Annotated in this window: 199 protein-coding genes, 4 tRNA genes and 2 rRNA genes (2 of these 205 cut by a window edge); 109 read left to right on the top strand and 96 right to left on the bottom strand. The window is 39.2% G+C overall.

Translation table 11 applies throughout. The annotated features are described in order from the left end of the window. The 5 genes from ACOKFG_RS00010 to ACOKFG_RS00030 form a co-directional block, all read right to left on the bottom strand. Positions 1–566: ribosomal RNA gene (locus ACOKFG_RS00010) — 23S ribosomal RNA — on the bottom strand; it reaches 2,260 nt to the left of the window's first position. Positions 567–752: 186 nt separating this feature from the next. Then, a tRNA-Ala gene (locus ACOKFG_RS00015) sits at positions 753–826 on the bottom strand. A 123-nt stretch (positions 827–949) separates the two neighbouring features. Continuing rightward, positions 950–1,023: transfer RNA gene (locus ACOKFG_RS00020), tRNA-Ile, on the bottom strand. Positions 1,024–1,127: 104 nt separating this feature from the next. After that, positions 1,128–2,651: ribosomal RNA gene (locus ACOKFG_RS00025) — 16S ribosomal RNA — on the bottom strand. Together the 16S and 23S rRNA genes with 2 tRNA genes alongside form the textbook arrangement of a ribosomal RNA operon. A gap of 318 nt (positions 2,652–2,969) precedes the next feature. Then, positions 2,970–4,991 (bottom strand): putative porin, encoded by a 2,022-nt coding sequence (locus ACOKFG_RS00030; RefSeq protein WP_422861634.1) that lies wholly within the window; start codon positions 4,989–4,991, stop codon positions 2,970–2,972. A 134-nt stretch (positions 4,992–5,125) separates the two neighbouring features. On the opposite strand from ACOKFG_RS00030, the gene ACOKFG_RS00035 reads away from it, so the two are divergent. The 4 genes from ACOKFG_RS00035 (at position 5,126) to ACOKFG_RS00050 (ending at position 10,339) form a co-directional block, all read left to right on the top strand. Continuing rightward, positions 5,126–5,722, top strand: a complete 597-nt coding sequence (locus tag ACOKFG_RS00035; RefSeq protein WP_422861635.1) for a ribonuclease HII — start codon at positions 5,126–5,128, stop codon at positions 5,720–5,722. A 28-nt stretch (positions 5,723–5,750) separates the two neighbouring features. After that, positions 5,751–8,210 (top strand): ribonuclease HII, encoded by a 2,460-nt coding sequence (locus tag ACOKFG_RS00040; protein WP_299487810.1) that lies wholly within the window; start codon positions 5,751–5,753, stop codon positions 8,208–8,210. Between the two features lie 114 nt (positions 8,211–8,324). Beyond that, positions 8,325–9,656: an OmpA family protein gene (locus ACOKFG_RS00045; RefSeq protein ID WP_299487809.1), complete on the top strand. Its 1,332-nt coding sequence runs from the start codon at positions 8,325–8,327 to the stop codon at positions 9,654–9,656. A gap of 2 nt (positions 9,657–9,658) precedes the next feature. Further along, positions 9,659–10,339 (top strand): hypothetical protein, encoded by a 681-nt coding sequence (locus ACOKFG_RS00050; RefSeq protein ID WP_299487808.1) that lies wholly within the window; start codon positions 9,659–9,661, stop codon positions 10,337–10,339. Between the two features lie 242 nt (positions 10,340–10,581). On the opposite strand, the gene ACOKFG_RS00055 is transcribed toward ACOKFG_RS00050, so the two are convergent. From ACOKFG_RS00055 to ACOKFG_RS00070, 4 genes are all read right to left on the bottom strand, one after another. Further along, positions 10,582–11,163, bottom strand: a complete 582-nt coding sequence (locus tag ACOKFG_RS00055; RefSeq protein WP_422861636.1) for a DUF3885 domain-containing protein — start codon at positions 11,161–11,163, stop codon at positions 10,582–10,584. Between the two features lie 138 nt (positions 11,164–11,301). Continuing rightward, the gene (lipB, locus tag ACOKFG_RS00060) at positions 11,302–12,018 is read right to left on the bottom strand and encodes a lipoyl(octanoyl) transferase LipB (RefSeq protein WP_422861637.1); all 717 of its coding nucleotides are present in this window, start codon (positions 12,016–12,018) and stop codon (positions 11,302–11,304) included. Positions 12,019–12,050: 32 nt separating this feature from the next. Next, the gene (locus ACOKFG_RS00065) at positions 12,051–12,785 is read right to left on the bottom strand and encodes a hypothetical protein (RefSeq protein ID WP_299487805.1); all 735 of its coding nucleotides are present in this window, start codon (positions 12,783–12,785) and stop codon (positions 12,051–12,053) included. 10 nt (positions 12,786–12,795) lie between these two features. Further along, the gene (locus ACOKFG_RS00070) at positions 12,796–12,951 is read right to left on the bottom strand and encodes a YqaE/Pmp3 family membrane protein (RefSeq protein ID WP_298791700.1); all 156 of its coding nucleotides are present in this window, start codon (positions 12,949–12,951) and stop codon (positions 12,796–12,798) included. 92 nt (positions 12,952–13,043) lie between these two features. On the opposite strand from ACOKFG_RS00070, the gene ACOKFG_RS00075 reads away from it, so the two are divergent. The 4 genes from ACOKFG_RS00075 (at position 13,044) to ACOKFG_RS00090 (ending at position 17,744) form a co-directional block, all read left to right on the top strand. After that, positions 13,044–14,093 carry a LuxR C-terminal-related transcriptional regulator gene (locus tag ACOKFG_RS00075; protein ID WP_299487803.1) on the top strand — a complete coding sequence of 350 codons (1,050 nt, stop codon included), beginning with the start codon at positions 13,044–13,046 and terminating at the stop codon, positions 14,091–14,093. Between the two features lie 193 nt (positions 14,094–14,286). Next, positions 14,287–14,841 carry a thioredoxin family protein gene (locus ACOKFG_RS00080; RefSeq protein WP_299487801.1) on the top strand — a complete coding sequence of 185 codons (555 nt, stop codon included), beginning with the start codon at positions 14,287–14,289 and terminating at the stop codon, positions 14,839–14,841. Positions 14,842–14,890: 49 nt separating this feature from the next. Continuing rightward, positions 14,891–16,582, top strand: a complete 1,692-nt coding sequence (gene lysS, locus ACOKFG_RS00085) for a lysine--tRNA ligase (protein ID WP_422861638.1) — start codon at positions 14,891–14,893, stop codon at positions 16,580–16,582. A gap of 73 nt (positions 16,583–16,655) precedes the next feature. Next, positions 16,656–17,744 carry an amidohydrolase family protein gene (locus ACOKFG_RS00090; protein ID WP_299487797.1) on the top strand — a complete coding sequence of 363 codons (1,089 nt, stop codon included), beginning with the start codon at positions 16,656–16,658 and terminating at the stop codon, positions 17,742–17,744. A gap of 242 nt (positions 17,745–17,986) precedes the next feature. Here the strand turns inward: ACOKFG_RS00090 and ACOKFG_RS00095 are convergent, their stop codons facing one another. Beyond that, entirely contained in the window at positions 17,987–18,532 is a 546-nt protein-coding gene (locus ACOKFG_RS00095) for an RNA polymerase sigma-70 factor (RefSeq protein WP_299487795.1), read from the bottom strand. A gap of 79 nt (positions 18,533–18,611) precedes the next feature. On the opposite strand from ACOKFG_RS00095, the gene ACOKFG_RS00100 reads away from it, so the two are divergent. From ACOKFG_RS00100 to ACOKFG_RS00125, 6 genes are all read left to right on the top strand, one after another. Continuing rightward, entirely contained in the window at positions 18,612–19,781 is a 1,170-nt protein-coding gene (locus ACOKFG_RS00100; RefSeq protein WP_299487793.1) for a FecR domain-containing protein, read from the top strand. 77 nt (positions 19,782–19,858) lie between these two features. Then, on the top strand, positions 19,859–23,104 hold the full coding sequence (locus tag ACOKFG_RS00105) for a TonB-dependent receptor domain-containing protein (RefSeq protein ID WP_422861639.1): 3,246 nt from the start codon (positions 19,859–19,861) through the stop codon (positions 23,102–23,104). Positions 23,105–23,283: 179 nt separating this feature from the next. Continuing rightward, a complete protein-coding gene (locus ACOKFG_RS00110) occupies positions 23,284–24,030 on the top strand; it encodes an SDR family oxidoreductase (RefSeq protein ID WP_298791714.1) in 747 nt (248 codons plus the stop codon). Between the two features lie 6 nt (positions 24,031–24,036). Further along, on the top strand, positions 24,037–25,083 hold the full coding sequence (locus tag ACOKFG_RS00115) for an NAD(P)/FAD-dependent oxidoreductase (protein WP_298791716.1): 1,047 nt from the start codon (positions 24,037–24,039) through the stop codon (positions 25,081–25,083). Positions 25,084–25,129: 46 nt separating this feature from the next. Continuing rightward, positions 25,130–25,993 (top strand): AraC family transcriptional regulator, encoded by an 864-nt coding sequence (locus ACOKFG_RS00120; protein ID WP_298791718.1) that lies wholly within the window; start codon positions 25,130–25,132, stop codon positions 25,991–25,993. Positions 25,994–26,016: 23 nt separating this feature from the next. Next, positions 26,017–27,444: a DASS family sodium-coupled anion symporter gene (locus ACOKFG_RS00125; RefSeq protein ID WP_298791720.1), complete on the top strand. Its 1,428-nt coding sequence runs from the start codon at positions 26,017–26,019 to the stop codon at positions 27,442–27,444. A gap of 67 nt (positions 27,445–27,511) precedes the next feature. Here ACOKFG_RS00125 and ACOKFG_RS00130 read toward each other — a convergent pair whose 3' ends face one another. Together ACOKFG_RS00130 and ACOKFG_RS00135 are read right to left on the bottom strand one after the other, a co-directional pair. Continuing rightward, entirely contained in the window at positions 27,512–27,814 is a 303-nt protein-coding gene (locus ACOKFG_RS00130) for a hypothetical protein (RefSeq protein WP_298791722.1), read from the bottom strand. A 356-nt stretch (positions 27,815–28,170) separates the two neighbouring features. Continuing rightward, positions 28,171–28,905, bottom strand: a complete 735-nt coding sequence (locus ACOKFG_RS00135; protein ID WP_298791724.1) for a hypothetical protein — start codon at positions 28,903–28,905, stop codon at positions 28,171–28,173. 267 nt (positions 28,906–29,172) lie between these two features. Here ACOKFG_RS00135 and ACOKFG_RS00140 point away from each other — a divergent pair, with 267 nt between their 5' ends. The 6 genes from ACOKFG_RS00140 (at position 29,173) to ACOKFG_RS00165 (ending at position 35,012) form a co-directional block, all read left to right on the top strand. Further along, positions 29,173–31,671: a zinc-dependent metalloprotease gene (locus tag ACOKFG_RS00140; RefSeq protein ID WP_422861640.1), complete on the top strand. Its 2,499-nt coding sequence runs from the start codon at positions 29,173–29,175 to the stop codon at positions 31,669–31,671. A 174-nt stretch (positions 31,672–31,845) separates the two neighbouring features. Then, complete coding sequence (locus ACOKFG_RS00145; protein ID WP_299487774.1) at positions 31,846–32,037, top strand: hypothetical protein; 192 nt, start codon at positions 31,846–31,848, stop codon at positions 32,035–32,037. Positions 32,038–32,140: 103 nt separating this feature from the next. Then, positions 32,141–32,581 (top strand): hypothetical protein, encoded by a 441-nt coding sequence (locus ACOKFG_RS00150; protein WP_298791731.1) that lies wholly within the window; start codon positions 32,141–32,143, stop codon positions 32,579–32,581. 153 nt (positions 32,582–32,734) lie between these two features. Next, entirely contained in the window at positions 32,735–33,550 is an 816-nt protein-coding gene (locus ACOKFG_RS00155; RefSeq protein WP_299487772.1) for an SH3 domain-containing protein, read from the top strand. 131 nt (positions 33,551–33,681) lie between these two features. Next, a complete protein-coding gene (locus ACOKFG_RS00160) occupies positions 33,682–34,290 on the top strand; it encodes a transcriptional regulator (RefSeq protein ID WP_422861641.1) in 609 nt (202 codons plus the stop codon). Further along, complete coding sequence (locus ACOKFG_RS00165; RefSeq protein WP_422861642.1) at positions 34,287–35,012, top strand: DUF3307 domain-containing protein; 726 nt, start codon at positions 34,287–34,289, stop codon at positions 35,010–35,012. The genes ACOKFG_RS00160 and ACOKFG_RS00165 overlap by 4 nt, the downstream gene beginning before the upstream one ends. Positions 35,013–35,059: 47 nt before the next feature. On the opposite strand, the gene ACOKFG_RS00170 is transcribed toward ACOKFG_RS00165, so the two are convergent. Genes ACOKFG_RS00170 through ACOKFG_RS00180 form a run of 3 tightly spaced genes read right to left on the bottom strand, consistent with a single transcriptional unit; the run spans position 35,060 to position 36,835 of the window. Next, a complete protein-coding gene (locus ACOKFG_RS00170) occupies positions 35,060–35,896 on the bottom strand; it encodes an SDR family oxidoreductase (protein WP_422861643.1) in 837 nt (278 codons plus the stop codon). A gap of 27 nt (positions 35,897–35,923) precedes the next feature. After that, on the bottom strand, positions 35,924–36,403 hold the full coding sequence (locus tag ACOKFG_RS00175) for a DUF1772 domain-containing protein (protein WP_299170209.1): 480 nt from the start codon (positions 36,401–36,403) through the stop codon (positions 35,924–35,926). Between the two features lie 27 nt (positions 36,404–36,430). After that, a complete protein-coding gene (locus ACOKFG_RS00180; protein ID WP_299170211.1) occupies positions 36,431–36,835 on the bottom strand; it encodes a DUF5367 family protein in 405 nt (134 codons plus the stop codon). A 101-nt stretch (positions 36,836–36,936) separates the two neighbouring features. Here ACOKFG_RS00180 and ACOKFG_RS00185 point away from each other — a divergent pair, with 101 nt between their 5' ends. Further along, a complete protein-coding gene (locus tag ACOKFG_RS00185; RefSeq protein ID WP_422861644.1) occupies positions 36,937–37,989 on the top strand; it encodes an adenylate/guanylate cyclase domain-containing protein in 1,053 nt (350 codons plus the stop codon). A gap of 9 nt (positions 37,990–37,998) precedes the next feature. Here the strand turns inward: ACOKFG_RS00185 and ACOKFG_RS00190 are convergent, their stop codons facing one another. After that, entirely contained in the window at positions 37,999–38,856 is an 858-nt protein-coding gene (locus tag ACOKFG_RS00190; RefSeq protein WP_299170215.1) for a helix-turn-helix domain-containing protein, read from the bottom strand. 128 nt (positions 38,857–38,984) lie between these two features. Next, on the bottom strand, positions 38,985–39,893 hold the full coding sequence (locus ACOKFG_RS00195; RefSeq protein WP_298791746.1) for a DUF6607 family protein: 909 nt from the start codon (positions 39,891–39,893) through the stop codon (positions 38,985–38,987). A gap of 98 nt (positions 39,894–39,991) precedes the next feature. On the opposite strand from ACOKFG_RS00195, the gene ACOKFG_RS00200 reads away from it, so the two are divergent. From ACOKFG_RS00200 to ACOKFG_RS00210, 3 genes are read left to right on the top strand one after another with little or no spacing between them, the layout of a single operon-like run. Continuing rightward, entirely contained in the window at positions 39,992–42,097 is a 2,106-nt protein-coding gene (locus ACOKFG_RS00200; RefSeq protein WP_422861645.1) for a TonB-dependent receptor plug domain-containing protein, read from the top strand. 13 nt (positions 42,098–42,110) lie between these two features. Then, positions 42,111–42,740, top strand: a complete 630-nt coding sequence (locus ACOKFG_RS00205) for an HmuY family protein (protein ID WP_298791750.1) — start codon at positions 42,111–42,113, stop codon at positions 42,738–42,740. A 1-nt stretch (position 42,741) separates the two neighbouring features. Further along, complete coding sequence (locus ACOKFG_RS00210) at positions 42,742–43,185, top strand: DoxX family membrane protein (protein WP_298791752.1); 444 nt, start codon at positions 42,742–42,744, stop codon at positions 43,183–43,185. Positions 43,186–43,259: 74 nt separating this feature from the next. Here ACOKFG_RS00210 and ACOKFG_RS00215 read toward each other — a convergent pair whose 3' ends face one another. The 3 genes from ACOKFG_RS00215 to ACOKFG_RS00225 all read right to left on the bottom strand — a co-directional run bounded on the left by ACOKFG_RS00215 (position 43,260) and on the right by ACOKFG_RS00225 (position 45,369). Beyond that, complete coding sequence (locus ACOKFG_RS00215) at positions 43,260–43,682, bottom strand: nuclear transport factor 2 family protein (protein ID WP_298791754.1); 423 nt, start codon at positions 43,680–43,682, stop codon at positions 43,260–43,262. Between the two features lie 99 nt (positions 43,683–43,781). After that, the gene (locus ACOKFG_RS00220) at positions 43,782–44,747 is read right to left on the bottom strand and encodes an alpha/beta fold hydrolase (RefSeq protein ID WP_299487756.1); all 966 of its coding nucleotides are present in this window, start codon (positions 44,745–44,747) and stop codon (positions 43,782–43,784) included. A gap of 67 nt (positions 44,748–44,814) precedes the next feature. Next, positions 44,815–45,369, bottom strand: coding sequence for a TetR/AcrR family transcriptional regulator (locus tag ACOKFG_RS00225; protein WP_299487754.1), 555 nt, complete (start codon positions 45,367–45,369; stop codon positions 44,815–44,817). 216 nt (positions 45,370–45,585) lie between these two features. Between ACOKFG_RS00225 and ACOKFG_RS00230 the strand changes: the two genes are divergently transcribed. Both ACOKFG_RS00230 and ACOKFG_RS00235 read left to right on the top strand, forming a co-directional pair. After that, the gene (locus ACOKFG_RS00230; protein ID WP_299487752.1) at positions 45,586–46,317 is read left to right on the top strand and encodes a hypothetical protein; all 732 of its coding nucleotides are present in this window, start codon (positions 45,586–45,588) and stop codon (positions 46,315–46,317) included. A gap of 82 nt (positions 46,318–46,399) precedes the next feature. Continuing rightward, complete coding sequence (locus ACOKFG_RS00235) at positions 46,400–47,560, top strand: MFS transporter (RefSeq protein WP_422861646.1); 1,161 nt, start codon at positions 46,400–46,402, stop codon at positions 47,558–47,560. Positions 47,561–47,578: 18 nt separating this feature from the next. Here the strand turns inward: ACOKFG_RS00235 and hemL are convergent, their stop codons facing one another. From hemL to ACOKFG_RS00255, 4 genes are read right to left on the bottom strand one after another with little or no spacing between them, the layout of a single operon-like run. Beyond that, on the bottom strand, positions 47,579–48,856 hold the full coding sequence (gene hemL, locus ACOKFG_RS00240) for a glutamate-1-semialdehyde 2,1-aminomutase (RefSeq protein ID WP_422861647.1): 1,278 nt from the start codon (positions 48,854–48,856) through the stop codon (positions 47,579–47,581). Further along, entirely contained in the window at positions 48,853–49,704 is an 852-nt protein-coding gene (locus tag ACOKFG_RS00245) for a glucosaminidase domain-containing protein (protein ID WP_422861648.1), read from the bottom strand. The genes hemL and ACOKFG_RS00245 overlap by 4 nt, the downstream gene beginning before the upstream one ends. Then, a complete protein-coding gene (locus ACOKFG_RS00250; RefSeq protein WP_422861649.1) occupies positions 49,701–50,606 on the bottom strand; it encodes a 1-aminocyclopropane-1-carboxylate deaminase/D-cysteine desulfhydrase in 906 nt (301 codons plus the stop codon). Before ACOKFG_RS00250 ends, ACOKFG_RS00245 begins: the two co-directional genes overlap by 4 nt. Before the next feature lie 9 nt (positions 50,607–50,615). Beyond that, positions 50,616–50,945, bottom strand: a complete 330-nt coding sequence (locus tag ACOKFG_RS00255) for a hypothetical protein (protein ID WP_298791770.1) — start codon at positions 50,943–50,945, stop codon at positions 50,616–50,618. 159 nt (positions 50,946–51,104) lie between these two features. Here ACOKFG_RS00255 and ACOKFG_RS00260 point away from each other — a divergent pair, with 159 nt between their 5' ends. Together ACOKFG_RS00260 and ACOKFG_RS00265 are read left to right on the top strand one after the other, a co-directional pair. Further along, entirely contained in the window at positions 51,105–51,266 is a 162-nt protein-coding gene (locus ACOKFG_RS00260; RefSeq protein ID WP_298793529.1) for a DUF5522 domain-containing protein, read from the top strand. Between the two features lie 64 nt (positions 51,267–51,330). Further along, entirely contained in the window at positions 51,331–51,915 is a 585-nt protein-coding gene (locus ACOKFG_RS00265) for a DUF4136 domain-containing protein (protein ID WP_298791772.1), read from the top strand. A gap of 99 nt (positions 51,916–52,014) precedes the next feature. On the opposite strand, the gene ACOKFG_RS00270 is transcribed toward ACOKFG_RS00265, so the two are convergent. Continuing rightward, positions 52,015–52,482: an Lrp/AsnC family transcriptional regulator gene (locus ACOKFG_RS00270; RefSeq protein ID WP_299487746.1), complete on the bottom strand. Its 468-nt coding sequence runs from the start codon at positions 52,480–52,482 to the stop codon at positions 52,015–52,017. Positions 52,483–52,666: 184 nt separating this feature from the next. Between ACOKFG_RS00270 and ACOKFG_RS00275 the strand changes: the two genes are divergently transcribed. Beyond that, a complete protein-coding gene (locus tag ACOKFG_RS00275) occupies positions 52,667–54,430 on the top strand; it encodes an aromatic amino acid hydroxylase (protein WP_422861650.1) in 1,764 nt (587 codons plus the stop codon). On the opposite strand, the gene ACOKFG_RS00280 is transcribed toward ACOKFG_RS00275, so the two are convergent. From ACOKFG_RS00280 to alaS, 7 genes are all read right to left on the bottom strand, one after another. Further along, positions 54,420–56,102 carry a M1 family aminopeptidase gene (locus ACOKFG_RS00280; RefSeq protein ID WP_422861651.1) on the bottom strand — a complete coding sequence of 561 codons (1,683 nt, stop codon included), beginning with the start codon at positions 56,100–56,102 and terminating at the stop codon, positions 54,420–54,422. The genes ACOKFG_RS00275 and ACOKFG_RS00280 overlap by 11 nt on opposite strands. Before the next feature lie 53 nt (positions 56,103–56,155). Then, positions 56,156–56,761 (bottom strand): DUF4230 domain-containing protein, encoded by a 606-nt coding sequence (locus ACOKFG_RS00285; RefSeq protein WP_298791781.1) that lies wholly within the window; start codon positions 56,759–56,761, stop codon positions 56,156–56,158. Positions 56,762–56,818: 57 nt separating this feature from the next. Continuing rightward, on the bottom strand, positions 56,819–58,660 hold the full coding sequence (locus ACOKFG_RS00290) for a histidine kinase (RefSeq protein ID WP_298791782.1): 1,842 nt from the start codon (positions 58,658–58,660) through the stop codon (positions 56,819–56,821). Beyond that, positions 58,660–59,862, bottom strand: coding sequence for a histidine kinase (locus tag ACOKFG_RS00295; protein WP_298791783.1), 1,203 nt, complete (start codon positions 59,860–59,862; stop codon positions 58,660–58,662). The genes ACOKFG_RS00290 and ACOKFG_RS00295 overlap by 1 nt, the downstream gene beginning before the upstream one ends. A 141-nt stretch (positions 59,863–60,003) precedes the next feature. Next, the gene (locus ACOKFG_RS00300) at positions 60,004–60,960 is read right to left on the bottom strand and encodes a GSCFA domain-containing protein (RefSeq protein WP_422861652.1); all 957 of its coding nucleotides are present in this window, start codon (positions 60,958–60,960) and stop codon (positions 60,004–60,006) included. An 8-nt stretch (positions 60,961–60,968) separates the two neighbouring features. Next, positions 60,969–61,625: a hypothetical protein gene (locus tag ACOKFG_RS00305; RefSeq protein ID WP_299487733.1), complete on the bottom strand. Its 657-nt coding sequence runs from the start codon at positions 61,623–61,625 to the stop codon at positions 60,969–60,971. Positions 61,626–61,628: 3 nt separating this feature from the next. Further along, on the bottom strand, positions 61,629–64,253 hold the full coding sequence (gene alaS, locus ACOKFG_RS00310; protein ID WP_422861653.1) for an alanine--tRNA ligase: 2,625 nt from the start codon (positions 64,251–64,253) through the stop codon (positions 61,629–61,631). Between the two features lie 105 nt (positions 64,254–64,358). Here alaS and ACOKFG_RS00315 point away from each other — a divergent pair, with 105 nt between their 5' ends. Genes ACOKFG_RS00315 through ACOKFG_RS00340 form a run of 6 tightly spaced genes read left to right on the top strand, consistent with a single transcriptional unit; the run spans position 64,359 to position 68,021 of the window. Continuing rightward, on the top strand, positions 64,359–65,336 hold the full coding sequence (locus tag ACOKFG_RS00315) for a M23 family metallopeptidase (protein ID WP_299487729.1): 978 nt from the start codon (positions 64,359–64,361) through the stop codon (positions 65,334–65,336). Next, a complete protein-coding gene (locus tag ACOKFG_RS00320) occupies positions 65,336–65,665 on the top strand; it encodes a MerR family transcriptional regulator (RefSeq protein WP_298791795.1) in 330 nt (109 codons plus the stop codon). The genes ACOKFG_RS00315 and ACOKFG_RS00320 overlap by 1 nt, the downstream gene beginning before the upstream one ends. Before the next feature lie 24 nt (positions 65,666–65,689). Continuing rightward, entirely contained in the window at positions 65,690–66,289 is a 600-nt protein-coding gene (locus tag ACOKFG_RS00325) for a LemA family protein (RefSeq protein ID WP_299487727.1), read from the top strand. A 2-nt stretch (positions 66,290–66,291) separates the two neighbouring features. Continuing rightward, positions 66,292–66,729: a TPM domain-containing protein gene (locus ACOKFG_RS00330; protein WP_422861654.1), complete on the top strand. Its 438-nt coding sequence runs from the start codon at positions 66,292–66,294 to the stop codon at positions 66,727–66,729. Further along, a complete protein-coding gene (locus ACOKFG_RS00335) occupies positions 66,710–67,492 on the top strand; it encodes a TPM domain-containing protein (protein ID WP_299487723.1) in 783 nt (260 codons plus the stop codon). Before ACOKFG_RS00330 ends, ACOKFG_RS00335 begins: the two co-directional genes overlap by 20 nt. Positions 67,493–67,538: 46 nt before the next feature. After that, the gene (locus ACOKFG_RS00340; protein ID WP_299487721.1) at positions 67,539–68,021 is read left to right on the top strand and encodes a hypothetical protein; all 483 of its coding nucleotides are present in this window, start codon (positions 67,539–67,541) and stop codon (positions 68,019–68,021) included. 3 nt (positions 68,022–68,024) lie between these two features. Here ACOKFG_RS00340 and ACOKFG_RS00345 read toward each other — a convergent pair whose 3' ends face one another. Continuing rightward, positions 68,025–68,441 carry a nuclear transport factor 2 family protein gene (locus ACOKFG_RS00345; RefSeq protein ID WP_298791799.1) on the bottom strand — a complete coding sequence of 139 codons (417 nt, stop codon included), beginning with the start codon at positions 68,439–68,441 and terminating at the stop codon, positions 68,025–68,027. Between the two features lie 217 nt (positions 68,442–68,658). On the opposite strand from ACOKFG_RS00345, the gene ACOKFG_RS00350 reads away from it, so the two are divergent. Next, the gene (locus ACOKFG_RS00350; RefSeq protein ID WP_422861655.1) at positions 68,659–74,214 is read left to right on the top strand and encodes an alpha-2-macroglobulin family protein; all 5,556 of its coding nucleotides are present in this window, start codon (positions 68,659–68,661) and stop codon (positions 74,212–74,214) included. An 8-nt stretch (positions 74,215–74,222) separates the two neighbouring features. Further along, positions 74,223–76,592 carry a penicillin-binding protein 1C gene (gene pbpC, locus ACOKFG_RS00355; protein WP_422861656.1) on the top strand — a complete coding sequence of 790 codons (2,370 nt, stop codon included), beginning with the start codon at positions 74,223–74,225 and terminating at the stop codon, positions 76,590–76,592. A gap of 3 nt (positions 76,593–76,595) precedes the next feature. Here pbpC and der read toward each other — a convergent pair whose 3' ends face one another. Next, the gene (gene der, locus ACOKFG_RS00360) at positions 76,596–77,897 is read right to left on the bottom strand and encodes a ribosome biogenesis GTPase Der (RefSeq protein WP_422861657.1); all 1,302 of its coding nucleotides are present in this window, start codon (positions 77,895–77,897) and stop codon (positions 76,596–76,598) included. Between the two features lie 76 nt (positions 77,898–77,973). Between der and ACOKFG_RS00365 the strand changes: the two genes are divergently transcribed. Beyond that, positions 77,974–78,477, top strand: a complete 504-nt coding sequence (locus tag ACOKFG_RS00365; protein WP_298791803.1) for a GTP-binding protein — start codon at positions 77,974–77,976, stop codon at positions 78,475–78,477. A gap of 20 nt (positions 78,478–78,497) precedes the next feature. Here the strand turns inward: ACOKFG_RS00365 and era are convergent, their stop codons facing one another. Further along, complete coding sequence (gene era / locus ACOKFG_RS00370; protein ID WP_298791804.1) at positions 78,498–79,382, bottom strand: GTPase Era; 885 nt, start codon at positions 79,380–79,382, stop codon at positions 78,498–78,500. After that, entirely contained in the window at positions 79,369–80,751 is a 1,383-nt protein-coding gene (locus tag ACOKFG_RS00375) for an amino acid carrier protein (RefSeq protein WP_298791805.1), read from the bottom strand. The genes era and ACOKFG_RS00375 overlap by 14 nt, the downstream gene beginning before the upstream one ends. Before the next feature lie 124 nt (positions 80,752–80,875). On the opposite strand from ACOKFG_RS00375, the gene ACOKFG_RS00380 reads away from it, so the two are divergent. Further along, positions 80,876–80,948: transfer RNA gene (locus ACOKFG_RS00380), tRNA-Met, on the top strand. A gap of 317 nt (positions 80,949–81,265) precedes the next feature. Here ACOKFG_RS00380 and ACOKFG_RS00385 read toward each other — a convergent pair. The 3 genes from ACOKFG_RS00385 to ACOKFG_RS00395 form a co-directional block, all read right to left on the bottom strand. Then, positions 81,266–81,619 (bottom strand): hypothetical protein, encoded by a 354-nt coding sequence (locus ACOKFG_RS00385; protein ID WP_299487713.1) that lies wholly within the window; start codon positions 81,617–81,619, stop codon positions 81,266–81,268. Between the two features lie 48 nt (positions 81,620–81,667). Continuing rightward, positions 81,668–82,297 carry a hypothetical protein gene (locus ACOKFG_RS00390; RefSeq protein WP_298791809.1) on the bottom strand — a complete coding sequence of 210 codons (630 nt, stop codon included), beginning with the start codon at positions 82,295–82,297 and terminating at the stop codon, positions 81,668–81,670. 71 nt (positions 82,298–82,368) lie between these two features. Next, positions 82,369–83,253, bottom strand: coding sequence for a winged helix-turn-helix domain-containing protein (locus tag ACOKFG_RS00395; protein WP_299487709.1), 885 nt, complete (start codon positions 83,251–83,253; stop codon positions 82,369–82,371). A gap of 125 nt (positions 83,254–83,378) precedes the next feature. On the opposite strand from ACOKFG_RS00395, the gene ACOKFG_RS00400 reads away from it, so the two are divergent. After that, positions 83,379–84,515, top strand: coding sequence for an alpha/beta hydrolase-fold protein (locus ACOKFG_RS00400; protein ID WP_299487706.1), 1,137 nt, complete (start codon positions 83,379–83,381; stop codon positions 84,513–84,515). A gap of 154 nt (positions 84,516–84,669) precedes the next feature. Here the strand turns inward: ACOKFG_RS00400 and ACOKFG_RS00405 are convergent, their stop codons facing one another. The 4 genes from ACOKFG_RS00405 to ACOKFG_RS00420 form a co-directional block, all read right to left on the bottom strand. Next, complete coding sequence (locus tag ACOKFG_RS00405) at positions 84,670–84,894, bottom strand: hypothetical protein (RefSeq protein WP_299487703.1); 225 nt, start codon at positions 84,892–84,894, stop codon at positions 84,670–84,672. Positions 84,895–85,152: 258 nt separating this feature from the next. Further along, positions 85,153–85,431 carry a hypothetical protein gene (locus tag ACOKFG_RS00410; RefSeq protein ID WP_299487700.1) on the bottom strand — a complete coding sequence of 93 codons (279 nt, stop codon included), beginning with the start codon at positions 85,429–85,431 and terminating at the stop codon, positions 85,153–85,155. Between the two features lie 51 nt (positions 85,432–85,482). After that, complete coding sequence (locus ACOKFG_RS00415; protein WP_299487698.1) at positions 85,483–85,833, bottom strand: ribose-5-phosphate isomerase; 351 nt, start codon at positions 85,831–85,833, stop codon at positions 85,483–85,485. Between the two features lie 537 nt (positions 85,834–86,370). Next, on the bottom strand, positions 86,371–86,718 hold the full coding sequence (locus ACOKFG_RS00420; RefSeq protein WP_299487696.1) for a hypothetical protein: 348 nt from the start codon (positions 86,716–86,718) through the stop codon (positions 86,371–86,373). 586 nt (positions 86,719–87,304) lie between these two features. Here ACOKFG_RS00420 and ACOKFG_RS00425 point away from each other — a divergent pair. The 10 genes from ACOKFG_RS00425 (at position 87,305) to ACOKFG_RS00470 (ending at position 105,134) form a co-directional block, all read left to right on the top strand. After that, on the top strand, positions 87,305–87,715 hold the full coding sequence (locus ACOKFG_RS00425) for a hypothetical protein (RefSeq protein ID WP_298791825.1): 411 nt from the start codon (positions 87,305–87,307) through the stop codon (positions 87,713–87,715). A gap of 125 nt (positions 87,716–87,840) precedes the next feature. After that, the gene (locus ACOKFG_RS00430; protein WP_299170283.1) at positions 87,841–88,356 is read left to right on the top strand and encodes a DUF6503 family protein; all 516 of its coding nucleotides are present in this window, start codon (positions 87,841–87,843) and stop codon (positions 88,354–88,356) included. Positions 88,357–89,005: 649 nt separating this feature from the next. Continuing rightward, the gene (locus tag ACOKFG_RS00435) at positions 89,006–91,756 is read left to right on the top strand and encodes a Two component regulator three Y domain-containing protein (RefSeq protein ID WP_422861658.1); all 2,751 of its coding nucleotides are present in this window, start codon (positions 89,006–89,008) and stop codon (positions 91,754–91,756) included. A gap of 235 nt (positions 91,757–91,991) precedes the next feature. After that, on the top strand, positions 91,992–95,015 hold the full coding sequence (locus ACOKFG_RS00440) for a SusC/RagA family TonB-linked outer membrane protein (RefSeq protein ID WP_422861659.1): 3,024 nt from the start codon (positions 91,992–91,994) through the stop codon (positions 95,013–95,015). A 10-nt stretch (positions 95,016–95,025) separates the two neighbouring features. Then, positions 95,026–96,564, top strand: a complete 1,539-nt coding sequence (locus ACOKFG_RS00445) for a RagB/SusD family nutrient uptake outer membrane protein (RefSeq protein ID WP_298791831.1) — start codon at positions 95,026–95,028, stop codon at positions 96,562–96,564. A 28-nt stretch (positions 96,565–96,592) separates the two neighbouring features. Beyond that, positions 96,593–98,383, top strand: coding sequence for a LamG-like jellyroll fold domain-containing protein (locus ACOKFG_RS00450; RefSeq protein ID WP_298791832.1), 1,791 nt, complete (start codon positions 96,593–96,595; stop codon positions 98,381–98,383). Between the two features lie 37 nt (positions 98,384–98,420). Next, a complete protein-coding gene (locus ACOKFG_RS00455) occupies positions 98,421–99,794 on the top strand; it encodes a glucoamylase family protein (RefSeq protein ID WP_299487686.1) in 1,374 nt (457 codons plus the stop codon). After that, entirely contained in the window at positions 99,769–101,166 is a 1,398-nt protein-coding gene (locus ACOKFG_RS00460; protein ID WP_422861660.1) for a glucoamylase family protein, read from the top strand. The genes ACOKFG_RS00455 and ACOKFG_RS00460 overlap by 26 nt, the downstream gene beginning before the upstream one ends. Before the next feature lie 40 nt (positions 101,167–101,206). Next, positions 101,207–103,483: a beta-glucosidase BglX gene (bglX, locus tag ACOKFG_RS00465; RefSeq protein ID WP_422861661.1), complete on the top strand. Its 2,277-nt coding sequence runs from the start codon at positions 101,207–101,209 to the stop codon at positions 103,481–103,483. Between the two features lie 25 nt (positions 103,484–103,508). Beyond that, positions 103,509–105,134, top strand: a complete 1,626-nt coding sequence (locus ACOKFG_RS00470; protein ID WP_422861662.1) for a sulfatase family protein — start codon at positions 103,509–103,511, stop codon at positions 105,132–105,134. A 27-nt stretch (positions 105,135–105,161) separates the two neighbouring features. On the opposite strand, the gene ACOKFG_RS00475 is transcribed toward ACOKFG_RS00470, so the two are convergent. The 6 genes from ACOKFG_RS00475 to ACOKFG_RS00500 form a co-directional block, all read right to left on the bottom strand. Continuing rightward, positions 105,162–105,344 carry a CPXCG motif-containing cysteine-rich protein gene (locus ACOKFG_RS00475; RefSeq protein WP_298791842.1) on the bottom strand — a complete coding sequence of 61 codons (183 nt, stop codon included), beginning with the start codon at positions 105,342–105,344 and terminating at the stop codon, positions 105,162–105,164. Positions 105,345–105,348: 4 nt separating this feature from the next. Then, positions 105,349–106,674, bottom strand: a complete 1,326-nt coding sequence (locus tag ACOKFG_RS00480; RefSeq protein WP_422861663.1) for a TolC family protein — start codon at positions 106,672–106,674, stop codon at positions 105,349–105,351. Then, positions 106,671–109,961 carry an efflux RND transporter permease subunit gene (locus ACOKFG_RS00485; RefSeq protein ID WP_422861664.1) on the bottom strand — a complete coding sequence of 1,097 codons (3,291 nt, stop codon included), beginning with the start codon at positions 109,959–109,961 and terminating at the stop codon, positions 106,671–106,673. The genes ACOKFG_RS00480 and ACOKFG_RS00485 overlap by 4 nt, the downstream gene beginning before the upstream one ends. Next, positions 109,958–111,094 carry an efflux RND transporter periplasmic adaptor subunit gene (locus ACOKFG_RS00490; RefSeq protein ID WP_422861665.1) on the bottom strand — a complete coding sequence of 379 codons (1,137 nt, stop codon included), beginning with the start codon at positions 111,092–111,094 and terminating at the stop codon, positions 109,958–109,960. Before ACOKFG_RS00490 ends, ACOKFG_RS00485 begins: the two co-directional genes overlap by 4 nt. A 154-nt stretch (positions 111,095–111,248) precedes the next feature. After that, positions 111,249–112,130, bottom strand: coding sequence for a leucine-rich repeat domain-containing protein (locus ACOKFG_RS00495; protein ID WP_422861666.1), 882 nt, complete (start codon positions 112,128–112,130; stop codon positions 111,249–111,251). A 139-nt stretch (positions 112,131–112,269) separates the two neighbouring features. After that, the gene (locus tag ACOKFG_RS00500) at positions 112,270–114,183 is read right to left on the bottom strand and encodes an ABC-F family ATP-binding cassette domain-containing protein (RefSeq protein WP_422861667.1); all 1,914 of its coding nucleotides are present in this window, start codon (positions 114,181–114,183) and stop codon (positions 112,270–112,272) included. Between the two features lie 98 nt (positions 114,184–114,281). Between ACOKFG_RS00500 and ACOKFG_RS00505 the strand changes: the two genes are divergently transcribed. Then, positions 114,282–114,671, top strand: coding sequence for a DUF983 domain-containing protein (locus ACOKFG_RS00505; protein WP_298791853.1), 390 nt, complete (start codon positions 114,282–114,284; stop codon positions 114,669–114,671). Here the strand turns inward: ACOKFG_RS00505 and ACOKFG_RS00510 are convergent. From ACOKFG_RS00510 to ACOKFG_RS00555, 10 genes are all read right to left on the bottom strand, one after another. Continuing rightward, complete coding sequence (locus ACOKFG_RS00510) at positions 114,659–115,714, bottom strand: NAD(P)/FAD-dependent oxidoreductase (protein WP_422861668.1); 1,056 nt, start codon at positions 115,712–115,714, stop codon at positions 114,659–114,661. The two genes, ACOKFG_RS00505 and ACOKFG_RS00510, sit on opposite strands and share 13 nt — an antisense overlap. A gap of 170 nt (positions 115,715–115,884) precedes the next feature. After that, positions 115,885–117,375: an amidohydrolase family protein gene (locus ACOKFG_RS00515; RefSeq protein ID WP_422861669.1), complete on the bottom strand. Its 1,491-nt coding sequence runs from the start codon at positions 117,373–117,375 to the stop codon at positions 115,885–115,887. Positions 117,376–117,739: 364 nt separating this feature from the next. Continuing rightward, the gene (gene gldN / locus ACOKFG_RS00520; protein ID WP_299170314.1) at positions 117,740–118,642 is read right to left on the bottom strand and encodes a gliding motility protein GldN; all 903 of its coding nucleotides are present in this window, start codon (positions 118,640–118,642) and stop codon (positions 117,740–117,742) included. A gap of 24 nt (positions 118,643–118,666) precedes the next feature. Beyond that, a complete protein-coding gene (gene gldM / locus ACOKFG_RS00525; protein WP_298791861.1) occupies positions 118,667–120,226 on the bottom strand; it encodes a gliding motility protein GldM in 1,560 nt (519 codons plus the stop codon). 48 nt (positions 120,227–120,274) lie between these two features. Continuing rightward, the gene (gene gldL / locus ACOKFG_RS00530; RefSeq protein WP_298791863.1) at positions 120,275–120,925 is read right to left on the bottom strand and encodes a gliding motility protein GldL; all 651 of its coding nucleotides are present in this window, start codon (positions 120,923–120,925) and stop codon (positions 120,275–120,277) included. Between the two features lie 94 nt (positions 120,926–121,019). After that, positions 121,020–122,399 carry a gliding motility lipoprotein GldK gene (gene gldK / locus ACOKFG_RS00535; RefSeq protein ID WP_298791865.1) on the bottom strand — a complete coding sequence of 460 codons (1,380 nt, stop codon included), beginning with the start codon at positions 122,397–122,399 and terminating at the stop codon, positions 121,020–121,022. Positions 122,400–122,520: 121 nt separating this feature from the next. Continuing rightward, positions 122,521–123,678 carry a formimidoylglutamase gene (locus ACOKFG_RS00540; protein ID WP_298791867.1) on the bottom strand — a complete coding sequence of 386 codons (1,158 nt, stop codon included), beginning with the start codon at positions 123,676–123,678 and terminating at the stop codon, positions 122,521–122,523. 1 nt (position 123,679) lies between these two features. Then, complete coding sequence (topA, locus tag ACOKFG_RS00545; RefSeq protein WP_422861670.1) at positions 123,680–126,169, bottom strand: type I DNA topoisomerase; 2,490 nt, start codon at positions 126,167–126,169, stop codon at positions 123,680–123,682. Positions 126,170–126,315: 146 nt separating this feature from the next. Further along, positions 126,316–126,564, bottom strand: coding sequence for a BPTI/Kunitz-type proteinase inhibitor domain-containing protein (locus tag ACOKFG_RS00550; protein ID WP_298791871.1), 249 nt, complete (start codon positions 126,562–126,564; stop codon positions 126,316–126,318). A gap of 1 nt (position 126,565) precedes the next feature. After that, positions 126,566–127,819, bottom strand: a complete 1,254-nt coding sequence (locus ACOKFG_RS00555) for an LVIVD repeat-containing protein (RefSeq protein ID WP_422861671.1) — start codon at positions 127,817–127,819, stop codon at positions 126,566–126,568. Positions 127,820–127,960: 141 nt separating this feature from the next. Between ACOKFG_RS00555 and miaB the strand changes: the two genes are divergently transcribed. The 10 genes from miaB (at position 127,961) to ACOKFG_RS00605 (ending at position 139,680) form a co-directional block, all read left to right on the top strand. After that, positions 127,961–129,424 carry a tRNA (N6-isopentenyl adenosine(37)-C2)-methylthiotransferase MiaB gene (miaB, locus tag ACOKFG_RS00560; RefSeq protein WP_299487664.1) on the top strand — a complete coding sequence of 488 codons (1,464 nt, stop codon included), beginning with the start codon at positions 127,961–127,963 and terminating at the stop codon, positions 129,422–129,424. A gap of 1 nt (position 129,425) precedes the next feature. Further along, the gene (locus tag ACOKFG_RS00565; protein ID WP_298791875.1) at positions 129,426–130,697 is read left to right on the top strand and encodes a sigma-54-dependent transcriptional regulator; all 1,272 of its coding nucleotides are present in this window, start codon (positions 129,426–129,428) and stop codon (positions 130,695–130,697) included. A gap of 5 nt (positions 130,698–130,702) precedes the next feature. Further along, positions 130,703–131,221, top strand: coding sequence for an LptE family protein (locus tag ACOKFG_RS00570; RefSeq protein WP_298791877.1), 519 nt, complete (start codon positions 130,703–130,705; stop codon positions 131,219–131,221). Positions 131,222–131,223: 2 nt separating this feature from the next. After that, a complete protein-coding gene (locus tag ACOKFG_RS00575; RefSeq protein WP_299487661.1) occupies positions 131,224–132,114 on the top strand; it encodes a hypothetical protein in 891 nt (296 codons plus the stop codon). 9 nt (positions 132,115–132,123) lie between these two features. Then, complete coding sequence (secG, locus tag ACOKFG_RS00580) at positions 132,124–132,471, top strand: preprotein translocase subunit SecG (protein ID WP_299487659.1); 348 nt, start codon at positions 132,124–132,126, stop codon at positions 132,469–132,471. A gap of 147 nt (positions 132,472–132,618) precedes the next feature. After that, positions 132,619–132,897, top strand: a complete 279-nt coding sequence (locus tag ACOKFG_RS00585; RefSeq protein WP_298791884.1) for a co-chaperone GroES — start codon at positions 132,619–132,621, stop codon at positions 132,895–132,897. 21 nt (positions 132,898–132,918) lie between these two features. Continuing rightward, positions 132,919–134,550, top strand: a complete 1,632-nt coding sequence (gene groL / locus ACOKFG_RS00590; RefSeq protein ID WP_298791886.1) for a chaperonin GroEL — start codon at positions 132,919–132,921, stop codon at positions 134,548–134,550. Positions 134,551–134,728: 178 nt separating this feature from the next. After that, positions 134,729–135,925, top strand: a complete 1,197-nt coding sequence (locus tag ACOKFG_RS00595; protein ID WP_298791888.1) for a glycoside hydrolase family 18 protein — start codon at positions 134,729–134,731, stop codon at positions 135,923–135,925. A 25-nt stretch (positions 135,926–135,950) separates the two neighbouring features. Continuing rightward, on the top strand, positions 135,951–138,182 hold the full coding sequence (locus tag ACOKFG_RS00600) for a DUF4838 domain-containing protein (protein ID WP_299170327.1): 2,232 nt from the start codon (positions 135,951–135,953) through the stop codon (positions 138,180–138,182). A 10-nt stretch (positions 138,183–138,192) separates the two neighbouring features. Further along, a complete protein-coding gene (locus ACOKFG_RS00605) occupies positions 138,193–139,680 on the top strand; it encodes an alpha-L-fucosidase (protein ID WP_422861672.1) in 1,488 nt (495 codons plus the stop codon). 20 nt (positions 139,681–139,700) lie between these two features. Here ACOKFG_RS00605 and ACOKFG_RS00610 read toward each other — a convergent pair whose 3' ends face one another. The 4 genes from ACOKFG_RS00610 to ACOKFG_RS00625 all read right to left on the bottom strand — a co-directional run bounded on the left by ACOKFG_RS00610 (position 139,701) and on the right by ACOKFG_RS00625 (position 143,528). After that, the gene (locus ACOKFG_RS00610; RefSeq protein WP_422861673.1) at positions 139,701–140,417 is read right to left on the bottom strand and encodes a heavy-metal-associated domain-containing protein; all 717 of its coding nucleotides are present in this window, start codon (positions 140,415–140,417) and stop codon (positions 139,701–139,703) included. Beyond that, on the bottom strand, positions 140,418–140,786 hold the full coding sequence (locus tag ACOKFG_RS00615) for a heavy-metal-associated domain-containing protein (protein ID WP_298791895.1): 369 nt from the start codon (positions 140,784–140,786) through the stop codon (positions 140,418–140,420). Positions 140,787–140,805: 19 nt separating this feature from the next. Further along, positions 140,806–143,040 (bottom strand): TonB-dependent receptor, encoded by a 2,235-nt coding sequence (locus tag ACOKFG_RS00620; protein WP_422861674.1) that lies wholly within the window; start codon positions 143,038–143,040, stop codon positions 140,806–140,808. A 77-nt stretch (positions 143,041–143,117) separates the two neighbouring features. Beyond that, on the bottom strand, positions 143,118–143,528 hold the full coding sequence (locus tag ACOKFG_RS00625) for an HYC_CC_PP family protein (protein WP_299170336.1): 411 nt from the start codon (positions 143,526–143,528) through the stop codon (positions 143,118–143,120). A gap of 142 nt (positions 143,529–143,670) precedes the next feature. On the opposite strand from ACOKFG_RS00625, the gene ACOKFG_RS00630 reads away from it, so the two are divergent. The 7 genes from ACOKFG_RS00630 to rodA all read left to right on the top strand — a co-directional run bounded on the left by ACOKFG_RS00630 (position 143,671) and on the right by rodA (position 151,411). Continuing rightward, complete coding sequence (locus ACOKFG_RS00630; protein WP_298791901.1) at positions 143,671–144,123, top strand: GAF domain-containing protein; 453 nt, start codon at positions 143,671–143,673, stop codon at positions 144,121–144,123. A 92-nt stretch (positions 144,124–144,215) separates the two neighbouring features. Further along, entirely contained in the window at positions 144,216–145,748 is a 1,533-nt protein-coding gene (gene purH, locus ACOKFG_RS00635) for a bifunctional phosphoribosylaminoimidazolecarboxamide formyltransferase/IMP cyclohydrolase (RefSeq protein ID WP_298791903.1), read from the top strand. A gap of 55 nt (positions 145,749–145,803) precedes the next feature. Beyond that, positions 145,804–146,832, top strand: coding sequence for a rod shape-determining protein (locus tag ACOKFG_RS00640; protein ID WP_055396723.1), 1,029 nt, complete (start codon positions 145,804–145,806; stop codon positions 146,830–146,832). A gap of 65 nt (positions 146,833–146,897) precedes the next feature. After that, positions 146,898–147,713 carry a rod shape-determining protein MreC gene (mreC, locus tag ACOKFG_RS00645; RefSeq protein WP_299170343.1) on the top strand — a complete coding sequence of 272 codons (816 nt, stop codon included), beginning with the start codon at positions 146,898–146,900 and terminating at the stop codon, positions 147,711–147,713. After that, positions 147,706–148,212: a rod shape-determining protein MreD gene (locus ACOKFG_RS00650; RefSeq protein WP_299170346.1), complete on the top strand. Its 507-nt coding sequence runs from the start codon at positions 147,706–147,708 to the stop codon at positions 148,210–148,212. The genes mreC and ACOKFG_RS00650 overlap by 8 nt, the downstream gene beginning before the upstream one ends. A 57-nt stretch (positions 148,213–148,269) precedes the next feature. Beyond that, positions 148,270–150,138, top strand: coding sequence for a penicillin-binding transpeptidase domain-containing protein (locus tag ACOKFG_RS00655; RefSeq protein WP_298791916.1), 1,869 nt, complete (start codon positions 148,270–148,272; stop codon positions 150,136–150,138). Then, positions 150,128–151,411 carry a rod shape-determining protein RodA gene (rodA, locus tag ACOKFG_RS00660; RefSeq protein ID WP_298791919.1) on the top strand — a complete coding sequence of 428 codons (1,284 nt, stop codon included), beginning with the start codon at positions 150,128–150,130 and terminating at the stop codon, positions 151,409–151,411. Before ACOKFG_RS00655 ends, rodA begins: the two co-directional genes overlap by 11 nt. Here rodA and ACOKFG_RS00665 read toward each other — a convergent pair. Next, positions 151,408–152,208, bottom strand: a complete 801-nt coding sequence (locus ACOKFG_RS00665) for a DNA/RNA non-specific endonuclease (protein ID WP_422861675.1) — start codon at positions 152,206–152,208, stop codon at positions 151,408–151,410. The two genes, rodA and ACOKFG_RS00665, sit on opposite strands and share 4 nt — an antisense overlap. 85 nt (positions 152,209–152,293) lie before the next feature. Continuing rightward, positions 152,294–154,468, bottom strand: coding sequence for a carboxy terminal-processing peptidase (locus ACOKFG_RS00670; RefSeq protein WP_298791923.1), 2,175 nt, complete (start codon positions 154,466–154,468; stop codon positions 152,294–152,296). A gap of 200 nt (positions 154,469–154,668) precedes the next feature. On the opposite strand from ACOKFG_RS00670, the gene surE reads away from it, so the two are divergent. The 5 genes from surE to ACOKFG_RS00695 are packed head-to-tail and all read left to right on the top strand — an operon-like array spanning position 154,669 to position 159,485. Continuing rightward, entirely contained in the window at positions 154,669–155,445 is a 777-nt protein-coding gene (gene surE / locus ACOKFG_RS00675; protein ID WP_298791925.1) for a 5'/3'-nucleotidase SurE, read from the top strand. Continuing rightward, the gene (locus tag ACOKFG_RS00680; RefSeq protein WP_422861676.1) at positions 155,438–155,725 is read left to right on the top strand and encodes a hypothetical protein; all 288 of its coding nucleotides are present in this window, start codon (positions 155,438–155,440) and stop codon (positions 155,723–155,725) included. Before surE ends, ACOKFG_RS00680 begins: the two co-directional genes overlap by 8 nt. 42 nt (positions 155,726–155,767) lie before the next feature. Next, positions 155,768–156,880, top strand: a complete 1,113-nt coding sequence (gene lpxB, locus ACOKFG_RS00685) for a lipid-A-disaccharide synthase (protein ID WP_422861677.1) — start codon at positions 155,768–155,770, stop codon at positions 156,878–156,880. Positions 156,881–156,913: 33 nt separating this feature from the next. Next, complete coding sequence (locus tag ACOKFG_RS00690) at positions 156,914–157,468, top strand: C40 family peptidase (RefSeq protein WP_422861678.1); 555 nt, start codon at positions 156,914–156,916, stop codon at positions 157,466–157,468. A 52-nt stretch (positions 157,469–157,520) separates the two neighbouring features. Beyond that, the gene (locus ACOKFG_RS00695; RefSeq protein ID WP_299487627.1) at positions 157,521–159,485 is read left to right on the top strand and encodes a ComEC/Rec2 family competence protein; all 1,965 of its coding nucleotides are present in this window, start codon (positions 157,521–157,523) and stop codon (positions 159,483–159,485) included. Between the two features lie 6 nt (positions 159,486–159,491). On the opposite strand, the gene ACOKFG_RS00700 is transcribed toward ACOKFG_RS00695, so the two are convergent. Both ACOKFG_RS00700 and ACOKFG_RS00705 read right to left on the bottom strand, forming a co-directional pair. Further along, the gene (locus tag ACOKFG_RS00700) at positions 159,492–161,024 is read right to left on the bottom strand and encodes an oligopeptide:H+ symporter (RefSeq protein ID WP_299170359.1); all 1,533 of its coding nucleotides are present in this window, start codon (positions 161,022–161,024) and stop codon (positions 159,492–159,494) included. A gap of 16 nt (positions 161,025–161,040) precedes the next feature. Next, on the bottom strand, positions 161,041–163,200 hold the full coding sequence (locus ACOKFG_RS00705; RefSeq protein ID WP_422861679.1) for a S9 family peptidase: 2,160 nt from the start codon (positions 163,198–163,200) through the stop codon (positions 161,041–161,043). A 199-nt stretch (positions 163,201–163,399) separates the two neighbouring features. Between ACOKFG_RS00705 and ACOKFG_RS00710 the strand changes: the two genes are divergently transcribed. Genes ACOKFG_RS00710 through ACOKFG_RS00720 form a run of 3 tightly spaced genes read left to right on the top strand, consistent with a single transcriptional unit; the run spans position 163,400 to position 166,553 of the window. Continuing rightward, positions 163,400–164,716 carry a hydroxymethylglutaryl-CoA reductase, degradative gene (locus ACOKFG_RS00710; RefSeq protein ID WP_422861680.1) on the top strand — a complete coding sequence of 439 codons (1,317 nt, stop codon included), beginning with the start codon at positions 163,400–163,402 and terminating at the stop codon, positions 164,714–164,716. Then, positions 164,716–165,630, top strand: a complete 915-nt coding sequence (locus ACOKFG_RS00715; protein ID WP_422861681.1) for a GYDIA family GHMP kinase — start codon at positions 164,716–164,718, stop codon at positions 165,628–165,630. The genes ACOKFG_RS00710 and ACOKFG_RS00715 overlap by 1 nt, the downstream gene beginning before the upstream one ends. Positions 165,631–165,677: 47 nt before the next feature. Then, positions 165,678–166,553 carry a DPP IV N-terminal domain-containing protein gene (locus ACOKFG_RS00720; protein ID WP_422861682.1) on the top strand — a complete coding sequence of 292 codons (876 nt, stop codon included), beginning with the start codon at positions 165,678–165,680 and terminating at the stop codon, positions 166,551–166,553. Positions 166,554–166,630: 77 nt separating this feature from the next. On the opposite strand, the gene ACOKFG_RS00725 is transcribed toward ACOKFG_RS00720, so the two are convergent. The 7 genes from ACOKFG_RS00725 to ACOKFG_RS00755 form a co-directional block, all read right to left on the bottom strand. Then, positions 166,631–168,754, bottom strand: coding sequence for a peptidylprolyl isomerase (locus ACOKFG_RS00725; protein ID WP_422861683.1), 2,124 nt, complete (start codon positions 168,752–168,754; stop codon positions 166,631–166,633). An 84-nt stretch (positions 168,755–168,838) separates the two neighbouring features. Next, positions 168,839–170,128: a hemolysin family protein gene (locus ACOKFG_RS00730; RefSeq protein ID WP_299487612.1), complete on the bottom strand. Its 1,290-nt coding sequence runs from the start codon at positions 170,126–170,128 to the stop codon at positions 168,839–168,841. Between the two features lie 8 nt (positions 170,129–170,136). Further along, positions 170,137–170,337 (bottom strand): hypothetical protein, encoded by a 201-nt coding sequence (locus ACOKFG_RS00735; RefSeq protein ID WP_298791948.1) that lies wholly within the window; start codon positions 170,335–170,337, stop codon positions 170,137–170,139. Position 170,338: 1 nt separating this feature from the next. Further along, positions 170,339–170,941 carry an LPS export ABC transporter periplasmic protein LptC gene (gene lptC / locus ACOKFG_RS00740; RefSeq protein ID WP_298791950.1) on the bottom strand — a complete coding sequence of 201 codons (603 nt, stop codon included), beginning with the start codon at positions 170,939–170,941 and terminating at the stop codon, positions 170,339–170,341. A 1-nt stretch (position 170,942) separates the two neighbouring features. Beyond that, positions 170,943–172,313: a hypothetical protein gene (locus ACOKFG_RS00745; RefSeq protein ID WP_299487609.1), complete on the bottom strand. Its 1,371-nt coding sequence runs from the start codon at positions 172,311–172,313 to the stop codon at positions 170,943–170,945. Positions 172,314–172,420: 107 nt separating this feature from the next. After that, complete coding sequence (locus tag ACOKFG_RS00750; RefSeq protein ID WP_299487606.1) at positions 172,421–173,686, bottom strand: hypothetical protein; 1,266 nt, start codon at positions 173,684–173,686, stop codon at positions 172,421–172,423. After that, complete coding sequence (locus ACOKFG_RS00755; RefSeq protein ID WP_299487604.1) at positions 173,687–174,415, bottom strand: type III pantothenate kinase; 729 nt, start codon at positions 174,413–174,415, stop codon at positions 173,687–173,689. 100 nt (positions 174,416–174,515) lie between these two features. On the opposite strand from ACOKFG_RS00755, the gene ACOKFG_RS00760 reads away from it, so the two are divergent. After that, a tRNA-Phe gene (locus tag ACOKFG_RS00760) sits at positions 174,516–174,588 on the top strand. A gap of 70 nt (positions 174,589–174,658) precedes the next feature. Here ACOKFG_RS00760 and ACOKFG_RS00765 read toward each other — a convergent pair. The 8 genes from ACOKFG_RS00765 to ACOKFG_RS00800 form a co-directional block, all read right to left on the bottom strand. Beyond that, the gene (locus ACOKFG_RS00765) at positions 174,659–175,237 is read right to left on the bottom strand and encodes a RidA family protein (RefSeq protein ID WP_299487601.1); all 579 of its coding nucleotides are present in this window, start codon (positions 175,235–175,237) and stop codon (positions 174,659–174,661) included. Between the two features lie 30 nt (positions 175,238–175,267). Further along, positions 175,268–176,500 (bottom strand): aminotransferase class V-fold PLP-dependent enzyme, encoded by a 1,233-nt coding sequence (locus ACOKFG_RS00770; protein WP_299487599.1) that lies wholly within the window; start codon positions 176,498–176,500, stop codon positions 175,268–175,270. Between the two features lie 11 nt (positions 176,501–176,511). Beyond that, positions 176,512–176,979: a RidA family protein gene (locus tag ACOKFG_RS00775; RefSeq protein ID WP_298791959.1), complete on the bottom strand. Its 468-nt coding sequence runs from the start codon at positions 176,977–176,979 to the stop codon at positions 176,512–176,514. Between the two features lie 48 nt (positions 176,980–177,027). Then, a complete protein-coding gene (locus tag ACOKFG_RS00780; protein ID WP_299487597.1) occupies positions 177,028–178,008 on the bottom strand; it encodes an RraA family protein in 981 nt (326 codons plus the stop codon). Beyond that, the gene (locus ACOKFG_RS00785; RefSeq protein ID WP_299487595.1) at positions 177,989–179,089 is read right to left on the bottom strand and encodes a bile acid:sodium symporter family protein; all 1,101 of its coding nucleotides are present in this window, start codon (positions 179,087–179,089) and stop codon (positions 177,989–177,991) included. Before ACOKFG_RS00785 ends, ACOKFG_RS00780 begins: the two co-directional genes overlap by 20 nt. 23 nt (positions 179,090–179,112) lie before the next feature. After that, positions 179,113–180,360 (bottom strand): amidohydrolase/deacetylase family metallohydrolase, encoded by a 1,248-nt coding sequence (locus ACOKFG_RS00790; RefSeq protein ID WP_422861684.1) that lies wholly within the window; start codon positions 180,358–180,360, stop codon positions 179,113–179,115. Between the two features lie 98 nt (positions 180,361–180,458). Further along, the gene (locus tag ACOKFG_RS00795) at positions 180,459–182,204 is read right to left on the bottom strand and encodes a PQQ-dependent sugar dehydrogenase (protein ID WP_422861685.1); all 1,746 of its coding nucleotides are present in this window, start codon (positions 182,202–182,204) and stop codon (positions 180,459–180,461) included. Positions 182,205–182,419: 215 nt separating this feature from the next. Further along, positions 182,420–183,076: a carbohydrate-binding family 9-like protein gene (locus ACOKFG_RS00800; protein WP_298791969.1), complete on the bottom strand. Its 657-nt coding sequence runs from the start codon at positions 183,074–183,076 to the stop codon at positions 182,420–182,422. Between the two features lie 256 nt (positions 183,077–183,332). Here ACOKFG_RS00800 and ACOKFG_RS00805 point away from each other — a divergent pair, with 256 nt between their 5' ends. Further along, a complete protein-coding gene (locus tag ACOKFG_RS00805; RefSeq protein ID WP_298791970.1) occupies positions 183,333–183,560 on the top strand; it encodes a hypothetical protein in 228 nt (75 codons plus the stop codon). Positions 183,561–183,989: 429 nt separating this feature from the next. On the opposite strand, the gene gap is transcribed toward ACOKFG_RS00805, so the two are convergent. Both gap and ACOKFG_RS00815 read right to left on the bottom strand, forming a co-directional pair. Then, the gene (gene gap / locus ACOKFG_RS00810; RefSeq protein ID WP_422861687.1) at positions 183,990–184,982 is read right to left on the bottom strand and encodes a type I glyceraldehyde-3-phosphate dehydrogenase; all 993 of its coding nucleotides are present in this window, start codon (positions 184,980–184,982) and stop codon (positions 183,990–183,992) included. A gap of 124 nt (positions 184,983–185,106) precedes the next feature. Next, on the bottom strand, positions 185,107–186,657 hold the full coding sequence (locus tag ACOKFG_RS00815) for a glycoside hydrolase family 32 protein (protein WP_422861688.1): 1,551 nt from the start codon (positions 186,655–186,657) through the stop codon (positions 185,107–185,109). Positions 186,658–186,848: 191 nt separating this feature from the next. On the opposite strand from ACOKFG_RS00815, the gene ACOKFG_RS00820 reads away from it, so the two are divergent. The 5 genes from ACOKFG_RS00820 to ACOKFG_RS00840 all read left to right on the top strand — a co-directional run bounded on the left by ACOKFG_RS00820 (position 186,849) and on the right by ACOKFG_RS00840 (position 190,903). After that, positions 186,849–187,463, top strand: coding sequence for a TIGR04282 family arsenosugar biosynthesis glycosyltransferase (locus ACOKFG_RS00820; RefSeq protein ID WP_422862171.1), 615 nt, complete (start codon positions 186,849–186,851; stop codon positions 187,461–187,463). Further along, positions 187,460–188,275, top strand: coding sequence for a purine-nucleoside phosphorylase (locus ACOKFG_RS00825; protein ID WP_298791976.1), 816 nt, complete (start codon positions 187,460–187,462; stop codon positions 188,273–188,275). Before ACOKFG_RS00820 ends, ACOKFG_RS00825 begins: the two co-directional genes overlap by 4 nt. Beyond that, entirely contained in the window at positions 188,272–189,237 is a 966-nt protein-coding gene (gene arsM / locus ACOKFG_RS00830; RefSeq protein ID WP_298791978.1) for an arsenosugar biosynthesis arsenite methyltransferase ArsM, read from the top strand. Before ACOKFG_RS00825 ends, arsM begins: the two co-directional genes overlap by 4 nt. A gap of 81 nt (positions 189,238–189,318) precedes the next feature. Next, entirely contained in the window at positions 189,319–190,206 is an 888-nt protein-coding gene (locus tag ACOKFG_RS00835; protein WP_298791980.1) for a DUF547 domain-containing protein, read from the top strand. After that, on the top strand, positions 190,193–190,903 hold the full coding sequence (locus ACOKFG_RS00840) for a TIGR04283 family arsenosugar biosynthesis glycosyltransferase (protein WP_298791982.1): 711 nt from the start codon (positions 190,193–190,195) through the stop codon (positions 190,901–190,903). Before ACOKFG_RS00835 ends, ACOKFG_RS00840 begins: the two co-directional genes overlap by 14 nt. Before the next feature lie 2 nt (positions 190,904–190,905). Here ACOKFG_RS00840 and ACOKFG_RS00845 read toward each other — a convergent pair whose 3' ends face one another. The 6 genes from ACOKFG_RS00845 to ACOKFG_RS00870 all read right to left on the bottom strand — a co-directional run bounded on the left by ACOKFG_RS00845 (position 190,906) and on the right by ACOKFG_RS00870 (position 196,677). Next, positions 190,906–191,838: a hypothetical protein gene (locus ACOKFG_RS00845; RefSeq protein WP_299487582.1), complete on the bottom strand. Its 933-nt coding sequence runs from the start codon at positions 191,836–191,838 to the stop codon at positions 190,906–190,908. Between the two features lie 82 nt (positions 191,839–191,920). Further along, a complete protein-coding gene (locus tag ACOKFG_RS00850) occupies positions 191,921–193,162 on the bottom strand; it encodes a POTRA domain-containing protein (RefSeq protein WP_298793531.1) in 1,242 nt (413 codons plus the stop codon). A gap of 95 nt (positions 193,163–193,257) precedes the next feature. Continuing rightward, on the bottom strand, positions 193,258–194,001 hold the full coding sequence (locus ACOKFG_RS00855; RefSeq protein WP_422861689.1) for a hypothetical protein: 744 nt from the start codon (positions 193,999–194,001) through the stop codon (positions 193,258–193,260). 17 nt (positions 194,002–194,018) lie between these two features. Continuing rightward, the gene (locus ACOKFG_RS00860; RefSeq protein ID WP_298791988.1) at positions 194,019–195,020 is read right to left on the bottom strand and encodes a glycoside hydrolase family 113; all 1,002 of its coding nucleotides are present in this window, start codon (positions 195,018–195,020) and stop codon (positions 194,019–194,021) included. Between the two features lie 46 nt (positions 195,021–195,066). After that, positions 195,067–195,933: a hypothetical protein gene (locus ACOKFG_RS00865; protein WP_422861690.1), complete on the bottom strand. Its 867-nt coding sequence runs from the start codon at positions 195,931–195,933 to the stop codon at positions 195,067–195,069. Positions 195,934–195,954: 21 nt separating this feature from the next. Next, positions 195,955–196,677 (bottom strand): DUF547 domain-containing protein, encoded by a 723-nt coding sequence (locus ACOKFG_RS00870; protein ID WP_422861691.1) that lies wholly within the window; start codon positions 196,675–196,677, stop codon positions 195,955–195,957. A gap of 238 nt (positions 196,678–196,915) precedes the next feature. On the opposite strand from ACOKFG_RS00870, the gene ACOKFG_RS00875 reads away from it, so the two are divergent. From ACOKFG_RS00875 to ACOKFG_RS00905, 7 genes are all read left to right on the top strand, one after another. Further along, positions 196,916–198,265 (top strand): NAD(P)/FAD-dependent oxidoreductase, encoded by a 1,350-nt coding sequence (locus ACOKFG_RS00875; RefSeq protein ID WP_422861692.1) that lies wholly within the window; start codon positions 196,916–196,918, stop codon positions 198,263–198,265. 11 nt (positions 198,266–198,276) lie between these two features. Continuing rightward, entirely contained in the window at positions 198,277–199,881 is a 1,605-nt protein-coding gene (locus ACOKFG_RS00880; RefSeq protein ID WP_422861693.1) for a 4Fe-4S binding protein, read from the top strand. Between the two features lies 1 nt (position 199,882). Continuing rightward, complete coding sequence (locus ACOKFG_RS00885; RefSeq protein WP_298792001.1) at positions 199,883–200,359, top strand: hypothetical protein; 477 nt, start codon at positions 199,883–199,885, stop codon at positions 200,357–200,359. Then, the gene (locus ACOKFG_RS00890) at positions 200,360–201,049 is read left to right on the top strand and encodes a glycosyltransferase family 2 protein (RefSeq protein WP_299487571.1); all 690 of its coding nucleotides are present in this window, start codon (positions 200,360–200,362) and stop codon (positions 201,047–201,049) included. A 1-nt stretch (position 201,050) separates the two neighbouring features. Then, positions 201,051–202,535, top strand: coding sequence for a cellulose synthase family protein (locus ACOKFG_RS00895; protein ID WP_299170428.1), 1,485 nt, complete (start codon positions 201,051–201,053; stop codon positions 202,533–202,535). A 169-nt stretch (positions 202,536–202,704) separates the two neighbouring features. Continuing rightward, a complete protein-coding gene (locus ACOKFG_RS00900; RefSeq protein ID WP_422861694.1) occupies positions 202,705–203,961 on the top strand; it encodes an MFS transporter in 1,257 nt (418 codons plus the stop codon). Positions 203,962–203,968: 7 nt separating this feature from the next. Beyond that, positions 203,969–204,691: a helix-turn-helix transcriptional regulator gene (locus ACOKFG_RS00905; RefSeq protein ID WP_299487565.1), complete on the top strand. Its 723-nt coding sequence runs from the start codon at positions 203,969–203,971 to the stop codon at positions 204,689–204,691. A 33-nt stretch (positions 204,692–204,724) separates the two neighbouring features. Here ACOKFG_RS00905 and ACOKFG_RS00910 read toward each other — a convergent pair whose 3' ends face one another. Beyond that, positions 204,725–205,825 (bottom strand): glycosyl hydrolase, encoded by a 1,101-nt coding sequence (locus ACOKFG_RS00910; RefSeq protein WP_298792012.1) that lies wholly within the window; start codon positions 205,823–205,825, stop codon positions 204,725–204,727. 261 nt (positions 205,826–206,086) lie between these two features. On the opposite strand from ACOKFG_RS00910, the gene ACOKFG_RS00915 reads away from it, so the two are divergent. The 19 genes from ACOKFG_RS00915 to ACOKFG_RS01005 all read left to right on the top strand — a co-directional run bounded on the left by ACOKFG_RS00915 (position 206,087) and on the right by ACOKFG_RS01005 (position 226,160). After that, positions 206,087–206,545: a GyrI-like domain-containing protein gene (locus ACOKFG_RS00915; protein ID WP_299487560.1), complete on the top strand. Its 459-nt coding sequence runs from the start codon at positions 206,087–206,089 to the stop codon at positions 206,543–206,545. A gap of 117 nt (positions 206,546–206,662) precedes the next feature. Next, positions 206,663–208,027, top strand: coding sequence for a mannosyltransferase (locus ACOKFG_RS00920; protein ID WP_299487558.1), 1,365 nt, complete (start codon positions 206,663–206,665; stop codon positions 208,025–208,027). 217 nt (positions 208,028–208,244) lie between these two features. After that, entirely contained in the window at positions 208,245–208,859 is a 615-nt protein-coding gene (locus ACOKFG_RS00925; RefSeq protein ID WP_298792018.1) for a GNAT family N-acetyltransferase, read from the top strand. Next, positions 208,856–210,046 (top strand): argininosuccinate synthase domain-containing protein, encoded by a 1,191-nt coding sequence (locus ACOKFG_RS00930; RefSeq protein WP_299487556.1) that lies wholly within the window; start codon positions 208,856–208,858, stop codon positions 210,044–210,046. The genes ACOKFG_RS00925 and ACOKFG_RS00930 overlap by 4 nt, the downstream gene beginning before the upstream one ends. After that, the gene (gene argC, locus ACOKFG_RS00935) at positions 210,039–211,013 is read left to right on the top strand and encodes an N-acetyl-gamma-glutamyl-phosphate reductase (protein ID WP_299487554.1); all 975 of its coding nucleotides are present in this window, start codon (positions 210,039–210,041) and stop codon (positions 211,011–211,013) included. Before ACOKFG_RS00930 ends, argC begins: the two co-directional genes overlap by 8 nt. A gap of 10 nt (positions 211,014–211,023) precedes the next feature. Next, positions 211,024–211,818, top strand: coding sequence for a pyrroline-5-carboxylate reductase (proC, locus tag ACOKFG_RS00940; protein ID WP_299487551.1), 795 nt, complete (start codon positions 211,024–211,026; stop codon positions 211,816–211,818). 34 nt (positions 211,819–211,852) lie between these two features. Next, a complete protein-coding gene (locus tag ACOKFG_RS00945; RefSeq protein ID WP_299487548.1) occupies positions 211,853–212,980 on the top strand; it encodes an aminotransferase class III-fold pyridoxal phosphate-dependent enzyme in 1,128 nt (375 codons plus the stop codon). Then, positions 212,977–214,173: a glutamate-5-semialdehyde dehydrogenase gene (locus ACOKFG_RS00950; protein WP_299487546.1), complete on the top strand. Its 1,197-nt coding sequence runs from the start codon at positions 212,977–212,979 to the stop codon at positions 214,171–214,173. The genes ACOKFG_RS00945 and ACOKFG_RS00950 overlap by 4 nt, the downstream gene beginning before the upstream one ends. A gap of 1 nt (position 214,174) precedes the next feature. Continuing rightward, positions 214,175–214,939 (top strand): glutamate 5-kinase, encoded by a 765-nt coding sequence (gene proB, locus ACOKFG_RS00955; RefSeq protein WP_299487544.1) that lies wholly within the window; start codon positions 214,175–214,177, stop codon positions 214,937–214,939. Beyond that, the gene (locus ACOKFG_RS00960; RefSeq protein ID WP_299487542.1) at positions 214,936–215,877 is read left to right on the top strand and encodes an acetylornithine carbamoyltransferase; all 942 of its coding nucleotides are present in this window, start codon (positions 214,936–214,938) and stop codon (positions 215,875–215,877) included. The genes proB and ACOKFG_RS00960 overlap by 4 nt, the downstream gene beginning before the upstream one ends. Positions 215,878–215,882: 5 nt before the next feature. Beyond that, positions 215,883–216,632 (top strand): SDR family oxidoreductase, encoded by a 750-nt coding sequence (locus ACOKFG_RS00965; RefSeq protein ID WP_299487539.1) that lies wholly within the window; start codon positions 215,883–215,885, stop codon positions 216,630–216,632. Position 216,633: 1 nt separating this feature from the next. Beyond that, complete coding sequence (argB, locus tag ACOKFG_RS00970; RefSeq protein WP_299487537.1) at positions 216,634–217,413, top strand: acetylglutamate kinase; 780 nt, start codon at positions 216,634–216,636, stop codon at positions 217,411–217,413. A 2-nt stretch (positions 217,414–217,415) separates the two neighbouring features. Next, positions 217,416–218,486, top strand: coding sequence for a M20 family metallo-hydrolase (locus ACOKFG_RS00975; protein ID WP_422861695.1), 1,071 nt, complete (start codon positions 217,416–217,418; stop codon positions 218,484–218,486). Positions 218,487–218,496: 10 nt separating this feature from the next. Continuing rightward, positions 218,497–218,907, top strand: a complete 411-nt coding sequence (locus tag ACOKFG_RS00980) for an ACT domain-containing protein (RefSeq protein ID WP_422861696.1) — start codon at positions 218,497–218,499, stop codon at positions 218,905–218,907. Then, complete coding sequence (gene argH / locus ACOKFG_RS00985; protein ID WP_422861697.1) at positions 218,904–220,187, top strand: argininosuccinate lyase; 1,284 nt, start codon at positions 218,904–218,906, stop codon at positions 220,185–220,187. Before ACOKFG_RS00980 ends, argH begins: the two co-directional genes overlap by 4 nt. Positions 220,188–220,285: 98 nt before the next feature. Then, positions 220,286–222,010, top strand: a complete 1,725-nt coding sequence (locus ACOKFG_RS00990; RefSeq protein ID WP_298792040.1) for a hypothetical protein — start codon at positions 220,286–220,288, stop codon at positions 222,008–222,010. Beyond that, on the top strand, positions 222,007–223,488 hold the full coding sequence (locus ACOKFG_RS00995) for a mannitol dehydrogenase family protein (RefSeq protein WP_422861698.1): 1,482 nt from the start codon (positions 222,007–222,009) through the stop codon (positions 223,486–223,488). Before ACOKFG_RS00990 ends, ACOKFG_RS00995 begins: the two co-directional genes overlap by 4 nt. An 824-nt stretch (positions 223,489–224,312) precedes the next feature. Then, entirely contained in the window at positions 224,313–224,972 is a 660-nt protein-coding gene (locus ACOKFG_RS01000; protein ID WP_298792044.1) for a hypothetical protein, read from the top strand. A 435-nt stretch (positions 224,973–225,407) separates the two neighbouring features. Next, positions 225,408–226,160: a LytR/AlgR family response regulator transcription factor gene (locus ACOKFG_RS01005; protein ID WP_298792046.1), complete on the top strand. Its 753-nt coding sequence runs from the start codon at positions 225,408–225,410 to the stop codon at positions 226,158–226,160. Positions 226,161–226,190: 30 nt separating this feature from the next. Here ACOKFG_RS01005 and ACOKFG_RS01010 read toward each other — a convergent pair whose 3' ends face one another. From ACOKFG_RS01010 to ACOKFG_RS01030, 5 genes are all read right to left on the bottom strand, one after another. Then, on the bottom strand, positions 226,191–226,778 hold the full coding sequence (locus ACOKFG_RS01010; RefSeq protein WP_422861699.1) for a precorrin-2 dehydrogenase/sirohydrochlorin ferrochelatase family protein: 588 nt from the start codon (positions 226,776–226,778) through the stop codon (positions 226,191–226,193). After that, positions 226,765–227,346, bottom strand: a complete 582-nt coding sequence (locus ACOKFG_RS01015; protein ID WP_422861700.1) for a DUF4202 domain-containing protein — start codon at positions 227,344–227,346, stop codon at positions 226,765–226,767. The genes ACOKFG_RS01010 and ACOKFG_RS01015 overlap by 14 nt, the downstream gene beginning before the upstream one ends. A gap of 84 nt (positions 227,347–227,430) precedes the next feature. After that, positions 227,431–227,718, bottom strand: coding sequence for a DUF6958 family protein (locus tag ACOKFG_RS01020; RefSeq protein WP_299487523.1), 288 nt, complete (start codon positions 227,716–227,718; stop codon positions 227,431–227,433). A 40-nt stretch (positions 227,719–227,758) separates the two neighbouring features. After that, positions 227,759–228,592, bottom strand: coding sequence for a GIN domain-containing protein (locus tag ACOKFG_RS01025; protein WP_422861701.1), 834 nt, complete (start codon positions 228,590–228,592; stop codon positions 227,759–227,761). Positions 228,593–228,607: 15 nt separating this feature from the next. Continuing rightward, positions 228,608–230,686: the 3' portion of a TonB-dependent receptor gene (locus ACOKFG_RS01030; protein ID WP_422861702.1), read on the bottom strand. Its footprint extends 264 nt past the window's final position; 2,079 of the gene's 2,343 nt are visible here — the last part of the coding sequence; the start codon falls outside the window, past its right edge; the stop codon is at positions 228,608–228,610.

A 230,686-nucleotide genomic window follows, 5' to 3' on the forward strand; every position in this document is an offset into this window, starting at 1 on the left:
ATGCTCCGACCGCTTGTAGGCGTATGGTTTCAGGGTCTATTTCACTCCCTTATTCAGGGTTCTTTTCACCTTTCCCTCACGGTACTGGTTCACTATCGGTCTCTCAGGAGTATTTAGCCTTGGCGGATGGTCCCGCCGGATTCATACAGGGTTTCACGTGCCCCGCACTACTCAGGATACCACTATCTTTAACGCTCCTTGCCTGTACCGGGCTGTCACCGTCTACGGCCCCTCTTTCCAAAGGGTTCCAGTTCGTCGCGCAAAGAATATTGTGGTCCTACAACCCCAACAATGCCGGAACATCGTTGGTTTGGGCCGATCCGATTTCGCTCGCCACTACTATCGGAATCACTCTTGTTTTCTCTTCCTCCGCCTACTTAGATGTTTCAGTTCAGCGGGTTCGCCTCCTTTCGGATACCATGCCTTCAACATGGTGGGTTGCCCCATTCGGACATCCGCGGATCAATTCGTGTGTGCCGATCCCCGCGGCTTTTCGCAGCTTATCACGTCCTTCTTCGCCTCTGAGAGCCTAGGCATTCCCCATACGCCCTTCTTTTGCTTGTCGCACCTGTACTTCAAGTACAAATGCCCTCGTAATCCTTTATTATATTCTATTCTACTTCGTGTTTCTTATTTGACTTCACACCGACGATATAAAATCGCCGTGCTCCGTCCCAATATGTCAATGAACTTATGCCGAGCCGGCACCGACAAAAACAAAATGTCATGTCGGGCCAACTTTATTGGCCTAGTGGAGAATACCGGAGTCGAACCGGTGACCTCCTGCGTGCAAGGCAGGCGCTCTAGCCAGCTGAGCTAATTCCCCATTCACGGTAGCCAGCTCACAGTTAACAGTTTGCAGTTAATCGTAACCTGTCAACCAATGGTTGCCCAACTTCCAGAATTTCCTATTTTAATGAACGTAACAGCCTTCATGACCGTTTCTGCGTAGTCTCAGGCAGACTCGAACTGCCGACCTCTACATTATCAGTGTAGCGCTCTAACCAGCTGAGCTATGAGACTGTTTGGCCTAAATTGCCAGTATGTTTACATATTATAAGACAGCATAAAAGAAAAGGACCACCTCGATGCCGGACAGGACATTGTCCAGGACATCTCTTCTCTAGAAAGGAGGTGTTCCAGCCGCACCTTCCGGTACGGCTACCTTGTTACGACTTAGCCCTAGTTACCGATTTTGCCCTAGGCCGCTCCTTACGGTGACGGACTTCAGGCACTCCCGGCTTCCATGGCTTGACGGGCGGTGTGTACAAGGCCCGGGAACGTATTCACCGGATCATGGCTGATATCCGATTACTAGCGATTCCAGCTTCACGGGGTCGAGTTGCAGACCCCGATCCGAACTGTGACCGGTTTTATAGATCCGCGCCCACTTGCGTGGTGGCTTCCCTCTGTACCGGCCATTGTAGCACGTGTGTGGCCCAGGACGTAAGGGCCGTGATGATTTGACGTCGTCCCCACCTTCCTCACGGTTTGCACCGGCAGTCCCGTTAGAGTCCCCGACTTGACTCGCTGGCAACTAACGGTAGGGGTTGCGCTCGTTATAGGACTTAACCTGACACCTCACGGCACGAGCTGACGACAACCATGCAGCACCTTGCAATCCGTCCGAAGAAAACTCTATCTCTAAAGCTGTCGGACTGCATTTAAGCCCTGGTAAGGTTCCTCGCGTATCATCGAATTAAACCACATGCTCCACCGCTTGTGCGGGCCCCCGTCAATTCCTTTGAGTTTCATTCTTGCGAACGTACTCCCCAGGTGGGATACTTATCACTTTCGCTTGGCCGCCGAGACCGAAGTCCCGACAGCTAGTATCCATCGTTTACGGCGTGGACTACCGGGGTATCTAATCCCGTTCGCTACCCACGCTTTCGTCCATCAGTGTCAGTACGTTGTTGGTCACCTGCCTTCGCGATCGGTGTTCTATGTGATATCTATGCATTTCACCGCTACACCACATGTTCCGGCAACCCCACAACGACTCAAGACCACCAGTATCAAAGGCAATTCTACAGTTGAGCTGCAGACTTTCACCCCTGACTTAATGGCCCACCTACGGACCCTTTAAACCCAATGATTCCGGATAACGCTCGGACCCTCCGTATTACCGCGGCTGCTGGCACGGAGTTAGCCGGTCCTTATTCTTACGGTACCGTCAGCCATCTACACGTAGATGGGTTTCTTCCCGTATAAAAGCAGTTTACAACCCATAGGGCAGTCATCCTGCACGCGGCATGGCTGGATCAGGCTCCCGCCCATTGTCCAATATTCCTCACTGCTGCCTCCCGTAGGAGTCTGGTCCGTGTCTCAGTACCAGTGTGGGGGATCCCCCTCTCAGGGCCCCTAACCATCGTAGTTATGGTGAGCCGTTACCTCACCATCTGACTAATGGTACGCATGGCCATCCCTGTCCGATAAATCTTTAAACAAAATATCATGCGATATCGTGTTACCATGGGGCATTAATCCAAATTTCTCTGGGCTATTCCCCTGACAGGGGCAGGTTCCATACGCGTTCCGCACCCGTGCGCCGGTCGTCAGCGGATTGCAAGCAATCCCTGTTACCCCTCGACTTGCATGTGTTAGGCCTGCCGCTAGCGTTCATCCTGAGCCAGGATCAAACTCTTCATTGTCTATCGTTAAATATCTATCGATATCCCACTATACGACAAATCCAGTCCTTGACATCAAAATGGTTCTTTGTTCTCTTTTACGCTGTCTATACAATATGTCAAATGAACTTCTTCAATAACCCCGAGAGAAAAAAAATGGCCCCTATCCCATGACCCAAACCCTCTCGGAAAATACCCAGCCTTATCAGCTAAGCGGGTGCAAATATAGGCAGGTTATTTTTTCTCCGCAAATAGTTTTGAACTATTTTTTTTCAAAAAATCATCTTCCTTCGTAAAGCACTGTTTTTCAACAACAAATTATTTAAGCTTTGTAAAATTTTAAGAAAAGAAATTCCAGACCAATCCAAAACGAATTACAAAATCGCGATACGGATAGTTTGGTGCTGAATAGTAATTGGGTTCTGAAAAGATGGAATTCAGATGTTCTGCCTTCAAATAAATCCTTGTTTGCCTCACTTTGGCATTTATAAAAACATCCAATAATGGATATGCGCCAAATTCTTCCCTATTTTGAATATAGAATTCGCCCAGTAACGGATTGTACGCATTCATATTATATGAGGTGAAGTATTTAAAGGTGACCCCAGTCTGCAAGAACATGGCCTTTTTGAAAACATCTTTTGAAAAATATAGCGAGTTCCTAGTAATGAGTTGCGGCAGATTCAATACCTGATTATCTTGTGCGACCTCCTGATAGAGTACCGTATTGGTCAGCGTCCATCTCCTCCATTCAAGTTGATTGGAATATTTAACCCTCAAGTGATTAATTGTCTCTGATTGTTGAAAAGGTTTTACAAACGCTGTTTCTTGTACATTGTCAATTTGTTCTTCTGTGGCAATGGATTCAAAATAGGTGTAGTTATCCAATGCACTGTATTCAGCTTGAAGATGGCCCCATTTTCTTGAGTTAAATCCAAAACGGATGCTTTGGGTTTCCTGCTTATCGAACGAATCTGTATTTTGCCAGTTATAGTTTTGGTAATCGCTCTGATATAACAGATAATTAAAGTTAGGCATCCGTGATGAGCTGTGGACACCTCCCGTTATTGTATAATTATCATTGATTCTATATTCTGCTAATACATTAAAATTGCTCCCCCCTAATTCTCCAGAAACATTATAATTAACATCCCCCTTCAACAGAAGTCTACCAAAGTTCTTTGAATAGCTTCCACCTACAGCAATCTCCTCTCCTTTAATTTGATTTTGAATCGTGCCGGAATCTGTTATCAGTATACTATTAAAAAAGTAGTTATAGTTATACAGACTGGCCCACCCTTTCACTTCGCCCAACGTCTTGTTCGAAAATCTTATCGACCCCCGATTGAACATAGTTTTAAGCCGTGCCCGATCTTCAATAGGAGCAACAAAAGGGTCATCCCCAAAGGCGCTGTTCTGTGATGTTTGTGTAAAATCATAAAATTTTGTTTCATAATTGAACTCATGTCCAATTGCCAAAGCAGTTGGATGGGTTGTAGTGGAGTCTTTCGCCCTGAAAAGCTTTAATTCTTGATCCAAATAGTATCTTTTTCCTAAAATTCTATTATTGGCGTCGGTGTATCGCACATCAACTCTCGCTCTATCAGTGAAATCGTCCGTTGTGGTATCTTCAAACTGATCACGATTTAACAATCCACCGTTTTCTTCAGCTTCAATATCCTGGGCTGCAATATGTCCCCTTAGGCTATAATTACCCTTTTTATTACTGTAGTTAAATGAGGTTCTAAAGTTTCCGGATTGCGATTGATTAAATCGGTATTTACCTAATGACCTAAAACCTTTGAAGGCTACAGACACATTAAATCTCCTGTTAAAATTAAATGCTAAAAGTGCATCCAACAATTGTCCTTGCTCCAAAGTGGTCTTGAACATCAGTTCTGTCATTGGGGTAGGAACATTGTAATAATTGATATCCTCTATCTCAAAATAATTATAATGCTTAGCTACTGCCCCTATTTGAGGGTATTGTGTATTTTTTGAAAAGGTTCTACCCAAAACATTATAAGGTTGACCAATATTTGAAAAAGGCATCAACTCAAAGTCATCCTCTCTTATATAATTGTATTTGTATTCCTTTTTAATGGTCAGAGTGGTATCCACAGATGTAGTGTCTCTGTAGTAGGAGATGATTTTGTAGTCAGTTATAAAGACGCTATCCTTTTCCTTTTCAACTTTCTCGGGAATTCGAAAACTCGGTTTTTTCGTCTGTATAGAATCCCTTATTTCTTCGGTTTCGACTTTACTTATCGAATCCACTTCCTTTACAGGGGGTAACGAGTCTTGTTGGGCAGATAAAGTTGAACTCACCAAAAGGAGAAGGGCAAATACTAAAAATCTCATTCCGTATTATTGGTCAGGCAAAGGTATATGTTTTGTTTCTAAAGAAATGTGAAAGTTTATACCGCAAAAATCAATAATATTGGACAACTTTAACATTAGCCCGTTTTTGATGGTTTTTTCTCCATTGTAGATCAATGCTTGAACACTTTTTTAAACATACCAACGAAGCTGGAACCGACGAAGCCGGAAGGGGTTGCTTGGCAGGACCGGTGACAGCAGGAGCAGTTATATTACCTGAGGGGTTTAGCAATTCCATATTAAATGATTCCAAGCAATTATCAGAACTAAAAAGGGAACAATTACGCCCAATTTTGGAAGAGGAAGCGGTAAGCTTTGCCGTATGCCATGTTTTTGAGGAGGAAATTGATAAAATCAATATCCTGAATGCATCTATTTTAGCAATGCATAGAGCTCTAGAGAAGTTAAAAGAACCTCCTAGTTTTATTTTGGTCGATGGCAATCGTTTTAAACCCTTCCAGTCCATTTCACATGAATGCATCATTAAGGGAGACGGTAAGTATATGAGTATTGCAGCAGCTTCGGTGCTGGCCAAAACACATCGAGATGCTTATATGGCCAAAATTCATGAAGAGTTCCCAATGTATAATTGGATTAAGAATAAAGGTTATCCCACCAAAGAGCATCGTGAGGCCATTAGAAAGCACGGATTGACCAAATACCACAGAAAAAGTTTTAGGCAATTACCCGAACAGTTGACTCTGGATATCTAAAACCTTAAATTTGTTCGAAACTTCAACAATGAAATCCAAGGTATTCCTTGTCTTACTTTCCTTTTTTCTGATCAACTGCAAAACCGAAGTAAAAACCGCCGATTCATTATTGGGTTATTTTCCTCCAAACGCTGCCTTGCTCATTAAAATCAACAATCTAACAAATTTTAAGAGTGAGATTAAAAACAGTTCCTTTTTTGAAGCTTCAAAAGATTTTTCACTTTACAAGGAAATAGATACAAAAACAAGGGTTTTGGATTATGTGAAAACGGAATCCAAATGTCTGTTTGCTCTTTACGCCATTGGAAAGAACAATTACGATTTTGTGTTGATTCTGGGACCATCCACCAATTTTTTCAATTTGGATGATATAAATAACAAAACCGTAGAGACCCTTACCTATCAAAACAAAAAAATCACTAAATATACCCTGGAACAACAGGAAGTGTTTAGCATGCAACTCGACGGCAAGGTCATTATAAGCAGTTCATTAATGCTGATGGAAAACATGGTGCGAACGGAAAAAAACAACCCCGTTAATCCAACTCTAGATCGATTGTACACAACATCCAGTGAAGTAAAGTCTGCTACGCTTTTTTTGAATTTGGATGAGCCCTCATCATTATTTGCGGATCAATTAAAGGGTGAGGATAATCGAATTCCTTCTTTTGCGGATTGGATTTCTGTCGATTTTTCGGCCAACTCCGACAACATTGGGTTTTCGGGAGTTGCCGTTGCCTCAGACTCTACCAAAAATTTTATCAACCTTTTTAAAGGGACAAATCCTTTGCCCCATAAAACCCCTCAATTTGCACCATTGAACACTCAGGCTATAAGCTCTTTTACTTTTGATGATTACCAAGCTTTTGCCAAAAATCAAAACACCTATTTGGATAGGGTCAAACCGATAGACTCCCTATTCAATACCATAGAAGAAATTGGGGTCATCCACTCCAATAATCAAAAAGTTGTTCTTCTAAGCTCTTTTGGAGCCGAAAGCCTCACCGAAGCTTTGAATTCGGATAAAGCATCCTCCACAGAGTACCAAGGAAGTGAAATAATGCGCTTAAAAAACAGTGCTTTTGCAGTAAATGGCTTTAGTCCATTGATCCAAGATTTTTCATCTAATTTCTGTGCAATTCTGGAGAACACTTTTGTTTTTGCCGAAAGCAGAGAGGCTTTGCAAACCATTATTAGCAATCATCGAAACACCTCTTCTTTTGGAAATTCTCCAGTTTACACAACTGCAATGTCCCAGCTGGCAAATGAATCTAGTATGCTTTTCATTGCCAATGATTCGGGGATTAATTTTTTCTCAGAAGAATATTTTGACCCTCAATTTCACAGTACATTAAAAAAAGTCAAATTTTCTGAGCATGTCTTTGCTGCACAATTAGTGTCCGATCAAAATTTTGTCCATACCAATTTTTTGGTGTCCAAAGTTGGAAAATCTGTTGAAGTAAATTCTGTTACCCCATTGTTCACATTAGAGCTGAATACAGATCTGACGATCGACCCTCAATTTGTGAAGAACCATAGAACGAACAAGCATGAAATTGTGGTTCAGGATCAGAATAACATTCTATACCTAATCTCCACGGAGGGTAAGGTTTTATGGAGTAAACAGTTGAATGGAAGAATTCAGGGGCCTATTCAACAAGTAGACATCTATAAGAATGGACGTTTGCAACTGGCCTTTTGTACAAGCAATGAATTTATGATCATTGATCGCAACGGAGAAGATGTGCCGCCATTCAAAAAAACCTTTGAAGGAGGAAACCTGAATCCTTTAGCAGTTTTTGATTATGAGGGCAATAAGGACTATCGGTTTGTAATTACACAGGGTCGCAAGGTGTTTATGTACAACAACCAAATGCAAACTGTGGGTGGTTTTAGATTTACCGAGGCCCAAAGTCCAATTATTACTTCTCCTAAACATTTTCGAGTTTCCAAACGGGACTATTTGGTATTTCAATTGGAGAATAAAAGTTTGAAAATCTTGCATCGAACCGGTCATGAACGATTAAAGGTGGAAGAAAAGATCGATTTCTCTGGAAATGGAGTATTCCTTTACAAGAACAAATTCTCCATGACCAACAAAAAAGGAGTGCTTCACCAAATTGATACCAAAGGAAAACTTAGCGCAACTAATTTTAACCTTAGTAGCCACCATGGTATGTATACCACTAGCAAGACCTTAGTATTTATGGATGACAATATCCTTAGTATTAAAGGTAAAAAAGTTGAATTGGACCTTGGAGTTTACACCAAGCCCAAGATTTTTTACATCTATGATAAAATATATGTAAGCGTGACTGATATTCAGAGTCAGAAGATTTATCTGTTCGATAGTCAAGCAAAGTCTATTTCCAATTTCCCTGTTTTTGGTAATTCTCTAATAGATATGGTGGACATGGACAATGATAAAAAATTGGAACTTGTTGCCAAAGATCAGGATAACTCCATAATAGTGTATAAAATGAATTAATTGGCCCTTGTTGCAACCTATACACTCCATTAGGCAAAACACACATCATTTCTTCCAGGATATACTGTAAATTTTTAATTTACAGCTAATTACACTCACTAAACACTTTTGAAAATGAAAACCTCCTTTTTGGGCAAAATTTTTCTTTGTTCCCTTGTCGCTTTTGCATTTAGCACCAATACCAATGCACAATTCTTTAAAAAGTTGGCTAAAAAAGCCGAAAAAGCCGCAGAACGTACCGTAGAACGACGCGTTGAAACGGAGACATCAAAAAAAACGGATCAAGCACTCGATAGTATTCTCGAACCCGGTTCTGGAAAAAAGCAGTCTCCCAAAACATCAGAAAACACTGGAAATCAACCTAATCCAGGTAACGATTCAGGGCAGTCCCCAAATACCAATTCAGGAAACTCAAATGTTTCTGGCCCTAAAACCATTCAGGTATACAGCAAATTTGATTACGTTCCTGGAGATAAACAGTTATTTTATGATGATTTTGGTTTTGACTTTGTCGGAGACTTTCCCTCAAAATGGAATACCAATGCCGGAGGGGAACTGGTTACTTTAGGAGATTCTCCTCAAAAATGGCTGGAATTAAAATCCGGCTTCAATATTTATTACATTCCAGATGTTCCACAACTTCCGGAGGAATACACCATTGAATTTGATTTGGCCGCCGTAGGCTTGAGCAGACAAACATCCTCCAATGCCAAGGTTGCAATTACTCTGAGTGATGATGATAAATTCAAACCAGGAGCCAATAACGCTTATGCCGAAATTCCGTTTTGCCAGTATGCGGCAATTGGAGTAACCATACAAAACAACATCAACAGTAGACGGGAAATACGGAGTACCGTCAAGGCTGATCTTAGGGACGAGGTACTGGACCAACCTCATATTTCCATTGCAGTGAATAAACTGCGTTTTAGATTATGGGTAAATGAAGTAAAATATATTGATGTCCCCAGGTTGGTAGCACCCGGTGCGGTTATACACACAGTAAAATTTCTGGCTAACGGTTTTAAAGATGGCGCTGAAAAAGTTTTTATCAGTAATCTAAAAGTAGCAGAAGGAGGTGTGGATTTAAGAAGAAAATTGATTTCCGAAGGAAAAATATCCACCAATGCCATCTTATTCGATTCAGGTTCTGACAATTTACAGCCTCAATCTATGGGTGTAATCCGTCAAATTTCACAAGTCTTATTGCAAGAACGTTCCATCAACCTTAAAATAATCGGTCATACTGATGCCGATGGAGCTGATGCTTCCAATATGCAACTCTCCAAAGATAGAGCTGCAGCTGTTAAGAACGCCTTAGTTAGCGTTTACAGTATTGATGGCAACAGATTGTCAGTAGATGGTAAAGGTGAAAGCGAGCCTGTGTCTGATAATAACAGTCCCGCTGGGAAGGCACAAAATAGAAGGGTTGAATTTATAAGACAATAGATATGAAAAAATTGATTTTTCTTTTAGCCATTGTTCTTTTCGTTGGAACAGGAAGCATTTGGGGTCAAACGGACTGCAGTAAGTATTATCCAGTTTCCGATGGGGCTAAATTTGAACACACCTTATATGGCAACAAAATGAAAAAAGAGGGGAAAGTAGTGTATTCCGTTAAAGTTGATGACGGTGACAGTGTCCTTTACACTATGGAAATGTTTGATAAAAATGATACTCCTTTTGGAAATTCAACCTATGGGATGAAATGCGAAGAAGACGGGGTTTCCATCGACTTTAAATCCTTAATGAATGGGATGATGACAGAAAGGTTTGACAATATGGAAATGGACATCACGGGAAACAACATCTATATTCCCAATGATTTATCCGTAGGACAGACATTACCCGATGCTGAGATGGAAATGACCATAACCGGCACACCAATCGCTATGAAATCGTTCATGAGAATGTATAACCGAAAAGTTGAAAGCAAAGAAAGTATTACTACTCCTGCCGGCACTTTCGAATGCTTTGTCATCAGCTATGACACTGATATGAAAATGGGAATAAAGACAACAGGTAAGACCAAACAGTGGCTTGCAGAAAACATAGGTATGGTAAAAACAGAAGATTATAACAAAAAAGGCAAACTACGCAGCATGAGTTTGCTTACAGCATACGAACAATAATAGAAATCAATCAAAAAAAGGAAACCGGAGCTTATGCTTCGGTTTTTCTTTTAAAAGTTCCTCATCAAAAAGCATATTACATCTTTTGGAGTGTTTGAAGGGGTGCACTTATCGGTTTGTGTATGATTAGTTGCGGACATTTCCAACGGAAATTGTCCGCTAGCACTAAGATAGTTAATTGTAAGGATTTCCATTTAGGAAATCCGTCAGCAATTAATTATACACGTTGTTGTAACACGTTTTTACATTCCATCTTCTCTTTCCGAAAGCCAATCCTTATATTTTGCTTTTAATTCGTCTCTTTTTTCTTGAGAGTCAACAATTATATCCATTCCACCATCATAAGGTGCTACAATACAATTCCTTTTCGGACAGACAAACATTGCGCGGAATTTATCATCCGCAATATTTTTTAATAGTTCGTTTTTAGAATTCCGTTTCCAAATATCAAGTCTATAATAAACATCGTAGAAATATTCATCTTCGTGTTCTTCAGGATAGATTTTATGAAGCTCAATTGTTTGGCATTTCTCGAACTTTCCATAATCGTACATTTCAGTTGAGATTTCGTCTGTCAATTCCGTTTCATATTGTCCAGACACAATTATAATTTCCGAATTCTCTCCGATTAATTCCGAAATCAGTTTATTCTGTCTATCCAGAATTATTTGGTATTCATCTTCGGATTCCGCATATCGTTTAGATTCAGGCAAACTATGAATTCGTAACCATCTATTCGGATAAACACTTCTTAATTCGTGTCCGATTGGATTAGATTCAGGGTAATTTTTATCCCAATATTTGTTGAATTCTATGAGGTTCATTAAATGTGTTACAACGGTTAAGATATCGCTCGTTTTAATGAGCTATATCGACCGATAAGTGAAGTTCGGGAAATTAAGAATATGATTCAAGGAAAAATTGACAAATTACTTCTGCAAATTGACAGATTAAATGGAAAGTTATACCATATTGTTTTGAAAAGTCAATTCGGCATTAAAAAGAGTTTGAAAATGTTTCAACAACTTCTCCTTAACCTCTTCCGTGTTAACTTCTTTCTGCCCAAGTTCCACATTTAAGGATGTGACAGATTTTCCGCGAATCCCACAGGGAATCATTAAATCAAAATAGCCGAGATCGGCATTCACATTCAAGGCGAATCCATGCATGGTCACCCATCGGCTAGCACGAACGCCCATAGCACAAATTTTACGTGCAAAGGGTGTTCCAACATCCAGCCAAACTCCAGTTTCGCCATCAGAACGAACGCCTTTTAGTCCATATTCGGCAAGCGTCAGAATCACCATTTCTTCTAATAAGCGAAGGTATTTATGAATATCAGTAAAAAAGTTGTCCAAATCCAGAATAGGATAGCCCACTATCTGTCCAGGTCCGTGATACGTTATATCTCCTCCCCTATTGATTTTATAAAAAGTAGCACCTTTTTCTTGTAGTTTTTTTTCATCCACCAACAAATTGGACATATCCCCACTCTTCCCTAAGGTATACACATGTGGATGTTCTACGAAAAGAAAATGATTGGGGGTTTCAAGATTGGCTTCCTCTCTTCTATTCTTGATTTTCACATCAACAATCTCTTTGAACAAGTCTTCCTGATAATCCCAAGTTTCCTTATAATCTTTAAAACCCAAATCTTGTAGCTGGACCTTCTTATTCATCCGGCAAAGATACGAAGAGGTTTATGGTAAAACTAATCCTCCAACTCCACTTCTAAATCCAAAAGCGAAGGGTCTTTCATCAAATCCATAAACTTGACTTCATAAATTAAGGTCTTGCCATCAGCACTAAAAGTTGCTTCTTCTGCAGTGGTAGATTTTACCTTTTTCGGGAAATGATATTTAAGGGTATAGGTAGACCCTGAAAGGAACATCTCGGCGCCTTGCAGGCTGTCTATTTGCTGTTGGAACAATTCTTGGTCCAAAATCTTGGCCTTTCTAGTAAAACTATTGTTGTTAAATGAGTAGCTAACCTCTGATGCAGAACTTTCCATAGGTGGAGGAGCAGCTCCTTCTTTATTGGAGCCAAGCACGTTCGCTCCTTGAAATGCATTGAAAGCGTCATTCACCTCATTTACATTCTTGAATTCACTAAATAAATCAAACTTCATCACCTTCTCGTCAGGATTCATGATCATATGCATGTTGAAAGGTTCAAGCTTTTTCAGTTTGGCCTGTTCTTCGGGTGAAAGCTGGGCTATACTATCCTTTTTTTCTTCCAATAAATCTTTAAAGGAAATCAGTGAATCAACCGGTTTTTCATTGCTTTTCTTCATTTCTTCACCTGCCATTTCCATGAGTTCAGACCCATCAAAATTGATAGAAAGCCTTCCAGAACCATCTTCTTGTAAAGTAATTTCTTCAGTAAAGTTGCACGAAGTGGTCAGGGCAACTGCGGCTACCCATAATAAGATTTGGATTTTTTTCATTTTGGTTGTGTTAATTCGTGTTATTTAAAATGACAAGCGCTCCGATTACTCCTGGCACCCATCCACAAAGTGTTAAAAGTAACACAATCACAAAAGAACCACAACCTTTTCCTATGACTGACAGGGGTGGAAAAAAAATGGCCAATAAAACTCTCCAGATACTCATTGATTTGATTTTGATTGATGTACTCTATTAGTCCTTCATTATGATAAATTGTTACACAAAACCTTTATTTTTAACTCAGATTCAGAATATTCATGAGGTCTATCATTGTGTTCATCATCCTTTTGGGCAGTATGCCAATATTTGGGCAATACAGCTTTTCTGGCCTAGTTTCTGAAGAGCATCAAGGGAATGCTATTTATCTTTCGCTAATCGAAGATTATCGAAAAACCTCGCGTACATACCTTGAACAGATCATCAGTAAGACTACGGTTGATTCTTTAGGTCTCTTCCAATTCAAAGGTGACAACCTTTCATTAGATAACCGATTGTACCGTATTCATTTGGATGGTTGTGCTGACGGTGGAGATGCAAATCATTTTTTAGGGACTTGTAACAATAGTAAAAGTGTACTTTTCATTGCCAGCAATAAGGATATTTTGGAGTTTCCTACTTCTTTTGAAGATCAAGCACTCTGCACTATTACGTCCACTAATCCAAAATCTTCGCTTCCTCTCGAAATTGAAGGCTTAAAAGAAGAAATGGTCTTTGATTTTGCAGATTATCGCAGTGAGGCGAACAGAAAATTGAACTCGGAAAAATGGTTTACCTCATTCCAAAAATTTGGTGAAGATTCGGATGAACCTTTGGCAGAATTGCTTATTTATGATTTTCTATCCGATAAACGAAATGAGACCTATGCACACTATCTTAATGATGTTTCCACCAATAACTACTATGACACCTTGTTGGATAGGTTAAAGACCAGTTACCCAAGTGCCAATTTCACAAAAGAGTTTGAAGCCGAAATTGCTGCCGATAGGCAATTGGCCAATTTTCAAAATGCTGGGCATTGGGACTGGAGGTCTATTATCCTACTTTTATTGGCACTATCTCTTGGACTAAATCTGTATTTTCTTGTAGCCAGAAAATCAAATGCACGGAATACAACCAACGATTTATTGCAAAAACTCACTCCTCAAGAGCAAAAAATAGTGCGCCATATTTTAATGGATAAAAGCAACAAAGAAATCGCCTCCGAACTTTTTGTAAGCCATAGCACTATCAAAACACACATCAATAATTTGTACAAAAAATTGGATGTTTCCTCCAGACAGGAAATCGTTACGTTGTTCAAAAAATAAAATTCCTTAGAGTAAACCCTAGGACATTCGTAAGAGAACATTCTTAGAAACATCGAAAAAAACCTCAAAGTACTTAAATCTCGATTATCGAGTAAAATTCCACCAGGGGTCTAGTCCCTATTTCCAACCTCCAAAAACAGATTAAAGCTAAGATTTTAGGCAATTTTCGGTTCCAAATTTTAAACTGAAAAACATGAAATCAATTTTAGTAATGCTTCTATTCGTTGGAGGCACAATGTTCGCCCAAGATTTCAATAAAGAAATCGAACAGGAAAATGGCAAAACATTTATGGTTGGTAAAATCAATTTGGAAGGCCTACAGTCGCAACCCTATGCAAACTGGTTCAATACAAACTACAACAACTATGTAGTGGACAAATCGATGTTGAAAACGTTCAAAAAACAACTCAAAAAACATGATATTAAACTTTTCCTGGGTACCTGGTGTGGCGATAGTAAACGAGAAGTGCCACGAATGCTTAAAATTTTGAATGATGCAAACTTCCCTATGGAACAATTGGAAATTGTCGCTTTGGACCGAAGAAAAGAACATTACAAAAAAAGTCCTACCGGTGAAGAAAAAGGATTGAACATCATCAAAGTCCCCACAATGGTATTCTTTTCATCAGGAAAAGAAGTCAACAGAATTGTTGAAAGTCCATTGGAATCATTGGAAGAAGATATGGCGCAAATCGTGACTGGAAAACCATATACTCCCAATTATGCGACATTAAGCAAGGCCAAGTAAGGAATTAAAGCGCAAAAGTGTAATTTTGCGCTTTAATTTTTTATCGACTATGCAACTATCGGAACAAGAAATCGTTCGAAGGGAAAAATTATCAAAGCTTAGGGAACTGGGAATCAACCCATATCCTGCAGCGCTTTATCCAGTTGATGCTACTTCAAAAAGCATTAAAAACGATTTTGAGGAAAGCAAAAAAGTAGTGATTTCAGGTAGATTGATGTCGAGAAGAATTCAAGGAAAAGCTTCTTTTGCAGAGCTTCAAGATAGTGAGGGTCGTATTCAGGTCTATTTTAACCGTGACGAAATTTGCCCTGGTGAAGACAAAACGCTCTACAACGATGTTTATAAAAAGTTGTTGGATATCGGAGATATCATTGGGGTTGAAGGCGAATTGTTTACCACTCAAGTAGGTGAAAAGACGGTTATGGTCAAAAACTTTAGTCTTTTGAGCAAGGCGCTTCGCCCACTACCTCTGCCCAAGGTTGATGCCGATGGAAAAGTATATGACGAGTTCAACGATCCGGAACTTCGCTATCGCCAACGCTATGTTGATTTGGTAGTAAATCCATCCGTGAAAGAAACCTTTATCAAGAGGACCAAAATCACCAATAGTATTCGGGAATTTTATAACGAAAAAGGATATTTGGAAGTAGAAACTCCCATTCTACAACCCATCCCAGGTGGAGCTGCGGCACGTCCTTTTTTAACGCACCACAATGCGCTCAATATTCCATTGTATCTAAGAATTGCCAATGAGTTGTATCTAAAGCGATTGATCGTTGGTGGATTTGATGGGGTGTACGAGTTTTCCAAAGATTTCAGGAATGAAGGAATGGACCGTACCCACAATCCTGAGTTTACCGTCATGGAGCTTTATGTTTCCTACAAGGATTACCATTGGATGATGGACACCACCGAGCAATTGCTTGAAAAAATTGCCATCGATTCCAACGGAAGCACCAAAGTTACCGTTGGTGAAAACGAAATAGATTTCAAAGCACCTTATCCACGGGTTCCCATTTTAGAGGCCATCAAACTACACACAGGTTATGACGTGGCCGGAATGGATGAAACCCAGCTACGCGAAGTGGCTCAAAAACTAGGTTTAGATGTGGATGAAACCATGGGCGTAGGTAAACTGATTGATGAGATTTTCGGAGAAAAATGCGAGCATAATTATATTCAGCCCACCTTTATTACGGATTATCCGAAAGAGATGAGTCCATTGACCAAAGAGCATAGGGATAATCCTGCGCTAACCGAACGTTTTGAGTTGATGGTCAACGGAAAGGAATTGGCAAACGCTTATTCCGAGTTAAATGACCCTATCGATCAACGCGAACGCTTTGAAGAACAACTGAAGTTATCCGAAAAAGGAGATGACGAAGCAATGTTCATTGACCAAGATTTTCTTCGTGCCTTGGAATATGGAATGCCTCCAACATCCGGAATCGGAATTGGAATCGACCGCTTGGTAATGTTGATGACGAACAATTCCTCCATACAAGAGGTTTTATTCTTCCCGCAAATGCGACCAGAGAAAAAAGCCGTGGAACTTACCGAAGAGGAAAAAATTATAATAGATATCCTAAAACCAGTTGGTGAAATGCCTTTGGCAACACTTAAGGAGAAAGCAGGCCTTAGTGGAAAAAAATGGGATAAAAGCACCAAGAATTTGGCAAAATTGGGTTTGTTTGAAGTTAAAAAAACGGAAAGCGGTTTAATTTCCAGAATAAAGGAATAGTCCTTCTTTTTTCATAAAAAGAGCAGTTAAACACCTTAATTCACTAATTTAAAGGCAAATAAATCATTTTGTCATGAAAATTGGTGTTTGGCTTTTGATTTTTATATTAACCGCCTCATCCTGTAAAACCAAGTCTGAAAATACAGCTCAGGACGAAACTTCTGCTGTATTGAGCGATGAGCGATCGATTAAAAAAATTGATGTGCATTCGCACTATAAGTTTTCTAGGGAATACCTCCCTGCATTGCATCAAAAATGGAATATGCAATCTGTTTTAGTGGATGTTTCCATTGAAGATTCAACAGGAATAACTCGAAGTTGGAATTCCTATTTAGCTCACGCCCAAAAACATCCTGATCTGTTTTTTCTCTGCTCTTCGTTAATTGGTGTAGGTATCGATTCTCCTGATTTTGCGGAACAAGCAATCCAACAATTGAAAAAAGAAATCGATTCTGGTGCAAGAATGGTCAAGGTTTGGAAAAACTTTGGGATGGTGACCAAAGATACATCTGGACACTTCATTCAGATTGATGATACACGGTTACAGCCAGTATGGGATTTTCTCAAGCAAAAAAATATTCCGGTAATGGCCCATATCGGTGAACCGGAGCAGGCATGGAGACCTTTGGACCCCAATAACCCACACTACGGATATTATAAAAACAATCCACAATACCATGCCTATAAAATCCCGGAAATCCCTTCTTATGAAACTATTATAACAGCGAGGGATAAATGGATTGAAACCAACCCTGACCTGAGGATTTTATGTGCCCATATGGGCAGTATGTCACATAACATTGATATGGTTGCTGAACGGCTTGATAAATTCCCTAATATGTATGTTGAGCCTGCGGCTCGCTTTGGAGACCTTGCAAGTCAAGACTCAAAAAAAGTGAAAGCATTTTTTGAAAAATATCAGGACAGAATATTGTTCGGGTCAGACTACGGTAATTCAATTCCAGAGAACGCAATGACCCCAGATGAAATAGAACTGGAAAAAACAAATCTAAATGACAACTACAATAAATTGTGGAGATACTTGAGCAGTTCTGATTCACTATTAATTCGGGGACAGAAAACCCAGGGTTTGGAGCTTTCAGAAGAAGTCTTGGACAAAATCTATTATCAAAACACCATCAGTTTCCTAAAACTGAATTAATTCTTTATCGCACAAGACATCAATGGATTTAGGATATAGAAAAACCAGGGAAATTCATCCATATAGGGACATATCTTCTTGGGCATTCAATTTTATAGATATTGACGGTCAGATAGCAGTAGTCAAGCTTACCATCCTTGAAGAGGATAGAAAAAATATGTAGATTATTTGACACCATATAAATTTGAAGATGATTGGAAAGTCATCACTGAGCAGTTTTCAATGTTTTAGATAATTACATTTCAAAACATAAGAACAGATGCATTCTCGCGAATGATTCGAAGTGCCTTTGACATCTGATTTTCGACTGTTTTTATTGAAATGCCCATATCCTCAGCGATTTCGCGGTACTTTCTGCGCTCCAATTTATTCATGATAAAAATCTCCTTACACTTAGGCGGTAGCTTATCTATTAGCTCCTCCAACTTGGCCATGGTCGATTTTAAATAAGTATCATCCTCCTTCTGCTCAAAATAACTCTCATAAATGGTATCCCATCGAATTTTGTCCAACAGGTCAGGTTGCTTTTTTTGCTTACGAAGTTGTTGTAAAAATTGATTGTGACATGCCTTGAACAAATACCCCTTTAAGGAACCCTTGATATTGATCTGTTTTCTTTTCTCCCACAGTTTTATCATAACATCTTGAACAAGGTCCTTGGATAAATCTCGATCTCCACTCAATTGAAAAATATAGTTGCACAACCAATCGTAATGATGATTGAACAAAAATTCATAAGCATGAATCTGTCCTTGCTTTAGTTTTTCAATAAGTTCTTGTTCCTCCATGCGGGATAAAAGTAAAAAAATAAAATAAATAGGGGTTTTTTGAACATCCTGCATCTTTATAACACAACCTTGTAGGAAAATGCAAAATAAAGAAGTGTTAATTGAGAAGTTTTTAGCCAGAACAATTTCGTCCAGTGAACGAAAAATGCTGAAAAAATGGGTGTTGAAAAAGAAGAAAAACCTTGATTTTTTTAAAGAGGAAATTAGAAAGCGTTCTAAAAACAGTCTATACCATCATTTTGATGAAAACGAAGCCTTCAAACGGTTTATGGAAAATGTAGAGAAAAGACAATCCAAAAAACAGTTTCCAAAAAGCTTACTGAAATATGCCGCTATTTTTGTTGGAGTACTTTCTCTTGGGTTTATGGCCTATCAATCCTTTATCAAAACAGATTCGACCAATACCATTGTCCAAAATGAGGAGACAAGTGAAAATCAACAAAAAACCGTGATTATTTCCTTGGCTGATGGCACAAAACAACACATTACCGCAGACGGGGCCACAGAACTCTTTGACAAGGATGGCAATACCATCGCAAAAAAACAGGATCAAGGTTTGGATTTTAGTCTTGTTGCTAACGAACAAGGAGAAAATCTGATATTCAATGAGGTCTACGTGCCTTATGGACAAACTTTTAATCTAAAGCTCTCCGACGGAACAAAAGTTTGGTTAAATGCCGGCACACGGTTAAGGTTCCCCCAAAACCTGAGCGCCGCCGCCCAAAATCGTATGGTTTACCTAGAAGGGGAAGCATTTTTTGATGTAACCAGAGACGAAAAAAGACCTTTTATAGTAAATGCTGAAAATTTGGATGTCAAGGTGTTGGGAACACAATTTAATGTATCAGCTTATAAGTCCGATCGCAAAATTGCAACAACCCTAGTCGAAGGTTCAGTAAGTGTCTATGAAAATTCCAATCCAAGTGAGAACATATTATTGACCCCTAGTTATCAGGCCGCTTTTGTCAAAGAAAATGGTGCTATGACCAAAAAGAAAGTTGACCCTCGAGTTTATACTAGCTGGATTGAAAACAGATTAATTATCGACAACCTGACCTTTGAAGAGATTTTGACCAAACTGGAAAGATCACACAACGTTTCCATCATAAACCAGGTTGAAAGTCTAAGGAATGAAATATTCAAAGGAGAATTCGAAAATGAAGATATCAAAACTATTTTGACCACTATTGCCGCGAGTACATCATTTACGTTTGCAATAGAGAATAACGTAGTAACAATTTCAGAATAAAAAAGGGAAGGTGTTGCACCACCTTCCCCAATACTAGATCGCTAACATGGATTATTAACAATCAAACATTCAAAATTATGAAAAAAAGCATGGTTTTCAAGTCACCATTTTTTTTGGTGGCCAGTACCAAAATGCCGCTTAAGATGAAGATTAGTTTTTTACTTACTTTCTTTATTATCTGCCAGCTCTCTGCCAGTGATATCTACTCGCAGAAAAGGGTTCAATTTAACTTTGAAAATGTTCCCTTAAAAGAAGTTCTCAACGAGATAAAAAAACAGTCGGGTTATAAATTCTTCTACAACGTAAAGGAAATCGATGATACCAAAAAAACATCATTATCGGCTTCTGACGAAAAGATACTTACTGTTTTGGATAGACTTTCAATCAAAGAAAGCTTGGAATATTCAATCAATGGAACTCAAATCATCCTAAAAAAACAATCTCAAGATAAAGTGAATGCCAATGGACAGGCTCAACAGGAAGTCAGAGGTACGGTAAAAGACCCAGATGGCAATCCTTTGCCAGGAACCAACATTTTGGTCAAGGGGACTACGAATGGCACACAGGCTGACTTTGATGGAAACTTCACCTTAGAACTTGATGATACTAATGTTACCCTAGTAGTTTCCTATTTAGGGTTTAAAACAACAGAAGTCGCCTTAAATGGACAAACCAGCATTGCTATTGTCCTTGAGGAAGACGCTGCTCAATTGGAAGATGTTGTGGTAGTCGGGTCTAGAAATCCAAATAGAACAGCTACAGAAACCACAGTTCCGGTGGATGTAATTGACATCGCCGCCATTGCCAATCAAGGTCCCCAGGTCAGTGTTAATCAAATACTGAACTACGTGGCACCTTCTTTCACCTCCCAATCACAAACAGTTTCGGATGGTACAGATCATATTGATCCGGCCTCGCTCCGTGGTTTAGGTCCCGACCAAGTTTTAGTTTTGATCAATGGGAAAAGAAGACACAATACAGCATTGATCAATGTTAATGGGACTGTGGGAGCAGGTAGTGTAGGCACGGATATGAATGCCATCCCCGCGGCGGCTATTCAGCGTATCGAGGTACTTCGAGACGGAGCTGCTGCACAATACGGTTCAGATGCCATAGCCGGTGTCATCAACATTGTATTGAAAAAAGCTACCGGAAAATTAGACCTTTCGTTGACTTCAGGGGCTAATTTCAGCGAAAACAGTAATCAGTTTGAAGGTGGAAGTGATGGAGAAAAATTCCAGTTGGATGCCAATTTTGGACTACCAATTGGTGACCGAGGTTATATCAATTTTACAGGGTCGCTTTCCACAAGAGAACCCGCATTGAGAAACAAAGATTACGCCGGGGATATCTTTCAAGGTTTTCACGGAGCAGAACGAATTTTTGCTGCCGGCGGCGGTACAGTTGCGGATATGACGCTACAGGATTATGCAAATGCTTCACAAGGTATTAGTTATTTGGATCAATCCATCAAAGATCAGATTTCAGGATTAAACTTGAATGATGATACCGATATTGGCACGTTTCGCGATTTATTAGGTTTTGATGCCGATGAAGATGAATTGGCGGCTCGCGGACTAACGCGCAGGGACTTTAGATTCAAAGTTGGTACTTCAAGACTTAGAGAAGGTAAATTCTTTGCCAATATGTCCATTCCTGTTTCGGAAGACACAGAGGTTTATGGTTTTGGTGGTATTAGCTACCGCCAAGGTCTGGCATCCGGATTCTATAGAAGACCCGCTCAAGGTGACGGTCGCGCCAATACTCCAGCATTTCCTAATGGATTTTTACCCAATATTGGAACCGACATCTTAGATCAATCTTTAGCTGTCGGAATTCGAGGAAAAATCAACGAATGGGATGTTGATTTCTCCAATACATATGGAAGAAACACTTTTGATATTACTGTCGGTAATTCCAGTAATGGAACTCTTGGTGTTGCCACCCCACGTTCTTTTGATGCTGGTGGATTAGGTTTTACCCAAAACACCACTAATTTGGATTTCAGCAGATTCCATGAAGACATCTTTGAAGGGTTTAATGTGGCCTTTGGTGCAGAGTATAAAGTAGAGAAATATGAGATTATTGCAGGTGAAGAAGCCTCATACACAAGCTATGATATCAACGGAAACCCTGTAAACAGTATTACTCCGGATGACCAATTGGTGCGAAACAACTTTACAGGTTCGCCATTAGGTGGGGGTGCCCAAGTTTTTAGAGGATATGATCCCGGGAATGCCACGGAGAAGTTTCGAAATAACATCTCGCTTTATGCTGATTTTGAAGCCGATTTTACCGAAAATTGGCTGGTGAGTCTTGCTGGTAGATATGAGAATTATTCCGACTTCGGTAGCACCTTCAACTACAAACTCGCTACGCGATTAAAACTTACTGAGAATTTAGCACTTAGAGCGGCTAGCAGTTCGGGTTTTAGAGCACCTTCATTGCACCAGCAATTCTTTAGCAGAACAAGTACTGTTTTTGTGGACAACGTGCCTTTTGAACAAGGCACATTTACCAATGATAGTAGAGCCGCTTCACTTATTGGGATTGATAAGTTAAGAGAAGAAACCTCCAATAGCTTTAGCGCAGGATTGACTGGAACTTTTGGTCAATTTACCGTTACTATCGATGGATACTTGATCAATATCGATGATCGTATTGTATACAGTGGTAGCTTTGGAAATGGTGGTGATCCAGAATTAACTGGAATCTTCGATGCTGCCGGAGCCACAAGTGCGCGTTTTTTCGTTAATGCAATTGACACTAAGTCTACCGGTTTAGATGTTGTGATTTCCCATAAAGCTGCTTTGGGAGAAGCAACATTGAAAAATGACTTGGCAGCAAGTTTCAACAAAACCGAAGTTGAAGATATTTTTGTGCCAACACTTATCGAAAATGCCGGACTGAGCGGTTCGTTTTTTGACGGACAAGAGGAAGCCTTTTTGACCTTGGCACAACCTAGGGCAAAATTGAACCTTACCAATATGGTTTCTATTGATTCATGGGATTTCCTATTAAGAAATGTTTATTTCGGCGAAGTTACCGATCCAGACGATTTTAATGGAGATGCTAGAGTTGACGGAACCACCGTAAGTGATGACGCCCTTTATGGCGGAAAATTGGTGACAGATCTTACAATTACTAAATCATTTTCAGAAAATCTGTCCTTAACCGTTGGCGCAAATAACCTTTTGGATGTTTATCCAGATGAAAATAGAGCTGGTGGTACTTCAGGAGATCAATTTGTATACTCTAGAAGAACATCACAATTTGGATATAGTGGACGCTACCTGTTCGCAAGATTACGTTTGAGTTTGTAGTTTTTATACTGCTTAATTATTTGAGTTTTGTTTATTGATAAAACCCTCCTTAAAAAGAGGGTTTTTTTAATCAATGCAGGTCCATTTTCCCAAAATTACCATTTGTTCTCTCTTTATGGCATAAATGCGAGGGTACATGCCCATAATTTTGCTTCCATAAACTTTAAAAAACATTCAAGATGAAAAGAGCATTAATTATAGGAGGCAGCAGTGGAATTGGTAAAGCCACAGCACAAAATCTTCTTAACGAAGATGTAGAAGTACATGTGGTAGGCACCAACGACTCAAAATTGGACGCCTTTAAAAGTGAAGTCGGTGATAATCTGTTCACTCATAAAATAGATATCACCAATAAAGAACAGGTAAACAATCTTATTTCCAATATAAACGGTTTGGACAACCTCGACTATTTGGTAAACGCTTCCGGTATTTTTGGTCCAAAAGCATTCATGGACCATACCACCGAAGATTATGATTCCTACCTTGATTTAAACCGAGGATTCTTTTTTATTACTCAAGCCGCAGCTAAAAAAATGGCTGAAACCAATGGTGGTGCTATCGTAAATGTAGGCTCAATGTGGGCTAAGCAATCGGTAAAAGCGACCCCTTCTTCCGCATATTCCATGCAAAAAGCTGGGCTGCACAGTTTGACGCAACATTTGGCTATGGAGTTAGCAGATCATAAAATACGGGTAAATGCGGTTTCTCCTGCCGTAGTTGAAACACCTGTATATGAAAGTGTTTTCGGTGGTAAGCAAGAAGCGAACGATGCGCTTCAAAATTTCCATGGTTTCCATCCAATAGGAAGAAATGGAAGAGCTGAGGATGTTGCCAACACCATTTCTTTCTTGTTATCGGACAAATCTTCATGGGTAACCGGTGCGATATGGGATACCGATGGCGGTGTAATGTCTGGAAGGAATTAATTTCTTTTGGAAACAATACATTCAAAATACATCATTGTTGGGGCAGGTTTATCAGGTTTAACTACAGCCCATGCACTATTGAAGGCTGGCGAAGAAGATTTTATCATAACAGAAGCCAGAAATAGAATTGGAGGTAGAATAAACACCATTGAAGGTGTTGATTTAGGGGCCACATGGTTTCAAGACCATCATTCCTATCTTTCTGAACTTCTCGATGATTTGCCGGTAGATAAATTTGAACAGTATTCCGAAGGAAAAAGTGTTTTGGTATATAATACCATGGCGCCAGCACATTATTTTGAGAGCCAACATAATGGACCATCGGCATATCGCATCGTCGATGGTTCTATTGCCTTAATTGAGAAACTTGTTGAAACACTCTCCGAAAAAATACACCTGAATACTCCGATTTCTGCTATCAACGAAAACCAAAACCTTCTTAACTTCAAATCCGCAAATAGGATATACTCAGCGGAAAAAGCTATCATAACTATTCCCCCGAAACTGGCATCTGCATTGGATTTCAATCCAGAATTACCTGAAAGCTTGCTTCAAACCATGAAATTCACCCATACCTGGATGAGCAACGCCATGAAAGTGGGTATTCTTTTTGACACGCCTTTTTGGAGAAAAAAAGATTTTTCAGGGACCATTATAGGTCAAGTAGGCCCGGTTATTGAACTTTATGACCATTGTGATTATCACGGAAACACTTTTGGTTTGATGGGCTTTGTTAATGAGGGGCTAAGAGACACTTCTCCAGAATTAAGAAAAGAGAAAATCCTAAACTATTTGGAAAAATATCTGGGGAAAGAGATACAAGACCATACGAGTTACCTTGAAAAAGATTGGTCCATGGACCGACACACATCCTGTGAAAATCTGAAATCTGTATATATGAGTCCTCAATACGGGCATGCACTTTATAATGAGTGGTATTTGAATGGAAAACTCTTTTTTTCCGGAACAGAAACCTCCCCTATCCATGGCGGATATCTTGATGGTGCCGTTTATAGTGGATTCAATGCAGCCAAAAAATTGATGGAAGGATAATGCGTATATTTAATGGTTGGTAATCTTATAAATTCTACCGTCAATTTTGTCCAAAATTGCCCAATATCATCTTCATAAATTAAATCCTGGAAAACTTCAATTTGAAGTTTATGACCTGCGGGAGTATCGCATAAAAAGTGGGGATAAAGCGGCAGTTCCTCATTCTCATAGTTATTATCAAATCATATGGTTTTTTACCAAAGGAGGAACACATTCCGTGGATTTCAGAACCTATGACATTAACAAAGACACTATCCTTTTTATCACCAAGGATCAAATTCATTGTTTTGATGAAAATCTTGATATAGAAGGTTGGCTTATACATTTCAACGAAAGCTTTTTTATGCATACAGATGTGGATATTTTTCTGAAATATAACATCTTCAAAACCCAAGAAAATCCATGTTATGCTTTGGAACATAAAACCATTGAGACCGCCAAAAATTATATGTCCCTAATTATTGAGGAACTCTCAAACCGAAATCGATTTGGTTTTGAAAATGCAATTCAGTTTTTGCTAAAATGCCTTCTAATTAATTTGGAGCGCGTCCATCAGCATAAAAACGAAGGGGAAATGGGACTTAGTAATGCCTACGAGCTTCAATTTTATCAATTTAAAGAGCTTATCGAGGAGAATTACAAAAACAATCTTTCAGTAAAGGAGTATGCCGATGCCATGCATATTTCTACAAAAACACTCACCACAATAACGAAAACCATATCGCAGACATCCCCGGCCCAGATTATTGCGGAGAGAGTGGTTTTGCAAGCCAAACGCTTGTTGCGATTTACCAGTTGGCAAATTGGGGAAATCGCATTTCAATTGGGTTTTGAAGACCCCTCTTATTTTGTAAAATACTTTAAAAGACACGTAAATATGTCACCCAATATTTTCCGTAATCTGAAATAGAATGTTTGCATATCTTTAGGTCCATGAATAGCAAACACATTGGTCTTTTTCTAGGCCCTCTAGCATTTTTATTATTATTAATACTTCCTTTCGAATTGGTCTCTGAAAAAGGCGACGCCGTTATCGCAGTTGCGGTATGGATGTTGATTTGGTGGATTACCGAAGCAGTTTCCATTTCGGTGACGGCATTGTTACCTCTATTGTTGCTGCCTATTCTCAAAATATTGCCTATTGCAGAAGTGGGAGCAAATTATGGTAGTCCAATTGTCTTTCTTTTCTTTGGTGGATTTGTAATGGCTTTGGCGTTGGAAAAAGTCAACCTGCACAAACGTATCGCGCTGAACATTATTCGTCTAACAGGGACAACACCCAATAAGGTTATTTTAGGTTTTATGATAGCCACTGCTTCATTGAGCATGTGGATCAGCAATACCGCAAGTACGGTTGTGATGCTTCCCATAGCACTTTCAGTAATTAATTTGTTGATTAATGATGAAGATGGTTTTACCAAAAATGATAAGAATTTTGCGTTAAGTGTGATGCTAGGTATAGCCTTCTCTGCAAATGCCGGAGGTATAGCCACTGTTATCGGAACTCCTCCCAATTCTGTTTTGATTGGACTATTGGAAAATGAATATAATATTGAGATTTCATTTTTAAAATGGATGACTCTCGGACTTCCTTTCTCTATCATCATGGTGGCAATTTGTTACCTGGTATTGGTAAAGTGGATGTTCCCAAACAGGGATTTGAAGTTTAATGCTTCCAAAGAGGTAATCGAAACCGAATTAAAGAAATTGGGACGTACTTCGGGAAAAGAAAAATTGGTGCTTACAATTTTTGGCGTCACAGTTTTCTTGTGGATTTTCAGAACCTTAATCAATGCGATTTTCCCTCAGCTTGGACTTACGGATACCATGATCAGTATTTTCGCAGCGATTTCCCTATTTGCTATCCCATACAACTTAAAGAAAGGGGATTTCATCATAAAATGGCAAGATACTTCAAAACTCGCATGGGGTATCTTAATTCTATTTGGTGGTGGACTTGCCCTTGCCAAAGGGATGTCTACCAGTGGAATTGTAGATATGGTAGCTGCGGCTATAGCGAATAGTGAAATCAGCATACTATTAACAGCTTCCTTGCTCATACTTTTAATGCTCTTTATGACCGAATTGATGAGCAATGTTGCCTTAGTCGCGGTGCTCGCACCAGTCGTAGCAGGTATTGCCATTGGACTCAACATTCCCTTACTTCATCTATTGATTCCGGTAACTATTGCAAGTAGTTGCGCTTTTATGTTACCCATGGCCACACCTCCCAATGCAATTGTATTTGCCAGTGGCTATGTCAAGATTGCCCAAATGGCACGAGTTGGAATCATTTTAAACCTTATTGCCGTAGGTCTGCTGATCTTGGTTTTCAACTTTGTGCTTCCCTTACTTTTTTAAAACATGAACCCCTCCGAATTGGAGGGGCTCAACAAACTAACTAACTCAAAAAAGTATGAAACTAACTCTATTGTATATACGGATCAAAACCCTCTGGTAGATATCCTGAAGTGTTAAATCCGAGTTCTATATGATCACATTCCTCCATATAGTTTATTGCCTTTAATGAAAATGAGCCGCTGTAAGGGTCAAAATTTTCTGGTAGATACGGTGCCGTATCAAACCCCAACTCCAAATCCTGATTTTCTTCGATAAATACCACTTTGTTTATATCGAACTCCTCCTTAGAAACCTCTGGCTTCATTGCACTTGCTGCAGCAACAAAAGCTACTCCCGCAAGCATACCAAGTTTAAAATTTCTATAATTCATAACCGCTTCGTTTTTAATTGTTATACAAAGGTAAAACCACATTATGTGAAGTTTATTACAATTAGTTTTTTGTTAACGTAGCCCAGAAATTAGGTGAAAAACAATGTTGATAATTCTAAGTTTGAATTATTGAAAACCCGGCGATTTTAGAAAGCAATCTTTGTAGGATTGTTAGTATTAAAACTGATTTATTGCCATTTACACTTGGTCGATTTTTGTGTTATTTTTTTGTTAATCGATTCCAAAAACAATCTAGCACCAACAAATTAACATTAAAGCAACAAAAAGCCCTCGATGGAGGGCTTTTCTAACTAACTAACTCAAAAATTTGTAAAATGAAAACTAAAACATCCTACCTAGTTTGCCCTTGCATGTGGGTCAAAACCTTCTGGGAGATACACTGAGGCATCAAACCCTAAATCTATATCTTCATCCTCCATATAATTAATGGAAGCTACTTCAATTGAACCTTCGTAAGGATCAAATCCTTCAGGAAGTAAATACTCGCTGTCAAGTCCTAAGTTAAGTTCAAAATCTTCCTCTATATATGGGATTGTATTCAAATCAATATATACTTCATAAGGGGAGAATCCTTCTGGCAAATAATCCTCGGTATTAAAACCTAAATCATTATTCTCTTCCTCGAAATAGTCAACCGAATGGACATCGACAATATCGGTGTACGCATCAAACCCTTCAGGTAAATATTCTGAGGTATTGAAATACGGGTTTAACTCAGTTTCGTTTTCGATGTATATAATGGAATTCAAATCAAAATAGGTTTCGTAGGGGTTGAAGCCCTCAGGAAGGTAATCGGAGGTATTAAAACCTAAGTCCTCCGTCGATTCTTCTTCCATGAATTCTATTTCATTTAAATTCAGTTCAAAGGATCCAGAATTATACATAGTGTATAACTTTGAAGTCGCATTTTTGGTCTCAGCATTGATTTGCAATACTGTGAAATTGTTTTCAAACGTACTTAAGGATTCCGTCTTGGTTTCTACAACAGGGACCTTCGTACTTTGTTGGTCGTTTGCTACAGCGGTACTACCTAAAAGTACGCAACTGTACATGATTAATAACTTGTTCATTTTGATTGAATTTTTTGATTGATGATGTATGCTTATAAGACTATCCAAATTCTAAATTGTTACAGATTTTTAGTTTTTTTAAGGAAAAACAAATTTCCGCTGAGCTCAACTATAGGTGGTCTTTCAACGGGAAGCACCAGTAAAATTAGATGCTCCCATTGGTTGATATCTTCCAGAAAAAAATTGAGAGTTAATATTTATTTAACAGTCTGTTTTTATGTTTTTTAGGTTCTTTGGTAGCTATTCGTTACATCAAACCGATATCAAATGATCAAAAATGTTCTTACCAAGATTTTCTTGGCTGTTTTTCTTATAGGCGCAGTTCAAACTTCGGACGCACAACTTTTTAAGAAGAAAAAGAAGAAGACCGAACAAAAAGCAGAAGACAAGTCAAAAAAAGGTGATATCAAACCTTATGAAAAAGTAATCACCAAAGAGGCAAAAACTGACGAAGGACTTTTTAAAGTTCACCAAGTAGAAGACAAACATTTTTATGAGATACCGGATTCCCTATTTAATAGGGAGATGTTGATGGTAAGTCGTATTTCCAAAACCGCAACAGGAATTGGTTTCGGTGGAGGTAAAATCAACACCCAAGTACTTCGTTGGGAAAAAAAGCCTAAAAAAGTATTGTTAAGGGTTGTTTCTTATGGTAACGTAGCTGCTGACTCTCTTCCCGTGCATGAAGCAGTTGTAAACTCGAATTTTGAACCGGTACTTTTTGCTTTTGACATAAAAGCATTCAATAAAAAAGATTCCCTTAATCCTGCCACAGTAATTGAAGTAGACCCCTTATTCAGTAAGGATGTAAAACCTTTGGGAATGCCTGAGAGTAGAAGGAAAAGCTATAAGGTAAGCCGACTGGATGGTGACCGCAGCTATATTGAATCCATTAAAAGTTATCCATTGAACATTGAAGCAAGGCATGTGAAAACCTATGCCGCAGGTGCTCCTCCAAGTAATCAAAGTTTAGGTTCTATCTCGATAGAAATCAATAATTCAATGATTCTACTGCCCAAAGAACCTATGAAGCGCCGTTACTTTGATGAACGAGTAGGTTGGTTTGCCCGAGGCCAGGTTGACTACGGATTGGACGCGCAAGAAAGTAAGACAGTGAGATATCTGGATCGCTGGAGACTAGAAGTAAAAGATGAGGATATTGAAAAATATAAGGCTGGAGAATTGGTTGAACCTAAGAAACCTATTATATATTATGTGGATCGTGCTACACCAAAAACATGGGTTCCATATATTAAACAAGGTATAGAAGACTGGCAAGTTGCTTTTGAAGCAGCAGGATTCAAAAATGCTATTCTAGCCAAAGATCCTCCTAGCAAAGAAGAAGATCATGAATGGTCTCCAGAAGACGTGAGATACTCCGTTGTTAGATACCTCGCCTCCCCGATTCCTAATGCCAACGGGCCCCATGTAAGTGATCCACGAAGTGGTGAAATCTTGGAATCTGACATCAACTGGTACCATAATGTAATGACCTTGCTTCGCAATTGGTTCTTTGTGCAGACAGCGGCCATTAATCCAGAAGCGCAAAGTGTGGCCTTTAAAGATGAAATTATGGGTAGGTTGATTCGTTTTGTATCAGCTCATGAAGTCGGGCACACCCTTGGACTTCCTCATAACATGGGAAGCAGTGTGGCATACCCGGTAGATTCATTACGCTCTGCCGCTTTTACACAAAAATATGGCACAGCACCATCCATTATGGATTATGCAAGATTTAACTATGTGGCACAGCCTGAAGATAAAGGTGTAGCGCTTATGCCCAATATCGGCATCTATGACAAGTATGCAATCCAATGGGGATATAAACCTATTCTAAATACAGCTGCCGAAGCTGAAAAACCAATCCTCAATGGTTGGATTAGGGCGCATGAAAATGACCCTAGATATAGATTTGGACACCAACAAGTTGGTGATATCCATGACCCAAGTTCACAAACAGAAGACCTTGGCGATGATGCTATAAAAGCAAGTTTATATGGTATTGCCAATCTAAAGCGTATTGTTCCCAACCTTGCCAAATGGACGACTGAAGATGGTAAGGACTATGACGATCTTGGAACTCTATATGGACAGGTGGTTTCCCAATTCCGAAGGTATATGGGCCATGTTTCCAATAATATAGGAGGTGTTTACGAATATTATAAAACCGCAGACCAAGAAGGTGCTGTTTATACGCATGTTGATAAAGAACACCAAAAAAACTGTATGGCTTTTATGCAGAATGAATTATTCGAAACTCCTGAATGGTTAATCGACCAAGAAATTTTTAACAAGATTGAGTATTCTGGATCCGTAGAGCGTATTCGTGCTATGCAAGTACGCTATCTGAACAATATTCTTCAACTTGGAAAAATGGCGCGAATCATTGAAAATGAAACCATAAATGGCCAAGATGCATATGGCTTATTAGAAATGATGCAAGATTTAAGAAGAGGTATTTGGTCCGAAACCCGCAGTGGCAAATCTATTGATACATACCGAAGGAATCTTCAAAAAGCTCATATAGATCGGTTGGAATATATTATGACAGCCAAAAATCAGGGTAAATTATCGGATTTTGGAGGATACCGGAAATCGACTATAGTAAATACCAGTCAGTCCGATATTCGTTCTGTGGCCAGGGCTGAGCTCAACAATTTGAAACGTGATATCCGAAGTGGACTCGGCCGAATCTCTGACACCATGAGTAGATACCACCTTCAAGATGCTTTGGAGCGCATCGATTTGATTTTGGATCCAAAATAATTCTTGAATCCAGGTAGTTTGATTTAAGATTTGGCCTTTTTTAGGTTAAACTGTGCATTTTGTCGATTATACCATACATTTTGACCAGTTCACATCCAAAAAAGGCCATTTCACAACATATGATGGTTAGGTGCACTTGCTTTCCCTATTTTAGTAATCCCAAATCCTAAAATCATGACCTACAAGATCAAAAGCTTTCTTTATTTCTTATGCTTTGCCATCGCCGCCTATATATATAATAACATTCAACAACAAGAGGAGAGGTTTCAAGACCAAGTAAGTTCCACTTCCTTAGTTGAAACTGATTTTGAGGATAGTGATGAGCTTGAGGACACCCAAGAAAACCTCGTCGAGGATTCGGAGTAGCGTTCAAAAATTCCCGTGTTAAATGCTTCATAAATAATGATATGGTTATTAAACCATAGGGCACAAGTATTGTCCTAAAACCAAATCATTAAAAATTAAACATATGAAGCAGTTAGTAACATTAATGGTCTTATTGACCACAATTGGGGTTGTGGCCCAAAAACACACTAAAGGAAGAAAAGGTCAAAAGATGGACATGACCATTGAGCAGTTAGCGACCTTGGAAACAAAAAAAATGACCTTGGTTCTTGATCTCACTAAGGCGCAACAGTCCAAGGTGATGGACATAAATTTGGAAAAGGCCGAGTATCGCAAAGCGAAATTCGCTGAAATCCAAGCAAAAAAGGAAAGTGGTGAATGGCAAAAACCCACTTCTGATGAGCGATTTGCATTTGAAAATGCACGATTGGACCGACAAATCGCACATCAGCAAAAAATGAAGGAAGTATTGAGCAAAGAACAATACCAAACCTGGAAAAAATTGAAATTGCGAAAAGGAATGAACGGCAAAAAGAAAATGCAGGAGAAGGGAAGAAGAGGATAGTGTTTTTTGTTGATTTTAGAAGCCGCGCCGGCCATGGACGCGGCTTCTTTTTTTAAGTAAACTTTCTGAATCTCCTCTAAACCATTTTAACATTTTAAGGCGTATATATTATAACACCCATAAGGGCTGTCTTAATCCTTAAATTGATTTAAAATGAAAGTAAACTATGTGATTTCGGCCCTAACCACTCTATTAACTATATTCTTTTGCCCAGCCCAAGATGAAGATCTTACAAATTGGGATGGGAGTGTTTTTGAACCTGGCGAACAGGTCTATGTTTTTGGTAATAATGTAAAACTTCGTAGTGCCCCAAAAATGGAATCCGAGGTATTGGAATTCCTAAAAATTGGGGAATGGGTCCAAATTATCGAGAAGACTGAATTTTCTTGGCCTTATAATGGTTACGATTCTCCTTTTTACAAAGTAAAGTACGATGATGTAACGGGTTATATACTTGGTGGATTATTATCCATCGAAAAGAAAAACCTGAACGCAATGGACTATTTTTTCACTTTCTCCAAGGAAGGCAATCGCGATTTTCTAAACATTAGAAATGTTGTCGGCGGGAAATATGTCGAACAAAAGATTCCATTGTCCCATACCAATGTCACCCTCCATACCATTGGCAATAGGGGCATTCCCAATCTTGATGGGATTTTATACGTGGACTATATCGCTGAGTCATGTGCCGTTGAGGCTGGTGGCATCTATCTTTTTGCCCACTCTAATGGGCTTACCAAGGTTGCTGAACTTTCTGAACTTTCTGATGCTGGAGCATTCTATAGATTAGAACGTTTTATATTCCCGGATGACCATGGAGGTATTCCTGGGAAAATTTTCTTCAAAAAAGAACAGGGTGAAAACCTTGATGAGTCTTCTCTTTGGACCAAGACTTTCGTAGAAACTCGACAATTAAGTTGGGTTGATGGTAAGTTGGTTCCGGATTATAATCAAAAAGTGCCAAATTAATAAAGTACGTCCTTCTATCTATTGGTAGAAGGACTTACATTTTCAATTATCGGTCATTTAGCCGATTTTATTTATTATCTCCTATTTTACCGATATTTGCAATTATCGGTTATTTTACCGATATTTGTTTCATGTTTGTAACAACAGCAATAATTACTGGTGATATCATCAATTCTCGAAAGGATAGCCCGGAGGCCTGGTTGCCCAATCTGAAGAAGGTGCTTAACGCCTACGGAAAGGAACCTCAACAGTGGGAAATCTATCGAGGAGATAGTTTTCAAATAGAAATACCTCCAGAAAACGCTTTGGAAGCGGCCATTCATATTAAGGCCTATCTAAAACAAAGTAAAGGCATCGATGTACGCATGGGAATAGGTTTAGGTGAAAAAGACTATAGCTCTGAAAAAATTACTGAGTCCAACGGTTCCGCCTTTGTATTTTCTGGGGAGTGCTTTGAGAACTTGAAAAAACAGACTTTGGCCATAAAATCCGATTCCGAAATATTCAATACCCAAATCAACCTTATGCTACAACTTGCCTCTTTATCAATGGACAATTGGTTGCCTGCCACCTCAAGGATCGTGAAGACCGCACTGGAACACCCAAAGGCGAATCAAAAAGAATTGGCTGCACTATTGGAAAAATCACAAAGTAACATTAGCGAAGCGTTGATACGCGCCGGATTTGATGAAGTCAAAAAAATGATTCAATTTTATACAACCCAACTCAAAACACTATGATATTATTTGCTCTAAAACTGATCTTAGCCCATTTTCTAGGTGATTTTGTATTTCAACCTGCGCATTGGGTGGAAGATAAATTGGAGAAAAGATGGAAATCCAAATACCTCTATTGGCACATTGGTGTGCATCTGCTGGCTCTACTTCTTCTATTGCAATTTCAACAGTTGGGTATTATTGCCATAATCATTGTTTCCCATTACCTAATTGATCTAGGAAAGCTTGCCTTCACCAATGAAAAAAATTACAGATGGCTCTTTGCACTAGATCAACTATTGCACCTAGGAGTACTATTTATAATCGTTTATTGGGTTACTCCGTTTGAAATTGATCTACCAACACTCTTTGGAGAAAAAAGTCTGTTATTTCTGACCTTCTTAGCCTTTGTAACCTATGTTTCAGGGATTATTATGCGAATGTTGTTAGCTCCCTATTTTGCAGAAGTAATCAAAGATGATACAACAGAAGGAGGTTCTCTAAAAAATGCAGGCAAATATATTGGGATGCTGGAACGCTTATTCGTTTTTGGATTTATTCTCTTGAATCAATGGGCAGCCATTGGGTTATTGATCACGGCCAAATCTGTGTTTCGGTTTGGTGACCTTAATAAAGGAAAAAACCGAAAGCTTACGGAATATGTCTTAATCGGCACGCTTTTAAGTTTCGGCCTGGCTATTTTGGCTGGAATGTTATACAATCATTTGTCCGAAATAGTACAATAAAAAAGCAGACCTAAAAGGTCTGCTCAGTTAATCCATAAAGCTTAATATCAAACTTCAACAGGTTGGTTCCAAATACCGGTTGCAGCAGTTTCCTTTATATAGTCAGAAAAGTCGATGGCTTTTCTTCCCAATACTTTTTCAATATCCTTGGTGATAACTTGGTTCGCTTCATTACCCAAAACCTCTGTGAAAAGGTAGTTGATCAACCACACGTAATCTCCAGGCACGCCATGTTCCTTCAACATTTGGGTATAAGCTGATAATCCAATAGGCGTAAAGGCAATCTTTCTGTTTGTTGCTTCAGCAATTTCAGAGATTACTTCCTTAAAAGTTAAAAATCGTGAACCTGTCAATTCGTAAATATTTCCATTGTGCTCGTCATTCAACAAAGCTTCGACTGCCACATCAGCGATATCATTCACATCAACATAAGGTACTTTTGCATCCGCCTGGGGCAAGGCCACAAAACCAGCTTGAATCGGTTCCAGAAAGAAACTTTCACTAAAATTTTGATTGAACCAACTTGCCCTTACAATGGTATAATCCAATCCACTGTTGATAACAACTTGTTCACATAGCTCTGCCTCTCGCTCTCCTTTTCCCGAAAGCAATACAACCTTTTGCACGTCTTGGCGTTTTGCTTCCTTGACCAATCCTTCAATTGCCTCCAAAGCTCCGGGCACCGCTAAATCAGGTTGAAAAGTAATATACACTTTCTCCATTCCCGCCAAGGCGGTTTCCCAAGTTGCCATATCATCCCAGTCAAAAGCTGGACTTGCACTTCTTGAACCAACGCGTACGCTATGGCCTTGGCTTTCTAATCTTTGAACGATCCTGCGTCCTGTTTTTCCAGTTCCTCCGATTACTAAAATGTTCTGTTTCATAATTGTTTGTGTTTTTGATATTTATTTTTATTTATTAATTCCTGCAATAATCATTAATGCAAATGCGACCGTAGAAGCGACCATTCTAATCGTATGAAATCGATTCCATGGGTTTTCAAACCTCTCCCGAAGCATCTTTAATTCGGCTCCGCTGCTTTGCAATAAATCGGTCTTATCCAAAACTTGGTTTAGTGGTACATTGCCCATAATGGTTGTTAGTATAATTCCCAAGAAGTAGATGCCCACAGCGGTTACGATTAACCAAAAATGCGTTGTAGAAATCCCTTTGTTGGTAAATATTGCCACCACACCTATAAAAAAGGACCCAATAAAAACGGCAAAGAACAAAGGGTTTTCGATACTCCGATTCATTTTTTGAAACGCCTGTAGATAACTTAGATCATCCAATTGTCCAATACCAGGGGTAACTGCGTTTCCCCATGTAAAGCAAAGTCCTGCAACCAAGCCAAAGCATAGTGTAACCGCGAAAAGTGTAAGATTGCTCATTGTGATTTCCATTATTGATAGCTGAGATTATTTGTGTGTTCCATTTAGTTTCAATCGGACCTTCACATACCAGTAGAACATTGCAACAAGCATAAATTCCATGGCAATCAACCAAAAGCCCAAGTCTGTAAAAAATGTATAGTAACTCCCTCCGTTGGGTATAATCAGAAAGGGCACGGTGATCAAGGCGTCAAGAGTGGCACTTGCAAGAAACAGTGTTTGGGCAAGTTTCCATCCATGGGTGTTGCAATCTCCTTTCCTATAATACAACCAAGACCCTGTCCAAACCAAGGGTATGACAACCGCGAATAAGATAGCATTGGCCTGTTGTTCCCTATCATCCATTAGTGGGAGGTAAAAGGATAGACTATATGCACTTACACCGAATATCCAAATCAATATTCCAATTCCGATTGCTCTAAATGTTTTCATGACTGTTCGTTTTTAATTACAAGGCAAAACTAGAAAAGCCTATTGCGGAGAAGTTGTTCGAAAAGAAGTAAGATTTGTTCGAAAAGGATAACTTTGAACCTATGGCTGTAGCATTAAAAAACAAACGTAGGTGGCGCATACTCCGATTTTATATTTTAGGTTGGACCTTGGCCTGTATTTTTCTAAGTATTGTAAGAGGTGTGGGAACACAGGAGTTGGGAGAACTTCAATTCAATTTTCCTGATAACTTGGTGATTTCCGTTATCCTTGGTCCCATATTGGGTTTAATATCAGGTACGGCTCAAATCTTGGTCGAAGAGCGTATCTATAAGTTCATGTCCATACAAAGACTGTTGCTTATACGGTTTCTGTATACCATCCTTTTTCTAGTATTAATGGTTTTTACCGCCTATAGTGTCTATCAATTGTTATTTGGCACATCATTGGGGATACTCGACTTTGCATTTGATCGCGGCAGTGGAGCCATATATTTTTATATGCTCTCGGTAGATTTGTTTTTGGCCGTTTTAAGGCAAGTCAACCTAATGTTAGGCGAAGGGAATTTGATGAAATTACTTTTGGGAAGATTTTACACTCCTCGGGAAGAGTCGAGGATTTTTATGTTTTTAGATCTTCAAGACAGTACAGCGTTGGCGGAAAGATTGGGGCATGTAACTTACAGTAAATTGGTTCAGGACTGTTTTAACGATCTAGGTATTGCCATCTCCAGCGATGCAGAAATATATCAGTACGTTGGTGATGAGGCCGTGTTAACCTGGCCACTAGAAGAGGGCATCCAAAGCCAAAACTTACTCAAGACTTTCTATAATTTTAAACAGCGATTAGAGAGAAAAAGAGCATATTATGAAAAACGGTACGATTGTCTTCCTTTTTTTAAAGCTGGTGTACATGCAGGGATTGTGACGGTTACAGAGGTTGGTAAATACAAAAAAGAAATTGCTTACCATGGGGATACCATCAATACGGCAGCTCGAATTCAAGGGCAGTGTAATGCATTAAAAAGTGACCTCTTACTTTCTGAAAAATTAAAGCAGCAATTAGATTCACCAAACTATAAATTCAAAGCCATGGGAAGTGTTCCCCTTAAGGGGAAAAAAGAAGCAGTGGCTATTTTTTCCGCCACTCAAAACTAGGTAAATCGCCTATCTTCTGATTTCGCTTGGTCTGAATCCGAATTTCTTGGCAAAGGCATTGGAAAAAGAACTCAAACTATCATAACCCACATGCCAAGCCGCTTCTTGAACAGTGGCTTCTTGACTACGGATAAGTTCATGTGCCTTGGTCATTCGTTCATTCTGAAGGTATTTGAAGACCGGAACACCAAAAAGTTCCTTAAAGTCTTTTTTGAGTTTGAAGGTGTTTAATCCAATCCGTCTTGAAAGTTCAGTTAGTGAGGGGGGAGTATCCAAATTGCTCAAAAGAATTTCTTTGGCTTCATACAGTTTTTCCCGCTCACTGTTTTTGATACCTCCCTCCTCCAAAGTAGATAACTGCCAGAAAAAATGGGATAGCAAAGCCGTAATCTGACTGCGAAAGAACATCATTTTTGCTTTACCTTCATAGGTGTTTTTAAAGATTCCATCAACAATATTTTCCATTTCAGGAGTCATGAAAAATCGAGGACCTTCCACATAATGATCAGAAGGCTGTACCAGTTTTTCCAATAATTCTGAGAAAAGTTCTCCTTCGTTGTTGGGCAACTTTTGTAAATTCTTAGGTGATGTGGCGATTACAATGCACTGTAATGGTTTGTTTGCAGAAACTGTATGGACGCATTCCACTTTCTCATCCGCATAAAAGGATAAGGCAAGGCCCTTGGTATGCTCATAATCATTTTGTTTGGCACCATATTTCATGGACAAGTGCACATCGCCCGACCCATATAGGGCAACGGCGATTACCGGTTCATCAAAATAGCATGAATCCGTAATAACCTTATCTGAATCCGCTACTTCGACCAAAATGGTGAAATCGTTAATGTCCAAAATATCCCGAGTCATACATTTCCCGTGTGCATCTTAAAATTACCCAATTTTGGGGCAATTCTCAACCCCCATTCCATAAAATCATCAAACATAAAAAAACCACCCCTAAGGGTGGCCTTCAACCAAACTAACCAACCGCTACATTACTTCAAAATAAAAGCATCGATAGTCTTAGCAATATTTTCCTCAGAACCTTCAAAATCTTCTGAAAAAAGGTGCGCATAAAGTGGTTTTCCTTCAACTTTAGTGTTCAGTTTTAAATCTTGTTTTTGCGCAAAGACATTATCCCATTTCGTTCGAACCTTGGCCCAAGTTGCCCCATGTTCTTTCCACCAGTTTTGAGCAGCCACACATCGGCTGTCATCCACTTTTTTATAGGTATTGTATCCCTTTTCTTCCGCTAAAATCACATCAGCAGTGTCTTCTTTTCTTATAATCTTTTTATTGTCCTGATCATGAACCCATCCTTCATTGTTAACCACATGTCTATTGTTTCTTAGTGTTACATTGTAATCACTTCTTTTGGTATATTCCCTTCTCGGTAGGGGAGCGTCGGTGGCATTTTCCCAATAACTTGAACCATTTTCATGCATCCATGTAGCAGACCCTTCATATCGTGGACTATCATCGACCTGATATACTTTTTGAGTCCATTGGCCTTTTACATCCTCCTTTGAAAGTGCAGCGTAAGTCCAAATATTATCCGCATTATAGGTGTACATATCCGTATTCTCAAATAACCAATCCTGCCTCCAGTGTTTAATTACTCGAGGTGAATCCGGTTTACCAACAATTAGAAGGTGCTGCATGGCAATCTTGTCCTTATTTTCAGATACCAACTGTACCCATTCCAATGCCTTGTCATGTTTTACTTTGGAAGGCTCATAGTTTTCATCGTCGGAATATTCGAAGGTTTCGGCAAAGTTGAAGCCTACCTCATAACAGCCGCACATGCTCTTAATGGCATTTTGATCTTGCTTCTTCTTACTCTGCGCATTAACGCTAAAGACCAATGCTAGGCTCAATACGGTGAAAAGTGTTGTGTGTTTCATTTCAGTGTTGCTTTTTGGAATTAAAATTAAAAATTTAATGTTATTCTTATTTAGATTGAATTAAAATAAATATATATTTGCTGCAAATCTAAAATAGAATGAGTCTAAATAAAAATAATATTCCATTTATTTTTTTCCTCCTAATTACCATTGGTGTTAAAGCCCAAGAAAGACCGAGCATTCAAAAAGATTCCATTTTAGTTGAAAACCTTGACGAAGTTGTAGTTACCGCAACGCGCACTATCAGACAGTTATCCTCCCTACCTCTACCTGTGACTTTGATTCCCAAAAAGCAATTGGAACAGACTGGTGTTACACGTTTGAATGAAATACTGAACGAGCAGACCGGAATTATCATGACTCCAGATGCCACCATTGGTGGTGGTGAGGGGGTACAAATCCAAGGTATTGCCTCCGATTATATCCTTGTACTTATCGATGGTGTTCCTGTGGTAGGGCGCAGCTCAGGAAACTTGGACCTTAGCCGTTTTGCCGTTGGCAACATCAAACAAATTGAAGTGGTTAAAGGACCTTCTTCCAGTCTTTTTGGCTCAGAGGCCTTGGGGGGAGTTATCAACATTATCACCGAAAAGCCAGTTTCAGAAAAAGTAGCGGGACAAATATCCCATCGTGTTGCCTCCTTTAACAATCAAAATACCAACTTCAGCTTAAATCAAAGACTGAACAAGCTTGGCTATTCATTTTTTGCTGATCGATTGAGCTCTGACGGGTACGACCTGTCCCCAAATCAAGAAGGTAACACAGTCAATCCTTTTTTCAATTACACTTTCAACGGACGTGTGTTCTATGATTTTTCAGAAACTTTGGATGTTTATGCATCAGGACGACATTTCTTTCAAGAATTCGATGTTTCGCCAAGTACTAGTGAAGAAAAGGACACCAACTTACAACTAAGGATCAACCATGATGCTTCAAAAAAAACCAACCTACAATATGAATTCTATTATACCAACTATGTCACAAATGAACGTGCTGTTGATCCAATAGATAACGAACTACTCATCGAAAACGACTTCGACCAGAAACTCTTTAGGCCCGAAATTCGGTTTAACCATATAATCAAAGAGGGCAATATCATTTCCTTAGGTGGCGGATATAATTTTGAAAGTTTAGATCGCTCTCTTTTTGCCGAAACAGTATCCTTTGATTCGCAATATGTGTTCGCCCAATATGATTTTAAACCATGGGAAAAGCTTAATATAATTGCAGGTGCACGTTTCGATAACCATAGCGAGTATAACTCACAATTGAGTCCTAAAATTTCCGCTCGTTATCAACTCTCCGAAAACCTAGCTATTAAAGCTTCCGTCGGAAGCGGTTTCAAAGCCCCTGACTTTAGACAGCTCTATCTTGACTTTACCAATGCAGCGGGGGGCGGATATTCCGTTTTTGGAAAGGAAGTTGAAGCTGCGGGAATAGAACGACTCCAAAACAACCGAGAAATAGCAACCCTTCAGGTAAACGATTCGGAATTGGGAGAACAATTGGACGCCGAAAGCTCCATTGGTTACAATCTTGGGTTTACATATAAAAAAGGAAAGCTAACCGCTGACCTCAATTTTTTTAGAAACGACTTTAAAAATCTAATTGATACAAGAATCCTAGCCGCCAAGACCAATGGTCAAAATGTATTTGGCTATATCAATAGGGAAAGTGTTTATACACAAGGTTTGGAAATCGATATGAAGTACAGCCCATCTAACCTACTTAGTTTTTCTGTGGGATACCAACTACTGTTTGCGTATGACAAAGACAAATTGGATGACATTTCCAATGGGGAAGTCTTTGCTCGAGATCCTGAAACTTTAGCGACCATTCAGCTTGAAAAATCAGACTACATCGGATTGGAAAATCGTTCAAGACACACCTTGAATTTTAAAACCTTTTATGAAATCCCAAGATGGAAAGCCAACGCCAATCTAAGAATCACTTATCGAGGTAGGTTTGGCCTTACCGACCGCAATGGCAATGGGTTATTGGATGATTTCGACAACTCCTTTGTGGATGGTTATGCGCTTGTAAACCTTACCATTGGGAAAACATTTTTAAAACATTATCAATTGCAACTGGGCGCCAATAACCTTTTGAACTTCAAGGGAAGTAATCCATTGGCTGCCCAGGATAGTCAATTGCTCATCAATCCTGGAATTCAACTGTTCACAAAACTCAATATTCAATTTTAATATATACATACTTATGAAAACCAATTTTAAACTTTTTAGCCTTTTGTTCGTATTGATCGCTTTTGCAAGCTGCAGTGATGATGATGGTCCAAATCTCGTTCCTGTCGAAAGCAAAACGGCGTCCAACATTGCCGCACCCCAAACTGGAGGCCAAGGTCAGCCGGTGGGAGGAGTTTTTACCAAATTCAATTTTGCTACTGGACAAGTAACCACAAGTGAAACTGAATGGGACCTTGCTTTTAGAGGAACAACCGTGGCTGTAAATGGAGGCGTAGTGACGGGAACTGCCGAAGAGCCAAGTCGAAGTGGAAATGGAGGAGCTTCAGTTCAGTCCGGAACTTTTGCCAGTATTACAGATGCCGACGGACTCACTTTTACTCAAGATGCTGATGGTGCATTTGCCATTCCCTCAGGAAGCGACAATGGATGGTACAACTATAATTTTATGACCAATATCGTATCTGCAATTCCTGGGAAAGTGTTCGTAATCCGCACACATGATGGAAAATATGCCAAGGTGGAGTTCTTGAGTTATTATGAAGATGCGCCCGCCAACCCTGACCCGAATACCGATGCTTCGCGCTTCTATACCTTCAATTATGTGTACAACCCGAATGCAGGTGAAACCACTTTGACTCAATAAGATGAAAGCAAATATTTTATTTATTATCCTTAGACTCATTTTGGGTGGCATGATGGTCTATGGTGGAATCCAAAAATTCCAAAAACCCATTCCTTCACCCGTTGAAGTATTGGAAAAGGCAGAAAAATTCAAATCTCCTGAAAAGGAAAGTACTCTTCAGAAGATTTTGTATATCAGTGGTGCGAAACAGACAGGATACTTTTGGCAGGTTTTAGGAATAGCAGAACTGCTCTTTGGGTTGCTTATACTATTGCAAGGAACCGGCTTTGTTGGAGCAGTATTCTTACTGCCCATTACCCTGCACATCTTTTTGTTTCATGTTTTTCTTGAAGCTGATGAAATGGGAGAGCTATTACAAACCGGGGGGCTTTTTGCCATCAATATAATTTTGGTGCTGAAAGAACATAAAAAATGGAAACACTTGCTTTGGATCAAACCGATTTGATCTGGTTGAGTTAGTTTGTTTTTGTTTGTTTTTGTTAAAGACGGGGCCAAGGCCCCGTCTTCTATTCCCATTCTTCATTTCAGCTTTCGCTCTCCTTCTGCAATGGTAACATCGTTGATACTCGCATACCGTTTTTTCATCAAGCCTTTGGCATCAAATTCCCAGTTCTCATTACCATAGGCACGAAACCAGTCGCCGTTTGCAGTTTGGTATTCATACTCAAATCGTACGGCAATGCGGTCATCTCCATGGGCCCAATATTCCTTTTTCAATTTGTAATTCAACTCGTTTTGCCATTTGTCTTCCAAAAACGACTGAATTTCCTTCCTTCCATTAACAAATTGTGAGCGATTTCGCCACTCACTATCCACCGTATACGCCTTGGATACTTTAACAGGGTCTTGGCTGTTCCAAGCATCTTCAGCCATTTGAATTTTCTGTCTGGCCGTCTCTAAAGTAAAGGGAGGTACCGGCAATTTTATTTCGTCTTTTCCCATGATGTTTATGATTGTTTGTGATTTGGATTGAGTCGTGAAAAAGTTAAAAACACTACCCGCAGCATCATGAAAAAACAATGCTACGGGCAGCGAACCTAATTATTGAATTTTGTTCTTCTTCAGGAAATTGTCGATATAGTTTGCTATTTCATCTCCCTTTTCTTCCAATGCGAAATGACCTGTATTCAACAAATGAAATTCCACATTATTTAAATCCTTCTTATATGGATGCGCTCCAGAAGGAGGGAAAATGTAATCGTTCTTTCCCCAGACAATCAAAGTTGGTATCTGATGTTCGCGAAACAACTTTTGCCATCCAGGATACTTATCCACATTAGTGCGGTAATCATAGAACATGGCCAACTGAATCTCATTATTCTCAGGTCTGGTCAAGTGTTGCAAATCGTGATTCCAGTTATCTGGACTTACTTTGGTGCTATCTTGTACTCCATGTAGATATTGCCACTTTAACCCTTCAATTTGATGGAAAGCCTGTAAAGGCTCCTTATTAGCTTGGGAATTATTGGCCCAAAGTTTACGTAGTGGGTTCCAAAAGTCTGTCAAACCTTCCTTATACGCATTCCCATTCTGAACAATAAATGCCTCTACCCTTTCCGGGTGTTTTTCAAAGATTCTATACCCTACCGGTGCACCATAATCCATCAAGTAGAGGCTATAGCGATCCACCTTAAGTTGTACCAAAAGATCATCAATAATGTCTGCAAAATTGTCGAACGAATATTCAAACTCGGCCATTGGCGGTTGTGAGCTACGACCGTAACCAGGATAATCCGGTGCAATCAAATGATAGTCTTGGGATAAATCCTTCATTAAGTTTCGGAACATATGTGATGAAGTGGGGTAGCCATGCAATAAAAGTAGCGTGGGGGCATCTTTAGGACCTGCCTCCCGATAAAAAATATCCAATCCCGAAATCTTTGCGGTGTGGTAGGTAGTTGGATAATCTTGTTGTGCTTCGGACTTTCTTTTATTTTGTCCGTTAAGGTTCGAGGCGAATACCAACGCCAAAGTAAATAGTGTTACAATTGTTTTTCTAGTTTTCATTGTTTTAAAATTTAATTGTTGTTATATTTTTTACCGAACGTTCGGTAATTTTAATGTTCAAATTTTTTTATACTATATATCGTTTTCTAATGTGGTGCATGGCTTGCTGAAACGGTTCTATACTGCCCATTGCTTTGGAAAGGACCAAACTTCCCTGCACCTCCACAAAACTTTGCTTTGCCATATCCAAACCAACCGTTTCGCTATGTCCAACAGCTTGACCCAAAGCATTGAATGAATCCAACCATTGGTTAATTCCCTTCTCAATCTTTTCACCAAAAAGTGTCATTCCTGTGTCCATGGAAAGTGAACGATACAAACATACCTCCCGCCCTTCGTTATAGACAATATTGATATTGGTCAAAGCCTCCTCCAAACGTTTGGCTGGAGCAACTTGGTCATCCGATAATACTTTATAGACCTTTTCATCGATCCAGGATTCCATAAAGTCGAGCACGGCAGTGGTCATTTCCTTTTTCCCTCCAGGAAAGCGATGATACAAACTGGCTTTTTTAAGCCCTGTTGCTTCCGCCAACTCATTTAAGCTGGCCCCATCATATCCCTTGGAACGAAACACGGACATCAATCCGTTTAAAATTTCCTGATCTGATACTTTTGCCATTCTCATGGGGCAAATGTAAAAAGAATTTCAATTTTACCAAACGTTCGGTAAAATTTTAACAATTATTTTTAAATTACTTCTGCCAAACAAAAGGCTCATAATAATTTTAACTATCTTGTAATCAACAAACTCCCCCTATTTTTTTATAAAGTGTTAGGTGCATTTCCTTCATGCAAGGATTAGCCACGCAATTTTCTAACCGCAAAAAATAGCGCAATGAATCATTACAAAAGTCTGTACAAATGGATGATCATTCCCATGATCTTTATGCAATTCGGTATTTTCAGGGACTATTGGGGGGATTTTACCCAAAATGGCTGGGCTGTACACGTGCATTATTGGACAGGCACCATTTGGTATCTCTACTTGATTATACAACCATATTATTCTACCCACGGTCAATTGGAAAAACACAGAACCAATGGTATCATCGGTATGTTTTTGGCTGGTGGTGTCTGTATCACAGCTTTTAGTATGCTATTCAGAGACATTACCAATGCCAACGATTCTGCTCAATTTAGAGATAATTTTGGGCCTTTTGAGCCATGGTTCTTTATTGGTGTTGCAGCCGTAGAAATTGTTATGATCTTGGCCTTTGGTTATGCAGTCATCATGAGCATTGTAAAACGAAAAAGCCTAGAGGACCACGCCTGGTGGTTAATTACTACGGTGTTTTTGATTATGATGCCCGCTTTGGGACGAGGAATTCAAAACGTTTATGTTTTAATCCACCTTGAAGAATGGCCTGTCATCAATATCATGACCCCAGTCTATTTTACACAAGCCCTGATTATTGGAATGGTCATTTTGGCCGCTTGGAAATATAAAAAACTAAAACACCCAGCCACTTATTTGGCTGTGCTAGTAAATATTTATACCTGCTTTTTGGAACCTCTAGGTCGTTCTCCAGCAGTGGAAGCTTTTTTGCGAGCTGTAATTAAGGATTAAAGGAACCTATTTTAAGTTTATTTTCGAGGTATAGTTTCCCCCTCTTCCTGAAATAACTATTTTTCGGATTTTAATTTAAAAGGTGAAACCTCCCAAACATATTCTATCCACCATTGTAATTGCGCAGTTTTTGTGCACATCACTTTGGTTTGCAGGAAATGGGGTACTTACAAGCCTTATCGCAACGCTTGAAGTAGGTACAAGTTTGGGCAATATCACAGCAGCAGTGCAATTTGGGTTTATCATAGGCACTTTGCTCTTTGCCATGCTTACATTAACAGATCGTTTTTCACCTTCCAAAGTATTTTTATGGTGTGCCATTTTGGGGGCGTTAAGTAATTTAGCCTTGGTTTGGGGTGGCGCTGGGACCACACATATATTTCTTTCCCGTTTTTTTACTGGGTTCTTTTTGGCCGGCATCTATCCCGTAGGGATGAAAATAGCTGCTGATTATTTTGATAAAGGTTTAGGAAAGTCTTTGGGGTATTTAGTTGGCGCCTTGGTGATTGGTACTGCGTTACCTCATTTTTTAAAATGGGCCTCCGCCGTTTTTCCCTGGCAATATGTGATTTATGCTACTTCTTCCCTTGCGATCTTAGGCGGATTCCTTATGGTTGCTTTAGTTCCTGATGGTCCTTTTCGCAAACCGAGTCAGAACTTAAACCTGACCGCTTGTTTTTCCATTTTCAAAAAGAAGGATTTTAGAGCTGCGGCCTTCGGATACTTTGGACATATGTGGGAGCTCTATACCTTTTGGGCCTTTGTACCAGTTCTGATAGCTATTTATATGGAATTACACGGAATTAACCTATTTCGGGTTTCGTTTTGGTCGTTTTGGATTATAGCCATAGGCGGATTGGCATGCGTGATTGGCGGATACATATCACTTCGCAAAGGTGTCAAAACAACGGCAACTACGGCCATATTCTTGTCAGGAATCTGTTGTTTGATTTCTCCTTTGGCACTTCTTTATGCTTCCCTACCCGTTTTTATTTTATTCCTTTTGTTTTGGGGGATGGTAGTGATAATGGATTCACCATTGTTCTCTACCCTGGTGGCACAAAATGCACCCGTAGAAATAAAAGGTACAGCATTGACCATTGTGAACTGTATAGGTTTTGCCATTACCATTGTAAGTCTTCAGGTAATTGGAGCTCTTCAAACCTACATTCCGTACCAATATCTGTTTATGATATTAGCCATTGGTCCTCTTTTCGGGTTATTGAGTTTGCGAAGAAAATAAAATCTACTTAGGTACCGATTAGAAAATTGTTTTAACGGCCTCGATGGTCTTATCCAAATCAGTATAGCTTAGTGCATCATTCAAAAAATAGCTTTCAAATGCTGATGGTGGTAAATAAACCCCCTGCTCCAACATTCCGTGGAAGTATTTTTTAAAGGTATCATTATTCCCATTGGCTGAAGAAGCAAAGTCTACCACAGGTTCATCGCAAAAATGAACCGAAATCATGCTTCCATAGCGATTGATTTGATGTGTTACCCCCTTTTCAGTCAATACTTCAGCAATACCTTTGTGTAAGTATTCCGTTTTTTGAGCCAAACTAGCAAACACCTCAGGGTTGTTGTTTAATTCCGTGAGCATGGCAAGTCCTGCACTCATGGCCAAAGGATTTCCACTCAAGGTCCCCGCTTGGTATACCGGTCCTTCTGGTGCTAAATGCGCCATGATTTCAGCTCTTGCAGCAAAGGCCCCTACAGGAAGTCCCCCTCCAATTACTTTTCCAAACATGACAATATCCGCATCAATGCCCAAAGCTTCTTGTGCGCCTCCTTTACCCAAACGGAATCCGGTCATCACCTCATCAAATAACAAAAGAATGTTTTCCTGGGTGCAGACATCCCGTAAACCTTGAATAAATTCATCCGTTGGGATGATACAACCCATATTTCCAGCAACAGGTTCCAGAATCAAGGCTGCAATCTCACCTTTGTTGGCTTCCACCAAAGCTTTTACACTTTCCAGGTCGTTGTAATTCGCTAGTAGGGTGTCTTTTGCAGTTCCTTGGGTCACTCCAGGACTATTAGGACTTCCAAAGGTTACTGCGCCACTCCCAGCTTGAATCAAAAATGAATCCGAATGACCGTGGTAGCATCCTGCAAATTTGATGATCTTATCTTTCCCTGTATATCCACGGGCTAATCGCACCGCACTCATACAGGCTTCGGTACCACTATTTACAAAACGAATCTTGTCGATATTCGGTACCATGGAAACAGCCAATTGGGCCAGTTCAGTTTCAATCTCAGTAGGCATTCCAAAGGATGTCCCCTTTTTGGCCTTCTCCACTACCGCATTGATTACAGGTTCGTGTGCGTGCCCCAAAATTAGTGGCCCCCAGGAAGCAATGTAATCGATGAGTTGGTTACCATCCTCATCATATAAATACGCTCCTTTGGCTTCTTTGACAAAAATAGGGTCACCTCCTACGGCTTTGAACGCCCGCACAGGGGAATTTACCCCTCCGGGAATATACTTTTTAGCCTCGGCGAACAAGGCGCTGCTTCTTTGGTAGATCATTTGGATTTTTCTTTCCGGATATTGAGCACTTGCCCAATGGAAATAGTGTTATTGTTTAGGTTATTGATTTGTTTGATTTCATCCACCGAAATGGCATATTTCCGGGAAATAGCATATAAGGTTTCTCCTTGTTCAACTACATGGGTAAATACTTCATATTTTTTAGGAGCACGAACGGTTTCCAATCCACCACGGACCACTTCTTCATCATATTGGTCCAGGTTGTACCTTTCAATCAGAGCGATTAACTTTTGGGGATATTTACGGTCCGTAGCATAGCCAGCTTGACGTAAACCATAGGCCCATTTTTTATAATCATTCCTTCGGTAATTAAACAGAAACTTATATCGTGATCGCGACGACAAGAAAATACTGTGATCTCTGAACGAATACATGGGGTGGTTGTACTTTCGGAAGCACTCTCCTTTAGCATCATCATCATGAAAATCGAATTCTCCATCCCATCCTGTGTGACATTTTATCCCAAAATGATTATTGGTTTTTCGGGTGAGTTCTCCTTTGCCCGAACCACTTTCCAAAATGCCCTGCGCCAACGTAATGCTGGCAGGAATGCCAAAGGCACGCATCTCATACTTGGCCATTTCAGCAAAGGTTTCTATGTATTCTTGGGTATTGGCAATAGGAAACTTCACGAAACGCCCTGGGTTTACAGGAAGTGGATACAATTCAGAATCTTTGGGTCCATCTTTAGGAAGTCCCGAATTGGGGTTTCGGTCTTTTTTTACTTCGACAACGGGTTTGGGCTGACTAGCCACCGTCCTTTTTTTGGATTTACAACTCGAAACTAGTGCAACGAGCAACAAAACATATCCTAATCTCCTGATCATACGTCCAACAACGGTAAATTTCTTTTCTTCAATGCAAGGTTCATACCTTTTATACCTTGCAGCCCTCCAGTATGGATGGCCAAAATTTGGGTTCCTTTTTTAAAGGCATCTTTTTTTATCAAGTCAAAAATACCAAAAACCATTTTTCCAGTATAAATTGGATCTAAAGGAATCCCAGTTTCTTTTCTAAAAGTGTTGATGAAATGAATCAAATCTGCATCGACCTTGGCATAACCTCCAAAATGGTAATCGGAAACGAGTTCCCAATTGTCGTTTCGAGCAAATTTACGGATATCTTCAGTTAAGAAATCTCCTTTAAGGGCCGGAAACCCCCAAATAGTTTGATGTGGTTTTGCCGAATTGATTAGCCCTAGAATAGTCCCTCCAGTTCCCACGGCACTGCAGATAAAATCAAAATTTGAATCCGTTTCCATCAAGATTTCCATGCAACCTTTTACCGCAAACGCATTGGTTCCTCCTTCAGGAACTATGTAGCATTTTCCAACCACATTTTGCAGTCCTTCTAAAAATATCTTGTCGTTTTTCCTTCGATAATCACTTCGAGAAACAAATTGGAACTCCATTCCATGTTCATGCGCAAGGTTCAGGGTAGGATTATCGTGCCAATTATCCTTTAATTCTTCCCCCCGAATAACACCAATGGTTTTAAAACCTTTTTCTTTTCCAGCATAAGCTGTTGCCACAATATGATTTGAAAAGGCACCCCCAAAGGTGAGCAAGGTATTATGACCCAACTTTTGCGCTTCGAGTAAGTTGTATTTGAGTTTTCGGTATTTGTTCCCAGAAATGTGTGGGTGAATAGTATCTTCTCTTTTGAGGCAAAGGGTCACCCCTTTTTCTTCGAGAATAGGTAAATCTATTTTCTGATTAGAAACAAGCAAGTGGTTTGATTAACGCGTCAAATAGTCCAAAAATCCGAAGGACTTTCTACGTGCAAGATACTCTTTATCATCCTCATTGGCATAAGCCTCGCGCTCAAAACTAATGTTTTGATAGGCTCTGTAACTATCCAAATACATGAGGGTCCGCAATAACCATTCTCCCATATACAGGATATAAAATGGAATAATCAACAATTCGCGTTGTTGTTTTAGATGGATGCGTTCATGGTTAATGAGCACTTCATCATTTTTAAGGGTATCCTCTTTTAGAAAGATAAATGGCCATAGGGAAAGGCCAACATAGTTTTTATAGAAGAAATGTTTAAAAACCAATATCATGCTTTATCTATAATAGGTTTCCTACAAAGATAACCTTCAAGGTAGCAGAAAATTCGAATGATCCGATAATAACATTAACAATCTCGGTGAACTACTTAACATTTGGGTTTTGGGTGCTTTTCATCGGAATACCGTAATTTTATGCTGGTTTCGATTTGTATGAAGGAATATATTCCCTTAGAGGAAGGTGATTTTTACCTTTCGGAGGAAGGTTATAAGGTATTTACAGCGCAATATCATCTTAAAAGAGGGTATTGTTGTGAGAGTGGGTGCCGCCATTGTCCCTACGGATATGATAAAAAAACCAACTCAAGGCTTTAGGCCATCTTCGGCATAATATTTGTGACTTCTTTTAGTGATTTCAATGAACTCAAAAAAGATTACTATGAAAAATTTAAAACTGTTTTCCCTAGCTGCTCTTGCAGTTGTTTTTTTGGCTTCCTGCAGCTCTGTCAGGGTAGTTTCCGATTACGATAAAAAAACTGATTTTCAAACGTATAAATCTTATGCCTTTTATAAGACCGGTATAGATAAGGCGCAAATTTCTGATTTAGATAAAAAGCGTATTCTTAGAGCCATAGAAAATGAAATGAGCTCTAGAGGTTTTGTCAAATCACAACAACCTGATGTTCTGGTCAGCATTTTCACCAAAGAACGTGAGCGTGTTGATGTTTACAACAATAACTTTGGCGGAGGCTGGGGTTGGGGAGGCTTCTACAATCCTTGGGCATGGGGACCAGGATGGGGATGGGGCTGGAATGCCGGGCCCAATGTAAGCACTCGTACCGAAGGTTCTTTATATATTGATGTAATTGACGCCAAAAAGAAGGAATTGGTATGGCAAGGCCGTGGTGTAGGAACCTTAAACAACACCAAGAATATAGAAAAGAAGGAGGAGCGCATCCGTGAGTTTGTATCGCATATTCTTAAGGAATATCCTCCAACCTCTACTGCAGTAGCTGCTAACTAAATAGTATTTTAAACAGAGCGAAGAATCCAAAGTAGCTGAATTGAAGGTGTTCATCGAAGTTGGAAAAGTGAAGTGGGTTCTTCGTTCTTTTTTTGTGCCCTACAACAGTGGAAAGGTATTTTCATTCTTCACTTCATTTAAAACAAACGCACTTTTGACCGCTCCTATATTTGGCAAAGGAGCAATTTTTGTCTTCGCAAACTCATAATAGGCATCCAGGTTTTTCACGATGACCTTCATAAGGAAATCAAACTCTCCACCTACAACAAAGCATTCTGTAACTTCAGAAAATTGGTTTACTTGATTCAAAAAATCATCCATCAAATGTCCTTTTTGGGCTTCTAAAGAAACAAAACTGAAAACAGTAATACTGCTCTCCACTTTTTCCTTATTGATGATGGCAGCGTAGTTTTTTATAAAGCCTTCATTCTCCAATCTTTTGATTCGCTCATACACCGGGGTTTTGGTCAGGCCGAGTTGTTCCGCAATGTTTTTTGCAACGGTTTTGGCATCTTTTTCCAAGATTTTTAAAATCTCCCTGTCGATGTTATCCAATTGTGCCTGCATACTTTTTCCTGTTTTCCTATTTAAACTCTTGTGAATTTAGAGAAATTTACCATAACTATCCTATTTAAAAGTGATTTTTCCTAGAATGATAATTTTATTGCTATATTTTTTCTAAAAGATGTACCTTCACAGGAAGAAAGTATACTTGAACTTGACGGTTTAATATTACTCACCCCTAATTCCAATGACAGAAAAGGCATACCAAAGCAATCCGATTCTGGATAAATTGCCTGCACATCTAAAGCAATTTATCAAACCTCAGAATTATGAGGACTACTCGGCTATTGATCAAGCGGTTTGGCGTTATGTCATGCGTAAAAATGTAGACTATTTAAGCAAGGTTGCCCATAAGTCTTATGTCGAAGGTTTAGAACAAACAGGGATTTCGATAGACCATATTCCCAATATGTATGGGATGAACCGTATTTTGAAGGAAATCGGATGGGCGGCGGTGGCTGTTGATGGTTTTATCCCGCCTTCTGCCTTTATGGAATTTCAAGCTTATAATGTTCTGGTCATCGCTTCAGATATACGGCAATTGGAAAATATCGAATATACACCTGCCCCTGATATCATTCACGAAGGAGCTGGTCACGCTCCTATCATTGCGAGTCCCGAATATGCAGAATACCTCAGGCGCTTTGGTGAAATAGGGAGCAAAGCGATTTCCAGTGCCAAAGACTACGAGCTTTATGAAGCAGTGCGACATCTTTCCATTATAAAAGAGGCTAAAGGAACTCCTCAAAAAGAAATTGATGAGGCTGAAAAGCACATTGAGCACTTACAGGAAAATATGGGGGAACCCAGCGAAATGGCCCTTATCAGAAACTTACATTGGTGGACGGTGGAATATGGTCTAATTGGCTCAGTTGAAAATCCAAAAATTTACGGAGCCGGTCTCCTTTCCTCAATTGGGGAGAGTAAATGGTGCATGCAGGATGATGTTACCAAGTTACCATACACTATAGAAACTGCTCAAAAAGCTTTTGACATTACAAAACCTCAACCCCAGCTTTTTGTCACTCCGAACTTTGCTCATTTGAGTCAAGTATTGGAAGATTTTGCAAATACTATGGCATTGCGCAAAGGAGGGCTCTCCGGATTGCAAAAATTAGTCGATTCCAGGGCTTTGGGAAGCATAGAACTTAGCACAGGATTGCAAATATCTGGACAATTCAATTCGATTATCGAACATGAAGGCAAGCCCATTTATATTAGAACTGTTGGGCCAACGGCTTTGGCCTATCGGGAAAAAGAATTGGTTGGACACAGCACTTCACATCACCCAGAAGGGTTTGGGTCTCCGGTTGGAAAACTAAAAGGCATCAACTTGGCCATAGAGGACATGGGACCTCGAGATCTTAAGGCCTATAAAATTTATGAGGGCGAACAAATTTCGCTGGAATTTGAAGGCGGAGTGATGGTTGAAGGCACAATTATCACTGGAACTCGAAATTTACAAGGAAAAATTGTATTGATCACTTTCAAAGATTGTAAAGTGACCCACGATGGAACCATTTTGTTTTTGCCCGAATGGGGACTCTACCATATGGCAGTGGGGCAAGAAGTCGTATCAGCTTTTAACGGTCCGGCCGACTTGAACAGCTTTGACCTCATTTCCCATGAGCTTAGCAAGGCAACTACAGAACCGGAGAAAAATACAGCAAACGAGCAATTGGAACTGTATTACAAACAAATTCGCGACTTTAGAGAAGGTACAAATACTACCACTTCTCGAAACAAAGTTTTTAAGGAACTTCAAGTAAACCATCCTGAAGATTGGTTGCTATCTGTTGAACTTTATGAACTGGCCAAAAAAAGTAATGACATAGGCTTTCAAAAAGAAATCATGGCACATTTAGAGGTCGTAAAGCAAAACAATCCAAAGGTTGGGCACCTGATTGATGATGGTATAGCGCTAATCGAAATACCGGAGGTTAAAGCTTAAGCTTCTCAATGTTTTCTATAGAATTAACCAAGTTGGCTACATTTTCAGCCCTAACTGGCTTAAACGAGAAATTCAACTGTTTTCCATTTCTATCAACTCCTATTTCCGCTGGGTATTCGGTATTACCAAACCATATGCTCTGGGAAATTATCTTATCCCCTGGTCGAAGTCCGGTTTTATCGGCCTCGCTTCCTGGCGCTACCGAAAGAATTCCTCTTCGGTCCTCCGTAAATTGAAATCCGAGATCAAAAACATTGATTTCTGAAGTATACCTAAACCCCATGGCTTCGTAAAACTCCGCCAAAGGCAACAACGTACCATTTTCTATATAGGTTTCGAAAATCTCCTCTGAATCCTCAGGAAGATAGATTTTTAGCATCTCCAAGAAAAAAGCGTGGTCGAGTTTTTGATCATCTTCTTGAGCTGATTTCAATATATCCTTCATCAAATTATCCAAACTACGTTCCCCCTTGGACTCGTTCATTATGGAATAATCCAAATAAAAAGCCACTAGCGCACCTCTGTAGTAGGGCAGTTTTTGATATTCAGGGTTGGACCAAAAATTCTCGTAGTTCATCTCAGAATTTGGAGCTTCCTTTATTGAAAGTGAATACAGGTTTTTAACAAGGTCGTTTATGGATTTGATCAAATAACTTCCATCCAAACCATTGATTTGGTTTCTGGCTACATTTTTATAGGTATAATATTCGGTAAACCCTTCACTGAACCAATACTGCTCCTCTTCATTTTTATTTTTTATCACCCCACCAATCCAATTGTGCATTAGTTCATGATTGAATAAATGAACCATTTGTCCAATTTCCATAAACTCGTTGTTTGAGAATGAGGTAGCAAACGAATTGGTCAATCCGGTTCCTTGGTAACTACTGCCATTGGATTGAAAAATAGGCTGCATGGTAACCGTAAAATATTCTTGTGAATGGTCCTCCCAAAAATTACGTTGATTTTCCATTGTCTCTTTGAGCAACCCTTTAATCTCATCAACAGAAAAAGGAACCCAATCCCCTCGAGTGGCTAAAAAAACACTATTCCCGTTTATGGTTATTTCATCAATTGTAAAATCCCCACCAACGAAAATAGATTCAAGAAATTTTATCTTGGTTATGGCTGATACTTGTTGCTCTTTTTTATTACTCCCAAAACTATTATGTACTACCTCATCTGCACTCAACCCACCCCAAGTCAGGTCGACATCCAATGTATCGCCTACTGTTTGGGGCACCATAAACAGATTGTGTGAAAAAGTGTGGAAATACTCTGGTTGAATTATAGGTCTGTATGTTTTTCTAGAAGTTATCGGACCTGAAAAATCTTGTTGCAACACATACTGAAACTTCAATTCCTTTAAATTCTTTGGATGTTTCAAAGTAATCCAACCGCTGTCCCTGTTTGCTTCAATTTCCCCCTGAACATCCTTGATTTCCATGCTTTTAATCGCGTTATGGAGATCTTCTTGGCCCCATGCATTATCCGGGTATTCTAGCACGGTTACTCCATCTTTGGATGGCAAAAATGACATTGTCACTTGAAGTTGAGCAATGGTATCCTCTTCTATAGATGTAATTTGATATTGAATATGGTTGGATTGTCTTTGGGAACAAGAAACTGCTCCAAGGACAACAACAAAAATTAAAAAACAAGACCTGATCATTCGTTTTTGGTTTTTTGTAAGACTGAAAAAAAAGAATAATGTTACATCCAGTATTAGTCCAAAAAGTTTGAAACCTCCGAAACCTGCTGTCCATTAAATTGAAGTCTCCAGCCCATGGAATTCGATAATACATAAATTCGCGAAAGTTCACTTAATAATCTATTCTCTGCATTGGATTTTAAAGAAGATGCCTCCACTTTCTTCCGAAGCGAGGCGGATACATTTTCTTTGATAGCATTATAATCTTCTGCATTAAAGGGATTAAAGTAATCTGCAGAGACATCGTAATATTCAAAATCGGGATTGATCTTTATCTCTGGTTCTGGAATCGAGGAGATTCTAATCACTTTTTCGGCCTCATCCAATTCATAATCGATCTTGCTCAAATCATATGCAATGGTTGCTTCAGCATTCACAACAACCAGAGCTTTTTTGTCTGCGGTTAAAATCGACCCAAACAATTCCTTTGAATCCGCATAATTATAAACTTCCACAAAATGTCCCTCGGTCACAATAAGCTTGGAAACATTTTTTAGTTCCTGTTGGATCAACAATGAACTTTCTTTAAGCAAGGACTTTTGCTCTTGATGGTCTGCGCATGATTTGTAAATCAACACAGAGGACAAGGCAATTATCGCACCAGCAAGCACTTTTTTCATGGCTGAAAATTTAACTTTGGAAATATACGAGATTCCAAATAGACCTTTTTACTTTTTTCAGATTGGAATTTTTATGCTGATTTTAGTCCCCACTGCATTTTGGCAACCATCTTTTTTATCTACTATTTGAATCATATCTTCATATCCATCTCCCATCAAGGTCTTAAAGCGCTGCAAGGTTATTTCCATTCCTCTTGATTTTCTATCTTGAGGAACGCTCTTTTTTTGCGCAGCTTCTCTTCCTATACCATTGTCCTCTATTTCACAAAGTACAAAGTCTCCATTATCCTTAAAGGATAGGGTAAGAACTTTTTCATTCCCTTGTTTGGGCAACAGTCCATGAAGTATGGCATTTTCAACAAAAGGTTGCACAATCATGGATGGAAACTCCGTTATTTCCGTTTCAATGGATTCATCAACCATTATGCTGTAATCAAATGCATTTTCAAAACGAAGTGACTCTAACTCCAAATAGGCATTGAGCATTTTAATCTCGTCCTTCAACAATATCGTTGTCTCAATAGAACTCTCTAAAACGTTGCGGGTAAGGCTGCTAAATCTGGACAGGTATCGAAGTGCTGATTTTTTATCATTTTTTGTTATGAGATTTTGTATGGAATTTAATGAGTTGAAGATAAAATGTGGGTTTATCTGAGCTCGTAATGCTTTGGTCTTGTTTATATGGGCTTCAGACTGAAACTGAAGACGTTCTGTGAATTCCGTTTGTATTTTGTAGGTAAGTCCGGTTGCAAAAATTAATATATCCAAACTGGATCCTGCAATCATGAAATAGCCATTTCCTGAAAACAAAAGTCCTAAAGCCCCAATCATATAACAAAATGATCCCGCGACTATAAAACAAGCCAAATGATCCTTTCTTTTTACCAAGAGATATACCATTGCGCTCAAACCAAACACTGACATAAACAGGCGTTGAAAATGTAATAGATAAATATGCCCCAAAAAATACTTGCTTGACAAAAACAACACATCCAAAATTATGACGACAAGCAACATCCAAGCTACTTTTTTTATAACGGTATGTAATCTGGGATATAACTTTTTAGTATTTAGGTAATACATCACAAATAGGACATAGCTTAAATTAATCAACATTTGCATTTGTTGAAAAAGGATATAGCTTGTCAAGTCAAAGCTGGAAAAAAGTACCACATATAATTTGGAAACATAAGGGCCTAAATAAATAAACAGACACAACACGTATATACAATAAAACAAAAACTCCAGCCGCTTGGTGTACACAAAAAACATTAACATCATTAAAAACATTATGATACACATTCCGGCAAAAAGCAAGGAGGGAATTATAAGTTTTAAATCTGTTTCATTGTAAAAATTTTTGGCCAAGTCATCCTTGAACTGTGATCGATAACTTATTTTCCATTCTCCTATCTTTTCTAGGTCTACAACACTTCTTACTTTCAGATAGATGTATTTATTTTCAATTAGCCCGCTACTCTTAAATGGAATTCCTTGACTGTACAAAATAGAACCTTCATTGGGAGAGTTTTCGAACCAGCCGAATTTTGTTTCATGAACAGATCCTTTTTCAATCTGATAAAGTATCCCGTAGTCAAAATGTTCAGGTGTTAAAATCCAAGTGGACTCTTTCTTCAGATTTTCAAGTTCTGGGATTAAATCTATTTTTATCCAATAAAATGCATTTGGATGTGTCCTTTCCAAATACTCATGCGGTTTCTTAAAACCATCCTTATTATTTATAACACTCTCTAGAGTAAGATTTTGGTTGGATGTTTTAAGCACCGTAAATTTCAAATCGACACCTTTACTGCTCAGGGAGGTTTGTGCAGCTACCTCCCTACAACAAAACACTGCCAAAATAGACAGTACAAGCAGGCTTATTATGGACCTTGCCATTATTCATTTAGATTTGGGAGTTTTAAAATTATTTTTCTTCCTTTCCTGTTCTTCTTAGTGAGCAATATGACCTTCTTTTCAATATTATATTCTTTAACCGAATTCAATAATTCGATTTGGTCTTGCCAATTCAGAATATAATCTCGATACTCGGGGGTATAGGTAGTTCCATTTATGGTTTCGTAGGTGTAAACAAGGGAGAAAACAACGTGCTTGTCACCACCCGTAAAGCTTATACCAAATTTTTGGTTCTTATATTGATTGTAAGCTCCATATTCGATAATATTCTCAAACAGGGTTTGAATAATAAAGGGGGGTACCAATGCGTCAGCCCATTCTTTTTCATTTTCAAGATCTACCTGATATTCCAGCTGCTCCACATATCGAAGTTTTTGGAGTTTCAGATACCATTTTAGCATAGTTATTTCTTCCGACACTTTAACTTTATCACGGTCTATATGCTTTAAATAGAACCGAATAAGTTTACTAAAACCGGACAGGTAATCCAATGCCGCTTTTTTATTTTCAGAAGTAATAAAATGCTGGATTGCATTGAGCGCATTGAAAACAAAATGAGGATTCAATTGGGAATTAATGGCCTTCAATCGCAATTCCATCATTTCCTCCCTTAAATTAAAGAGCTTTTCTTGCTTCTCTACCAATGCTTTATGGCCCCGGACAGCTTTGATTTTTATGGCACAAATAGACGATATGGCAAGTAACATGCACAGATGATGTTTTGTAAAGAAATTTTTTTCTTGATGCTCGCAATCAATAATACCAATCACTTTACCATCAATAATTATGGGCACACAAACTTCAGAATACCTAAACTCACCATCCATCTTATACCGTTCGTCCTTTGAAGTGTCATGTAAAAGTTCAGCGTTTCCGGATTGGGCTACATGACCTACAATACCAAAGCCAAGAGGTAATTCGATCGGTTCATAAATTTCAAAGGCTTTAGGGTTTTTTGGGCCATATGCGGCTTTTTGCACCATAACTCCCCTGTCTTCATCCAATTGGTATACAACACAATCAACAAAACCTAATCTAGAAATACAGTTTTTTGCCAAATCCCATAAAATCTCCTCTTCACTATCAACGCCGAGCAGGGATTCTGAAAAATACATTAGTACATTGGCAAAATTTATCTCCTTGGTTTCAGGGCATAACCGTGAATTTTGGGTAATTTTTGCCATAAGTATCGCATGAGGTTTGAGCGATGAAACTAGGCCGTCTCGCTTACTATTTTATGGTTGATTTGACGGATGGGCATCCTGACTTGACCAATATATCCTTACAATTGACGGATGGACTTAACTATACTTTTAGGTCTTCACCTATTGCTTGAATCTTATAAAAGGATATTTTCCTTGAAGACACTCAATTTTTGTTTGAAGTGATTTTGTGAATTTCTGATGTGCTTCAGTATTAGGATTAAAAGGCCTGTGTTGCAACCCTTTTTGGACAACCTCTACCTCATCCATCACAGCATAACTTTCTGGTGAGATCCAAGTTGATTTGAACCTTTCCCAAATATAGTCTACAGCCAGCTCGTTGGGATGTACCATATCCTTCCCGTAAAAACGATAGTCCCGAAGCTCATCCATCATAATTTCATAACTTGGAAAATACGCGGTGCTAGTTTGATTCTCTGAAATGGTCTCATGAACAGCAGAAATGAGATGCGCTTTGCTTCTTTGATTCTCCGTAAACCCATCCTTCAAATGTCGTACAGGAGAAATTGTAAAAATGATATTTGCTTTTGGATTCACCGCGGCAATTGATGCTGTCATAAGTTTCAAACTTGACTTAACGGCATCTACAGATAAAAGTTCTTTGGAAAATTCTTTTTGGGGTACTTTATGGCAGTTCGCAACCGGTTTTTGTGTTGAATTATGCCGATAAATCCAAGCAGTACCCAAAGTGATTATGATATGGGTAGCACTCCTTAGTTCGTTTGTCGTTTTTTTGAGTCCATGGTTCAGATTGTCAAGCAGCTTCTGTTCGGAAATAGCACTAAGATCAGAATGTGCATCAAAACAATTCCAGATTCCTTCATGTTGAAAAACTTCGTCTTTATGATATGATTCGCTGGCCAGCGCTCTTTGAACCAAATTTTCAATAGCCATTGGATTGAAAAGAATTCCAAAAGGGTTTTGTTCGACTTGAAACTTATAATACCCCAGTTTTTCTCCAATATTCTGCACAAAACAGGAGCCCAACAACAATACTCTAGAGTCATAATCAATGGGATGTTTTCCCTTGCTAATCGGAATTGTTGTCTGAAGTTTCATGTCGCAAGTTACTTACAGTCGTCAATACTTTGTATCATATCTCTGTATTGAGTTTCCAATTGGGTTTCCAGTTGGTCCATAAAGTCCAAAACCCGAATCAAATCATCAATGGATTTATTCCCCAAAGCTTCGGTTGCTTTCTGAAGCTCATTTTTAACCAAGTTCTGAGTATGATATATGCCCTGCAGTTGGTAGAGGCAATCGTATCCAAACTCATGAAAAATCCCTGTTGATTTCGAAATTTCCCATGCAATATTGCTCAAATCTGTTATTTCCAAAAATATGCTGGTATCCGCTTCGTACTTAAATTTACCATTTCCGGTAGAAACTGAATCTATGGTCTCTACAAATTCTGGATATTTGCCCACGAAGTTATTCCACTCAAGCGCGGTGAGCCGTAGCTCATCTTTGTCATTTTTTAGGCTATTCAGTTCATTGAAAAATTTGGGAATTCTTTGGTTTTCGGTGTGATTTTCCGTCAACTGTTCTAGGTTGGCCTCTATTTCGACCTTAATTTTTGTCAACGCTACCTCCTTATCCTTCTGAATGGATTTTGATGCGTTCCAATCATTGAACCAGATAGCAAGATTGATTCCCACAAACAATAGTAGAATCTCACCAATGACATACTTCCAATTAAATTTTTTTAGCTTGAAGAATCGCATAAATTAGTTTGCAGCGGCAACCAACTTCCGCGCATTTTTTAATGCTTCGGTTATTCCAGCAGGGTTTTTACCCCCAGCAGTCGCAAAGAAAGGCTGTCCTCCGCCACCACCTTGAATGTACTTACCCAACTCACGAACAATATTGCCGGCGTTTAATCCCTTGTTGGACGCCATTTCCTTGGAAATGTAACAAGATAAAAGTGCTTTTCCATCTTTTTCAGCTCCCAGCAACAGGAACAAGTCTGAAACTTGCCCTCCTATCTCAAAAGCCAAGTCTTTGATTCCAGCGGCATCCAAATCCACTTTTTTAGCCAAAAATTGGATTCCATTCACTTCTTCCAATTCAGCAATTAAATCATTTTTGAGTCCTTTGGCCTTATCTTTTAGCAACTGTTCAATCTGCTTTTTTAAAGCAGTGTTTTCTTCTTGCAGACTTTCTACCGCCTTTACAGGGTCTTGAGCTTTATTAAGAAGGTCTTTGATTTCGAACAACATGCGATTGTTCTTGAAATAAAATTCCTTGACAGCATCTGAGGTAATGGCCTCAATTCTTCGAATTCCTGCAGCAACAGCGCCTTCGGAAACAATTTTAAAGTGCCAAATGTCAGCAGTGTTCTTTACGTGGGTTCCCCCACATAATTCTATGGATTGTCCAAATCGCACAGTTCGCACGGTATCTCCATACTTTTCCCCAAACAATGCCATGGCGCCTTGCTCCATTGCTTCCTTAATCGGAACATTTCTGCCTTCTTCAAAGGGAAGTTGGCCTTCTATTCGTGCATTGACAAAGTTCTCAACATCTCTAAGCTCTTTGGTGCTCAATTTCGAAAAATGTGAGAAATCAAACCTAAGGTATTTAGAATGTACCGCAGATCCTTTTTGCTCTACATGAGGCCCCAAGACCTCTCTCAGTGCTTGATGCAACAAGTGCGTGGCCGTGTGGTTGCTCTCAGTACGCCGCCGTTGTTTTTTATCTACAACTGCTTTAAAACTGACTGCATTATTTTTTGGGAGATTGTTTGAAAAATGAACTATTTCATTATTCTCTCTTTTGGTATCCAAAATATAGACCACATCACCATTGGGAACTTCCAAATAGCCTTTATCTCCTACTTGCCCTCCTCCTTCGGGATAGAATGGAGTTAAATTGAAGACCATTTGATATTGATCTCCTTCTTTTTTACTACTTACTTTTCGGTATTTGACCAACTTCACATCTGCCTCCAAACTGTCGTACCCTATAAATTCTTGTTCTGAATCTTCTAGTAGTACCGTCCAATCGTCCTTAGAAACTTCTGAAGCAGCTCTGGATCGGTCCTTTTGAATTTTTAAAGCTTTTTCGAAACCTTCAACGTCCAGCTCATACCCTTTCTCTTCCAGTATGAGTGATGTCAGGTCAATCGGAAAACCGAAAGTGTCATATAGTTCAAAGGCTTTTTCACCATCGATGGTTTTTCCTTTGGAAGATTTAATCACTGAATCTAAAAGCACTAATCCCTGTTCCAACGTACTCAAAAAAGAACTTTCTTCTTCCTTAACCACATTTTCTATCAATTGATACTGCTCTCGAAGCTCTGGAAAAGCCTTACCCATGGTTTCACCCAACACTTTTACCAACCGATAAATAAATGGCTTGTTGGTTCCCAAAAAGGTGAATCCGTATCGAATGGCCCTTCTTAATATCCTTCGGATAACATAACCCGCTCCGTTGTTACTTGGTAATTGTCCATCGGCAATGGAAAAAGCAACTGCCCGTATATGATCGGCCACCACGCGAATTGCAATATCCGTTTGCTCATCCTTTCCGTACTTATGACCAGTAATAGTCTCTATTTCTCGAATTAGAGGTGCAAAAACGTCTGTATCGTAATTGGATTTTACTCCTTGCAACACCATGCATAACCTCTCAAAGCCCATCCCGGTATCTACATGCTTCTCCGGAAGGCTCTCCAATTTCCCATTTGCCTTTCGGTTGTATTGCATGAAGACCAAATTCCATATCTCAACTACCAGCGGATGGTCTTGGTTCACCAATGAAGCACCTGAAACCTCAGCTTTTTCTGATGCCGAGCGAATATCTACGTGGATTTCTGAACAAGGGCCACAAGGACCTTGATCGCCCATCTCCCAAAAATTGTCCTTTTTGTTCCCCATGATGATTCTATCCTCCGGTACTATAGCTTTCCAAAGTTCGAAAGCCTCTTTATCCATCTCCAGATTGTCAGCATCATCGCTCCCTTCAAAAACAGAAACGTAAAGACTATCCTTATCTATTTTGTAAACTTCTGTCAACAATTCCCACGCCCATTGAATAGCTTCTTTTTTAAAATAATCCCCAAAACTCCAATTCCCCAACATCTCGAACATGGTGTGATGGTAGGTATCCTTTCCAACCTCATCCAAATCATTGTGTTTTCCACTTACTCGAAGACATTTTTGCGTATCAGATACCCTTTTGGAAGTTGGCACTGAATTTCCCAGGAAAAATTCCTTGAACTGATTCATTCCCGCGTTAGTGAACATCAAAGTAGGATCATCTTTCATCACCATGGGAGCGGATGGAACAATTTTATGCTGCTTTCCCTTGAAAAAATTTAAAAACTGTGTTCTGACTTCTTGGGATGTCATTGAATTTGCTAGGGTTTTATTAAATTTAACACTTTAAGAAAAACAATTTTTATATTTGTTTGTTTTCTTAAAAAAGAATGCGCAAAAATAGGATAAAATCCATTCATGTCTAAAGTTAAGTACTATTACGATCCAGATACGCTTTCCTATCGGAAGATAGAGCCCAAAAAGTCCAAAAAATATCGGAATCTTTTCTTTTTTATTGTGGGTGCTGCGCTATTTGGACTTTTAGGCCTGATTGTGCTTCTCAATACTAATTTGCTGAATACTCCAAAAGAACTTTCCTTAGATCGAGAAGTACGTAATTATGAGCTCCAGTTTGAGATATTGACCAAAAAAATGGAGCAAATGGAGCAGGTTTTGGCAAACATTGAGGATCGTGACAACAATATTTACCGATTATATTTTGAGGCAAACCCTATCCCTGAAGAGCAAAGAAAAGCTGGTTTTGGAGGAGTAAATCGATATAAATCTTTAGAAGGATTCAACAATTCGGAAATTATTACCAACGCGACACAGCGATTGGATATCATTCAAAAACAAATGGTAATTCAATCCAAATCCTTGGATGAGATTGCCAAATTGGCCGAAGAAAAAGAAAAATTATTAGCATCCATTCCAGCCATTCAACCCGTTCGAAATGAAGATTTAACGCGAATGGCTTCTGGTTATGGATGGCGGTCAGACCCTTTTACCAAAGCTAGAAAAATGCATTGGGGCATGGATTTTACAGCTCCAAGAGGCGTGCCGATTTATGCCACTGGTGACGGAACTGTAAAACGAGCAGACAACCGTTCTTCAGGATATGGTAAACACATACGAATAGATCACGGTTATGGTTATATGTCCTTGTATGCCCACTTAAGTAAATACAACGTAACCAAAGGGCAAAAGGTAAAACGCGGGGATTTGATAGGTTTTGTAGGTAACACAGGGCGGTCAGAGGCTCCACATTTACACTATGAGGTGTTCAAAGATGAAGAACGTATCAACCCCATTAACTTCTACTATGGAAGTTTGACGGCGGAAGAGTTTGAAAATATGCTCAAATTCGCCAATCAAGAGAATCAATCCTTGGATTAATGCATGTAGACCTTCCTGAAAAACGATATTATGGCATTGGCGAAGTAGCCAAGGCCTTTGGCGTGAATACCTCTTTGATTCGTTTTTGGGAAAAGGAATTTGATGTGCTTCAACCCAAAAAAAACGCCAAGGGCAACCGAAAGTTCACCCCAAAGGATATCCACAACCTACAACTCATTTATCACTTGGTAAAAGAGCGTGGTTTCACCTTGGAAGGTGCCAAAATCCATTTAAAGGAAGAAAAGCAAAAGGTACTTTCCAATTTTGAGGTCATTCAAAAACTGCAAAAAGTGAAGGCCGAACTTTTGAAGATTAAAGATCAATTATAATTATAAACACTAAAACCATATAAAATGAAAAAATGGCTAATCCCATTAATCGTTATAGCAGTTATTGCATTTATAATTTATCAATGGGCAGTTGGGTTCAATAATACCGCAGTGCAATATGAAGCTGATGCGAAGACAGCTTGGTCCAACGTTGAAAGCTCATATCAACGAAGGAATGATTTGATAGGAAATTTAGTCAAAACGGTTCAAGGTGCTGCAGATTTCGAAAGAGGTACTTTAAAGGATGTTATTGAAGCAAGGGCTAAAGCCACTTCCACAACCATTGATGCCAACAATATAACACCTCAACAGTTAGCCGAATTCCAGCAAGCCCAAACTGGATTATCTTCTGCACTTTCCAGACTATTGGTTACCGTGGAACGCTACCCGGAACTAAAGGCTAACCAAAACTTTTTGGAACTACAATCCCAATTGGAAGGGACCGAGAATAGAATTAATGTTGCAAGGAACAGATACAATGAAAAGGTAAATATCTACGATGTTCATACTACTAAATTCCCAGGAAAATTGCTTGCAAGTTGGTTTGGTTTTGATGAAATGGCACGCTATAAAGCTGATCCGGGTTCTGAAAATGCAACAGATGTAAATTTCGATTCTAATTAGATATGTCACATGTAGAGGAGTTTTTAACTGCTGACGAGGAGCAGGAGATTGTCAATGCCATTCTTGAGGCTGAGAAAAATACATCCGGAGAGATTCGGGTGCATATTGAGGCAACAGCAAAAATGGACCACTTCAGTAGGGCACAACAGGTATTTCACTTATTAAAAATGGACAATACCAAAGATGAAAATGGGTTGTTGCTATATGTTGCGGTCAATGATAAAAAATTTGTTATTTACGGCGATACCGGAATCGACCGGGCCGTTCCTAAAGGTTTTTGGGACAGTACCAAAGATGTAATTGCCTCAAACTTTAAAAAAGGTGACTTTAAACAAGGAATTGTTGAAGGTGTACTGATGGCGGGAAAGGAGCTTAATGCACATTTTCCATGGGACCATACCGATACCAATGAACTGAGCGATGCCATATCCAAAGGTTAGTCTTTTTGTCGCTTTTTTATGTGTATCTCTCACTTGGGGACAGTTCACCATACCTGAAAAACCGCAAAAGCAGACTCGTGTTTATGATTATGTGAATCTATTGCCTGCTTCCCAAAGCAAAGCTTTGGAACAAAAGCTCATTCGTTATTCCGATAGTACTTCTACTCAAATCGTAATAGCGATTATTGCATCGACAGAGGGGGAGAACATCAACTACCTTGGTGCACAGTGGGGACAACAATGGGGGATTGGTCAAGCCAAAAAAGACAATGGAGTGCTTGTTCTTTTGGCTAGAGATGATAGAAGAATTGCCATTAATACAGGATACGGTGTTGAGGGCTCTTTGACCGATTTCATGTCAAAACGTATTATTGAATCGGTCATTATTCCAGAATTCAAAAAAGGCGATTACTACGGGGGCTTGGACAAAGGCACCGATGCTATTTTCAAAGTGCTTACCGGAGAATTTACTGAGGACCGAACTTTTGGAAACAATTCAGGTTTTCCTTTAAAATCACTCTTGCCCTTCATCATTTTTATTGTGATTTTGATTATCCTTTCCAGAGGTCGAAAAAACAATCGCAACAATCGAGGTGGTCGTGGAGGCCGAAACTCGGGCATGGATATTTGGGACATGATCATTCTAAGCAACATGGGGCGTAGTTCCCGTTCTTCTGGAGGAGGAGGTTTTGGCTCCGGCGGTTTTGGAGGCGGCTTCGGCGGAGGCGGTTTTGGAGGCGGTGGTGCCTCTGGCGGATGGTGACGCAACTTTAACCCCATCTCATCATCTCTAATAAAAAACTCCAGCTATGTTCTTAAAAAAGTTGATTCTTTACTCCATGCTTTTCAATGCAGTTATCTGCTCACAAGATGATACTATTGAAGACTGTTCCCTTGTTGACTGTGCAGCTGTTGATGATTTTGTATACTTCGAATTTATAGATAATACTACCGGCGCAAACCTTATCACAAATGGGGTTTACCCCCCGGACCAAATAGATATTTCGGACGCAAATGCCAATACAGTTGATTTTGAATTGCAAAAGGACTTTGAAAACCAAGACATTTTAATAATTAGCTTACAAGATGTACCTATCGGCGAGCAATCCTACCAAATAAGTCTGGGAGACGCGGCAACTTTCACTTTTGACCTAACCACTTTTGATGGAGCGGGTAGTTTTTGTTGCGGGCCATATACTGGTGTTGACGATGCCTCACTGTCCGGAATCGCAGGAGAGTTCACAAATAACGGCATCTTGCCTGTTAGAGTTACGGTTTTTGTTCCGGAGTAATGACTACTCCATCCGTTTATAAAAAATCTTGCTCACAATTTTCCATTCACCATCAACTTTTAGCAGATTCATAAAATCTACAAAAGTAAAGTCCTTATACTCCAACTCCAAGCGGGCATTAGCTGCATGACCAGATATGGTAATATCAGCAATTCTAGTTTTTCTATTTGATTTTGGTTTTGAGGCATCCATGCCCGAAAAAAACTCCAATGCATTTACTTCCTTATAGCCTTCTTTGGTAATGTATTTCATTGTGGCAGTTTCGTGAAAAGCCTTTTTTAAGGTATTAAAGTCATTATTGGTACCACCGTCCATGTAATAATTTAAGGTTTTTTCCACAAGTTGATAATCGGATTCTTGGGCATTTGCTGTGTAAAAAATACTTACTGAAAAGAACAATAAAAGAAGGTTGCGAATCATGGCTGTATTAGTTTTAAGTTATTGATGCTATCAATTTATCAATTTTGTGAGGCACTCGCTTTGTCATAAATCATAAATATTTCATAAGGTTAAGTCCTGCATACCAGAACCATCCGTATATCTTATCGAGTTATTCATAAACTCGGTGTGCCCCAACATCCATTTTTGAGCTATCTTGTCTGTGGTAAAGTCGCAGTATAATTAATTCCTATTTGGCATGTCGCGTTTTCTTCGAATTTTCTTTTTTTCTCTCTTTATCCTTTTAGTTTCTTGTAAAAAGAAAGCACCTATATCAGAAACCGATAATCTTTTCAAGTTCAAAGATTATATCAGCTACCATACACATGGTAATCAAAGTATCTCTGCACCCATAACCATAATTCTTGCCCAACAACTGAATCAGTTTGAGCTAACCCAAGAACTTCCCGAAGAATACCTGAAAATTTCTCCCAAGATTGAAGGGAACTTGTCTATCGAAAACGGAAGGGAACTTGTTTTTCAACCTTCAGAATACCTACAACCAGATACCGAATATGTTACAACCTTAGCACTGAACAAGCTTTTTGAAGATGTTGACCGTGACTTTAAAACGTATACTTTCAGTTTTAAGACAATAGCCCCTAATTTCAAGATCACTTTGGGTAATCTACAATCGTATAGCAAAAATTGGCAATATCTCTCCGGAACCCTAAACGCATCTGATGTATTGGATGCTTCAAAAATCAAGGATGTGCTTTCGGTTAAACAGGGGGATCAAGAGATTACGGTAAAATGGGATGGAAACGAGGAGAATGCCCAATATTTCAGCTTTAAAATCGATAGTATCTCGCGTAAAACAGAGGATAGCCAACTCAACATCAGTTGGACGGGGAAAAACATGGGTGTTGACAATGAAGGTGAAGAAACCTATACAATTCCGGGACTAAATAAGTTCGTTGTAGTGGATGCCAAAACCACATCTGCTCCCAATGCGGCCCTAACCTTGAATTTTTCGGAACCCTTAAAACAAAACCAAAACCTCAACGGTCTTGTAACCATTGAAAATGCACAAAACCTTCGTTATGAAATTGATGGAAATCTATTGAAAATTTATCCCTCCAACCGTATTCTTGGAGAAGTACGGGTGAACGTTTTTGAAGGCATTAAAAGTGAATATGGTTTCACCTTAAAAAATCAATTTTCAGAATTGGTGTCCTTCGAGCAATTAAAACCTGCTGTGCGGCTCATTTCCAAAGGGACTATTCTTCCAAATGCGAATTCCACTCCTATATACTTTGAAACGGTCAATCTTTCAGCCGTTGAAGTGAGGGTTATCCAAGTTTTTGAGAACAATATGTTACAATTTCTTCAAAATAATAACTTGACCCAGCAATACAATTCTGACCTCAGAACAGTTGGCAGAAGAGTGGCCCATAAAGTAATTCCGCTCTCAGAAAATGGAGATGAAAACACAAGTTATTGGAAAGCTCATGCATTAGACCTCTCTAAATTAATAAAGGTACATCCGGGCTCCCTATATCGGGTTGAGTTTAGCTTCAAAAAAGAACATACCACTTACGATTGTGGAAGTGCAGAAGATACTGAAGGTATTTCTGAAGTTGTTGCATCAACCTCAAACGATGAAACCCTGGAGGAGCGTTATTGGGACAATGAAATCTACAATTGGAGAAATTACGACTGGAACTGGGAAGAAAGGGACAATCCATGCTATAACGCCTATTACAACGACACTCGATTGGTTACCACAAATCTTCTCGGAAGCGATTTGGGTTTGATTGTAAAAAAAGGGAACAATCGCTCGTATCATTTTGCGGTTACCAATTTGCTTACCACAAAACCAGAGGCAAATGCAACGATAAAACTGTATAACTATCAGCAGCAACCCCTGGGTGAAATCGCTACCGATGCTTCTGGATTTGCAATTTTTGATAGCGATAAAAGTTTGGCCTTTGCTATCGCAGAAAAGGACAACAATTTCGCTTATGCAAAATTGGCTGATGGCAATGCACTTTCACTGAGTAAGTTTGATGTCTCTGGGGAAACTTTGCAAAATGGGCTTCAAGGCTTCCTATACACCGAAAGAGGGGTACACCGTCCAGGAGACACCGTACATTTAACCTTTGTATTGAATGACAAAAACAATCCTATTCCCGGCAATCATCCGGTTACCTTGGAGGTAAGCGATGCCCGTGGCAAACTTGTCCAAAGAAATGTGATCAAAGAAGGTTCAACACATATTGAAGGTGGACTTTATGCCAAAAAAGAAGGGGATTTTTATTATTTCCCAATACCCACAAAAACCGAAGCCCCAACAGGCACTTGGAATGCCAAAATAATCGTTGGTGGATCCGAATACAACAAAAGTTTAAAGATTGCCACTATAAAGCCCAACAGACTCAAAGTTGATTTTGTCTTCGAAGATGAAATTCTAAAAGCGAACAAAAACAATATTGGTCAGGCTAAAGTACAATGGCTTCATGGAGCCCCGGCTCGCAATCTAAAGATTGACATCAACGCTAACATAAAAAACGCACCTTCAGCCTTTCCGAAGTTTAACGATTACTCTTTTCAAGATCCAGTACGCACTTTCAATACATTGGAAAATCAATTTATCCAGTCCAAATTGGACGACAATGGGGTTCTCAACATCAATGAAAAAATCAACATAAATGGAAATGCCCCTGGAATGCTTCAAGCTACGTTTACCACAAAGGTATTTGAAGGAGGCGGCGACTTCTCTATTGATGTGTTTTCAAAAAAATTGGCCCCTTTTAGCCACTTTGTGGGGCTTCGTTCTCCTAAAGCGCGTAGATATGGTTCCTTTTTAACCGATGAAAGCACCGTGTTTGATGTAGTGAGTGTGAACGCTGACGGAAAATCTGTCGGAAATCGAAAATTAAAAGTTCAAATCTTTAAAATTGAATGGCGTTGGTGGTGGAACCGAGGTCGTGACAATCTTTCTCGCTATGAAAATGCCACTGTACATAGACCCTTTAAAGAATTATCGGTCACGACAGCGAACAACGGAAAAGGAAGTTTTAAAGTAAACATTCCCGATGATGACGGTGGACGTTTCCTGATTCGTGTAATTGATGAAGCTTCAGGTCATGCAACCGGACGCACAGCCTATTTCTATAGAAATTGGTGGAGAAGACCTGCTTCGGGTGATGCTGAAAGTTCAAAAATCCTGGTTTTCTCTGCAAACAAAGAAAAATATTCTCTAGGTGAAGAAGCTGTGGTTACTTTTCCTTCGGATAGAGGTGGCCGAGCCCTATTAAGTATTGAAAACGGTTCGGAAGTTTTATCCCAGCAATGGATTGAAACTTCCGCAAAGGAAACCAAAGCAACAATTCCCATTACCGCCGAAATGGCACCCAATGCTTACATCAATATTTCTTTATTACAACCGCATGGACAGGTTGTCAACGACCTACCTATTCGGCTGTATGGAGTGGTACCGTTATTGGTCGAAAACCCTGCAACGTATCTCAACCCAGAGCTTCAAATGCCGGACGTGTTAGAGCCTGAAACCTCATTTAAAGTAAGCGTCTCAGAGGCCAATAATAAGCCAATGACCTATTCTCTGGCTGTTGTGGATGAAGGGTTGTTGGACCTTACCCGATTTAAAACACCCGATATCCATGGTTCATTTTATGCAAGACAGGCTTTAGGGGTTAAAACGTTTGACATTTTTGATGATGTCATGGGAGCGTATTCCATAAGTGTCGATAATATCTATGAAATTGGTGGCGGCGGAATTGGAGAAGGCGCCAAGAATCGAAAAGCCCAGCGCTTCAAGCCAGTAGTAAGCTATTTGGGCCCATTCAATTTAAAGGCAGGTGAAAAAGCTTCCCATGCCATAGATATGCCCAACTATGTGGGTTCGGTCCGTACCATGCTGATCGCAGGAAACCCAAACAGTGCCTATGGTAATGCTGAAAAAGCCTCACCAGTTCGAAAACCTTTAATGGTCTTGACATCCTTACCCAGAAAACTGTCTCCAGGTGAAAAAGTTACTATTCCAGTCACAGTCTTTGCCATGGAAAAAAAGGTGAAAAATGTAAAAGTTTCTGTAGATGCAGGGAAAGCACTGGAGCCATTAGGTGCTACTTCAAAAAACATCACTTTTAATACCGTCGGTGAACAAATAGTGAATTTTGATTTCAAAGTGAATCCGAGCAAATCCTTTCAAACTATAAAAGTAATGGCATCCGGAGCTGGTGAAAATGCTAGCAACGAAATTGAAATTGATGTGGAGAATCCAAATCCGATGACTACTAAAAGTAATCTGTATACTTTGGATGCAAATCAATCTGAATCCATAGTGCTTGAACCTTTTGGAACCTCGGGAACCAATGAAGCCACAATTGAATTTTCAACCCTCCCTCCCATGGATTTTTCCAAGCGTTTGGAATATCTCATACGATATCCGCACGGTTGTGTGGAGCAAACTACCTCAGCTGCGTTTCCACAATTATTTTTGGATGATGTACTGGATATTACCTTCGATAAGAAAAAAGAAGCTGAGAAAAACATTAAAGCCGCTATCAAAAGACTAAACGATTTCCAAACTTCCAGTGGAGGCCTAAGCTACTGGGCTGGCTATAGCAGCGCCGATGATTGGGGCACCTCCTACGCAGGCCATTTTATGTTGGAAGCCAAACAAAAAGGATATCAACTGCCACTAACTTTTTTAAGTAATTGGTTACGCTATCAAAAGAACACTGCCCGACAATGGAGCAATCAGCAAACCCGATATAATGACGATATAGCCCAAGCCTACCGTTTGTATACACTGGCGCTGGCCCAAAAGCCAGAATTAGCGGCAATGAACCGTCTTCGGGAAACAAAAAACCTGAGCAATGAGGCTAAATGGCGACTGGCAGCTGCCTACGCCTTGGTTGGCAAAAAAGAAGTGGCGAAAGAGCTTGCCCAAATTGCCAATATCGATTTTAGACCAAACTCTTATAATTATCGAACCTATGGTTCTGTGTTCAGAAACAGGGCTATGGCTTTAGAGACTATGGTCATTTTAGGCGACTCCCAACAAAGGGATTTAGCGGTTTCCCTAGCTAAAAATCTTTCTTCACAAAGATGGTATAGCACCCAAGAAACTTCGTATGCCCTCTTGGCAATGGCCAAAATGGTAAAGAAAAGTGGTGGTAAATCTTTAGATTTAACTTTTACCAATAATGGAAAAGAGATTGTTGTAAAAACCGATAGGGCAATCGCACAACGGAATCTTGTTATTTCGGCGGCAAGGGAAGATATCCAGGTCAAAAACAATCAAAACAATACCATTTATGCAACACTGGTGCAAAGTGGTAAGCTCCCTGTCGGACAAGAATTGGCCCAAGAACAAAATCTAAGACTTTCTGTTGATTACCTTGATGCCGTTGGAAACCGAATCGATGTTTCCCAATTGCGTCAAGGAACCGAATTACAGGCAAAATTGACTGTTTTTAATAGCTCCAATGATTACATCGATAATTTGGCCTTAACGCAGATTGTTCCAAGTGGGTGGGAGATTGTGAACACCTCCTACGCTGGAACTAGTGACACCAATTCAAGCAAAGCAGAGTACATTGATGTGCGTGATGACCGAACTCATTTTTATTTTGATTTGGCCGGAAAGAAGACCAAAACATTCATTGTAAAGCTCAACGCCTCTTTCCTAGGAGAATATTACCTACCCGGGTCACAGGTTGAAGCCATGTATGATGACAACTACCAAGCCAGAAACAAGGGAAAATGGATTTCAATCGTGCAATGATCTCATAGATGAAATGGAAATTGGCAATAAAAAGAATTGCACTAAAACATAAGTTCAAACTATCTGTTTTAGCAATTTTCTTTTTCATCTGGCTCTTTTGTTTGCCCAAGATCTTGTTTGAAGAGCCAACTTCAACTGTGGTCACCAGTTATGATGGAGTTTTGATAGGTGCCCGGATTGCTGACGATGGACAGTGGCGTTTCCCGCAAATGGATTCCATACCTAAACGTTTTAAGCAGAGCGTTCTATTGTTTGAGGATGAATATTTTTATAAACATCCTGGATTCAATCCGATTTCCATTTTCAATGCCATAAAGCACAACCTTACGAAGCAAACTCGGCGCGGTGGGAGCACCATAACCCAGCAGATAATTCGGTTGAGTAGAAAAAACAAATCCCGAACCTACTTTGAGAAGTGTATTGAGCTCTTTTTGGCCACTCGATTAGAATTTCGGCACTCTAAGGAAGATATTCTAAAACTATATGCCACGCATACGCCTTATGGTGGAAATGTGGTTGGGTTGGAAACAGCTTCATGGCGTTATTTTGGTATTCCATCACATGAATTGAGCTGGGGACAATCTGCCACCTTAGCAGTTTTACCTAATGCTCCGTCCTTAATTTTTCCCGGCCGGAATGAACAGGCTTTGCTTCAAAAACGTAATCGTTTGCTTAAAAAGCTACGGGATACTAATCATATTGACCAAACCACGTATGAGTTGGCCATTTTGGAACCGTTGCCACAAAAACCACGTCCCTTGCCCAATCTTGCTCCCCATCTTACAGAGCGTATTAAAAAAGAGCATCCTGGCAAACGCATTCAAACATCCATTGATAGGCATTTGCAAAATCAAGCGAATCTTTTGGCGGAACGCCATTACAACCAACTGAAAAGCAACGAAATCTATAATCTGTCCATTCTGGTATTGGATGTGAAGACAAGAAAAGTGCTCAGCTATGTTGGAAATTCGCCCACCTCTAGAGACCATGGAAATTATGTGGATATCATCACCCGAAAGAGAAGTACAGGAAGCACCTTAAAACCGTTTTTATTTGCCTCACTTCTGCATGAAGGACAACTGTTGCCAAATAGTTTGGTCAAGGATATCCCAACTGTGATCAATGGTTACAATCCGAAGAATTTCAACAAAAAACATGCTGGAGCTGTACCTGCCAGTAGAGCACTTTCACGTTCCTTAAATGTGCCCGCGGTCCGGTTGTTAAGACAATTTGGACTTCAAAAATTCTATAATAAACTCCATAAAATGAATTTAAAATCATTGGACAGGCCCGCCAGTCATTATGGTCTTCCCCTTGTTTTAGGTGGTGCGGAAAGTTCATTATGGGATGTTACCAAAACCTATGCTTCTGCAGCTTCCACACTGAATTATTTTTTATCCAATTCAAGCACATATCGCACCAATGAATTTGTTGAACCAACCTATTTTCAGCAGTCTAAAGCTAATTTTGGCACCGAACAATTCGAGCCTACCGTTTTAAATGCCGGTTCGTTGTACCATACTTTTAAATCTTTACAAGAGGTAAATCGTCCTGAAGGAAACGAAAATTGGCAGTTTTTTGATTCATCACAGGCTATTGCATGGAAAACAGGTACCAGTTTTGGGTTTAAAGATGCTTGGGCGGTTGGGGTAACCCCAAAATATGCCATCGGAGTCTGGGTTGGAAATGCCGATGGCGAAGGAAGGCCAGGACTAACAGGAATTACTGCTGCCGCTCCCCTTCTTTTTGATGTTTTGGATGCATTACCACAAAGTGGATGGTTTCAGGAACCCTTTGACGACTTGGCAGAACTGGAAATTTGTACGGAAACCGGTTTCAGAGCTTCCATCTTTTGTGATACCACCCAAAAAGAACTACTACCCATAAAAGGAACCAGAAGTCAAACATGTCCCTATCACCATCAAATATTTTTGGATAAAAATGAGAAGTATCGAGTAAATTCAGACTGCTATGCCCTGGAAAACATGGTGCAGAAAAACTGGTTCAGTTTGCCGACGGTAGTTGAGTATTATTATGTCAATTCGCATCCAAATTATAAAAGTTTGCCCTCCTTTTTAGAAGGCTGCTATGCCGAGGAAAAGCAGTTGATGGAATTCATATATCCAAAAAACAATGAAGAAATTCTGCTTCCCCGGGATTTAGGCAAAATTTCCAAGGAAATCATATGTAAATTGGCGCACCAACAATCTGAAAGCACAGTACACTGGTACTTGGACGAAACGTATATCGGTTCGACCTCTAACTTTCATGAATTGATTATTGAAACTCAACTAGGAAATTACAAACTAACAGCTGTTGACGACGAAGGGAACCGAATTCAACAAAATTTGAATGTTCAAATGGCGGCTGAAAACTAAAATCTACTTCTTCCGCATAAAAATGGTAATAGGTACCCCGCTAAAATCAAAGTTTTCCCTGAGCTGGTTTTCCAAAAAACGCTTGTAGGGTTCCCGCACATATTGCGGCAAATTGCAGAAAAATGCAAATTGCGGATAAGGTGTTGGCAGTTGGGTACAGAACTTTATTTTTACAAATTTCCCCTTGTATGCAGGTGGTGATGTCTTCTCAATTATGGGCAACATGATATCGTTCAACTTTCGGGCAACAATCTTTTTTGAACGATTTTTATACACATCTACAGCAGTTTCAATCGCTTTAAAAATGCGCTGTTTTGTCAACACAGAAATGAAAAGAATCGGCACATCATCAAAAGGCTCTATGGCCTTTTTAATTTTTTGGGTGTATTCTTTAACGGAATTGGTTTCTTTTTCAACCAAATCCCATTTGTTCACCAAAATTACCACTCCTTTGTTATTGCGTTGGGCCAACCAAAAGATGTTCTGTACTTGTCCATCAAACCCACGTGTGGCATCCACCAATAATATACAGACGTCGCAGTGCTCAATTGCTCTTACGGATCGCATTACGGAATAAAATTCCAGGTCTTCTCTAACCTTGGCTTTCCTACGGATCCCGGCGGTATCCACCAAATTGAACTCAAACCCGAACCTGTTGTATTTGGTATCTATACTATCCCGAGTGGTCCCTGCGATATCCGTAACAATGTAACGGTCTTCGCCTATCAGAGCATTTATAAAAGATGATTTTCCGGCATTGGGTCTTCCGACTACGGCAAAACGCGGTAATTCGCTCTCTTCTTCTTCAACTTCCGGAAGTACTTCTACCAAAGCATCCAATAATTCTCCTGTTCCACTGCCGTTAATGCTGGATAGGGTATAATATTCACCAAGTCCCAAGGCATAAAACTCGACTGCATCAGTTTCTCTTTGGGCATTGTCGACCTTGTTGACGGCCAAAAAAACGGGTTTGTCCACCTTTCGAAGTAATCGAGATACGTCTTCATCCATCCCTGTGACACCAGATTCCACATCTACCATAAAAATAATGGCATCAGCCTCATCGATAGCGAGTTCTACCTGTTTGTCAATTTCCTGTTCAAAGATGTCATCACTTCCAAGAACATATCCACCCGTATCAATCAACGAAAACTCCTTTCCATTCCAATCGCTTTTACCATAATGGCGGTCACGGGTAACCCCGCTTACGGCATCAACAATAGCCTCGCGACGCTGTATTAATCGATTAAAAAAAGTGGATTTCCCTACATTAGGCCTTCCCACAATGGCTACAATAGCGCCCATCTGCATCAAATTTTGGCAAAAGTACCACTATTTATGAAGAAAAAATTATACCTTTTTTAATCAATGTCAACTACTTATGAGTGATTTTACCAATGAAATTGTTTTAAGACCACGATTTGAGTTGTCTTTTGAAGCCGAGGTGGAACAATTAAAACAGGTTTTTGATGCTTCTTCGAGAGATCCTTTTATGGTAAAACGCTTGGATGAGCACATCTACATCCGGTTTAAGAAGAAGGCCACAACATTTTGGACCCCACAATTGCATTTGGAACTTACTTCATTTGAAAAGGGAATAAGCAAGATTCATGGCGTATTTGGTCCAAATCCTTCGCTTTGGACATTTTTTATGTTCCTGCATTTTGGAGTTGGGACACTTTTTCTGATTCTTGGCGTATTTGCATATTCAAACTACTCCTTAGGAAAGGACGTTACCTTATGGGTTACCGGAATGGGATTTTTAATTTTGATATGGTTTGTTTTGTATGCTTTTGGACGCATGGGAAAATCGAAAGGTGAACCACAAATGCATCAACTTAAAGGCTATCTGAAAGAACTAATTGCGGATTTCAAGCCCATTTGATAAAAGGTTCAAATTCCGTATTAATTATTGTATCCAAAACGTTTGAGTTGTCTAGAATTGCTACGCCAATTTTTATTCACCTTAACATAGAGTTCTATATGAACTTGCTTATCGAAGAATTTTTCCAAGTCCTTTCTGGATTCAACCCCTACTCTTTTCAGCGCACTACCCTTATGCCCTATAATTATGCCCTTTTGTGTATCACGTTCCACCATGATTACTGAACGAATCCTAATGATCTTTTCATCCTCAAAAAATTCCTCAGTCTCCACCTCAACAGCATATGGAATTTCCTTTTTATAGTGCATCAATATTTTCTCCCGAATGGTTTCATTGACAAAAAAACGCTCTGGTTTATCGGTTAATTGGTCCTTGGGATAGTATGGTGGTGCTCCTGGAAGTAATTGCAGAATTCTATCAAAAACTTCCTTTACATTAAAGTTTTCCAATGCTGAAATCGGATGGATTTCTGCTTCTGGCAGTAAATTTTGCCAATGTTGTATTTGTTCTTCCAACACTTGCTGTTCGGAAGTATCTATTTTATTGATGAGTAACAATACCGGGATTTTACTACTCTGAATTTTTTTGAAGAAAGCCTCATCTTTTAAAGCTTTTTCACCTATCTCAACCATATAGAGCAGCACATCGGCATCTTCAAAGGCTGATTTTACAAAATCCATCATGGCATTCTGCATTTCATAGGCCGGTTTGATAATTCCCGGGGTATCGGAAAGAATAACCTGAAAATCATCTCCATTTACAATTCCAAGAATTCGGTGTCTTGTTGTCTGTGCTTTTGAGGTAATAATCGACAATTTCTCCCCCACAAAGGCATTCATTAAAGTCGACTTCCCTACATTGGGATTACCAATAATATTGACAAAACCTGCCTTATGTTTTTGCATTCTTCATTTTTGAAAAGTACGTCTTGGCCGCGGCATTCACCTTAGGCGCCAGCAATATTACAGCAATCATATTTGGGATTACCATTAATGCATAGGACAAATCTATGAGGTTTTTAACCAATTCTAGCGAAGCAACTGCAGCAAATACAATTAGAATCACAAAGTAATGGTTATAAAATCGACCTATTTTGGCATTGGTCAGAAAGGAAAGGCATTTTACTCCGTAATAGGAATAGGTAAATAAGGTGGACAATGCAAAAGCGGTAACAATGATCATCAACAGATCATCGCCATAACCGAATAAGGTGGTTCTAAAAGCTTGAAGTGTCATTACAATTCCGCTAGAATCCTCTAAATAAGCACCGCTAAGAATAATGACAACGGCAGTAAAGGTACAGACCAAAATGGTATCTATAAATGGTCCGAGCATGGCCACCAATCCCTCCCGAATAGGTTCATCGGTCTTGGACTGACCGTGATACATGGGTGCACTACCCAAACCAGCTTCGTTAGAAAACATGGCTCTCTTCACCCCAATAATGACCAATCCCCAAAATCCGCCTGTAACAACGGTCTTGAAATCCCATGCTTCTGAAACAATCATTTTTAACGCTGGAATCACTTGAGAAGCATTCATTACCATCACCACAATAACCGCTACCAAGTATACCATGACCATAAATGGAACTATGGCAGTCGCTACCTTAGCGATTTTTGATAATCCTCCAAAAATCACAAATGATGAAACTATGGCCAGAACAATGCCAACAATCAGTTTCCAATTGAATAATGGGTCAGCTTCGGTCCCACCGAGCGCAACAAGACTCTCTTCAGGTTGAACAACGCTCATAAAGGTTTCGGTAAACTGATTCGCCGTAAAAACGCCCAAAAATCCAAAAATACCAGAAATACAAAAGAAGATTGCTAAAGGCTTGTACTTCTCTCCCAATCCCTTGGTAATATAATACATGGGGCCGCCTTGCAGTTTTCCTTCGGAATCTTCACCTCTAAACATAATGGACAAGCTACAAGAGTAGAACTTGATACACATCCCTATCAAGGCTGTCATCCAAATCCAAAAGACCACTCCGGGTCCACCATCGTGGATGGCTATGGCTACGCCCGATATATTTCCCAAGCCCACGGTTGCCGCAACCGCTGCGGACAAAGCCTGCAAGGAACTGACATCCCCTTTGGCATTCTTATCATCATATTTGCCCCTTGTAATGGCGATAGCATGACCAAAAAAACGATAGGGCAATAGTTTGGAATAGAAAATTAGAAATAAACCTCCGCCTATTAATAGGACGAACATAGGCCAGTTTGCCCATGAATTGGCGTTGACCAAAAAATCATTGATGAGTTCCATGGTTTCGAAGGTAGTTATTTCGATTAAAATTTAGCCAAAGGATATCAATTCACTTTATTTTTCAAATCAAAACGACTCTAATTTGGAAATAAGCCAAAAACGGTTGTATATTTGCCGTCCACATCGCGGGATAGAGCAGTAGGTAGCTCGTCGGGCTCATAACCCGAAGGTCACAGGTTCGAGTCCTGTTCCCGCTACTAGAAAAGAAAAGGCTTCCAATAAATTGGGAGCCTTTTCTAATTAAAGACAGTTTTATAAACAATGTCATTCGGAAGATTAGTACTTTCAAAAATTGACAGACCCATTTCAACTAATTGCAACATATTACCTTAAGTGCCGTGTTGGAGATTTTTGTTTCAGAATAGCTTCGACTTCCTCAACGGTCAAAGTTTCTGCAATCACATGCGTAATTTTACTTGCCGTTAAACCAATTTCCATCTTGTATTTCAGCTTTTTAGAATTTTTCTAATATCCATCTAAATCTGTGTATGCATTGTTTTATTGAACTTAATGGTTAATAAATCCTAGATTTAACCGTCCTATGATTTAAACCGGATTTTATAACAAGTCTTAAAAATGCATTCATAAGATATCCCAGTCTGTTTCGGCTTTTTTCATCATTCAGATAAATATCCACCACAGAACCTGCGCCACCAAGAAGTTCGGCAGAAATCACTTTACTTTTAAACCCTTCCTGATCTTCTTTGTAAACGGTTGATAGAATTTGCATCATCCAATTCGCCTGGGCCGAATAAGCTGAGTCACGAAGAATCTCGTGAATCTCTGTCAACAAGATTGTAAATTGTTCTTTGTTGTCTTCTGAGAAATCTATCTGATATGTCCTTTTTTTAAAGATTCCGAACATCATTTATTTTAACTTAGAATGATTCTAATGGAAATGGTCATATTTAAAAATTCATTCAATATGGATTTCGGATAACAACTGTTCACCAAAGTAGACTTTTCCTTTTTTAAAATCTTTTCCAACATTAAAAGACAAACCTAATCTTCTAGAGCTTAATTTTTTGTATCCATAGTAATATGTGATAGTTTTCGGTTTTTGCTTTTTGAATATAGTGGAATTTGGAGCAATGGAAATTTTTGCTTCACAATCCTTGTATCCTGATATGCTATAATCCTTGAAGGTATCTCTTATTTCTGGTTTGTATTTAAGTAGGTAAATTTGGTAATCTTTATCTATTAAGGGCTCATGGAGAAGACGGGGAAATCCTTGGTACTCAGATAAATTCAAAAGCCTTACATCCATAGGTCTAAGCCTTTCTCTACGTTTTTCATCAAGCAAATAAAATTTATTTGGGTCAAGCCGTACTCTTTTCCGGGAGTTCGAATTTACTTTGAAAACCAGCCTTACTTTTTTTTGGTTGCTGTTAGCATATACACTGTAGTTCGTGGAATTAGTTGTTATTTTTGGTTCTTTTTTTGCCTTTATCAATTCAAAGCTGAAGTCATCACCGTAAACAACATTTGATTTTTGGCCAAAAGTTGTTTGCCCTAAAACAAGTACTATACAAACAAGAAATTTCATTATCATCCTTTATTTCAACTTTGATTTATCAATTTCATCGCTAGTCTCGACTTGAAATACCACATATGTATTTACCAATTAAAATCATTTATCAGCGCTTTCTTAAAAAGAACTTTGATGGTATCGTTGTTTGCTAAGTAAATATGGTGAATCTTATTCTCTCCCATAACTAACTCTCTGTGATCTAAAAAGAGCAACTCCTTGTCAAGATCTTCAGGGACTGATTGAAACGCATGGTTCTCTTCTTTTTTGGCAAATTTTATATACAATACGTCACGATCCTCCAGGTTCATAATATTGATTGAGTAGTAGGGGTCTTGTGGCAAGGTGGCATTATACACAATCTTATCATTTTTTGGAGACCAATTAAGGGCAAAGGATTCTGGTTTGGTCAATTGCGTAAGAGTGTCAACCTTCCCATTCACTACATTTTTTACCAACAACTGGGAATGTCCATTTCCTTTCTTAAAATAGGCTATTTTTTCTCCATCGGGCGATAATACCTGCTGTTGGTTAATTTCAAGATTTTTATATTGACCTATAGCCAAAAATACAAGAATTGACACCATAAAAAACAGCAGAATTGGCTTTCTTTTCCTTACATATACCGGTATGTCATCTTTAGAAATCGCAACCTTTTTCACCTCTACTAACAATCGATACCCTTTTTTGGGAATCGTCTCGATAAATTTTGGTTCGCTGCGTGAATCTCCAAATATTTTACGCAGTTCTGAAATGGCTTTGTTCAAGGAATTTTCGGTTACCACAATACCTTTCCATACTTTATTATAAAGTTCCTCCTTTGTGACTACATTACCATTGGCCTCAATAAGAACTACCAGTACTTGAACTATTTTGTTCTGTGTTCTGATCCTTTTCTTCCCTTTGGCTATTTCAAGAGCCTCTGGGTCTATGGTCCAACCAGTAATCAGATACTTTATATTTTGTCCTTCCATGCGTAATCCAGATATATTTCAGAACCAACATTTAGGGCATCTCATTAATTCAGAAAGAATTCAGAAAAACTACCCCCAATCTAACTCTTTGGTTTCTAGTATTGTGGAATTAAAAGTAAACAAAGATGAAAAAAATGTTGATACGATTCTTGGTTCCTTGTCTGTTTCTGGTTTTGTCAACACCTTCCGTTGGACAATTATTTGAACGGCGAACTATTGAGGAAATATCTTTCAGTTCCCAAGTCCTTAAGGAGAAAAGGCCCATACTCATTTCCAAACCTACGTTGTATGAAGAAAGAAACGAAAGGTATTTTGTAGTATATGTTCTAGATGGGAACATGAATACCGGTTTTACTTCTGGAATTGCCGAACTTTTGTATCAAAGTGGTTTTCCAAGATTGTTGGTTATTGGGATTCCAAGTACATATCGCGATAGAGACCTAACTCCCACCGCCTATGGAGAAACCACGTCTGGTGGAGGAGCGGATAATTTTTTGCGTTTTCTTAAGGAGGAACTTATACCATATGTTGACGAAAACTATCGCACCCATGATTTTAAAGTTCTTATAGGACACTCATTTGGGGGTCTATTTGCTACACACACCCTATACACAGAACCTGACCTTTTTAACGCGTATGTTGCAATAACACCTACCGTCGTTTACGACAACTTCTATTCTGGAAATAAATTGAGAAGATTTTTCCGTAATAAGAATACCTTACCGACATCGTTCTTTTTTTCAGTGGGAAATGAACCCAACCCCGAAGGAGATGCAGTATTTCATCTCAATGAATTATTCAAAAAAGAAGCCCCGTCCGATCTTAGTTGGAAATTTGAATACTATCGAAAAGAAAACCATTCCACTACCCCTCTTATTGCAACATTGGATGGACTTCGTTTTATATTTCAAGATCTTGTTTTAGAAGATGAAATTGTCAAGATCAAAGGGCTGGAGTATTTGAAAACATATTATGCCAATTTGAAAAATAAATATAATATACCTATCAAAGTTCCTCAAAGGACATTAATGAACTATGGTTACTACCTTATGGAGAATAGTCGAAATGATGAGGCACTGGATGTATTTGGGTTTTATGCGGAGATACACCCTACAATCCCAGTGCCGTATGATGCAATGGCAGATATTTATATCAAAAACAACGATAAGAAGAAGGCTATTTTTTGCCTTGAGACATTATTAAAGATGAATCCTGGCTATGATTATGCAAAAAAAAGACTTGATAAGCTAAATGGAAATTGAACGACTAGTGCCAAAAACACCGCCAATATCTCCATATATATTGTCATCTAAAATATAGATTGATTCTTGACTAACTGTATATGATAAAAAAAGAAGGACCCTGACCAAAACTAGAAATGTGCTTTGTATTCTCATCCTTTATTTGAACTATTAGTTAGTTTGAAAACCATTCTTCAAATTTGATTAAATCTTCTCCAATTTCAATATTGTAATCTAAGCTGTCAACAACAATCCTGCCTAAAACTCCATTTAATTGAGAGGCGGAATAGTATGAACTTAAAATTCCTCTTAAAGATTCTAACACTTCATTATTTGGATGGTTTTCAATGGCTGAGTCCAATTTAAGAAGTAGCTTTTCTTTTTCCTCTTCAAATTTCATTCTTAAGAATTATCGTTTTTCTGAACTTTGAACAACCAGTTAGTTCTTGATTAAATCTCTTACAAACTGTATAACTAAATCTAATACGAATATTCCTGAGATTACAAGTAGTACTGATATATAAACAAAGAAATCCCAAGGACCAGAGCCGGTAAAAAGGTAAAGGCCAATAAAAAACAATATGCTAACAATTAGAAGTATTAATGCCAGTCGATTCAATATGGTTTTTTGGTATTTCACTTATTGTTTTTTTGAATTTTAGTATTCTGCTTCTCGAATTTCTATCTCAGTAATACTTCCCGTTATAACCTTATTGACATCACTTAGTGGAAGTTGAAACCAAAATTCTGTTCCGTTTTTGTCATAGTAACTAAAGGTAAATTCATTTTCTACACTATCAAACCCACCACAGTAATTGTCGGTTTGAAACTGATCAGAACTTTCAATTAATGCCCACGATTCTAAGTCAAGGTCTTCCTTCAAAATCTGTTGACAAATTGAAATAAATTCCTCATCTATTCTCAGCTGGGTGCGCATCGTTTATTTATATTTTTTATTTTTTTAAGATTGGTCTAACCTTCTTTAGTATCAATTGAACCAAACCGCATATCGTTGTCTTCTTAATTCCATAGCTAGCTTTTCTTCCATTTTAATGGCCTCTAATCTTGTTGACATGGGATCTATATGGTTGTATAGGCTGGGCCTTAGGTACATGCCGTACTTTTGAACGATATTTGACGAAAGTTTATGCCCTTTTTTATTTCTGTGGCCAGACTTATGCTGTTCAAATCGTTCTCTTGGAGTCTTGCTTGTCATACCTACATAAAGGCACTGTAGTACTCCATTGAACTGTGGGTTTGCAGATCGGAATTTTATGCTCTCCGTAAACACCTTTTTGGATAACTCTATAACGTAAACTCGATATTGTCTTTCAGGCATCGTTTATTTGAACTTATAAATTGATCGAGATACACTTTTCATCTCATTACTAAAATTACGATTAGCCCTAAAAATCCAATCGCAATAACCCTATTGTTAAACTGATGTCCATATTCATCAAAATGGTCTTTTGATTTCTTTGGTCCGTTTATATATTCTTGATAGGTGAATTTTGGTTTATTGAATATTGTCCTCCATATCGATCCATAAATCCAACGTATCGTTCCTCCAATATAATTGAAAATATATCTACCAATAACTATCTGAAAGAAGTCCACTTAAACCGTCGTTTTTAATTTAAATCGCCAATTAGTTATTTATTAAATCTCTTACAAACTGTATAACTAAATCTAATGCAAACATTCCCAAGATTATAAGCAGTACGGATATATAAACAAAAACATCCCAAGGACCAGAACCTGTTAAAAGGTATAGGCCGATAAAAAACAATATGCCCACAATTAGTAGAATTAATGCCAGTTGATTCAATATGGTTTTTTGGTATTTCACTAATCGTTTTTTTTTGAACTTTGTTAACTAGAAGGGATTTAGAAGATTGCCGAAAAAAGTGAAGGTCAGTATCACTGCAAGAATAATTGCAATCGTTTTAACCCATTTATATTTTGGGTACGGATTTGTTGTTTTTATTGAATAATCCAAATAAATATTATCTCCCTTCTTTTGCATTAAAATATCAGGTGCCTCACATATAGATTCTCTGATGTCATCTTTTGCATTGGATAGCTTTGTATTTGGAAATAATGAGAAGAACAATTTCGCGAAGGTTAAAACCGAAACCAGTAAAAGTGTCATGCATAATATCACTAATACAGGGTCATAATATTCTACAAAATAATGTTCGCCAAGTATTCTAAGTGATATCATTTAAGGAATCATTTGTGCGAGAAATTAGTCATTTAATACCAAAGATGCAATCCTTTGTTTGAACCATTCACTCTAGTATTTGGTTTTCACAAGCCGCAAAAATGAAGCTTTTGGTGTTCGATATGGCTTGCCATATTTTTCGAATGGAGGACTATATTGGGCAATGCCATAAATACGTATAATTATGAAGCGGACATTTTTAGTGATCCGGACGAATGCTATATTATTTTATGCTACAAAGCCGAATGGCCTAGGCAGTGGATACCTGTATATTAGTTTTAAAAATAGTGAAGGCTCATGGACTACGGTAAAAAATATGGAACCACTGATTAATAGTAGAGTCCATGAGTTTTGTTGGTTTGTTAGTAAAGACGGAAAATATTCTTTCTTCACCGGCAATCAACATATTTATTGGGTTAATGCAACAATTCTTGAAAGTTTTAAGAGTTGAAGATTTACAGCCGAATCTTTTCTGCAGCAACCAGTTATACGCTTTCTGAGGTCATCAATACAATAATATCCTGTTAATCAAATATTTACCGTTAATTTAACGCAACTCCTACGGGAACATAAAACTTTGATCACTATGGAATGGAAAATGAACTCCCTGTCAAAAATCCGCTTTCTTTTGATAGCAATTATGTGTATTGCGTGTTCATCCTCGGATGATGGCACCAAAGAAGAACCTGTGAGCGGGGAAATCGACCCAGCTCTTGTTGGTACTTGGGTAGGCACTATAGACGGCGGTCTTGGTGAGGCTGAGATCATCATTGACCTAAAAAGTAATGGAACCATGTCTGGAGAAGGAGCCAATTCCCCATATTGCCCATTGAACGCGAAATGGGAGGTGAAAGAATCCTCTTTTGTAGCGAAAGGAAACGATAACTGTGATGGTACTTCAGTCACATTAACCGCACCCTATTCCAAAACGGAATTAAAAGGGAAATGGAGTGCCTCGAGCGGAAATAACGGCACTTTTTCAGTAAAAAAGGAATAGCTCTTGACTATATATTTAAAGTTAAGGATAATAATCTAGCCGATGTTTCTAAAGAGCGGTACATTTTTAAGGGAGAAGTCTCTTATGCCGAGTATACAAAGAGACAGGTTTATGTCCTCCCTCAAATGCCAGGCACAAAATACACACAGTTCTTTGATGGCAACAATTCTGTTTCCAAAATGGATGGAAAACCTATTACAGGGGAACAACCGGCCTTTCTTGGTCATATCTTTAGAAAAACCAACTATTATTGGTTTACCATGATGTTCAAATTGTCTGACCCGGGTGTTAATCATAAAATGTTGCCCTCTAGAAATGTAGATGGGACCACCTATAAGGTTGTTGAAATGAGTTTCGGGGATAACATAGGTGAATCAAGCAAGGATAGGTATATTTTGTACATCAATCCAAAGACGTATAGGGTAGATCAGTTTCTATATAATGCAACCGGATTTGGTCTTACTGAACCCAATATAGTAAAAGTCAAATATGAGAAAGTAGATGGTATCTATATACCAACCTATCGTAAATACGCACCTGCAGATTGGGATGGAAATGTATTAAAGGAATCCTGGACTGAGCAGTTTTCCAAGAATGTAAAATTTAACAACGGGTACAATTTAGAAAGTATCCAGATTTAGTATTCCTAATTCAGTTATACACCACCTATTTAATAAATTATAAGTACTACTCAAACTCGGCTTGGGATAAAGTCAATTTATAGTCTCCAGCAACAAGAGGTTTTTAAATAAAATATTCTATCCTTATTGTACAGAATATATCCTTAGTTGGGTTTGAGTAAAACTTATAATCATTTGAAGTTGTCAAATATGACAAAGTCTATCATTACTCTAAATAAAAGTTGAAATAGAACCTTCAATAAAATACGCAAGTTGATGTACTAAATGCCCCTTCGTTAAACCCCTTATCTGGCAATAACTTTCTTTTCAGTACTTCCAATAAAATGGTTCGGAAATTTTGATAGCTCTTTTGCTAGAATAGTATCGGTGTTTGACCCCATGCTATAATTTCCTTTATATCAGCTTCTGGCGTCAAGTCTAAACTTTTGGAATTTTGCGCAAATTGGCAGCATATCAGTTTTCAGTTGAATTTCACTAGGGCTCCACACCAAATTTCAAAAATCGGTAGTTCTTTTATCTTAAAAAACATTTACTTTTATCAAGACAAGCATAGATTTCAAAATGTTTACGCAAGACTTCTTAACTTGCTAACATATGCTACTACATTCTGTGGTTCAATTCGAAGTGATCAAGTGTTGTAATTTATAAAATGCGGAATTTCCTACTATATCTCATTTTTTTAGCCGTTTCTGCAACATGTGTTGGTCAAAACCTGCTACCTCCCGTATATAATTACAGATTGTCGGAATACAAAGCAGCAAGCAAAAACTGGGACCTTTCAGTAAATTCGAGGGGTGAACTTTTTGCAGCTAACAATCAAGGTCTCCTGTATTTCAATGGAGAAAAATGGACATTGAACAAGCTGCCCAACAATACCATTATTAGATCGGTTGAGGTGGTGAACGATAGAATTTACACAGGGTCTTACGAGGAGTTTGGTTTCTGGGAAAAAGATGAAATGGGCGTTCTCCACTATAATTCACTTACCCATTTAATTAAAGACCATCAGTTTACCAGTGAGGAATTCTGGGAAATACTTTCATACAACGAAAAAGTATATTTCCGATCCTTTGCTGACATTTACATATATGATGGTGAACATATAACCGTCATTGATCCTCCGCAAATTATATCCGATATTCTAATTTATGAGGATAACTTTGTTGTAGCAGGTGGTACTGAAGGACTTTTCGAGCTTGAAAACGACACCTTGGTTTCTCTACAGAATCAAGACCTATTTTACGGTAAAACCATAACGGATATGATTTCATTGGAAGAAGGTCTTCTAATTGGAACAAAGCTAAATGGGTGTTATTTATGGAATGAGCACAAGGTTGAACCATGGAAGCCTGATCTCAACAATAACCTTAAACAGCACCAATTAAACAAAATTCTAAAACTGTCAGAAAATCAGATTGCCTTCGGTACTATAAAAAATGGCGTCTATCTATATAATACCAAGACCAAAACGTCAAGAGTTTTAAATCGGGAAGCAGGTCTACAGAACAATACGGTGCTGTCAATGCAAAATTTTCAAGATCAGTTATGGCTGGGTCTTGACAATGGTCTGGGACGTGTTAAGTTAAACAGCCCTATCACCTATTTCACCGACTACTCCGGAACCCTGGGAATGGTGTATGACATGGCATTATATGAGAATAAACTGTATCTAGGCAGCAATACAGGTATGTTCTACTTTGAAGATGGTCAAATTCAATTTGTTGAAGGTTCTCAAGGTCATGTTTGGGATCTTGAGGTAATTGAGGGAAACTTGATTTGTGGGCATAACACTGGGAGCTTTCAAGTCAGCGCAAATACTTTTAAAGAAATTTCCGCCTTTTCAGGAGGATATAGTTTCGCCAAAGTCCCCGAACTAAACGCCACTTATATTCAAGGAACCTACAATGGTTTGGTAAAATACGAGAAAACGAAAGAGGGCGATTGGAAAGTATCCCGTGTAAACGGAGTTTCCCAACCAATCAAGCATTTGTGTTTTGAAACAAAGAACATTCTTTGGGCCGCACATCCCTACAAGGGATATTATAGGTTCAAGATGGATGACACATTTGAAAACGTAATCAGTTCCCAAGAATATCTCACAGATCAGGGACCAAGTGAATACAACATCAAACTATATAACATTAAAAACCAAATCGTTTTCCGGGGTGAAAATGCATGGTACAAATATGATCCAATATTAGACCAAATTGTAGTCTTTGATGAATTTCAAAAGTTCAATGATAAAGAGCTGCTGTATTATGATCAGAACTATTTCTGGTTTGTAAATAGAGATGGACCAAAGGAAATCTTTCATACCGATCTTAAGCAAGATAGTCTGACTATTTCTGATTTTTCTCTTGATGAACGTCTAGCTCCTGATTCTCAAAATATCATCAAACTAAATGATAGCATCTCCTTCATAACCTTGAGTGATGGTTTTGCAATGGTCAACCGAAAAGCCTTTGGAAAATGGTTGAAAGGACGGAGTTTACCTGCTCCACATCTAAACTTGGTCAAAGATGAAGTAAAGTCGTATTCTGGACTCCAAAACAATATAGAAATACCATATAAGAATTCTCAGGTGATATCCTTTAGCGTATCCACTCCGGAGCTCATGCAACCGCGATATCACTATACCTTGACCGGACCTAAAAATTATTCGGAATCCATAGAGCATGGAAATATCCAGTTCCAGAATCTCCCCCATGGTAAATATCAATTTAAGGTAAGTACTTTTGGTCAGGACAATGCAAGTTCAACACCAGTAAGTTTCAACTTTGAAATAGCTCCACCTTGGTACCTTTCAAGCGCTAGTATCTTCTTTTATCTGTTCCTGGGAGCATTAACAATTTTTGTAGTTCGATATTACAATCGAAGAAAATTGAAAAGAAAGCAGAAGGAGTTGGAAAATCAGATGAAAAAAGAGCAAAAAGAGAAGCTAGCAGCCTTAGAAAAGGAAAAACTAGCTCGTGAAATCAAGCTTAAACAAAACGAACTTGCCAGTACCACATTAAATATTGCGAAGAAGAATGAGATGATTCTGGAGCTTAAGAATATGTTGGTCGTTAACAAGGAAAAATTTTCCAATTCACAACGCTATCGATCTTTCATCAAGAAACTGGATAATTCAATTCAGGATACCGATGATTGGAAACGGTTTGAGGTCAATTTTAAAGAGTTGCATGAGGACTTCTTTGAAAGATTATTAACAGCATATCCTAGCCTCACCCCCAAAGATTTAAAGTTATCCGCGTATTTAAAAATGAATCTTTCCACAAAAGAAATAGCTCCGTTAATGGCCATTTCAATCCGCGGTGTTGAAATACATCGGTACAGATTACGCAAAAAATTGGAAATCGACAGTTCAAAAAGCTTATCTAACTTTCTAATAACCTTTTAGAAACCATTAAACAAGGAAGTTTTCTTACAGTTTGACCCTAGCCCCAATTACATCATTACTACATCAAACGCAAAAAAAACTTTCTCTTTTGATTAATTATACTACTGCAAAGCCTATAAAAACAGACTTCACAGGCATCATGTACGCTGATGTATTTTTTATGTACCCGATTTGGCATCCCCAACCTAATGTCATTATTAATTTAGCAAAAACACAACTCAACTTTTAAATAATTATGAAAATTAGAAACGTATTATTGGGGATATTGCTTTTTTCGGCCCAAATCATTGTTTTAGGGCAGAGCAATATTACGGTTTCAGGAACAGTTAGTGATGGACAGGGGACACCACTTCCAGGTGCTTCCATAATATTGAAGGGTACATCATTAGGAGTGCAGACCGATTTTGATGGGAACTACACCTTTAGCGAAGTAGACACAGCAGGAATTTTAGTATTTAGCTACATAGGATATGCTCCTCAGGAAATCCCGGTTAATGGACAGAACATCATAAGCGTTAGCCTGCAGGAGGACACTCAATATCTAGATGAAGTGGTCGTGGTAGGGTATGGTGAATTAAAGGTGAAAGACCTAACATCTGCCATCTCGACCGTTGATTCGGAAGTTCTGGAACTAGCCCCCGTAGGACAACCTATGCAGGCGTTACAAGGTAGGGTAGCCGGACTACAAATAGTAAACAACGGTAGTCCCGGTCAATCACCTACAGTACGAGTACGGGGAATAGGATCTTATGATACAGGAGCATCAGGTCCTTTGTTTGTAGTTGATGGTGCTTTTTTCAATGATATTGCATTTTTGAATCCTACGGATATTGAATCAATTTCAATTCTAAAGGATGCTTCAGCAGCAGCTATTTATGGGGTTAGAGCGGCAAACGGAGTAGTTTTAATAGAGACCAAGTCTGGTAAATTCAATCAGAAACCCCAGATTACTTATGACGGATATTCAGGTTATCAAGTGCCACAGAATGTGCTTAAAATGGCCAATGCAGAGCAATTTACCAACCTGGCGCTTGAATCAGGGTCTGCTCCGGACGCTGAGTTTATTTTAAATGCAATGCAGCGATACGGCCGTAGCAGAATCAACCCCAACATACCCGATGTAAATACAGATTGGTATGATGAGGTTATGCGATTGGCCCTAATCCAAAACCACAGTATTGGAATCACAGGAGGCAGCGATACGGCCACCTATGCCATAGGCGTCAATTATTTTGAGCAAGGTGGACTTCTTAAAATGAAAAACGAATACAAGCGCTTCAACCTTCGTACCAAATTGGATTTCAAAGCCACCGATTGGCTTAAAGTTGGTACAAGTGTAGTATTGAGTAATTCCACACGGTTTGACCCTGAAAACTCTGCTTGGCGAAGGGCCTATTTTGCAGTGCCCATTTTGCCTGTTTTCGATTCCTCTTTGGCGGAAAATCCAAATGTTTTTCCAACACCGTATGCCAACGCGCAGGACTTAGGTTACAGGGGAGGCCAAAACCCATTTCCGATAATGGACTTTAGTGAAAACCGAGCTAAAATCAGAAATATTGTAGCCAATTTCTATGCCGAGATAGATCTTGTTCCAGAAAAACTCAAATTTAGAACGGCTTACAATCATAATTTCGAGAGTATTAACCGAAGAGAGGTGAGGTTACCCTATTTTATAGGTGATAACTTCCAAAGAGTAGATGCCGATTTACTTAAAAGAAGTGTTACCACATCCAATCAGATATGGGACAACACCCTAACATTTACCGATACCTTTGGCAAACATAATTTGACGGTTTTAGCAGGAACTTCCTTTAGGGATGAAGCTTTGGACTTGATTCAGGCAAGAGGCCTTAACTTTCCATTGACGGGTGAAGAAGCCTACTTTATTAACTTGGCCCAAACCATTGTAGAAGACTCTACATTTGATGGTGGAGCACGTGAATTTGGCTTCTCTTATTTTGGAAGGGTATCCTACAATTTTGACAACCGATATCTATTATACGGCACATTCAGAGCAGACGGAACCAACAAATATCAAGAAAAATGGGGTTATTTTCCAACTGTAGGTGCAGGATGGGTGGTTTCTGAAGAAGCCTTTTTTCCAGAGAATGAAGTGCTGAATTTTCTGAAACTAAGAGGAAGCTGGGGTGAACTCGGAAATGACAGAATCCCTTCCAGTGAAGGTTCAATTACTTCAGAAGTAGTTACAACCGCACTGGGTGACATCTTGTTCAGCGGGTTAAACACAAGCAGTGATTTTACTGCTTTAAAATGGGAAGTGACCGAAGAAATAAATGCTGGACTCTCCGCTAGAATGTTCAATAACAACCTATCCATTGAAGCTGATTACTACATCAGGGATACAAAAGATGCTGTTATACCGGTATTGAGGCCATTAATTCCAGGCGCGACTCGCCAAAATGTGGGTGAGATTAGAAATAGTGGTTTGGAAATCGCATTAAATTGGGACAAAAGAGTTTCCGATGACTTTAGTTATTCCATTGGAGGCAATTTTACCACTTTGAACAATGAGGTTTTAGATTTGGGCGGTGCCGAATTTTTGGATGCCGGATCTGCTGAGTTTCGTCAACGCTCCATTGTAGGAGAATCAATATTTGCCTTTTTCGGAAGAGAAATCGTAGGGGTATACCAGAATGACGCACAGATTCAAGCAGACCCCGTAGCTGTTGCCAACAATCTGGAGCCAGGAGATTTTATTTACAGGGATATTAATGGTGATGGGGATATCACGGATGATGACCGCACTGTATTGGGATCCTTCCTCCCCTCCTATTCTTTTGGATTCAACATCGGATTTAATTACAAAAACTGGGATTTTGCAGCTAGTGCCATTGGACAAGGAGGTAATTCAATTCTAAATCGAAAAAGAGGCGAAGTAATTTTTACCAATGATACCAATTGGGATAGGGATTTCGCAGTAAACAGATGGCATGGAGAAGGAACTACCAATAGCTACCCATCTTCAGCAGGTATTAGAAAGGGATGGAACCAACGACTCAACGATTTCTTTATTGAGGATGGTGACTTCTTTAGAATTCAAAATTTAACCTTGGGATATACCATTAACAAAGATGGTGCGCGTCAAGGAATTCCCCAAGTACGGATTTATGCCACTGCAGAAAAACCACTCACCTTGTTTAATTACAATGGATTCAACCCTGAAGTAGCCAACGGCGTGGACAATGAAACATATCCGGTACCTGCAGTGTATACCATCGGAGTTAATGTAAAAATTTAAAAAAAAGAAAATGAAGCTAATCGAGAAAATTAAAACTATTGCCTTAACAGGACTACTACTATGCATCGTAGTAGGATGTTCGGACAAGTTGGATGAACCTCAGCTGAACAACAACTTTGCTGGAGGTACAGATTTTACCAATACAGACGATATGGTATTGTCCATAATTGGAATATACGAAGCCTTTCAATCAAGAGGTTGGGAACAACCTCTTTTGATATCTGTTCGAGGAGATGATGTTAACGCTGGTGGACTTGGAGATCAGCAAGACTTTGCCGAGACGGATCTCTTCAATTACAACAAGGATTATTGGATGTACAACTCCCTGTGGCAAAATGTATATGCCGATATTATTACAGCGCATACAGGGATGGAGCAAATTGTGCGTTACCAAGAATTGGCAGACGACAATGGAAAAGCCTTGGGTGATCAATATATTGCTGAAGCAAAGGTTTTACGAGCCATCATGTTATTGCACATTTCTCAGGTATGGGGCGATATATTCATCCCGTCCTCATCGGAAACTTCTGAACTTTTTGATGTTGAAACCGTTCCAACCCAAGATGAAGTAATGCAGCACATATCAGATCAAATGGATGAAGCATTACCATTTCTTCCTGATATGAGACCAAATGAAAGACAAGATTTGCCAGGTGGGGTTACAAGATATACAGCATTGGCCATAAAAGCATTGGCCAATCAAGAGTTGGAAAATTATCAAGTTATGGCAGATGCATGTGGACAAATTATCAACTCCAACAAATTCAGTCTCTATTCAGATTTCTACGAGCTCTTCAAAACTCCCGGAAAATTGAGTAATGAAAGTATTCTGGATATGCAATATTCCGATTTTGGTCAAGGTGAAGGTGATAACGAATCTCATTTATATGCTCCCTACGGACCTCAAGGTTGGACTCCAGCCGTAGATGGCGCCTCAAGTGGATGGGGCTTCTACGAACCCAGTATGAAATTCATCAAATTTATGCTTGATAGAGGCGAAACTGTTCGATTGGAAACCAGTGTCCTATTTACCGATAGAGGGATAGCTGAATTGCAAGCGGACCCTAACTATGCCACCTTGCCACCTTTTGTTAGCAACACTACCCGTGACGGTGATATCATTAACGATTATGCCCGCGCACTTTTTGCCAGCGGTAAGCATTATTTACCTTCTAATCAGCTGGTACCGGGAAGGACCGGCTACGGAAGCAACAAAAACTTCAATATCATTCGCTATGCTGAAATCCTATTGATGTATGCAGAAGCATTGACACAAGGTGCTTCCGGAAGTGGTATTTCGGCAGATCAAGCTGTGAATTTGGTTCGTGCAAGATCTAATATGTCTCCACTGACAGGAGTTACCTTGGACCAAGTACTTGATGAAAAGTTTGCCGAACTCGCAATGGAATGGGGCAAACGCTATTACGATATGATTCGATTAGGCAGGACAGATGAATTAAGCTACGATGGCAGAACCTTTTCACAAGACAAAGCATTTTTGCCTTACCCGCAAAATCAAGTAGATCAATTTCCCATTCTGGAAAACTAAATGACCATAAACCTAAAAGATTAAAATCATGAAAAATTTATTTAAAACCTGTATTGCAGCCCTTGTGTTGACATGGTTTATGGCCTGTGACCAAGGAATCGATGCCATTACATTTGTGGACCCTGGAGCCGACGCTTCGGCACCTCAAGTGACCATTAACTACCCACTGGAAGGCACCACAATAAAAGTATTGGAAGCAGTCACTTCAATAACTGTTGATTTTGAAGTCACAGATGACATAGAAGTTACCAAAATAGATGCCCTTATAGATGGGAAAAACATCGGAAGTCTAAGCAGTTTCAAGGATTATCGTCGTGTTTTAGTAGACGATATCACATATGATAACCTTAGGGACGGCAACCATGAATTTACGGTAAATGCCACCGATATTGATGGTAAAACAAGTTCGACCACGGTCAATTTCATCAAAGAACCCGCTTATGTTCCCCTTTATGCGGGTGAGGTACTGTACATGCCTTTTGATGGAGACTATTTTGATTTAGTTGGTTTAAGACCTGCAGTTCAGGTGGGTACACCCGGATTTACCGGAGAAGGATTTGTAGGGCTAGATGCCTATGCCGGCGCAGCGGATTCTCATTTAGAATTTTCCACTGAGGGTATGCTTTCAGATGAGTTTAGTGCAGTGTTCTGGTACAAAGTAAACGCTGATCCGGATAGAGCAGGTGTCCTGGTTATTGGGCCGCCTGATACAGAACAGGCAGGTTTCCCAGATACACAAAATTTAAGAACAAGCGGATTCCGCTTCTTTAGAGAAAATGCAGGTGGAGAACAGCGATTCAAACTTAATGTAGGAAGTGGTGCCGGTGATTCATGGTTTGATGGCGGTGAAGCTGCGGATATACCCGCGGATGCTGGATGGACACATATGGCCTTTACCATATCACAAAGCAGGGCCACGGTATACATTAACGGTGAGATTGTAAGCCAAGGTGATTTTGACGGAGTGGACTGGTCTGACTGTGATTTGCTTTCAATCATGTCCGGAACCCCTCGATTTACACAATGGAGTCATCTGGCAGATTTGAGCAGTATGGATGAACTTCGGATGTTCAATAGGGAACTCTCCCAGGGTGAAATTCAAAATATAATGACAGTAGAAGCCGGCGGTTTTGTTGGGAATTTTGATGGTGAGACTTTCTACATGCCTTTTGATGGGGACAACGTCGAAATGTTCAAGGATATTGAAGCAACCGTAATAGGCACTCCCTCCTTTGCTGGTGAGAGTGTTGCCGGCAGTGATGCTTATGCCGGAGCTTCAGATTCTTACCTTACGTTTCCAACGAATGGATTGACAAGTGAAGAATTTAGTGCCACAATGTGGTATAAGATCAATGCCGATCCGGACAGAGCTGGAATTTTGGTTATGGGTCCTCCAGATACGGAAAGAGCTGAATTTCCAGATATTCAAAACTTAAGGACTAATGGTTTCCGTTTCTTCAGAGAAGCGGGTGGAGATGGACAAATTTTTAAATTGAATGTAGGTCGAGGAGATGGAGATTCATGGTTTGATGGAGGTGCAACAGCTTCCATACCTTCCGATACTGCTGAGTGGGTTCACCTGGCCTTTACCATATCCAATGCTGAATGTGTGGTATATATTGATGGGGAAGTTGTGGCACAAGGTGATTTTACTGGAGTGGATTGGACGGGATGCGATATACTCTCCATTGGCTCAGGTGCGCCACGATTTAACCAATGGAACCACCTTTCGGACCCAAGTTATATCGATGAACTAAGACTTTTCGATAAAGCTTTGTCCCAATCTGAGGTACAATCCGTAATGAATTTTGATCAATAAAAACGAACAGTAAACATATTGAGTTAGTTAATTTTCAATGAGGTTAGTTTTAATTTCAGTCTCTTTGGTCGTTGCATCCATAGTAGCGGGGTGTAATGGCCAAAGAACTTCTAAAGAGCAGACCGAGGCAAAAAATGTCCCGGTCAACACCTATACCGATCCGGCGCTGCTGGATATGGTACAACGTCAAACCTTCAATTATTTTTGGGAAGGGGCCGAACCTATCTCCGGTCTCGCCAGGGAAAGGATTCATTTGGATAATATTTATCCAAACCACGATCAGGACATTATCACTATTGGAGGTTCTGGTTTTGGTTTAATGGCCATTCTTGTTGGTGTTGAACGGAATTTTATAACTAGGGACCAAGCTTTGGCTCGTTTTGAAAAAGCAATCAATTTTCTTGAAAAAGCTGATCGCTTCCATGGTGCCTGGCCTCATTGGCTAATGCCTAGTGGAAAGACCGCTCCATTTAGTTCCAAGGACAACGGTGGAGATTTGGTAGAAACCGCTTTTTTGATACAAGGACTTTTAACAGTTCAAGAATATTTCAAAAATGGAACTGAAAGGGAACAAATTCTGTGTAAAAAAATTCAGAAGCTCTGGGAAGGTGTAGAATGGACCTGGTACACCAAGGGAGGTGAAGATGTGCTGTATTGGCATTGGAGTCCTGATTACAAGTGGGACATGAACTTTCCTGTTGGCGGCTATAATGAAGCATTGATCATGTATATTCTGGCAGCAAGTTCGCCTACCCATCCCATAAAGCGAGAAGTATACGATAAAGGTTGGGCAAAGAACGGAGGCATTTCCAACGGAACCATCTACTACGGACTTGAAACTGAAGTGAACCATTATGAACACGACAATTCCCCGGTGGGTCCATTATTCTGGGCACACTATTCCTACCTAGGGTTAGATCCAAATGGTCTTACTGATACCTATGCGGATTATTGGAAACTGAATGTGAATCATGCCCTAATCCATTACAAGCATAGTGTTGCGAATCCAAATAAGTTTAAAGGGTACGATGAGAATTACTGGGGTTTGACCTCAAGTTATTCTCCTAAAGGATATGCAAGCCATAGACCGGACAAAGATATTGGTGTAATCTCGCCAACGGCCGCACTTTCTTCCATGCCATATACACCAAAGGAAAGCATGCAGTTTCTTGCAGCTTTATATACCAAACATGACAGTTTAATCGGCAAATATGGTCCTTATGATGCATTTAGTATGGAAAAGAATTGGTACCTGCCTAGATACTTGGCTATTGACCAGGGCCCTATACCTGTTATGATTGAAAACTATAGAAGTGGTTTACTCTGGAAACTCTTTATGGCCAATGAAGATGTTCAAAAAGGCCTAGACAAACTAGAGTTTCAATATGCAAACAGTCAACCTAATGGGTAAGTTCCCCTTCCTTTTTATTCTTGTTGCCTTTGTATTCCTTTCTTGCGGAGGAGATGATTATACCTATATCCCATCCGCCTTACCAGACGATGACCCTATTGCGCAACCCGAACCAGTAATTGGCGACACAGAATTATTGGAATTGGTTCAACAAGAAACCTTCAAATATTTCTGGGATTTTGCTGAAACCAACTCTGGCGGGGCCAGAGAAAGATATCACCCTGATGATCCAGGAAGGGATGCCCATATAGTAACCTCGGGTGGAACTGGTTTTGGACTAATGGCCATTTTAGTCGGAATGGAACGGGGGTTTATTACCCGTGAACAAGGGGTAGAACGACTTTCAAAATTGTTGGATTTTTTAGAAAACGCTGATAGATTCCACGGAGCATGGCCTCATTGGATCAATGGAAGTAATGGGGCAGTTATTCCCTTCAGTTCCATGGATAATGGTGGAGATTTAGTGGAAACTGCCTTTTTGGTCCAAGGGCTAATATGTGTTCAAGAATACCTAAAAAATGGGAATGATACCGAAAAGGCTTTAGCAGCTCAAGCAGATACTTTATGGAAAGGTGTAGAGTGGAATTGGTATACACAAAGCAAGAATGAACTGTATTGGCATTGGAGTCCAAACTTTGGGTTCGATATCAATCTTGAACTCAAAGGGTACAATGAAGTCTTGATTACCTACATTTTGGCAGCTGCTTCTCCTAACCATGGTATTTCGAAAGAAATCTACGCCAATGGATGGGCTTCCAGCGGTGAAATTGTTTCTTCCAATACACAATACGGTTTTCCCCTTTTGGTCAAGCATCCAGGATCACAGCAGTTTGGTGGGCCATTATTTTGGGCCCATTATTCCTACCTCGGTTTAAACCCCAAGGGACTTAGAGATGATTATACCAACTACTGGAGTGTAAACCTTAACCATAGTAAAATCAATTATCAATATTGTGTCGAAAATCCAAAAAACTTTGAAGACTACGGTCCCGATTGTTGGGGTTTAACCGCTAGTTATTCACGGAATAACGACGGGGGTATTGGGTACAACGCTCATCATCCAGCAAATGATACTGGTGTCATCTCACCCACTGCAGCCATTTCATCAATCCCCTATACACCCGATGAATCCATTCAGGCTCTGCACTATTTCTACAGAAACAAAGACAAATTATTAGGCCCGGCAGGGTTCTACGATGCCTTTAGTCCTGAACACGATTTTTGGGTTGCAGAGGCCTATCTGGCCATAGATCAGGGACCACAAATCATAATGATTGAAAACTATAGAACCGGACTCTTATGGGAGCTTTTCATGCAAAATGAAGACGTTCAAAATGGACTAGATATCCTAGGGTTTCAATATACGATGTAAATAAGGCAAGTCGATTTGTCAAAATGATCTCCTATCTACAATGAAAACAAAATTCCACTTCAATTTCTCCATATTCATCTTCATACTGATTTGTACTTATGGCCATAGTCAATCTGCTGAATCAATTCCGAAAGTTGAAGAATTATTGGAAAAGATGACCCTGGATGAAAAGATAGGGCAATTGAACCTTCTTACTCCAGGTGGTGGTGTGGCTACAGGTGCAGTGGTCAGTAAAAATGTTGAAGCTAAGATAAAGGCAGGTCAAGTAGGTGGATTATTTGGAGTTTCGGGTCCAAATAAAGTGAGGGCAGCTCAAGAAATGGCAGTAAACCATAGCCGACTCAAAATACCGTTATTGATTGGTGCCGATGTAATACACGGATACAAGACCACCTATCCCATACCTCTGGGGCTTTCCTGTAGTTGGGATATGGACTTAATAGAAGAGGCAGCAAAAATGGCCGCATCAGAAGCAACTGCTGACGGTATTATGTGGAATTTTTCACCTATGGTGGATATTGCCCGTGATCCTAGATGGGGACGAATTGCAGAAGGAGCCGGGGAAGATCCTTTTCTTGGGTCGGCTATTGCCAAGGTTATGGTAAAAGGATATCAAGGAGATGATTTAACAGCTTCCCATACCATGTTGGCCTGTGTAAAACATATGGCGCTTTATGGGGCCGCAGAAGCCGGCAGAGACTATCATTCTGTTGATATGAGCAAAATCAAGATGTTCAACCAATACCTATCACCGTACAAGGCTGCTGTAGATGCGGGAGTGGCAACTGTAATGACCTCTTTCAATGATATTGATGGGATTCCAGCAACAGGTAACAAATGGTTGCTGACCTCTTTGCTTCGTGAACAATGGAGTTTCAAAGGACTTGTTGTTTCGGATTACACCTCGGTCAACGAAATGACCGCTCATGGACTTGGAGATTTACAAGAGGTCTCCAAATTGGCTCTCAAAGCTGGTCTCGATATGGATATGGTTGGAGAAGGTTTTTTAACCACGCTTAAAAAATCTGTCCAAGAAGGTAAGCTTACCGAAGATGAAATCAATAATGCGTGCAGAAGAGTGTTGGAAGCAAAACACAAGGCTGGACTTTTTGACGACCCGTATCGTTATTTGGATGAGGAAAGGTCAAAAAACGAAATCCTTAGCAAAACCAACAGACAATTAGCGAAAACATTGGCAACAAGGTCATTTGTGCTGCTTAAGAATCATAATGACCTTCTACCTCTTAAAAACGACGCCCGTATTGCCTTGATAGGTCCGTTGGCAAATAGCAGGAATAACATGCTCGGAACTTGGGCACCAACTGGAGACCCCAATTTGGCGGTCACCATCTTAGAAGGGTTTAAAAATGTTGTTCCGAATGTTGCTATCAATTATGCAAAAGGGGCCAATATTTCTGATGATCCTGAATTTGCCAAAAAAGTGAATGTTTTTGGTTCTAGAATACAGATTGACGAAAAGTCACCCGGCAACCTATTAAAAGAAGCTATGGTGGCCGTTGAAAAATCGGATGTAATAGTTGTCGTTATGGGCGAAGCTACAGAAATGAGTGGTGAAGCTTCAAGTCGAACCGATATTTCCATTCCCGAAAGCCAAAAGAAATTACTCAGGACACTTGTTAAAACAGGTAAACCCGTTGCTGTTGTCTTAATGAGTGGAAGACCTTTGACAATTTCGGAAGAATTGGACATGCCAATTGCCATATTACAAGTATGGCATCCGGGTGTCGAAGCGGGGAATGCAGTTGTGGATGTACTTTATGGGCGCTACAATCCTTCTGGAAAGTTGACAGCTACATGGCCAAGAAATATCGGGCAAATTCCCATTTATCATAGCTCAAAAAATACAGGAAGACCGGCTCCGGATACGTTTAAAAAGTTTACATCGAACTATTTAGACATCCCAAATACTCCACTTTTACCTTTTGGATATGGGTTAAGCTATACCCAGTTTCAATATTCCAATCTAAACCTTGAGAAAAAAGAAATTTCCGAGGGAGAATCCTTGAAAATTCAGGTTGTTGTCAAAAATATTGGAGCATACGACGGGGAAGAAGTGGTTCAATTATACTTAAAAGATGTAGTCAGAACCATAACTCCACCCAAAAGACAATTGAAAGGCTTTAAAAAAGTATTTCTTAAAAAAGGGGAGCAAAAGACTGTGATTTTAGAATTGAAATCAGAGGACTTGAAATTCTACAATAGCAACTTAGAGTTCATTGCTGAACCGGGTTATTTTGAAGTTTTTGTTGGCGGCAACTCGCAGGCAAAGCTAAAGCAAGTTTTTAAACTCAAATGACATTGATGATTAATCTGACACACTAATGAATCGGGTCTTTTTAATATTGTTGTTTTCCATTATGCTCTGCTCTTGTAAAGAAGCGGACAGACAGGGTCAGTTAAAAAATACTAGGCCCAACATTATCTTTATTATGGCCGATGATCATGCCGTTCAAGCCATAAGTGCATATGGACACGAGATCTCGAAATTGGCTCCAACTCCAAATATTGATCGTTTGGCTGAGAATGGAATCATTTTTCAAAATAGTTTTTGCACCAATGCCATATGCGGACCGAGTAGGGCGGTAATCCTTACAGGTAAGCATAGCCATATGAACGGGTTCAGAATGAATGGTGAACGATTTGATAATACCCAAGCTACTCTTCCAAAATTTCTCCAAAAGTTGGGATATGATACTGCAATCATTGGGAAATGGCATTTGCATGGGCAACCAACAGGTTTTAACCATTGGGATATCTTAAATGATCAAGGAAACTACTATAATCCCGAATTTATAAAAGGAAATGACACTACAATCATTAAGGGATATACAACCGATATTGTGACTTCGAAAAGTCTTGATTGGCTAAACCAAAGGGATGCCGAAACTCCCTTTTTCTTGATGGTTCACCATAAGGCTCCACATCGAAATTGGATGCCCGCCATACGCCATACAACACTGTATGATTCAATTACTTTTCCAATCCCGGAAACCTATTTAGGCAAGCATTCAAATCAACAAGCGGCCATTGAACAACAGCAAACCATTTATAGGGATATGTATGAAGGTCATGACCTAAAAATGACCAAAAGTTTGGGCTCAACCGAATTGGCCCACAATCCTTGGACAGCAGATTTTAATCGAATGACCTCAGCGCAAAGAAAAGATTGGGACGAGGCGTACAGCTCAAAAAACGATGCTTTTCATAAGGCGAACCTTGCCGGCCAAGAATTGGCTCTTTGGAAGGCCCAGCGTTATTTGCATGATTACCTAGCCACAGTGAAAGCGGTCGATGAAGGTGTTGGAAAAATATTGGATTATTTGGAAGAAAAGGGTTTGCATCAGAATACTTTGGTGGTTTACACCTCAGATCAAGGGTTTTATCTGGGTGAAAAGGGTTGGTTCGATAAACGTTTTATGTACGAAGAATCGTTACGAATGCCTTTGTTAATGCAGTGGCCCAAAGTTATTGCTCCCAAGTCATCGACAAACGCAATGGTTCAAAATTTAGACTTTGCCCCAACCTTTCTGGATGTGGCAGGAGGTAAAACCTATGCAAAAGAAATGCAAGGAGTCTCTTTCAGAACTCTTTTTGATAATCCTAAAAAAGATTTTAAAGATGCAATCTATTATCATTATTACGACTACCCTGCCTTTCATATGGTAAAAAAGCAATATGGGGTCAGAACCAAACGATATAAGCTTATCCATTTTTATGATGACATTGATCAATGGGAATTTTATGACCTTCTTGAAGACCCCAAAGAATTGTATAATGCTATCAATGATAAAGCATATAGCAATCAAATTGCTACTATGCATCAAAAATTAGACAGTCTGCAAGACGTCTATAATGTCACCGAGAAAGAATTTGAAAAGGCTTCTAAAGAACAAGTGGAAAAGGCTTATGATCAATTCAAGAGGTTACGAGGTGAGCCTGTGAAATAAAATACCTCTGCGTTAACCAATTTCTTTTTATTGCCCCAATTCCCTTACTTCAAAGTTTAGCAATTCGTTATTTTCAAAAATAGGGGTTACCTCTATTGGATTGCAGCACACTTCGCAATCCTCAACATAAGTTTGTGTATTGACCGAACTATCTAAAAGAAAAGAAATTTCCTCCCAACAATACGGGCATTGAAAAAAGTGCTCAAACATGAGATCAAAACTCCACGTTCAACAACTGTCCACTTACTTGTAACATTTGCAATTCGGTAAGTTTAGCGCTATACTTTGCTTGGTTTTTTGCTAATTCGGCATTGAGTAAATTCAATTGCGCCTGTCTAAATTCTATAGAAGTTGCTTGACCCAACTTATACCTTTCATCCGTTCGATTAAAGTTGTCCTGATTGGTTTGTAGGTTCTTTTCCTGTACTTCCAAAACGTATAAAGCATTGGTATAGCTGTCCCAGGCATTTCGAATATCCCGTTCAACTTCCAATTCTATTTGCTTCTTTAACAACTCTTGGTTTTGGTATCCAATTTTTACGTTTCTGATTCCTGTAATTCCTCGCCCACCGTCAAAAAGACTCCATGACAAGTTCACCGAACCGGTCAATCCCGTAGATGTATTCTGAATCAAAAATGCTAATGGACTGTTATTACTGGATTCATTCCAGCCATAAGTTCCTGTTAATCCAATCGTTGGAAGAAAAACACTCTTTGCCGCCTTTACATTGTAGTTTAAAATGTTCATGTCCTTTTCTACCAATTGCAGTCTAATATTGTTGGTCTTTGCCTCATTGTGCATGTTTTCCATTTCCAATCCCGGAACAAAATTTACCGTCGTATCTGCGACAAATCGTGCAGAAAGATCCTGGTTCAACACAAGGTTCAAATCCCTCATCGTATTCCGTAACTGTTGTCTTGAGTTAAGCAGATTAATACTATCTGTATTGATATCCACCTCTGCATTCAATACATCCAGACCCGTGTTTTGTCCATATTCGAATTGATAATTCGCTCTTTTTAATCGATCCTTGGAAATATTCAATGCCTGCTCCAAGTTTTTGGTGTTTTCCGTAAGTCGAGCAGCTTCATAATACACCGTGAACAATTGCAAAATTGTGTTTTCTATAGTCTGCCTTACCTCCAACTCCGATTGTTGTGAACGTTCTTGAAAGCTTTTGTAACTGTAATAGCGATTCAATCCATCAAAAAGCGTGTAGTTGACATTTACTGAGGCATTATAACGCCTTGTTTCGGCCCCATCGGCAGTTCGGGTATCTCCGCTAGCCAATTGTCCTTCAGTATTTTGCTTATCAATACTTCCACCAGCATTTGCGGTAACGGTAGGTAGATATCCTGAATTTAAGATACTGGCGTTGTTCTCATCTATTTTTTGCGTGTTTTTGGCTACCTGAATACCCAAATTGTATTCCAATGCCAAAGCTATTGCCTCCTCCTTGGATAACATTTTATCCTGGGAAAAGGTTGTCATCGGATATAGCAACAAACAAAGGGATAGGGAATAAAATATACTTCTCATTCTGTTGTTTCTTCTAACACTTTTGAAGATTCGTCTTTAATTTCATCATGGCCAGCACTTCCATTGAGTTGGAGTGCGCCTTCTTCCTGCATATGTAATTCTTCGTTTTGTTCTTTGATGGCCCGCTCAACTTCTTCGCGAGTGGTTTTTTCTCCTGTCCATGCCTTTTTTGCCAATACTTTTATGTTGTTGCCGAAGGAAAGAAACAAAGGCAACATCAACAGTGTAAGAACAGTGGCAAAACCGATTCCGTAGGCTATGGAAATTGCCATGGGTTTCAAAAATTGAGCCTGTCTGCTCTTTTCTAAAAGCAAAGGGGCCAAACCAGCTATTGTCGTAATTGAAGTTAAAAATATGGCCCTAAAGCGTGAGCGTCCTGCTTCGTATAGGGCTTCATTGAAGTCAAGTCCATTTCTCAAGTTGATATTGAACTTACCTATAAGCACCAAACCGTCATTCACCATAATCCCGATCAAAGCTATAATCCCCAACATGGATAAGATGTTAATGGGAAAACCATGAAACCAATGCCCCCAAGCCACAGCTGTAAGACTAAAAGGCACTAATAATATCAGCAGCAAAGGTTGACTAAAGCTGCGGAAGGTAAATGCAATTGTAATATAGATTAAGAACAGCACCGAAAGCCCTACAAAAGTCAATGAATCTAAAAGTTTATTCGCTTCCCTGTTTTGGCCTTCAAATGATGGGGTTATTGATGGGTATTTAGACTGAATATCGGGCATAACCTCATTTCTGATCCAAGCCATTGCGTCAGTTCCACTTGTGGTGCTTGGATCTTTTAAATCTGATGAAACCTGAATCTCACGTTGACTGTCCAAGTGATTGATGGCAACATCACCACGTTCAATAGTATAGTTAGCGATTTCCTTTAATGGAATACGTTCGCCATTTGGAGCAAGAATCCGCATTTCATCCAAATCGGCAATTGAAGACCTATTTTCACGGTCATATCGCACCCACACCCTAATCTCATCCTGCCCTCTCTGAAAGCGTTGCGCTTGTGTACCAAAAAAACCAGCTCTTACCTGATTCATCACAGATCTAAGGTCAAGGCCTAATAAATAGGCATTCTCCTTGAGCTCCAATCGAATCTCCTTTATTCCGGCTGGGTCGTTGTCCGCAACATCCTTTAACAATGCATTATTTAGCAAAGCAGTCTTGAGTTCGGCTTTAGCCGCTTTCAATTCGGTAATATTGTTCCCCAAGAGGGAGACAGAGACTGGATCACCTCCAAAATTTCCTCCAGATCCATAAATCAAGCTTTCAACCCCAATTACCGGGCCAACTAGTTCACGCAATCTTCCGGTTACTAGGTCTGCCCTGATTGCGTCAGGACGTTCTTCTCCAGGTAATAAATTGATTACCAATGTAGCCGCCGAGGAACCAGGGCCTACATTTTTAAGCATGTTTTCAAACAATACTTTGTCCGTTCCCTGTAGATATTCGTCGGTAAGCTCTTGATTTACAATTTTGGCTTTTTCCTGAATCAAACTTATGATGGAGTCGGTAACCCTTTCATTGGTGCCATTTGGCATTTGCAGTTCCACCGCAATGCGATCACTGGCAATTCTAGGGAAAAAGGAAGTTCTTATAATTCCTCCACCAATCGATCCAAAAGTCAAGACTAAGGCCATAAAAAATATGGCAAATGTCAATAGCTTATAATCTAAGGCAAATCGCAGGACCGGACTGTAAATGGTATCTCGCATCCAAGCCATGGCTTGGTCTCCCATTTTATTGATGACCCTAAGTTTTGCAAATGCTTGTCCAATACTCGATTTCGGCCCTTCTTTTTGAGGTTTTAGCGCTTTGGAATGCGCTAGATGCGCAGGAAGAATAATTAAAGCTTCTACCAATGATACCAAAAGTGTCAGCATTACAATTACAGATACTTCTCCGAAAAAATCTCCGATTCGACCATCCAAAAACAAAAAGATAGAAAAGGCCAGTATAGTTGTAATAATTGCCGAAAGAATGGGCGGAATCACCTCCATAGTTCCATCTATAGCAGCTCTTACCGGGGTTTTTCCTTTTTCGTAATGTTGATAGATGTTTTCCGCGATAACAATACCATCATCGACCAAAATTCCTATTACAATAATCATCCCAAACAGGGACAATACATTGATTGTTACGCCCATCATAGGGGCAAAAATGAACATCCCCAAAAAGGCAACAGGTAACCCAAAAGCCACCCAAAATGCCAGTCGTGTATTTAGAAATAATGAAAGGAAAACAAGTACCAAAATCATTCCGATTATGGCATTTTCAGTAAGTAGATCGGTACGTTGGGTAAGTGTTTTCGAAAGATCACGGACCACATCCAAATGGACATTGGTGTATTTTTGATTGAATTCCGTTATGTATTCTTTTACCTTTTCCGCGGAGCCAATAAGATCTTCTGTATTTGTGCTGGTTACAGTAACATTGACCGACAAACCACCATTGTAATAAGAGGCGTTCGGTGTTTCGGAAAATCGATCGCGAATCGTTGCGACATCTTTGAGACGAATTGTTTTTCCACTGGCATCAGCTCTAACAATAACATTAGACAATTCATCGCCATAGTAGGAACGATTATTGGCGCGAATTAGGTATTCTTCGGAATCCGTTTTAATATTTCCTCCGGTTACCAGAATATTGACATTAGAAACAGCTTGAGCAACCTCATTAAATGAAATATTGTAGGCTAAAAGACGGTTCTCATCCACTGCAATTTCTATTTCCTCATCTGGGTAGCCGGAAATATCGATCTGTGATATACCGTCAATGGCCCTAAGGTCATTTTCAATTTGACGACCAATCTGTTTCAAGGTGGCCAAAGGAATATTTTCGCCACTTACAGCAAAACTAATGGTCGGTCTAACTGGTTCTAATTTTGACACTACCAAAGGTTCCATGCCTGTAGGGAAAGTAGGTACCCTGTCCACCGCATTTTTGACCTCCAGCAACATAAAATCAATATCTCTTCCCTTCTCAATTTCAACATTGATTGAGCCGCTGTTTTCCCTTGAAGTGGAAGTAACACGCTCTACACCTTGTAAACCTTTAAGATTATCTTCAATTTTAAGAATGATACCTTCTTCGACTTCCTGGGGAGATGCACCTGGATATGTAATATTGATCAACACATTTCTAGACTCTACCAATGGGAAGAAGGAGGATTTTAAAGAAAACGCCCCAACCAGTCCAAAAATGAAAAATGCTATAATGATTACGTTTACCGCAACATGGTATTTTATAAAATAGGAAATGAGCTTTCTCACGACTTGGCTTTTTTGGATTTCGTGCCATCAAAAACCTTGACCAGCATTCCTTCATAGGCCCCTGTCATTACTCTGGTGACGATAACTTCGTTGTCCTGTACATCTTTCAAAACCACTTTTTTGTCAGTGAAGTAAATGGGTTTGACGTCTATGAGGTCAAGAACGGAGTCTCTCACCACAAAAATTTGATTGTTCTCGAGTAAAAGCGAACGATCAACCTCTATTGCGTTAGTTTCTTCCCTGGCCTCTAGGTTAGCTTCTAAGTATTGTCCTTCTTTTAAGTCACCATTGCTAACTTCAATAAAAACGGTTATAGTTTGTGAATTTTGGTCCACTCTTCCATTTACGCGGGTTACTTCGCCTGTATATTTTTGGCTTTTGTCCAGATTGGTGAGTTCCACCTGTTTTCCAACTTTTAGAAAATCGCCAAATGTTTTACTTACAGAAACTTCCAATTCATAAACTCCAATATTTATGTATTCACCCAATTTCTGCCCAACTCGTATCAAAGTTCCTTCGGTTACAAGTGCATCCGTCAGAACTCCCTTGAATGGTGCTGTTATGGTATATTTTGAAAGTCTTTGTTCTAAATTTTTTACATTATAATAACTACCTATAATTCCCCTTCCCGATATGAAGAATTTTTCCTTTTCAGTATCCATCGCTGGTAGTTGCGGGGTTGTTTTATTCAGGTCAAAACTATTGAGGTAAGCCTGCCATTTGGGATATACTTCTTGATAATCCAACCGTAAGTCTGGCATTATCGAGGTCAATAAATTGTACAGATTACTTTTGGCTGATTGAACGCTTGCATAATATTCATTGGCGTCGATTCGAATCAACGTCTGTCCAGTGCCATATTCCTGACCCGTTCGAAATAACTTACTTCCCGACCTAAAAACACCTTGAACTTCAGAAAATAGTTCAACCCTTCTTTTTGCTTTAAGGTTACCATTCGCTGGAATTACGATAGGAACGATCCCGTTTTTAACTGTATCGACAAAGACCGTTTTTACCACTTTTTGAGCCGGTGGTCTTCTGCTTTTCTTACTTCCTGCAATGAGTCCTGCAAAATATATAGATCCGAAAATTAGGAGTCCGCCCACAACGACGGAAATAATCAATTTGCGCATGTGTTGGTGAAAATTAGCTTTGCAAAGCTATTAGCTGTTGTAGGTCTATTAGGTTAAATATTTCATAAATTGTCTAGTTCACCCTTGATTAATGCGCATAAAAAAGGGGATACACGCCTGCATCCCCAAACCAAACAAACTAAAGTATAACTAACTACTCATTATCGTCATCTTCAAACTTGGTATCCGCCATGCGGGTACGTTGAAGCTGTATATCGTTAAACCTTGGGTTCAAGGTTTTTTCATCGGTATCGAAAACCAAAAATTGGTTTGTATCCATTTGTCTGAGTCCCGTATAGGAATCAAACCGATTATTTTGAATTTGAAGTATTTTAAGGCTTGCCAATTGACTAAACTCAGCCGGAATCTCCCCTCCTAACTGATTATTGGCCAATATTAGCTCCTTTAACTGCCCTAATTGTCCCATTTCTTGAGGTATCGTTCCTTCTAAATTATTTTCAAAGAGTCCCAATGCTTCTAATTTGGTCAGATTCCCAATTGAGTTAGGGATAATTCCTTTAAGATTATTACTAGATAGGTTGAGCTCTCTTAGGTTTTTAAGTTCTCCAAAAGTTGGGGGAATGGATCCATTTAAAAAGTTGTTGAACATGGAAAATACCTCAAGTTCTTGAAGTTGTCCAACTCCTAGCGGCAAGGAACCCTTGATTCGGTTCATTTCCAACCTCAGCACCTTCAAACTCTTTAACTTGACAATGTCCTTTGGTAAAACACCCGTTATACTGTTAAACGCCAAATTCAAATGTGTCAGATATCGAAGTCTTCCAATACTTTCTGGAAGTGTGCCTCCTAAATTGTTTCTAAAGAGATTGATTCCTACGACATGTCCATCTTCCAATGTTACACCTTTCCAGGTGCTTACTGACGCATCTAAATCCCATGGTATACTCCACTCGGACCCATTTGTACTATTAAATAGGTCGATAAGCACAGTTTTTTCCTTTTGAGAAACTTCAAAATTTGCCAGCATGAAGACCGGAAATAGAAGCAATAGGATATAGATTTTAGTCGTTCCCATAGAGGTTGATATATTCAATTCATAAGAATTTACTTACAAATTACGATAAGAAGGAAAAAGATTACAAATTAATATCGTGTAACTCGGGAATTATGTTGTAAACCTTTCAAATTGTGTGGTAAGGGATGGTTTTTTGGAGCTAAGACAGTAATTCAAGCTCTTGGGATAGCTTTTCCCAATCCTCCATTAAAATCTCCAATTGGTCTTTTTTACCCTGATAATCATCAAAAAAGCCAGGTTTGGCAATGGTTTTATCGTAATCCATGAGCATTTGATGGTCTATATCGGCTATCTCCTTTTCGAGCAGTGAAATTTTCTTTTCAACACCGCTTAATTTGTTTTTAAGAGATTTGAGCCTTTTTTGAGCCTGATAATCATTCTGTTTTGGTGAAGTATCTACCTTGATCTGATTTTTTTTATCTCCTTTCTCAATTTTTCTGAAATCTTCTGCCTTTCGCTGTTCCAAATAAAAGTCGATATCTCCCAAGTATTCTTTGATGTTTCCATCCTTGAATTCATATACCCTGTCCGTAAGCCCTTGCAGAAAATCACGATCGTGAGAAACCAATACAAGGGTGCCTTCAAACTTTTGTAAGGCCTGTTTCAGAACATTTTTAGATTTTATGTCCAGGTGGTTTGTAGGTTCATCCATCACCAAAACATTAAAGGGCTGTAAAAGCATTTTTGCCAATGCCAAACGATTACGTTCACCTCCAGAAAGAACTTTTACGTATTTATCCACCTCATCTCCACGAAACAAAAAGGAACCAAGGATATCTCTTACCTTGCTTCTATTTTTTTCATTGGCAGCATCGATCATGGTGTCAAGAACCGTTTTGTTGCCCTCTAGATATTCAGCCTGATTTTGGGCGAAGTATCCAATTTGTACATTGTGACCGGTCTTAAGCTTTCCTGTATGGTCCAATTCACCTACCATGATCTTGGCAAGTGTTGTTTTTCCTTGTCCATTTTGACCAACGAAGGCTGTTTTACTTCCTCGCTCTACTAAAAGATCAATACCTGTAAGCACATGATTATCACCATAGCTTTTGGAAAGATTTTCAAGCTCTGCAATCACTTTCCCGGGATTAATGGAGATAGGGAATCGGACATTCATCACACTATTGTCTTCTTCATCCACTTCAATACGCTCAATTTTGTCCAATTTTTTGATGAGCGATTGTGCCATGGAAGCCTTGGTAGCCTTTGCCCTGAATTTCTCGATTAGTTTTTCCGTCTGCTGTATTTGCTTTTCCTGGTTTTTTTGGGCATTCAACTGCTGTTCTTTGATTTCTTTTCTGAGGACAAGGAACTTGGAATAGGGTTTATTGTAGTCGTAAATGCGTCCCAAGGAAATTTCAATCGTCCGGTTGGTCACATTGTCAAGAAACATTTTATCGTGTGATACAATAACTACCGCCCCGGAATAATTTTTTAAGAATTGTTCCAACCAGATAATCGATTCAATATCCAAATGGTTTGTTGGCTCATCCAGAAGTAATACATCGTTGTTTTGCAAAAGGAGTTTTGCCAATTCAATACGCATACGCCATCCGCCAGAAAAAGTATCGGTTAGCTTATCGAAATCGTTTCGTTTAAAGCCCAGTCCTAATAGAACTTTCTCGGTATCGCCTTGATAATTGTACCCTCCCAATATTTCATAGCGATGCGTAACATCGGTCAGATCTATCATCAACTGATTGTACCCTTCACTTTCGTAGTCCGTTCTTTCTGCAAGTTGCTGGTTGATTTCCTCCAACTTCAGCTCTAGGGATTTGATTTCATGGAATGCCTGATAGGACTCTTCAAGAACGGTTCTCCCCTGTTCAAAATCAATATCCTGCTTTAAAAACCCAATTTTGATATCTTTTTCGGTAGCAATAGTCCCGGAATCTGGGGCCATCTCTTTGGAAAGTAATTTTAATAAGGTTGATTTGCCTGCACCGTTTTTTCCAATCAAGCCCACCCGGTCACCTCCATTCAACCGAAAGGCAATTTCCTCAAAAAGATATTCGCCTCCAAATGCGACTGAAAGGTTATGGATATTAAGCATACTTGGTATAAAAATTCATTATCTTAAAATCGACTTTTGGTATTGTTGGTCGACTGCAAAAACAACCACATATCTTACCTTTGTCAAAAGCCTTGCAAATGTTAAAAAAAGGAAACAAACTCTACAGTATTTTAACAGGAAGTTGTCCTAAATGCCATCAAGAGAGCATGTATGTCAATAAGAATCCGTATGCCTTATCGCAATTATTTAAAATGCATGAGCGATGTGCCAACTGTGATACGAAATACAAGATTGAGCCCTCATTCTTCTACGGCTCTATGTATGTAAGCTATGGGGTGGGAATTGCTTTTGCGACGGCCGCTTTTGTAATTGCTTTTTTAGTTATGAAGGCTTCCTTGGTGAACACTTTTATTGCCATTGTGTTGACCCTTGTTGTTTTTTTGCCCATCATCGTCCGCTTATCTCGAAACATCTGGATTAATTTCTTCTTCAAATATGAACCAGAGGTCAATGGTCAATTGGAGTAGTATTTTTTGGTGAATCTATGAATGTTGATTTCTGGATCTAATTCAGTTCTATTTTCAATATTGTTGAATAACTGTTTTGCGGCGTACGGACCTATCAGTACTCCTCTAGACCCAAAACCATTAAGCACATACATATTTCTATGGTCAGGGTGGCGACCAACTAAGGGCCTCCTATCCACAACGGTGGGTCTGATTCCCGCTACATGATCTACAACTTCAAAATCACAGGTAAGAAAGGTCTTTAGTTTTTCCAGCAATTCCCTTTTGCTATCCGCCGTGGGTTCATTGGTTTTATCCTTCCATTTGTAGGTTGCTCCGATGCGGTAGAGATTTTTCCCTAGTGGGATGCTGAAAACACCAGACTTAATTACATTAGTCTCATTATATTCTGGAGCTTTTATGGTCAAAAGCTCTCCTTTTGTTCCATTCAAGGGCAGATAACTAAAAAATGGGTTGTTTTTAAGCCCATAGCCTTCACAAAAAACAATTTGCTTGGCTTTTATTGATTTATAATTCAAATGGTCCTTAAATATCTCTAAACAAGAAAAATCGAAGGTTTCCTTTTGAAAAAGTCCATTTTGCTCCAAATATTCAGCATAGTTCCTCAGTAGCGCTTTGGTATCTATGCGACCAGTATATTTCACTTCGCCAAATCCAAAAGGGGCATCGATATTCGGATTGTGATTTTTAAGAATATTTGTAGATAAAAAATAATCTAATCCGGGTCGGTCGGTAGCTTCAAACCAGGTATTTTGCTCTTCGATAGCAGCGAACTTCCGCAGCACTGCAATTTTATAGTCAAGTTTTACCTTAAGCTTCTTTTCCAAATGTTGATAAAACGGTATCGCCATCTCCATTTGTTCCTTGGCTTTCCAAGCCATGGTAAACCTTTTTAAGATTACAGGATTGTAAAGTCCACCTGCAACCAATGAAGACTGTTGGGAATCATCGGAAATAACTTTGAAGGATTTTCCATCCTTTTCAAGGGTTTCGCAAAACGAAATACCAGCAAGACCAAGGCCAACCACCAGATAATCTATCATACCACAAAAGTAGGGATATCTGTCGGGTGTTGGAGGACCGGTGAAGGATGATACAAAGTATTAAGACGAAAGGGTTGAACCTATCTAAGCTCCAAACTGAAAATCTGCAAGAATTGGTGGAAATAGGCAATAACAACACCATTGTCTTTAGTCAATGTTGTAGTCAGCTGTTATTTGGCTTCTAAAGCCTCTCTTTTTATGACTTTACCTCCAATAACAATTTTTTCTATGGCATCATATGCATCGATATCCATTAAAGGGTTTTTATTCATCAGAATTATATTAGCCTTTTTTCCGATAGCCAATGAACCAAGCGAAGAATCTAAATGAAAAGCTTTGGCATTATTAAATGTAGCGGACGCAAGTATTTTATTCAAGGGGACTCCCGCTTCTTTCATCAATTTAAGCTCCCAATTTCCATTATGACCAGGTTGATTGCTATAAATCGGGCCAGATGGAGTATCTGAGCCAAATAGAATTAGACCATTATTATCAGAAAGGTACTTTAAAGCTAGCATTGCATGACCTTGCACATTGTCATACATTGTATGAACCTCTTCTACAGCAAGCTCATTAAAAATTTTTTTGCCAAACCATTGTGCTTCTTCCGTTTTATACCATTCAAGTAAATTTTCAGGAACCACCTTTTTTAAGCCAGGTTGATCAAGAAATTCGGTATCAACCAGTGCTTCCTCTCCTTCAATAACAGTCAATGTAGGGGTATAGCCTATTTGCTTTTCAATTTGTAAATCCAACATGTTTTTTATCTCTATTGGAAGAGAATCAGAGGGCACATCTTTATATTCTTCCCAGTTCCAAAGCCCGTGAGATATGATATCAACTCCTATATCTGTTAAAAATGAATGTCCTTCAAATGAATTGGCATGAACTGTTAGGACAAGCCCATTGGAATGTGCTTCTGTAAGCAATTCCTCCATAATATCTTTGGTTGGTAAGGGTAATCCCTTCATGTGACCAAACCCTGATTCATAATACGATTTTACAGCAATAGCCCCAGAATTTTTGATGCGCTTGACAACTGCTTTGGGGGTATGATTGGCAGAGTCATACTTATCTGGTATAGTTGCTGCCTGACTTTCCATATATATGAAATTTGGCTGGGCTTCAAATCTATATTCTACAGGTATATTATTCATTGGGTAGCCATTTGCAACCGCAGCTCCCGAATACCCTATATGATATAGATTGGGCTTTGTTTTTTCCATGTTAAAAGAAGTGATATCTTCTTCATGCATGCCTCCAAGATCAATTAAAGTGGTAAAACCGTAGTATAAATAGCTTCGCGGCATTTGGCTTTTAAACTCAGTGGCTAGTTCAGGGTATTTTTCTATATGATGCGGAAGCATTCCCTGCACTCCCGGAAGATGCACATGACTATCGATTAACCCTGGAATTATGAATTTTCCAGTTCCATCGATCTGTTCAAATGTTCCTATTATGCTTGGCTCATCTTTGCCCACATAAATGATTTTATCTTTTTCAATCACCAAATGACCTATATAAGAGCTGTAAGTACCATCTTCTGTTGAGATTATGGTAACATTCGATATGTATACGCCCTCTGTAAGATTCGTTTGTTCTTTATTGTCCTGACAAGAGAGTAAAATTGTAACCAGGAGAATAGTTAGTAATTTTTTCATTAATAATCTTCTTTAGTTTTTAACTGAATACGACTATATCCTCAGCTTGTTACAGAATTTATACGTCTTGACAGTTCTTTGGGCGATTGAGCATAGTTTAAACGTACGGGAATCATAGGTATATTGTGAATACTATTTTTTGCATTGGCCTTGTTCTTCTTCTTTAAAGACGTAAATAGGATACTAGTGGTTGCCTGTGTTTTGAGTTTTGTTGGTTCACCGACATTCTGAGCTATAATTGCAATTCTTTAGAACTATGCTTCGACAAGCTCAGCATGACATTTCAGACAAAATGATAAAATAAAGAACGCCGCTCAATTGAGCGGCGTCTGTATGATTTGAATTGGAAATCTTAATCTATGGCTTAGTAAGCCCACATATCTTGTTCCCTATCTCGGATAACCTCTTTGATTCGTTTGGCTTCCAATAGTTGGAACAAGGCATTATCAAAAACGTAGTCGTCAATTTCACGGTCTCCGTGAACATTGTCTTCCTTGTAGATCACTCCATTGAAACGACGTGCGTTTAATAGCATATCGAAGGAGATTGGGCGGGCCGAGTTGCGTTGGTTATACACCTTTGCCTCGTGCAGAATTTGTCTTGCAGCTGGATACCAGACCCAAAACAATTCTACTTTATTCTCTCCCGGATCTACAGATTCATCATCGATAAAGTTTACATCAGGAGCTACTGGTGCTATACCCAACAGCCTATATTTTAATTCTCCCTGACGCTTATCAAAATACCAGATTCCTTTGGTACGATATTCTTCAATATCAGCTGCATTCAAATCTCTTTGGTTTATAAATTCCGCAGAAATCTGCTCTCCAGCATTCAATTGCTCATATCCAAGATCTGTGGTATCGACCTTACTTAATGTGGCGGTTAAATCATCAAACTTTCGCTTTTCAGTGAAGTATGAATCCGTATATACCTCGGTCAAGTTTCCGTTTTTAATGTTTTTCATCAAAACATGGTAAAGTGACCTTCTATCCCCTCCAATACCAATAGTATCGGTTGGGTAGTATAATGGAAAATTAACACGCTCATCCAAGTCAATCACTTCCCAAATAGTTTTGGACCAAAGGATATCCCTGTCATCCACATAACCATATTTTAGGGGGGCGTCATTGTCTTGCTCTATTTGAGCTTCGGTCTTTTTCCCGATATCATCTGGCAACTTGGCGTTCAAAATGTTCGCCTGCGCCATCATTGATACTGGCAATAAGCTTAAAGCTCCAATTAAAAATGCATTTTTCCAATTCATGATTTACTAACTTCTATACTTTTATTAGTTTGTAAGCTCTACAACAACAGGAGAAATCTTCTTCAGCTTGTAGCTTCTGTTGTTTGTAATGTAGGCCTTGATATCGAATATCTGAACAGCTTCGCCTCTTTTAGCTCTTTTTAGAGCAGATTTGGCTCTTCCATCCAATTTATTACCGTTTACAGTGATGGTAGGTTGACCTGGCACTTTGAACTTAAATCCGCTAACGGCAAGGTTCAAATCAAAATCAAAGTCTTCCAACATTGCACCAACAGTAGAAATCTCAAGGTTTCTTCTTGGCATTTTAACGCTACCCGCTTCACCACGTACGGTACCTCCTGGTCTAGGAATATCCTTGATACGGAAGGTTGCAGGTGTGCTGATTCTTTGACCATCAGGCAATACACCAGAAGCACTGATTGTAACTTCTCTACCTTTACCTGGGTTCATAACATACTTGCTACCTGCTCTTCTGGATAAACCGGGTGCAGAAGCACTAACTTTGTTATCAGGAATACCAGGAATGGAAATAGTCATTGGGTTAGCAACTCCACGGTATACTACGTTCATCTTATCAGCAGCAATTACAGCAGCATTAGGCTTGGAAATTGTAGCAAAAGAATTTTTAACTTCTACAGGAATTTCTTCTCCGTCTTGCATAAAGAACATTGTACCAACAATCTCATGGTCACCAGGGTTACCGGCACCAATCAACATTTGAACACCACCAGCTTCTAACTTATAGTCTTTACCTTCAGTCAGTTTTCTACCGTCTAAAGTCAATTCAGCTTTTACTGGTGTAGATGTTTTATCTGTTTTACTGATGATAATTTTACCATCGTACTTGTCTCCATTATAAAAAGCAGACTTAGATGCAAGCAATGACGTAGCAAAGTTTGTCAATGAAACTTGATTAGTAAGTTCACCTTCCAACATCGATTTTAAAGCATCTTCTTCTGTTGCTTTAACATCCGCTTGAAGCGCTGTTAATTTAGCCAAAGAAGCTACTAAAGGATAACCTTCATAGTGATAGTTGATCCAATCTTGCTTGGTGCCATCTCTTTTTTCTACTTTACCATTTGCATCTCCTGTTTGAAAGCGTGTATTAACAGCTTCTTTTAGGGCTGCAGGTGCAATAGCAGCAACTTGAGTCTTATAATCATTGATTCTTTTCATGAATTCTTTACCTTTTGGAGATAAATTATCACCTTGAAAAAGAGTCTGATCTAAATAATCAGAGTTGTCCATTCTTGCGTAATCCTTAGGATCCTCAAGTTTTTCGGTCATACCTTTTTTAAGGGTTTCCAAGTAATCATAATACTCTTGAGATAAGCTTTTTATCTTCTGTGCATTTTGATATAATTCACCATACTTCTTTTCGTCTTCAGAAGCTTTGGTCTCAAGACTAGCCAAAAAGTTATCGTTACTTTCTGTAGTCTTGATGTTGGAAGTCTCAAGCTTTTCGTTCATAATACCGAACGCCGCAAGAACTTCTTTACTCATATTTAAGGCCAACATCGCGATGAAGATCAAGTACATAAGGTTGATCATCTTCTGACGTGGGGTTTCTTTTCCTGATGCCATGTTTTTCTCTAATTAGAATTAATAATTAATTTGATCTGGGGTCTCTAATTAGTTTTTGGCCATAGCAGACAACATACCACCGTATACTCCATTCAAGGAAGAAAGGTTAGTTGCCAATGATTCCATTTGCTCCTTAAGAGCACCTGCGTTCTGTACAACTTCTTCGTTGATAGAAGCTTGACGACTAGCGCTTTCCAATTGTACTTTATACAGGCTGTTCAAAGATTCCATTTGAGCAGCAGCATGTGACAGCTCTTCAGAATATTTCTTAGTGTGTTGGATAGCATCCGTAGTTGGGGCAATACCTTTAGCAGCACCTTCAAAATTCTTGATGCTATCTCCTAAACTTGTGAAAAGTTCAGAATCGATATTCGCTTCTTTTAAAAGATCGTCCAATTTTCTGGAAAGAAGACCCTCAGCTTCTTTGGCTTGCTTAGCGTCATTTTTGTTTCCTTTGGACTGACCATTATTCAATTCAGGATACACCAAAGACCAATCTAATTCGTCGTCTACTGGTTCAAATGCACTGATCGCAAAAATTAGTGCTTCAGTAATAAGTCCAATAGCAAGTAAGATTCCACCGTTCAGTGGTCCGAATTCCCAGTGAAGAATCTTAAATAATGCACCAATAATTACTACTGATGCTCCAAGCCCGTAGGCCATGTTAAACAGCTTTTTTGTTGATTTTGACTGTGCCATAATTCTAGTTTTAATTAAGTTATATAAATAAGTATTTGGTTACTACTTGGTTAATATTTATATAATGCTCTCTTTTCTTTTACAATGATAATAATTAGTTAGGAAGTCCTTGTCCTTTTGTAGAATCCTCTTCGCCCATATAATCTTGAACGGTTCGGAATCCAATATAGCTTCGGGCAGAATCTTGGTATTCATAATCTCTGGTGCTTACTTGCAAGAAGTAAGCGACATCTTTCCAAGATCCTCCTCGGATTACTTTTCTTTGGTTCTGACCAGAACCTATATTTGGGTTCATGGTCGACAGATATTCGTAAGCGCCCTGATCAAAGCTTGAGCTTGTCCATTCTGCTACGTTACCAGCCATATTATAAAGGTTGTATTCGTTAGGCTCATAGGACTTTGCCTCCACAGTATATAGGGCTGCATCTGCTGCATAATCCCCACGTTGTGGTTTAAAGTTGGCCATAAAACAACCGGTATCACTAATTACATAAGGTCCACCCCAAGGGTATGTTCCTCCATCGATACCACCTCTGGCAGCATATTCCCATTCGGCTTCTGTAGGTAGTCTAAACTGATTTACAAATTGCCTTCCACGACTTTTTTGATCGTCATTTTTAAACTTGGTTCTCCAGTTACAAAATGCCTTGGCCTGCATCCAGTTTACACCAACAACAGGGTATTCACTGTAGGCATCATGCCAAAAGTAATCGTTGTGCATAGGCTCATTATAGGAGTACTCAAAATCTTTGATCCAAACCGTAGTATCTGGGTAAATCTCAGCAACTTCTTGTCGGATAAAGTCTTTTCTACGTCCTGTTTTAGCTCTTGCAGCGGCTTCGATATCCATCCAATTGTACTTGTATTTCAATTGGGTAACATCCAAAGTCCTTAATCCATTATAACTTTCTTCTTCGGGAAGATATATTGAATCCATGATTTCAGCATAGTACTCATCTGGATATTCAGAGGTGTCCCATACCAAATCAACATCTGTATTTAATGCTCTTCCTTCATATCCCGTTTCACCAAGACCTGCATAGTTATCGAGCATGTATTTGTCATATACTGACATTTTCGTAGTATCTGCATCTTGAAATGCATATTCTCCGATACCTTCGTCTTCTGGTCCAAAACCTAACTCATCGGCCAAAATAGCCAATTTGGTTCTTGTGATAGAATCTTTTACCCACTCTACAAATTGACGGTACTCACTATTTGTGATTTCTGTATCATCCATATAAAATGAACGAACGGTAACCGTTCTTGTAGGGGCGTTCAAAACTTTCGCCTGATCCTCTTCAGCTTTACCCATGACATAGGAACCTCGTGGAATTAATTCCATTCCATAAGGCTTTTCTGGATACCATTTTTTCCCTTTGGCCCCAACCAGTTCACCTTTTGACTTTGAATTTGAACCGCAACTTGCGAGTAAAAAAACAAATGCTATTGATGAAAAGAATAGCTTTCTCATACTTTAGGTTAAATTTTCGATTTAAGATTACAAACTGTACAACACAAATTCATTACTCATCAAAACTGATTTTTGAACAATTTATTGTGTAAAAACAATTAATGCTTAAAATTTAATTTGTTTAGTTAAAGCCCTTTCTGTAGGCCTTGAACCACCTTTCTGGAATGTTCTGGTTGCAAGCATCCAAATAGTCCCCTTCGGTGCAAGGTAATAACGCCACCGAATTGGTTTTAGTATGTTCAGGCAAAATTGATGGTACTTCTACCCACCAACGTTCGGTAACATGGCTCTTGTAGAATATGAGCTCTTCAGTATCAGTAGGCACAGTGAACTTGGTAAAATCCTCACTTTTGGAACTCGGGAATTCTTTTACCCTAAAACTTATTCCCTCAATAAAATACCAAATAATCTGGGCAATCATTTGAAATGCTTGTGGTGAATTTTCCCCTTCATAAATTCCGAATAGGGAAACTTTATCACTAATACCTGCATATCTGGCTATGGTGCAGATTTCTCGTCCCGTAAATCCATTCGGAGAAAAATTGGGATGCATTCCCATCTCACCTGCTCTTACGGCCCTAAGGTCCAAACTAACAATGTGGGAGTTTCGCAGCACGGGTTCGGCAAGTTCCAAGTTTGCGGCTACCTCTCCCAATCTATAAGCGTCAAAGAAAAGACGCTCCATCAAATCCATTTCTTCCTGGGCATTAAAATAACTTTGATACCCAATATTGGAAAAGTTGAAAAGGTTATTAGGCTTATCCGTGATAATCTTACTCATGTAGGAGTGCGAAGAAATCAACTCGTCGTCCTCGCCAAAATCAAAACGACTATCGATGGATACGAGATTGACCATATCCCTGATCTTATCAAAAGCTCTATAGGCTGGAAAGGTAATATCTTGGGTTGCACCTATTATAATAGGTATAATATTTTCTTCGAGAAGTCCAGCAACAATTTCCTTCACCACAAAATAGGTGTCTTCCACTGTATCTCCTTCTTCTACATCTCCTATATCCAAGATGGTGGAATTCCAATTCCCTGCCATTAATCGATACAGTTGAATGCGGATTCCATCCAAATCCAGCTTCTCAGGTTTTTTTTCGTAGGCATTTCTGGATTCCAAAACCCCGAAAATGGCAACGGTGGCATTGGCGAAGACCGGCAAACCTTTTTTCTCGGTATGCTTATGAATGTTTTTACCAAGGGCCTGAGGAGGCAATAATTCTGAAAATGCCAGGACTTTTTTCTTGACAGGAACCAAAAAATCGAACGCCATCTTACTTTTTTGCTTTAGCCTTTGCTTTTGTTTTCTTTTTAGGTGTCTTTTTTTCCAATAGCGCTTTTGCTTCCTCTAATGATACCTTGGCAGCATCAACATCTTTGGAAAGCTCTACCTTAATTCTTCCCTTTATAATACTGTGTCTACCCCAGCGTGCTTTTTCGATACGGATTTTTTCTTCTGGCCATTCCTGAATCAACTTCTCAGCTTCCTTAACTTTCTTTGCCTCGATCAATTCAACAATATCGTCCTTGGTCAAATTATCAAAATCGTATTTTTTATTTACGTTGATAAACATCCCATTCCATTTAATAAATGGACCAAATCGACCTACTCCCTTGGTGACTTCCAAATCCTCGTAATGTGCAATGGGTGCATCCGCAATTTGTTTGGCCTTAATCAATTCAATGGCTCGATCCATATCTACATCAAAGGCACTCTCTCCTTTGGCCAGGGAAATGAACTTTTTGCCAAATCTTACATAAGGTCCAAAACGACCCACATTGGCTTCTACATCTTCACCTTCATAAGTTCCCAATTTTCTTGGCAACTCAAAAAGTTCCATTGCCTCTTCAAAGCTGATTGTGGTAATGGACTGCTCTGGCAGCAGACTGGCAAACAATGGTTTTTCTTCTTCATCGACTGTTCCAATTTGAACCATTGGCCCAAAACGGCCTAATCTTGCAGCTACTTGTCTACCTGATTTTGGATCTGTTCCGAGCACACGCTCACCACTTGCACGATCCGCATTTTCCTCTACATCCTGCACATTTGGGTGGAAGTCTTTGTAGAATTCCTTCATCATTTTTTTCCAATCCTCGTCACCAGTAGCGATCTCATCGAAGTTCTCTTCTACTTTTGCGGTGAAATTGTAATCCAAAATGGTTTTGAAGTGGCTGACTAAGAAATCATTTACAATCATTCCAATATCGGTCGGAACCAACTTGCCTTTATCAGACCCTATCATTTCTGAAAGTTTCTTTTCCGTAAGATCTCCAGATTCCAAAATCAACTGTGCGTAGTTGCGTTCGGTTCCTTCAACGGTTCCTTTTTCTACATATCCTCTGTTTTGAATTGTAGATATGGTTGGTGCATATGTCGATGGTCTTCCAATACCCAACTCTTCCAATTTCTTAACCAAAGATGCTTCCGTATAGCGATATGGTGGTCTTGAAAAACGTTCGGTCGCTGTTATAAAATTGTTCTGCAATGATTCTCCAACACTCAACGCTGGCAACATCCCTTCTTGCTCTTCCGCAAGGTCCTCTTCGTCAATTCCTTCTAGATATACTTTAAGAAACCCATCGAATTTTACTACTTCTCCCGTGGCTGCAAACAACTCACCATGAGTACTGGCTTTCACCTTGACATTGGTTCTTTCCAATTGGGCATCGCTCATCTGCGAAGCCAAGGTCCGTTTCCAAATAAGCTCATACAATTTTGCTTGATCACGCTCCAATGAAGGAGAAGACAAATTCATATCGGTCGGACGTACGGCCTCGTGAGCTTCTTGTGCTCCTTTAGATTTTCCTGTATAGTTTTTTACTTTACTATATTGCTCTCCGTAATTTTTTACAATGGCATCCTTGGCCGCATTCAATGCCTCATTAGATAGATTTACACTGTCTGTTCTCATATAAGTAATCAGACCAGCTTCATACAATCTTTGGGCAACCTGCATGGTTCTGCTTACCGAGAAATACAATTTTCGTGACGCTTCTTGCTGTAAGGTTGATGTTGTAAATGGTGGTGCCGGAGATTTTTTGGCCGGTTTTTTATCCAAATTGGCGACGGAAAAATTGGCGCCAATATTTTGTTTTAAGAATGTTTCGGCATCCTCTTTGGTAGCGAAGGTTTTGCTCAGCTTGGCCGAAAAAACATTTCCATTGTTTGTTTTGAACTCTGCACGAATCCGGAAAGATGCTTCAGGACTAAAAGCCTCAATCTCTCTTTCACGTTCAACAATCAGACGAACAGCAACGGACTGCACACGCCCAGCAGACAACCCTGGTTTAATTTTTTTCCAAAGTACTGGTGATAGTTCATAACCTACCAAACGATCCAAAACCCTTCTTGCCTGTTGTGCATTTACCAAATTGTAATTGATCTCGCGTGGATTCTCAATTGCTTTTTGAATTGCGGATTTGGTTATGGAGTTAAAAACAATCCTTTTGGTCTTGCTCTGATCCAAATTTAGTGCTTCGGCCAAATGCCAAGAAATTGCTTCTCCCTCTCGGTCCTCATCACTGGCCAACCAAATGATTTCTGCTTTTTTAGCTAAATCTTTAAGTTTTTTGACCAAGGCTTTCTTTTCCTTGTCAACTATATATTTAGGAGTAAAATCATTTTCTACATCAACCCCAAGTTCTTTGGAAGGCAAATCTGCGATATGTCCAAAACTGGATTCGACCTGAAAGTCCTTTCCCAAAAAACGTTCAATGGTTTTTGCTTTTGCAGGTGACTCAACAATAACTAAATTCTTAGGCATGCAATGGTTTTTGAGGTAACAAAAGTATATGAATTTTTCGATTTTGGATTTTTCTCAAAATCGCATGTAAAAAAATATCCCGCTAAAAACGGGATATTTTATCGTGTTATTGTATAAATCTTCGTTTAAAGACAGCAGTTCGGGAGTTAGTTACTCTCGCATGCTTGGCAAGCTTCCATGGTTTCAAAAGGTACAACGCCGTTGCAACCTCCCCAGAAAAATTCCTTGCATTCCTGATCTTCTTTGTCAAAATAATATCTGGGAATTAAAGCCTCACATGGGCCAGGGTCAGGTTCTAGTTGGCAAGCAGAGACCTTATCATCATCTGAGCATGAATTCAAAATAACCACAACCAATACCAACTTAAGAGTCCATCTATATATAGTGCTGAACATATTAATTGAGTCCTATCTGGCTTATCAACTTAATCTCATCATTTAAATACTCATATTGGTACAACACCTCATCCCCAACCATAATTAAATGGCTTTCTAATGGAATGACATCAAACGTAACAATATTTTTAAAGTGATTTAACGTTTTCAAATCTTCAATATCGGTTTTATCATAAACCTTAAGCCCTGACTCACCATCACAGATAAACAGTTTTTCATCCTTTATTCCTAAGCCATATGGTTCATCCATAGGATACATTTTAGCCAATTCAGGATTTTGGATATTAGAAATATCCACTATAAAAAGACCACTTTCTGTTGCTCCGCAGAAATTACCTCCTCTCAAGGTAACATAAGCATAATCTCCATCTACAACCACTGGGTCGCAGGCAGTACCGTGCTGAAATTCTGAAACGAACGTTGGTTTATCTGGTGAGGTGATATCATATATATACATTCCACGCATGCTGCCCAGAAACAAATGGTTTCCTCTATTGAATATTGTTTCAATATCGAATCCTGCATAAACATCCTCCAAATCTTGCGGGTTATCTAAATCGGAAATATTAAAAATGTTGATGTTATGACTGTCTACTGCGTACAAGTATTCATCTACAATTTTAAATCGGGCCAAAGACCCTCCCTGTCCGGTGGTGCCGCTCTCGGTCGTATTGGCCAAGGCACCGTCAAACAGGATATCAATATTTCTATTTTCTTCAACCTCAGAAATCAACCTTCTCTCTGTTGTGGTTTCCCACCCTACTATGATTTCGGTCTCATAATCATACCCAACATCTTCGATAATATCCGCTTCAAAAGGCCAGAATATATTGTTATGCAATACATTTTCCAACCTATTTACTTGTTTGATATCCGTAATGTTGGATATATCCAACACAATTAAATCCATTAAGCTATCGGCGTAGAGAAAATCATCCTTTACTGATATATCCACGTTTCCCGGAATTCTGATGAACCCAATCTTACGAGGCTGCAAAGGGTTGCTATTGTTAATTACATGTATTCCCTTGTATTTGTCGTTCACAAAAATATAATCCTCATAGGTATAGACTTTACCTGACTCATCTATAGGTCGCGGAGCAATAATATCTACACTATTTGCAAAATCAGCTTTGCTGATTACTAAAGGCTTTGCTACTAAGTATTCAGCATAACCATCATTGTCATCGTTTTTGTCGCAAGAGACAAAGGCCAAAGTGGCCAGGCATAAAATAAACAGAATTTTCTTTTTCATAGTTGTTTAAGTTTTTTGGATAAATAACACCCTTTAGATAGAAATGGTTAAACAAAGTTGCGTAATTATTTGTGCAAAATTTAACTGCCAAATTGTCACTAAAGTGGATTAAGCACTATCTTTGCAGACCATTTAAACGAAATGACGACGAACCAAGGAACAGAAAAAATCATTGATGAGAGCCAACAGGGAACGACCTTGACACTGGAAAAAAAAGATGACAACAACCGTAAGTTGTATATAGAAAGTTATGGTTGTCAAATGAATTTTTCTGACAGTGAAATTGTTGCCTCAATCTTGGCAAAAGAAGGATTTAATACCACTCAGCTACTTGAGGAAGCTGATTTGGTATTGGTGAATACATGCTCGATTCGTGAAAAGGCCGAGACTACAGTTCGTAAACGCTTGGAGAAATTCAATGCAGTAAAAAAAACCAACCCAGGAATGAAAGTGGGTGTGCTCGGGTGCATGGCCGAACGACTCAAAAGTAAGTTTCTTGAAGAAGAAAAAATTGTGGACATGGTCGTTGGGCCAGATGCCTACAAAGATCTTCCCAACCTTATCAAAGAAATTGACGAAGGAAGAAATGCCGTAAACGTCTTACTATCCAAGGATGAAACTTATGGGGATGTTGCCCCAGTTCGCTTAAACTCGAACGGAGTAACTGCTTTTGTTTCCATCACTCGAGGTTGCGACAATATGTGCACGTTTTGCGTGGTGCCTTTTACCCGCGGTCGAGAACGCAGTCGTAATCCTCAATCCATTTTGGAAGAAGTCAATGAACTTTGGGAGAAAGGGTTTAAAGAAATTACCCTATTAGGACAAAATGTAGATAGTTACCTTTGGTATGGTGGTGGTTTGAAGAAAGATTTTGAAAAGGCCACAGCCATGCAAAAAGCCACCTCGGTTAATTTTTCAAACCTCCTAGAACTTGTTGCAGAGGCGCAACCCAAAATGCGTATTCGTTTTTCCACCTCTAACCCTCAGGATATGACCTTGGATGTCATCGAGGCCATGGCGAAACATGAGAATATTTGCAATTACATCCATCTCCCTGTGCAAAGTGGAAGTAATCGAATTCTAAAAGCGATGAATCGTCTGCACACCCGAGAAGAGTATTTCGAGCTAATCGACAATATTCGAAAAATAAATCCAGATTGCGCCATAAGCCAGGATATGATTACCGGTTTCGCTACTGAGACTGAAGAAGACCATCGAGACACCTTAAGTCTCATGGAATATGTAAAATATGATTTTGGGTTTATGTTCGCCTACTCCGAACGACCAGGGACCTTGGCAGAACGGAAAATGGATGATGACATTCCCGAAGAAACCAAAAAAAGGAGACTTAAAGAAATTATAGAGTTGCAGCAGCAACACAGTTTTTATAGAACTCAACAACATGTGGGTAAAATCGAGGAAGTATTGATTGAGGGATCCTCAAAAAAATCTGATGCACATTGGATGGGAAGAAATTCCCAGAACACCGTCGTTGTTTTTCCAAAGGAAAGTTATAAAGTCGGTGATTTCGTCAATGTGAAAATAAATGATTGTACTTCCGCCACTTTGATCGGAGAGGCTATTGAATATTCAAAGAACAACTAATATGGAAGGTGTTCAATCCATAAAACAGCGATTTGAGCTTATCGGAAACGATGTCAAATTGAATCGTGCATTGGAAAAAGCGATACAAGTTGCACCAACTGACATTTCGGTTTTGGTTACCGGTGAAAGTGGTGTCGGTAAAGAAGCAATTCCAAAAATCATACACTCCCTTTCACACCGTAAGCACGCAAAATACATTGCAGTGAACTGTGGAGCAATTCCAGAAGGCACCATCGACAGTGAGCTTTTTGGACATGAAAAAGGTGCCTTTACCGGTGCGACCCAAACACGAAGCGGGTATTTTGAAGTAGCAGACGGGGGAACCATTTTTCTAGATGAAGTCGGTGAACTTCCGCTAACCACCCAAGTACGATTGCTAAGGGTTTTGGAAAATGGTGAGTTCTTAAAAGTAGGTTCGTCACAAGTACAAAAAACAGATGTTAGAATCGTAGCGGCAACAAATATTAATATGTTTGAAGCCATCAAAAAAGAAAAATTTCGTGAAGACTTGTACTATCGTTTAAGCACTGTGGAAATCAATATTCCACCTTTGCGGGAACGCCAAGAAGATATTCATTTGTTATTCCGCAAATTTGCTTCGGATTTTGGACAGAAATATAAAATGCCCACAATTCGTTTGGCCGAACAAGCCGTGCAACTACTTCAAAAATACCGCTGGCCAGGAAACATTAGACAGCTAAGGAATATAGCAGAGCAAATATCGGTTTTGGAAGAATCCAGAAATGTAACAGCAGCTACCCTTAATGGCTACCTGCCAAATGCCAGCAACACAAATTTACCTGCGGTAGTAGAACAAAACAAAAAAGAGAGTGATTTCAGCAACGAAAGGGAAATTCTATATAAGGTCCTTTTTGACATGAAGGGAGACTTACATGATTTGAAAAAACTCACGTTGGAGTTACTAAAGAACAATGATTCCGAAAAGGTGCAAGAAGAGAATCAAAATTTGATCCAAAAAATCTATGGTGACAAGAAAGAAGAAGTTGTACCACAAGAAAATAATGTAGCTGAGATTCTTCATCTTCCAGAACCTGTGGCCGAACCTGCAACCACCGTTGTGCAACCACAAGAGGATCGTTATCATTTTGCGGAAGAAATCGAAGAAGAAGAAACTCTATCTTTACAGGAAAAGGAAATTGAACTGATTAAAAAGTCGTTGGAACGAAATCGCGGAAAGAGAAAAGCCGCAGCTTCCGAACTAGGGATTTCAGAACGCACATTGTATCGAAAAATAAAACAATACGACCTTTAAAATCCATGAAACACCATAGCATTAAAATCTTATTGTTAAGCATAGTTTTTGCGTTCTATAATTGTGGCATCTACAATTTTTCTGGGGCGGATATTGGAACCGCAGAAAGCTTTCAGGTTAATTTCTTTCAAAATTATGCCGACCAAAATCCAAGTTCTACCATAGTACCTGGATTAGACCGGGATTTCACCTTAGCGCTTCAAGATTTAATCAACAATTTGACCAGTTTATCCCTTACCGGAAGTAATGGTGATTTGCTTTATGAAGGTGAAATTGTTGAGTATCGAGTTACTCCAATGACCGCGACAGCAGATCAGAGAACAGCACAAAACCGATTGACCATGAGCGTCAATGTGCGGTTTTTCAATAAAACCAAGGAAGAAGCAGACTTTGAACGCAGGTTCTCATTTTTCTTTGATTTTGATGCCGCCGCGTCTTTGACATCCATACAGGCACAAGCGCATGAAGTGATATTTGAGCGATTGACACAAGATATTTTTAATGCCTCTTTAGGCAATTGGTAAGTATGAACGTATCCGATTTTATACAGATTCTTCAAAAATCAAACACTATCCTCTCTCCTAAACAAACAAGGGAGTTGGAGGACATCATTGAAGAATATCCATATTTTCAGGCAGCACGTGCGCTGCACTTAAAAGGATTGAAAAATCTGGATAGTTACAAATACAACAATGCTTTAAAAATAACCGCCGCCCATACTTCGGATCGGGATGTACTTTTCGACTTTATCACTTCCCAAGAATTTGTTCAAAATAATATCGCAGATACTATTGCCGGAAGGGTTCCAACACTTCAAGATAAAAAAGCGGTTTCGGAAGAAATTACGCCCAATCCGGACACGGAAACCCTTTTGGGCGAATCCGAAGAAGCACTACCACAAAATGTCCAGGACGCTGAGCAAATATTACATCCTGAGCTTTTTGAATCAAAACAATCACCCACCGAAGATTCTGCACCAGAAGAATTAGAAGAACCAACTTCCTCAGAAGTCGACTTGGAAATTGGAAAACCTATTCCGTTTACCAAAAAGGAAAAACATTCGTTTACTGAATGGTTGCAGCTTACTTCTAACAATCCGGATGAGGATGAAGATATCACTTCAAAAAAAGAGCTGAAGAAAAAGCAGAAGTTCGACTTGTTGGACAAGTTTATTGAAAACAGGCCCAAGATTGTGCCCAATGAAGATTCCAAGTCAAAAGTCGATATTAAAGAGTCCTTAAAAATGGACAAAAACGAGTTGATGACGGAAACTTTGGCCAAGGTTTATCTGGAGCAGAAAAAGTATAAAAAAGCTATTCAGGCCTTCAAAATATTGAGTTTGAAATATCCGGAAAAAAGTGGTTTCTTTGCAGACCAAATTCGAGCAGTGAAGAAGCTGCAGAAAGAAAAAGATTAAGATAGAAAAATGAGCACGTTTACGATTTTTTTGATATTGATTATCATAGTATGCCTTTTGTTGGTTTTGGTAATCATGGTACAAAATCCAAAAGGAGGCGGATTGTCTTCTTCATTTGGCGGTAGCGGAAACCAAGTTGTAGGAGGAGTAAAAAAGACTGGAGATTTTTTAGATAAAAGTACATGGACCCTTGCTGCTTTATTGATTGTTTTGATACTAGCTTCCAATATTTCCCTTAAGGGAAGTTATAGCCAAGCAGATTCTAAACTTTTGCAAGGAGACGATATTGAGACTACGGTTCCAGAAACTGTTCCGGAAGAAGTTCCAACAGCAGATCCTACTGACACCATTAATTAAAAAATTAATGACAGAATAAATATATAATGCCAGCTTGAATGACAAGCTGGCATTTTTGTTTTAAAATCCTGTCAGTTTTCAAGTATTGGCATAATTTCTGTCCAAAGTTTCGAGAATTTTTAAAACAAATACCTAAAGATTAATAATATGGCTAAAGTTAACATTAAACCATTGGCAGACAGAGTTCTTATAGAGCCTGTTGAAGCTGAGACCAAAACAGCCTCTGGTATCATTATTCCAGATACTGCAAAAGAAAAACCACAAAAAGGAAAAGTAGTAGCTGTTGGCCCAGGAACCAAAGATGAATCCATGACTGTTAAGGTTGGTGACACTGTGCTTTATGGTAAATATGCAGGTACCGAACTAAAGCTGGACGGTTCTGATTATTTAATCATGCGTGAAAGTGACATTTTAGCAATTGTTTAATTAAAAAATCAACTAAGAAAAATGGCAAAAGATATTAAGTTCGATATAGAAGCACGTGATGGCCTTAAAAAAGGTGTGGATGCCTTGGCCAATGCTGTAAAGGTCACTTTAGGACCTAAAGGTAGAAACGTAATCATTAGTAAATCTTTCGGAGCTCCACAAGTAACCAAAGATGGTGTTACCGTGGCAAAAGAAATCGAATTGGAAGATGCCCTTGAGAATATGGGCGCTCAAATGGTAAAAGAAGTAGCTTCAAAAACCAATGACCTTGCAGGTGACGGAACTACTACGGCAACAGTACTTGCTCAAGCCATCGTAAAAGAAGGGCTTAAAAATGTTGCAGCTGGCGCAAACCCAATGGACCTTAAAAGAGGTATTGACAAAGCTGTTGAGGCTATCGTTGAGAACTTGTCAAAACAATCTAAAAAAGTTGGAGATTCCTCTGAGAAAATCAAGCAGATTGCAGCCATTTCTGCTAACAATGACGGAACAATAGGAGACTTGATTTCCCAAGCTTTTGAAAAAGTAGGCAAAGAAGGTGTGATTACCGTTGAAGAAGCGAAAGGAACCGATACTTATGTAGATGTTGTTGAAGGAATGCAGTTTGATAGAGGGTATCTATCTCCCTATTTCGTTACCGACTCAGAAAAAATGATCGCTGACCTTGACAACCCTTACATCTTATTGTTCGACAAGAAAATCTCCTCAATGAAGGATTTGCTTCCTGTCTTGGAACCGGTTGCTCAATCAGGAAAACCATTATTGATCATTGCAGAAGATGTTGACGGCGAAGCTTTAGCTACTTTAGTAGTGAACAAATTGAGAGGTTCATTGAAAATTGCCGCTGTAAAAGCTCCAGGTTTTGGTGACAGAAGAAAGGCCATGTTGGAAGATATCGCAATATTAACCAACGGTACGGTAATTTCTGAGGAAAGAGGATTCTCTTTAGAAACGGCAACTATCGATATGTTGGGAACAACAGAAAGAGTTACTATAGATAAAGACAATACTACAATTGTAAATGGGGCAGGCGCTGCCAAGAACATCAAGGCACGTGTTAACCAAATCAAATCACAAATAGAAACCACAACTTCTGACTACGACAAGGAAAAACTGCAAGAGCGTTTGGCCAAATTGGCTGGTGGGGTAGCCGTACTTTATGTTGGTGCCGCTTCCGAAGTAGAAATGAAGGAGAAAAAAGATCGTGTAGATGATGCCCTTCATGCTACAAGAGCAGCTGTTGAAGAAGGTATCGTTGCAGGAGGTGGAGTTGCCTTGGTTAGAGCCAAGTCAGTGCTTGCTAAAGTAGATACGGTAAACGAAGACGAGGCAACAGGATTACAAATTGTTGCCAGAGCCATTGAATCACCATTGCGCACAATTGTTGAAAATGCTGGTGGTGAAGGTTCTGTGGTAGTCGCTAAAATTTTAGACGGTAAAGCAGACTTTGGTTACGATGCTAAATCAGATAAATACGTTGAAATGATGAAAGCAGGTATCATTGACCCGAAAAAAGTAACGCGAGTTGCTTTGGAAAATGCCGCTTCTGTTTCTGGTATGATCTTGACTACTGAGTGTGCTTTGACAGACATTAAAGAAGATGCTCCAGCAATGCCTCCAATGGGCGGCGGTGGAATGCCAGGAATGATGTAATTCCTAAAATATAGTATAAAAAAGGCCCATGGTATACCATGGGCCTTTTTTATTGCCTCATTTTAATATACTTGTGCTGCCCAAATAAGTTGTTTGTACTTCCTCAAATGTCCTCTGTCTAATAGTTTCCAATGAGCCATTTTTATTGATTAATTTTTAGATTCAATAATTTCTTCCCATGAAGTACACAAAGTTTTATATCTCGATTTTTGTCCTGTTTTTGTTCACTTCGTTCACCAATATATCGGAAAAACAGAAACAACCTCCATTTGCCGTAATGGCCTATTACGTTCCCGAAAAGAATTACAATCCAGAGTTATTGCCATTAGATCAATTGACCCATATTATTTTTTCATTCACCAAGGTCATAGATGGCGAAATGAAATTCAACAACGAAAAAAACGGTGAAAAACTACAACAGCTAGTAGCCCAAAGGAAAAATCATCCCCATTTAAAAGTCATGATTGCCTGCGGAGGGTGGGGAGCAGATGGATTTTCAGATATGTCCCATACATCTGAAAACCGTAAAAAGTTTGTAGAAAGCGTTATTGAATTCAATAAAAAACACGACTTGGATGGAATTGATATCGATTGGGAATATCCTGCCATTCCAGCAGCAGATACTGGTGCACGACCAGAAGACAAGCAAAATTTCACCCTATTGATGAAAGAACTGCGCGAAGCCTTAGATGCTTTGGACAGGAAGCAAACTTTAACTTTTGCATCAGCCGGATGGAAACGTTATTACAAGAATATAGAGATAGGAGAAGTCATGAAGTATGCTGACTATATGAATGTAATGACCTACGATCAAATTGGTTCCACAGCACCATTCACAGGGCATCACACTGCCTTGGGTTTAATCCAGGAAAAAGATGTCGTTGACACCCCCGCATGGGAGTATGTGGATGAGCGAAGAAAAGCCTCTGAACAAGATCGCGGAGCCTATCAACCTCAATCCGCTGAAAAAATTGTGGCCTTTTGCATGGAGAAAGGAGTAAAAAGGGAGCAGATAATAATAGGTGCTGCCTTTTACGGAAGAGCATGGAAGGGTGTCCCGCCAGAAAATAACGGACTTTATCAAATGAACTCAGGCGCTCATATTGGATGGAGTACCTATAATCAAATTCGTGCAGAATTTGAACCCGACAAAAACTACAAAAGGTATTGGGATCCAATTGCTAAAGCGCCCTACCTATACAATGCTCAGGACAGTATTTTTATCAGTTATGACGATTCTACTTCGGTACGCTTGAAAACAGAATTCGCTTTGAAAAAAGAACTTGGCGGAATCATGTTCTGGCAATTGGGGAATGATACCAAAGAAAAGAACAGCCTCTTAAAGTCTATTTACGATGCATCAATCAAAAAGTAGCAAAGCAACCAACGACCATATCATAATGAAAAAGCAACGCGCATTGATCTTACTCCTTTTTGGACTTTGCATGGTTTCCTGTTCAGATAACGGGTTAACCCTTGCCAAAAGTGGAAAATCGAATTATCAAATTGTTGTTCCAACGGATGCAAGTGTGCAAGACAACAAGTCCGCTCAGATTCTTCAGGAATATCTCAAAAAAGTGAGCGGTACCGAACTGGCTATTGTCACTAAAGACAATCAAAATATAAAAAAAGGGAAAATCTATATTGGCAATACGGAAGAAGAAAAGCTTCACCCTGAAGAGGTAAGAATCAAGACCGTAAACAATGACCTGTTTATTTTCGGAGGTTCAGATTTAGCTACGCAAAATGCGGTATATGAATTTCTTGAAAGTCATTTAGGATGTAAATGGTATTCCCCAAAAGTAGAGTCCATTCCCATCCTGGAAACTGTGGCAATCGACGACATCAATTACAGTTATATCCCAGAAATTAATACTCGAACGGTCCATTCACGACTTTTTTATGAGAACCATGAATTTGCAGATCAGTTAAAAGTAACTTACGAGGCATTCCCATACTACGCGCCTACGGCAAGAGTCCACACATTTCACAGGTTTATGCCAGAAGAAATCTTCTACCGAACCAATCCGGAATATTATGCACTTCGTGATGGTAAAAGGTTGCCTACGCAATTGTGCCTGACCAATGACAAAGTATTGGAAATCGTGAAAGATTCTGTTGCAGCTCATTTCGATAGACATCCTAACGCAACAGTTATCTCGGTAAGTCAGGATGACAATCAGCAACATTGCCAATGTGATAATTGTTCTAAAATAGATACTAAAGAAGGAAGTCCGGCGGGCACTATGATTCATTTTGTGAACGACGTGGCCAAAGCATTTCCAGACAAAACCATATCAACATTAGCATATCAGTATACCCGAAAACCGCCAAAAGTAAGACCAGTAGACAATGTTCTTATAACGCTTTGTTCCATCGAATGTGATAGAAGTGCTCCTATAGCCGAAAAGTGCACAGATTTTGCGGACGATCTCACTGGGTGGGGAAAACTTACCGATAATATCCGAATTTGGGATTACACCACTCAGTTCACCAACTTTTTATCTCCATTCCCGAACATTAAAACATTACAGCCTAACATCCATTTGTTCAGAAATAATAATGCCAAATGGGTTTTTGAACAGCACAGTAACAATCCAAGCGAGCTTTTTGAACTTCGGTCCTACATGACGGCCAAGTTGCTTTGGAACCCTAGTTTGGATTTTGATTCCCTTCTTACAGAGTTCACTAATGGATATTATCATGAAGCAGGTCCGTTCGTAAAACAATATGTAGATTTAATACATTCCAAAATCAAGGAAGACCCAGAGTTTTTCCTTTTCTTATATGGAGACCCTTCCGAAGCCTTTTCATCCTATTTAAGTCCAAGTTTATTGGAAGAGTATTCCGCTTTATTTGATCAAGCAGAAAAAGCTGTAACGGACAAGCCTGAAGTAGTTCAAAGAGTTAAAATGGCTCGAATGGGGGTAGATTATGCGGTTTTGGAGGCGTGCAGAAAGAATCTTACCGACAACTATAGTTTGATGATTACAAGTGAAGATTACAAACAGACCATTAATCCTATGGTGGCCTCTTTGTTGGATAACTTCATTAATACCGCTCGTAAAAACAACATCACTTTGATGAACGAAATGGGCTTTACCATAAATGAGTATGCTTCAAATTATATGTCGGCCTTGAAAATTGCACAGAAACCCAACAAGGCAAAAGGTAAGAAAGTTGCCAGTTTGACGAAACCAAAAAAGTATGCCGATGAAGACCCTATGGTCTTGACTGACAGTGCTCTCGGAGGCAGTAGTTTTTATGCCAACTGGTTGGGGTATGAAGGAAATAATATGGAAGTTGTTGTCGATTTAGGAGAAAAGCAACATATCAGCAGTATTTCAATGGCCTTTTTACAAGTGACCAATCATGTAGTCTTCTTCCCTTCATCAGTTACTTATTATGGTTCATCAGACAACGTTAACTTTACTATGTTGGGAAATCTAAAAAACCCCGCTCCTTTGACCAAGAAAAGCAAGGTCAACGACATTCATTACTTTGATTTAAAATTCGAGCCTACGGAGGTTAACTACATCAAAGTTGTGGCTCAAAATACGGAAACTCCCTATTGGCATCATGCCGCCGGTTTACCCTCTTGGGTTTTTGCCGATGAGATTATTATTGATTAAAACCAAGAAAATGCAACAACGCCTGTCTTTTATTATACTTCTTTGTATATGCTTCACTTTTGCATCAAAACAAGGATTTGGTCAAGCAGTTTATGAAGATGAACGTTATGTACCTGAAACAGATCCTTTGGTACTGAAAAAACTGGAAGATTGGCAAAATCTTAAGTTTGGGTTATTAATGCATTGGGGAGCCTACAGTCAATGGGGTATTGTAGAATCCTGGTCCATTTGCCCAGAAGAATATGGCTGGTGCGAACGCAAAAAGGGTTCAAATCCGAATAATTATACTACCTACAAAAAAGAATATGAGAGCCTTAGAAAAACGTTTAATCCGATTAAATTTAATCCAGACAAATGGGCCAAGGCTGCAAAATATGCAGGCATGAAATATGTGGTTTTTACCACGAAGCACCATGATGGGTTTTCAATGTTCGATTCAAAATATACTGATTACAAAATCACCGACCCACAGACTCCTTTTTCCTCACACCCCAAAGCAAACATTACTAAGGAGATTTTTGATTCTTTCAGAACGGAAGACTTCTGGGCGGGAGCATACTTTTCAAAACCGGATTGGCACGAACCATCTTATTGGGACCCCTATTATCCTCCTCGTGATAGAAACGTAAACTATGAACCCGAATCCAATCCCGAAAAATGGCAGGAATTTGTCGATTTCACTCATAACCAAATTCTGGAATTACTTTCCGATTATGGCAAAGTAGATATTCTGTGGTTAGACGGTGGCTGGGTGGCCAAAACACCCAAATCGCAAATAACAAGTTGGTACGACCAACAATTGAAGAATAATGAAAATGGGTATCTAAAACATCGAATAATCAACCAAGACATTAAAATGGATAAATTGGTGGAAAAGGCCCGAGTAAAACAACCCGGGTTGATTGTTGTAGATCGTGCAGTTCACGGCAAAAACCAAAATTATCTAACACCCGAGAACAGAGTTCCTGAAAAACCACTGCCCTATCCATGGGAATCATGTATTATTGCTGGTGGAGGATGGTCCTATACATTTAATGCAAAATATATGTCAGGTCGTGAAGCTGTGCATACCCTTGTTGACATAGTGGCAAAGGGCGGTAATCTTCTTTTGAATATAGCTCCAAGTCCAGAGGGCGAATGGGATGATGGGGCCTATCAATTGCTCAGGGAAATAGGAGATTGGATGAGTGTAAACGACAAGGCCATTTACAATACCCGGGCTATGGCACCATACAAGTTTGACAATGTTTGTGTTACTTCAAATGTTGATGAAGAAACCATCAACCTTATTTATTTGGTGGAAGAAAATCAAACCGAACTCCCAAATGAGATAGTTTTTACAGAATATGAGGGTAAAAAGTCCCCTAAAGCAAAAATATTAGGGTTAAACACCCGATTAAAATCATCGTTATCTGCAAAAGGGCTAACTATAAAGCTACCTGAAAACCTAAAGTCACAGCTTTTAAAAACAAGTGCTTTTACGATTCAATTGAAATAGGGAAATCTGAATTTTCAAAACTACATCAAAAGCATTCCAAATGCCATCACCAGCATTATAGCATTTTCTATGAATGTTGCCTCTGTCATTGGTAGATTTAAAGCTGTCCCTAAACAGGCGCAACGAATACTTCGCTTATCCAATAAAGATTTGGTCACTCCAACTGTGGTAATTCCTAAAATAACAATGGTAATAACCAAAGCGGCGGTGACCTGAATGCGCATCAAAAACAAGAGGCCCAAACCTAATTCCAAGAAGGGATATATCCAGCCGTATGCTGGTAATACCTTGGCCAATGGGTCATACATTTTAAAACTCTCGGGAAAGCCTTTTAAGTCCAAAAACTTGAAAAAGCTAAAAACGATATAGAACAGCCCCATAAAATCGAGCATAGCTTCGCCAAGGTCCCAATTTTGGTAATTCAACAGTATTGAAGCTCCAAAAAGATATATAAAAATCAAAAACAATGGGCGCAATTGCGCCCATTTCGATTTTTCACCCATCATTTCTCCAACGGTGGAAATCCTTTCCGTTTGGGTTTTAAAAATTCCATACTTTTCAGGTAACACTGCACTAAAATCTTCTAAAGAAATGTGTCGCTTCATCGTAATATTAACGGAAGAAGTTTCTAAATCCACGCTAACATCAGAGACACCATCAAGTCCAGAAAGCTTTTCCTTAACGGATGCAACACATCCTCCGCATGTCATTCCTGTAATAGTATACGAATGCTTCATCTAGTGTTGATTGTGATGTTGCTGGCTGTCATCAGTATCATCCTCACGGTATTTGCAGCAGGGATGAATGTTATCGTAAGCTTCTTGTGTAGCTTTCAACTCCTTGGTATCGTGTCCAGCGGCAACTAAGGCAGTCTTTATTTTCATGGGATCTGTCTTTCTTTCATCAACCACTAACGACAATTGGTGTGAAGGAATATCCCATAGAGCATATTTGACCCCAGGAACGCCCAAAGCGGCTTTCTCGATTCGCATTTTGCACATTTCACATTTGCCGTCTACCTCAAATGCCATTTTTTTGTTCTTTTCCTGCGCAAAACCAATGGTTGAAACCAGTAAGCAAATTGCTATTAAAACGCTATTTTTCATCTTTTTTTATTTTAATTTATTAGGATTTAAATCTAAAACCTGCATACACCATCCGTCCAAAAATTGGGGCATATACTATGGTTGTGTCAAAATTTGTTCCAAAAGGATCATCAGAGCCTAAAACTGGATTATCTTGTCTAAAATTAGTCAAATTCTCACCTCCTACATAGACCTCAAACTTCTTTGAAAAGACTTTCGTTACCTGTGCATTCATTAAACTATATCCTTCCGCAAAATCTCCTAATTGAAAATTAACAGGATTTGAAGAAGTGCTGGGCAATCGCTGCTCTCCAAGAGCATGTAAGGTATAATCGAAGCGCCATTGCGACCCATTTTCAGTAGGTGTTGTGTTATAACCAATATTCGCAAAATAACGATGTCTGGCTTGTAGTGGTTTCTGCAAAAGTCCGGTTTGATAATCCGTTTTTACATCATAAAATTTATAGGCCGTTCGCAATTCTACATTGGGCAGTAGTTCGTGGTTCAATTCAACCTGTAAACTGTTGGCATAACTTTTTCCATCCAAATTGGAGAAAATCACCTCATCCGGATTTTCCCAATCTACCACAATTTGATTGTCAAAATCGGTTCGGTAGAAATCAACAGAAAAATTTCCAGGTCTTTCAAATAATGAAAATCCCTGAATAAAGCTGATACCATAATTCAAGGCTTTTTCTGGGTCAAAACCGTAAATATCGCCCCCATTCCCATTAAGTTGAATTGTTCTGGATGAAGCAAACAATCTTTGATTTTCAGCAAAAATATTGGCAGCTCTTCTTCCAATACCAAAAGACCCTCGTAAACTTCCTTTTTCCCAAGGTGTGTAACGGATATGAAATCTTGGCGTAAAAAATGTCCCCAATCGATTGTGCGTATCCAGCCGAAGGCCTGCGGTAAAACTCAACTTTTCCAAATTGGAATAGCTGTATTCAAAAAACGCTCCTGCGGATGTGTCAGTTCGATTAAACTCTTGACTGTTTACCAATTCATCGTATCCATCATAAGCGAATGTCAATCCCGTTTTGAACTTGCTTTTGGTATTTCCAATGATTGAGTTGAAAATTAGATTGGTATAAATGCTCTCATGATCAATATTATAAATATTGAAACCATAATACGAATCTTGTTTATGGCTGCTGTATGACGTCTGAAAACCAAAACTTTGATAGGGTAGTTCCGGAAAAACATACCCTAATTTTACTGAGCCATCAAACCGTTGTGTGTCAATTTCACTACCCCAAGCATTTGTGGTGAATCTGTCCGTATCAGGGTTAAAATCGGTTTGCCCAATCTGCTTTTCATCGTTCAAATAGCGAAGATTGAAAAAACTTACCCATCCTTTTTCTACATTTTGATATTGCCAACGACTCATAATGTTAATCTGATTGGCCAAAGGATTATCCAAAAACCCATCATCGTTATTGTCCACTTCAACATCTCTTCGGTTACCGTGCAAATACAATCCCGTGCTCCATTTGTCCGACAGCTTTGTGTTGAGATGGGTATTCAGTTCCAGCCTACCATTCAGGTTGGCATATCCATTCACAAACACTGGAGTATCAGTCAATGGTTTCTGCAATTCTGTGTTTATTTGCCCTGAAATGCTCTCATAGCCATTTACCACACTTCCTGCTCCTTTGGTAATTTGAATGCTCTCCACCCATGTTCCAGGTGTAAAGGTCAAACCATAGGTTTGCGAAGCTCCACGAACCATTGGGATGTTCTCTTGGGTAATCAACAAATAAGGACTGGTAAGTCCCAGCATCTGAATTTGTTTAGTGCCTGTAAGTGCATCATTAAAATTGACGTCAATCGCGGGGTTGGTTTCAAAGCTCTCTGACAGGTTACAGCATGCGGCCTTCAAAAGTTCTGCGCTATTTACGGTAACCACATTTTGGGTAGAGAAAAAGGTCTTTTGTACGGCATCGCGTTCTTTTTCTACCACAACTTCATCCAATTGATTGGAAGGCACCAACCAGTGATGCACCATCTTTGGTTCATTGATGGTCAATGTATCTGTCTTGAACCCCACAAAACTTATCACAAGCTTGTTGTAATCCTTGGAATACGGGATGCTAAAGGTTCCATTTTCTTTGGTAATCGTCCCTATTTGGGAATTTAACCAGTACACATTGGCTCCAGCTAGTCCAATATGTTTGTTTTCTGCATTGGCCTCCATAACCATCCCTTCAATTTTATCTTGAGCGGTCAGTAGCATGGGAAGCCAAAAAAATATAATTAAAATCTGTTTCATTGTATGTATTATAATTTTTGAAATAACAATCTGTTCCCGAATCACGCGAAACGGGTAAATCATCAAAATTCAATACATCAAATCAAGAAGACTTGGTCCAGCACTTGAATGTCCTTAACCAAAATGGGGGGTGGGTATTTTTCGTGGGGAACAGGTAGTTCCGCAACAGGGATGAACAAATCAAGATAGGACTGGGCAAAGGTCACCAAAAAGGTTTGGTGCTCCAATTCCAAATCATTCCAAGAAAGTTTTAGGTCATCCTGTCCTTTCACTGTAAAAGTTTCATCATCGCAGCAGTGGTTTTCACCAGCATCCGTTCCCATGGCCTTCATTGCCTCTTCCATGCCACAGTCATCAGCATGGGCAAAGAACGAAACGTCCATTACTCTTCCCATGCACAAATGCTTGTCAACCGTCCACGAAACCGTAGACAGTAACACCATAAGTGCCAAGAAAATAGAACCGATATTGCGAAAAATCTCTTTCACGCCACAAAATTACAATTTATTTGTACTTGTCTTAATTTCAAGATGATTCCTTAACGAAACTTTAGGCTATAAATATTGTAATTTTTCCTTTTTCACATAGACTAAAAAGTCCTTTTCAAATACATTTGCAAAAAACAATTCAATGCTCACATCTCTAAAACCAAAGGTAACCACCATTCTATCTAATAACGCAGAAAGTGTCGAAAATCGTCTAACCGAGCTTTGCAAATTGCTTAGCGATTCTGTGGAATATTATGATTGGGTTGGTTTTTATTTTAAAAATGGGGATAAAGAAGAGCTAAAATTGGGGCCTTATGTTGGTGAGCCCACCGACCACACCATTATTCCCTTTGGGAAAGGTATCTGCGGACAGGTCGCCGTAAGCAATGAAAACTTTGTTGTACCTGATGTTGCCGCACAGGATAACTATATTGCCTGCAGCATTACCGTGAAGTCCGAAATCGTAGTTCCCCTATTTAAAAATGGGGAGAATATCGGTCAAATTGATATTGATTCCAACACCCCGGACCCATTTACAGAAGAGGACGAACGTTTTTTGGAATTTGTAAACCAAGAAGTATCACAAATTCTTTAAAACTAGTGCCATATTGTTGATAACCCAGCTCATTTTTTAGGTTCAAAAAAATTACTTTTGTGTGCTTAATAAATTGATTTTTAAGACACAAAATGAGCACCACCAAAAAAGCAGCCGCAGCACTTATTTCCGTTTTCCACAAAGACGGATTGGAACCTATTGTAAAGAAATTGGATGAACTTGGTGTAACCCTATACTCAACCGGGGGTACAGAAAAGTTTATTCGTGATTTAGGCATCAATGTTGTTCCCGTTGAAGATGTTACCAGTTATCCTTCAATATTAGGAGGGCGGGTAAAAACACTTCACCCAAAGGTTTTTGGTGGAATTCTTAACCGCCAAGACAATCATAGTGATGTTGCTCAAATGGAAGAATTTGAAATTCCGCAGTTGGACATCGTTATTGTGGATCTATATCCTTTTGAAAAAACTGTTGCAAGTGGTGCTTCGGAACAAGATATTATTGAAAAAATAGATATTGGTGGAATCTCCTTGATTCGTGCCGCTGCAAAGAACTTCAAAGATGTGCTTTGCGTTTCATCAATGGAAGATTACGAAGACTTTCTAAATGTGATTTCCGAAGGAAACGGCTCAACCGCAATCGAAGATCGCAAGCGTTTTGCCTCTAAAGCTTTTAATATTTCCTCGCATTATGATTCGGCCATTTTCAACTATTTCAATGCAAATGGTGAAGAAACTGCGCTTAAAATCAGTGAGCAAAATGGAAAAGTACTCCGATATGGTGAAAATCCGCATCAAAAAGGGTATTTCTACGGTGATTTTGAAGCCATGTTTACCAAATTACATGGTAAGGAGCTTTCATATAACAATCTTTTAGATGTTGATGCCGCTGTAAATCTAATGGGCGAGTTTAAAAACGACGACCCCACTTTTGCCATTCTAAAGCACAACAATGCTTGTGGATTGGCCCAGCGTAAAACTATACATCAAGCTTATGTGGATGCCTTGGCAGGAGATCCAGTTTCTGCTTTTGGTGGAATTTTGATTTCCAACGTTGAAATCGATGCACCTACCGCGGAGGAAATTCACAAACTGTTCTGCGAAGTGGTCATTGCCCCATCCTATTCCGATGAAGCTTTGGAAATTCTAAAAGGCAAAAAGAACCGAATCATCCTTATCCAAAATGAAGTTGCGCTTCCGGAAACTTTGGTTAGAACATGCTTGAATGGTGTTTTGGTCCAAGACAAAGATTTTAAAACGGATACTGCTGAAGAATTACAATCCGTTACCGATAAAAAACCATCTTCGGAGGAAATCGAAGATTTGATATTTGCCTCCAAATTGTGCAAGCACACCAAGAGCAACACCATAGTTTTGGCCAAAAACAAACAACTTTGCGCTAGTGGAACAGGTCAAACCTCAAGAGTTGATGCACTGAATCAGGCAATTCATAAGGCAAAATCCTTTAATTTTGAGTTGGAAGGCGCTGTTATGGCCAGTGATGCTTTCTTCCCATTCCCCGATTGTGTTGAGATTGCGGATAAAGTAGGAATAAAAAGTGTGATTCAGCCCGGAGGTTCCATAAAGGATCAGTTGAGCATCGATTATTGCAACGAAAACGGATTGGCAATGGTAATGACCGGGACTCGACATTTTAAACATTAATTTTAGTACATTAGCCGATAAAATTTACCGTTAATCCGAAAAACCAACGCTTTTTATGGGATTTTTTGATTTCATGACCGAGGAGATTGCCATTGACCTTGGTACTGCAAACACCCTGATCATTCATTTAGATAAAGTTGTAGTTGACAGTCCATCCATTGTAGCCCGGGATAGAATCTCTGGGAAAATTATTGCAGTGGGAAGGGAAGCCAACATGATGCAGGGAAAGACCCATGAGAATATTAAGACCATCCGACCTTTGAAAGATGGGGTAATTGCCGATTTTGATGCTTCGGAAAAGATGATCAATATGTTCATCAAAAATATTCCGGCATTAAAGAAAAAATGGTTTCCTCCGGCTTTACGAATGGTCATTTGTATTCCTTCAGGGATTACTGAAGTTGAAATGCGTGCGGTACGTGAATCTGCAGAACGTGTTAATGGCAAAGAAGTTTATTTGATTCATGAGCCTATGGCCGCTGCAATTGGTATCGGTTTGGATATTATGCAGCCCAAAGGAAACATGATTGTTGACATAGGTGGTGGTACAACTGAGATTGCGGTAATTGCGTTAGGCGGTATTGTATGTGATAAATCGGTGAAAATTGCGGGTGATGTATTTACCAACGATATTATTTATTACATGCGTACTCAGCACAACCTATACGTTGGAGAGAGCACCGCGGAAGCAATAAAAATAGAGATTGGTTCAGCCACCGAAGACTTGAAGTCTCCACCAGACGACAAGTCAATCCAGGGTAGGGATCTTTTGACCGGGAAACCTAAACAAGTTCAGGTTTCTTATCGCGAGATTGCAAAAGCACTCGACAAGAGTATTTTAAGGGTTGAGGATGCTGTAATGGAAACACTTTCACAAACTCCACCAGAGCTTGCAGCGGATATTTACAATACAGGAATTTATCTTGCTGGTGGTGGGTCAATGCTAAGGGGACTTGACAGAAGACTTTCCCAAAAAACAGATTTACCAGTTTATATCGCAGAAGATCCATTAAGGGCAGTTGTTCGTGGTACGGGTATTGCGCTTAAGAATTTGGAGCGATACAAAAGTATATTGATAAAATAATTCGGTTACCGAAACCGTTTTGGGGCCATTTGAAAGTTTGCGGACTTTCCTAATGATACGATTGCATGCAGCGCATCATCAATTTTATTTTAAGTTATAGAAATGCTTTTCTCTATGGCTTTCTATTGGTCATTTCTTTGAGTTTGACCATTCGCTCCCACTCCTATCACCAGTCCAAATTTTTCAATTCCTCTAAGTGGTTAACCGGGAATATCTATGGAATATCAGCCAATATTTCTTCTTATTTTGGCCTTAGGGAAGAAAACGAGCGTTTAGTTCAGGAAAACGAGCGTTTGCGAAAGTTGCTTTTCAATCCAGAACAAGAAATTACCCAACAAGCTGATACAACAAGCATCAATTATGCGGTAATCAGTGCAAATCTGATTAAAAATAGTTTTGCTTCCCCAAGAAACTATCTCACTATTGATAAGGGCAGAAATCAAGGGGTGACCCAAGATATGGGTGTGATTACCACAGATGGTATTTTAGGTATCGTGGAAAATGTTTCTTCAAATTTTGCAACCGTTCAAAGCGTTTTGAATACAAAGTCAAGCATAAACGCAAAAATCAAAAACTCTGAATATTTTGGCTCTCTGGAATGGAATGCGGAGGACTATTCTGTTGCACAATTGATAGACATACCACGATTGGTACCTTTGGTTGTAGGTGATACCATTGTAACAGGCGGAATGTCAAGTATCTTCCCAGGAAACATACCTATCGGAGTAATTAAAAAATATGACCTTAATACCTCCAAGAGTTTTTACAATATTGATGTCGCGCTATTCAACGATATGGCCAACATCAAAAATGTATATCTAATTAACGACAAAAACAGAGAGGAAATTAAAGAACTGGAAGCACTCACTGAGGATGAATAACACGATTTTCTTAAATACACTTCGTTTTGCCTTGCTTGTGCTTACCCAAGTATTGATTTTCAACACCCTAAATTTTATGGGGTTCATCAACCCTTTGGTGTATGTAATTTTCTTCTATTGGTATCCTCTAAAAAGTAACCGCGCAGTATTTATGATAACCTCTTTTTTTCTAGGGTTTATCATAGACATCTTTTCAGATACCCTTGCAATCCACTCCGTTGCGGCCCTAACGGTTGCTTACGTAAGACCTGTAATTATGCGGTTTTGTTTTGGGGTAAATTACGAGTTCCAAAATTTTAGTTTTAAGAACACGACCAAAGTTCAACGAATCACCTTTTTAGCACTTTTGATAGTAGTTCATCAAATAGTTTTCTTTTCGTTGGAAGTTTTGAGTTTATCACATATCCTATTAATTTTAAAAAAGGTATTAACCACAGGTATAGTAACTTTGATATTGTGTACGCTTTTTAGTTCACTTTTTAGTCCTAAAAGCGAATAAATAGACTGTTGTTTCGTTGAAATATATATGACCCAAACGAACAAAATATAATTGTCCATGAAAAAACTGCTACTTTCTTCCATTGTTGTTATCATTGGATTCACTTTTATAGGGAGGCTTTCATATTTGCAGCTTTTTCGATTTTCTCCAGATCAAGTGCTAGAAGATCCAGCAATTAAAAAGATTTATGACTATCCAGAACGTGGTTATATCTATGACCGAAATGGGGAGTTAATGGTTGGAAACCAACCTGCCTATGACGTCATGGTCATTCCTCGTGAGGTAAAACCTTTAGATACCCTTGAATTCTGTAATCTTTTAAAAATTGATAAAGACCAATTCATCAAAAAAATGAAAAAGGCTAGGGTTTATTCCCCTAGACTTCCCTCTGTTTTGGTGCCGCAATTATCGAAAGAAGATTATGCCCGACTTCAAGAAAAAATGAGGCATTTTGAAGGCTTCTATATCCAAAAAAGGTCTTTACGTTATTATACCACAAATAGCGCAGCAAATGTCTTGGGTTTCATTAGTGAAGTAAATGAATGGGAGCTGAAAAACAATCTATATTATGTTGCTGGAGAACTCAAAGGCAGAAAAGGAGTTGAAGAACAATATGAAGAACTCCTGAGAGGTCGAAAAGGGGTAAAACATATTCAAAAAGATAGATTTAATAGGGATATTGGTCCTTACAAAGGAGGAAAATTGGATACTCTTCCCGAACAGGGAAAAGAAATCCATATTACTTTGGATAAAACCCTGCAAGAATATGGGGAACGATTGATGCATGGAAAAAGAGGTGGCATTGTTGCCATTGAACCTAAGTCTGGGGAGATACTGGCCATGATATCAGGTCCAACCTATAACCCTGCACTTTTGGTAGGTCGCGAGAGGTCCAGAAACTATACCAAGTTGCATTATGACACCATCGCCCAACCTCTGTTTGATCGTTCAATATCAGCTGAGCCCTCACCTGGATCCCCTTTTAAAACTTTGAATGCTTTAGTTGCGCTGCAAGAAGGAGTAATTGACCAAAAAACAAAGTTTAGGTGTTACAATGGTTTTTATGTGGGTAATCAGAAGAAAGGTTGCCACTGCGGAGGTGGAGTCCGCAATATGAATTCAGGAATCTATCAATCTTGTAACGCTTATTTTGCTGGAACCTTTAGAAAGATATTTGAAAAATACCCCACAACCGATGAGGGTATGGATATGTGGGAAAAACATATGAAAAGTTTTGGTCTTGGAGGTTATTTAGGTACGGACATCCCCACTGGAAGACCAGGAAGAATTCCCGGAAAAGCTTTTTACGATAAATGGTATGGCGATGGAAGTTGGGCTTCTTCAACCATTATTTCAAATTCCATTGGACAAGGAGAAGTTGCTGCCACTCCATTACAGCTAGCTAATATGGCAGCTGCAATTGGTAACAGGGGATACTATTACACCCCACATGTTCTCAAAACGGTAGGAAATATGGGCGCTATTGACCCAAGATATACCGAACCTCATTATACAACCATCGACCGTGAATTTTTTGAGCCGGTTATAGAAGGCATGGCTAATGTTTATAAATATGGAACGGCTCGATGGGTGCAGATTCCAGGAATTGAAATAGCAGGAAAAACCGGGACAGTAGAAAACTTTACTCGAGTGAATGGAGAACGCATGCAATTAACCGACCACTCTGTTTTTGTGGCTTTTGCACCTGTTGATAATCCCAAAATTGCTATAGCCGTCTATATTGAAAATGGTTATTACGGCTCCCGCTATGCGGGCCATATAGCCTCATTGTTGATTGAAAAATATATAAAAGGGGATATCACAAGAAAAGATTTGGAAAAACGAATGCTTGAAAAGACCTTGGAACATGAATATGCCAAACCCTACAGCGGCGAACCTTTCAAGATAAACGAGTATGTCTGGTAGGGGTATTTTTGGGCGGATTGACTGGTTAACCGTTTTTATCTACGCCTTTTTGGTTTTTATTGGATGGGTAAATATTTACTCCACCACCATGACAGAGGCCAGTACCTCAATTTTTGATTTCTCTACACTCTACGGGAAACAACTTTTTTTCATTGGACTGGCATTCGCAGGGATCATCTTTGTTCTTTTTATAGAAACCAATTTTTTTGAGCGTTTTGCTTCCATCTTCTATATCATAGCCATGTTGTTATTGCTTGGGTTGTTTGTTTTCGGAAAGACGATAGCCGGTGCAACTTCTTGGTACGATTTGGGCTTTTTCAATTTACAGCCTTCAGAACTGGCCAAAGTTGCAACCGCCCTAGCACTGGCCAAATATCTGAGTGATATACAAACAGATATTAAAACCCGTAAGCATCAACTTTATGCACTGATTATAATACTCTTACCGGCCTTATTGATTCTGCCGCAACCAGATCCAGGAAGTTCATTAATTTACTTTTCCCTGTTTTTTGTGTTGTTCAGAGAGGGCTTCCCCTTATACTATTTAGGGATATTGGTAATTGCAGTTGTACTCTTTGCGACAACCTTAATGTTCGGAACAGTTTGGGTAGGAATTGGACTTGGAATCTTGACGGTTTTGATCTTTACTTTTAAAAGAGCCACTACAAAGATTCCTATTCTACCATTTGCTCTGGTTCTTATTGTTTCCATTCTGTTTTCATTATCCGTAGGGTTTGTTTTTGAAAATGTCTTTGAGCAGCGTCACCGAGATCGTTTTGCGCTTTGGCTGAGTTTGGAAAAGGACGAAGGAAAACTTGAAGAAATCAGAAAAACCATTGGTTATAACACGTATCAATCTGAAAAAGCCATTGAATCTGGCGGGTTTTTTGGAAAAGGTTTTTTGGAGGGTACACGAACCAAGGGAGATTTTGTTCCGGAGCAACATACCGATTATATTTTCAGTTCTGTCGGAGAAGAATGGGGGTTTGCCGGAACAACAGCAGTTATTTTGCTGTTCTCCATCTTATTCCTTAGGTTGATTTTTATAGCAGAGCGGCAGAAAAACGATTTTAGTAGAATGTATGGTTATGGGGTTATTTCCATTTTGTTCATTCACTACTTTGTAAATATTGGAATGGTAATCGGACTATTACCGACCATCGGTATTCCCTTGCCTTTTTTCAGTTACGGAGGCTCCGGTTTGATTTTCTTTACCATGCTTCTTTTTATTTTTCTGAAGTTGGATTCAAACCGACTTAAGGATGGGATTTAAAAAGCCCAGTTTGAAACATCTACTTTTTCTTCAACTTTTTTCTGCCAATCCATGGACTGCTTCTCAAAAAAGTTGATAGAGGTCGTTTCCTCCAATTCGTCTATGGGCACCAAAAAACTCTTGAGTGAAGCAGAACTCTCCTTGTGTGGAATAAAAAAACAAAGCACCTTAATTGAATTCCCGTCCTTTCGATACACAATTTTGTAAAATGCGTTGGGAACATCTACATCTTCCTCTCCGATTTCTTCCAGTCCATTTGCTAAGACCCCTCCGGTAATAATTGACAAATCGCCATACTTTTTGCACCAATACCGCACCTTCTGTTCCAATCTATTCCAGATACCAGCATTAAAATGTTTGTCCTGTGGAGCTATGTTACTGGTATAAAAAGTTTCATTGTAAGCCTGTTCCGAAAAACGTCGATCTCCAGCTGGGCATAAATGTCCCCTGTCATAACCTGACCCTTTGTAATTTCTCCAATCGGCAGATTTGGTTCTCACCTTTGGGTCCTCAATAAAATAAGGTCGTTTTCTGTCATCATAGGTTAAATGCGATTGGCTTAATTTGTATGCTACCCATTCGGCTTGCTCATGTGGCTCACTATACGATAACATAAAGTGCTGATGCCTCACAATATCACCAGTAGAAGAACTTGGTAAAAAACCTTCATTAAAAGATGCGGCCACTGCATCTGCTTCCGGTTTGGAATACGTGTCCGGTGTGTAAAAGTTTTCAAATATCCAAAAACCTACAACACATACTAATAAGAGAATTGTATAGATAGTTTTATTCTTCATTTTCAAGTTTCAGCAAAACTAACTAACTATTTAAAATAAAAAAGGCCGGCTTTACAAGCCGACCTTTTTTTATTCTTTGTTGTGCTTATCCTTTAACACTGGCAAGTTTTCTTTCGCTGTTCTTGATATTGTTCAATTGCAGATCACGTAGTACGTTTATTGCTTCTTCAACATAAAGGTCTTTCGCCAAATTTTTATGCCAACGATCTCTTTTTTCTCTTAAAACTGGATCTTGGGTAAACAATTCGGTTTCATACTTCAATGATTCAAAGGTCAATTGAGAATCATATTCCCTTAGACTTTTAAACTGCTCAGACCTTTTTTTCGCTTGACTTTCGCGTACTTTATAGTCATCATAATTTAACGAAACCACTGTTTCATCCTGCTGTTCTTTCAACCACTTAGCATTTTCCTCAATAAGTCCTATGTACTTATTCCCTGCCATTCTTGCTTTACTATTGGCCACCGTGGTCTCAAAATCTATGTATCCATCCCATATTTTATAATCCGCCGGAGTTATTTTATCCCAACCTAGTGGGTTCTCTTGGTCTCTTTCACCCAAATCGATATAACTGTATCTGTCCGGAACAACAATATCACTCTTTACTCCTTCCAATTGCGTTGACCCGCCATTGATTCTGTAGAATTTTTGGGTAGTAAGTTTGATAGCTCCCAAATCTCCATGCTCATTGCTTCGGACAATGTTATCCAAAGGAATCACATTCTGTACGGTTCCCTTTCCAAAGGTCTGCTTACTTCCAATAACAACGGCTCTTTTATAATCTTGCATAGCTGCAGCTAAAATCTCAGAAGCCGAAGCTGATAATTCGTTGACCAAGATTACCAAAGGTCCATCCCATTGAATTCGTTCGTCTTTATCTTCGTGCACTTCTTTTCTTTGACCAGATGATCGCACTTGAACAACAGGTCCATCTTTTATAAACAACCCGGCCATCTCAACCACGGTTTTTAGAGAACCTCCTCCATTATCACGCAAATCAAGAACGATTCCCTCAACACCCGCTTGCTTTAAACGTTCGACTTCTTTGGCAACATCTGTGGCGGCATTGCGCTCTGTATAGTCTTCAAAGTCAACATAGAATTTGGGTAAATTGATCAGACCATATTTATGGTCTTCTCTTTCTACCGTTGCTGATTTGGCATAGGCTTCCTCGAGCAATACCACATCACGGGTAATGGAAACAATTTCGATTGTTCCATCAACTTTTCGAACGGTAAGGTCAACGATTGTTCCTTTTGGGCCTTTTATCAATTTGATGGCGTCATCAAGTCGCATACCCACTATATCGATAGGTTCTTCCCCTTCCTGGCCTACTTTTAGAATTTCATCCCCTACTTCAAGACTTTGATCCCTCCAAATTGGGCCTCCGGAAATAATCTCCATGATTCTGGCACCTTCCGGTTTTTTCTGCAACCTGGCTCCAATTCCCTCAAACTTACCAGACATTCCAATGTCAAATTTCTCTTTATCGTCCGGAGCAAAATAAAAGGTGTGTGGGTCAAATTCATCCACTATGGTATTGATATACTGCACAAACCAATCTTTACGCTCAAGGTCATCTATAAAATCAAAGAATTCATCCAAAGTATTCAAAGTATTCTCCCGAGCTTCTTTCTCGGTCAAATTCCTATCAATTTTATTGGAAATAGACTGAAAGGTCATTACCTCTGCAACTTCATCATCTTCTGGGGTTCCATTGATTTCTATAATTCGATTTTCAACCTTGCCATCAAAAACACCTAAAGTGTTGTATTTAAGTTGTTTTCTCCATCTTTCCTTCAGCTGCTTTTTGTTAGCTGCAAATTCTTGGTCTTTATAATCAATGTTGATTTCCTCTTGAAGTGTATAATCAAATGGTTGTGATAATACTTCTTTGTAGATTTCCTTTGCATCTCCCATTCGTTTCTTCAATCTCTGATAAACAATATTGAAAAAAGTGATATCGGTGTTTCTGATTTCGTCATCGATCATAAATCGATACTTTTCGAACTCTCTGATGTCACTCGCCAAAAAGTATCTTTTTGTTGGGTCCAAAATATCGATGAAATCATCAAAAACGTTGGAAGAAAAATTATCGTTCAAATCTTTAGGTTCATAATGACCCCTTTCCAAGACATAAGTGATCAAATCTAAAAGCAATTTGTCCTTATCATCGTTTTCGAAAGATTTATTTGTAAAACTGCAGGAGGCTACTGCAACAAGAATTACCAAAAGTGCCAAGGTGAAATTCTTTTTCATAATATGTATTTATTGGGACCTAATTTTTAGTCGTAAATGACCGGTTCTTCATTAAATCCAGCTCCGTTTCTGTTCATATGAATTCCCTAAGATACTGAAAAAACCGTGCCATATTCGTGCGCCGTATTTAATTTTTTGTTAAACGGCAAAGGCATCATATCCTTATGAAAAACGTATTTTTACGTCATTAATTATTCAAAATGAAAAAACCACTCATCCTAGTCACCAATGATGATGGAATTACCGCTCCTGGACTTAGGGCGCTCATCCAAGTAATGAAGGAAATTGGAGAGGTATTAGTGGTTGCTCCCGATAGTCCTCAATCGGGTATGGGACATGCGATAACCATTGACAGCACACTATATTCCAAAAAGGTAGTTATAGACCATGAGGAAGGTGCTCCTAGTGAATATAGTTGCAGTGGAACACCTGCAGATTGTGTTAAGCTTGGCTTACAAGAAATTTTGGATAGAAAACCGGATATATGCGTAAGTGGAATCAATCATGGCTCCAATGCATCGATAAATGTGATTTATTCCGGAACCATGAGTGCTGCCATTGAGGCAGGTATTGAGGGTGTTCCTGCTATAGGATTTTCACTTTGTGATTATTCCTGGGATGCGGACTTTGACCATGCCAAAGCATCGGTAAAGAAAATTGTTGAAGAAGCGCTGACTCAGGGAATTCCTAAAGGCACAGTGCTCAATGTAAACATTCCAAAAACAGATAAAGAACCAAAAGGCATTAAGGTTTGCAGACAAGCGCGTGCCAACTGGAAAGAGCAATTTGATAAGCGCACAAGTCCCACAGGAAAGGATTATTATTGGCTTTCAGGTGAATTTGAACTTCTGGATAAGGGTGAAGATACTGATGAGTGGGCATTGGCACAAGGCTATGTCTCCGTTGTTCCAACGCAGTTTGATCTTACCGCTCACCATGCCATTTCACGTATTAACAATTGGAACCTAAATGAATAATAAAAAAGAGATTTTGATAGGTTTTGCTGTTGGAATCATAGCAAATACCGTAGGTACCCTAGCATATATTTTACTTTTTTCCGATTTATCCATTTCTGAAACCTTTAGTGCTGCCGTTAAACAGGGCCATATTGGCAGTTTATTGGCATTAGGTGCTATTTTAAACTTGGTAGCTTTTTTTGGTTTTTTAAGGATAAAAAGGGATTATAGAGCTAGAGGAGTCATGATTGCTACACTTTTGACCGCAATGGTGATTCTTTACTATAAAGTTTTTGCATAAGATTGAGCCATTGACTTAGTTTAGTATCTGAATAGCATTTAAATGAAATATTACATAATCGCCGGTGAAGCTTCAGGAGACCTACATGGGTCTAACCTCATCAAGGCCTTAAAGCAAAAAGACCCTGAAGCCCTGATTAGGTGTTGGGGCGGTGATTTAATGCGTAATGCTGGCGGTGATTTGGCCAAACATTACAAGGAAATGGCTTTTATGGGTTTTTTGGAAGTTCTAAAAAACATTCCCACCATATTCAAGAATATTTCATTTTGCAAAGAAGACATTCAAAAGTTTGACCCAGATCTCATCATTTTTATTGATTTTTCTGGCTTTAATCTTCGGATTGCCAAATGGGCCAAGAAGCATAATTTTAAAACCAATTACTATATCTCTCCCCAAATTTGGGCCTCTAGAGAGGGTAGGATTGAAAAAATAAAGCGGGATATCGACAATATGTACGTTATTCTTCCTTTTGAAAAGGAGTTCTACGAAAAGAAGCATAATTATCCTGTTCATTTTGTTGGCCATCCACTTATAGATGCCATAGAAAACACTCAGATTGCTGATGAAGTTACTTTTCGAAAAGAAAACGACCTCCATCCACAAAAACCTATAATCGCCCTTTTACCAGGAAGCAGAAAGCAGGAAGTTCAAAAAATGTTGACGGTCATGTTGTCGATAAGTAAAGACTTTACCGACTACCAATTTGTAATAGCAGGTGCTCCTAGTTTATCCGATGATTTTTATCGCCCCTTTTTATCAACCCACGAAGTGGGCTATGTATCCAATCAAACTTACTCATTGTTGAAACACTCGCATGCCGCTTTGGTCACAAGTGGGACAGCTACATTGGAAACGGCACTTTTTGAAATCCCTCAAGTCGTTTGCTATAAAGGCAATTGGATATCCTACCAGATTGCAAAACGGATTATCACTTTGGACTACATCTCGTTGGTCAATTTGATAATGGACAAAGAAGTGGTAAAAGAATTGATTCAGAATGAGTTAACCACAAAAAATCTGAAACCAGAACTTTCAAAAATCGTAGAAGGAGAAGTACGTGATCGCATATTGGCTGACTATAAAACTTTGAAGGAAAAATTAGGCGGAAATGGCGCAAGTCAATTAGCAGCCAAATTAATCATCGAAAATGCTTAATTTATACACCAAGAGTAGAAAAATTATTCTTGAATGCTAAAAAAGACCCTCTGTTTTCTTACACTTTTATTTCTTATCGGATGTGGTTCATCAAAAAAAAGAACCCATAGCAATAGTAAGCCCAAGCCCATAGTTGTATCTGTAGATGGTTCTGCAGAAGAAGTTGCTCCTCCCAAAATATCCAAAAAAGAAGAAAAGAAAAATGAAAAGGCCAAAGCCATCATATCTACTGCATTGACCTTTAGCGGGACTCGATACAAATTTGGCGGGACCACCTCAAAAGGAATGGATTGTTCTGGGCTTGTTTTTGTCGCTTTAAAAGAAAACGAGATTCTTTTCCCCAGGGTTTCCTATCAAATGGCCGAAGAGGGTAAGCGCATAAAACTCACTCAAGTACAAAAAGGAGATCTCCTTTTTTTCAAGACCAGTAAACGTGGTAAACGGATTAACCATGTGGGATTGGTTGTTGATGTAAAAGGAACAGATATAAAATTTATACACTCCACAACCTCAAGGGGTGTCATAGTTTCTTCCCTTCGGGAGGGATATTGGAACCATGCTTTTATAAAAGCAACGCGAATCTTATAGCATAGTGCGATTTTTTGATTTTGTTTCCATAAGGTTAACCTTATGCTTGGTTGTGGGTATTATTTTAGGATTTTATCTTGAAATCAAGCCACGTATTCCCTTTTATTTAATGCTGGGGTTACTCCCCATTTTATATTGGACAAACAAAAAACAGACTCGGAAAGGGTTCGCTTTTTTCGAGTTTATCGCTATTACCCAGACTATTCTTTTGGGTGTCTTTGTTATTACCCTATCACAATCCAAAAATTTGGAGCACCATTATTCCCAAGCTGATTTTAAGGGTCGTAAAACTTGGGAAATCAAGATAAGAGAGGTACTTAAGCCAAGTGCTTATAGCCAACGATACATTGTTCACGTCCTTTCTCTAGAAAAGAGAAAATCCAATGGAAAATTGGTGTTGAGCATTCCTAATGATTCCACCTCAATAAAATTGAAAGTGGACGATGAACTTTTTGTATTCGCCAATGCTCAGGTAATCAAACCTCCACTTAATCCTTATCAATTCGATTATAAAGATTTTTTGAAGAAGCAAGGAATTTATCATCAGATTCAAGCGCAATCCGAACAGCTCCTAATCGCGAAACAACCTGCTAAAACAATTTTCGGTATCGCTTCAAATCTAAGAGAGCATATTATTCTAAAATTAAAGGGTAAAAACTTTGGCAAGGATGAGCTCAGTGTAATCCAGGCATTATTATTAGGGCAACGCGATGACATTTCAGAGAACACTTACAATAGTTACCGAGATGCCGGAGCTATCCATATCCTGGCCGTTTCTGGGCTTCATGTCGGTATTTTGTTATTGTTTTTCCAATTTCTGCTCACTCCTTTGGAAAAGTTGCCAAAAGGAAAGACTTTAAAACTGATTCTTATAATCTTATTGCTTTGGGGTTATGCCGTTCTTGCCGGTCTCTCTCCATCCATAGTCCGAGCCGTGACCATGTTCACATTTGTAGCATACGCCATGTATCTGAATAGGCCTACGAACTCGTTCAATATCGTGGCTCTTTCCATGTTCTTTATCCTATTGTTGAAGCCGCTCTTTCTTTTTCAGGTAGGTTTTCAAATGAGTTACGCCGCCGTTTTGGCCATTGTTTGGATTTATCCCAAACTCCAGCGATTCTGGTTCCCAGATAACTTTATCGTTCGTAAAACATGGCAGCTTCTTTCAGTTAGCATTGCTGCCCAATTAGGTGTTTTACCAATCAGTTTGTATTATTTTCATCAGTTTCCTGCGCTGTTTTTTATTTCGAATCTTTTAATAATACCCTTTTTGGGGATTATTCTTGGCATGGGTGTTTTGGTCATCGTGCTTTCAATGGTAAGCATTCTTCCGGATTTTTTGATAGCAGCTTTTGACAATTGTATCAAATTGATGAACGCTGTTATCTCATGGGTGGCCAAACAAGAAAGTTTTGTGATTCGAGATATTCCATTTGATTCCATTGAATTGGTATCGGGCTATTTTCTTATTATTTCCATAGTTGTGTTTCTTTCGAAACCAATACTTAAAAACACTTTAGTGTTTTTGACATCCATTATAGTCCTTCAAACATGGGCCATATATAGACAAGCTCAGTTAAGACAGAAGGAATCTGTGATTCTGACGCATCAACATAGAAATACTTCACTCCTGTATCAAAATGGGGATACTTTGCTTCTTTATACAACCGATAGCATTCGAAATACTCGTGCGGTAAAGGACTTTACTATTTCGGAGCGCATATCATACGTTTCAAACAATCCCCTAAACCAAAGTTTCTTCCTCAATAGGAAAAAGTTGTATATAATGGATAGTTTAGGCATCTACCCCCCTACAAAACACATTGATTTTCTACTATTGATCCAATCCCCAAAAATCAATTTGGAACGATTAATCGACTCCATACAGCCTAAAGTGATTTTGGCTGACGGCAGCAATTATAAATCTTATATCCTTAAATGGAAACAAACATGTAATAATAAAGAAATCCCTTTCCACAGCACAAGTGAAAAGGGATTTTATGTTTTTGATTAGGAATGATCAATGGACGTTGCCCATCAATTTTTTCATCAGCGGTCCAAAAACCAGTACCACCACCCCTGCTACCAAGGAATATTTGGCGATAAGACTAAAGCCATCCAGATAAACATTCAAGGTGTCAAAACCACCAACATTTGCATCAGTGCTTTCGATGGCCAACTGTTTGGAAATGAACCCTACAATCTGAAAAGCATAGGCAGAAGACAAAAACCACACACCCATCATAAATGCCACAATGCGTTTTGGTGATAAATCTGTTATTTTGGAAAGTCCAACCGGAGACATAAACAGCTCCCCTACAGAAATCAAGAAATACAACGCCAGTAGATATGAAAAAGGAACCATTCCATTTTCATCTGCACTACCTCCACTAAGTGATACTACGTAAAATGCCAAACCGGCCAACACGAGTCCCATTCCAAACTTGTATGGTGTTCTCGGGTTTAGTTTATTTCGTGCTAATTTCGTCCACATCACAGAAATCGGAATGGAAAGTATAACGATGAATATGGAATTCAGCGCATTCGTCTGACTTGCATTAATCAATGAAAGGTTCACATTACGTGCAGCAAAAAGTGTAATTACACTACCATGTAACTCATGGAATCCCCAAAAAATCGTCATAAAGAACGTAATCAGAACGGCCATAAATAACTTCTTCCGTTCATCCTTAGAGGATTTGATCATGATGGTTGCCATATACACTACAACCGCAATTCCTATGAGATAGAACAACAGATTGACAATATTGGTGTCCCCAAGAGCCGTCCCTTCTTCTCCTAATGACTTATAGGAATATAACAAGAATGCTATCAAAGGAGCAGCTAAAAATGCTAGTATCGGAATTAAATGTTTCTGTGGAAGACCTAACACCTTTCTCTCGTAGACTTCCATGCTTGGCGGTTTTCCTCCATCTCCAAAAACGTTCTTTTTGATACCACTCCAAAAGAATAAAAGTCCGGCCAACATTCCGATGCCCGCCAGACCAAAACCGTAGTGCCAACCGTAGGTTGCACCAAGCCATCCACACAGCAATGGAGCTATAGCTCCACCTATATTGATCCCCATATAAAAGATGGTGAATCCAGAGTCCTTTCGGGTATCGCCATCTTTGTACAAGGTTCCAACAAACGTTGAAATATTTGGTTTAAAAAATCCATTTCCCACAATGATCAAGGCTAAGGCCAAAAAGAAAGCCATGTTATTTTCTATGGCTAAAACAAAATGTCCTAAGGCCATTAAAACACCTCCTAAGAATATGGAAGCACGCATCCCTAAAATAGAATCTGAGATTTTACCTCCAATAACCGTGGAAGCATATACTAATGATCCATAGGAAGCATATACAGCCGCTGCAGCATAATCCCTAGTCGACAATGCCTCAAAAATGACATTGACCATGTAAAGGGTAAGTAGGGCCCGCATTCCATAGAAGCTAAATCGCTCCCATAGTTCAGCAAAAAATAAGTAGAATAGGCCTTGCGGATGTCCAAAAAGCTGTTTCTCACTGGCTGGTTTTACTGTATCTGACATATATTGATAAGTTTGATTACAAATTTTTCTTGACGAAATCCGTCATTTTGGTAAATAGGTGAAGTCTAGTGTTTCCTCCATAAATACCATGGTTTCTATCTGGGTATATCGCCCAGTCGAACGTTTTATTTGCCTGCACCAAAGCTTCAATCATTCGCATAGAGTTCTGCACATGCACATTATCATCTCCAGAGCCATGCACCAATAAATATTTTCCTTTTAGCTTTTCAGGATAATTGAATGGTGATTCATCATCATACCCAGCTGGATTCTCCTGCGGGGTTCGCATAAAACGTTCTGTATAAATGGTGTCATAAAATCGCCATGAGGTAACCGGTGCAACCGCAATGGCCATTTCAAAAGTATCATTACCCTTTAGGAGACAATTTGTACTCATGTGGCCGCCATAACTCCAACCCCAAATCCCTGTTCTGTTTTCATCAATATATGGGAGTTCGCTTAGCTTCTTCGCAGCTGCAATCTGGTCTTCTGTTTCGTATTTGACCAAATTTAAATAGGTAACCTTTTTAAAATCTCTTCCTTTTAATCCTGTTCCGCGACCATCCACACAGGCAATAATATACCCTTGCGAGACCAGCATCTCATGCCAATAATCATTGGACCCGAACCATCTGTTGGCTACCTGTTGAGATCCTGGACCACTATATTGAAACATTAAAAGAGGATATTCTTTATTCTCGTCAAAATCTACCGGTTTGATCATATACATATTCAAATCGTTACCATTGATTGAAATGGTTGAGAATTCTTTTGGACTCAATTCATAATCTTCCAATTTGTTATCCAAAACGGAATTGTCCTTTATGTCCTTAATTTTCTGCCCATCCGATGCTTTATGCAACGTGAACTGGTATGGCGTAGTAGCACTAGAATACGTGTTGATAAAATAGGTGTAATCAGCACTAAAATCCGCCCCGTTTGTACCTACTTCTGAAGTCAATCGTTTCTTTTTCTTACCATTGGACCCAATGCTATAGACGTCACGATTTATTGATCCGTTTTCTGTGGACTGATAAAAAATCTTTTTAGTTTTTGTATCATAACCATAATACTCGGTTACTTCCCATGCTCCCTGGGTGACCTGATTATTTAGTTGTCCATCTCTTCCATACCGGTAGATGTGATTGTATCCGTCCATCTCGCTGACCCATATAAAGCTGTCATCGGCTAGAAAAGTTAAATAGTCCGTTACGTCGACATAAGCATCATCTTTTTCTTCCATCAATATTGAAACGGAATTATCAGAGGCATTTACATCGTGAAGTTTCAGGTGATTTTGATGACGATTTAAGGTTTGAACACTCAAATGATTGGGACTGTTCATCCATTTTATACGTGGAATGTAGTAGGCATCCCCCAGATTTACATCGGATGTGCTTCCAGCGGCCACATCGTACATATGCAAAGAAACTATCGCATTTTCTTCACCAGCTTTGGGGTATTTGAACTCGTACTGAAACGGATATAGGTTCTGTCCGTAAACATCCATTGCATAAAGAGGTACATTGGTCTCATCAAACCGAAGAAAAGCTATTTTGGTTCCGTTGCTGTTCCATTCAAAAGCGCGTACAAAGGCAAACTCTTCTTCATATACCCAGTCCGTCACTCCATTAATAATGGTTCCTTGGCTACCATCCGTGGTAATTTGTTTGGTATTGCCCGATTCAACATCAAAAATGTAAATATTGTTTTCCCGCACATAGGCCACCTTAGAACCGTCCGGAGACAACAAAGGTTCCCTAATCTTATCATCGGAAACCTTGGTTACTTTTTTGTTGGTGACATTGTATACATAATAAATACCTAGTCTTGAATGTCTAAAAATTGGCTCCACTTCGGTTGCCAATAGTATTTTGGATTCATCATCACTAAAGGTATATGAGCTGAACAAAGGCACATCATCAGAAGAAGACACAACAGTCTCTACTTTCTCCAATGTCTCATAGTTGTATTTATCCAAACTAGTGGAACGAGGAGAGCTATTAAAGTTGAGAACAGTATACTGCTTTCCATTTTTCATGGATCGGAGTACATCCATAAACTCAGTTCTAAATGTACCGCCCCAAATATCTTCGAGGGTTATTTTTTTCTTTTGTGCTGTTGATACGATTAAAAATCCGAAAGTGAATAGGAACAGTAGTGCCTGTTTTCTCATTGAAATTGAAAATTGATTAAAATCTATCAAGTTTACTAATATTTATTCGAAATAGAAACTTTATAGTTGCTGTTGCAACAAAAATTATGGAGATTATACCTGTCCGACAGCTACTTTGACCTTCAAGTTATACTTAGTCTTGCTCATTTTTACACAAAATCCGCATTATACTTATATTTGAAATCTTTAACCAAGCTACATGAACACTCCTGTTGAAGGGTTTTCCAGACTTTCCAAAGCTGAAAAAATTGATTGGATAGCCTCTAATTACACAAAGGATCCCAAGCAAACTAAACGATTGCTGCAACTCTATTGGAATCCAGATGAAAAGGTTCAAAAAATCCATGATGAGTTTATAGAGAATACAATATCCAATTACTATCTACCTTTTGCTCTGGCCCCTAATTTTCTGATCAATAACAGGCTTTATGCCGTTCCAATGGTCATTGAAGAGAGCTCAGTGGTGGCAGCAGCGAGCAAGGCTGCTAAATTTTGGTTGAGTCGTGGCGGCTTTAAAACGGAAGTCTTAGGGACTGAAAAAGTGGGGCAGGTTCATTTTATTTTTAATGGGGATGCTAACAAACTCCAAACCTTCTTTAATGTAATAAAGCCTGAGCTTTTCAAAAGTGCTGCCTCTATCACCCAGAGTATGGAAAAAAGAGGTGGAGGCATTAAGGATATCCTGTTACGGCAAATGACCGAAAAAGTTGATGGCTATTATCAGCTCCATTGCACGTTCGAGACCAAAGATGCCATGGGTGCCAACTTCATTAATTCGTGCTTGGAGCAGTTTGCGAGTACCCTAAAGGAAAAAGCTAGTACTCACAATGCTTTTACTTCTGAGGAGCAAGATATTGAAGTGGTAATGAGCATTCTTTCCAACTATGTGCCCAACTGTGTAGTGCGTGCAGAAGTAAGTTGCGCTGTCGATACTTTGGCAGAAGACGGTATTTCTGCTGACGAGTTTGCCCAAAAAATTGTTCGTGCGGTGGATATTGCCAAAGCCGAACCTTACCGAGCGGTGACACATAACAAAGGTATTATGAACGGCATTGATGCTGTTATCTTAGCCACAGGGAATGATTTTAGGGCCATCGAAGCCGGTGTCCATGCCTATGCCTCCAAGGATGGCAGTTACTCCAGCTTAACACATGCTACGGTACAAGAAGGCGTTTTTAAATTTTGGATTGAAATACCACTTTCGTTAGGAACGGTTGGCGGACTAACATCGCTTCATCCTCTGGTAAAATTAGCCTTGGAAATTCTTCAAGAGCCCTCGGCTGAAGAATTGATGCAAATTGTGGCCGTAGCTGGATTGGCACAAAACTTTGCAGCTGTTAGATCTTTGGTCACCACGGGAATACAGAAAGGACATATGAAAATGCACCTGTTGAATCTGCTCAATCAAATGGGAGCGACAGAAGATGAAAAACAACAATTGGTGCAGTACTTTAAGACCCATGCCGTTACCAATGCCTCGGTGAAAGAGGCCTTAGAGAATATTCAATCCAAATAATGGGAAAGACCTTTTACAGCAATGGCAAATTGTTGCTCTCTGGGGAGTATGCTATTTTAGATGGAGCCGTTGGTCTTGCCATTCCCACCAAGTTTGGACAATCACTTGAGAAAAAAGATACTTCATCAGGTATGCTAGAATGGAAAAGTATAGATGAAAAAGGGGCGACTTGGTTTGAAGCCACATATGGATTTGAGAACCTAAAAGAACACTCAACTTCCGACAAATCTATCTCAGCAACTTTGAAACAACTTCTTGCAGAAGTCAAGGTTCAAAACTCAAATTTTTTAAACGCTTCTTCCGGACTAAAGATTGAAACCAAGCTCAGCTTTCCTCGTAATTGGGGGCTGGGGACTTCATCCACCTTGATTAACAATATTGCGCAATGGGCTCAGATTGATGCTTACCAGTTACTATGGAATGCTTTTGGTGGAAGCGGTTACGATATAGCATGTGCACAACACGATTCGCCCATTCTTTATCAATTGATTGATAAAACTCCGAATGTGGAGAAAATACCCTTTGATCCTTCGTTTAAGGATTCCCTCTTTTTTGTGTATTTAAATCAAAAGAAGAGCAGTAAAGAAGCTATTGCTTCATATCGGAATCAAAATTTTGATAAAAAGAAGCTGATATCCAAAGTTTCCTCTATCACTAAAAAAATGGTCGATACTTCGACCTTAATTGAGTTCGAATCGTTATTACGAGAGCATGAGCAAACAATATCCGAGGTGCTGGATTTACCCACAATAAAGACTACCCATTTTTCAGACTATGCTGGTGCCGTAAAAAGCTTAGGTGGATGGGGAGGTGATTTTATATTGGTCACCGGAAGTAAAGACGACATGAATTATTTTAGGACCAAAGGGTACAACACTATAATCCCCTTTGCTGAAATGGTACTTGACAGATAAAAAACACTTCTTTTTATTGCGTATCTTTTTGTCCAATACAGGATAAAATGCTTAGAAAAATCTTCCTTACTCTCATTTTTGGACCTTGCTTGCTGATCGGTCAGAAAGAACAATGGAAAGAAACATGCCTTACAGATAGTTCAACCGATGATCGGTATGCTTCATATTCTCCGGATGGAAAACTGATTGTTTTTGAATCGAACAGGGATGGCAATTGGGAGATATATCTAATGGATAGCGTGGGCCAGAAAATCCAAAGATTGACTAACAACCATGCCGATGATAGACGGCCTACCTGGCATCCAAATGGTAAAAAGGTGCTGTTCGAGTCAAACCGTAGTGGGGTAAATCAATTGTACACCGTCAAAATAACTTCTGGAAAGGAGCAAATTCTGAAAGCCCAGAGTTTTTCTGGCGAACCCATTTTTGCAGCATTTTCTCCTAATGGCAAAAACATTGCTGTTAGCATTCAAGATTCTGAACAACAGAGTACGATTGTACTATTGGATAAAAAAGGCAAGCTGATTAAAGAACTAGTTCAAAACAAGCATCGGAATTTCTACCCTAAATGGTCAAAAAAAGGAGGGGAAATTCTGTTTTTTTCAAGAAAAGACACCAACAATGAGGATGATGAGATTTATCGATTTCACATCAAAACCGGTCTTTTTAAAAGATTAACCGAATGGCCCAAGCATAATTTTTGTCCTTCATGGTCAGCTGATAATAATCAAATTGCTTATGTAACTTCAATGGAGGGAACACGACCGGAAATTTATATTATGCATGCTGATGGAAGCAACAAGCAGCGTATCACCTTTAACGAAAATGGAGAAACACTTCCTAATTGGCATCCAACCGAAAACAAGCTATTAATTACTGCCTATCGTAATGGGAATTTTCAGATTTGCGTTTTGACACCATAGTGCAATTCTTCAATTTATAAAAACAAAGAAGCCATCCTTAAGGATGGCTTCTTTTATTCTGTGTTCTATTTTCCTTCTTAATAGAAAGTAGCACGTTTATCTTCAATTTCTGCACCTTCCTTCAACGCATTGTAAACAGCATTATTTACCTGGTTAGCTGCGTTAGTTTTTAAGGTATTTGCATAAGTGCTGAAGTTATCTACATTCGGGGCCTCTTCCTTTTTCGTCACCTTGACAATAAACACACCCGTTTCTCCTTCAACAAGGCTACTTGTAGCATCTTGAGCTAATGCAAATGCCGTTCCGACCACCAATGGTTCGCGACCAGCTCCTGGAATGGTTGGGGATTTCAATGTCAACGCAGATGCATTGGAAAGACTTACATTATTATCGGCTGCAACTGCATCCAAAGCTTTTCCTTGATTGGCGCTGATAATCTGCTGTGCTTTGCGCTCTTTTCTGATTTTTGGCAATGCGCTCGCAGAGGCGTCTTCAGTAGACATCAATCCCTCTTTATACTTTTTTGTGAGCTGCACTACAGCATAACCATTATTGATATTGAATCTCTTGATGTCGCCCACCTTGGTGTCATCGTTGAACGTCCATTGTACAACTCCTCTTTGCGCGGATAATCCTGGAAGGTTCTCATCCATTTCCTTGATTCTGTTCACAGGCCTAACGGTATAATTACTCTCTCTGGCGATATCACCAAAATTTTCTGGTTCAGCATCAATTGACGCCATCTCAAATTTAGTAGCGTCGGTAAACAAGGTGTTGATAGTCTCCTCTGAAGGCTCTATCTCTCTTGATAATGTTGCTACTTGAACAATATCTTGTTTATCGTCTATTTTGATGACATGGAAACCAAAAGGAGTTTCTACCATTCCTATTTCGTTCAAATCGTTTGAAAACAGGAAATTTCGGTAGGCTTCTGCCAATCCAAGGTTTGATTCTTGAAAATACCCGATATCCCCCGAACGCTGAACCGCAGTTGGGTCATCTGAATTTTCCCTTGCCAATTCCGCAAAATTAGCGTCTGCTTTTTTGGCTTCAACCAACATCTTTTTTGCTTCTTCCTCAGCCTCTTCTTTGGTTCTGGTAATGGTTGGAGCTGCCCTTTCTGCACCTTCAAAGGCAAAAAGAATATGACTTGACTTAACGGAGCCTTCTGGTTTGATATCCATCATTTTGGAAACCTTAAAGAAGTTACCATCACGGTAAGGTCCGTAAACTTCACCAACTCCTAATGTCATCAATGTATCAGCAACTACAGCTGGCAATTGGTTTTTAGACTTATAGATGGTATCGAACTTGCTATCAGAATTTCTATCCAAGAAAGCGGTCATGTCCTGAGAGTTTCTGAACTGTTTTTCCGTATATGTGGTATCAGCAGCATTCGTTACCTTATCCTCAATTAAATTAACAACGTCTTCTCTTACTTTACTCTCATCATCACCAGAAGCTTTCTCCTCAAAGTATACAAATCGAATATCACGTGCCTTTTCTTGTTTAAAGTCATCTTGGTGTTGACTTATATAGGCCTGGATGTCATCTTTAGATACTTGAATGGTGCTATCAGCAATTGAAGAGTATGGCACACGTACATATTGGATATCAACCTTTTCATTGGCAATATTGTAATCGAACTTCCCTTCCGTAAGGGTAGCTCCAACACCACCTTTGATCAAGTTAAAGTACATACGCTCTTTTGCCAATTGAATAATACGTTGCTCGTCTTGTAACCAAGCATCATATCGCAAAGGGTCATTGGCTTTCCAATCAGCTATGGCACTTCGGAAAACTTCTTCGTTGAAGAAACCATTCTCGTCTTGAAAATCTGGAATCTGGGCGTAACCAGATGTTTTAACGTATTCTACAATTTGATCGCTTTCCACATCAATTCCCAAATCTTCGAACTGTTGTTCCAGAATGGTTTTTCTTAGTTCTTGATCATAAACGGTATTCACCAATTGTGAGGAGGGAATGCTAGGACCAAACCTTCTTGAAGCGTTTTCTACTTCTCTTCTAAAGTCATCAATGGAAATACTTTCCCCATTTATTTCAACCACAGATGAGCCCACTTTTGCACCGCCAAGGTCGTTGCTGGTGAAGACTCCGGATATTACAAATGCAAACAGTGCCATACCAATGATTAAAATCAGCACGGTAGTTCGTTTTCTAATATTCTCTAATATTGCCATTTTACTGCTTGTTTTCTATATTTTCAGTGGGCGAAAATACCATTTTCTTTTCAAATAGGAAAGTTCTTTAAAGACCAGAAACTGTTAATCTTCAACATGAACGTGCACGCTTACCAGGTCGATTTTGGTATTGGACACTTCAAGAATGCGGAATGTAAAATCTTCTGTCTTAATTTCTGAATCGAGTTCGGGAATTTCGCCGGTTTCACTCATGATCAATCCACCCAAGGTTTCGTATTCTTCACTTTCCGGAAGTTCCAGCTTGTAGTTTTCATTGATGTAATCTACTTCTAGGCGTGCGGAAAATTTGTAGACGTTCTCGCTCAACTGCTCTTCATGAAGGTCGGTGGAGTCATGCTCATCTTCAATTTCGCCAAAAAGCTCTTCCACAATATCTTCAACGGTCATGATTCCTGAAGTTCCTCCATATTCGTCCAAAACCACCGCCATACTCTTTCGCTTTTTGGTCAATACGTTCAAAATATCTTGAATAAGCATGGTCTCTGGAACAAATTCAACGGGAAGTAATATGCTTTTAATGGTCTTTGGCTTTTTGAACAACTCGTACGAGTGTACATATCCAATGATCTCATCAATACTTTCTTTAAAGACCAATATTTTCGAGTACCCCGTTTCCGAGAACAATTTCGTCAAGTTCTTGGGGGTCTCATCTATTTCAACTGCTGTAATTTCGGTTCTGGGCACCATGACCTCCCGGGCCTTTACGGTTGAAAATTCCAGGGCATTTTGGAAAATCTGTATTTCAGAATCTATTTCATCTTCTTCTTCAACCGTTTCCATTTGTTCGGTAATGTAATCTCCCAATTCCAACTTTGTGAAGGCCAACTGTGCCTGATCACCTTCTGTTTTGAAAAAAACTCGAAGAATAAAGTCCGAAACCTTGATTACAAACCACGAAATTGCAGAAAATAGGATGTAAAAAAAATAGGCTGGAATGGCAAATACCTTAAGCAAGGTATTGGAATATATCTGGAATAGTACTTTGGGTAAAAACTCTGCTGTTACCAATATGATTACGGTGGATATCACCGTCTGGGAAAGCAGGCTGAAATCGGTTAGCAACGCATTTAAAAACTCTGAGTTGGTCGGAAGTAGTTCTTTAAACCAATGCATTAGCATATCACCCATAAAGAATCCATAGACCACAAGGGCAATATTGTTACCAATAAGCATGGTAGCTATAAACTTTGAGGGTTTTTCGGTGAGCCAAGTGAGTATTTTAGCGAAAAAGCCTTCTTGCTTTTTCTCAATCTCGATGTGAATGCGATTGGCGGATACAAACGCAATCTCCATTCCCGAAAAAAAAGCTGAGAATAGCAGTGAAAGGATTATTATGATTACTGCAGAACTCAAAAATTGGTTTATTGGTTATCTTTTTTTCGTTGTTCGAATCGCTTTCGATATTTCCTCCTAAAAAGAAACATCGCAGTGGAAACCACGGCAAAAAATATGAAAATATAGGTTTCTTTGGGTTCCACACTCCAAAGCTCGATTACTTTGTATATAGAAAGGGCGGCTACCACCAAATACAGGTATTCAGTATATCTTAAAATTTTTATCATATCATTCGCTTTCTTTTATGGTCATTAGACCATAGGTTTTGTGAGCCTTGAAAAAACTAAAATCCCGGTTAAAATCCATGCCTTCGCCATCCATTACGGTTCCATCTTCGGGATTGGTATAGGTAAACTCCTCTTCTGTAAAGATCCAACTATTCTTTCTATCAAAAAATAATTGTGGTGTTTCCAATTTTTTCCCATCATGGGTTTCGATTACCACATTGCCCTGCAGATCAATCAAATTAGTCTGCGAATAGACAATTCCATAATCGGCCGTAATAACACTCTTTTGATTTTTATCGTCAAAAAAGTCAACTTTTAAACCCTCTGGGAAGGTTCGATATCTAAAACTCTGATTATCGAAATCCTCGGTTATAGGGCTTCTAAGAATTGCAATAACTTTTGAACTATCAGCATCTTCGGAGCCCAACTCTTTAGGCGTTTCGGTATAGGTTAATATAAAGTTTTGTGCTACCCCTTGCGGAAAAATGGGCTTTACCGCCTCTTCACCTACACGCTGATAGTTGTCCTTACAGGACATAAAAAGGATTGCCACGGCAAAAACCGTGGCAAGACTCTTTAAATTATTTTTGGATGTCTGTTTCACACTACAAACTAGGCACTTTTACGCTGCCTCCTACCCAACAACTGAAGGTAACACGCTTTCCGGCCATGCCAGAGCTGAATATCATTTCCTTATTAGGAGCCCTTTCGGTATAACTTGCAGCGGATCTGTTTGCGCGTCCACTTAACGATGGATCTACGCGACCTGCTTTTCTTGCCATTTCAGCGGCTTTCCAATAGATAGCCCTCTTTTCAAAAGGTGTAGTTCCACAAGCGTTGGCGCTACCTGCATAGAGGTTAGCAATCAACAAATACGCTTTTCCGTTTGCCGGATTAGCGTCGATAGCCTTAAGCGCATAGCTTCTAGCTTGGGATTTGCTACTTCTTCTAACCGTTGTTGCAATTTTATAAAGGATGTTGGATTTTCTGAAGTTATCAGTTTCCAATTCAACTGCCTTATTAAAGTCAGCAATAGCACCTTTGTTATCACCAGATTTTTGCTTTAATACACCTCCGTACATATAAGCGTCGGCTGATGGATCTAATGCCAACTGTGCTTCGAACAGTTTTCTAAACATTGGGTCATCTGTACATTCTTTGGAGAACATTCTACCAACAGCTCTTTTCACCCAGTTTACATCGTTCTTTTTACCTTCGAAACTCTTCTCATATAAAGGAATAAGGTTACCGCAATCTGCAAGTGCCCCCAATTTTGAATCGATACTACCAGCAATTTTACCGTAAGACTTTGAGTTTACCGTAGCTGCCTTAAGTTGTCTTTTCTCCTTTGTAGTCAAAGTACCCAAAGAATCCTTTGGAAGTAATCTGGTTACTACATTGGTCAATTTTTTGTTTTCTTCCTCTACCTTTTCAGTAACATCATCATAAGTATCGAAAACTTCCTGAAGGTCTTTTTTACCACCATCGTGCAAATCAACCAAGCTAGAGAAGTATAGGTATAGCGCCTTAGGGTTTTTGAAGTTTTTCTTATCCTCAGTAAAGGCTTTTCCTAGCATATCATAGACCTGATCGTTTGATGCCATTTTGTTATCATACATCAAAAGCACTTTATCTATTGCTCTGTCAGCTTGAGAGAATTTTGTTGGAAAATACTTCCCGCTGTTGTCATACATTGCTAAAAGTTCTTGGATATACCCGTCCTTATCTGCACCGGAAGAATTTTTAATCTTATGTTTTAAAATGCGCTCACCATAGGTGAAATTTGCCTTGTTGATATCTGGGCAACTTTCGTAGACCATTTTCCAAGGCTCATAAGCAGCATCGTAATTTTTAACTTTTGCATGTTCTGCGTAAATGGAAAGATTGGTCATGCACTCAGGATTCTGAGCTTGAGCCATACTTAATCCCATCGACATAAGAATCGCTATCATCGTTAAGTAGTGTTTCGTCTTCATCTTACTAATTTTAAAGCGGTTAATGTACAAATTTTCATGAAAAAATCATCTTAATGCAACATATATTGGTGGTTATTTATGGATAATTCAAAAAAAGAGACCTGTTCTTAATTTATTTTTCTCTTGACGAACCATCTATCGTTTAAAGATAAACCGATGTTGACCTTAAAGTAATTTTCTTCTATCAGGTTGGCATCTGTTGTTCCTCGTCTTCCTAGTTCGAAACCTACGTTGACATTGGAAAAATTGTTGCTCAACGGTAACCCAAATCCAAAAGTTATGCCAAAATCATTTATCTCCTTATTATTGACCTGCAATCCACTCACATCATAGCGTACTCCAGCCCTGTAGGTAATCCTTTTAAAATAGCTTGAAAGGGAACGGTAATCCGGTATATAATACCCTCCGAAAGCAAAGGTACTTGCGTCGTTATAAGTAACATTGCTCAACCCCAAAAAGTCGTTACTGAATTCACTGAATTTTTGCATACTATACTCCCCGCCCAAAAACCATTTTTTGTTTTCTCCAAAACCAAGTCCGATAGTTGTACGGGTTGGAATCTTCAGCTCCGTATTTCTAAGATTATTTTCATCCAAATTCACATCGATAACTTCTACATCCTCACCAGTCACCAACGAAAAGGAACCTAATCTTTCAGAGTTCTCCGAAGTCAGATTGACCTGAGTGTTAATCAAAACCGATGTATATAGCGTGTATTTGTCCTTAATAGTTGGGGTATAATTAAGAGCATAATTGAAATCGTATCCGTTTATGCGGGATTCCCTATTATCAAGTGTCCCCAATTGCACACCTTCGACACTCTGCAATCTTCGGTACTCAAGTGTCCCAAAATTAAAATTAACCGTGGCTCCCAAGCTTAGGTTTTTAATAGGCTCAAAACCAAGGGACAGAAAAGCACGGTTTAGGCCGCCTTCGCCGGTAAAAACATTGGTCACTGTTGGTTCAGTTTCACTTTCTCTTGTATCAGTCAGATTGTACCCTACGGAGGAGAATGGCATCAGGCCAAAACCAATTCCAGCATTTTTTGCTATTGGGAATCCAATCGCCAAATAGTCCAAATTAGTGATGGAAGATCTTTGAGTTTCCGTAAAATCCTCTAACCTGAATTCTGTGCGCGAAATACCCCCGGTATAGGTGGTCAATCTGAGCTTTGCGTAGGCTGCGGGATTGGTAAGGTTTAAGTGGATACTATCGCCATACATGCTAACGCCCCCCATCATCTGGTTTTCTACCGAACCCCCATTTCTAAGGTCTCCTATTCCAAAATATGAATAAGGTGATATGGTACCGTTTTGCGCAAAAATGCCATGTGCAGCTACGCAAAAAAAAGCAATCAAAAATTTCTTTACCATCTAGCGTTTGTTGTATTCCAGCAAGTAATTAAGCCCCTCCAAGAGAAATTTAGAATTCGCAAATATGGTATTTTTTAGTCGTTTAGCAAAAAAATGGGAGTCTCCGCCTGTTAAAATAACTGTTAAATCTTTGAAGCGGGTTCTATACTGACTTATTATACCATCCAATTCTTGTGAAACTCCGTTAATAACACCACTATGCATGCTGGTTTGGGTAGAATTCCCAATGAAATCCAAAATCTCTTCGGGTTGTAATAAGGGTAACTTTGCAGTTTGGTTGTGCATGGCGCTGTAGCGCATACGAACTCCAGGCGAAATAGCTCCTCCAACATATTCGCCAGCATCATTGACCATATCATACGTAATGCATGTACCGGCATCGATAATCAAGGTATTTCTTCTTTGATTTTTATAAAATGCTGCTGTTGCCAATGCCACTCTATCCATCCCTAAAGTATTGGGAGTAGCATAGCTATTTTTGAATGGTATTTTAGAAGTATTGGACAGTACATGCACTTTGCAGAACAATGAAACAATATCTTTTTCTTTTCGCTCCAGGGGACCAACTGATGAAATCAGAGCATGATCAATCTTCGGGTAGGCTTCAAAGAGTTCCTTTACTTTGGACAAAAACATACTGGATTCAGAACCCTGATCAAATACGATGGTTCCATTTTCAAAAACGGCATACTTTATCAAAGTGTTTCCTATGTCGATGACCAAGTTCATAATACAAAGATGGAGAATTGAAAAAAAACCCTTGCCTTTTTTCAAGTTTTTGTTTGTATATCCTAATTTTGAAATTATATTTGCACCCGCTTTATAGCATGGTACCTTAGCTCAGTTGGTAGAGCAACGGACTGAAAATCCGTGTGTCCCTGGTTCGATTCCTGGAGGTACCACAAGAAAAAACCACAATTATCTGATAAAAGGATATTGTGGTTTTCTTGTTTTTATCGGGTTTTGGAAATTCTATTCCACCTCAACAATCATTTCAATTTCAACGGCAATGTTGGTCGGAAGTGAACCCATTCCCACGGCTGCTCTTGCATGCTTTCCTTTGTCGCCAAAAACCTGCACCATTAAATCCGAATATCCGTTTACAACCTTTGGGTGATCCGTAAAGTCTGGGGTGGCATTGACCATTCCAAGCACTTTTACAATTCGTTTTACTTTGCTTAAATCGCCCAGTTCGGCTTTTAACACAGAAAGTTGATTTATTCCTGTTACCCTAGCAGCATAGTATCCTTCCTCAATGGACAAATCTTCTCCCACTTTTCCCGTGATATACTCTCCGTTGGATTGCTTTGGCCCTTTTCCTGCTAAAAAAATCAGGTTTCCGGTACGAACCGCATTTACATAATTCGCTACCGGCGCAGATGGTGTACTTAATTCAATACCGAGCTCCTTTAGTTTGCCCTCGGGGTCATAATCGGAAGTTTTTGCTTCAACAACTTCATCAGTTTGAGGGATTTCTTCTTTTTTCTCATTGGATATTACACAGGACACTGTCAACAATAAAAGAAGTGCTCCTTTAAGAATGGCTTTCATGGTCATCTATTTTATTGGATTCGTATAAAATTAAGCGTTTTCCAGAACTTCCTTAACTCTTTGTGCTACGATTCTTTCTTGACCAGGAACCATCATCCATGTTGTAATGCCTATGGTATCTTTATTTCCTACCGTAGCAATGGACGGGTGACCATCCTTCAATTTTTTTCGAGCTTCTTCCGCTGTGATTTTAACCATCTTTTCATCCCATTGGATTCGTAAGGATGGAACATGATTGGCATGCGGCGGCACATGAATTTCGGTCTTTACTCCATTAACCGACAAGGCACTATCACTAATCAATTTGATCTGACTTTCCCAAAGTTTCCATTCTGCATCATGATCTCTTTGTAAATAGGTTTCTATTGCGGCCAACATTCCCAACACTTCTTCTTTGTTCACCTTCATACCTCTACCAATAGTAGTCCCTCTTGGTGGTGTATGCAGTCGGGCTGCCTCAATATATTTGCGTTTACCCAATAGAAGTCCAGCACTTTGTGGGCCTCGTATTCCTTTTCCACCAGAAAAAGCAACCAAATCAAATCCCATTTTAGTAAACTTAAAAAGGTTTTCAACCGGTGGTACATCAGCGGCACAATCAATAAAGGTTGGTATTCCATGTTTTTTGCCCAAGGCAACAAACTCTTCCCTTTTTATTTCTCCTTCTTCGGTATTAGCATTCAGAAACCATAGCATCGCCGTTTTCTTGCTGATAGCTTTTTCAAGTTCCTCTGCGGTTTTCACCCATACTAATTTGGCTCCAACATTGGTCAAAGCCTTGGAATATCCAATATTATGGGATTCCTGAAGGATAACCTCATTTTTTAAACCCGTGGTATCCGGCAACTGGGCAACAATTTTTTCGTCCATTCCGGCTAAGATTCCAGCCATCCCAATAGACATCGCTCCGAAAGCACCTGAAGTTACTGTTGCATACTCACATTCCAACAATTCAGCAAGTCGTTCTCCAACTTTATCTTGGAGTTCATCTAAATCTACATACTCAGTGGCTCCAAATGTAATGGCCGACAGCACATTATCGGACATTAGGGAGCCTGTCATGGATGTGTATGTACCAGCAGCATTAATGAACGTCCGTATTCCCAATTCTTTAAAAAAGTTTCGAGATGCCGTAGTTTCTACTGCCCCTTGCATCATTTGCGGTGTAAGAAGACCTGCCCCAACTAATCCCCCTACTACAGGAAGGCTGGAAATCGTCTTCAAAAGTTTTCTTCTGGTAAGCTTATTTTCTGATTTTTTCATTTTCCTGTGATTTAATCTAGTGACGCAATACAATCCATTTCCACCAATGAGTTCCCTGGGACCCCTCCATAAACTGCTACGGTGGTTCGTACTGGTGGGTTTTCACCAAAACGTCCGCGATATACAGAGTTCATTCCATGGTAGTCTTCCAAATCGTGCAGGTACACATTTACCTTTAACACCTTATCCATGGAAGAACCATTCTTCACTAGTTCCTTTTCAATTTCCTTAAGTACATGATCGGTATGGGATTTAATATCTCCCTCGAAATGAGCTCCTTTTCCCGCTACATACAGTGTATTGCCATGTTTAACCGCTCCTGAGAACAATGGAACCTTTTTGTCCTGTACAATTTCGCCAACAACCTCTTTTTTAGGTTTTTCATCTTTGGTCATTGCTTTTGCAGTTCCCACACCTAGTATGGCTGCCAGGCCCATTCCCATTTTTTTAAATGCCGATCTTCTATCTGTTTTTTTCATTTTTATAGTGCGTTGGTTATTATTATTTTGACATTCTCCACGAAGTGATTACCACATACGTTTTTTCAACAGTTCTCGAACTTGTTCCTTTGGAACGGGAAGTTCATCGATATGACTTCTTAACCATTGGGAAAAGTCTTTTTCAATCTCCTCGGTCCATTTGTTATCGATTTGTCCTGGAGTATATTTTCCTTCTTTCAATCTAGAGATTCCGAACAAATCACGAAGACTAACTACCTCGGAAGTCACTACCACCTTTTCTGCCAAGTGCGAAGGAATAAACATTACCCCCTCTTTCTTTGCCAAAACGATATCTCCAGGAAGCACGGTGGCCGCTCCCATACGGATTGGCGCATTGATACTGAGCAGCATAACCTCAGTTAGAAAAGATGGGTCCCACCCTCTAACAAAGGCATTGAATCCTTCAATTTCAGACAATCCTTCCATGTCCCTACTGGACGCATTGAATACTACTCCGTTCTTTGATTTGGCATAGATTGAATTCCCAAGGTTATCTCCAATCAAAGTTCCGTTTACAATTTTTCCAAAAGCATCGGCTACATACACATCTCCCTCGACCAACATGTCAATGGGCCAGGAATTGGTATTCCCTATTCGGCCATCGGCTTTTCCCTTTTTCTTGATTTGGTCAGCTACATCTGGTCTGTTGGGCATGTATTGTACGGTTAGGGCTCGACCCACAATAGGCACATCATCATGTAACGGTTGCCAACCACTTTCAAACTGGTTGTGATAGCCTTCATTACGCAATACTCCCCATGCTTCTTCGATGGTTACTTTTTTCATTCGTTGTAGAACGTCATCGGCTACTTTTGGCCTTCCGTCTTCAAATCTCTCTCCTGTCCATTGGGGCGTTAGGAATTCCATTTGTTCCTTGGTCAGAGTTTGAGCTGTCATGCTGCCAAAAGACAGTAAAGCCACTACTATGGCAAGCGTCAGTTGATATCTTAAATTCCGTATTGAAAAGTTGGTCTGATTCATCCGCTTCTTATGTTTCTTTAGATTCATTGGTTTTTTTATTTGGATCTTTATCTCGCCACCATGTTGCTAAAGAAGACCCGGAAATATTCATCCATGGTCCAAATACAGCGGAAGCTAATCCAATAGTTCCTATTTTACCCATTTCCAAGGCTATACCAGAGGCCAGTCCACCATTTTGCATTCCTACTTCGAGGGCAATTGTACGACAGTCTTGTTCTTTCATTTTTAGAGCTCGACACGACCAGTAACCCAAGAAATACCCCGAAATATTGTGAAAGATGGCCGCAAGAAATAAGAAAAGGCCAATTGTAAGCAAGCTATCTCTTCCGGCAGCTGTAACTATCGCAACAGTCATTGCAATGGCCGCCATCGAAAAAACGGGCATAGCTCTATCCAGCCATTTGGCCTTCCCATGAAAGAAGTAGTTAAATAGTAATCCTGCGATGATTGGAAGAATTACAATTTTGGAAATACTGATCATCATTCCCAAGAAATCTATGGGCACAAACTGACCGGCAAAGGTTTCCATTAACAAAGGGGTCATTAGAGGTGCCAGTACTGTAGAAATTGCTGTAAGGGTCACCGATAAAGCCAGATTTGCCTTAGCCAAGTAAGCCATTACATTTGATGCCAGTCCGCTCGGAGATGATCCGATTAAGACTACACCGGCTGCTATCTCTGGAGGGAACCTGAACAAACTTGCAATTGCAAATCCCAAAACCGGCATAATGGTAAACTGACAAATCAATCCAACAAGCACGCCTTTTGGCATTTTTACAACACCAACAAAATCTTTTATACTCATTGCTGTTCCCATTCCGAACATGATTATCTGCAAAAGTGGAACTATCAATGATTTAAGCTGAAAGTCACCCACATTCGTAAAAAAGGAAGGGTAGTACATTGAAGCTGCTACCGCCGCAAACACGAGTACTGTAAAAGAGAAACCTTTGAATTTTACATGACCTCGTATACCCAAAGCAAGCGATAGGAAAAAGGTAACAATAAAAGGTCCTGCTTGGGCTCCTTTTCCCAAAACAAGCATTACAATGGATGCAAGCAGGAAAATGAGGGAGGCAATTAATAAAATTTGGTATTGTTTTTTCATTTGGTTGGTATTCATTTAAGTATTTATTCGTTCCAGATTGTGCTGGCCATCCCGTTCAGGTCCCATACTATATTTCCGTCACGAATAGTCAATTCACATTCTAATTTTTGGTCACCCAATAGTTTTTTTCCTCTTGTGTCAACAAAGCCAAAATTGCCTTTTCTGAGATTCAAAATGGCCACATCGGCCACTGCCCCTTCCGACAAATGCCCTAAGTCTGGACGCTGAATTATCTGCGCTGGTTGCCAGGTGGAAGCAGCAATCACCTCTTTTAAAGGCATATTCATATTCAGGAATTTGGACATTACATTGATTTGACTTTTCATTCCTCCATTCATACTTCCTGTGTGCAAATCTGTGCTTATGGAATTGGGTTTAAATCCTTGTTTCATTGCAGGGATTGCCTGTTCAAACATAAAGCTTCCACCACCATGTCCCACATCGAAGATGATACCTCTTTTTTGTGCAGCAAAAGCATAGTCTCTTACTTTTCCATTCTGGTCTACAATCGGGGTTCTTCCCTTGACATTGGCGTAAGCATGTGTAAAAATATCTCCGGGACGGAGCTTTTCCATAAATAAAGTTTCTATTGACAACTCTGGATCGCTTCCTCCGAAATCAATCATAACGGGAATCTTGGCCAATCTCCCCGCCTCAACGACACGGTCCGTGGGTGTCCAATCAAACCCATTGTAATGTGCCAGTTTTACTCCAACCACTACTCCCGGGTATTGTTTTGCCACCAGAGCAGTCATTTTTGGGTCCATATCTGCGATATTTTGCTCTATGACCCCACCTTTCATTCCAGACCCAATAATATTGAGAAAGGATAACACTCGAGTCTTAGAGCGGTCAATGGTCTGCTTTTTAAACTGCTTGAAATTTTTCCATCCTGCACCGCCAACGTCAACGATGGTAGTTACTCCACTTCGGAAAGAAAATCCGTCCGGGGGCAAGGCAGTATCGCTATTACTTAAATACGCATCAGGTTCTGTACCATGAAAGTTATGGCTATGGATATCCAATAAGCCTGGAACTACATAAAACCCTTTGGCATTTAGTATCTGTTTTGCATTTTGTTCTGAAATCCTTGCTTCAACTTTTGCAATTTTCCCGTCATGAATAGCTACATCCATAACTTGATCGATTCCATTTTTGACATCAATGACATGTCCATCATTTATGAGTAGATCATACTTCTGGGCAATAACCTGACCACAAACAAATGCTGTAAGGATTATTGCGATGATGTTCTTGGTATATATTTTCATTTTTAGGTGTTGGTTTTATCAAACAATGATTCAAAGTAAATCAGATTGTTGGTTGCTTTTTTTGCTTATTCAGTTTGTTATATTCACTAAAGTACAATTTATGAGCCGTTTCGAATTTCCTCAACCTCTTCCGGCTCAATAGCACTCGCTTCGTTTCCGAAGTTTGAGCGTATGTAGGTCAAAACGTCTGCAATTTCCTTGTCAGAAAGAAAACTATGTTGAGGCATAACTCCGTTATAGGTTTCGCCATGCACTTGGATGCTGCCTTCCATTCCTTCCAAAATAATTTTGATAAGTCTTTCTTTATCTCCTGTTACCCAATCTGTATTTGCGACGGGTGGAAATCTTCCCGTGGCCCCTCCTCCATTTTTTTGGTGACATGCACTACAGTAAGTATAGTAGGTTTTTGCTCCTCCGTCAATATCATCCTGCATCAAATTATCTTTTATCCTATCTGGTGTTCGAATATGAGATAATTCTTTTCTTTTTTCCATTTGGGCCAATTGCTCTTCTCCAAACGTCGACCTATCACCGGTATATACAACCTTCCAAATTTTACCCTTCACGGAATCTGAAATGTACATATCTCCTTTAGGTCCAAATGCAATTCCCATCGGGCGATACATTGCATCATTAACACTTTCCAAAGGATCTACTCCTGCGAAACCATCTACAAATACCTCCCAATCACCCGAAGGTTTGCCATCTTTAAAGGGAACAAAACCAACGAAATAACCAGATTGCGGATATGGCGCCCTGTTTGTAGAACCATGGAATGCTATGAAAGCTCCGTTTTTATAATGTTCTGGAAAAGCATCTCCTTCATAAAATACCAAATCGTTTGGTGCCCAATGTCCAGGAAAGCCCACGATAGGATCATCGTATTGATCACATCTCCCTACAGTTTCTCCGTCTCCGCCATATTCAGGTGCAAGTACTTTTTTCTCCTTGATTTGATCATAATAGCAATACGGCCATCCAAAGTCTGACCCTTCAGTTACCTTAATGAATTCTTCCGAAGGCAGCAAAGCACTCTGCCAAGGGTCATATCTGTCTGGAAACAATCGTAATAAATCGTCACGACCATGCATCACAACGTAAAGGTTCTTATCGGTTGGATTCCAATTCATCGCCACAACACTTCGTATGCCCGAGGCATACTTGTATCCATCTTTTTGAGTCTGTCCCAATTTATTGGCATCAAATCGCCAAATACCTCCATGCTGTTCGAGTTGGGGACAAGGATCCAAACCAGGTGCACCAGGTGTTCTTTTTGGACTCTGACAAGCATTTGAGGGAGCTCCAAAAGGTATATACATATGCCCTTCATCATCAAATGCCAGTGGTTTTCCTATGTGTTCATGCTTGCCGTGGGGATGGTCATCGGTAAATACAATTTCCATCTCTCCTTCCGGAACCAAAGTACCTGGTTTTAGCTTGTATCGATACACCACCAATTCTGAACTGAAGTACAAGTATCCGTTATAGATTCTCATTGCCGTGGCATAGCTCCATCGCTGACTGGTTCTGTAAGAACCAAATCGTTCTATATTATCTGCTGCCCCATCATTATTAGTATCCTGCAAAACGGTTATGGACCCCATATCGCTGGAGTTCCTAAGTTTGGCATACAAGTACCCATTTTCGGATACTGCCATATGTCTGACTTTTCCCTCGGTACTGTCCACCACAACCATAGCTTCAAATCCATCTGGAAGAAAAAGTCCCCCATTTAAAGGGCCTTCTTTTTTGGAGCAACTAACAAGTAGGATAATTACTAGAATACAGTATAGCAGTCTTTTTACATGAAAGACAAAAAGTATGGGTGTTACTACTTTGTTCATATAATTTTTTGGTTGGTCCTCCATGGTTTTGCCACCGCATCGCCATCAATCTGGAAATATGCAATAAGCTATTGTTTTAACCACCTTTAAACAAAAGATTTAGACCAAAGACCATGAGCTATATCTGTTCAACACTATTCTACCCATCATTGCCTTCAATTTAATATGAAGGAGTTAACCGAGAATCTATTTTAAGAGACTATTACCAGATTGAATTATTCAAATATCAGCTCGCCAAAATACTCTGGGCGATGAAAATCTGGTTTTTCTGAATCTATAGGGTTCCAGCTTAAGTAATGCCTTTCGGAAGTGGCGTCCCCACATTTGTAAAAATTTCCGCGAGCTTTGAGCCCCTTTAACTCAATTCCGGGGTTATGGGTCAAAATCTCGGCAGGTAGAATTATTGTAATTTCCCAAGTATGTCCGCCAGTTTTTTCCTTGAAAGGTTGAGTTCCCAAAGATGATTCTGTTTTAAGAGTTTCTTCGATCAGCTCAGGAGAAATAAATTTCCGGGATTTTCTTTCAGGACCATGAGCCAGAAGGGTGGTGCCGATGCAGTTGATTTCAAAATTATAATAATTTCCATCTGCTATTGGGTCAAAGAAGAACTCAACGCAACTGTCTTTAAAAACATAGCTATTGGATTCTGTTTTTTCAGCCAAAATATTTGCTTCTTCTACCTCATATTTTAACCAAATCTGGTTGTTGCTATGGGCAATTTTAAACCCAACCTTTGGCTTGTACTGATAGTCTTTCCAATTTAAAACTTCCACTAAATGGGTTTCAGCATGTTCATCCAGTAATTGGGAAACGTTTTTGGGATTTATATCGCCATCAAACTCAATTTCCCTAACAATCAATTTTTTATTCACAGAAGAGGTTTTGGCATTGCATGCTACAAGAATTAACGATGCTAAAAAAAAACGGATTGCGCTCCTGTACATGCGAAAGTTTTGGTTCAATTTTCTAAAAGTATAAAATACGTTTCTTTTATTTTTACAAATAATTCTGTTAACCTCTTGCAGGATTCTTAATTATTTCATAAATATGAAAATCGAATACCAGTATAGGTAGAAAATATGAAACTAAGGCTTATATTTAGCCGATCTAGATTAATTTTAAATAAAAATGACCGAGGAGTTATTAGAAAAGGCAAAAGAGTTTGAAGGTAGAACTTTAAGTCATATGTCAACAAGCGATAGAGTGGCCGCTTCACGCGAAGCCAAAAGCTTGATACTTTCCATAAACGAGATTTATAAAGAGACCAAAGACTCCAATTTGATGGATGTCATGAAAAGTCTTACTGAGAAAAAGCGTAAGATTGAAAAGCGTCTAAAAGGAACCCCGTTGGTATAATTGTCCATTTTTTGCTTTTATTTCATTCTTAAATGAAACTATCTGTATAAGCAGTCATAGTGCCATTTAAGCTATTTGTATTGTGCTTTTTGGAAAATTTCTCCAAATGCAATCTACAGCATAATTAGCCCCAATTACATCGTTTTCCATACCAGAAATATAATTGCAGATTTTTGAGGGCTTCATTTCAATAATTTTGGGATATAAATAAAATCTCAACCAAGAATAAATACTTTTGAAATGAACACTGTTGATGAAAAATTGGGCTACTTCTTCTGGTATTCTGTAATAGCATGCTCTTTAGCTTCGCTCTTTAACAGCCTGTACCATTATTTTTTTTAGAACCACAATTAAGGGCTTAAACCCTACTTTGCCCTGTGTCTCATAAAAAAGGCTGCACATATGTGCAGCCTTTTTTTCTTTGTGATCTTATCCTTTGATTTCCAGAATCTGACGAACCATCTGATTCGTAAAACCCCATTCGTTATCATACCATGTCATTACTTTCAGCAAATCACCGTCCACCACCCTTGTCATTGCCAAATCCACAGTGGAAGCATATGGGCTTTGAATGATATCCGATGACACAATAGGTTCATCCGTGGTATCCAAAACGTCGGCATAGCGCGCAGTCTTGGCCTCTTCAATAAGTATTTGATTGACCTCTTCTGCGGATACTGGTCTTTCCGTAACAAAAGTAAGGTCAGAAATAGACCCTACTGGAACAGGCACCCGTATCGCGACACCATCAAATTTCCCGGCATATTCAGGAAGTGCTTTGGTGGTAGCAATCGCGGCTCCAGTAGTAGTAGGAATCAAGTTTTGTGCTCCTGCTCTTCCCATCCTAAAATTTTTCTGCGAAGGTGCATCCACAATTCCTTGGGAAGCCGTGTATGCATGTACCGTGGTCATAATGGCCTTTTTAATTCCAATTCTTCGTCCTAAAACTTCTACAACCGGACTGATATTATTGGTAGTACAGCTTGCACAAGAAAAAACATTTGTCTTTCCGGCTTCGCCGTTAACACCGTGCACTACCGTAGGGGTATCCACACTTTTGGTCGGAGCCGAAATTATTACTGTTTTCGCTCCTGCTTTCAAATGTCTTTCAGCATCTTCTCCGCTTGTAAAAACACCCGTACTTTCAATAACTAAATCTACGCTATGTTCTTTCCAAGGTAACTCTTCCGGTGTTCTTATGGAGGAGTAACTGATTTTATTGCCGTCAACAATCAGGCTATCTGGTTCATGCGACACTTTTTTATCGTATACTCCATAAACGGTATCGTACTTCAATAAGTAAGCTGTATTTTCAATGGAAATAATATCATTGACAGCTACCACTTCCAGTCCTGGTGTTTCGTTGATTACCTTCAACGCAGCCCGACCAATTCGGCCCATTCCATTTATTCCTATTCTCATTTTGATGTTCTTAATAGTTATTAATTGTTTGAATCCTATTAGTCTGAAAATGACCGTTTAAATTACAATTTTAATCGCCTAAAAAGGGTGAGATAGAAAGTGAGGTATTTTGAAGAAAAATGTCCTACCAGACAGATTCCATTAGTTGCACGTGAATATCTTCGATGCTGGATGTATTATCCATATTCTCAATAATCAGTTCGTTGTATGGTTCTGTTGGAAAAATTTGGGAAGTCATCACGTAGAGTCCATCATCTATGAAAACTTCAATGGAAGACCAATCTATTAAGATTCTTACATTGAAGGGTCCATCTCCAAGATTGTCGACGGGCATATGATGTAATTTGTTTCCAAACTCAGACTGAAAGTTCACCTGCCCAGACTTCATCCTATTCAACAAAACATGCTTGTTTTTAGAATCCATGGTCAGCTCTAACCTTTCATCTTGTTCGTTTTTCCAAGTAAGTTTAAAGTCCTTTGACGTTGACCGGAATTGCAACTGTGTTTGGTTCAGGTTTTCAATCTTTATCTGCTCAGCACCAGTTTCTGAAATGCTCATATCTTTTGCTAAAACCGTTTCTGCTAACGATTCAACCTGCTTTAGCGGGTAATTCACAAGCATGTAGTCTTCTCCAACTTTTCTCAACGAAAGTTTACGTGGTAAGGTCATAGCACTCCGCCACTTTTTTGTAGGAGTATCTCGGGCATAATCCCAATTGCTCATCCAACCAATAAAAATACGATCGTCCTCAGGTACATTGTTATATGTTACTCCAGCGTAATTATCTGTTCCTAAATCCAACCATTTATGGTCTTTCTGATCAGATTTGAATCTTTTACCATCAAATTCACCAACAAAATATTGGGTTCCACTGCCACCATTGGGTGCTCCTGGATTGATGCTAATGATAAGTATCCATTTCTCCTCATCTGATCCTTCCACTTTTAAAGGAAATAGGTCTGGACATTCCCAAACTCCACCATGTGCCCCTTGGTTCTTTCCAAAATCGCTCAGATGGTTCCATTCTTTCAGGTCTTTGGAGGAATAGAATTTAGCATGATCTCCGGCTACCAAGGCCATAATCCAGCGTTCTGTTTCCTTATGCCAAAATACCTTTGGGTCTCTAAAATCCTTTATGCCATTGTTCCCGATAACCGGGTTGCCTTTATACTTGGTCCAAGTTTCTCCATTATCAAGACTATACGCAATTCCCTGAGTCTGGTAATCATTTCTTCCTGCCGTTTCACCTGCCATAAGGTGATAAGTAAATACGGCAACTAGCGGAGTTTCTCCATTTGCGGCAAATCCAGAAGTATTATTGTGGTCGACCACTGCACTACCAGAAAAAATGAGCCCATGTTCATCCGGGTAGAGTGCAATTGGTTTGTGTTCCCAGTGTAACATATCCTTGCTTGTTGCATGACCCCAGTGCATGGGACCCCAGACAATATCTTCAGGATAGTATTGATAAAATAAATGATACACCCCATCATGATAAACAAGACCATTGGGGTCGTTCATCCATTTCTCCTCAGGCGAAAAATGAAACTGTGGGCGATATTCTTCAACGTAATTCTTCATTTCTTGTGGTGGGGGAACAAGTTCTTCATTAGTCTTTTTCCTACAAGAACTTAATAGTACAATGATACAGAAAGTAGCTGTTATTTTATTCATGCTGAATAAGAAATTTAAACTTTAAGATAGCATATATATATCGCAATATGGTAAAATGTTATTTTTGAATTCACTTTGTCAATTGCTTCGAGCGCCAAAATTTTGATTTTACCTCACTTTTTTGGTAAGTATTGATTTGAAGTTTTGACTAATCCCGGATAATGACCTACTACAATATTTAGCTTTTGAAGATAAAGAAAAATCTACTTCTCATTTTTACCCGAAATCCTGAACTTGGAAAGTGTAAAACCAGACTTGCCGCTACAATTGGTGACCATGCAGCATTGGAAATTTACAAATTCTTGCTTAATCATACGGTAACGATAACCAAAAATCTTGGTGGGGAAAAACACGTTTATTATTCCGAATGTGTATGGGAAAACGATATTTGGGACAATCTACGCTTTGATAAAAAATTGCAACAAGGTGATGACCTGGGGCAACGCATGCAGAACGCATTCGAAAATGGATTTAATTCTGGTTTTGAAAAAATCATTATTATTGGAAGTGATATGTACGATCTTTCACAATCCGATTTGGAAGAGGCTTTTTCAAAGCTTGAAGCCAACGAATTTGTTATAGGGCCTGCAGAAGATGGTGGTTATTACCTATTGGGAATGACAGCCTTGAACCATAGTGTATTTCAAAATAAATCTTGGGGCACAGAAACTGTGCTTTCAGATACAATTAACGATTTAAAGGACAAAAAGGTGTTTATGCTTCCCGCCAAAAATGATGTAGACCATTATGAGGACATCAAGGATATTGAAGCTTTTCAACCCTATTTAAAACATATAAAAGAATGACCAAGAAACAACTTGAAGAATCTGTTGCTTATTTAAAAAACAAAGGTTTCGATGCTCCAGAAATTGGAATTGTTTTGGGCACCGGCCTGGGGCAACTGGTGAATGAGATAGAAAATCCGATTGAAGCGCACTACAATCATATTCCCTACTTTCCACTTGCCACGGTGGAATTCCATACGGGAAAGCTCATTTTTGGCACCATAGCTGGTAAAAAGGTTGTGGTCATGCAAGGCAGGTTTCATTTGTATGAAGGATATGATTTTCTAGATATCACCTACCCCATTCGGGTGATGCATCAATTGGGTATTCAAAAGTTGTTTGTGTCCAATGCTGCTGGGGCCATTAACCTCAATTTTAAGAAAGGTGATATTATGCTTATCGAAGATCACATCAATTTACAAGGAGGTTCTCCATTGGCATTCAAAAATGTGGCCGAATTCGGAGATCGCTTTGTTGACATGGCGGAACCGTATGATCTGGATATGCGCAATAAGATTGAGAAGATTGCCAAAGAAGAAGGTATCTCACTAAAAAAGGGAGTATATGCTTCTGTTGTAGGGCCTCAACTAGAAACCAAAGCGGAATATCGAATGTTGAAAATTTTAGGTGCAGATGCCGTCGGAATGAGTACCGTTCCCGAAGTAATTGTTGCCAATCATTTACGACTACCTATTATAGCACTGTCTGTTTTAACAGATGAATGCGATCCTGATAATTTGCAACCGGTTAATATTCAGGAAATTATTGAAATAGCGGGTAACACCGAACCAAAAATGATCCAATTGTTCAAAGAATTAATAAAGACGATATGAGTTATTTAGAAGCAACGCAAGACCTCTATAAAGAAGCAGCCCTAACCCCAGATGTTGGGCTTTGCTGCACCACCAATCCAGTTTGGCAATTTCCTGGACTTTCCATTCCCAAAATCATGCAAGACATGAATTATGGTTGCGGAAGCACTGTTTCTGCCCAGGATTTGATCAACAACCCCAAAGTACTTTATGTCGGTGTTGGCGGTGGAATGGAACTACTCCAGTTTGCATATTTCTCAAGACAAAAAGGAGGAATAACCGGAGTCGATTCTGTAGACGAAATGCTGGAAGCTTCGCGAAAGAACTTTGAAGTCGCTGAAGAAGAAAATGATTGGTTTAAAAGTGAATTCGTAGACTTGGTCAAAGGTGATGCCTTAAATCTTCCTGTGGCCGATGAAAGTATAGATGTTGCTGCACAAAATTGTCTTTTCAACATCTTTAAAATGGATGATCTCAAAAAAGCTGTTGCTGAAATGTATCGTGTTCTAAAGCCGCATGGACGATTGGTTATGAGTGATCCAACCTGCGAGCAACCCATGAATGATGAACTTAGAAACGATGATAGACTTCGTGCATTATGTTTGAGCGGAAGTATTCCAATCAAAGATTATGTAAAAGTCCTCACTGATGCTGGTTTTGGAACTATCGAAATCAGGGCTCGAAAATCGTATAGAGTACTTTCTCCCAACCATTACCCTACAGATGAACTCATCCACATTGAGTCCATTGAAATAGCAGCCATTAAGGATCCTATGCCAGCAGATGGCCCTTGTATGTTTACTGGAAAAACAGCTATTTATTATGGTGACGAAGAGTACTTCGATGATGGTCTGGGGCATGTATTGGTGCAAAATCAGCCTTTAGCGGTATGCGATAAAACCGCAGCTGCGCTAGGGTCGGCTTCTGACCAAATTCACATTAGTGAAAGCACTTGGCATTATAATGGCGGTGGTTGCTGTTAGGTTTTTTTAAGACAAGCTGAAAGGTTAGGGCAGTTTTTAAGACTGTTCTATTGATTATACTTGAATCTTAAAAAGTAACCTATGAACTTACTGCTCAATGTAGTATTTGGGCTTTTTCTTCTTACTTGCAATGGCAAAGTTGAAAAACAACCACAAATCAAGCCTGAAAGCAATACTCCGATATCGATTCCCGTAGAAGAGGAAATGGCTAGCATCGCAAATGATAGCCTTCCCGAGCCAGAATCAGATACAGCGTTTGAAACTGCTCCGCCAGAGGCCAAACCTGAGGCCACACAAAAAAAGGTCATAGTGGAAGATACCCCGTTAAATGACAAAATTTGGGAACGTCTACTAAAAAAACATGTAGATGACAAAGGCAATGTCAACTACATTGGTTTTAAGGGTGACATAAATGAATTGGAGGTTTATTTAAGCCATATGGCCCAAAATCCACCTAAAAGTGTTTGGAGCAAGAACGAAAAACTGGCCTATTATATCAACCTTTATAATGCAGCAACAGTAAAGTTGATTGTAGATCACTACCCAGTAAAAAGTATCAAGGACATTCCAAATCGATGGAAGAAAAAATGGATAAAGGTAGGAGACGGAATAACCTCTTTGAACGATATTGAACACGAAGTGCTGCGTCAAATGAACGAGCCCAGGATTCATTTTGCGATCAACTGCGCTTCTTATTCTTGCCCAAAATTGTTGAATATTCCATTTACCCCTCAAAGCATGGAAAGGCTGCTATCAAAAACTGCTGTGGATTTTGTAAATGATAAATCCCGAAATAAGTTTGAAAATGGTTCTGCCCAACTCTCCAGAATTTTTAAGTGGTATAAAGGTGATTTTACAGAGGACGCAACTTTGTTGGAGTATATTAACCAATATTTGGAGAATCCTGTTGACAAGAACGCCAAAGTTGTGTATTTAGATTATGATTGGAGCTTGAATGAGACAGAGTAACAATCTTTCTATAAGTATAGTAATCCCGGTTCTAAACGAAGAGGGATATATTGGAAACGTGCTTAAACATCTTAAAGAAACAAGTAATCCAAATATAATAAAGGAAATCATCTGTGTAGATGGTGGAAGTAGTGATAAAACCATGCGAGTCGCGGCCGACTTTGGCGCTGTCGTGATTCAATCAAAAAAAGGAAGGGCTCGACAGATGAACTTTGGAGCAAAACATGTAAAGGGTGAGATTCTTTACTTTTTGCATGCGGACACTTTGACGCCAAAAAACTTTGACACCATAATTGTCGACGCTATTAGGGAAGGTCACGAATCAGGTTGTTTTCGAATGCAATTCGATACCAAAAATCCAATTTTAAGATTCTTTGCCTATTTATCCCGAATAAACCACACCTTGTGTAGAGGTGGAGATCAATCCTTATTTATTAGACGAGAATTATTTGATAAGACCCAAGGTTTTAATGAAGATTATCTTATTTACGAAGATACTGAGTTTATAACTCGATTATACCAGCATACAAAATTCAAAGTTCTATCTGAGGCCGTAGTAACCTCAGCTAGAAAATACCGTGAAAAAGGCTGGGTACGAATTCAATTTCATTTTGGGATGATTCATCTAAAAAACTACTTTGGAGCCGGCCCAAAAGAGCTTTTCAGGTACTATTCTAAGCATATTTTAAACGGGTAGTACTAGTCCTCAATTTCCAAATCCGCGTAGTCGTTCAAAATTCCGTTGGTAATTAGACTAGTAAAGGTGTTTTTATCTGATCGAATGGATACACCATTAGGTCGATTGGCTTTGGAATCGCCATTAATAGCTAACAAGCTCACAACTGGAAGCGTATTTGTGGCCAAATACAAACTGTTCCTATCTTCGAAAATATGCTCAGCTTCCTTATAAGAGCGACTTGATACACCGTTCTTTTTAAAGACCTTTTGAATGTTTTCGGCAAACCTCTGACTATTTTCGCTTTTATTATGATGATAGACTGCCACGTCCATGTTTCCATTCTTGATTAAACCGTTTGCCCGAATAACCAGAAGTCTTTGATATTTCCCAGAATTTTGCAAGTAACGTTTGTTAATGGCTTCAATATACTGACCCATTTTTTCCTTGGCTTCTGGTTTTTGGTTATCTCCTGTTAAATTCTCCTCTTCGCTTCCAAAAACATAAACTTTGGCCCCATGCACCATAAGCGAGGCGGCTAGGTTGTTGGTGATGTCAGAAATAAACTTATTCCGGCTCGCTGGATCTTCAAGAATCAAATAGTATATGGCGTTACCCAAGGTTCTACTCTTAAGGGACATGTTGGCCAATTCAGAATCGAAAATGGGAGTTTCCTTTTCATCTGTTAGTTGCACTTTTACTCCGGTCTTTTTAAAAGAATCATCTACAAGTGGAATTTTATATGTGCGTCCCTGATGCAACTGGCTACCATCTTTAATGTTTTCCAGATTTGCATTTAAAAACGCCTCATAATAGGTTACCGGATCCAAACCCTGTTTTCTTAAAATAGAATAGATACCGTCTCCAGGTTCCGCGACCACATCATAATATTCTGTTTGTCCAAATAAAGGGAAAGAGATACATATACACACCAAAAGTGCAGGTAGTAATTTCATAGTTATGTTTTGATGCTGGGGTGCTATGCAAATATGCGAAGAATCGATGAAATGCACAAATCATCGATGAAATGCATAAATTTTAAAAATATTGACCAATTCCGAAAACGATTCCCTTGGTCGCATCTTGGGTGATGCCGTGCCCATAATCTATTCTAAAAATAGCGTTGAAGATTCTTTTATGCATGAACCTGATTCCGATTCCAGGGTATATTCTAAGGTTTTGACTATCACCAAAATCACTGAAATCTCCTCCAGGGTTTCGCCATGTTCCTCCATCAACAAATACATTGCTTTGCAATACAAACCAATCCTTATCAATTAGGGTATGCCTATACTCAGTATTCAGCACAATGGCCCCTGTACCCCTGTCAATGGTATTTCCTACTCCACGAATGTTCAGGTTATTGTCAACCGCAAAGGGGGCAAAGGGTGTATCCATATTGCTGGCAAGCCCCAACCGCAACCTAGTGGCCCAATTTCCTTTTTGCCCAATTCTTGTGAAGTAACTAAAATCATTAAATCCTATCACAAAATCAGGGAGCTGCCCACTTGAACTATGCACATATTGAAAGTTTAAATTACTCCGAAACCCTGATAAGTACTGATAATAGTACTCAATGGCATCATAATTATAGATGAGTTTATACAAGTATTTATTTACATTCAAAGCTTGAGGAACACTGGGGTCCGTGCTTCCAAAAAGGTAGGTATAGTCCTCGGTAAAAAAATTCAGGCCAAACTCAAAACGGTTACGGAAGTTGAGTTCATATAGTCCAAGTATTTCATAGGATTCATTATTGTACCGATAATCTGCCGTTCCATTTTCCAAGAAAACAGGTTCCTGTGTCGTTAAGTCTTGATAGCTTAAAGCCAATCCCCATTTATTGCTGAACAAAAAAGGTGCACGAATGTGGGCTCCATAAGAATCGAAAATGTCTTTTTGATAGAATCCACCCAAGGTAATGTTGTTGCCCAAAACATTAAATTCCTGTAGGCCTATTCGAAAAGCGAATTCATCATTGTTTGAAGTGTATACACTAGCAAACGGAATTAGTGTAAAATTTTCCTCTATCCCATAAAACACATTATAGCTCCCCTCCACATTGGCTGGAAATACTTGATAGTATGCATGTGAAACTGAAGGTAAGCGCTTTAGTCTATAGATGTCCTCAGCGATTAGTGCCGAATCCAATTCCATACCAGGTTTGAGCCTAGCAATCTTTTTAATGAAGGCTGTTTTGGTCCTCTTATTTCCTTGGATTTTTACATCTGCGACTTTGTTTTGGGCATATCCATCTATCGCCAATAACAATAGCAGCATGGATACCCAATATCTTAAAGCAGCTTTCAATTTTTTTCTTTAAATATAGAAGAAACCATTGTATTTCAGTTATTTCGTATGGAATCTGACATCGTCTAATTCAGCATAAATTCAGTTTCAACAAACAAATTCACCCAATTGTCCTCGCTTACCGCTAACAATGAAAAATTATATGGTTGACCCGATTCGAGTAAAGGTGGAGTTTCTAGTGTAATATTTAACACCACATTTTCCAATTTATAATATTGGAACATTTGTTCAATGGTATATGTTCCCGAAAGCAATTCACCATTCTCATCCGATATGACCTGGAAATAAATTACAGAGTCATCAAAAACACCATCTTGCCACGAAAAAATCGGCATATTTCCCATGTTTTCAATGGTCACCTTTTGAGGTAAGTACTCTATAGGTTTATTATTTTGTTTTAACCGGATTGGATTGGAGAGGTGAATTTTTCCATCCTCTTCAAAACTTACAATCACCCATTTTTCATCAACCGAAGACACTTCATATTTGAGTAAATACCCATTGAAAACATCAATTAACTCAGAATCTCCTTTGGTATATTGTGAAAAGTCATTCTCATCGACCTCAACGGAACCTGTCTCATAAAAGCCGATATTGGAAACATTTTCTCGGGGATATAAAAAAATGCTGACAACACTGGGGTCTTCATTACTAGCAGCACAGGCAATTACATTTCCAAGAACCGAATCCCTGCCGTCCAATTCAATTGCCAAAGTGGTATTTGAAATTGGTTCTTCCTTGTCAGAACTACAGGATACAACGAATAAGAAACATAGAAAAATGCTTGAAAAGCCTTTTTTGTTGATCATCGATGACTACGCTTTATTCAGTAGTCGTTATAAAAGTCACGAATTACAATTTCTGCCGGTTTGTTTTGTGGTGTGAATCTATTATCCTTTGAACCTCCGGATACATCATGATGGATAAACCATTTCCAAACGAATCCACCTGCAAACCAATTTTCACTCCACAACTCATTAAAAACTGCTTGTGTAGCCATTGCCTGTCCGTCAAGGTTGACATCCATTTCATTTTGATCTACCAGCCATGGTTTTTTTGCAGTATAATCCATACTCCGATAACCAAACTCCGTAAAAAGAATGGGTTTACTGTGCTTTTCAGATAAATCTTCTAGGGTAGACTTCCAACGTTGCCATCCCAATTTTAAATCTTCCATCGAAGGATGTCGTTTTTCTGAAAGTGGGAAGTAACCGTCAACCCCAATAAAATCCAATTTACCCCAAAACGGAGATCTGGTATACTCATCCCAATTGGCAGCGTACGTCAATTTTCCAGTGTAAATTTTCTTGATTTCATCAATTAGTTTCATCCAAAATTGGGGTCGATTCTTGACAAATTCTTCAAGTTCAGTACCGATACAATAAATATCTGCTTTGGTTTCTTGAGCTAGCCTTGCGTAGGTCAATGCAAACTTGCTATAGGATTCTTCTAGCGTCTTCCAATCCTGCTCTGATTTCATGGTCATATCCCCTGTGAATTCTCCTCTCCAAATCCAGATTTGAGGTTTCAGCATTATTTTGACCCCATTTTTTTGCAACAACTGAATGTATTGTTTGGCTCCGCTCTTTGTTTCGCCATACCATTGTCTTTCAGTGTCGAAAATTATATTTGGAGAATTAAGGTCCCGTGCAAACCCAAATGGCATAACAGCAGCATAGTTTGCCTTTACTTTTAAAACTGGATCTATGTGCTTTTGCACGACCTTCTCTCGCGATCCCACGAAACTCACTCCATTTATTTTTTCGGTTTGTTGGCTATTGCACGAAAACTGGAGTAGGCACAAAAAAAAGAGCCCTAATCTTTTCATAGATAAAAAATTAAGACTCCTAAAATACTGTTTTATATGCTTTTTGCTACAACACGGCTCTCAATCCTATGTTAAATGTTTGTCCTAGCCCAGTGTTTTCACCACGAACGAAATTCGTGTAAAGGACCTCCACATTTAATTCTTTTGTAACCTGATATTTTGCACCACCACCAAGTGCGGTAAAATTCTGTGTGAAATCATTCCCCAAATCCAAACGTTGGTTATGCTGTGCCAGGGCTAAAACCGTAAATTTCGAGCTTGGAAAATAACTCAAGAATACTCCAGGAACCAGGTTTAAGCTATTATTTGCAAAACTTTCTTCCTTATCTCCAAAATTTAGCTCCGTATTTAGCTCCGTGAACAACTGCCATTTTTTCCCTGGAAAAGTATAGTCATAAAAGAAGCGGTTTTGCCAGGTAAATCCTTTTTGGTCCAAAAACACTCCAGTATCCTCATCATTTTCGTTGCTCACCAGTGGGATGGACAAAGAACTCAAAATTGAAAAGTTACCTACATTACTGAAGGGCACAAACTTAATTGAAGGCGCAATCGAAGTAAGTCCAGAGGTATTTCTTCTATCAAAGCTTCCATCAGTCTGAAGAAAATCCCGGCCATTAGCCCTATATTCGGCGATTAGCCCCACATTGACCCTTTTGGTATCGGATACTCCAGTAAACAACTCCAAGGTCGAAGTGAAGAAATTTTGTCGAATTCCCTGATCGGATTCAAATGTACTGTCATCTTGCGTATAGAGATTGTTAAATAACTTAATATCCCACTGTCCCTTTCCAATAAGTTTAGATGGAGTCAGGTTTTGTATGTTACTTCCACCTGTCTGGTCGTCTTGGGCAAAAGCTGCCAAAGAAGACACTAAAAATGCTGCCACAATGATGAGGCTTTTAAATTGTTTCATGATAGTTGTTGTTTTTCTTTTTTATTTGATTTCGTTTAGGGTCCAATCATAGGGGTAGTACCCTACCTTCAACTTGGCATCCAATTTTTCTTTTCGGTAAAGATTTACGTAGTCCACTAGGCTTTTTCCACCTTGTGTAAAATCACCTTTATACCACTCAAAGATTTGGGAAAGATTTACTCTTTTTCCTTTGATTCTGACAAAATTTGGATCGTTCAATGCCAACCTTGTCTGTTGCTGTAATTGTGCGTCCAAGGTATCGGGCAAATAGGCATCTGCTATAATCGGAGGGCACCCAAGACCCGCACATACCAATACGAAATGAAACCTTGCCTCTTCGGGAAAATTTGCCCGAAGCAGTTTATTCTCGATTTCGTTAAGGGTGATTTCCTTTCCTCCTATACTATGCTTGGTTTTATCAAAAAAGCCTGAAACATCTAGTGGAGATTTAAGAGGATAGTGTTCTATTACTCCTTTTATTACGGACAAATTATACCCGTTTATCCAAAACGCTTGATACGTATTGGCGTCACTCTTTGAAATGTTGATGGTCTTTGCCAAATCAACAAGTTCATTTAATCCATCGGGATTTGCTTTTATTTTATTGTAGGCCACTCTTCCATTTTTCACATATGTATGGAAAAAGGCGTCAGCTTTGGTAAAAAACCCAGAAGTATTTTGGGCCCAAGACTGGCTCATAAAAATTGCCAGTACTATTGTGGTCAGTGTTTTTTTAATAGTCATTGTTTAAACTTTTAGCCGATTAAAACTGATGCATCTGTCGACTATGTTTCTAAGTCCATACAACTTCTAAATCTTTTTATGATTATTTTAAGATTTTATAAATCAGCAGGTTAGCTGTACGAAATATGACCAAGTTCCTTACACTAACACAAGGAATTTAAATTCTTTCTAAATTAAAGCGTCGAGTTAAGTTCATATATTTAAGGACGACACATTAGCCAACAACCAATTCAATCCCATGGAGAATATTGTAATTATCGGAAATGGAATCGCTGGAATTTCTGCAGCTCGCCATATCCGAAAACTATCAGATAAAAGAATCATTGTTGTCTCGGCGGAGACAGATTATTTCTTTTCAAGAACTGCCTTAATGTATGTGTACATGGGGCATATGAAATTTGAACACATTCAACCTTATGAAAATTGGTTCTGGGAAAAGAATCGAATCGAATTGGTTCGTGGATATGTCACACAAGTTGACACAGGAACCAAGCAACTACAAATCGATGGGTCAAGGGCAATTCAATATGACAAATTGATTGTTGCCACTGGTTCAAAACCCAACAAGTTCGGTTGGCCCGGGCAAAACCTTCATGGCGTTCAAGGACTGTATTCTAAACAAGATTTGGATTTACTCGAGGTAAATGCCCCAAATAAAGAGGTCTGTAAAAGAGCCGTTATTGTTGGTGGTGGATTAATTGGTATTGAACTGGCCGAGATGCTTCGTAGTCGTGATATTCCAGTTACTTTTTTAGTTCGGGAAGAAAGTTTTTGGAACGGGGTTCTGCCCAATGGTGAATCCGCTATGATCAACGAGCATATTCTAGAGCATCATATCGATTTACGACTAGGAACCAACTTAAAGGAGATTGTGGCTGATGAAAATGGAAGGGTAAAATCCATCATAATAACAGAAACCGGAGAGGAACTCCCCTGTGATGTGGTCGGATTAACGGCTGGGGTCTCTCCCAATGTGGACTTTCTTAAAGATTCAAGTATTGAATTGGGCCGTGGGGTTAAGGTCAATAAATTTCTTGAAACCAATGTAAAAGATGTTTATGCTATTGGAGATTGTGCCGAACAGCATGAAGCCATCGGAAATAGACGTCCTATTGAAGCTGTCTGGTATACGGGTCGAATGATGGGAGAAACTGTTGCACAGACCATTTGTGGCAACCGCATTGAGTACAAACCGGGACATTGGTTCAACTCAGCAAAATTCTTGGATATCGAATACCAAACCTACGGTTGGGTGTTTTCAGAAAAAATTAAAAAAGAGCACGAAGCGCATTTCCATTGGCGACATGCTGATGAAAAAATCTGTATTACGGCCGCATTCCATGAGGACACTAATCAATTCTTGGGTATGAACACTTTCGGTATACGCATGCGCCATGAGGTTTTTGACCGATGGCTTACTGAAGAAAGGGATATGGATTACGTTATGGAACACCTTTCAGATGCAAACTTTGACCCAGAATTCTTCAAAAAATATGAAGCTGAAATTGTATCCAAATACAATTCAGACCAGGGCAAATCCATAAAGTCCAAAAAGAAGAGTCTTAAAAGAATATTTCAAACTGCTTAATTAACTAACAAATGAGCACTTACGATAAAAGTATGGCCCTTACCGGGCAACCTCCTAAAATATTGAGTAGAAACCAAAAGATGGCAACCCTATTGGGTATGTTTGGGTTGGCAGTTGTGTTATTGGCAGCTTTCAATGTCAGTTTTCCAAACAAAGGCTTATGGCTGACCATTTCATTACTTTCCATTACCATGGGAACCATTTGGTTTTCTTGGGATGCCTATTCACAAAAACTTCCGGGAATCAAGAACGACGGAGTTTGGTTCAAGTCCATTTCCAGCAAAGGATTTTGGGCATGGATAGCGGGAATAGCGTTGACCGGATTCTACATCATTCTTTATTTCTATCCTGAATACTTGGGGTTGGTCAAAGGAGGAGAAAACAAGGGCGTAATTGCCTTGTTCGACCCGTTAAGTAAGGCGTTGAGTGGAAACCCAGCTAGTCAATGGTTTGTATATGGAACGCTCTACACTGTGGCGATTTTTGCTTTCGGCATCAAATTCATGTGGAAATACCGTCATAATCGTTACGAACGTCTTCGTACCATGAGTGTGATGTTTTTTCAAACCGCGTTTGCATTTATTATTCCAGAATTGATGGCCCGTTTAAACGGCGATAAAATTCTGAATGGTGGCAGTCTTCCTTATTACGACCTAAAAAATGTATGGCCTCTGAATTACTATAATTTTGAAGGATATAGGATAAAAGCGTTTTTAAGTTCAGGTGATATTGGCTTTGCCCTATTGATTTTTGGAATCCTTTCCGTTTTTGTGATTACTCCTATCCTTACCTATAAATATGGAAAAAGATGGTACTGCTCTTGGGTTTGTGGTTGCGGTGGTTTGGCAGAAACTGCTGGCGATTCTTTCAGACAATTGAGTGATAAAACAGTAAAAGCCTGGAATGTTGAACGTTGGGTTGTTCATAGCGTAGTGGTATTCGTGACTTTAATGACCACTGCGGTTATTTACTCCTATTTGGGCACCGATACCAGCAAATACTGGTTGACCAAAAGCTCATTTTTAATTGGAGTGGCGGTATTGTTGACCTTGGTTTTTGCCTGGGTAATGATATTTAAACGCGAGCAATTGCAAAAAGATGCTCAATATGGTGCGGTTGGTTATTTTGTAATCATCATGGCGCTTATAGGGATGCATTTTTTTAGTGGTGATGGCAATGTCTTTTTATTCAAGTCTGAAACACTTCGTAAATCATATTCTTTTTTAATAGGAAGTATCTTTTCCGGTGTGATCGGAACAGGTTTTTATCCCATTTTTGGAAACCGAGTGTGGTGTCGTTTTGGATGCCCGATGGCAGCCATAATGGGCTTTCAACAACGCTTGTTCTCAAGGTTTAGAATTACCACCAATGGAGGCCAATGTATTTCCTGCGGTAATTGCTCCACCTATTGCGAAATGGGTATTGATGTACGTGCCTACGCTCAAAAAGGTGAAAACATTGTGCGCTCAAGTTGTGTAGGATGTGGTATTTGTTCCGCTGTTTGTCCAAGAGGTGTTTTAAAGTTGGAGAATGGACCTTTGGAAGGAAGAATTGACAGCAATCAGGTATTGTTGGGCAACGATGTTGATTTAATGCAATTGGTGAACAAAAAATAGGATGCTTCGTTTTTTATCGGTAGTAGTAATTTTCACCAGTTCCTTAATTCTTCTTAAAAAAGAATACACTCGGGAGTATCACAACAACGGCAAGCTCAAGTCCGAAGGTTGGGTTAAAGGTGAATCCAAAGAAGACTTCTGGAAATTTTACCACTCTAATGGGGAAATTAAAGAAAAGGGGCATTACAAACATGACTCGCGAGTAGGATATTGGTATTTTTACGACACCAATGGAAAGGCCGCAATGGAAGGTCATTATAAAGGTGGAAAAATGGCAATGTGGTGGCTGTTCTATGACGAAAACGGAAAAATAAACCACAAATGTCAACTCCAAAAAGGTGTAAAAAACGGATATTGCTTAAAATACAAAGATGAAAAATTGACTTCTGCAGAGAAATATGCCCATGGAAAAAAAATAAAGGAGTGGTATGACTTCAGAAGTTTTAAGCAAGAAAACAAATTGTCCGATTTAAAGTAAATGGCAGAAATAAAGGTCATCATTCCCGCAGTAAATGAAGGTGAATCCATTGGAAAGGTTGTGTCGGGGCTTCCAAAATCCGTCTCAGAAATTATAGTTGTAAACAATGGATCTACTGACGATACCATAGAAAATGCTGAAAAAGCTGGTGCTACCGTACTTACAGAAAACCAACGAGGATATGGCTTTGCATGTTTAAAAGGCATGAATTACATCGCACAACAATCCAAACAGCCCGACGTTATCGTATTTATTGACGGAGACTTCTCCGATTATCCAGACGAGTTGGATAAAGTAGTAGCTCCGATTTTGGAAAATGACATAGATTTTGTGGTGGGCGCTCGGAAAAAGTCACTCCGTGAACCCGGTTCCATGACTCCTCAACAGGTTTTTGGGAATTGGTTGGCCACTTTTTTAATGAAATTGCTGTTCAGAGCAAGTTTTACGGATTTAGGACCTTTTAGGGCCATAAAATATGAAAAGCTCAAAGAATTGGACATGCAGGACAAGACTTACGGTTGGACCGTGGAAATGCAACTGAAAATCCTGCGAAAAAAAATGTCATATACCGAAGTACCAGTGCGTTATAAACGCAGAATTGGCGTGTCAAAAGTGTCTGGTACCGTAAAAGGTACTATATTTGCTGGCATAAAAATTCTAGGTTGGATTTTTAAATACAGTATAAAATAATATGGGACTAACTATCGCTATTTTCATTATCGCTATTTATAGTACGGCCTTAATTTTGATTTTCTTCTATAGCCTAGCACAATTGAACCTTTTGGTGAATTATTTGGGCAACAAAAGACAAAACGAAGAAGCCCCAAAGTTTAACCTGTTAGACCCCAAAGAAATACCTTTTGTCACCATACAACTTCCTATCTACAACGAGGAGTACGTTATGGAGCGCCTTTTGGAAAACATTGCCAAAATAGAATACCCTAAAAGTAAACTGGAAATACAGGTTCTAGATGATTCCACAGATGATACTGTAATTGATACTGCAGCAAGAATAAAGGAACTACAAGATACTGGTCTTGACATCACCCATATAAGGAGAGAAAATCGCCAAGGCTTTAAGGCTGGAGCCTTAAAAGAAGGCTTAGAGATTGCCAAGGGAGATTTTATTGCCATTTTTGATGCTGACTTCCTTCCAGAAAGTGATTGGTTAAAAAAGACCGTTCCCTACTTTAAGGATGAAGAAATTGGTGTGGTTCAAACAAGATGGGGACATATCAATAGAGATTATTCCACACTTACTAAAATTCAAGCTTTTGCCTTGGATGCGCACTTTACATTGGAACAAGTGGGCAGGAATTCCAAAGGTCATTTTATCAACTTTAACGGTACGGCAGGTATCTGGAGAAAAGATTGCATCCTTGACGCCGGTAACTGGGAAGGAGATACACTTACCGAAGATTTGGATTTGAGTTACAGAGCACAATTGAAAAATTGGAAGTTCAAGTATTTGGAAGATGTGGAGACACCTGCAGAGCTTCCTGTTGTAATCAGCGCAGCACGCTCGCAGCAATTCCGTTGGAATAAAGGCGGGGCAGAGAACTTCAGAAAAACGGTATTGAGCGTTATTAGTGCTAAGAATATTCCATTTAAGACCAAGTTTCATGGGGTAATGCACCTGTTGAACAGTTCCATGTTCCTATGTGTGTTTATTGTAGCTCTTTTGAGTATTCCAATGCTCTATATTAAAAATACTTATGGTCACTTGGGATGGGTTTTTCAGGTAACCAGCTTCTTTATCATCAGTACTATTATCCTGTTTATTTGTTATTGGTTTACCTATAAAAGTATCCAGGGCAGTAGTTTCGATAACTTCGTTGACTATATAAAGCTGTTTTTCACCTTTTTCTCCGTAGCTCTTGGATTTTCATTGCACAACTCTATTGCTGTATTGGAAGGTCATATGGGCAAGCGCAGTGAATTTGTGCGAACACCAAAATTCAACATAAACAGTCTTAAAGATTCCTGGAAAGGAAATAAATACCTGACAAAAAAGCTTTCACCAAATATGGTGATTGAATTTGCCTTGATGATTTATTTCCTATTTGGCATGTACAGTGCCATTCCTTTGAATGATTTTGGACTTTTCCCCTTCCATTTGATGTTGTTCTTAGGTTTTGGATTCGTATTCTTTAAATCGTTGACGGCCAAGGCGTAAACCCATTTACTCCTTAAAGTATCCTTTTCCTTACTTGTTGGTAAACAATGCTTCTGTTTGCTTATTTGATATGTAATAACAAACCGTTCTTCAATTTAAAAATCAAATTACCTGTATTTATATAGTTATATTTATGTTCTAGGATTTAAAATCCGGTCTTCTAAACTATATGAATCAAAAAAAGGCTCCTTGGTATTTCCTCCTGCTCCTTATTTTAGCAGGAGAATCGGTATTTATTCTTCCATTTGTACTTGCCAGAGTCTTTCGACCTACCGTACTTGAGGTTTTTGCTTTGGATAATGTTCAATTGGGCTTATGTTTCTCGGTTTATGGCATCGTAGCTTTACTGTCTTATCTGGTTGGAGGTCCATTGGCCGATAAATTCCCGCCACGAAAATTAATTGCTGTAGCCCTATGGATGACCGCTTTAGGGGGCTTGGTTTATGCAACTTTTCCCAGTTACAATACCCTAAAAATACTGTATGGATATTGGGGTTTTACCACTATTTTCTTGTTCTGGGCACCAATGATCAAGGCAACTCGGGTATGGGGTGGCAATAGTTCACAAGGCAAAGCATTTGGTTTCTTGGACGGAGGACGTGGGCTGGTAGGCGCTCTTTTTGGAGCAATGGGTGTGCTCATTTTTTCCTTTTTTATAACTTCTGAAGTATCTGTAGCCTCGGATGTAGAAATCAAAGTAGCCTTTAAACAAGTTATTTTAGTTTCTTCAGGTATCGTTTCTTTTGTTGGACTATTGGTTTGGCTTTTCATGAAAATGGATCGACAATCAGAAAAAGAAATCATTCTTGAAAAAATCACCATATCACAAATACAAGAGGTATCCCGTTTACCTTCTGTTTGGTTATTGATGATTATCATCCTATGCGCCTATGTCGGATATAAAATCACCGATGTGTTTTCGTTGTTCGCCCAAGATGTAATGCGATATGACCAAGTTCAATCGGCCACGGTAGGCACCTTTTTATTATTTGTACGCCCCGTAATTGGGGTGGTCATCGGCGTATTGGCTGACCGTTCACAAACTACCTTTTGGCTAGTCATCAGCTTTGTGGTCTCGTTTTTCGGGGCATTGTTGTTTGCCACTGGCATAGTTTCAAATTCTGCAACGGTCTTGTTTTTTATTTCAATCTTTACTGTGGCGGCGGGAGTATATGCGGCACGCTCCCTATATTTTGCTGTGATGAAAGATGGAAAAATTCCATTAGTGCTTACTGGAACTGCAGTCGGCCTTATTTCGCTAGTGGGGTATACGCCAGATATTTTTGCCGGACCCGCAATGGGCTATCTATTAGAGAGTTCTCCGGGAGCAGCAGGACATCAGCATGTATTTTGGATGTTGGCCGTATTCTCTTTTATAGGGGGTATAGCCGCTTGGGGCTATTTTCAATTGTATAGAAAGCAGTGATAATGGTATGGAAGAAAAACCGAGACTTTCGCGACTTACGGCTATTCTGACCCAATTACAATCTTCCAGGATTGTTACGGCGACAACACTTGCGGAAAAACATAATGTCAGCGTTAGAACCATATACAGAGATATTCGGACATTGGAAAAATCTGGGGTCCCCATCATTACCGAAGAAGGAAAAGGATACTCCATGATGGAGGGCTACCAATTACCACCTGTCATGTTTACCGAGGATGAAGCAAATGCACTGATAACCGCTGAACAATTGATTCTAAAAAACAAAGATGCCTCTTTGGTGCAACATTATTCCGAAGCAATTCTAAAAATAAAGGCGCTGTTAAAAGGCTCCCAAAAAGATAAAGCGAGTCTGCTTACGGAACGCATCTATTTTACCGATAATTATTTAAATCAAAGAACAAGCAATTATTTAATGAGGCTCCAATCGGCCTTGACAAATTTTCAGGTTTTGAATATTGATTACCTATCTCTAGGTCAAAAATTCACGAATCGGAACATAGAGCCCTTTGCTTTGTACAGCACGGAAGAAAAATGGTTGCTCATTGCCTATTGTAGACTTCGGGAGGCCTTTCGAATGTTTCGGATTGACCATATTCAAAAAATCACCAATACCTACGAGCAATTTGAATCCCATAATATGACTCTGGAAGAATATTACAAGTCTTTTGACAAATATGAGCAAGGTTCTTCCCATTCTGATGATAAATAATCGGGTGTTTTTTTGATGGCTACCCCGTAAGAATTATTTATCTAGTGAGATATACCCCAATTGCTTAAAAAGTTCAGTTGATTGCTTTAAATAGCGATTTTTATTGGTCTCTTCAAACCAGGCCCGAGAAACCTGTTCGTTATTGTAGAGACGACTGTCTTTCCATGCTGAAATTCCAGGAATTCTTGTTCTGGGCCAATCTTCATTTATAAAACTAATGGCTTTGATATTTTTTTGGTAGATGAATGTAAAGAAGTTGACAAACCATTGACCCCACACTTCAACACTTTTGTTGTCGATACCGTTGATTGGGTTCGATTCAGCAATCATTACCGGTTTCTTGTGTTGTTTGGCAAATTTCAGCACATCATCAGAATAAGGACCAAAGTCTGTACCATTGTAAGCATGTCCAAAGACAGAAATAGCTACCCAATCCACATAATCATCCCCTGGATACCAGGCAGACAGTGGATAGTCTTTAAAGGGTTTAGATGCATATGAATGCCACACGAATGCGATATTGTTCACTCCTTTTTTACGTATAAGATCAACGATATGTCTATATGCTTTAACAAATTCCTCAGGTTCAAGTTCGTTATGAGGACCATCAAATTCGTAACCAATTCTCAAATAGATAGGTCTATTTACCGATTTAGCCCACGCACTATATTTCTTAATAACACGATCGTATTCTCCATTGCCCGCATATTTCGCAACGTTCCCTTTTCCCACCATCCACATAGCACTATGAACAACTGTATTGGGAAAATTATCAATCAACATTTGGTGGTTTTGAGAATCGCCGCTTTCATTTTTATGGATACTTGTAACCCCCTTAAATTCAGGAATTCCCCAATAAGCGGACCAACCACCTGGGATTGGTTGATCCTGAAAGTGTTCCATATATTCGGTAATTCTTTCAACTGTTTGCCCCATTATCAACAATGTTTTACCATCTGGAGGAACGAACTTCGAATGTTCATAATCATACACAAAATTGGAATCTATGTCTGTTTGTATCTTGGATACCATCTCTTGGGCAATCTGATCTGTAGTTTTCTTGGTTACAGTCTGTCCAGATAGTTCAATGGAAGTTGAAATCAAAAAAAATATCATAAATAGTAAATAATACATAACCGAATAGTTTGATTTTGACATCTTCATAATTGAATTCCTCTTTCGCCTTAATTACCTTTTTTAAGTCTATGTGTAATACTAATTAACTACTGCAAACGTATAAGCTATATCGACCGATAAGTGAAGTTCGGGAAATTTTAAGTAAAAATCCAGATTAAATCAATGGATGTATCTGTAAATTGATTTATTCAAAATACCCTTGACATACCCTTGTCATATGCCTGGAATATTTTTGTGCAAATCTTAAAATTTATCATCATGACAAGCACAAAAAAAAACGCATTAAACATCGTTGGATTAGCCGCAAGAACATCTAATGATCCCGGAAAGGCAGATCAAGATATTCCTAAACTGTGGGAAAAATTTATTGCCGAAAATACACTTAACCGAATCCCTAACAAGGTGGATCAGACACTTTATGCCATCTATACGGATTACGAAGGGGACCATACCAAACCCTACACCATAGTCATCGGCTGTAACGTGTCAAAACTTGATAATATTCCCGAAGATATGACCGTCAAAATGATTCCCGAATCCAACTACACTAAGTTCATCGCCAAAGGCGACCTTACCAAAGATGCGGTAATCAGCACTTGGATGGACATATGGAACACAAATTTGAACAGGACCTATACTACCGATATTGAAATCTATGGTGAAAAAGCCATTGATCCTACAAACGGAGAGGCAGAAATTTTAATTGCCACTAAATAGGTTTAAGTATATCCTGCCATGGAAGCAATACGATTTTGCGGTAATACATGGCAGGGTATGATCTACATTCCAATATAATTTTATACATTTTGCTGACCTAAGAAATCCTGGTTGGCAATGCTTGGAAAAATCATCAAATTTTGGAAACTTCATAAAATCTCGTTGCTCCTATCATTGGGCAGTATATTGTTTTACCTAAGCTTTGCTTACGATTTAAACCGGGAAGACTTTCCAAAATTATTGGGTCTTTTCATCGCATTGTTTTTCCTCCATTATAAACTGATACAATTCCAAAAATGGAACTTTAAGTTTCTGTTGATATCAGGTATTCTATTTCGATTAGTGTTTTTGCTGGCCGAGCCGAATCTTTCTCAAGATTTTTATCGCTTTATCTGGGATGGGGAGTTGATAAAAAATGGCATCAACCCCTATTTGAATGTTCCGAACGATTTGATTGCGCAATCCAATCTAGCGATTTTGAATGCCAAAGAATTATATGATGGTATGGGAAGTTTGAGTGCAAGACATTTTAGCAACTACCCCCCACTCAATCAAATCATATTCACCATTGCCACATTTTTAGGGGGAGGAAGTGTTTTGGGCTCGGTTATCGTAATGCGGTTGACCATTATCTTGGCCGATTTGGGAATTCTATATTTCGGAAGAAAACTGCTGCAAAAACTGAACAAGTCCAATCACATGTCTTTTTGGTATTTCCTGAACCCATTGGTCATCATTGAATTGACCGGGAATCTCCATTTTGAAGGCGTGATGCTATTTTTCTTTGTTTGGTCCATCTATTTGATTGCTGATAAAAAATGGATGGCGGCAGCACCAATTTATGCAATGTCCATTATGGTTAAGTTGGTACCAATAGTTTTCTTGCCTTTATTTGTCAAGTACTTCGGATTCAAGAAAAGTATCTTTTTCTACATAGCCGTTGGTGTTTCTTGCGTACTTCTTTTACTTCCTTTTTACTCCCCTTCATTCATTGACAATTATTCCGAGACCGTTGGTCTTTGGTTTTCCAATTTTGAATTTAATGCGGGTATTTATAATCTGGTAAAACATATAGGGATAGAATTCTTTGACGCCAAAGCTTGGATTTTGGTCAAAGATTATGGCAAATGGATGGCCATAATCGTGATAATAGCAACCGTTTTGATTGCTTTCCTAAGAAAGAACCAAAATCTGGGCACATTGATTACCTCAATGCTTATGGTCCTTACCCTATATTACTTCCTATCCAGTACGGTACATCCGTGGTACGTAATATTTCTTTTGGTATTGGGCATTTTTACCGAATATCGTTATGCCATCCTCTGGTCTTTCTTGGTTGTACTAAGCTATTGGGCCTATTCCAATTCAGATTATGATGAGAATTTTTGGTTGTTGACCATTGAGTATATCACGGTTATCAGCTTTTTGATTTATGAAATAGCGACTAAAGAAGGAAAAAAGTTAGATTTCTTTAAAAAATAGGGGCCAAACTAGGTTCATTGGAATTAATTTGTACTTTTAACCCCATAATGAAAGGACAAGAATACATATTAACCGCTTTGAGCATCCCTGCTCCAGTACGTCCATTCGCTCGTCGTCGTCGCCCGTAAGGGTGCATATCAGACTATGGAAATAGGTGAGTCCATTTCCGCAAAATCCACAAAATCAATTTCATTTTTTAGTCATTAATCCAATAGCAATGGAAATTTTAGTTGCTAACGAATCACATTTTAAATACGCTCAGGCAATCAGCGACACCATAACCGAATCTGCAAAAGTTCGAGGAACTGGTATTGCCCAGCGTACTCCAGAATATATCAGAAAACGATTGCAAAACGGCAATGCAGTAATCGCCTTGGATGGGGAGAACTTTGCAGGCTTCTGTTATATTGAAGTTTGGGGAAATAAGAATTTTGTGGCCAACTCTGGTCTAATTGTCCATCCTAATTACAGAAATCAAGGACTTGCCAAAAAAATAAAGAAATCCATTTTCGAATTATCCCGAGAGAAATTTCCGGATGCCAAAATATTTGGAATCACAACAGGTTTGGCAGTAATGAAGATGAATTATGAGCTTGGTTACAAGCCTGTCACCTTCTCTGAACTAACGGATGACCCTGAGTTTTGGAAAGGATGTCAGACCTGCAAAAACTTTGACATCTTGACGCGAACCGAAAGAAACATGTGTTTGTGCACAGGAATGTTGTACGACCCCGATAGCAAAAAACCAGAATCAAAAAAAATAAACGGAAAAGCTTTTACCCGATTAAAAAGCATTAAGGAAACCCTTTTCCTAAAAAAGAAAACGAAATGAAAAAATTAGTACTGGCCTATAGTGGTGGATTGGATACTTCGTATTGCGCAAAGTCCCTATCAAAAGAAGAAGGCTTCGAAGTGCATGCAGTAAGTGTAAATACTGGTGGATTTACACCGTCCGAAATCCAAGATATTGAGCAAAAAGCGCTGGAATTGGGAGCTACCTCATATACTTCTATTGATGCCGTTTCCAACTTCTATGAAAAAGTGGTCAAATACCTCATCTTCGGAAACGTACTTAGAAATAACACTTATCCTCTTTCTGTAAGTGCCGAACGAATTGTTCAGGCCGTGGAAATTGTAAATCATGCTAAAAAAATAGGAGCAAAATACATTGCCCATGGTAGTACGGGAGCCGGAAATGACCAGGTACGATTTGATATGATTTTTCAAACCATTGCTCCAGAAATAGGGATTATTACTCCAATCAGGGACAATAAATTGTCCAGAGAGGCTGAAATTGAATATCTCAAGCAAAATGGAGTCGATTATCCCTGGGAAAAAGCAAAATATTCCATCAATCGAGGATTATGGGGTACATCTGTAGGTGGAGATGAAACTTTGACTTCCCATTTATCCCTTCCTGAAACAGCTTATCCAAGTCAATTGGAAAAACAAAGCTCCAAACAACTCAAGTTGACCTTTAAGAATGGTGAGTTGGTCGCCGTTGACGGAGAAAATGCAAGTCCAATTGAAAACATTGAAAAGCTATCCGAAATAGCCTCTAAATATGCCATCGGCAGGGACATTCATGTAGGCGATACCATAATTGGCATTAAAGGAAGAGTTGGTTTTGAAGCTGCTGCTCCTCTGATTATTATAAAAGCACACCATTTATTGGAAAAGCACACATTGAGCAAATGGCAGCAGTACCAAAAAGAGCAACTGGCCAATTTTTATGGAATGCTACTTCATGAAGGAAATTATTTGGATGAAGTAATGCGAAATATTGAAGCTTTCTTGGCTGATACGCAAAAGAACGTTTCCGGGGATGTGTTTGTAACCCTCCACCCCTATCGATTTGAGTTGGACGGTATTTCCTCGCCACATGATTTAATGAATGCTTCTTTCGGAAGCTATGGTGAAATGAACAAAGGTTGGACTGCAGATGATGCCAAAGGGTTTATCAAAATTCTTTCCAACCCAGGAAAAATTGCAAACCATGTAAACCAACATCATGATTAAAGCAGGTATCATAGGTGGATCCGGTTATACAGGGGGCGAACTTATTCGATTGCTCCTTAACCATCCCGATGTAGAAATCGATTTTGTTTTTAGCACTACCAGAGCTGGAAAACCGATAACTTCGGCGCATCCCGATTTATTAGGTGTGACCCATCTAGAATTTACTGGCGAGGTAAATCCAAATGTTGATGTGGTGTTTCTATGCTTGGGCCACGGTAACTCATCCATGTTTTTGAAGGAAAACACTTTTAGTTCTGCTACCAAGATTGTGGATCTTAGCAATGAGTTTAGGCTAAAAGCCGATGCCTCTTTTCAAGGAAAGGAATTTGTTTATGGTCTCCCAGAATTGCATAAAGAAAGTATCGAAAAGGCTGAGAATATTGCAAACCCAGGGTGTTTTGCCACCACCGTTCAATTGGGATTGCTTCCCTTGGCAAAAGCAGGTTTGTTGCAAAATCAAGTGCATGTCAATGCCGTAACCGGGAGTACAGGTGCAGGGGTTGGACTTTCATCGACTTCCCACTTCAGTTGGAGAAATAACAATGTTTCCTGGTACAAACCTTTCTCCCATCAACACTTGGGAGAAATTGGGGAAAGCTTGGATTCCTTTGGAAACAGCACTGGAAAACTGTTTTTCTTACCCAATAGGGGAAATTTTACAAGAGGGATTTTAGCAACCAGTTATACTGATTTTGATGGGAACCTCGAGGATGCCCAAGCATTGTATAAAGATTTTTACAAAGATGACGTCTTTACACATGTTTCGCCCGAACCCATCCATCTAAAACAAGTGGTAAATACCAACCAATGTCATGTGCATTTGCATAAGCATGAAGACACTTTGTTGGTGACATCGGCCATCGACAATTTATTAAAAGGAGCCTCTGGCCAGGCCGTTCAAAATATGAACCTAATGTTCGGTATTGAAGAAACCAAAGGGTTACAGTTAAAAGCAGGAGTATTTTAAAGAAGAAATTATGAAAATAGCCATCATAGGTGCGGGAAATTTGGGATTGTCCATTGCAAAAGGAGTTTTACATAGCAATGGAGCCACTACCATGTACCTCACCAAAAGAAATACCACAGAAATCAAGGATTTCGAAAAGTACGGCAATGTAACCGTCACATCGGATAACAAAGAAGCCATTCAAAATTCAGATACGTTGATTTTTGCTGTTCAGCCTGGGCATTTTGGTTCCATTCTAGCGGAAGTGAAAGACCTGCTTACCGAAAATCATGTAATTATAAGCACCATCACCGGTTTTAGCATTTTGAAAATTGAGGAGATTATTGGGGCTGATAAGCATATCATTAGAAGTATGCCCAATACCGCCATTTCCGTTGGGAATTCCATGACTTGTATTTGCAGCAATGAGCTAGGTAAAAAACGAATAGACCTGGCAAAGGCCATCTTTAATAGAATGGGACATACCTTGGAAATTCCCGAGGAACAAATGCAAGCCGCAACTGTCATTTGCGCCAGTGGTATTGCATTTTGGATGCGTTTGATTCGCGCCACGACTCAAGGAGCCATTCAATTGGGCTTTGATGCCAAAGAGGCCCAAGAATTAGCCATGCATACCTGTAACGGAGCTGCAAGCTTGTTAATTGAGTCTGGTAACCACCCGGAAGAAGAGATAGACCGGGTAACCACTCCAAGAGGATGCACCATTGAAGGATTGAATGAGATGGAACACCAAGGTTTAAGCTCCTCCCTTATTCGAGGCATTGTAACATCATTTGAAAAAATTAGCAAAATCAGAAAAGGATAATCTCGTGATGGCGATTGAAACAACCGATAAAACAATGAAACTATTTGATGTATATCCGCTATATGATGTAACTCCAGTATCAGCAAAAGGTATTGAAGTTACTGACGATAAGGGGACAACCTATCTGGATTTTTATGGGGGACACGCCGTCATTTCCATCGGACATTCCCATCCGCATTATGTGAAGCGACTTACAACGCAGTTGGATAAAATTGGTTTTTATAGCAATTCCATTCAAAATCCATTGCAGCAGCAACTGGCCAAAAAGCTCGGGGAATTGTCGAAATGTGAGGACTATAATCTTTTCATGTGCAATTCGGGAGCCGAAGCCAACGAAAATGCATTAAAACTAGCATCTTTCCATACCGGAAAATCCAAAGTAATTGCGTTTAAAAATGGTTTTCACGGAAGGACTTCCGCTGCGGTAGCTGCAACGGACAACTCATCTATAAATGCTCCCATAAACCTTCAACAAGAGGTTACTTTTTTGCCATTGAATGATTTCGAAGCGTTTGAAACTGCCCTTCAATCTGACGAGTATTGTGCTGTAATCCTAGAAACCATTCAAGGTATAGGGGGTCTGGACGAACCGACAACTGAGTTTATTCAGTTTGTTTCTGAAAAGTCCAAGGAAAAAGGCATAGTATTTATTGCTGATGAAATTCAATGCGGATTTGGACGGAGTGGGAAATTCTTCGCTTTTCAACATCACAACATTCAACCGGACATTATTTCAATGGCTAAAGGTATGGGCAATGGTTTTCCTGTAGGCGGTATTTTGATTCATGAATCTTTCAAAGCATCCTATGGCCTTTTAGGCACCACCTTTGGTGGAAATCATTTGGCTTGTGCTGCAACCTTAGCTGTTTTAGAGGTTCTGGAAAAGGAAAATTTGATCTTCAATGCTGATGAAATTGGAAATTATTTCAAAGAAAAAGCGGTGGAAATTCCACAAGTAAAACAAATTAAAGGAAGAGGTTTAATGTTAGGCCTGGAATTCGATTTTGAAGTTGCAGAACTGCGTAAAAAACTGATTTTCAATCAAAAATTATTTACTGGAGGTGCAAAAGACAAGCATGTGCTTCGAATTCTACCCGCATTGAACATTACAAGACATCATATCGACCTATTTTTTGAAGCATTAAAAGCAGAATTACAATGAGTTTGATATTATCTATAGAAAAACGAAATGCTGTTTTAACTACCATGTCGGAATTGGTGAAGTTGGAACAATCCAAAATTCTGGGAGCCAATAAAAAGGATTTGGAAGGTTATTCGGGTGAAGATATCGCGATGCGAGATCGATTAAAAGTGGATGCCGCCAAAATTAGCGGAATGGTTTTATCACTTCAGCAACTAGCTTCTCAGCAGGATCCATTGGGGGTCGAACGTTTTCAATTTACACATGAAAATGGCATCCATATCAGTAACAAAACCGCTCCTTTCGGCACTATTCTAATCATATATGAATCTAGACCGGATGTGACCATTGAAGCAGCCGGAATCGCATTTAAATCCGGAAACAAAATCCTTTTAAAAGGAGGAAAAGAATCACTCAATAGTAATTTGATTTTGGTGCAATTGTGGCACAAAGCACTCGAACAGCATGATTGTTCAACCGATTGGGTTGCCTATTTGGAATTTGACCGTGCCCAAACGCAAAACTTTTTAGAGCATCCTTCCCAAAAAATTGATTTGATTGTTCCTAGAGGTGGGGAAAAATTGATTGCTTTTGTGAAACAACATGCTACCTGCCCCGTAATTGTCAGTGGGCGAGGAAACAACTTTTTATTTGTGGATTCGGAGGCTGACCTTGAAATAGCATTGGATGTTATTCTAAATGCAAAGACAACCAAAATTTCTGCATGCAATGCCTTAGATAAGGTTCTTGTTGCTGCAGATTTACCACGAAAACAGGAGTTTTTGACCCAATTGACTCAAAAACTTCAAAAAAGTGAGGTTCAGATTTTAACGGATAAGCCATTGTCCAGTCTATCAGAAACGCAGGAGATTAATGATGAATCTATTTGGTATGAGGAGTTTTTGGATTACAAAATCGTGCTTGGACAAGTCACGGATTTAACCGAAGCCATTACCAAAATAAACAGGTATAGTGGCGGACATTCAGCTGCCATTATTACAGCAAATAATGAGAAAGCTGAAACTTTTATGCAATCGGTGGATTCGGCGGCAGTTTACCATAACGCCTCCACTCGATTTACCGATGGTGGTCAGTTTGGATTAGGAGGAGAACTCGCCATAAGCACAGATAAATTGCACCAAAGAGGTCCTATCGGCCTTCAACATTTGGTAAGCAACAAGTGGTATGTAACCGGAAATGGTCAAACCAGATAAGATGAAAAAGAAACGAATATTACTTAAAATCGGTTCAAACACCTTGACAAAGGAGACCAATCACATTTCCAGAGGAAAGGTTGAGGATATCGGAAGGCAAATAGCACAGCTTTCAGATGAATACGAGTTCATCATTGTTAGCTCAGGAGCCATTGCGGCCGCCAGACAATTTGTAAAACTAGAGCATTCTGGTCCAGAAATCAATGTAAAGCAAGCTTTGGCAGCCATTGGGCAACCCCATTTGATGCGAATTTTTCAAGAAAACTTTAGGGAACTTGGCTTGCTTACCTCACAGTGTCTGCTCTCTTATTCCGATTTTGAAAATGTGGACTCAAAACAGAATATTAAAAACACCATCAATGTTTTGGTGGCCAATAATTTCATTCCTATAATCAATGAAAATGATACTGTTGCCACAGATGAAATCAAATTCGGGGATAACGATAAATTAGCTGCCCTAACAGCAGCTTTGTTGGAGGCCGATTTATTATTGATTGCAACCAATACCAATGGAATCTACACAAAAGAATCGCTAGGTAATAACGAACCACAAACGATTCAAACTGTAAGCGACCTTCAAAATTTGGCAATGGAAATTGGCAACGAAAAATCGACACATGGAACCGGTGGAATGCAATCCAAAATTGAAGCTGCAACAATAGCTCAAAATGCAGGAATTGACACTTGGATCGTAAATGGGTTGAATGAGAACTTCATCCAATCTGCCTTGGGAGATTCCATCAGCTACACAAAAATTATATCATGAAACATTACCTCTCCATAAACGATATTGATAATCTTTCCGAATGGGTGAACGAAGCCAGAGCTTTGAAAACGGAACCCAAAAAATTCAAAACGCTTGGCGAAGACAAAACCATTTGTCTTCTGTTTTTTAACAATTCGCTCAGGACTCGTTTAAGCACTCAAAAAGCGGCAATGAATCTGGGGATGGATGTGATGGTCATGAATTTTGGTAACGAAGGTTGGACTTTGGAATATGGTGATGGAACTATTATGGATAAAGGCACCTCTGAACATATTAAAGAGGCGGCCCAGGTGGTTTCCCAGTTTTGCGATGTTGTTGCGATTAGAGCGTTTGCCCAATTGAAAGATAAGGCAAAGGATGAAGCAGAGCAGGTTCTAAATGGTTTTGCAAAATATACTTCTATCCCAATTGTGAACATGGAAAGCTCCACAGCGCATCCATTGCAGGCATTGGCAGATGCTATTACCTTGGCTGAAAACAATTCGAAAAGTAAGCCTAAAGTGGTTTTGTCTTGGGCACCACATCCGAAAGCTTTGCCCCACGCAGTGGCCAACTCATTTGTGAAAATGATGCACCTGCAAGATGCAGAATTTGTGATTACCCATCCCGAAGGATATGAATTGAATTCTGAAATCACTAAGGACTGTAAAATTGAACATGATCAAGAAAAGGCAATGGAAAATGCCGATTTTGTGTATGTGAAAAACTGGAGCTGCTACGCAGATTACGGCAAGGTTTTACATCAAGATTCAAACTGGATGATGACCACCAAAAAGCTTGGAAAAGCTAAGTTTATGCATTGTCTCCCGGTAAGAAGAAATGTTGTGGTGGAAGATGCGGTGTTGGATGGTAATCAATCCTTGGTCATTGAGCAGGCTAATAATAGAACCTATTCAGTACAAATCGTACTCAAGAAAATTTTGAAATCTATTAAATAGGGAAAATGGCAAAGTTAAAAGACAAGGTATGTATTATTACTGGTGCTACAAGCGGCATGGGAAAGGGTATTGCAGAATTGTTACATGCTGAAGGTGCCCAATTGATATTATCCGGTCGCAATCAAGAAAGAGGTGATGCTTTGGCTCAAGCACTTGAAGGTTCCATTTTTGTTGCAGGCGATGTCTCTCGGCCAGATTATAACGAAAAATTGGTCAAAACTGCGGTCGAGCAATTTGGGAAGCTAGATGCGCTATCCCTAAATGCAGGAATTTTGGGTTTGGGCAATGTTGTTGATCTTTCAATCTCTGATTGGCAGGAAACCTTGAATATCAATTTGAGCTCCATTTTTTACATTTCAAAATATGCCATTCCTTATCTTCAAAAAAGCGCACAAGGAAACATCTTAATAAACGCATCTATTGCCGCTTTTAAAAGTTTTCCCAATCACCCAGCGTATTGCGCCTCAAAAGGTGCAAGTGTAGCATTGATGAAACAAATGGCAGTGGAATATGCCCCAAAAATAAGAGTTAATGCCTTATGCCCCGGACCAGTGGACACTCCTTTGATTTGGGATTCGGCAAAAGCATTTCCAAATCCTGAAGAAGCTGTTGAAAATGCGGCAAAAGCTACATTATTGCAACGACTGGGTACACCTGAAGATGTTGCGAAACTGGCGCTATTTTTGATTTCAGATGATTCGTCGTGGATTACCGGAACAGCAATGACCATTGATGGTGGAATACTAAATGCATAACATGAAACCTAAACTATCTATAGTAAAAATCGGAGGCAACGTCATAGAAGACCCAAAGGGTCTCGCCCATTTATTGGGATTGTTTTCCAAGTTGGAGGGTTATAAAATTTTGGTTCATGGAGGTGGTAAAAAAGCTACGCAAATTGGAAATAAATTGGGCATTGAAACAAAAATGACCAATGGTCGAAGGATTACTGACGCCCAAAGTCTGGATGTAGCCATAATGGTCTACGGTGGGTTGGTCAGCAAGAAAATTACAGCCCAACTGCAAGCTATGGGATGCAATGCACTTGGCATGAGTGGGGCGGATGCCGATGCTATTAAGGCACACAAAAGACCCGTAAAAGAGGTTGATTTTGGTTGGGTAGGCGATGTTGATGGTGTAAATTCTGAAAATATCTCAAAATTATTATCAGCAGACTTTACCCCCGTTTTTTGTGCATTGACACATGACGGTGATGGACAATTATTGAATACCAATGCCGACACTATCGCTTCCGAATTGGCCATTGGTTTATCATCAGAATTTGAGACCACATTATATTATTGTTTTGAAAAAAAAGGAGTTCTCTGCGATGTGGAAGATGAAAATTCGGTGATTCAGCACATCAACTCAGAATCGTATAAAACGCTTTTGGAAGAAGGAATCATTGCGGATGGAATGCTGCCAAAAATGCACAACTGTTTCCATGCCCTTCAAAACAATGTAAAACAGGTTTGCATTGGCGATAGTGATATGCTTTATCAAAAGACATCAAACTTTACGACATTAACGCTATGAAAATGAATCAAGAACAATTAACGGAAAAAGCCATTGAGTTGCTGCAGCAACTCATTGCTATACCTTCATTTTCAGAAGAGGAAGATAAAACCGGCGATGCCATTGAAAAATGGTTATCAGACTTTGGAGTAGAAACACAACGTCAGTTCAACAATATTTATGCCTTCAACAAACATTTTGATAAGGATAAGCCCACGCTGCTCCTCAATTCTCATCATGACACGGTAAAACCAAATAAAGCTTATACTAAAGACCCTTTTCATCCTCATGTGGAAGATGGAAAGCTATATGGTCTCGGAAGTAATGATGCCGGTGGATGTTTGGTCTCGCTCCTAGCGACTTTTGTACGTTTTTACGAAGAAGAAAATTTAAGTCATAATATCATCATGGCTGCTACAGCAGAAGAAGAGAATGCTGGTGAGAAGAGTTTAAGAGGCTTGCTACCTATTCTTCCCAAAATTGATGTTGCTGTTGTGGGCGAACCTACCTTAATGGACCTTGCAATAGCTGAAAAAGGGTTGGTCGTGTTCGATGCGGTTGTTGAAGGAACACCTTCGCATGCGGCACATCCGAATGAGAATAACTCCATTTACAACACTATTGAGGTGCTGAATTGGTTTAAAAATTGCGTCTTCGAGAAAGAATCAGAGGCTCTCGGCAAGGTAAAATTGACGGTAACCCAAATCAACGCAGGAAATCAACATAACGTTGTTCCTGCAAAAGTCGATTTAGTGGTGGACGTACGTGTAAACGACTGTTATTCCAATCAAGAAATTGCGGATATTTTAGAAAAAGAAGCGCCATGCAAAATGACCCCGCGGTCACTTCGATTAAACTCGTCAGCCATCGACCCAGAACACGATTTGGTCAAAAGTGGAATTGTATTGGGCAGAAAAACATATGGATCCCCAACACTATCTGATCAGGCAGCGTTGAGCTGTCAATCAGTCAAACTTGGACCAGGAGACAGCACTCGTTCACATTCAGCCAATGAGTTTATATATGTAAATGAAATTGAAGAGGGAATAGACCTCTATATTAAGATCCTTTCAGGGTTTTTGGCAAATCATTAAAAATAATATCATGTCAGGAGAAACTGATTTATCAACCATATTATCCAAAATGCAACCCGTTCTTAACGAAGGTGATTATGTTTTTGTAAGTGCGAATCATTCATATTCCATCGACTTTTCACAAGTTCATGGTATGTTTAAGGAAAAAGAAGGAACCACCTTAATATTAAAAAAGGAAAAAGCCGATGATCTTGCACTGGAGTATGGTTATGTGGCCTCTTGCATCACATTAAACATCCATTCTTCTTTAGAAGCTGTCGGTTTCACGGCCGCCATTTCCAACGCTTTGGCCAACAACGGAATAAGTTGTAATGTGGTCGCGGCGTATTATCATGATCATATTTTTGTGGACAAACAGGATGCCGCGGACGCAATGCAAATTCTATCGGGATTAATGAACCATTATAATTCAAAAAAATGAAACTCTGGGACAAAGGTTTTAGTACAGATAAAAAAATAGACCACTTTACCGTCGGTAACGATAGGGAATTGGATTTGTTATTGGCCAAATATGATGTAATTGCATCTAAAGCACATGCCAAGATGTTGGGAGCGGTAGGACTAATAACAGATGATGAAACTGCAAAACTAATTGATGAGCTCGATAAAATTTCCCGTTGCATTGAAGATGGGGTCTTCACTATTGAAGAGGATTTTGAGGATATGCATTCCAAAATTGAATTCTTACTGATTCAAAAATTAGGGGATACCGGTAAAAAAATCCATACAGCGAGATCTCGAAATGATCAGGTTTTGGTTGCGATGCAACTTTATCTGAAAAATGAGCTGTCGGAAATCAAATCCGAGGTGAAATCTCTTTTTGACCTTTTACTAAATCTGGCCGAGGAACACAAATCGGTTTTGTTACCAGGCTATACCCATTTACAAATTGCGATGCCATCTTCATTCGGGCTTTGGTTTTCCGCTTATGCTGAAAGTTTGATAGATGACCTGTACTTTATACAAGCCGCTCATAAAATTGCTGACCAAAATCCGTTGGGCAGCGCGGCAGGTTATGGAAGTTCATTTCCTATTGACAGAAATTTGACCACCGAAGAACTAGGATTCAACACTTTAAAATATAATGTGGTCGCTGCTCAAATGGGTAGGGGGAAAGTTGAAAAAGCAACCGCTTTGGGAATTTCAAGCATCGCATCTACACTATCCAAATTGGCAATGGATATCTGTTTGTACATGAGTCAAAATTTTGACTTTATCTCATTTCCGGATGAATTGACCACGGGCAGTAGCATTATGCCACACAAGAAAAATCCCGATGTATTTGAATTGATACGGGGCAAATGCAACAAAATTCAATCCGTACCGAACCAATTGACTTTGATTACCAATAACCTGCCAAGTGGTTACCATAGAGACTTGCAGTTAGTGAAAGAAGTGATCGTCCCTGCCATTCAAGACATTAAGGCATGTCTGGAAATGATGGTTTTCAGTCTAAAAGAAATCCAGGTCAATACCAAAATATTGGATAATCCTAAATATGACTATCTATTTAGTGTGGACACCTTAAATGAACTTGTTAAAAGTGGAATGCCATTCCGGGATGCCTATAAAAAAATGGGACAGGATATTGAAGCGGGCACCTTTACTCCAAAAAAGGACATTGACCATACGCACGAAGGTAGTTTGGGGAACTTATGTTTGGAAGAAATTAGAACCAAAATGGAAAAGGTCTTATCGTAAGAATTATGTTGGCCCTTGAATCCTAAGTGAAATTTCCCGAACTTCACTTTATTTAATCATATTAACCTATAAGCCAACCTTTATACCATTAAACCAGCATGCAGGAAAGCTCAAACTTCCAACAATTTGAAAATCTAGACGAAGAACAATTACCCGTTGCCAAACACAAATTACACGATTGGACTCATTTTGCAGGTCTCTACGCTGCCGAACATGTCGCGGCTACCGAGTTTGTTATCGGAGCAACCTTTGTTGCCCTTGGCGCCAAGACGATGGATATCATCCTCGGTCTTTTGATCGGTAATATTCTTGCAGTGCTGAGCTGGAGGTTCATCACTTCTCCAATTGCCGTTGATACCCGCTTGAGCCTCTATACCTATCTCAATAAGATTGCAGGTGACTCAATGACAAAGCTTTATAATTGGGCTAATGTCATTATCTTTTCTGTGATCTCAGCCGCTATGATTACGGTCTCATCAACAGCGGTTCGCTTTGCTTTTAATGTTCCTGCGCAACTCAATTGGTACCCCACCAATGCCTGGTTTATATTAATTGTTTTGGCTGTAGGCATAGTTGTAGTTTCTATTGCCCTCTATGGTTTCAACGCCGTTTCTGAATTTTCCGGTATTTGCGCTCCTTGGCTCTTTGTGATGTTTACAAGCGGTGCTATGGTGCTACTTCCTGCCTTGTCTTTAGACGTATTAGATAAAACTTTGCCCGCTGGTTGGACTGATTTTATGACCATTGGCGACCAAAGTATCTGGACAGGAATCAACAGTGATGGAGACACCGGAATAGGACTAGTCGAAGTAATAGGCTTTGGCTGGGCTGCCAATACTATTACGCATTTCGGATTGATCGATATGGCCCTACTGCGTTTTGCTAAAAAGAAAAATTACGGGTATGCCACTAGCACAGGTATGATGTTCGGTCATTATGTTGCATGGATTGCTGCCGGAGTCATGGGTGCAGGTGCCGCCGTCATATTAGGAAAATCTATCATTGAACTAGACCCGGGTGATGTGGCTTATTACGCTCTAGGGTGGTCAGGTTTTGTGATTGTTATTGTTGCCGGTTGGACGACGGCAATTACCAATCTGTATAGAGCAGGTTTAGCAGCACAAGCTATTTTTTCCAACCATTCTCGTAAAAAAACGACTATTATAGTTGGTATAGTCACCGTAGGTATCGCCTGTTTCCCTTTTGTATTTTCACAAATACTACCGCTATTGACCTATGCAGGATTACTAGTAGTTCCTGTTGGTGCAATTGTGTTTACTGAACATCAGATTTTCCCTAGAATTGGTTTTACACGCTATTGGTCTTCATACCGTAAACTGACCTTTAGCATGCCTGCTGTTGCCTCCTGGGCCTTAGGCTTGGTATTCGGTTTTGGACTGAATGCGTTGGATGTAATCTCCTTTTATTATCTATTTATCCCGACTTGGTTTTTTACCATAGCGGTATATACCCTACTTGCGTCTAAATATGGGGCGAAGCAGGACTATCCGGAAGAAGAAAAAGAAGAAAAAGTTCGGATGGAAACGATTGAACTCTTTCAAGAGCGAAAAGCAAAAGAAGAGCCTGTTATTTCCAAGGATGTTTCTCTATTCTCTAAGATGTTAAAATTCGTAGCCATTTCTGCCTTGGTAACCACTTTGGTATTGGCCTGTAACGTGATGTTTGGTAGCGCTACAGAATCAAATTATATCGAAAATCGGGAACTCTTTTATACTTATGCTTTCATCAGTACCATCGTTTATTTTGTGCTAGCTTATTGGGCACTCAAACGTGGAAAATCAAAAATGGTAACATCCCAATGAAAATACCAATACAACTTCAACAACAAAATTTAGAGGAATTGGGAAGCCGGATGCCCGTTCCGACATATAATCGAACGGACAATAAAATTGGTGTTGTGCATGTCGGTGTTGGCGGATTCCACCGTGCACATCAAGCGTATTATTTGCATCAACTACGACAAATGGGGGAAGCCTCAGAGTGGGGAATATGCGGAATCGGTTTGCGCGAATCGGATACCAAGTTAAGAGATAGTTTAAAAACGCAAGACCACCTCTACACACTTATGGTTAAACACCCAAATGGAAAAATCGAACCCGAGGTCATTGGTTCAATAGTTGATTTTGAAATGGGAACCACCAACAAAGAACGAGTTATCTCTCATATGGCAAATGCTGATACAAAAATAGTATCGCTGACTATTACGGAGGGAGGCTATAATTTTAACCCGACCACGGGAAAATTTAATTTTGACAATCCTGACATACAACATGAACTGCATCACCCGCAAGACCCAATAACCATATATGGTTTTTTAACCGCAGCCTTAAAAAGACGTCGAGATGCAGGCTTACCTTCTTTCACCATTTTGTCTTGTGATAATATCGAACATAATGGAGATATGACACGTAAGATGCTTCTTGCTTTTGCCAAAGTGCAAGATGCAGACTTGGCAAAATGGATTGCTCAAGAAGTCTGCTTTCCTAATAGCATGGTTGATCGTATTACACCAGTAACGACCAAAGCTGATATCGATACCCTACAAAACTATGGTGTGCACGATGCTTGGCCAGTTACCTGCGAACCTTTTATACAATGGGTGATTGAAGATAAATTCTCAAATGGTCGACCTGCCTTTGAAAAAGTAGGCGTGCAATTTGTACCCGATGTAGGTCCGTATGAGAAAATGAAACTGCGACTCCTAAATGCCGGACATTCCGTTTTGGGAATCTTGGGAGTCATTCACGGGCACACTACTATCAATGCTTGTGTGCAAGATGAAGTCTTTGCAAATTACCTACGTGCATTCTTAGACAAGGAAGCAACACCTATTTTAGGAGATATTAAAGGCATTAATTTAGAGAACTACAAAGACAGCCTCTTAGAACGTTTTGCTAACCCTAATATCAAAGACAGCGTAAGCCGTATTTGCTCTGAAAGTTCGGCCAAACTACCTAAATTTTTAATCACTACCATACATGAGAATCTAGCGAAAGGAGGAAGCATCAAATTCGCGACCTTAGTCTTAGCAGCTTGGTGCTATTATAGCGATAAAGAAGCGGATCAACATGGACGACCTCTGGAAATTATTGATGTCTTGCAAAGCGAATTACACCAAGCGGCTGCAAAAACCAAAAATGACCCCTTAGCTTTTATTAAGCAAGAAAACTTATTTGGCAATCTTGCAAAAAACAACAGATTTGTTGAAGTATATACTTTCATGCTACAAGAATTATATAAAAATAATAGGATAACTAAAATGATGCAGAGCATAATTTAAAAGAGCAAGTCCGATTTCTATACTACGATTAATCCATTAAAAAAACGCATTAAAATAACTTGTCTAATTGATTGCTAATAACGAATTAAGTGTATTTCAGAAATTCTTTCGAATTTTACTTCTCCCATCTCTTTTCTTTTTTTAGTCTTTAGGTAACTAACAACACGCAAAATCGATCGTGAATCCTCTTTTGTATTACCAACTATAGAATCTCCTTTTCAAGAAAATGCCCACTTAGGAATGCCCTTACGGATCTCATAGCATTTTTATAAGCCGCTAGTTGAAATTGTGCATTCATAAGATCAGAATAGCTATCCATAAGATTACCCAATTCAGATACGGTTTTACAAGGTATGTTTGTACCAGTTAGCGTTGAGATAATCCTTAGAGTTAGGAACTCCTAAAATAAAGTGTTCAACGTAAATCTATTTAGCAATGCACTTTTTATTGACTGTTGGTCATTAAAGTGTTTAGTTTAGTTGAGGTTTCCATTGCTCCAGGGGATTGCGCCCTAATCCTCTGGCGGTAATGGATTTAAAAACACATCTCCATTTAGTTAATCTATATTATGCTGAAAAAGAGTTGCTTTTAGAAGCAACTCTTTTTTAATGCCATTCTTTGGCCTTCTATCCCGGTTTATTGCATTTTATTATACAATGTGTATTTCAGCGGGAAAAACGTACAAATCGACGAAATCCCCCACATTATCAATTAAAACCCGTCATCCGTTGATTCCTTCGAAAAGGTCTCACATACATATTGTTACTTAGGGTATAATTGAATTGAGTAGCTCCCCCCAAATATTAATCTAAAACTACCTACACATGCATGTACTTACAATAATTTGGGCGCTGTTTTGTGCCACTTTAATCTTGGGGTACCCGATGTATCTTCTGCACAAATCTTCACGATCCATTGAAGACCTTAATAAGCCACAAAGTCTGTTGAAATCTGATACTATTGAATTGATTTCCTTTGAAGTCAGTCATCTTATGCCAGGTTGGGCTTTTAAACTTGACGTTCCTCAAATCACGGAGGAAGTATTACAAAATAATCCTATCCTATTTTATTTAGAATCTTCCGATTCCTGTCTCAAGCTACCTTTCAATAATGGTGCTATGGGGTATACCGCTAATATCTACAAAAATGTTGGCAGAGTCTATGTCACCTTTAAATCCTTAGTGGATGGTGTCTCTAATTTTTATATCCCCTCATGGCATATTAATAAACTCAAAATAGTGGTTGTCAGAACCACCAACTTGAAAGGAGAGTCGAATGTTGAGTCCAAAAAAGCAGCTATTTACAAGGCCTTGCAAAAGGCAAAGATCAACATAAATAATTATGAGGAAGTTTTAGAACACTTAAGCAATATCGCAACAATTGATTTCAAAGGACATTCTCGCAATAAGAAATCAAAAGTTGAAACGGAAAGCAATACAGTGATTCAGCCACGTAAAGTTTCTAAATTATACACCGCGATTTAACGCTACCATTTGATATCCGTGTTTTATCAATTGAAATCAACTATGTGTCAATTCTTCGGTTTTTTTAGATAGCCATCATAGTAGATTTAATCCCTATAAAATATAATGAACCGAGCATAACCATCATGATTATTACTTACCTAAGATATTCATATGAGCCCATTTCTAGTATTTCTCTAAATTGTTAGCAAGTATGGGGTTATGCTGCGCAAATGCAATTCTTGGAAAGAATGGGATGGGCTTTTTGTACATCAGCAGATTTTAAATTTGAAAATTAATTCAACCATCATGTGGTTATAAATTAGTATATTGAAAATAGCCCTGCCGAAAGGTATTTGTTTTCATTCTCTTAATACCGCAACATTAGAAACTGTAAGAATTTAAAAGATAAAATATCTTTATGTAAACCAATCAAGGCATTAAAAATCAACCCCAATGACATTAAAAGTAGTAATTGTAGAAGACGAAAAACATAGTAGAGAAATACTAAAATCCTTACTCGAAGAATTTTGTAAAGACGTTCAGGTTATTGCAACGGCAAGCAGCGTGGATGAAGCAGTAAAAGTACTATCCGTGTATAGCCCCGACATTGTGTTCTTGGATATCGAATTACAATCTGGAGTAGGTTTTGAAATTTTAGAACAAATCAAGGAACCAAGCTTTGAGATTATTTTCACAACCGCCTTTGAAAAATACGCCGTTAAAGCGATAAAGTTCAGTTCTCTTGATTATTTGTTAAAACCAATAGCTCTGGATGAACTTCAAAAATCCATTGAAAAGGCCCGAGTGAAAATGGACACCAATGTTTATCGTCAACAGTTGGATACTCTTTTACAGAGTTTGTCTCGAGAATCCAGCAAGCAAGAAAAAATTTGTCTAGCAACCACTGCGGGCATGGAGTTTATTGCCATTGATGATATTGTACTTTGCAAAGCTGATGGGTCATATACTTCTTTCGTGTTAAAAAGTAAAAATTCCCTTTTGGTCAGTAAACACCTTAAAGAATATGAAAATCTTCTGGCTGATCAATTGTTCATGAGAGTGCACAACAGTTACTTAATCAATTTAAGAGAGGTGAAAAAGTATATCAAATCTGATGGGGGTTATATTATAATGAGCAATGACATGCACGTTAGTCTTTCCCCGAGGAAAAAAGATGATTTAATTGAAGCCATGAAAAGACTCTAAGTTTTAGCGTAAAGATTACGAAGTGCTGGCCTAGTCTTCTTCCTTTTTCTCTACCAAACTTTTGGTAAATTCATTTAAGGCTTCCACCTTTTCATCGAAATCTCCTTTGATGGTTTTTCGATACTCGTTAAGATTCTTCACCAAATCATCAATGTTTTCGGGAATAACATCCTCAAAGAATTGGCGAAGTCTCTTGGCAACGGTAGGTGATTTTCCATTGGTAGAAATAGCAATTTTCACATTCCCCTTCGTGACAATGCCACCCATGTAAAAATCACAAAACGGCGGATTATCAGCAACGTTCACCAAAATGTTCCTTGCTCTACAATCATGATAAACTTGTTCGTTTACATTTACGTCGTCCGTGCATGCAATAACCATATGTTTGCCCTCCAAGTACTTTTCATGGTATACATTCTCTATTCGCTGTACATTGTATTTCTTGGCCAACTTCAAAGTATCTTCTAAAAAAACCGGTGACACCATTTGGACATTCGCATTTGGGCTTGACTTCAACAGAAAAGACAACTTTTCGAGGCCAACATTACCTCCACCAATAATAAGGATATTCAAATTGGTTGCTTTTAGAAAAATAGGGTATAATTCATTCCGCTCCATCAGAAATAGCTTTTTTAATTAGGCTCATGGCTTTATTGGACATTTGCAATTTGGTCGCTGCTTCGTGTCCATCTGGGGACATTTTTCTCCATGTTTTTTGAAGTATCTCCACCACCTTTTGATCTTCATGTTTGTGGGCAAAAGATTCAAAATAATATTTCAAAAACACAAGACAAATCACATCTTCCAAGATCTGGGTCTCTTCGTTTTTCTTTAGTTGTTTCTTCAGTAAAAGAAACTCAACCTGATTGATAATCTCTGTTGTATAACCAGCTTGTTCAAGCAATTCTGATGCTTTTTCCGCATGGAATAGCTTTAAATCCTGCCTCCATTTCAAATAACCCACGCGATCCATATCATAATTACCCCTAGGGATTTGCCATCTACAGATATGTTGCGCCCTTGCTGCTAACTGCAATCCTTCGGAAGCTTTAGGTGCAAACTCCTTCAAGGTTTCCGTCATACGCATGGCGTATAGCAATTCTTTAGGAAATTCTTCGCCGTTATAAACTTCTGAATTAGGGTCTTCTTTGTTGGCTGCATCAAAAAGTTGAAAAGCTTTTGACAACCTTTGGGATTGGGACATAATCTTTTTCAAATAAAAGTATTCAGAATACCCCGTTTATGCAAAAGCATCTTCTGCGTTGCTATTTTACTTCTTCATTCTTAACTGATGAGGACTTGTTTTAGGAATTCGTTCTATAACATTACGTGCCTCCAGGTCTAGTTTTACGGTTACAATATACCATAGCACCTTACCATCAAACTTATCGGTAAGTTCCTCTATAGCCAAATCGCCAAGTCTTTCAAAAGTAATGGGTTCTTTTTCTGAAACTGTTGCTACAATAAAGTCTTTGATGAAATCATAGCGTCTTTTTAAGATGTTTACACCTGCTTTTCCTTGCGGATGAAGGGTCATGATTTTTTCTTCTTGTCCCATTTTTCTGATTATACCAACTAAGTTAATAAGAATACCACAATCATTTTTTTATAACCCTACCATCACTTGACAGTACTTGCCTTACAATTTCGGCATTTCCTTTGTAAAAAAGTCGAGCATCCGAACTAGCAGTAACATCAATGGTATTGGAAACTGTTAAGTAGGCATCGCTGTCCGAGGACAAAGAGATCTCCAAATCCTCAACATACAATCCATAATCACTCAACTTACTATCCGAAGATAATGTAGCCTTAAGATTGTTACTGTTCCCAACTACATCCATGGTGCTGTCCGAAGTTAATTTGAAAATCGCATTTTGAGTGTCAATTTCACCCATTACTTTAGCTCCGGAAGAAAGATTCATGTAGGTTGTAGGTGCATTTACATATAGGTCAGCTGTGCTATCTGAGGATGCTCTCAACTCAAAATCGGATGCTGTAATGTTACCTTCAAAATAGGCATCGGAACTCAAATCGATTTTTACTTTTCCTGCATCTAAAGCATCATCCAAATAAATGGCAGCATCAGATGAGGCGTCAAAGTCTGTTATCTCTAACATGGTAATATACAGCTGCAATGTTTCTTGACCTTTGACATTAATGTTGTTTTTAAGTTTAACAACTAGTCTTTCTCCTTCTTGATAAATTCTTATTTTATCCAACAAATTGTCGTTGGCTTTAATACTTACCCTCTCCTCGGTTTCGGAAAAGGTGACATAGGCTTTAAAATCGGTAGCAACCGACAATGCTGTAATGTTGTCAAAATCGTATTCTCGTGTGGATACCTCATCGGATACCCTAATGGTCTCATAAGAGCAAGAGGAGGCTAAAACTCCTATTGCCGCGGCAATAAAAATTCTTTTGATCGTTATCATGATGTTTGTTTTTGATTAAAATTCTATTCGGTAGTTCAACAAGGGCAAAAGCTCTAGTTGATATTCGATTTCTGTTGTTCTGGCCACGGGATTAAAGGAAACTTCATCTACGTTAAGCCTGTTGGTAACATTTTGGATGTCAAACGAGATTACATGGGACACTTTTGGTCTATTTATACGATAGGAAAAACTGGTGTCAATCCTCCAATAATCATCTAATTCCACAGTATTCCTTTGATTTTGGAGTAATCTTACCTGGCCCGTTTGGTCAAAAAACTCCAAATCCACCGGAGTATCCCTCTTGCCACCATTCCACAACAACTTGGCATTGACTCCAAAAATATTGTTGCCATTTTTACCCATCTTGAATTCTTTTCCACCTACCACGTTGAAGGTATAATTGGCATTGTAACGACTGTTGTACCAATTGCCGTCACCGGCCCTATATTTTGAATCAAAAAGGGAACTCGTCACTAAAAAATAATATTGATTTGAAAAGAATTTTTCCAAAGTAAACTCCACTCCATAGTTACGTGCCTTACCAGAGTCTGTGAGTTCTTCGTCAATAAAACGACCATTCAAAAAGGAATTTGTGGAGGCTGGGTCTGCCGCTATGGCAACTTTGTTCAAATCCTGATAATAGGCTTCAATTTTTACATGTCCATTTTTTATAATACGCCAGTCATAGCCCAGCACATAGTGGGTTGCTCTCATCAAATCCAAATCCGTGTTTGGGGTTGTTGTATTTCCCTGGGTATCCGAAACTTCAATAAAGTACTGGTTCAATGGCATTCTTCTGGAGTGCAATCCGATTCCTGCACTCAACGTATGCTTTGGAGAAATTTTATACTCCATTCCTCCTCGAGGTTCCAACACAAAATCGTCGTTTACTGAAAAAGAAGAGGCATGAAGCCCAAAAGTCGTCGAGAATTTCTCGTTAAATCTGTACTTGGCCTGAGAAAATAACTGTAAAAAAGTACCATTGCCCTCCGCATTTACCAGTGCATCGGTATCTGTATTTCTGGTCTCATCACTTAAAACATCATAAGACAATCTACTGTATATGAATCCTGTTTTGAGTGTGGTCTTAGCATTAAATTTTTGATTCAGATTTGTGCTAATCCGGATGGCATTATTACGGAGAATATCCCGCTCTCTAAAAAAATCAGTATTCACCCTGCTATCCAAAGAAAAAATATAGTCACTGCGGTTTCCTGAATATGACAGCGCACCATCCAATGAAGTATTAGGGTTGAAAAAATGCTTGAGGTTAATTCCTCCCATGTAGGTCTTAGATTCAAAAATCTCCTCTTCGAATACATTAGGATTATCTTGTTCAGCATTGTCTTCATTGTCTTCGCTGATACCCCCCATACCCCATGCGGATAGATTTGTTTTTTCTCCAAGTGGCAAATTCACCTTAAATGCGAGGTCCTGAAATGTGGGTACGGAACCTTCGGATACTTCGATAATATTATTTAAAATGGTTAGGGTAGAATATCTATAGTTAACTAAGTAAGATCCTTTATAATTTTTGGAAAACGGACCTTCAACAGCCAAATCTGTACCTAAAACCCCAAATTGAAATGCATATTCAGTATTCTCGGCGTTTCCATTTCTTAGTTTGATGTCGAATACACCAGACGTGGCATTTCCATATTCAGCAGGAAAGGCGCCTGTAAAAAAATCTGAATTTCCCAACATATTGGTGCTCAACAGACTAATTGCTCCTGGAGAATAACCCTCTTCAGAAAAATGGTTGGGCTCTGGCACTTCAACACCCTCGATTTTCCATAATAGTTGATTTGGAGCGTTTCCTCGAATCACAATCTCATTGGTAGTGTCATCGGAATTGGTAACACCTGCAAAAGAAAGCGCCATTCTACCGGGGTCACTAATACTTGCTGGAAAACGTTTAGTCTCTTCAACTCCAAAAGATCTGGCGCTAACAGTAGCCAATTTATTGTTGGGTTTGATTTGGTCCTTACGTGCCTGAACAACCACTTCACCCAATTGATTCAAGGATTCGGTCAACCTTATGGTAAGATTGACTTCTTTAGCGGAACCTACCAATACTTCAGAAATCTGCGAATC

It is taken from the genome of Flagellimonas rhodophyticola, assembly GCF_049332665.1.
Taxonomy (GTDB): domain Bacteria; phylum Bacteroidota; class Bacteroidia; order Flavobacteriales; family Flavobacteriaceae; genus Flagellimonas.

What these genes read in the sequence shown, in the direction of transcription:
- ACOKFG_RS00030 (WP_422861634.1), bottom strand. Translation starts at nt 4,991, where the DNA reads ATGAGATTTTTAGTATTTGCCCTTCTCCTTTTGGTGAGTTCAACTTTA.
- ACOKFG_RS00035 (WP_422861635.1), top strand. Translation starts at nt 5,126, where the DNA reads ATGCTTGAACACTTTTTTAAACATACCAACGAAGCTGGAACCGACGAA.
- ACOKFG_RS00040 (WP_299487810.1), top strand. Translation starts at nt 5,751, where the DNA reads ATGAAATCCAAGGTATTCCTTGTCTTACTTTCCTTTTTTCTGATCAAC.
- ACOKFG_RS00045 (WP_299487809.1), top strand. Translation starts at nt 8,325, where the DNA reads ATGAAAACCTCCTTTTTGGGCAAAATTTTTCTTTGTTCCCTTGTCGCT.
- ACOKFG_RS00050 (WP_299487808.1), top strand. Translation starts at nt 9,659, where the DNA reads ATGAAAAAATTGATTTTTCTTTTAGCCATTGTTCTTTTCGTTGGAACA.
- ACOKFG_RS00055 (WP_422861636.1), bottom strand. Translation starts at nt 11,163, where the DNA reads ATGAACCTCATAGAATTCAACAAATATTGGGATAAAAATTACCCTGAA.
- lipB (WP_422861637.1), bottom strand. Translation starts at nt 12,018, where the DNA reads ATGAATAAGAAGGTCCAGCTACAAGATTTGGGTTTTAAAGATTATAAG.
- ACOKFG_RS00065 (WP_299487805.1), bottom strand. Translation starts at nt 12,785, where the DNA reads ATGAAAAAAATCCAAATCTTATTATGGGTAGCCGCAGTTGCCCTGACC.
- ACOKFG_RS00070 (WP_298791700.1), bottom strand. Translation starts at nt 12,951, where the DNA reads ATGAGTATCTGGAGAGTTTTATTGGCCATTTTTTTTCCACCCCTGTCA.
- ACOKFG_RS00075 (WP_299487803.1), top strand. Translation starts at nt 13,044, where the DNA reads ATGAGGTCTATCATTGTGTTCATCATCCTTTTGGGCAGTATGCCAATA.
- ACOKFG_RS00080 (WP_299487801.1), top strand. Translation starts at nt 14,287, where the DNA reads ATGAAATCAATTTTAGTAATGCTTCTATTCGTTGGAGGCACAATGTTC.
- lysS (WP_422861638.1), top strand. Translation starts at nt 14,891, where the DNA reads ATGCAACTATCGGAACAAGAAATCGTTCGAAGGGAAAAATTATCAAAG.
- ACOKFG_RS00090 (WP_299487797.1), top strand. Translation starts at nt 16,656, where the DNA reads ATGAAAATTGGTGTTTGGCTTTTGATTTTTATATTAACCGCCTCATCC.
- ACOKFG_RS00095 (WP_299487795.1), bottom strand. Translation starts at nt 18,532, where the DNA reads ATGGAGGAACAAGAACTTATTGAAAAACTAAAGCAAGGACAGATTCAT.
- ACOKFG_RS00100 (WP_299487793.1), top strand. Translation starts at nt 18,612, where the DNA reads ATGCAAAATAAAGAAGTGTTAATTGAGAAGTTTTTAGCCAGAACAATT.
- ACOKFG_RS00105 (WP_422861639.1), top strand. Translation starts at nt 19,859, where the DNA reads ATGAAAAAAAGCATGGTTTTCAAGTCACCATTTTTTTTGGTGGCCAGT.
- ACOKFG_RS00110 (WP_298791714.1), top strand. Translation starts at nt 23,284, where the DNA reads ATGAAAAGAGCATTAATTATAGGAGGCAGCAGTGGAATTGGTAAAGCC.
- ACOKFG_RS00125 (WP_298791720.1), top strand. Translation starts at nt 26,017, where the DNA reads ATGAATAGCAAACACATTGGTCTTTTTCTAGGCCCTCTAGCATTTTTA.
- ACOKFG_RS00130 (WP_298791722.1), bottom strand. Translation starts at nt 27,814, where the DNA reads ATGAATTATAGAAATTTTAAACTTGGTATGCTTGCGGGAGTAGCTTTT.
- ACOKFG_RS00135 (WP_298791724.1), bottom strand. Translation starts at nt 28,905, where the DNA reads ATGAACAAGTTATTAATCATGTACAGTTGCGTACTTTTAGGTAGTACC.
- ACOKFG_RS00140 (WP_422861640.1), top strand. Translation starts at nt 29,173, where the DNA reads ATGATCAAAAATGTTCTTACCAAGATTTTCTTGGCTGTTTTTCTTATA.
- ACOKFG_RS00145 (WP_299487774.1), top strand. Translation starts at nt 31,846, where the DNA reads ATGACCTACAAGATCAAAAGCTTTCTTTATTTCTTATGCTTTGCCATC.
- ACOKFG_RS00150 (WP_298791731.1), top strand. Translation starts at nt 32,141, where the DNA reads ATGAAGCAGTTAGTAACATTAATGGTCTTATTGACCACAATTGGGGTT.
- ACOKFG_RS00155 (WP_299487772.1), top strand. Translation starts at nt 32,735, where the DNA reads ATGAAAGTAAACTATGTGATTTCGGCCCTAACCACTCTATTAACTATA.
- ACOKFG_RS00160 (WP_422861641.1), top strand. Translation starts at nt 33,682, where the DNA reads ATGTTTGTAACAACAGCAATAATTACTGGTGATATCATCAATTCTCGA.
- ACOKFG_RS00165 (WP_422861642.1), top strand. Translation starts at nt 34,287, where the DNA reads ATGATATTATTTGCTCTAAAACTGATCTTAGCCCATTTTCTAGGTGAT.
- ACOKFG_RS00170 (WP_422861643.1), bottom strand. Translation starts at nt 35,896, where the DNA reads ATGAAACAGAACATTTTAGTAATCGGAGGAACTGGAAAAACAGGACGC.
- ACOKFG_RS00175 (WP_299170209.1), bottom strand. Translation starts at nt 36,403, where the DNA reads ATGAGCAATCTTACACTTTTCGCGGTTACACTATGCTTTGGCTTGGTT.
- ACOKFG_RS00180 (WP_299170211.1), bottom strand. Translation starts at nt 36,835, where the DNA reads ATGAAAACATTTAGAGCAATCGGAATTGGAATATTGATTTGGATATTC.
- ACOKFG_RS00185 (WP_422861644.1), top strand. Translation starts at nt 36,937, where the DNA reads ATGGCTGTAGCATTAAAAAACAAACGTAGGTGGCGCATACTCCGATTT.
- ACOKFG_RS00190 (WP_299170215.1), bottom strand. Translation starts at nt 38,856, where the DNA reads ATGACTCGGGATATTTTGGACATTAACGATTTCACCATTTTGGTCGAA.
- ACOKFG_RS00195 (WP_298791746.1), bottom strand. Translation starts at nt 39,893, where the DNA reads ATGAAACACACAACACTTTTCACCGTATTGAGCCTAGCATTGGTCTTT.
- ACOKFG_RS00200 (WP_422861645.1), top strand. Translation starts at nt 39,992, where the DNA reads ATGAGTCTAAATAAAAATAATATTCCATTTATTTTTTTCCTCCTAATT.
- ACOKFG_RS00205 (WP_298791750.1), top strand. Translation starts at nt 42,111, where the DNA reads ATGAAAACCAATTTTAAACTTTTTAGCCTTTTGTTCGTATTGATCGCT.
- ACOKFG_RS00210 (WP_298791752.1), top strand. Translation starts at nt 42,742, where the DNA reads ATGAAAGCAAATATTTTATTTATTATCCTTAGACTCATTTTGGGTGGC.
- ACOKFG_RS00215 (WP_298791754.1), bottom strand. Translation starts at nt 43,682, where the DNA reads ATGGGAAAAGACGAAATAAAATTGCCGGTACCTCCCTTTACTTTAGAG.
- ACOKFG_RS00220 (WP_299487756.1), bottom strand. Translation starts at nt 44,747, where the DNA reads ATGAAAACTAGAAAAACAATTGTAACACTATTTACTTTGGCGTTGGTA.
- ACOKFG_RS00225 (WP_299487754.1), bottom strand. Translation starts at nt 45,369, where the DNA reads ATGGCAAAAGTATCAGATCAGGAAATTTTAAACGGATTGATGTCCGTG.
- ACOKFG_RS00230 (WP_299487752.1), top strand. Translation starts at nt 45,586, where the DNA reads ATGAATCATTACAAAAGTCTGTACAAATGGATGATCATTCCCATGATC.
- hemL (WP_422861647.1), bottom strand. Translation starts at nt 48,856, where the DNA reads ATGATCTACCAAAGAAGCAGCGCCTTGTTCGCCGAGGCTAAAAAGTAT.
- ACOKFG_RS00245 (WP_422861648.1), bottom strand. Translation starts at nt 49,704, where the DNA reads ATGATCAGGAGATTAGGATATGTTTTGTTGCTCGTTGCACTAGTTTCG.
- ACOKFG_RS00255 (WP_298791770.1), bottom strand. Translation starts at nt 50,945, where the DNA reads ATGATATTGGTTTTTAAACATTTCTTCTATAAAAACTATGTTGGCCTT.
- ACOKFG_RS00260 (WP_298793529.1), top strand. Translation starts at nt 51,105, where the DNA reads ATGAAGGAATATATTCCCTTAGAGGAAGGTGATTTTTACCTTTCGGAG.
- ACOKFG_RS00265 (WP_298791772.1), top strand. Translation starts at nt 51,331, where the DNA reads ATGAAAAATTTAAAACTGTTTTCCCTAGCTGCTCTTGCAGTTGTTTTT.
- ACOKFG_RS00270 (WP_299487746.1), bottom strand. Translation starts at nt 52,482, where the DNA reads ATGCAGGCACAATTGGATAACATCGACAGGGAGATTTTAAAAATCTTG.
- ACOKFG_RS00275 (WP_422861650.1), top strand. Translation starts at nt 52,667, where the DNA reads ATGACAGAAAAGGCATACCAAAGCAATCCGATTCTGGATAAATTGCCT.
- ACOKFG_RS00280 (WP_422861651.1), bottom strand. Translation starts at nt 56,102, where the DNA reads ATGATCAGGTCTTGTTTTTTAATTTTTGTTGTTGTCCTTGGAGCAGTT.
- ACOKFG_RS00285 (WP_298791781.1), bottom strand. Translation starts at nt 56,761, where the DNA reads ATGAAAAAAGTGCTTGCTGGTGCGATAATTGCCTTGTCCTCTGTGTTG.
- ACOKFG_RS00290 (WP_298791782.1), bottom strand. Translation starts at nt 58,660, where the DNA reads ATGGCAAGGTCCATAATAAGCCTGCTTGTACTGTCTATTTTGGCAGTG.
- ACOKFG_RS00295 (WP_298791783.1), bottom strand. Translation starts at nt 59,862, where the DNA reads ATGGCAAAAATTACCCAAAATTCACGGTTATGCCCTGAAACCAAGGAG.
- ACOKFG_RS00300 (WP_422861652.1), bottom strand. Translation starts at nt 60,960, where the DNA reads ATGAAACTTCAGACAACAATTCCGATTAGCAAGGGAAAACATCCCATT.
- ACOKFG_RS00305 (WP_299487733.1), bottom strand. Translation starts at nt 61,625, where the DNA reads ATGCGATTCTTCAAGCTAAAAAAATTTAATTGGAAGTATGTCATTGGT.
- alaS (WP_422861653.1), bottom strand. Translation starts at nt 64,253, where the DNA reads ATGACATCCCAAGAAGTCAGAACACAGTTTTTAAATTTTTTCAAGGGA.
- ACOKFG_RS00315 (WP_299487729.1), top strand. Translation starts at nt 64,359, where the DNA reads ATGTCTAAAGTTAAGTACTATTACGATCCAGATACGCTTTCCTATCGG.
- ACOKFG_RS00320 (WP_298791795.1), top strand. Translation starts at nt 65,336, where the DNA reads ATGCATGTAGACCTTCCTGAAAAACGATATTATGGCATTGGCGAAGTA.
- ACOKFG_RS00325 (WP_299487727.1), top strand. Translation starts at nt 65,690, where the DNA reads ATGAAAAAATGGCTAATCCCATTAATCGTTATAGCAGTTATTGCATTT.
- ACOKFG_RS00330 (WP_422861654.1), top strand. Translation starts at nt 66,292, where the DNA reads ATGTCACATGTAGAGGAGTTTTTAACTGCTGACGAGGAGCAGGAGATT.
- ACOKFG_RS00335 (WP_299487723.1), top strand. Translation starts at nt 66,710, where the DNA reads ATGCCATATCCAAAGGTTAGTCTTTTTGTCGCTTTTTTATGTGTATCT.
- ACOKFG_RS00340 (WP_299487721.1), top strand. Translation starts at nt 67,539, where the DNA reads ATGTTCTTAAAAAAGTTGATTCTTTACTCCATGCTTTTCAATGCAGTT.
- ACOKFG_RS00345 (WP_298791799.1), bottom strand. Translation starts at nt 68,441, where the DNA reads ATGATTCGCAACCTTCTTTTATTGTTCTTTTCAGTAAGTATTTTTTAC.
- ACOKFG_RS00350 (WP_422861655.1), top strand. Translation starts at nt 68,659, where the DNA reads ATGTCGCGTTTTCTTCGAATTTTCTTTTTTTCTCTCTTTATCCTTTTA.
- pbpC (WP_422861656.1), top strand. Translation starts at nt 74,223, where the DNA reads ATGAAATGGAAATTGGCAATAAAAAGAATTGCACTAAAACATAAGTTC.
- der (WP_422861657.1), bottom strand. Translation starts at nt 77,897, where the DNA reads ATGGGCGCTATTGTAGCCATTGTGGGAAGGCCTAATGTAGGGAAATCC.
- ACOKFG_RS00365 (WP_298791803.1), top strand. Translation starts at nt 77,974, where the DNA reads ATGAGTGATTTTACCAATGAAATTGTTTTAAGACCACGATTTGAGTTG.
- era (WP_298791804.1), bottom strand. Translation starts at nt 79,382, where the DNA reads ATGCAAAAACATAAGGCAGGTTTTGTCAATATTATTGGTAATCCCAAT.
- ACOKFG_RS00375 (WP_298791805.1), bottom strand. Translation starts at nt 80,751, where the DNA reads ATGGAACTCATCAATGATTTTTTGGTCAACGCCAATTCATGGGCAAAC.
- ACOKFG_RS00385 (WP_299487713.1), bottom strand. Translation starts at nt 81,619, where the DNA reads ATGATGTTCGGAATCTTTAAAAAAAGGACATATCAGATAGATTTCTCA.
- ACOKFG_RS00390 (WP_298791809.1), bottom strand. Translation starts at nt 82,297, where the DNA reads ATGAAATTTCTTGTTTGTATAGTACTTGTTTTAGGGCAAACAACTTTT.
- ACOKFG_RS00395 (WP_299487709.1), bottom strand. Translation starts at nt 83,253, where the DNA reads ATGGAAGGACAAAATATAAAGTATCTGATTACTGGTTGGACCATAGAC.
- ACOKFG_RS00400 (WP_299487706.1), top strand. Translation starts at nt 83,379, where the DNA reads ATGAAAAAAATGTTGATACGATTCTTGGTTCCTTGTCTGTTTCTGGTT.
- ACOKFG_RS00405 (WP_299487703.1), bottom strand. Translation starts at nt 84,894, where the DNA reads ATGAAATTTGAAGAGGAAAAAGAAAAGCTACTTCTTAAATTGGACTCA.
- ACOKFG_RS00410 (WP_299487700.1), bottom strand. Translation starts at nt 85,431, where the DNA reads ATGCGCACCCAGCTGAGAATAGATGAGGAATTTATTTCAATTTGTCAA.
- ACOKFG_RS00415 (WP_299487698.1), bottom strand. Translation starts at nt 85,833, where the DNA reads ATGCCTGAAAGACAATATCGAGTTTACGTTATAGAGTTATCCAAAAAG.
- ACOKFG_RS00420 (WP_299487696.1), bottom strand. Translation starts at nt 86,718, where the DNA reads ATGATATCACTTAGAATACTTGGCGAACATTATTTTGTAGAATATTAT.
- ACOKFG_RS00425 (WP_298791825.1), top strand. Translation starts at nt 87,305, where the DNA reads ATGGAATGGAAAATGAACTCCCTGTCAAAAATCCGCTTTCTTTTGATA.
- ACOKFG_RS00430 (WP_299170283.1), top strand. Translation starts at nt 87,841, where the DNA reads ATGCCAGGCACAAAATACACACAGTTCTTTGATGGCAACAATTCTGTT.
- ACOKFG_RS00435 (WP_422861658.1), top strand. Translation starts at nt 89,006, where the DNA reads ATGCGGAATTTCCTACTATATCTCATTTTTTTAGCCGTTTCTGCAACA.
- ACOKFG_RS00440 (WP_422861659.1), top strand. Translation starts at nt 91,992, where the DNA reads ATGAAAATTAGAAACGTATTATTGGGGATATTGCTTTTTTCGGCCCAA.
- ACOKFG_RS00445 (WP_298791831.1), top strand. Translation starts at nt 95,026, where the DNA reads ATGAAGCTAATCGAGAAAATTAAAACTATTGCCTTAACAGGACTACTA.
- ACOKFG_RS00450 (WP_298791832.1), top strand. Translation starts at nt 96,593, where the DNA reads ATGAAAAATTTATTTAAAACCTGTATTGCAGCCCTTGTGTTGACATGG.
- ACOKFG_RS00455 (WP_299487686.1), top strand. Translation starts at nt 98,421, where the DNA reads ATGAGGTTAGTTTTAATTTCAGTCTCTTTGGTCGTTGCATCCATAGTA.
- ACOKFG_RS00460 (WP_422861660.1), top strand. Translation starts at nt 99,769, where the DNA reads ATGCAAACAGTCAACCTAATGGGTAAGTTCCCCTTCCTTTTTATTCTT.
- bglX (WP_422861661.1), top strand. Translation starts at nt 101,207, where the DNA reads ATGAAAACAAAATTCCACTTCAATTTCTCCATATTCATCTTCATACTG.
- ACOKFG_RS00470 (WP_422861662.1), top strand. Translation starts at nt 103,509, where the DNA reads ATGAATCGGGTCTTTTTAATATTGTTGTTTTCCATTATGCTCTGCTCT.
- ACOKFG_RS00475 (WP_298791842.1), bottom strand. Translation starts at nt 105,344, where the DNA reads ATGTTTGAGCACTTTTTTCAATGCCCGTATTGTTGGGAGGAAATTTCT.
- ACOKFG_RS00480 (WP_422861663.1), bottom strand. Translation starts at nt 106,674, where the DNA reads ATGAGAAGTATATTTTATTCCCTATCCCTTTGTTTGTTGCTATATCCG.
- ACOKFG_RS00490 (WP_422861665.1), bottom strand. Translation starts at nt 111,094, where the DNA reads ATGCGCAAATTGATTATTTCCGTCGTTGTGGGCGGACTCCTAATTTTC.
- ACOKFG_RS00495 (WP_422861666.1), bottom strand. Translation starts at nt 112,130, where the DNA reads ATGGGAACGACTAAAATCTATATCCTATTGCTTCTATTTCCGGTCTTC.
- ACOKFG_RS00500 (WP_422861667.1), bottom strand. Translation starts at nt 114,183, where the DNA reads ATGCTTAATATCCATAACCTTTCAGTCGCATTTGGAGGCGAATATCTT.
- ACOKFG_RS00505 (WP_298791853.1), top strand. Translation starts at nt 114,282, where the DNA reads ATGTTAAAAAAAGGAAACAAACTCTACAGTATTTTAACAGGAAGTTGT.
- ACOKFG_RS00510 (WP_422861668.1), bottom strand. Translation starts at nt 115,714, where the DNA reads ATGATAGATTATCTGGTGGTTGGCCTTGGTCTTGCTGGTATTTCGTTT.
- ACOKFG_RS00515 (WP_422861669.1), bottom strand. Translation starts at nt 117,375, where the DNA reads ATGAAAAAATTACTAACTATTCTCCTGGTTACAATTTTACTCTCTTGT.
- gldN (WP_299170314.1), bottom strand. Translation starts at nt 118,642, where the DNA reads ATGAATTGGAAAAATGCATTTTTAATTGGAGCTTTAAGCTTATTGCCA.
- gldM (WP_298791861.1), bottom strand. Translation starts at nt 120,226, where the DNA reads ATGGCATCAGGAAAAGAAACCCCACGTCAGAAGATGATCAACCTTATG.
- gldL (WP_298791863.1), bottom strand. Translation starts at nt 120,925, where the DNA reads ATGGCACAGTCAAAATCAACAAAAAAGCTGTTTAACATGGCCTACGGG.
- gldK (WP_298791865.1), bottom strand. Translation starts at nt 122,399, where the DNA reads ATGAGAAAGCTATTCTTTTCATCAATAGCATTTGTTTTTTTACTCGCA.
- ACOKFG_RS00540 (WP_298791867.1), bottom strand. Translation starts at nt 123,678, where the DNA reads ATGGCGTTCGATTTTTTGGTTCCTGTCAAGAAAAAAGTCCTGGCATTT.
- topA (WP_422861670.1), bottom strand. Translation starts at nt 126,169, where the DNA reads ATGCCTAAGAATTTAGTTATTGTTGAGTCACCTGCAAAAGCAAAAACC.
- ACOKFG_RS00550 (WP_298791871.1), bottom strand. Translation starts at nt 126,564, where the DNA reads ATGTTCAGCACTATATATAGATGGACTCTTAAGTTGGTATTGGTTGTG.
- ACOKFG_RS00555 (WP_422861671.1), bottom strand. Translation starts at nt 127,819, where the DNA reads ATGAAAAAGAAAATTCTGTTTATTTTATGCCTGGCCACTTTGGCCTTT.
- miaB (WP_299487664.1), top strand. Translation starts at nt 127,961, where the DNA reads ATGACGACGAACCAAGGAACAGAAAAAATCATTGATGAGAGCCAACAG.
- ACOKFG_RS00565 (WP_298791875.1), top strand. Translation starts at nt 129,426, where the DNA reads ATGGAAGGTGTTCAATCCATAAAACAGCGATTTGAGCTTATCGGAAAC.
- ACOKFG_RS00570 (WP_298791877.1), top strand. Translation starts at nt 130,703, where the DNA reads ATGAAACACCATAGCATTAAAATCTTATTGTTAAGCATAGTTTTTGCG.
- ACOKFG_RS00575 (WP_299487661.1), top strand. Translation starts at nt 131,224, where the DNA reads ATGAACGTATCCGATTTTATACAGATTCTTCAAAAATCAAACACTATC.
- secG (WP_299487659.1), top strand. Translation starts at nt 132,124, where the DNA reads ATGAGCACGTTTACGATTTTTTTGATATTGATTATCATAGTATGCCTT.
- ACOKFG_RS00585 (WP_298791884.1), top strand. Translation starts at nt 132,619, where the DNA reads ATGGCTAAAGTTAACATTAAACCATTGGCAGACAGAGTTCTTATAGAG.
- groL (WP_298791886.1), top strand. Translation starts at nt 132,919, where the DNA reads ATGGCAAAAGATATTAAGTTCGATATAGAAGCACGTGATGGCCTTAAA.
- ACOKFG_RS00595 (WP_298791888.1), top strand. Translation starts at nt 134,729, where the DNA reads ATGAAGTACACAAAGTTTTATATCTCGATTTTTGTCCTGTTTTTGTTC.
- ACOKFG_RS00600 (WP_299170327.1), top strand. Translation starts at nt 135,951, where the DNA reads ATGAAAAAGCAACGCGCATTGATCTTACTCCTTTTTGGACTTTGCATG.
- ACOKFG_RS00605 (WP_422861672.1), top strand. Translation starts at nt 138,193, where the DNA reads ATGCAACAACGCCTGTCTTTTATTATACTTCTTTGTATATGCTTCACT.
- ACOKFG_RS00610 (WP_422861673.1), bottom strand. Translation starts at nt 140,417, where the DNA reads ATGAAGCATTCGTATACTATTACAGGAATGACATGCGGAGGATGTGTT.
- ACOKFG_RS00615 (WP_298791895.1), bottom strand. Translation starts at nt 140,786, where the DNA reads ATGAAAAATAGCGTTTTAATAGCAATTTGCTTACTGGTTTCAACCATT.
- ACOKFG_RS00620 (WP_422861674.1), bottom strand. Translation starts at nt 143,040, where the DNA reads ATGAAACAGATTTTAATTATATTTTTTTGGCTTCCCATGCTACTGACC.
- ACOKFG_RS00630 (WP_298791901.1), top strand. Translation starts at nt 143,671, where the DNA reads ATGCTCACATCTCTAAAACCAAAGGTAACCACCATTCTATCTAATAAC.
- purH (WP_298791903.1), top strand. Translation starts at nt 144,216, where the DNA reads ATGAGCACCACCAAAAAAGCAGCCGCAGCACTTATTTCCGTTTTCCAC.
- ACOKFG_RS00640 (WP_055396723.1), top strand. Translation starts at nt 145,804, where the DNA reads ATGGGATTTTTTGATTTCATGACCGAGGAGATTGCCATTGACCTTGGT.
- mreC (WP_299170343.1), top strand. Translation starts at nt 146,898, where the DNA reads ATGCAGCGCATCATCAATTTTATTTTAAGTTATAGAAATGCTTTTCTC.
- ACOKFG_RS00650 (WP_299170346.1), top strand. Translation starts at nt 147,706, where the DNA reads ATGAATAACACGATTTTCTTAAATACACTTCGTTTTGCCTTGCTTGTG.
- ACOKFG_RS00655 (WP_298791916.1), top strand. Translation starts at nt 148,270, where the DNA reads ATGAAAAAACTGCTACTTTCTTCCATTGTTGTTATCATTGGATTCACT.
- rodA (WP_298791919.1), top strand. Translation starts at nt 150,128, where the DNA reads ATGTCTGGTAGGGGTATTTTTGGGCGGATTGACTGGTTAACCGTTTTT.
- ACOKFG_RS00665 (WP_422861675.1), bottom strand. Translation starts at nt 152,208, where the DNA reads ATGAAGAATAAAACTATCTATACAATTCTCTTATTAGTATGTGTTGTA.
- ACOKFG_RS00670 (WP_298791923.1), bottom strand. Translation starts at nt 154,468, where the DNA reads ATGAAAAAGAATTTCACCTTGGCACTTTTGGTAATTCTTGTTGCAGTA.
- surE (WP_298791925.1), top strand. Translation starts at nt 154,669, where the DNA reads ATGAAAAAACCACTCATCCTAGTCACCAATGATGATGGAATTACCGCT.
- ACOKFG_RS00680 (WP_422861676.1), top strand. Translation starts at nt 155,438, where the DNA reads ATGAATAATAAAAAAGAGATTTTGATAGGTTTTGCTGTTGGAATCATA.
- lpxB (WP_422861677.1), top strand. Translation starts at nt 155,768, where the DNA reads ATGAAATATTACATAATCGCCGGTGAAGCTTCAGGAGACCTACATGGG.
- ACOKFG_RS00690 (WP_422861678.1), top strand. Translation starts at nt 156,914, where the DNA reads ATGCTAAAAAAGACCCTCTGTTTTCTTACACTTTTATTTCTTATCGGA.
- ACOKFG_RS00700 (WP_299170359.1), bottom strand. Translation starts at nt 161,024, where the DNA reads ATGTCAGATACAGTAAAACCAGCCAGTGAGAAACAGCTTTTTGGACAT.
- ACOKFG_RS00705 (WP_422861679.1), bottom strand. Translation starts at nt 163,200, where the DNA reads ATGAGAAAACAGGCACTACTGTTCCTATTCACTTTCGGATTTTTAATC.
- ACOKFG_RS00710 (WP_422861680.1), top strand. Translation starts at nt 163,400, where the DNA reads ATGAACACTCCTGTTGAAGGGTTTTCCAGACTTTCCAAAGCTGAAAAA.
- ACOKFG_RS00715 (WP_422861681.1), top strand. Translation starts at nt 164,716, where the DNA reads ATGGGAAAGACCTTTTACAGCAATGGCAAATTGTTGCTCTCTGGGGAG.
- ACOKFG_RS00720 (WP_422861682.1), top strand. Translation starts at nt 165,678, where the DNA reads ATGCTTAGAAAAATCTTCCTTACTCTCATTTTTGGACCTTGCTTGCTG.
- ACOKFG_RS00725 (WP_422861683.1), bottom strand. Translation starts at nt 168,754, where the DNA reads ATGGCAATATTAGAGAATATTAGAAAACGAACTACCGTGCTGATTTTA.
- ACOKFG_RS00735 (WP_298791948.1), bottom strand. Translation starts at nt 170,337, where the DNA reads ATGATAAAAATTTTAAGATATACTGAATACCTGTATTTGGTGGTAGCC.
- ACOKFG_RS00745 (WP_299487609.1), bottom strand. Translation starts at nt 172,313, where the DNA reads ATGAAGACGAAACACTACTTAACGATGATAGCGATTCTTATGTCGATG.
- ACOKFG_RS00750 (WP_299487606.1), bottom strand. Translation starts at nt 173,686, where the DNA reads ATGGTAAAGAAATTTTTGATTGCTTTTTTTTGCGTAGCTGCACATGGC.
- ACOKFG_RS00755 (WP_299487604.1), bottom strand. Translation starts at nt 174,415, where the DNA reads ATGAACTTGGTCATCGACATAGGAAACACTTTGATAAAGTATGCCGTT.
- ACOKFG_RS00765 (WP_299487601.1), bottom strand. Translation starts at nt 175,237, where the DNA reads ATGAAAGCCATTCTTAAAGGAGCACTTCTTTTATTGTTGACAGTGTCC.
- ACOKFG_RS00770 (WP_299487599.1), bottom strand. Translation starts at nt 176,500, where the DNA reads ATGAAAAAATCAGAAAATAAGCTTACCAGAAGAAAACTTTTGAAGACG.
- ACOKFG_RS00775 (WP_298791959.1), bottom strand. Translation starts at nt 176,979, where the DNA reads ATGAAAAAAACAGATAGAAGATCGGCATTTAAAAAAATGGGAATGGGC.
- ACOKFG_RS00780 (WP_299487597.1), bottom strand. Translation starts at nt 178,008, where the DNA reads ATGAATCTAAAGAAACATAAGAAGCGGATGAATCAGACCAACTTTTCA.
- ACOKFG_RS00785 (WP_299487595.1), bottom strand. Translation starts at nt 179,089, where the DNA reads ATGAAAAAACAATACCAAATTTTATTAATTGCCTCCCTCATTTTCCTG.
- ACOKFG_RS00790 (WP_422861684.1), bottom strand. Translation starts at nt 180,360, where the DNA reads ATGAAAATATATACCAAGAACATCATCGCAATAATCCTTACAGCATTT.
- ACOKFG_RS00795 (WP_422861685.1), bottom strand. Translation starts at nt 182,204, where the DNA reads ATGAACAAAGTAGTAACACCCATACTTTTTGTCTTTCATGTAAAAAGA.
- ACOKFG_RS00805 (WP_298791970.1), top strand. Translation starts at nt 183,333, where the DNA reads ATGACCGAGGAGTTATTAGAAAAGGCAAAAGAGTTTGAAGGTAGAACT.
- gap (WP_422861687.1), bottom strand. Translation starts at nt 184,982, where the DNA reads ATGAGAATAGGAATAAATGGAATGGGCCGAATTGGTCGGGCTGCGTTG.
- ACOKFG_RS00815 (WP_422861688.1), bottom strand. Translation starts at nt 186,657, where the DNA reads ATGAATAAAATAACAGCTACTTTCTGTATCATTGTACTATTAAGTTCT.
- ACOKFG_RS00825 (WP_298791976.1), top strand. Translation starts at nt 187,460, where the DNA reads ATGACCAAGAAACAACTTGAAGAATCTGTTGCTTATTTAAAAAACAAA.
- arsM (WP_298791978.1), top strand. Translation starts at nt 188,272, where the DNA reads ATGAGTTATTTAGAAGCAACGCAAGACCTCTATAAAGAAGCAGCCCTA.
- ACOKFG_RS00835 (WP_298791980.1), top strand. Translation starts at nt 189,319, where the DNA reads ATGAACTTACTGCTCAATGTAGTATTTGGGCTTTTTCTTCTTACTTGC.
- ACOKFG_RS00840 (WP_298791982.1), top strand. Translation starts at nt 190,193, where the DNA reads ATGAGACAGAGTAACAATCTTTCTATAAGTATAGTAATCCCGGTTCTA.
- ACOKFG_RS00845 (WP_299487582.1), bottom strand. Translation starts at nt 191,838, where the DNA reads ATGAAATTACTACCTGCACTTTTGGTGTGTATATGTATCTCTTTCCCT.
- ACOKFG_RS00850 (WP_298793531.1), bottom strand. Translation starts at nt 193,162, where the DNA reads ATGCTGCTATTGTTATTGGCGATAGATGGATATGCCCAAAACAAAGTC.
- ACOKFG_RS00855 (WP_422861689.1), bottom strand. Translation starts at nt 194,001, where the DNA reads ATGATCAACAAAAAAGGCTTTTCAAGCATTTTTCTATGTTTCTTATTC.
- ACOKFG_RS00860 (WP_298791988.1), bottom strand. Translation starts at nt 195,020, where the DNA reads ATGAAAAGATTAGGGCTCTTTTTTTTGTGCCTACTCCAGTTTTCGTGC.
- ACOKFG_RS00865 (WP_422861690.1), bottom strand. Translation starts at nt 195,933, where the DNA reads ATGAAACAATTTAAAAGCCTCATCATTGTGGCAGCATTTTTAGTGTCT.
- ACOKFG_RS00870 (WP_422861691.1), bottom strand. Translation starts at nt 196,677, where the DNA reads ATGACTATTAAAAAAACACTGACCACAATAGTACTGGCAATTTTTATG.
- ACOKFG_RS00875 (WP_422861692.1), top strand. Translation starts at nt 196,916, where the DNA reads ATGGAGAATATTGTAATTATCGGAAATGGAATCGCTGGAATTTCTGCA.
- ACOKFG_RS00880 (WP_422861693.1), top strand. Translation starts at nt 198,277, where the DNA reads ATGAGCACTTACGATAAAAGTATGGCCCTTACCGGGCAACCTCCTAAA.
- ACOKFG_RS00885 (WP_298792001.1), top strand. Translation starts at nt 199,883, where the DNA reads ATGCTTCGTTTTTTATCGGTAGTAGTAATTTTCACCAGTTCCTTAATT.
- ACOKFG_RS00890 (WP_299487571.1), top strand. Translation starts at nt 200,360, where the DNA reads ATGGCAGAAATAAAGGTCATCATTCCCGCAGTAAATGAAGGTGAATCC.
- ACOKFG_RS00895 (WP_299170428.1), top strand. Translation starts at nt 201,051, where the DNA reads ATGGGACTAACTATCGCTATTTTCATTATCGCTATTTATAGTACGGCC.
- ACOKFG_RS00900 (WP_422861694.1), top strand. Translation starts at nt 202,705, where the DNA reads ATGAATCAAAAAAAGGCTCCTTGGTATTTCCTCCTGCTCCTTATTTTA.
- ACOKFG_RS00905 (WP_299487565.1), top strand. Translation starts at nt 203,969, where the DNA reads ATGGAAGAAAAACCGAGACTTTCGCGACTTACGGCTATTCTGACCCAA.
- ACOKFG_RS00910 (WP_298792012.1), bottom strand. Translation starts at nt 205,825, where the DNA reads ATGTATTATTTACTATTTATGATATTTTTTTTGATTTCAACTTCCATT.
- ACOKFG_RS00915 (WP_299487560.1), top strand. Translation starts at nt 206,087, where the DNA reads ATGACAAGCACAAAAAAAAACGCATTAAACATCGTTGGATTAGCCGCA.
- ACOKFG_RS00920 (WP_299487558.1), top strand. Translation starts at nt 206,663, where the DNA reads ATGCTTGGAAAAATCATCAAATTTTGGAAACTTCATAAAATCTCGTTG.
- ACOKFG_RS00925 (WP_298792018.1), top strand. Translation starts at nt 208,245, where the DNA reads ATGGAAATTTTAGTTGCTAACGAATCACATTTTAAATACGCTCAGGCA.
- ACOKFG_RS00930 (WP_299487556.1), top strand. Translation starts at nt 208,856, where the DNA reads ATGAAAAAATTAGTACTGGCCTATAGTGGTGGATTGGATACTTCGTAT.
- argC (WP_299487554.1), top strand. Translation starts at nt 210,039, where the DNA reads ATGATTAAAGCAGGTATCATAGGTGGATCCGGTTATACAGGGGGCGAA.
- proC (WP_299487551.1), top strand. Translation starts at nt 211,024, where the DNA reads ATGAAAATAGCCATCATAGGTGCGGGAAATTTGGGATTGTCCATTGCA.
- ACOKFG_RS00945 (WP_299487548.1), top strand. Translation starts at nt 211,853, where the DNA reads ATGAAACTATTTGATGTATATCCGCTATATGATGTAACTCCAGTATCA.
- ACOKFG_RS00950 (WP_299487546.1), top strand. Translation starts at nt 212,977, where the DNA reads ATGAGTTTGATATTATCTATAGAAAAACGAAATGCTGTTTTAACTACC.
- proB (WP_299487544.1), top strand. Translation starts at nt 214,175, where the DNA reads ATGAAAAAGAAACGAATATTACTTAAAATCGGTTCAAACACCTTGACA.
- ACOKFG_RS00960 (WP_299487542.1), top strand. Translation starts at nt 214,936, where the DNA reads ATGAAACATTACCTCTCCATAAACGATATTGATAATCTTTCCGAATGG.
- ACOKFG_RS00965 (WP_299487539.1), top strand. Translation starts at nt 215,883, where the DNA reads ATGGCAAAGTTAAAAGACAAGGTATGTATTATTACTGGTGCTACAAGC.
- argB (WP_299487537.1), top strand. Translation starts at nt 216,634, where the DNA reads ATGAAACCTAAACTATCTATAGTAAAAATCGGAGGCAACGTCATAGAA.
- ACOKFG_RS00975 (WP_422861695.1), top strand. Translation starts at nt 217,416, where the DNA reads ATGAATCAAGAACAATTAACGGAAAAAGCCATTGAGTTGCTGCAGCAA.
- ACOKFG_RS00980 (WP_422861696.1), top strand. Translation starts at nt 218,497, where the DNA reads ATGTCAGGAGAAACTGATTTATCAACCATATTATCCAAAATGCAACCC.
- argH (WP_422861697.1), top strand. Translation starts at nt 218,904, where the DNA reads ATGAAACTCTGGGACAAAGGTTTTAGTACAGATAAAAAAATAGACCAC.
- ACOKFG_RS00990 (WP_298792040.1), top strand. Translation starts at nt 220,286, where the DNA reads ATGCAGGAAAGCTCAAACTTCCAACAATTTGAAAATCTAGACGAAGAA.
- ACOKFG_RS00995 (WP_422861698.1), top strand. Translation starts at nt 222,007, where the DNA reads ATGAAAATACCAATACAACTTCAACAACAAAATTTAGAGGAATTGGGA.
- ACOKFG_RS01000 (WP_298792044.1), top strand. Translation starts at nt 224,313, where the DNA reads ATGCATGTACTTACAATAATTTGGGCGCTGTTTTGTGCCACTTTAATC.
- ACOKFG_RS01005 (WP_298792046.1), top strand. Translation starts at nt 225,408, where the DNA reads ATGACATTAAAAGTAGTAATTGTAGAAGACGAAAAACATAGTAGAGAA.
- ACOKFG_RS01010 (WP_422861699.1), bottom strand. Translation starts at nt 226,778, where the DNA reads ATGGAGCGGAATGAATTATACCCTATTTTTCTAAAAGCAACCAATTTG.
- ACOKFG_RS01020 (WP_299487523.1), bottom strand. Translation starts at nt 227,718, where the DNA reads ATGGGACAAGAAGAAAAAATCATGACCCTTCATCCGCAAGGAAAAGCA.
- ACOKFG_RS01025 (WP_422861701.1), bottom strand. Translation starts at nt 228,592, where the DNA reads ATGATAACGATCAAAAGAATTTTTATTGCCGCGGCAATAGGAGTTTTA.